161 protein-coding genes (1 of these 161 cut by a window edge) are annotated in these 230686 nt (G+C 47.6%); 97 read left to right on the forward strand and 64 right to left on the reverse strand.

Translation table 11 applies throughout. From position 1 onward, the window contains the following. Positions 1 to 269: 269 nt before the first annotated feature. The 13 genes from IEX60_RS00005 to IEX60_RS00065 all read left to right on the forward strand — a co-directional run bounded on the left by IEX60_RS00005 (position 270) and on the right by IEX60_RS00065 (position 18431). Positions 270 to 908: a GntR family transcriptional regulator gene (locus tag IEX60_RS00005; protein ID WP_188746109.1), complete on the forward strand. Its 639-nt coding sequence runs from the start codon at positions 270 to 272 to the stop codon at positions 906 to 908. Between the two features lie 180 nt (positions 909 to 1088). Beyond that, positions 1089 to 4205, forward strand: coding sequence for a SusC/RagA family TonB-linked outer membrane protein (locus IEX60_RS00010; protein WP_188746112.1), 3117 nt, complete (start codon positions 1089 to 1091; stop codon positions 4203 to 4205). 138 nt (positions 4206 to 4343) lie between these two features. Further along, complete coding sequence (locus IEX60_RS00015; RefSeq protein WP_188746114.1) at positions 4344 to 6230, forward strand: RagB/SusD family nutrient uptake outer membrane protein; 1887 nt, start codon at positions 4344 to 4346, stop codon at positions 6228 to 6230. A 20-nt stretch (positions 6231 to 6250) separates the two neighbouring features. Beyond that, a complete protein-coding gene (locus tag IEX60_RS00020; protein WP_188746116.1) occupies positions 6251 to 7426 on the forward strand; it encodes a DUF5000 domain-containing lipoprotein in 1176 nt (391 codons plus the stop codon). Next, positions 7416 to 8657 carry a DUF4998 domain-containing protein gene (locus IEX60_RS00025; RefSeq protein WP_188746118.1) on the forward strand — a complete coding sequence of 414 codons (1242 nt, stop codon included), beginning with the start codon at positions 7416 to 7418 and terminating at the stop codon, positions 8655 to 8657. Before IEX60_RS00020 ends, IEX60_RS00025 begins: the two co-directional genes overlap by 11 nt. Positions 8658 to 8693: 36 nt before the next feature. Next, complete coding sequence (locus tag IEX60_RS00030; protein WP_188746120.1) at positions 8694 to 9986, forward strand: Gfo/Idh/MocA family protein; 1293 nt, start codon at positions 8694 to 8696, stop codon at positions 9984 to 9986. A gap of 73 nt (positions 9987 to 10059) precedes the next feature. After that, the gene (locus IEX60_RS00035; protein WP_188746122.1) at positions 10060 to 11415 is read left to right on the forward strand and encodes an aspartate aminotransferase family protein; all 1356 of its coding nucleotides are present in this window, start codon (positions 10060 to 10062) and stop codon (positions 11413 to 11415) included. A gap of 14 nt (positions 11416 to 11429) precedes the next feature. Then, positions 11430 to 12608 (forward strand): galactonate dehydratase, encoded by a 1179-nt coding sequence (dgoD, locus tag IEX60_RS00040; protein ID WP_188746124.1) that lies wholly within the window; start codon positions 11430 to 11432, stop codon positions 12606 to 12608. Positions 12609 to 12621: 13 nt separating this feature from the next. Further along, positions 12622 to 13389: an SDR family NAD(P)-dependent oxidoreductase gene (locus IEX60_RS00045; protein ID WP_188746126.1), complete on the forward strand. Its 768-nt coding sequence runs from the start codon at positions 12622 to 12624 to the stop codon at positions 13387 to 13389. 8 nt (positions 13390 to 13397) lie between these two features. Further along, a complete protein-coding gene (locus tag IEX60_RS00050; RefSeq protein WP_188746128.1) occupies positions 13398 to 14780 on the forward strand; it encodes a hypothetical protein in 1383 nt (460 codons plus the stop codon). Between the two features lie 39 nt (positions 14781 to 14819). Beyond that, positions 14820 to 16364 carry an SLC5 family protein gene (locus IEX60_RS00055; RefSeq protein WP_229717324.1) on the forward strand — a complete coding sequence of 515 codons (1545 nt, stop codon included), beginning with the start codon at positions 14820 to 14822 and terminating at the stop codon, positions 16362 to 16364. A 15-nt stretch (positions 16365 to 16379) separates the two neighbouring features. Beyond that, positions 16380 to 17504, forward strand: coding sequence for a Gfo/Idh/MocA family protein (locus tag IEX60_RS00060; RefSeq protein WP_188746131.1), 1125 nt, complete (start codon positions 16380 to 16382; stop codon positions 17502 to 17504). Positions 17505 to 17513: 9 nt separating this feature from the next. Next, complete coding sequence (locus IEX60_RS00065) at positions 17514 to 18431, forward strand: SMP-30/gluconolactonase/LRE family protein (RefSeq protein WP_188746133.1); 918 nt, start codon at positions 17514 to 17516, stop codon at positions 18429 to 18431. A gap of 105 nt (positions 18432 to 18536) precedes the next feature. Here IEX60_RS00065 and IEX60_RS00070 read toward each other — a convergent pair whose 3' ends face one another. Next, entirely contained in the window at positions 18537 to 20894 is a 2358-nt protein-coding gene (locus IEX60_RS00070; protein WP_188746135.1) for an ABC transporter permease, read from the reverse strand. A gap of 108 nt (positions 20895 to 21002) precedes the next feature. Next, positions 21003 to 22256, reverse strand: coding sequence for an efflux RND transporter periplasmic adaptor subunit (locus IEX60_RS00075; RefSeq protein WP_188746137.1), 1254 nt, complete (start codon positions 22254 to 22256; stop codon positions 21003 to 21005). 297 nt (positions 22257 to 22553) lie between these two features. Here IEX60_RS00075 and IEX60_RS00080 point away from each other — a divergent pair, with 297 nt between their 5' ends. Both IEX60_RS00080 and IEX60_RS00085 read left to right on the forward strand, forming a co-directional pair. Next, a complete protein-coding gene (locus IEX60_RS00080) occupies positions 22554 to 24434 on the forward strand; it encodes a CocE/NonD family hydrolase (protein ID WP_188746139.1) in 1881 nt (626 codons plus the stop codon). 13 nt (positions 24435 to 24447) lie between these two features. Further along, entirely contained in the window at positions 24448 to 25737 is a 1290-nt protein-coding gene (locus tag IEX60_RS00085) for a M28 family metallopeptidase (protein WP_188746141.1), read from the forward strand. A 15-nt stretch (positions 25738 to 25752) separates the two neighbouring features. On the opposite strand, the gene IEX60_RS00090 is transcribed toward IEX60_RS00085, so the two are convergent. Next, complete coding sequence (locus IEX60_RS00090; RefSeq protein ID WP_188746143.1) at positions 25753 to 27054, reverse strand: UDP-N-acetylmuramoyl-tripeptide--D-alanyl-D-alanine ligase; 1302 nt, start codon at positions 27052 to 27054, stop codon at positions 25753 to 25755. A gap of 54 nt (positions 27055 to 27108) precedes the next feature. Continuing rightward, the gene (locus IEX60_RS00095; protein ID WP_229717325.1) at positions 27109 to 28056 is read right to left on the reverse strand and encodes a helix-turn-helix domain-containing protein; all 948 of its coding nucleotides are present in this window, start codon (positions 28054 to 28056) and stop codon (positions 27109 to 27111) included. A gap of 647 nt (positions 28057 to 28703) precedes the next feature. Between IEX60_RS00095 and IEX60_RS00100 the strand changes: the two genes are divergently transcribed. The 5 genes from IEX60_RS00100 (at position 28704) to IEX60_RS00120 (ending at position 36795) form a co-directional block, all read left to right on the forward strand. Next, the gene (locus IEX60_RS00100; protein WP_188746145.1) at positions 28704 to 29153 is read left to right on the forward strand and encodes a discoidin domain-containing protein; all 450 of its coding nucleotides are present in this window, start codon (positions 28704 to 28706) and stop codon (positions 29151 to 29153) included. Positions 29154 to 29177: 24 nt separating this feature from the next. Next, entirely contained in the window at positions 29178 to 30281 is a 1104-nt protein-coding gene (locus IEX60_RS00105; RefSeq protein ID WP_188746148.1) for a PKD domain-containing protein, read from the forward strand. A gap of 72 nt (positions 30282 to 30353) precedes the next feature. Beyond that, entirely contained in the window at positions 30354 to 33482 is a 3129-nt protein-coding gene (locus tag IEX60_RS00110; protein ID WP_188746150.1) for a SusC/RagA family TonB-linked outer membrane protein, read from the forward strand. A gap of 36 nt (positions 33483 to 33518) precedes the next feature. Then, positions 33519 to 35234, forward strand: a complete 1716-nt coding sequence (locus IEX60_RS00115; RefSeq protein ID WP_188746152.1) for a RagB/SusD family nutrient uptake outer membrane protein — start codon at positions 33519 to 33521, stop codon at positions 35232 to 35234. A 103-nt stretch (positions 35235 to 35337) separates the two neighbouring features. Then, a complete protein-coding gene (locus IEX60_RS00120; RefSeq protein WP_188746154.1) occupies positions 35338 to 36795 on the forward strand; it encodes an alpha-L-fucosidase in 1458 nt (485 codons plus the stop codon). A 164-nt stretch (positions 36796 to 36959) separates the two neighbouring features. Here IEX60_RS00120 and IEX60_RS00125 read toward each other — a convergent pair whose 3' ends face one another. Then, on the reverse strand, positions 36960 to 38153 hold the full coding sequence (locus tag IEX60_RS00125; RefSeq protein ID WP_188746156.1) for a glycoside hydrolase family 88 protein: 1194 nt from the start codon (positions 38151 to 38153) through the stop codon (positions 36960 to 36962). A gap of 633 nt (positions 38154 to 38786) precedes the next feature. On the opposite strand from IEX60_RS00125, the gene IEX60_RS00130 reads away from it, so the two are divergent. The 8 genes from IEX60_RS00130 (at position 38787) to IEX60_RS00165 (ending at position 51782) form a co-directional block, all read left to right on the forward strand. Continuing rightward, positions 38787 to 41846 (forward strand): SusC/RagA family TonB-linked outer membrane protein, encoded by a 3060-nt coding sequence (locus tag IEX60_RS00130; RefSeq protein WP_229717326.1) that lies wholly within the window; start codon positions 38787 to 38789, stop codon positions 41844 to 41846. Positions 41847 to 41950: 104 nt separating this feature from the next. Next, positions 41951 to 43651: a RagB/SusD family nutrient uptake outer membrane protein gene (locus IEX60_RS00135; protein ID WP_188746158.1), complete on the forward strand. Its 1701-nt coding sequence runs from the start codon at positions 41951 to 41953 to the stop codon at positions 43649 to 43651. Between the two features lie 5 nt (positions 43652 to 43656). After that, positions 43657 to 45633 (forward strand): alpha-amylase family protein, encoded by a 1977-nt coding sequence (locus tag IEX60_RS00140; RefSeq protein ID WP_229717327.1) that lies wholly within the window; start codon positions 43657 to 43659, stop codon positions 45631 to 45633. Positions 45634 to 45635: 2 nt separating this feature from the next. Beyond that, on the forward strand, positions 45636 to 47891 hold the full coding sequence (locus IEX60_RS00145) for a DUF6259 domain-containing protein (protein ID WP_188746162.1): 2256 nt from the start codon (positions 45636 to 45638) through the stop codon (positions 47889 to 47891). A gap of 156 nt (positions 47892 to 48047) precedes the next feature. Next, positions 48048 to 49187 (forward strand): exo-beta-N-acetylmuramidase NamZ family protein, encoded by a 1140-nt coding sequence (locus IEX60_RS00150; protein WP_229717328.1) that lies wholly within the window; start codon positions 48048 to 48050, stop codon positions 49185 to 49187. A gap of 12 nt (positions 49188 to 49199) precedes the next feature. After that, complete coding sequence (locus IEX60_RS00155) at positions 49200 to 49388, forward strand: exo-beta-N-acetylmuramidase NamZ domain-containing protein (protein ID WP_188746167.1); 189 nt, start codon at positions 49200 to 49202, stop codon at positions 49386 to 49388. 84 nt (positions 49389 to 49472) lie between these two features. Next, positions 49473 to 50288: an N-acetylmuramic acid 6-phosphate etherase gene (gene murQ / locus IEX60_RS00160; protein ID WP_188746169.1), complete on the forward strand. Its 816-nt coding sequence runs from the start codon at positions 49473 to 49475 to the stop codon at positions 50286 to 50288. 21 nt (positions 50289 to 50309) lie between these two features. Beyond that, positions 50310 to 51782, forward strand: a complete 1473-nt coding sequence (locus IEX60_RS00165; RefSeq protein ID WP_188746171.1) for a sodium:solute symporter — start codon at positions 50310 to 50312, stop codon at positions 51780 to 51782. A gap of 50 nt (positions 51783 to 51832) precedes the next feature. Here IEX60_RS00165 and IEX60_RS00170 read toward each other — a convergent pair whose 3' ends face one another. Both IEX60_RS00170 and IEX60_RS00175 read right to left on the reverse strand, forming a co-directional pair. Beyond that, positions 51833 to 53377: a SusD/RagB family nutrient-binding outer membrane lipoprotein gene (locus IEX60_RS00170; RefSeq protein WP_188746173.1), complete on the reverse strand. Its 1545-nt coding sequence runs from the start codon at positions 53375 to 53377 to the stop codon at positions 51833 to 51835. Between the two features lie 19 nt (positions 53378 to 53396). Beyond that, positions 53397 to 56585, reverse strand: coding sequence for a SusC/RagA family TonB-linked outer membrane protein (locus IEX60_RS00175; RefSeq protein WP_188746175.1), 3189 nt, complete (start codon positions 56583 to 56585; stop codon positions 53397 to 53399). A 283-nt stretch (positions 56586 to 56868) separates the two neighbouring features. On the opposite strand from IEX60_RS00175, the gene IEX60_RS00180 reads away from it, so the two are divergent. The 22 genes from IEX60_RS00180 (at position 56869) to IEX60_RS00285 (ending at position 83679) form a co-directional block, all read left to right on the forward strand. Next, positions 56869 to 58053 (forward strand): DUF1684 domain-containing protein, encoded by a 1185-nt coding sequence (locus IEX60_RS00180; protein WP_188746177.1) that lies wholly within the window; start codon positions 56869 to 56871, stop codon positions 58051 to 58053. A gap of 402 nt (positions 58054 to 58455) precedes the next feature. After that, positions 58456 to 61500, forward strand: a complete 3045-nt coding sequence (locus IEX60_RS00185; protein WP_188746179.1) for a SusC/RagA family TonB-linked outer membrane protein — start codon at positions 58456 to 58458, stop codon at positions 61498 to 61500. Between the two features lie 19 nt (positions 61501 to 61519). Beyond that, positions 61520 to 62896 (forward strand): RagB/SusD family nutrient uptake outer membrane protein, encoded by a 1377-nt coding sequence (locus tag IEX60_RS00190; protein WP_229717329.1) that lies wholly within the window; start codon positions 61520 to 61522, stop codon positions 62894 to 62896. A gap of 14 nt (positions 62897 to 62910) precedes the next feature. Then, positions 62911 to 64269: a DoxX family protein gene (locus tag IEX60_RS00195; RefSeq protein ID WP_188746181.1), complete on the forward strand. Its 1359-nt coding sequence runs from the start codon at positions 62911 to 62913 to the stop codon at positions 64267 to 64269. A gap of 29 nt (positions 64270 to 64298) precedes the next feature. Next, entirely contained in the window at positions 64299 to 65807 is a 1509-nt protein-coding gene (locus IEX60_RS00200; RefSeq protein ID WP_188746183.1) for a hypothetical protein, read from the forward strand. 15 nt (positions 65808 to 65822) lie between these two features. Further along, positions 65823 to 66740 carry a TIGR01777 family oxidoreductase gene (locus IEX60_RS00205; RefSeq protein ID WP_188746185.1) on the forward strand — a complete coding sequence of 306 codons (918 nt, stop codon included), beginning with the start codon at positions 65823 to 65825 and terminating at the stop codon, positions 66738 to 66740. Positions 66741 to 66795: 55 nt separating this feature from the next. Next, positions 66796 to 66972: a hypothetical protein gene (locus IEX60_RS00210; protein ID WP_188746188.1), complete on the forward strand. Its 177-nt coding sequence runs from the start codon at positions 66796 to 66798 to the stop codon at positions 66970 to 66972. Positions 66973 to 67106: 134 nt separating this feature from the next. Beyond that, positions 67107 to 68531, forward strand: a complete 1425-nt coding sequence (locus IEX60_RS00215) for a phytoene desaturase family protein (RefSeq protein WP_188746190.1) — start codon at positions 67107 to 67109, stop codon at positions 68529 to 68531. A 17-nt stretch (positions 68532 to 68548) separates the two neighbouring features. Further along, a complete protein-coding gene (locus IEX60_RS00220) occupies positions 68549 to 69796 on the forward strand; it encodes a YeiH family protein (protein WP_188746192.1) in 1248 nt (415 codons plus the stop codon). A 356-nt stretch (positions 69797 to 70152) separates the two neighbouring features. Next, entirely contained in the window at positions 70153 to 70596 is a 444-nt protein-coding gene (locus IEX60_RS00225; RefSeq protein ID WP_229717398.1) for a DUF4395 domain-containing protein, read from the forward strand. A gap of 310 nt (positions 70597 to 70906) precedes the next feature. Next, positions 70907 to 71482, forward strand: coding sequence for an RNA polymerase sigma-70 factor (locus IEX60_RS00230; protein ID WP_188746197.1), 576 nt, complete (start codon positions 70907 to 70909; stop codon positions 71480 to 71482). 88 nt (positions 71483 to 71570) lie between these two features. Beyond that, positions 71571 to 72539 (forward strand): FecR family protein, encoded by a 969-nt coding sequence (locus IEX60_RS00235; RefSeq protein ID WP_188746199.1) that lies wholly within the window; start codon positions 71571 to 71573, stop codon positions 72537 to 72539. Positions 72540 to 72821: 282 nt separating this feature from the next. Next, on the forward strand, positions 72822 to 76157 hold the full coding sequence (locus IEX60_RS00240; protein ID WP_188746201.1) for a SusC/RagA family TonB-linked outer membrane protein: 3336 nt from the start codon (positions 72822 to 72824) through the stop codon (positions 76155 to 76157). Positions 76158 to 76217: 60 nt separating this feature from the next. After that, complete coding sequence (locus IEX60_RS00245; RefSeq protein ID WP_188746204.1) at positions 76218 to 77927, forward strand: RagB/SusD family nutrient uptake outer membrane protein; 1710 nt, start codon at positions 76218 to 76220, stop codon at positions 77925 to 77927. 126 nt (positions 77928 to 78053) lie between these two features. Further along, entirely contained in the window at positions 78054 to 78524 is a 471-nt protein-coding gene (locus IEX60_RS00250) for a DUF4625 domain-containing protein (RefSeq protein WP_188746206.1), read from the forward strand. Further along, positions 78514 to 79008 carry a TlpA family protein disulfide reductase gene (locus tag IEX60_RS00255; RefSeq protein WP_188746208.1) on the forward strand — a complete coding sequence of 165 codons (495 nt, stop codon included), beginning with the start codon at positions 78514 to 78516 and terminating at the stop codon, positions 79006 to 79008. Before IEX60_RS00250 ends, IEX60_RS00255 begins: the two co-directional genes overlap by 11 nt. Continuing rightward, complete coding sequence (locus IEX60_RS00260) at positions 79009 to 80592, forward strand: DUF6029 family protein (protein ID WP_188746210.1); 1584 nt, start codon at positions 79009 to 79011, stop codon at positions 80590 to 80592. 17 nt (positions 80593 to 80609) lie between these two features. Continuing rightward, entirely contained in the window at positions 80610 to 81446 is an 837-nt protein-coding gene (locus IEX60_RS00265) for an Omp28-related outer membrane protein (RefSeq protein WP_188746212.1), read from the forward strand. A gap of 1 nt (position 81447) precedes the next feature. Then, positions 81448 to 81849 carry an OB-fold protein gene (locus tag IEX60_RS00270; RefSeq protein WP_188746214.1) on the forward strand — a complete coding sequence of 134 codons (402 nt, stop codon included), beginning with the start codon at positions 81448 to 81450 and terminating at the stop codon, positions 81847 to 81849. A gap of 4 nt (positions 81850 to 81853) precedes the next feature. Next, positions 81854 to 82219 carry a hypothetical protein gene (locus IEX60_RS00275; RefSeq protein ID WP_188746216.1) on the forward strand — a complete coding sequence of 122 codons (366 nt, stop codon included), beginning with the start codon at positions 81854 to 81856 and terminating at the stop codon, positions 82217 to 82219. Between the two features lie 22 nt (positions 82220 to 82241). Further along, positions 82242 to 82796 (forward strand): YceI family protein, encoded by a 555-nt coding sequence (locus IEX60_RS00280; RefSeq protein WP_188746218.1) that lies wholly within the window; start codon positions 82242 to 82244, stop codon positions 82794 to 82796. 4 nt (positions 82797 to 82800) lie between these two features. Continuing rightward, positions 82801 to 83679: a DUF5777 family beta-barrel protein gene (locus IEX60_RS00285; RefSeq protein WP_188746220.1), complete on the forward strand. Its 879-nt coding sequence runs from the start codon at positions 82801 to 82803 to the stop codon at positions 83677 to 83679. Between the two features lie 104 nt (positions 83680 to 83783). On the opposite strand, the gene IEX60_RS00290 is transcribed toward IEX60_RS00285, so the two are convergent. Genes IEX60_RS00290 through IEX60_RS00310 form a run of 5 tightly spaced genes read right to left on the reverse strand, consistent with a single transcriptional unit; the run spans position 83784 to position 92321 of the window. Then, a complete protein-coding gene (locus tag IEX60_RS00290) occupies positions 83784 to 84848 on the reverse strand; it encodes an Ig-like domain-containing protein (protein ID WP_188746222.1) in 1065 nt (354 codons plus the stop codon). Between the two features lie 27 nt (positions 84849 to 84875). Further along, positions 84876 to 85811, reverse strand: a complete 936-nt coding sequence (locus IEX60_RS00295) for a BT_3987 domain-containing protein (protein WP_229717330.1) — start codon at positions 85809 to 85811, stop codon at positions 84876 to 84878. 14 nt (positions 85812 to 85825) lie between these two features. After that, positions 85826 to 87829, reverse strand: coding sequence for a RagB/SusD family nutrient uptake outer membrane protein (locus IEX60_RS00300; RefSeq protein ID WP_188746226.1), 2004 nt, complete (start codon positions 87827 to 87829; stop codon positions 85826 to 85828). A 16-nt stretch (positions 87830 to 87845) separates the two neighbouring features. Further along, entirely contained in the window at positions 87846 to 90980 is a 3135-nt protein-coding gene (locus tag IEX60_RS00305; RefSeq protein ID WP_188746228.1) for a SusC/RagA family TonB-linked outer membrane protein, read from the reverse strand. Positions 90981 to 90998: 18 nt separating this feature from the next. Next, the gene (locus IEX60_RS00310; RefSeq protein ID WP_229717331.1) at positions 90999 to 92321 is read right to left on the reverse strand and encodes an IPT/TIG domain-containing protein; all 1323 of its coding nucleotides are present in this window, start codon (positions 92319 to 92321) and stop codon (positions 90999 to 91001) included. Positions 92322 to 92955: 634 nt separating this feature from the next. On the opposite strand from IEX60_RS00310, the gene IEX60_RS00315 reads away from it, so the two are divergent. From IEX60_RS00315 to IEX60_RS00345, 7 genes are all read left to right on the forward strand, one after another. Beyond that, entirely contained in the window at positions 92956 to 95490 is a 2535-nt protein-coding gene (locus IEX60_RS00315) for a TonB-dependent receptor (RefSeq protein ID WP_188746230.1), read from the forward strand. Between the two features lie 136 nt (positions 95491 to 95626). Further along, positions 95627 to 96355, forward strand: coding sequence for a sensor histidine kinase (locus tag IEX60_RS00320; RefSeq protein ID WP_188746233.1), 729 nt, complete (start codon positions 95627 to 95629; stop codon positions 96353 to 96355). Further along, the gene (locus IEX60_RS00325; protein ID WP_188746235.1) at positions 96342 to 97055 is read left to right on the forward strand and encodes a LytR/AlgR family response regulator transcription factor; all 714 of its coding nucleotides are present in this window, start codon (positions 96342 to 96344) and stop codon (positions 97053 to 97055) included. The genes IEX60_RS00320 and IEX60_RS00325 overlap by 14 nt, the downstream gene beginning before the upstream one ends. A 112-nt stretch (positions 97056 to 97167) precedes the next feature. After that, the gene (locus tag IEX60_RS00330; RefSeq protein ID WP_229717332.1) at positions 97168 to 99432 is read left to right on the forward strand and encodes a cation:proton antiporter; all 2265 of its coding nucleotides are present in this window, start codon (positions 97168 to 97170) and stop codon (positions 99430 to 99432) included. A 28-nt stretch (positions 99433 to 99460) separates the two neighbouring features. Beyond that, a complete protein-coding gene (locus IEX60_RS00335) occupies positions 99461 to 99676 on the forward strand; it encodes a hypothetical protein (RefSeq protein WP_188746237.1) in 216 nt (71 codons plus the stop codon). A gap of 225 nt (positions 99677 to 99901) precedes the next feature. Further along, complete coding sequence (locus tag IEX60_RS00340; protein WP_188746239.1) at positions 99902 to 100252, forward strand: helix-turn-helix domain-containing protein; 351 nt, start codon at positions 99902 to 99904, stop codon at positions 100250 to 100252. Between the two features lie 20 nt (positions 100253 to 100272). Continuing rightward, positions 100273 to 101427 carry a methionine aminotransferase gene (locus tag IEX60_RS00345; protein WP_188746241.1) on the forward strand — a complete coding sequence of 385 codons (1155 nt, stop codon included), beginning with the start codon at positions 100273 to 100275 and terminating at the stop codon, positions 101425 to 101427. Here the strand turns inward: IEX60_RS00345 and IEX60_RS00350 are convergent. Continuing rightward, the gene (locus IEX60_RS00350; RefSeq protein ID WP_188746243.1) at positions 101414 to 102832 is read right to left on the reverse strand and encodes a Gfo/Idh/MocA family protein; all 1419 of its coding nucleotides are present in this window, start codon (positions 102830 to 102832) and stop codon (positions 101414 to 101416) included. The genes IEX60_RS00345 and IEX60_RS00350 overlap by 14 nt on opposite strands. 347 nt (positions 102833 to 103179) lie before the next feature. Between IEX60_RS00350 and nagB the strand changes: the two genes are divergently transcribed. The 3 genes from nagB to IEX60_RS00365 all read left to right on the forward strand — a co-directional run bounded on the left by nagB (position 103180) and on the right by IEX60_RS00365 (position 106945). Next, complete coding sequence (gene nagB, locus IEX60_RS00355; protein WP_188746245.1) at positions 103180 to 105108, forward strand: glucosamine-6-phosphate deaminase; 1929 nt, start codon at positions 103180 to 103182, stop codon at positions 105106 to 105108. Positions 105109 to 105210: 102 nt separating this feature from the next. After that, positions 105211 to 106104: an AraC family transcriptional regulator gene (locus IEX60_RS00360; protein WP_188746247.1), complete on the forward strand. Its 894-nt coding sequence runs from the start codon at positions 105211 to 105213 to the stop codon at positions 106102 to 106104. A gap of 91 nt (positions 106105 to 106195) precedes the next feature. After that, positions 106196 to 106945 (forward strand): SDR family NAD(P)-dependent oxidoreductase, encoded by a 750-nt coding sequence (locus tag IEX60_RS00365; RefSeq protein WP_188746249.1) that lies wholly within the window; start codon positions 106196 to 106198, stop codon positions 106943 to 106945. Between the two features lie 59 nt (positions 106946 to 107004). On the opposite strand, the gene IEX60_RS00370 is transcribed toward IEX60_RS00365, so the two are convergent. Then, positions 107005 to 107364 carry a phage holin family protein gene (locus IEX60_RS00370; RefSeq protein WP_188746251.1) on the reverse strand — a complete coding sequence of 120 codons (360 nt, stop codon included), beginning with the start codon at positions 107362 to 107364 and terminating at the stop codon, positions 107005 to 107007. Positions 107365 to 107740: 376 nt separating this feature from the next. Here IEX60_RS00370 and IEX60_RS24770 point away from each other — a divergent pair, with 376 nt between their 5' ends. Next, on the forward strand, positions 107741 to 108850 hold the full coding sequence (locus IEX60_RS24770) for a putative sensor domain DACNV-containing protein (RefSeq protein ID WP_229717399.1): 1110 nt from the start codon (positions 107741 to 107743) through the stop codon (positions 108848 to 108850). A gap of 12 nt (positions 108851 to 108862) precedes the next feature. Here IEX60_RS24770 and IEX60_RS00385 read toward each other — a convergent pair whose 3' ends face one another. The 17 genes from IEX60_RS00385 to IEX60_RS00465 all read right to left on the reverse strand — a co-directional run bounded on the left by IEX60_RS00385 (position 108863) and on the right by IEX60_RS00465 (position 134760). Continuing rightward, a complete protein-coding gene (locus tag IEX60_RS00385; protein ID WP_188746257.1) occupies positions 108863 to 110407 on the reverse strand; it encodes a sulfatase family protein in 1545 nt (514 codons plus the stop codon). A 67-nt stretch (positions 110408 to 110474) separates the two neighbouring features. After that, positions 110475 to 112508, reverse strand: coding sequence for a six-hairpin glycosidase-like protein (locus IEX60_RS00390; RefSeq protein WP_188746259.1), 2034 nt, complete (start codon positions 112506 to 112508; stop codon positions 110475 to 110477). After that, a complete protein-coding gene (locus tag IEX60_RS00395) occupies positions 112508 to 113590 on the reverse strand; it encodes an SGNH/GDSL hydrolase family protein (RefSeq protein ID WP_188746261.1) in 1083 nt (360 codons plus the stop codon). The genes IEX60_RS00390 and IEX60_RS00395 overlap by 1 nt, the downstream gene beginning before the upstream one ends. A 22-nt stretch (positions 113591 to 113612) precedes the next feature. Further along, positions 113613 to 115103, reverse strand: coding sequence for a right-handed parallel beta-helix repeat-containing protein (locus tag IEX60_RS00400; RefSeq protein ID WP_188746264.1), 1491 nt, complete (start codon positions 115101 to 115103; stop codon positions 113613 to 113615). A 36-nt stretch (positions 115104 to 115139) separates the two neighbouring features. Then, entirely contained in the window at positions 115140 to 116099 is a 960-nt protein-coding gene (locus IEX60_RS00405; protein WP_188746266.1) for a hypothetical protein, read from the reverse strand. Next, positions 116092 to 117702, reverse strand: coding sequence for a RagB/SusD family nutrient uptake outer membrane protein (locus IEX60_RS00410; RefSeq protein WP_188746268.1), 1611 nt, complete (start codon positions 117700 to 117702; stop codon positions 116092 to 116094). Before IEX60_RS00410 ends, IEX60_RS00405 begins: the two co-directional genes overlap by 8 nt. Before the next feature lie 21 nt (positions 117703 to 117723). Beyond that, complete coding sequence (locus tag IEX60_RS00415; RefSeq protein WP_188746270.1) at positions 117724 to 121296, reverse strand: TonB-dependent receptor; 3573 nt, start codon at positions 121294 to 121296, stop codon at positions 117724 to 117726. Between the two features lie 160 nt (positions 121297 to 121456). Continuing rightward, the gene (locus tag IEX60_RS00420; protein WP_188746272.1) at positions 121457 to 122701 is read right to left on the reverse strand and encodes a FecR family protein; all 1245 of its coding nucleotides are present in this window, start codon (positions 122699 to 122701) and stop codon (positions 121457 to 121459) included. Between the two features lie 99 nt (positions 122702 to 122800). Beyond that, positions 122801 to 123406: an RNA polymerase sigma factor gene (locus tag IEX60_RS00425; RefSeq protein ID WP_188746274.1), complete on the reverse strand. Its 606-nt coding sequence runs from the start codon at positions 123404 to 123406 to the stop codon at positions 122801 to 122803. Between the two features lie 57 nt (positions 123407 to 123463). Next, positions 123464 to 123634, reverse strand: coding sequence for a hypothetical protein (locus IEX60_RS00430; RefSeq protein WP_188746276.1), 171 nt, complete (start codon positions 123632 to 123634; stop codon positions 123464 to 123466). Positions 123635 to 123638: 4 nt separating this feature from the next. Further along, entirely contained in the window at positions 123639 to 123908 is a 270-nt protein-coding gene (locus IEX60_RS00435) for a hypothetical protein (RefSeq protein ID WP_188746278.1), read from the reverse strand. Between the two features lie 44 nt (positions 123909 to 123952). Continuing rightward, positions 123953 to 126313 carry a hypothetical protein gene (locus tag IEX60_RS00440; protein ID WP_188746280.1) on the reverse strand — a complete coding sequence of 787 codons (2361 nt, stop codon included), beginning with the start codon at positions 126311 to 126313 and terminating at the stop codon, positions 123953 to 123955. Continuing rightward, the gene (locus tag IEX60_RS00445) at positions 126298 to 127338 is read right to left on the reverse strand and encodes a hypothetical protein (RefSeq protein WP_188746282.1); all 1041 of its coding nucleotides are present in this window, start codon (positions 127336 to 127338) and stop codon (positions 126298 to 126300) included. The genes IEX60_RS00440 and IEX60_RS00445 overlap by 16 nt, the downstream gene beginning before the upstream one ends. Positions 127339 to 127384: 46 nt before the next feature. Beyond that, positions 127385 to 129253 (reverse strand): RagB/SusD family nutrient uptake outer membrane protein, encoded by a 1869-nt coding sequence (locus IEX60_RS00450; protein ID WP_188746284.1) that lies wholly within the window; start codon positions 129251 to 129253, stop codon positions 127385 to 127387. A gap of 12 nt (positions 129254 to 129265) precedes the next feature. After that, complete coding sequence (locus IEX60_RS00455; protein ID WP_188746286.1) at positions 129266 to 132613, reverse strand: TonB-dependent receptor; 3348 nt, start codon at positions 132611 to 132613, stop codon at positions 129266 to 129268. A 201-nt stretch (positions 132614 to 132814) separates the two neighbouring features. Continuing rightward, positions 132815 to 133954, reverse strand: a complete 1140-nt coding sequence (locus IEX60_RS00460; RefSeq protein ID WP_188746288.1) for a FecR family protein — start codon at positions 133952 to 133954, stop codon at positions 132815 to 132817. 95 nt (positions 133955 to 134049) lie between these two features. Further along, positions 134050 to 134760, reverse strand: coding sequence for an RNA polymerase sigma factor (locus IEX60_RS00465; protein WP_188746290.1), 711 nt, complete (start codon positions 134758 to 134760; stop codon positions 134050 to 134052). Between the two features lie 95 nt (positions 134761 to 134855). Here IEX60_RS00465 and IEX60_RS00470 point away from each other — a divergent pair, with 95 nt between their 5' ends. After that, positions 134856 to 135641, forward strand: a complete 786-nt coding sequence (locus IEX60_RS00470) for an SDR family oxidoreductase (protein ID WP_188746293.1) — start codon at positions 134856 to 134858, stop codon at positions 135639 to 135641. A 30-nt stretch (positions 135642 to 135671) separates the two neighbouring features. Here the strand turns inward: IEX60_RS00470 and recA are convergent, their stop codons facing one another. From recA to IEX60_RS00490, 4 genes are all read right to left on the reverse strand, one after another. After that, on the reverse strand, positions 135672 to 136679 hold the full coding sequence (gene recA, locus IEX60_RS00475; protein WP_188746295.1) for a recombinase RecA: 1008 nt from the start codon (positions 136677 to 136679) through the stop codon (positions 135672 to 135674). A gap of 182 nt (positions 136680 to 136861) precedes the next feature. Further along, entirely contained in the window at positions 136862 to 137509 is a 648-nt protein-coding gene (gene nth / locus IEX60_RS00480) for an endonuclease III (protein WP_188746297.1), read from the reverse strand. A 6-nt stretch (positions 137510 to 137515) separates the two neighbouring features. After that, positions 137516 to 137722 (reverse strand): hypothetical protein, encoded by a 207-nt coding sequence (locus tag IEX60_RS00485; RefSeq protein ID WP_188746299.1) that lies wholly within the window; start codon positions 137720 to 137722, stop codon positions 137516 to 137518. An 88-nt stretch (positions 137723 to 137810) separates the two neighbouring features. Next, positions 137811 to 139445 carry a S8 family peptidase gene (locus tag IEX60_RS00490; protein WP_188746301.1) on the reverse strand — a complete coding sequence of 545 codons (1635 nt, stop codon included), beginning with the start codon at positions 139443 to 139445 and terminating at the stop codon, positions 137811 to 137813. Between the two features lie 149 nt (positions 139446 to 139594). Here IEX60_RS00490 and IEX60_RS00495 point away from each other — a divergent pair, with 149 nt between their 5' ends. Next, positions 139595 to 141748, forward strand: a complete 2154-nt coding sequence (locus IEX60_RS00495) for a S9 family peptidase (protein ID WP_188746303.1) — start codon at positions 139595 to 139597, stop codon at positions 141746 to 141748. Positions 141749 to 141825: 77 nt separating this feature from the next. Here the strand turns inward: IEX60_RS00495 and nrdF are convergent, their stop codons facing one another. The 4 genes from nrdF to IEX60_RS00515 form a co-directional block, all read right to left on the reverse strand. Next, the gene (gene nrdF / locus IEX60_RS00500; RefSeq protein WP_188746305.1) at positions 141826 to 142809 is read right to left on the reverse strand and encodes a class 1b ribonucleoside-diphosphate reductase subunit beta; all 984 of its coding nucleotides are present in this window, start codon (positions 142807 to 142809) and stop codon (positions 141826 to 141828) included. A 72-nt stretch (positions 142810 to 142881) separates the two neighbouring features. Continuing rightward, complete coding sequence (gene nrdE, locus IEX60_RS00505) at positions 142882 to 144987, reverse strand: class 1b ribonucleoside-diphosphate reductase subunit alpha (protein WP_188746307.1); 2106 nt, start codon at positions 144985 to 144987, stop codon at positions 142882 to 142884. Further along, on the reverse strand, positions 144944 to 145354 hold the full coding sequence (gene nrdI, locus IEX60_RS00510) for a class Ib ribonucleoside-diphosphate reductase assembly flavoprotein NrdI (protein WP_188746309.1): 411 nt from the start codon (positions 145352 to 145354) through the stop codon (positions 144944 to 144946). Before nrdI ends, nrdE begins: the two co-directional genes overlap by 44 nt. A 99-nt stretch (positions 145355 to 145453) precedes the next feature. After that, complete coding sequence (locus IEX60_RS00515; RefSeq protein WP_188746311.1) at positions 145454 to 145693, reverse strand: glutaredoxin family protein; 240 nt, start codon at positions 145691 to 145693, stop codon at positions 145454 to 145456. Positions 145694 to 146451: 758 nt separating this feature from the next. On the opposite strand from IEX60_RS00515, the gene IEX60_RS00520 reads away from it, so the two are divergent. From IEX60_RS00520 to IEX60_RS00560, 9 genes are read left to right on the forward strand one after another with little or no spacing between them, the layout of a single operon-like run. Beyond that, on the forward strand, positions 146452 to 149514 hold the full coding sequence (locus IEX60_RS00520; RefSeq protein WP_188746313.1) for a SusC/RagA family TonB-linked outer membrane protein: 3063 nt from the start codon (positions 146452 to 146454) through the stop codon (positions 149512 to 149514). Positions 149515 to 149526: 12 nt separating this feature from the next. Further along, entirely contained in the window at positions 149527 to 151317 is a 1791-nt protein-coding gene (locus tag IEX60_RS00525; RefSeq protein WP_188746315.1) for a RagB/SusD family nutrient uptake outer membrane protein, read from the forward strand. Between the two features lie 30 nt (positions 151318 to 151347). Beyond that, complete coding sequence (locus tag IEX60_RS00530) at positions 151348 to 152022, forward strand: DUF3823 domain-containing protein (RefSeq protein WP_188746317.1); 675 nt, start codon at positions 151348 to 151350, stop codon at positions 152020 to 152022. Beyond that, positions 152012 to 154249, forward strand: coding sequence for a GH92 family glycosyl hydrolase (locus tag IEX60_RS00535; protein ID WP_188746318.1), 2238 nt, complete (start codon positions 152012 to 152014; stop codon positions 154247 to 154249). Before IEX60_RS00530 ends, IEX60_RS00535 begins: the two co-directional genes overlap by 11 nt. Positions 154250 to 154293: 44 nt before the next feature. Further along, positions 154294 to 156075: a hypothetical protein gene (locus tag IEX60_RS00540; protein ID WP_188746321.1), complete on the forward strand. Its 1782-nt coding sequence runs from the start codon at positions 154294 to 154296 to the stop codon at positions 156073 to 156075. Further along, positions 156072 to 157988 carry a right-handed parallel beta-helix repeat-containing protein gene (locus IEX60_RS00545; protein ID WP_188746323.1) on the forward strand — a complete coding sequence of 639 codons (1917 nt, stop codon included), beginning with the start codon at positions 156072 to 156074 and terminating at the stop codon, positions 157986 to 157988. Before IEX60_RS00540 ends, IEX60_RS00545 begins: the two co-directional genes overlap by 4 nt. A 4-nt stretch (positions 157989 to 157992) precedes the next feature. Then, the gene (locus IEX60_RS00550) at positions 157993 to 159318 is read left to right on the forward strand and encodes a sugar porter family MFS transporter (RefSeq protein WP_188746324.1); all 1326 of its coding nucleotides are present in this window, start codon (positions 157993 to 157995) and stop codon (positions 159316 to 159318) included. A gap of 9 nt (positions 159319 to 159327) precedes the next feature. After that, complete coding sequence (locus IEX60_RS00555) at positions 159328 to 160203, forward strand: phytanoyl-CoA dioxygenase family protein (protein WP_188746326.1); 876 nt, start codon at positions 159328 to 159330, stop codon at positions 160201 to 160203. 24 nt (positions 160204 to 160227) lie between these two features. Further along, positions 160228 to 161043: a sugar phosphate isomerase/epimerase family protein gene (locus tag IEX60_RS00560; RefSeq protein ID WP_188746328.1), complete on the forward strand. Its 816-nt coding sequence runs from the start codon at positions 160228 to 160230 to the stop codon at positions 161041 to 161043. Here IEX60_RS00560 and IEX60_RS00565 read toward each other — a convergent pair whose 3' ends face one another. The 18 genes from IEX60_RS00565 to IEX60_RS00650 form a co-directional block, all read right to left on the reverse strand. Beyond that, positions 161044 to 161895 (reverse strand): AraC family transcriptional regulator, encoded by an 852-nt coding sequence (locus IEX60_RS00565; RefSeq protein ID WP_188746330.1) that lies wholly within the window; start codon positions 161893 to 161895, stop codon positions 161044 to 161046. A 1-nt stretch (position 161896) separates the two neighbouring features. After that, positions 161897 to 163129 (reverse strand): threonine ammonia-lyase IlvA, encoded by a 1233-nt coding sequence (ilvA, locus tag IEX60_RS00570; protein WP_188746333.1) that lies wholly within the window; start codon positions 163127 to 163129, stop codon positions 161897 to 161899. Next, positions 163126 to 164217, reverse strand: a complete 1092-nt coding sequence (gene leuB / locus IEX60_RS00575) for a 3-isopropylmalate dehydrogenase (protein ID WP_188746335.1) — start codon at positions 164215 to 164217, stop codon at positions 163126 to 163128. The genes ilvA and leuB overlap by 4 nt, the downstream gene beginning before the upstream one ends. A 47-nt stretch (positions 164218 to 164264) precedes the next feature. After that, entirely contained in the window at positions 164265 to 165851 is a 1587-nt protein-coding gene (locus IEX60_RS00580) for a hydroxymethylglutaryl-CoA lyase-like TIM-barrel protein (RefSeq protein WP_188746336.1), read from the reverse strand. Positions 165852 to 165853: 2 nt separating this feature from the next. Further along, complete coding sequence (gene leuD, locus IEX60_RS00585) at positions 165854 to 166450, reverse strand: 3-isopropylmalate dehydratase small subunit (protein ID WP_188746339.1); 597 nt, start codon at positions 166448 to 166450, stop codon at positions 165854 to 165856. Between the two features lie 4 nt (positions 166451 to 166454). After that, positions 166455 to 167852, reverse strand: coding sequence for a 3-isopropylmalate dehydratase large subunit (gene leuC, locus IEX60_RS00590; protein ID WP_188746341.1), 1398 nt, complete (start codon positions 167850 to 167852; stop codon positions 166455 to 166457). Between the two features lie 73 nt (positions 167853 to 167925). Further along, entirely contained in the window at positions 167926 to 169455 is a 1530-nt protein-coding gene (locus IEX60_RS00595) for a 2-isopropylmalate synthase (RefSeq protein WP_188746343.1), read from the reverse strand. A gap of 62 nt (positions 169456 to 169517) precedes the next feature. Beyond that, positions 169518 to 170576 (reverse strand): ketol-acid reductoisomerase, encoded by a 1059-nt coding sequence (gene ilvC, locus IEX60_RS00600; RefSeq protein WP_188746345.1) that lies wholly within the window; start codon positions 170574 to 170576, stop codon positions 169518 to 169520. A gap of 81 nt (positions 170577 to 170657) precedes the next feature. Beyond that, a complete protein-coding gene (locus IEX60_RS00605) occupies positions 170658 to 171134 on the reverse strand; it encodes a DinB family protein (protein ID WP_188746347.1) in 477 nt (158 codons plus the stop codon). Positions 171135 to 171151: 17 nt separating this feature from the next. Then, the gene (ilvN, locus tag IEX60_RS00610) at positions 171152 to 171742 is read right to left on the reverse strand and encodes an acetolactate synthase small subunit (protein WP_188746349.1); all 591 of its coding nucleotides are present in this window, start codon (positions 171740 to 171742) and stop codon (positions 171152 to 171154) included. Between the two features lie 38 nt (positions 171743 to 171780). Then, a complete protein-coding gene (ilvB, locus tag IEX60_RS00615) occupies positions 171781 to 173520 on the reverse strand; it encodes a biosynthetic-type acetolactate synthase large subunit (RefSeq protein WP_188746351.1) in 1740 nt (579 codons plus the stop codon). Between the two features lie 84 nt (positions 173521 to 173604). Then, on the reverse strand, positions 173605 to 175302 hold the full coding sequence (gene ilvD, locus IEX60_RS00620) for a dihydroxy-acid dehydratase (RefSeq protein WP_188746354.1): 1698 nt from the start codon (positions 175300 to 175302) through the stop codon (positions 173605 to 173607). Between the two features lie 2 nt (positions 175303 to 175304). Beyond that, entirely contained in the window at positions 175305 to 176195 is an 891-nt protein-coding gene (gene ilvE / locus IEX60_RS00625) for a branched-chain-amino-acid transaminase (protein WP_188746356.1), read from the reverse strand. Positions 176196 to 176625: 430 nt separating this feature from the next. Beyond that, the gene (atpC, locus tag IEX60_RS00630) at positions 176626 to 176874 is read right to left on the reverse strand and encodes an ATP synthase F1 subunit epsilon (protein WP_188746358.1); all 249 of its coding nucleotides are present in this window, start codon (positions 176872 to 176874) and stop codon (positions 176626 to 176628) included. Positions 176875 to 176916: 42 nt separating this feature from the next. After that, entirely contained in the window at positions 176917 to 178419 is a 1503-nt protein-coding gene (gene atpD / locus IEX60_RS00635) for a F0F1 ATP synthase subunit beta (protein WP_188746360.1), read from the reverse strand. Positions 178420 to 178595: 176 nt separating this feature from the next. Further along, positions 178596 to 179609, reverse strand: a complete 1014-nt coding sequence (locus IEX60_RS00640; protein ID WP_188746362.1) for an aldo/keto reductase — start codon at positions 179607 to 179609, stop codon at positions 178596 to 178598. Positions 179610 to 179793: 184 nt separating this feature from the next. Next, the gene (locus IEX60_RS00645) at positions 179794 to 180912 is read right to left on the reverse strand and encodes a redoxin family protein (RefSeq protein WP_188746365.1); all 1119 of its coding nucleotides are present in this window, start codon (positions 180910 to 180912) and stop codon (positions 179794 to 179796) included. Between the two features lie 14 nt (positions 180913 to 180926). Further along, positions 180927 to 181535 (reverse strand): hypothetical protein, encoded by a 609-nt coding sequence (locus IEX60_RS00650; RefSeq protein ID WP_188746366.1) that lies wholly within the window; start codon positions 181533 to 181535, stop codon positions 180927 to 180929. 196 nt (positions 181536 to 181731) lie between these two features. Between IEX60_RS00650 and rhaT the strand changes: the two genes are divergently transcribed. The 25 genes from rhaT to IEX60_RS00775 all read left to right on the forward strand — a co-directional run bounded on the left by rhaT (position 181732) and on the right by IEX60_RS00775 (position 224306). After that, positions 181732 to 182811, forward strand: a complete 1080-nt coding sequence (gene rhaT, locus IEX60_RS00655) for an L-rhamnose/proton symporter RhaT (protein ID WP_188746368.1) — start codon at positions 181732 to 181734, stop codon at positions 182809 to 182811. A 74-nt stretch (positions 182812 to 182885) separates the two neighbouring features. Further along, complete coding sequence (locus IEX60_RS00660) at positions 182886 to 185012, forward strand: bifunctional aldolase/short-chain dehydrogenase (RefSeq protein ID WP_188746370.1); 2127 nt, start codon at positions 182886 to 182888, stop codon at positions 185010 to 185012. 89 nt (positions 185013 to 185101) lie between these two features. Further along, positions 185102 to 186376 (forward strand): sugar isomerase, encoded by a 1275-nt coding sequence (locus IEX60_RS00665; protein ID WP_188746372.1) that lies wholly within the window; start codon positions 185102 to 185104, stop codon positions 186374 to 186376. Positions 186377 to 186388: 12 nt separating this feature from the next. Next, the gene (locus IEX60_RS00670) at positions 186389 to 187753 is read left to right on the forward strand and encodes an FGGY-family carbohydrate kinase (RefSeq protein WP_188746374.1); all 1365 of its coding nucleotides are present in this window, start codon (positions 186389 to 186391) and stop codon (positions 187751 to 187753) included. Positions 187754 to 187766: 13 nt separating this feature from the next. Beyond that, the gene (locus IEX60_RS00675) at positions 187767 to 188927 is read left to right on the forward strand and encodes an alpha-hydroxy acid oxidase (RefSeq protein WP_188746376.1); all 1161 of its coding nucleotides are present in this window, start codon (positions 187767 to 187769) and stop codon (positions 188925 to 188927) included. 174 nt (positions 188928 to 189101) lie between these two features. Next, positions 189102 to 190121 carry a LacI family DNA-binding transcriptional regulator gene (locus IEX60_RS00680; RefSeq protein WP_188746378.1) on the forward strand — a complete coding sequence of 340 codons (1020 nt, stop codon included), beginning with the start codon at positions 189102 to 189104 and terminating at the stop codon, positions 190119 to 190121. Positions 190122 to 190293: 172 nt separating this feature from the next. Beyond that, positions 190294 to 193473: a SusC/RagA family TonB-linked outer membrane protein gene (locus IEX60_RS00685; RefSeq protein ID WP_188746380.1), complete on the forward strand. Its 3180-nt coding sequence runs from the start codon at positions 190294 to 190296 to the stop codon at positions 193471 to 193473. A 50-nt stretch (positions 193474 to 193523) separates the two neighbouring features. Then, entirely contained in the window at positions 193524 to 195308 is a 1785-nt protein-coding gene (locus tag IEX60_RS00690) for a RagB/SusD family nutrient uptake outer membrane protein (RefSeq protein WP_188746382.1), read from the forward strand. Between the two features lie 15 nt (positions 195309 to 195323). Then, positions 195324 to 197129 (forward strand): sodium:solute symporter family transporter, encoded by a 1806-nt coding sequence (locus IEX60_RS00695; RefSeq protein ID WP_188746384.1) that lies wholly within the window; start codon positions 195324 to 195326, stop codon positions 197127 to 197129. Positions 197130 to 197144: 15 nt separating this feature from the next. Continuing rightward, complete coding sequence (locus tag IEX60_RS00700; protein WP_188746386.1) at positions 197145 to 198383, forward strand: hypothetical protein; 1239 nt, start codon at positions 197145 to 197147, stop codon at positions 198381 to 198383. A 25-nt stretch (positions 198384 to 198408) separates the two neighbouring features. After that, positions 198409 to 200538, forward strand: coding sequence for a hypothetical protein (locus IEX60_RS00705; protein ID WP_229717333.1), 2130 nt, complete (start codon positions 198409 to 198411; stop codon positions 200536 to 200538). Between the two features lie 12 nt (positions 200539 to 200550). Further along, on the forward strand, positions 200551 to 201357 hold the full coding sequence (locus IEX60_RS00710; protein ID WP_188746388.1) for an N-acetylmuramic acid 6-phosphate etherase: 807 nt from the start codon (positions 200551 to 200553) through the stop codon (positions 201355 to 201357). Between the two features lie 24 nt (positions 201358 to 201381). Then, positions 201382 to 202578 (forward strand): AGE family epimerase/isomerase, encoded by a 1197-nt coding sequence (locus tag IEX60_RS00715; RefSeq protein ID WP_229717334.1) that lies wholly within the window; start codon positions 201382 to 201384, stop codon positions 202576 to 202578. Further along, complete coding sequence (locus IEX60_RS00720; protein WP_188746390.1) at positions 202578 to 203561, forward strand: hypothetical protein; 984 nt, start codon at positions 202578 to 202580, stop codon at positions 203559 to 203561. The genes IEX60_RS00715 and IEX60_RS00720 overlap by 1 nt, the downstream gene beginning before the upstream one ends. Before the next feature lie 53 nt (positions 203562 to 203614). Next, complete coding sequence (locus IEX60_RS00725; protein ID WP_188746392.1) at positions 203615 to 205570, forward strand: PQQ-like beta-propeller repeat protein; 1956 nt, start codon at positions 203615 to 203617, stop codon at positions 205568 to 205570. Between the two features lie 188 nt (positions 205571 to 205758). Then, the gene (locus tag IEX60_RS00730) at positions 205759 to 208386 is read left to right on the forward strand and encodes an alpha-L-rhamnosidase (protein WP_188746394.1); all 2628 of its coding nucleotides are present in this window, start codon (positions 205759 to 205761) and stop codon (positions 208384 to 208386) included. Between the two features lie 5 nt (positions 208387 to 208391). Then, positions 208392 to 208955 (forward strand): RNA polymerase sigma-70 factor, encoded by a 564-nt coding sequence (locus IEX60_RS00735; RefSeq protein WP_188746396.1) that lies wholly within the window; start codon positions 208392 to 208394, stop codon positions 208953 to 208955. A 61-nt stretch (positions 208956 to 209016) separates the two neighbouring features. Beyond that, positions 209017 to 210174 carry a FecR family protein gene (locus IEX60_RS00740; RefSeq protein ID WP_188746398.1) on the forward strand — a complete coding sequence of 386 codons (1158 nt, stop codon included), beginning with the start codon at positions 209017 to 209019 and terminating at the stop codon, positions 210172 to 210174. Between the two features lie 163 nt (positions 210175 to 210337). Further along, positions 210338 to 213742 (forward strand): TonB-dependent receptor, encoded by a 3405-nt coding sequence (locus IEX60_RS00745; protein WP_229717335.1) that lies wholly within the window; start codon positions 210338 to 210340, stop codon positions 213740 to 213742. Positions 213743 to 213779: 37 nt separating this feature from the next. Beyond that, entirely contained in the window at positions 213780 to 215621 is a 1842-nt protein-coding gene (locus IEX60_RS00750; RefSeq protein ID WP_229717400.1) for a RagB/SusD family nutrient uptake outer membrane protein, read from the forward strand. A 70-nt stretch (positions 215622 to 215691) separates the two neighbouring features. Next, positions 215692 to 217944, forward strand: a complete 2253-nt coding sequence (locus IEX60_RS00755) for a DUF6259 domain-containing protein (protein WP_188746402.1) — start codon at positions 215692 to 215694, stop codon at positions 217942 to 217944. Positions 217945 to 218129: 185 nt separating this feature from the next. Next, positions 218130 to 219779 (forward strand): DUF3863 domain-containing protein, encoded by a 1650-nt coding sequence (locus tag IEX60_RS00760; RefSeq protein WP_188746404.1) that lies wholly within the window; start codon positions 218130 to 218132, stop codon positions 219777 to 219779. A 79-nt stretch (positions 219780 to 219858) separates the two neighbouring features. Further along, positions 219859 to 221313 carry a decarboxylating NADP(+)-dependent phosphogluconate dehydrogenase gene (gnd, locus tag IEX60_RS00765; RefSeq protein WP_188746406.1) on the forward strand — a complete coding sequence of 485 codons (1455 nt, stop codon included), beginning with the start codon at positions 219859 to 219861 and terminating at the stop codon, positions 221311 to 221313. Between the two features lie 544 nt (positions 221314 to 221857). Next, entirely contained in the window at positions 221858 to 224011 is a 2154-nt protein-coding gene (locus IEX60_RS00770) for a prolyl oligopeptidase family serine peptidase (protein WP_188746408.1), read from the forward strand. Positions 224012 to 224021: 10 nt separating this feature from the next. Beyond that, a complete protein-coding gene (locus IEX60_RS00775; protein WP_188746411.1) occupies positions 224022 to 224306 on the forward strand; it encodes a GNAT family N-acetyltransferase in 285 nt (94 codons plus the stop codon). A 10-nt stretch (positions 224307 to 224316) separates the two neighbouring features. Here the strand turns inward: IEX60_RS00775 and IEX60_RS00780 are convergent, their stop codons facing one another. The 7 genes from IEX60_RS00780 to lptC all read right to left on the reverse strand — a co-directional run. After that, positions 224317 to 225366, reverse strand: a complete 1050-nt coding sequence (locus IEX60_RS00780) for a TerC family protein (RefSeq protein WP_188746413.1) — start codon at positions 225364 to 225366, stop codon at positions 224317 to 224319. Between the two features lies 1 nt (position 225367). Continuing rightward, entirely contained in the window at positions 225368 to 226339 is a 972-nt protein-coding gene (locus IEX60_RS00785; RefSeq protein ID WP_188746415.1) for a polyprenyl synthetase family protein, read from the reverse strand. Between the two features lie 43 nt (positions 226340 to 226382). Further along, positions 226383 to 226946 (reverse strand): DUF3109 family protein, encoded by a 564-nt coding sequence (locus IEX60_RS00790; protein ID WP_188747536.1) that lies wholly within the window; start codon positions 226944 to 226946, stop codon positions 226383 to 226385. Between the two features lie 12 nt (positions 226947 to 226958). After that, complete coding sequence (locus IEX60_RS00795; RefSeq protein WP_229717336.1) at positions 226959 to 227735, reverse strand: DUF3108 domain-containing protein; 777 nt, start codon at positions 227733 to 227735, stop codon at positions 226959 to 226961. Positions 227736 to 227759: 24 nt separating this feature from the next. Next, entirely contained in the window at positions 227760 to 228275 is a 516-nt protein-coding gene (locus IEX60_RS00800; RefSeq protein ID WP_188746418.1) for a DUF2480 family protein, read from the reverse strand. A 71-nt stretch (positions 228276 to 228346) separates the two neighbouring features. Continuing rightward, positions 228347 to 230458, reverse strand: coding sequence for a peptidylprolyl isomerase (locus IEX60_RS00805; protein WP_188746420.1), 2112 nt, complete (start codon positions 230456 to 230458; stop codon positions 228347 to 228349). Positions 230459 to 230607: 149 nt separating this feature from the next. Beyond that, positions 230608 to 230686 carry the final stretch of an LPS export ABC transporter periplasmic protein LptC gene (gene lptC / locus IEX60_RS00810; protein WP_188746422.1) on the reverse strand. The gene runs 509 nt beyond the window's last position, so the window shows 79 of its 588 coding nt (coding positions 510–588); the start codon falls outside the window, past its right edge; the stop codon is at positions 230608 to 230610.

Below are 230686 nucleotides of genomic sequence, written 5' to 3' on the forward strand. Positions count from 1 at the left end.
TAAGCGATATTGTGGAAAACGCCGGAATAACAAACTTGCAGAAACAAAAAGGCTGCCTCAAGAAATTACTTTTGAGACAGCCTTTTTTGTTTGTCGGTTGTTGTTGAAATTTAATTGTAATGCTGGCTAATGTGAGAATGTGTTTTTGTTTACAAAAATATACTAATGGGATGTGAGATACTATCCCTGTCTCTGGGGGCGCACGTTCCATTAGCGGAATATTTAATTTCAAAATTCTATATTTGCTTTTGTTTACATTTTTAATTCGTATGAAAGAAGATTCGCTTTCTGATAAGGTATATACTGAAATCCGAGGAAAGATTTTGTCAAACCAATTGGCGCCGGGAAGCAGGCTTAAAGAAGATGTTTGGGCAAAAAAGATGGAGGTGAGCCGCGTGGCTGTGCGGGAGGCACTAAACCGCTTGTTAGGTGAGGCGATGTTGGAGAAGGGTGAACGTGGAGGATATTTTGTCAAGTCTATGAATATGGACGATATCCGAGAAATCCGGGAACTCAGGGAGGTGCTTGAGCTCGGTGCCTTGCAGATGGCGTGTGAAAAGCTGGAAGAAAATGATATTCGGGAATTAGAAAAGATTTGCAACGATTTCACTAATATGGTGAAAAGTGGTTATTTCGGCGGTGCCTGCGAGGCTGACGTCAAGTTTCATGAAACCTTGATAAATACGGCACGAAATCAGAAGCTCAAAGTCATTTATATTTCCAGCAACATACCGTTATTTCATTTCAAACTCGGGCGTTCCAGCAGTCACATGGATGATTACGAGCAGACCGATAAAGAACATCGGGAAATTTTGGCAGCACTAAGGCGCAGGGATTTTGAGAGTGCCAAAGCCGTTTTGGTAGCGCACCTGCGCAGAGGCGAGCTTGAATCGTTGGACGTTGGATAGCGTGTTCACGCTATCTGGTTTTATATAACAGTACAGGGCCTTTGTGGCTGTTCTCATGAGGTTTCCCCGCCTTTTTGCGCGGGGTGGCCGCTTTTGTGTTGACCTCAACTAAATAAAAAAATCAAATATTTTTGTTTGTATATAAAAATTGTTCATTTTTGTATACAAAATAATCCGATTATGAAAAGAAAAACCTACTTTGTTATTTATCACCGATTGTTGGTGATGTGTTGTTGCTTACTCATTCCATGGGTGCTATCTGCCCAGGAATCTAGGGAAGTAACCGGTTTAATTACCGATTCGTTACAGATGCCTATGCAGGGAGTAACTATTAGTGTTAAATCGCGTTCGACCCTTGCGACCAGTTCCGATGTAAATGGCCGGTTTATCCTCTCGGCACCCAAAGATGCGATACTTGTATTTTCATTGATTGGATATCGGACGGTTGAACACCCGGCGCAGCATGCCGATCCATTGTCAATTGTCATGTATCCAGATGTTTCAATGCTGGAAGATGTGGTTGTTGTCGCTTATGGAACACAGAAAAAAAAGGAAGTGGTCGGTTCGGTCACTAGCATCAACCCTTCTGAATTGAAAGTACCCTCCAGTAATTTAACCACAGCGTTGGCTGGCAGGCTCGCAGGTGTTATTGCTTATCAGCGCAGCGGCGAACCCGGCCAGGATAATGCGAATTTCTTTATCCGCGGAGTTACGACTTTCGGCTATAAAAAGGATCCGTTAATCCTGATAGATGGTGTGGAGTTATCGACAACGGAATTGGCGCGCCTGCAGCCTGACGACATTGCCAGTTTTTCCATCATGAAAGATGCGACGGCAACTGCTTTATATGGTGCTCGCGGGGCGAATGGTGTGATCCTAGTTACGACGAAAGAAGGAAAAGTGGAGAATGCCAAATTCAGCTTCCGTTATGAAAATTCGTTTTCCGCGCCGACGAAAAATGTGGAGCTGGTAGACCCCGTTACGTATATGCGAATGGAAAACGAGGCGGTAACCACGAGAAATCCCTTGGAGATAACGCCTTATTTGGAGAGCAAGATCGACAATACCGAGGCAGGCATGGACCCACTGGCGTTTCCGACCACGGATTGGCGGAGGGAACTGTTTAAGGATTACGCCCACAACCAGCGGATGAATTTCAGTCTTACCGGTGGAGGGGCTGTTGCACAATACTATTTGGCTGGCACATATAATCAAGATAACGGTGTGTTGAAAGTCGATGGAAGGAATAATTTTAATAATAACATCAGGTTGAATAGTTATGCCTTGCGGTCGAACGTAAGTATCAATGTGACGAAGACTACTGAGGTAGGTGTCAGGTTATATGGGACGTTTGACGACTATACCGGACCGATTTATGGTGGTGCCGAGATGTACAGGATGGTCATGCGGGCAAACCCGGTTCTCTTTCCGGCCTATTACCCCACTACCGAAAGCTATAAATATGTGCAGCACATTATGTTCGGAGGGTCTCTCCAAGGGAATTCCTTAAATCCATATGCCGAAATGGTCAAGGGTTACAAGGACTATTCCAAGTCGTTAATGTTGGCGCAATTGGAAATGAAACAGAATTTGGCTTTTGTGACGGAAGGGTTGACTTTTAGGGGGATGCTGAATACGAATAGGGAATCCTATTTCGATGTGACCAGGGCATACGCTCCTTTTTACTACGGCTTAGCTGGTTTCGATCGCCAATCCAATGTTTATACGTTAGAGGCCATCAATCCCAATTCAGGAACAGAGTACTTAGGGTATGAAGAGGGGCCGAAAATCGTCCGCACGAACTTATATGCCGAGCTTGCCCTGAATTATAACCGTACGTTTGGTGACAAACATGGTCTCAGCGGCCTCCTCGTCTACAATATGCGTAATTTTCTAGAGGGCAATGCGTCTTCGCTACTTAAGTCGCTGCCCTATCGCAATATGGGCCTTTCCGGTAGAGCAACATACGCATACGATGACCGGTATTTTGCAGAGTTTAACTTCGGTTACAACGGTTCCGAACGCTTTTATGTGGATAATCGCTTTGGATTTTTCCCTTCGGCAGGTGTGGCTTGGTCGGTGTCCAATGAAAAGTTTTGGGGAGGGATGTCGGATGTCGTGCCGCGGTTAAAGCTGCGTGCAACCTACGGATTGGTAGGGAATGATGCGATCGGAAGTGCGGAGGATCGTTTTTTCTATCTCTCTACTGTGGATATGAACAACGCGACGAGGGGTGCTACGTTCGGAACAAATTTCAACTATACACAAAGCGGGGTACTGGTTTCCCGGTACGACAACCGATTGATTACTTGGGAAACCGCAACCAAAGCCAATTTCGGTTTGGAGTTTTCACTTTGGAATAAAGTTGATGTGCAAGCAGATTACTTTACTGAATATAGGAAAAATATCCTGATGGACAGGGCGTCCATCCCCGTAACGATGGGTCTTTCTGCCCCGGTACGGGCCAATGTGGGGGAGGCTTCCGGAAAGGGGGTTGATTTCTCCGTCGATTTCAACCATACGTTTTCAAACGGGTTTTGGCTCGTCAGCCGTGGGAATTTTACGTATGCGACAAGTCGCTTCGAAGTCGTGGAAGAGCCTGAATATAACGAACCCAACTTGTCAAAGCGGGGGTATTCGCTTTCGCAGCAGTGGGGCTACATCGCCGAGCGGCTGTTTATCGATGCGGCGGATGTAGCGAATTCACCAACCCAGAATTTCGGGATATATGAAGCCGGTGATATCAAGTACAGGGATGTAAATGGCGATGGTATCATCTCTACGTTGGATCAGGTACCCATCGGGTACCCCACGGACCCCGAAATTATCTATGGTTTCGGCTTTTCCGCAGGGTTTAAAGGATTGGATTTCTCCTGTTTTCTACAAGGCTCTGCGTATTCTTCTTTCTGGATCAATCAGAACGGGTCTACCTCGCCGTTTGTTAACAACAACCAGGTGCTGAAAGCGTATGCGGATAGTTATTGGTCGGAAGAAAACCGGAATATCTATGCGGTATTGCCCCGGCTTTCAAAAACATTGAATGGAAACAACAACCAATTGAGTACCTGGTTTATGCGCGATGGGAGTTTTCTTCGGCTTAAATCCGTGGAACTTGGCTATACACTTCCCGAAGTCTTGTCTAAGAAGATTTATTTAAATAACCTGAGGGTATACCTTTCAGGCACCAACTTGGCCAATTGGAGCAAATTTAAGCTGTGGGACGTAGAAATGGGAAGCGAAGGGTTGGGGTATCCTTTACAGCAAGTATATAACCTGGGCGTGCAAGTTGGATTTTAGAAGAACTTGAATTATGAAACCTGCATAAATAAAAGGACATGAACTAAGCGAAGCGATCTCTTGAACGCTGCTGAAACATACAAGATGTGAAAAATAATTTATGCAAGCTTCATCACCGATAAAGAACAAATCAATCAGATGAAAAGTATAAAAACCTTAATCGTTATCCCGTTGTTTCTGGTGTCGTCGTGCACCTACCTGGATGTGGTGCCGGATAATGTGGCAACGGTAGATAATGCGTTTACCATGCGGAACACCGCTGAGAAGTACCTGTTCACCTGTTACTCTTACTTACCTAAAACGGGAAATCATATCTATGACCCAGCAGTGCTGGGAGCAGATGAAATGTGGTCGATCCGGGAAAACTGGGCGTCGCTGTCGGTTGTCCGCGGATTCCAGAACGTCGTAAATCCCTTTTTTGACTATTGGGTTGGCTATGAGGGCGGGATTCCGTTGTTCCACGGTATACGAGATTGTAATATCTTTCTTGCCAATATCCATAAGGTACAGGAATTGACGGAATTGGAACGAAGGCGATGGATCGCGGAGGCGAAATTTCTAAAAGCCTACTACCACTATTTTCTGCTCCGTATGTATGGCCCCATACCGATCGTCCGGGAAAGCCTACCGATTTCTGCGGGCATAGAGGAAGTAAAAGTGTACCGGGAACCCATAGAAGAGTGCATGGCCTATATCCTGCAATTGCTGGATGAAGCAGTAGTGGATTTGCCCGAGCGGATTGAGGCTGAAGAAACAGAATTGGGCCGGATAACCCAGGTAATTTGTTTAGCGGTCAAAGCCCAAGCGCTGACCCTGAATGCCAGTCCGTTGTTTAACGGAAATCCGGATTATGCATCTTTTACCGATAATCGGGGGGTACAGCTATTTACGGCGACCTATGATCATGAAAAATGGTTGTTGGCTGCCGAAGCGCTCAAAAAGGCTATCGACTTGGCGCATAGCGTAGGCAATAAATTATATTATTACAGCGAAAATGATCCGAATGGGGCGATGGTTTCGGAACGCACCAACCTAACAATGAATATTCGGGGTGCAGTAACAGCCAAGTGGAATCCCGAAATGATCTGGGCAAACCCCAATGATTTGGTCACCAGCCAGCAGGCTGAAGCCCAGGCCCGGCTTGACGGCAATACGCCCGGTCTAGCCAGTACCAGCGGCATACTGGCACCGACCCTGCGGATGGCAGAATTTTTTTACTCAAAAAACGGGGTGCCTATCGAAGAAGATAAATCCTGGCGTTACGACGACCGATATGCATTACGGAGGGCAACTGCCGAAGACATCCACTACATCCAGGAAGGATATGAAACCGTGGAGTTGCATTTTGACCGGGAGCCCCGGTTTTATGGAAGTCTTGCCTTTGATGGTGCGATTTGGTATGGGCAGGGCCGGAAATCAGAGACGAACAACTGGTATGTACAGGCTAAACTTGGGCAGTATTCGGGAGGAAAGCCCTCAAACGGGTATTCCTCCACGGGTTACTGGCCAAAAAAGCTAGTAAACGCAGACAATGTATACTCGGCAACGAATAATTATACCATCGTTCCTTATCCGTCGCCGATTATCCGGCTCGCGGATTTATACCTGATGTACGCGGAGGTGCTTAACGAATATTACGGCCCCACGGAAGAGGCTTATCACTACATCGACTTGGTCCGGGCCCGGGCGGGTCTGGGGGCGGTGGCGGAATCGTGGCGGTTGCATTCATCCGAACCCGAAAAACCGAGCACCCAAGAAGGGCTGCGTGAGATCATCCATCAGGAAAGGGGAATAGAGCTGGCGTTTGAAGGCGTCCGGTTTTGGGATGTACGCCGATGGAAGAAGGCTATTCAGGAATTCAACCAACAGGTCAAAGGGTGGAACCTGCTTCAGGAAACAGCCGAGGAATATTACATCCCGACCGTATTGCATTCCCGTCAATATCAATTGAAAAATTACTTCTGGCCCATCCGGGAACACGATCTTATTGTAAATAAAAATCTGGTGCAGAATCCCGGATGGTAGCTCGACAAAAAAATAAACAGATGAAACGCTTCAAACAACTCATATATTTAAGTATCGGCCTTTCTTCGCTACTGGCTTGCAAGGAAGAGGTGCCGACTGCACTTACGGATGATGGTAATGCCCCCGGTAAAGTGTCTAATGTGACCGTCGAAAATCGGAACGGTGGTGCCAAGCTGACCTATTCGTTGCCCAACGATGCCAACCTACTTTATGTCAAGGCCGTGTATGAATATCCAGCGGGAAATGTCAAAGAGGTGCGGGCATCGGCCTATGTGGATAGTTTGGTTATTGAGGGGATTGGCGATACCAAAGAACTGGATATTTCGTTGTTTTCCGTTAGCCGTTCCGAAAAGGTTTCGGAATCGGTTCAAGTTACCATCGTACCGATGACGCCGCCCGTCCAATTGGTCGCCACGTCATTAGAAGTAGGTTCGGAATTCGGTGGGATTTCCATTCATTTTCTCAACGAGCGGCGTCAAGATATCATCATCGAAATTTTGAAGAAAGTCGCCAATGACTGGACGAATCTCGATGCTTATTATACGAATAGTAAGGAAGGCTTGTTCACGATTAGGGGACAGGAGGCAACATCCACGGAGTTCGGCTTGTACGTCCGGGATAAATGGAAGAATAAGTCGGATACGCTTGTGGTCGAATTGACTCCCTTATATGAGGTGCAATTGCCATCGCCTACACCGGTCACGATCCTGCCAAATGATTATAACCAACACTATGCAGGACTAAACTATACCTATATGTTCGATGAAATTGTATCCGAAGGGAATTACATGGGAACTTTGTTGACGGAAAACTCCAATCTACCCCTGTCTTTCACACTTGATTTCGGAAGCCCCGTGAAATTTAGTCGCTTCCGGTATTGGATGCGCCAAGGCGATGCCCATATTTATAATTATGCAACTCCCGAAACATGGGAAGTGTGGGGATCGAATGAGTTGACGGCCGATTGGGATAATTGGACAAAGATTATGGATTGCAGAGCTGTCAAACCGTCTGGACCTGGCACACCGTTGACGACCGAGGACCGGGAATTGGCCGCCCGGGGTCTTGATTTCCCTTTCCCGGCAGGAACCGAACCTTATCGGTATATCCGATGGAAAACAACAAAAACTTTTGGTGCATTGAATGCGGTGCAAATTTCGGAACTGGCTTTTTATGGAGGTAGTAATGAAGAATAAAAAAATTACAGGTATCCTCACTGGAACAAAGCGGGGCCTGGCGATGCTAGTTATAGTAACTGTATATGGACTATCGTCCTGTAAGAAGATGGATGCCACATATCGGGATTATGTAAAAGGAGGAGAAATCGTCTATGTCAGCAAAGCAGATTCCGTCAAAATCTATCCGGGAAACAACCGGATGTTGCTGACATGGTGGAAAGGAACCGATCCCAAAGTATCGTTGGCCCGCGTTTTTGGTGAGGATGGACAGTTGCTCAAAGAACAGCAGGTTGGAAAAGGAGTCATTGGACAATGGCAGGAAGTCTTATTGGAGGATATGCCGGAGGGCACCTATTCGCTGGACGTGGTCACCGTGGATGATAACGGTAATACCTCAATCAAGGTGACGGTGCCCGGTATCTCCTATGGACCGAGATATGAAGCTTCGTTACAGACGCGGCGACTTGAACAGGCGGTGTATCTAAATGGAAATGCCTATGTCAACTGGCGCGGACCAACCCCCGATGCGATTGCAACGGAAATTGTCTATGAGGATATAGATGGCCGGGAAATCACCGTGCGAACACCCGCCGGTGAAAACCAGACAGCGCTTGAGAAGTTTAAGAGCAGGACGCGATTTAAATACCGGACGTTATTTAAGCCAGCCAGCACGTCAATCGACACTTTTTATTCGGAGTATGTGGATGTCGAGCTGGAATACCTTTTGGATAAAGCTAAATTCAAACGATGGAATACAGCCGATTTTCCGTACACGGAATACGAAATGGGCAGTATATACAATATCGAACGGTTGTGGGACGAAGTATATACCGAATATGGGTACATTTACCTGGAAACCGAACCGTTACCGCGGAGCTTTACCTTCGATCTGGGGCAGCTTGCCCGTATTGAGCGTATCCGATTAAGCCCAAATTGGAGCTCGCAGTTATATAAAAATGGCAACATCAAGAAGGCCGAAATATGGGGGTCTGCGACGCCCGATGTGTCGGCTGACTTTTCGACCTGGACCTATTTGGGTACACTGGAGTCGTTCAAACCTTCCGGGCTCCCGTTGGGTGAATCCACGCCGGCAGACCTGGCGTACGCTCAGGCAGGTGAGAATTTCCAATTGGTGGATGATGCGCCTCCAATACGTTATATTCGTTTCGTTGTGCAAGAAACATGGTCGGGATCCATTTCCATGCATATTACCGAGCTCACATTTTGGGGCGATGTGATTGAACCCTGAAAAACCAATAAACTTTTAAATCAAAATAGTAGAAATATGAAAATGAACGACAAGATGGATGCAGTAAATCAGCCATCAGCATTTACTTCGGACAACGCACACTCGAGAAGACGCTTTTTGCAAGCTCTTGGTGTTGGGGCGGCCGCAATAGGGCTGCAACAGATCAGCTGCTCGGGAACCAAGCAGGTAGCACAAGCCAATACCGGAAGTGGAGTTATCGACCTCACTTCCATTCCGGGTTTTGAAAAGACAACCGCGGACCCGCGCGCTTCGGAAGGGTGGCAGTCGATTTCCGATCGTAAAATCAAAGTCGGACTGGTGGGACACGGTGTTTGTAAATTTGCCGTGCAATTCGGCTTTCAGGATCATCCGAATGTGGAAGTGGTGGCTGTGAGTGACCTTTTTCCGGACCGCCTTGCCGAAATGGCTAAAATCGCGCGTTGCGACCGGACCTACCCATCGCTGGAGGAAATGCTGAAAAAGGATAAAGACATCGAGGCGGTATTTTTAGCAACCGATGCTCCCAGCCATGCCCAGCATGCAATTATGGCACTAAATCGCGGCTTGCACGTAGCTTGTGCGGTACCGGCGGTATGGGGGTCATTGGAGGATGCTGATAAACTGTATGAAGCCTGGAAAAAAAGCGGGAAGAAATACATGATGTTTGAGACTTCCGCGTATCACGAAGATGTCCACGTCATGCGTGAATTGTATAAACGTGATTTTTTCGGAAAGATCGTCTATTCGGAGGGAGAGTATTATCATTATTTCGGTACTCCGCTGGATGGCTATCGGAATTGGCGGAACGGCTTGGTGCCTCAATGGTATCCAACACATTCCAATGGTTATTATGTCTGTGTGACCGGCCAGCGGTTTATGGAAGTTTCTTGTTTGGGGGTACCAAGTATCCTTGAGCAATTCCAACCGCAGAATAATGTGTACAAGAATCCGTTTGGAACCGAAATAGCCACATTCCGTACAAGCGAAAATGGAATTTCGAGGATGGCTGTAAGTTGGGATACCGCCGGTTTCGGGGCCGAAGCGGGCCGGATCAGGGGTGAAAAAGGATCCTATTACAACAATCAATTTCAGGGGCTGACGGATCAGGTGCCGGCCATCAAGCGTCCGCCACTTCCACCGGGCGTTGATGCCGGTGGTCACGGCGGAGCCCATGGTCACTTAACCAATGAGTTCGTCACGGCTGTTATTCAAGATCGGGCACCTTTGGTGGATTTGCCCATTGCGCTTAACCTGACGGTATCCGGAATCGTTGCGCACCAGTCTGCGTTGAAAGGTGGAGAATGGATGAAAATACCACAATATCGATAATTAGTGCAAGTTACCAAACGGTGGATCATTTCAATTAATAGGGTCCAGTCAACGGATCCAAAGGGAGCATACTATGATAAATAATTGGCCGAAATCGGCAGAAACAACGAAGAATAACGAAAAATGGATTCCCGGGGGGGTGGTGTCACTGAACCGGAAAGCAGAGCCTAACATCTGCTTTGCGAAAGGATTAGGAAGCCGGGTATGGGACATTGAAGGGCGGGAATACATTGACTACCAAGCGGGATTTGCTGCTGCTTTCCTTGGGCACAACGACCCGGATGTCAACGCAGCTGTAGCGGATTCAATCCGGGAAAATTTAGTGTTGATGGGAGCCGGTCCAACGAACCTTGAAGGAGAGTTTGCAAAGTTGTTCTGCGCGAGCGTCCCAACGGTCGAGAAAATACAGATTACAACAACTGGATCTGAGGCTACCTACCATGCTATCCGGATTGCACGCGCAGCAACGGGAAAGACGCATGTCATCATTATGCAAGGCGGGTATAATGGCTGGCATAACGATGTTGCAGGCAACGTGATCAGCAATTTGGAGGATGTAGGGGAACGGGTGTCGCCGGGAGAGTATCCCTTCGATCCGCTTTCGGCGGGAATTCCCGCGGAACACCGTTCGCTGATCCATGTGGTCAACTACAACGACTTGGAATCCGTCAACTACATCGTTAAGCGTTTCCCGGTAGCATGTATTCTTTTGGAACCTGTTCTCCAAAACATTGGCATTGTAAAGCCATTGCCCGGATACCTGGAAGGCTTGCGGGAGTTGGCGGATGAACAGGGCTTCCTGTTGATATTCGACGAGGTGAAAACTGGTTTCCGCCATGCATTGGGAGGATACCAAAGCATTTGCAAGGTAACACCGGATTTAAGTACTTTTGGAAAAGCCGTTGCCAACGGTTATCCATTCGGGGTCATTGGGGGCAAGGCCAAATACATGGATTATTTTGTGCATCCGTCCCGGGATAAACGGGTGCTGATAGCGGGAACATTTAATGCGCATCCCATGACCACCGTTGCGGCCATTGCTACACTACGCAAACTTTCTTCTCCAACGTTTGGCGTGTATGAACATGTAAACAAACTTGGGCGTATGTTGGAAACGGGGTTGAATGACATTTTCTCGGATTTTGACAAGCCGTTTTACGTGGCTCGGCAGGGGTCTGCATTCTGTGTGTATTTCATGGATCACGCCCCGGTAGATTACCATGACTTGGCATCAAATCATGACTTCGCCTTCGACAGATCCTACCGCATGCAGCTCATCGAAGCAGGTATCTTCAATTTTCCGCTTCCGATAAAGCAAGGCAGTATCTCGTATGCGCATTCGGTATCCGACATTGAAGAAACACTCGAGAAGACCAAGAAGGTAGTAGGTAAATTAATCGAAAAACAAAAGGTAGCGACAACAATTTAGGTACGAGCGAACCGATGAAAATCACGTCTATAGAAACGCATGTCTGCAATGCACGGATGCGCAATTGGATATTTGTAAAGGTGGTAACGGACCAGCCGGGGCTGTGGGGATGGGGAGAGGCAACGCTTGAATGGCATACCCGTGCCGTGGTTGGTGCGGTTGAAGACATTTCCCAGCTTCTTGTCGGGGAGGATCCCCGCCGCATCGAGCACCTGTGGCAGATGATGTACCGTCAGCATTTTTGGCACGGCAACGGTGTGGTGCGTGGCACGGCCATCAGCGGGATCGACATCGCCCTATGGGATATCCTTGGGAAGATTCACGGCGTACCCTGCCACGAGCTTTGGGGCGGGCGGGTACGGGACTACATCCGGCTATACTGCCATTTGGGTGGGGGTAGAATGGAAGACTTCTACCAAACCAGACCCGATGATGCCAAACGTTTCGGCGAACTGGCCCTGCAGGCGGTTGAAGAAGGATTCACAGCGTTCAAGTCGATGGCTGTCCCCGAAACGATGCCGCTGGAAGGGCTTGTTCCGATCCGGTATGCCGAGGCGTGTGTCAGATCCATGCGCGAGGCAGTAGGCGATAACATTGATATTATGGTGGATTGCCACGCACGGCCCAGCCCGCTTATGGGGATGCAATTTGCGAAAGCATTGGAACCCTATGGCCTGTATTTTTTCGAGGAACCTTGTTGGCCGGAGACGATGGATGACCTGGCGCTGATTCAGCGGGCAGTTGCCACTCCGATTGCCAGTGGCGAGCGGTTGATCACCGTGCATGCCTTCCGTGAATTGCTTGAAAAACGCGCCGTTAGTGTGATCCAGCCGGATATTACGCATTGCGGAGGATTGAGCGAAGTCCGGAAGATTGCGGCAATGGCGGAGGCCTATCGGGTGGCGGTTGCCCCACATAACCCGCAGGGCCCGGTCAGTACAGCCGCGTCCATTGAGTTCGGTTTCGCCACTCCGATGTATAGCATTTGTGAAAGTGTGCATCAAGATGTCCCTTGGCGGGAAGATGTAGTGAGTGAAGGTTTCTCGGTCGAGCGGAAAGGCCGTATTGTACGCCCGAGTACCCGGCCCGGATTAGGTATTGAAATCGATGAAAATGAAATCAAAAAACATCCGTTCGAACAGGAAGTGCTGCAGCGGACGTTTTATAAAGACGGCAGTGTAGGCGATTGGTAAACACAATACATCGATGAACAAAAACTTAAAATACCAAACCGCAGCCATTACCGGTGGTTTGGGAGACATTGGCAAAGCTATTTGCCTGGCGTTTGCACGGAATGGCACCTCCATTGCCTTGTGCGATATCCGACCGTCCGAAGAGGCGGCTGCCTTCCTTTCGTTATTGGGCGATAGTTGCGGGGTCGAATGCACGTACCACCAGGTGGATGTAGCCGATCCGAACCAGGTGAAAAGTTGGCTGGGAGTTGTTTCAGGCCAATTGGGGATCCCAAACGTGGTTGTTGCCAATGCCGCGCGGGTTACGCTTGCGCCTGCGCTGGAAATTACGCCGGAACAATGGAATCAGGAAATCAACGTGAATTTGAACGGTGCTTTTTACATGATCCAGGAAGCGGCACGCCTCATGGTTAATGGGGGCATTCCCGGCCACATGGTACTCATCGGCAGTTGGGCTGCACATCAGGTGCACCTGGACATGCCCGCTTACAGCGTAGCCAAGGCGGCTTTGCGCATGCTCTGTAAATGCATGGCGTTGGAATTGGCTCCAAAGGGGATTTTGGTTAACGAAGTTGCCCCCGGTTATGTACAGGCTGGCCTGAGTGGAAAGATCTGGAAGGAACGGCCGGATTTGTGCGAACAGGCTGCTGCCAGGGTGCCTACCGGGAATTTCATCAGCCCCGAAGCGGTAGCTGAAGAAGTGCTGCACCTGTGCCGTCCGGAAAACAGGAACATCACCGGATCGACGTTGCTGATGGATGGGGGATTGTCATTATCTTAAAATCGTACATGGGAACACGCTACGGAAACGAAACCGCGAATACAGCTTTTTTTGGATTAATCGGGGTTTCACGGCGGGAAATCAATCCGCCATTGGGTATCTATGCGCGCAACTGGGGCGCAGGTTCAACCGATATTTCCGTTGGTTTTCACCGGCCGTTGACGCTTACCTGCTTGACCTTCCAGACGTATGCCGGAGAGCAGCCGCTGGTACTGATCGGGGCCGATTTGGGTTGGTGGAAAAGCGCGGCGGACGAACTGAAATTGCGGAAAGGCATTCTCGATTCACTGGGGCTGGAGGAATCCCGGTTGATGTTTTGCCTATCCCATACCCATGCAGGCCCCAGTTTGTCTACTGCCGATGCGGACAAACCGGGTGGTGAGTGGGTTGAACCTTATCTTGGCCAGTTGAAGGAAAAGGCGGTCGATGCCGTTCTGGAAGCACTTAACGCGGCTGCTTTGTCGACGTTGGAATGGCGATACGGAACCTGTGACCTGGCGACGAATCGTGACTTGCCAATTGAACAGGAACGACGCGTAGTGGTCGGTTTTAATCCAACGGCGGAAGCAGACGATACGCTGCTCATCGGGCGGGTCACGGATGCCGATGGAAATGTGACGGCTACCCTGGTGAACTATGCATGCCATCCCACGACACTGGCGTGGGACAATCGGCTCCTGTCCCCGGATTACGTGGGCGCCATGCGCGAATTGGTTGAAAGCCGCACCGGTGGTTTGGTGCTGTTCCTGCAGGGTGCTTCCGGCGAGTTGGCACCGGCGGAGCAATACGTAGGTGACACCGAAGTAGCGGACGCACACGGACGTCGGCTGGGTTACGCCGTACTTGCAACGTTAGAAGGCATGGGAAACAAAGAAACCATATTGAACTACAGCCACGTGGTGGAGTCGGGTGCGTCATTGGCCGTATGGAACCGGCGGAAGATGGCCCCTTCGGCGCAGATAGCAGCCGTACGATCGCAGGTAGCTATGCGGTTGAAAGATATGCCCACTTTATCTGAAATCGAAGCTCAGTGGTTGGCCTGTACAGATCTGGTACTGAAAGAACGATTGTGGCGGAAGAAAGAGATCCGGAAAACGGTGGGTGAAGGGGATACTTCCGCCATGCCCCTGTGGGTGTGGCGTATCGGGAATGCCTGTTTGGTGGGGCAGCCCAATGAGGCGTATTCCGGTTATCAGCAATCGGTACGTGCCGCATGTGCTCCGGTGCCAGTCTCGGTGATCAATATTGTCAATGGCTATGCGGGTTACCTTCCTCCCGAAGACCGGTATGGTGACGACATGTATGCCGTTTGGCAAACTCCTTTTGCTGCCGGCGCGCTGGAGCAACTGGAGAAACAGACCATCGATCTATTGAAGCAGATTTTAAGTTAACTTTTTGACCCAATGGTTTCTAATTTTACAACACTTGATATGTTAATATTTGCGGTCTACTTGCTGGGGATCGTAGGCCTTGGTGTGTTTGCCTCTCGCAAAGGCAAGGATACCAATCGAGATTATTTTTTGGCGGGCGATAAGCTTCCCTGGTGGATGGTGGGAGGGAGTATTATTGCTGCAAATATCAGCAGCCACCAACTTGTGGGTGTAATGGGGGTGGCATATGACCGTGGGTTTGTGGCAATGGTGGTGGAGTGGGGCGCTATTCTGATTGGTTTTAATGCGTTGTTATGGATTTTTCTTCCTTTTTATTTGCGCAATGGCTTTTACACTATGCCAGAATTTTTGCAGCGGCGATTTGGGGCGACATCGAAGACCATTTATGCACTGTTGGTATTGCTTACCTATATTTTTGTCGAGATCAGTGCCGTACTTTATCTCGGTGCGCTTTCGCTTCATGCATTGCTGGGCATCCCAATGTCTACAAGTGTAATCGCTCTTGCAGTGGCTACGGGAGTCTATACCGTTTTGGGAGGCCTTAGGGCTGTTATCTGGACGGAAATGGTGCAACTGGGCGTATTGATTCTGGGTATGATTGCGCTTTCTTTTACAACCATTGACGCTGCGGGCGGGTTTTCGGCGGTGCTCGAAACTACAAAAGATTGGAAATTGATGATGCCAGCAGACGATCCGGATTTTCCGTGGACAATGTACTTGGGAGGGTTGTTATGTATCAGTGTGTTCTATAACGCGACGAATCAATTCATCGTGCAACGGACGCTGGCGGCAAAAAACGAATGGCATGCGCGGATGGGCGTGATTTTCGGTGATTATCTCAAATTTCTATTGCCGTTTTTAATTATTTTTCCTGCATTGGTAGCTCCTAAGTTGTTTCCCGATCTGGAGAAACCAGATTTGCTTTTCGCGATGTTGGTAGAACACTTGCTTCCCACGGGGCTGGTTGGGCTTGTGATGGCGGGGTTGATTGCGGCGGTCATGTCACATCTGTCCGGGGCAATCAATTCATGTACCACGATCTTGACGATGGATGTTTATTTGCCTTATATCCGCCCGAAAGCAACCGAAAAAGATTCCGTTCAATTTGGGAGGTTGTCTGGGATGGTGGTAATTGTATTGGGGATTGTATGCACGGGTTTATTGGCATTATATTCTGAGAAGCCGATATTTATCTATTTGATGAATGCATATGGCTATTTTACACCGGGTATTGCCACAATGTTTTTATTGGGGATTTTGTGGAAACGGACAACGCATGCCGGTGCGATTTCTGCAGGGTTGCTTACCGTTCCGCTTTCGCTTGCACTCGAATTTGCCTTTCCCGAAATGTCGTTTTTCAATCGTACAGGTATCGTGTTTTGGAGCTGTATGGCCGTTTGTGCACTAATCAGTTTCGTGACGAAACCGAAAACGGATGCGGAGTTGACTGGCCTTATTTGGAACAAAAGCAGTTTATCGCTACGCCCCGAGGAACGGGTCCAGCAACGGGGGCTACGAAATCCGTTTATCTGGTGGGCGCTGATTACGGTGGTTGTGTTATTCTTTTATGTCAAATTTGCTTAATACGATAAGGAACAGATGCAGGTTAACGATCAGATACGTATCGGGGTAGTGGGAGGGGGATTCGGTACCAGCTTTTATTTTCACCTTCACCCTCACAGTAAGGTAGAAGCCGTGGCGGCAATGTTACCCGAAGAGCGGGTTAGGCTACAGTCGACTTATGCGTGTTCAAAAGTCTATGGGTCACTGACCGAGCTGCTTAAAGATCCGTGCGTAGATGCGGTTGCGCTATTTACTCCCGCGCCGCTGCATGCACAGCATTCCGTGGAAGCACTTCATGCAGGAAAACACGTAATGTGTGCGGTCCCAGTGGGATTGAGTGTCGAAGAGTGCGCGATGGTAAAAGAAGCGGTCCGGCAAACTGGACTTACCTACATGATGGCCGAAACAAGTGTCTACCGGCAGGACACAATCTCTGCCAAACAGTTTTTCCGCGATGGTTTATTCGGTGAGCTGATGGCAGCGGAAGCAACCTACCACCATCCGGGATTGGAAGACTATTTTTTTGATGCGATGGGAAAACCTACCTGGAGACATGGGCTGCCACCGATGCTATACGGTACCCACTGCACTTCCTTTTTGATTGGGGTTACCGGTGAGCGCTTGGCATCCGTAAACTGCATCGGTTGGGGGGATGATAGCGCGCTGTTGAAAGGGAATCGGTATAACAACCCTTTCTGGAATGAAACGGCCTTGTTCAAGAGCGAACGGGGAATTGCGTTTCGCGTAAATATCAGTTGGAAAGGTGCGTTGCTTCCAACGGAGCGATGCGAATGGCATGGAGAAAAAATGAGCTTTTACAGTAAAGACCCCCGGGGTGTGGACGCTTTGGTGGTGAAGAGAACCCGGGCCATAGGGGCCGATGATGCAGGATTCCTTACCCATGAGCCATCCGTTGAATCTTACCGGCAACCGCTGTGGTGGCAAACTGAACTGTTACCTGAATCCCTTCGGATAGATAGCGGGCACTACGGATCCCATACGTTTATCACCCACGAATTTGTGAACGCTTTGATTCAGGGACGTGAGCCTGAGGTGGGAATCGAAGAAGCCATTGCTTATACCCTGCCGGGCATTGTAGCCCATGACTCAGCGTTGAGGGGTGGAGAGAGTTTAGCAGTTCCTACTTTTGACCAATTATAACCATGGGGCATGGGAAATCTCGAAAACAAATGGCAAATAGCCGTTCCGGTTGCCTGTACGCTCGGCGAAGGCCCCATTTGGGAATCGCATTTGAATCGACTGCTTTGGGTGGATATTTTAGAGGGGGTGATCCATGAATGGTATCCGGATTCAGGCATTCACCGGGCAAACCAATTTCCGTTTAAGATAGGAGCCATCGTATTTAACGCCGACGGCGCGATAATCGCCGCAACGGACCAGGGCTTTGTCTGGATCGACTTGGATACAAAAAAGACGGAAGTGATTGCCAACCCCGAGGCAGACCTCCCGGACAATCGCTTCAATGACGGAAAGTGCGACGTTATGGGAAGATTTTGGGCGGGTACGATGGATGGCATAAACGGCCAACCTGGAGCAGGCAAACTGTACATGTTAGATCACGACGGCAGCGTTGATGTAAAAATCGATCCGGTTAGCTGCTCAAATGGATTGGCGTGGAATCATGACAACAGCGTATTTTATTACATTGACACACCATCCCGACAAGTTGTTGCGTTCGATTTTGAGGCGGAAAACGGTGGGATTACCAACAGCAGGACAGCCATCCAGATTCCTGAAACCGAAGGCTTGCCCGACGGCATGGCTATTGACAAAGAGGGAATGCTTTGGACCGCATTGTGGGGAGGAGGTAAGGTGGCCAGGTGGAATCCCCAAACGGGAGAGAAAATAGGGGAAATCCCACTTCCCGTCACCCAGGTAACCTCCTGTGCTTTTGGTGGGAAAGACCTGAACGACCTGTACATCACGTCGGCCAAGGTCAATTTGGATGCTGACAGCTTAGCAAATCAACCGTATGCCGGTTGTTTGTTTGTCGTCAAAGAATTATTTATCAGCGGATATGAGCCGCATCGCTTTTTAGCAAAAAGAAAGGCCAATCGATCGCATTAGACCCACGCGATAACGCTGAACAGGCGGACGTATTTGATGTGGCCCTCTTGTTCATTGCCGTTCCGATCGAAGCTGTTGTACAAACGCCAGCGTTACCATAGCCGTCTACTCAGTCCTTATGGCTTTAATCGGGTTCTCCCGCGCTGCACGGAGAGACTTACCACATACGGTAATGGCGGCAATGACGAATGCGGCAAAACCGGCTAAGGCAAATACCCACCATTCGATCGCCGTTCGGTACACGTAGTTTTCGAGCCACCTGTTCATCATCCACCAACCCAGTGGGAAAGCTACTAAAAAGGATATACCTACCAGCTTGAGGAAATCTTTTGATATCAATAAAATGATATTACTTACACTTGCTCCGAGTGTTTTCCGGATGCCGATTTCTTTCACTTTCGTTTCGGCCGTGTAAGTGACCAGCCCGAACAAACCGAGGCAGGAAAGTAGGATGGCCACACCGGCAAAGAGGTTGAACAATTTTCCGGCACGGATATCACTTTTGTACAGCGCATCAAAAGACTCGTCTAGAAATTGGTAATCGAATTCATAGTCTGCGTTGTGTTGTTTCCAAAGTTTCTCCACCGCTGCAAGCGCCTGTGTGGCTTGGGATCCCGTTGTCTTTACGTACATCGTATTCCATGACCAATCGGGATCCATAAACAAGATACAGGGCTCAATAGCCGTTTTCATATCCTTGAAATGGAAGTCTTTAAGGACACCAGCGATAATCCCCGGGTTATCATGGAAGGTAACGGGCTTACCGACCGGGTTGTCCAGGCCAATAATCTTAACCGCTGTTTCGTTCAGTAAGTAATGGTTACTATCCGCTGCTGTTCCCGTAAAACCTTTTCCTGCTACAAGTTCCATATTCATCACTTCCGGAAACGCGCGGTCTACGGACAGCTGGTTGATCATGAACGAGTTCATGTTTGCCGGTTTTCCCTCCCATTCCAGGTCGCCTGTAGAGCTCTGCACGTTTAATATACGTTGAGTGGATGCAGTTACACCCAGTATGCCGGGCTGCTGCTCCAGTTGTTGCTTGATGCCGTCGAAGTTTTTTTGGAAATTGTGACTTTCAAACGTAAGAATATTTTCTTTGGAATAGCCTAGATTCATGCTTCTGATGTACGCTAACTGCCTGCTGATAATGAGGGTAGCTACAATTAGGACGATCGAGCAGGTGAATTGAACGACGACCAACGCCTTTCGAAACCCGCTGTTCTTTCCAAGTCCCGGTATAATGCCTTTAAGTGCGAGTGCTGGATTGAAAGAAGACAGTATCAGCGCAGGATATACGCCTGCCAATATCAAGACAGCCAACAAAGACAAACCGAATATGGTCCACACGTTGCGATCCAATAAACTGAAAACCATTTCCTTTCCGGAGAGGCTGTTATACATCGGCATCAATGCATACAGTGATCCGATGGCAACGAGCATGGAAATGATAAATACCACAAAAGATTCAGCGATAAATTGCCAGAACAGATGCCCTTTATTGGCACCCACTACTTTGCGAACACTCACTTCTTTGCCTCTTCGGGTGGCGCGTGCAGTAACGAGGTTAACATAGTTAATACATGCAATAAGAAGAATCACAATGGCGACCAACGCGAAGATTTTAACTTGTTTCATTCCCTGCTCGTCACCATCAGCCGTATATAGATGATACGTGGTAAGCGGTTGCATCAGGTAGTTGAGATCTTTCCAGAAATCCGAAGGCTGGTTTTTCCGATGGATGTCAGCCAGTTGTTTGCCCACAGCGGCCGCGTCGGCATTGGCTTTGAGCAGAAAATAGGTTTGGTAATTGAGGTTACCCCAATCGGCATTCAGTGGATTGTTGGGTCTGTTTTCCGCCAGTACATCGAAAGGCATCATCAATGAAAATTGCAAACTGGAGTTTTTGGGCATGTCTTCCATGACACCCGTCACTTTGTAAGCATTACCCTCTTTTACCTGTAAAATTTTACCCATCGCGGGTTCTTTGCCAAAATATTTCTCGGCAGCGGTTTTGCTTAGAACGATCGACCGGTTATCGGGAAATGGTTGTGCTGGATTCCCTTCCAATAGGGTAAAGTCGAACAGTTTGAAGAAATTCTGATCAACGTACACACTGGCTTCCGTAAATTTTTTATCCTGATATTCCAGCAGGATGCTGTTGTTGAAGGTAGATGTGCGGCAAGCTTCTTCGATGGCAGGAATTTCAGCTTTTCCGAAAATGGCCAAGGGGGCGCTGGTGACAGGCCATAGCTGATCTTTGCTTTTCCCAATGGCGGCCGCCGCCACGTAAATACGGTCAGCTTTGCTGTGCATGCGATCGTAGCTTAGTTCGTCCGAAACCCATAACAACAATAATACAGAGGCTGCAAGGCTGATTGCGAGGCCAGCAATGTTGATAATCGCATATGATTTACTCTTGACAAGTGTGCGGAAGGCGGTTTTGATGTAGTTTTTTAACATCTTTTCAGTGTTTGGTGATCTATATTCGGTAATCAGGGGCTAAACGTTTACTATTTGTTGATCAATAACCCATTTTGTTTCAGCCACTCATCACTGACCACTGATCTCTTAATTCCTGATATTCAACTCCTGAACCCGATCATACGTTTCGTAGCTCGAAGTAACCACCTTATCCCCGGGTTCCAGGCCGCTGATCACTTCGTAATAATCGGGATTCTGCCGACCGAGCTGCACGTCTACCCGGTATGCTGTTTTGCCATCTTCGGTAAGCTTGAATACCCAGTTGCCTCCGGTTTGCTGGTAGAATCCGCCTTTGGCCAACAGCACCGCTTTGGTTTCGTCGCTGAGTGCAAGGCGGATTTGTAGCGTTTGGCCACGCCGTATACCGTCGGGAACCTCATTTACAAACTCCATGTCAACCTGAAAACGGCCGCTGGTCACTTGGGTATATACCTTCTTGATGACTAATTTATAACTCTTGCCGGCAAATGAGAATTCACCTTCCAGATCGGGGTAGATACGGGAAATATAATGTTCATCGATATCCGCGCGGACTTTGAATCCGGTTAGTACGTCGATCTGGCCAAGGCGTTCACCGGCCGGTTTGTTTTGCCCGATTTCAGCATCGAATGAAGTGAGCTGTCCATCTACCGGTGACCGGAGGATGAGATCGCCTACCTTTTTACGCATCAGTTCCAAGGCGGACATGCCGCTGGCATACAGTTGTTTGTTTTGTTCGAGTGCTTGGACGCTCCGGATGGAATCTTGCTCAATGTTTTCACGGGTGAGCTTAATCCGCTGCACCTGGTAATCGTAGTTATTTTTAGCTTCTTGGTATTCCTGGCTGCCAATGGCTTTTTGCTCGTATAGCGTTTTGTTGAGGTCATATAAACGCTTGGCTTCTTTCAAGGCATTTTCGGCATCGGCCATCTGGTTGCGGTTGTCAATGGCGGTCTTCTGCGCATTGGTTTGGGCAATTTGCATTTGGGTCAGGTTGTTGTATACCTGCGTTTCCTGGGTCACCAAGCTCAATTCCAGGTCTGTATTGGAAAGCCGCATAATCGGGTCACCCTTTTTGAGTTTAGCCCCGTCTTCTACAAACTTCTCTTCCACCCTCCCGCCGACAGAGGCATCCAGAAAAATACTGGTAATGGGCAGTACAGTGCCATTTACAGGAATAAATTCACGGAAGGAATCTTCTTTGACCTCGGATATGGTAATGCGTTCCGCGTCTACGTTGAGCTTTGAATTGCCAGAAGTGAAATAGTAGCTGGCAAATATCAACGCCAAGATACCCACTCCCCCTACCACCAGGGTGATACGTTTACTGTTCCACTTTTTTTTCGGTAATGCTCTATCCATGTTTCTTTTTTGTGTTCGGTGATCGGTGTTCAGTGAATGCAGGGACGATTATGCACTGCAATTACTCACCACCGACCACTCATCACCCACCACCCCTATACAACGCCGTGCCAAAAATATAACTGATTTGAAAACAGTTTGTTGTGATCGGTTATAAAACAAAACTGTTCGGAATCGAACACCTGCTGTGCGGTAGCGGACAATGAGCGGGAAACAATTGCCAATATCATTTTTGTTGGTTAGTTTTGCGTACCCTGAAAATATGCAGACAAACCTTGGATTTAAGATTAGTGATTTATGTTTTTCAGACAGATAACCTCCGTATTCCTTACCATTATAGCAACATGCGGTCTCTTATATGCACAACCCACACCCGCGGATTCGTTCTTTGTTAAACAACATTACATCAAAAAAGAATTACGGATACCGATGCGCGATGGCATACACTTGTTTACGGCGGTTTATCTTCCGAAAGATACGACGAAGACTTATCCGATCCTTGTTATGCGTACGCCGTATAGTGTCGCTCCATATGGCGAAAGTCGTGACAAAGTGCCGCTTGGGCCAAACATGCAATTCACGCACGAGGGGTTTATTTTTGTTTATCAGGATATACGGGGCAAGTACCTCTCGGAAGGCGATTTCGTTGCCGTCCGCCCTTACATCCCGGACAAGCGGGGCCGACAGGATGTGGATGAAAGCTCGGACGCTTACGATACCATCGACTGGCTGCTGAAAAACATCAAGGGACATAACGGACGTGTGGGTATTTGGGGGATTTCTGCTCCGGGAGGATATGCAACGGCAGCATTGTTGGATGCCCATCCGAATTTAGTTGCTGTCTCGCCGCAGGCACCTGTGACAGATTGGTTTATGGGTGACGATCGCCATCATAACGGTGCTTTTATGTTGATGGGGTCGTTCTCATTCGTATCCTCCTACGGGCGGAAGCGTGACCGTATATCGGCAAATGGACTTGCGGGGTATGGAGGCTATGGTACGCCGGACGGCTATGATTTTTACTTGAAGCACGGTACCTTAAAAAATCTTTCACAGCTATTGGAACCGATAGAAAATCCATTGTGGGATGACCTCATGGGCCACGGCACGTACGATGCATTCTGGAAGGCCCGTACGCCGTTGCCCCATCTGAAAAATGTGCGGCCGGCCGTGTTGACGGTGGGCGGATGGTTTGATCAGGAAGATCTGTATGGTCCGCTGAAAACGCAGGCGGCCCTTGCGGGCCAAAGTCCGTCTACCGCTCAAACCTTTGTAATGGGGCCTTGGTACCACGGTACATGGGCAAGGGATAGAGGGGATTGGCTGGAAAATATTCCATTTGGTTCGGCAACTGGCGATTTCTACCGGGAGACCATTGAATTTCCTTTTTTCATGCATCACCTGAAGGGCAAGCCGGACCCGCATCTGCCCCCAGCCTATATTTTTGATACAGGTGCGCTCCGCTGGACAGCCTACGATCAGTGGCCACCTAAGCAGGCAATTTCCCGGAAACTCTACCTCCAGCCACAGGGGAAGCTAGCCCCGACCTCTCCTGTACCGGACAGTACAAATGAATTTGCAGCTTACTACAGTGATCCGAACCGTCCGGTTCCTTACACGGCAGAAACTCGGTTGTTGCGCGGGCGGGAATACATGGTGGAAGACCAGCGTTTTGCCGCCCGGAGGCCCGATGTACTGGTGTTTGTTTCCGAACCCTTGGAAGCGCCTTTGCAGCTAGCCGGACGGTTGACCGCTAATTTATTCGTCAAGACCACTGGAACGGATGCCGATTTCATTGTCAAATTGATTGATGTGTTTCCCAACGATATGCCGAATTATCCGGAAAAGTCCGATGCGGTTATGGGTGGATACCAACTTATGGTGCGGGGTGAAGTGATGCGGGCAAAATTCCGCGACAGCTTTGAACAGCCAACCCCGCTTGATACAACGGCCGTGAATCGTGTCTCTTTCGATATGCAGGATGCCGCGCATACCTTCAAGAAAGGACACCGGATTATGGTGCAGATCCAAAGTTCCTGGTTTCCGTTGGTAGATCGGAATCCACAACAATTTATAGATATTTATCAGGCGGACGCATCGGATTTTAGGCCTGCTTGGCATCGTGTGTTTTTTACTCCGGAATATCCGTCGAATATCGACATCATGGTCGTTGAATAGCATTATAATAGATATGAAAACAATCAAATACCTACTTATCCTTTGCTGGTTACTGACCGGCGTTTTCGCCGGAGCGCAGGAAGCGGATTTATCCTATGCCAGGCATATTGTGAAAAAACTGGCTTCACCCGGATTCAACGGTCGCGGTTACCGGAAAGACGGTGATAAAAAAGCGGCTGCTTTTATTGCAAAGACATTCGAGAAGCAGGGAGTGGCGCCTTTATTCGGCGATACCTACTATCAGCCTTTCGAATTGGGAGCCAATACGTTTCCGGGAAAGTTGCGCGTGGCACTCAACGACAGGAATTTAAAGCCGGGTGTAGATTTTATCGTTTGGTCGGGAAGTCCGGCTGTCAAAGGACAATTTCCGGTGAAGGTCATTAAACGCAGCGACCTGTACGGGACGTTGTCGGATGCGGCTCAATATGCAGATGGCGCGCACTACCTATTGATCGATAATCGGAAAGACGAGCATGAAACCATGGAACAGGCGGAAAAAGCAAATGCCGCCATTCTGCATTTGCGGAATGCAACGGAGCTATCCTTGCCGGGTGTCATTGTATACGATAATGCCAAGCTTACGTGGTCATCTCAGACCAAGCCGAGTGCCCGGCCCGTGATATTTGTAAACCAACCGTCTATCGATCCGGTGACCGTCACGTCGGTGGTGTTGGATGTGGAGTCGGTTTGGACACCAGCTTATGAAACGCAAAATGTAGCCGGTATCATCCGGGGAACCACAACACCGGATTCATTAGTTGTGGTATGCGCGCATTATGACCATTTAGGCCGTATGGGAAAGAAAAACTACATTCCCGGAGCCAACGACAATGCCAGTGGGACGGCATTTATTCTGGATCTTGCCCGGTATTATGCTGCTCATCCACCCGCGTACACCCTAGTTTTTATTGCCTTTTCCGGTGAAGAATCCGGGCTTTTGGGATCCAAAGCTTTTGTGAAAAATCCCCCGTTTGATTTGTCTACTATCAAATTTCTGATCAATTTTGATATGGTAGGTACCGGGGAAGATGGAATGACGGTAGTCAATGCGCCCATGTTTCCCGAGGCGTTCAGCAAGTTGGTAGCCATCAATAAGGATAAAAACTATTTGAAGGCGGTAAATAGCCGTGGGGAATCCTGCAACAGTGACCATTGCCCATTTTATGAGAAAGGAGTGCCCAGCTTTTTTATATACACACAAGGAGGAATTGCCGCATACCACGACATCCACGACCGGTATGAAACGCTTCCTTTCACGGCATTTGCGAACCTGAAACAATTGATCATTGATTTCTTTGAATAGCGTTTTCAGTCGGGTTTACAGGATATCCACCAACTTTTCAAATGCCATCCCCCGCGATGCTTTGAGCAATATAAGCGCTCCCTGTATCGGATGTCTGCGCAGAGCCTCAGCAGCTTCTTCGGTCGTTGCGTAAAATTCCGCACCTGTGTGGCGATGCTGGTAAAATGCCTTTCCGACAAGTATTATGCGGGACGCATCTACTGAACATGCCTGTGCAGCGATTTTGCCATGTTCTTCGTATGAATCTTCGCCAAGCTCAAACATGTCGCCGAGGATGACCACCTTTTTGTCGCCTTTTAGCATGCGCAGGTTTTCCAATGCAGCAGCCATGCTGCTGGCATTGGCGTTGTAATAATCACGTATGACGGTGTTGTGTGCCGTTTTGGTGAGTTGCGAACGGTTGTTGTTGGGCTGATAGCCTGCTATTCCCTGATTAATTTTTTCGGGGGATAAACCGAAATAGAGGCCGATGCAGGCGGCAGCGAGGATATTTTCTGTATTGTAGGACCCTGTAAGCTGGGTACGCACCCTATGCGGGGCCGTACTTCCGCTGGAGGCCCATTTTAATTCAAGCAAAGGGCTGGCCGCGATCAACTCACCCACAAGTTGGTTGTCAGGTGAGTAGCCATAGGTGATTATGTGCTCGATGTCCCGCGCAGCAGCCATCTCCCGAAGCAGCGGGTTATCATGTTGCAGAAATAAGGTGCCGCGATGGGCGGAAAGGTAATCGTAGAGTTCGCCTTTTGCTTTTTTTACCCCGTCAAAGCTGCCAAACCCCTCCAAGTGCGCTTTTCCGACGTTGGTGATAAGGCCGTGGGTAGGCTGCGCAATCCCGCAGAGGAATGCGATCTCCCCGATGTGATTGGCACCCATCTCGATGATGGCTATTTCCGTTTGCCGGGAGATGGATAAGATCGTCAGCGGCACGCCGATGTGATTGTTTAAGTTGCCCTTTGTGGCGTAGGTGTTAAATTGCTGTGACAACACGGCGTGGATCAGTTCTTTGGTAGTTGTTTTTCCGTTCGTACCGGTAATGCCGATAAAGGGAATCTGAAGCTGGTCGCGATGATGCCTGGCTAAATCATGCAGGGCCGTCAATACATCCGGAACGAGCAGAAAACGGTCGTCTGTTTGATATTGAGCCTCGTCGATGATGACATAGGACGCTCCTTTTTCAAGCGCTTCGGCGGCAAATGCGTTGCCGTTAAAATGTTCTCCTTTCAACGCGAAGAATAAGCTTTGGGGTTGTATATTGCGCGTATCCGTACTGATAGCCGGATGTTTCAGAAAATAGGCGTATAGCGATGCGGGTTCCATGGTACAAGTTTAGCTAAAAAGTAGGTAAGTTGGGAAGTACCTGCTGAATCGTGTTTATGACTTATCTTGGTTGGCTTTTTTATAAAATGCCGGCGTAACGCCCATTACCTGTTTGAATATTTTTGAGAAGTGATAGCGGTCTGAAAATCCACAGTTATACGCAATCTGATCTATCGTTTGTGAACTGTGGTGCATCAGGCCGCACGCTTTTTCAACCCTGGTTTTCAGAATATACTGCTGAACAGTTGTCCCGGTTGTCAGTTTGAAAAGCCTGGCAAAAGAGTTAACCGCCATGTTTGCTTTGTAGGCGAGTTCATCATTACTCATTTTCGCGAAAAAATGTGCATCGATATATTGCAATGCATCGAATATCCGATAATCTATTTTCCCGAACTTCCACAAGTCTTTTGGTATTTTGGCTACGAAGCGCAGGATAAGTTGTTTTATCCGTAAACAATCAAAAAAATTAAACGTCGCGTCTTCTTCCTGACACGAAGTTTTAATCATATTGAGCTCTTGCTTGACATACTGATCACAATCAAAAGCATAAACACCTGATTTTACAAAATCACTGGGAAAGCCGAGATGAAAGTGAATAAACAGGTGATCCGCTTTCCCCTCTTTGGAAAAAGAATCTAGCGAATCAGTTGGATGAATACGTCTCCCTACAATGCTTTCCCGGCCATTAAGGACTGTGCCATATCTCAGGCGCGTTGAAAATGATGTGTGAGGGGGAATGATGATGAGTTTATCTTCGTTTAGCGGAATGACATGATTATCAAAAAGAATAGCAGCTTGCTGCAACGTATTGTGATATAGCCGCCAAAAGGGTACGGATAAATCAACACAATCCCATTCTTCTAATACCCAGTATCGGCAACAGAATATTTTGATGTCGAAATCATTAAAGAGCTGCTTAGTGCCGGAGGGGTCTGTCTTTCTTTTTTCGGATATCCGTTCGATTATGTTTGTTTTATACATATTATTGTTTGGTGATGACATGACAAATTGAAGATTAAATCAATTATTTTACATTATCCAATTGTGAGCGTTTGTTTTAAGTAAGTCCTGTCAAATAAGGGTTTTAAGTAATAAAGAAGTATTGGGGATAGTGTTTGTATAGATTTCAGTATTAGGAGCTATTTACATTCAATTGAAAATTTTATACATAATTCGGGTCCAAATATAAAGCGAATTTAGAGAAGCTTAAGTAGATATGCAAATAGCAGTAATTGAACAAAAGACGAAATGTAGTTGATTATTGGCTTAAGTCTGCTACGGAAACGTACGATTAATTAACCTTTTTTATGATTGCGGTAAAACGGTGTTTTGCCCGTATAAAAGTATAGTTCGGTCCAGGGAATGTTTTCAAATGCAAAATATGTATGAATGGCAGTTCGATTCACTGATATTGAAGATGTTAAATGGATGATCAATTATTACTAAATAAACTCATTACCTTATAAATTTATTAATTATGAAACCGACCTGAGATTATCACAATGAGGTGCCAGACACAGTCTTACCTCAATTATCAACAGAAGTGTATCACCCAAAAAATTAATCCATTGACTGTAAGGTCAATACAAATGTAATTTGATATGAAAAAACTGTATTACATTTTACCGATAATCCTTTTAATACCACTTATGAAGACGGCGTCTGCCCAAACAACGGATATCATGAGTAACGGCGGAACATTAAAAGCCCAATTCAGCCCGGATAAGCTTGAAGAAGATTATCCGAAAGCCGTTGACAACGATAAAAACACCAAATATTGCTATGGATTCTCCAGTAATTTATGGTTACAATACCAGTCTCCAAATCCTGTGGTAGTTAATCAATACCTACTAACTTCTGCCAATGATGTGCCGGCACGTGACCCAAGGAATTGGAAATTACTGGGATCCAACGATGGGAAAAAATGGATTAAACTGGATATGCGTGCAAAAGAGGAGTTCGAGGAGCGCATGGAAACCAACGTATATTCCTTTGAGAATACAACGCCGTATACTTACTATCGTCTGCATATCACTGCCAACAATGGCGATCAGGCTACGCAATTCGCGGAATGGAGGCTTTTCCATGTGACGGAATAAATTAAGTAATAAACTATAAAAAATATGAAAAGATTGTTTACAAGGATATTTTTGGTTGCTGCAGTTGCAGCAATATCATCCTGTGAAGGAGAAATGGATTATTCTGAATACATGCGGGTTGTAGCTGTTGCGGACTTTACAACCACGGTGCAGGCTCCGAATAATTTGACGGTGAAAATTACCAATAATTCAAAGAACGCAAAAACTATCCAATGGGATTTTGGCGATGGATCGCCAGCTTCTTCGGAAACTGAACCGACGCATACATATTCCGAACCCGGAGTATATACGATTGCATTGAACATACAAAGTGCAACAGGTTTTGAAAGTACCAAAAGCCTCGATGTAACGGTTACGCCGGTTGATGTCATACCCGTTGTAAATTTTGCCTATGAACAAGAGGGTTCCGACCCTTTGAAAATAAAATTCACCAATCAATCTCAGGATGGCATAACTTTTCTTTGGAATTTTGGAGATGAATCTGCCACATCAACAGATGAGTCCCCCACACATGTGTTTCCGGTGACGGGTAAGTACGCTGTGACGTTAACTGCGACAAGCACAACCGGCAACGACAATGCCAGGATAATTCATATCCGTGTGCCTAAATTAACCGAGCCTGAAAAATTGGATATTGTAAATCCCAGTTTCGAACTTGATCCGAAGGATAGCTATGTTATAACAGGTTGGGATCCAGTAGTTAATAACTACCCGGGTAGTCCAGGGTGGGGTGGGTTCTTTATCGCTGAAATTCCGAAGACAGGTACAAGGTGCTTGTTGTTCTGGACGCCATCCGTAGATTCCGGAAATGGCCACACACACGAATTGGCTTACCAAGGATCGGTGACCCAAACTATTGGTGGGTTAGAGGATGGAAAGTACTCCTTCAGGGCATGGGTTTACTCCAAGGATATGGAAGGAATGAGCCTTTTAGCCAATGGAGGCGGAGAAGATATCATCAAAGAGGTGGGTACCAACGACGGTTATACACAACTAAGTCTCGATTTTGAGGTGGTGGGAGGTGTTGCAAAAATAGGATTTCTGATGAATAGACCCGAAGATATCGGTGATAATTGGAGTCCTGTTTTCCAGGTAGATGATGCCGAACTTTGGATATTGCCTCAATAGTATTTACAAAATCATGTGGAAACTTGATGGCCGTTTCAAGGCTTCATCATAGCTTAAAATCAATTTATTCGAATGAAAAAGATACTAATACCAGGGCTATTTTTGTCCTTCTACCTGCTTCAGACCCGTGCCAGCACTATGACGAATATGGCTATGGATTACCGGTCTGAAAAGCTAATTTACCGATTCTCCGGCAATTCAGTTCAGGAAATTACCATCCATGGCAACGTTACAAGTAAAAATGGAAATTTACAGGGGGTTACGGTTTCAGTTGAAGGAACAAGTCGCAGCACCACTACGGATAGCGACGGTAACTACACAATTTCCGTCCCAAAGGATGTGTTTTTGGTGTTTTCCTCCATGGGGTATAGCAGGCAGCGTATTGCGGTTAATAACCTCCGCACCATCAATGTGATTATGGTGGAAGAGATTAACGCATTGGATGAAGTAGTTGTCAAGGGATACACCTCTCAGAAAAGGGCGAGCCTGACGAGTTCAATTGCTACGGTATCGGGTGAGGACCTGCAAAAGGGGCCGACGTCCAATATTTCCAACGCGTTGGTGGGACGGGTAACGGGTGTACTTGCAACTACCCAGTCGGGCAGACCGGGTACAGGTGCATGGATACAGATTAGGGGACGGAGTTCGGTGAATGAACCGGGGCCGCTGATTTTGGTTGACGGGGTTGTACGTGATGATTTCGGTAACATCGACGCAAATGAAATAGCTAGCATTTCAATTTTAAAGGATGCATCTGCTACAGCTGTCTATGGTGCCAGGGCCGTGGGTGGGGTTATTTTAGTAACAACGAAAAGAGGGCAGGTCGGTAAGCCGACGATCACTTATACCGGTTCCCAGGGGGTGGAAGAGCCTACCAAATACCCAAATATGATGAATGCTTATCAATATGGCAGTATCCGTAACCAGGCCCAGTTAAACGGTGGTTTCGATCCTTCAAATCCATCCCATGTCAGCAGGTTTTTTACACAAGAGCAATTGGAAAATTTTAAAACCAATAGTACGGATTGGTTTAAGGAGACATTTAAGGAAAATAGCATGCTGGCCCAGCATAATATTTCTGTGAATGGCGGTTCGGAAGCGGTCAGGTATTTTGCGTCCCTTGGTTATGTGAACCAAACCGGTATGTGGGATCAATATAACTTTAACCGGTATAACTTTAGAACAAATGTCGATGCACGCATTAGCAACACCCTTAATGTCGGAATCAGTGTCGACGCAAGGCGGGCAAATACCGATGCCGCCGGTCTGGATGCTTATCCTATTTTTATGCATGCAATACAGGCAGCACCTATTTATTCGGTGCACAACGCCTCCGGCGCATTTAACTATATCAATGGGCAGGCAAATCCGGTGGCAGAGACCAGTCAGACCGGGTACGATAGAAACCGTAATGAAACATTTGGGGCAACGCTGAATTTTGACCAGCAGCTACCCTTTATAACCAGAGGCTTAAGCGTAAAAGGCACTGCATCGTTTATCCGGAACTCGGTATTTCAGAAAGTATTTAATACACCCTATTTCCTGTATAAAGATAATGGTGAAGCAAGTCTCATGACGGTCAACAATTTAAATAAGACCCAGTTAAGTCAGAACATTACAGACGGATCCCAGGTAACGTTGAATGCTTCGCTGAACTACGGACGTGAATTGGGTAAGCATAATGTTTCTGCAATTGTGCTCTACGAACAATTGGAAAGCAAGGGTTTTTTGATGGGGGGACTTAAGCGGGATTTTGTTTCTACTATCAAAGATGAGTTAAATGCAAGCGGGCCTCTCGAACAACAGTTGTCGGGGGTATCCACATTGGGAGACGCGAGGCGCTCGGTAGTGGGTATATTCAATTACGGTTACCACGACAGATACCTGTTGGAGGCATCGGCAAGATACGATGGATCCTATCGGTTTAATGCTGCTAATAGGTGGGGGTTATTTCCGGCTGTATCCGCGGGTTGGCGGCTGTCGGAAGAATCGTTTTTCAAAAATACGGAGGCGCTCGATTTTATTGATAACCTAAAACTTCGTGCGTCCTGGGGAAAAACCGGAAACGATAAGATTTCATCCTTTCAATTTCTGGATTCCTATACTTACATGCAGGGGAAATATCCAGGAATCTGGCCTGATTTTTTTCCGCCGGTTATTGAAAACGAATCACAGATTAACCTAGTATCCGGTGTTTTCCCGAATTATAACCTCACATGGGAGAAGTTGATTACGACAAATATCGGGCTGGATGCGACCTTACTAAACAACAATCTGACATTGGAGGCAGATTATTTTTTCCGTACAACTTCTGATATGTTGAGACCTCGGATATTATCTGTGCCTGCTACATTTGGCAGAAAATTGCCCGACGAGAATTATGCGGAAATGAAAAGTAGAGGCATAGAGGCAGCCCTCTCTTACCGTGGCAATGTCAGTTCCCTGCTTTATACCGTAAGAGTGAATGCTTCGTATGCGACAAATAAATTGACCAAATTGGATGTGCCTGAAGGGGTGGCAGACTATCAGAACAGTTTAGGCCGGCCTTTGGATGCCATGGTGGGATACCTGGCAATGGGGTTATTCCAAAGCGCCGATGAAGTTGACAATTGGATTACCCAATTTGGCGCAAAACCAACCGTGGGAGATATTAAATATGCGGATGTGAGCGGGGATGGGGAAGTTACTGAAGCCGACCAGCTCCAGATCAGTGACAACGCCGGGGTGCCACAGGTCATTTACGGTCTTACAGCAAGTTTTCGGTGGAAGAATTTTGATGCTGACCTATTCTTTCAGGGAGCTGCAAAAAGGAGTATTATGCTTGGAGAGGAAGCAATGGTGTTCTTCAGAGCTGAAGTAAATAACAGCTTTGCCTACCTCAGCGATTACTGGACACCGGAGAATACCGATGCCAAATATCCACGGCCTACAATTGATTACAGTAACAATAATTCAAGAGGTTCAACTTTCTGGATGCGGGATGGCTCATACCTTCGGTTGAAGACAGTTAATATTGGCTATTCATTTAATAACATCGAATGGATGAAAGCACATAATACCAAATTGAGGGTTTTTGCTTCGGGAACAAACCTGCTTACGTGGACCCCATTCGATGAGTTCGATCCTGAACTTGGCGATGGGACAGGTCGGTCTTACCCGCAGCAACGAAATATCACGTTAGGTATCAACTTATCGTTCTGATACCGATACCAGTTCACTGATTAAAGAAATATACTAATGAAACGGATATCAATACTAACATTGTACATCGCGTCGCTTGCGGTTTTTCTGAGTTCCTGCTCGAAGGATTTACTGGATCAAAACAATCCCGACGCTATTACTTCCGAAGATCTCTGGAAAGACTCCAAATTGATAAGCTTATACCTGAATACGATTTACGGCGACAGACCGGGCTGGGATTATAATTTTTATGATAACATCGTGGATGATTCCCGGAGCAATTGGACAGGCAATGAGCCCAATAACCACATTTATGATCAGTGGCTTGATTCGGATGTGGGGGGATACACAGCGTACTGGAAATATGAGGAAGTAGTAAGGATAAACGATTTTTTGGCCAATATCGACAATGCAGCGATGGACGAAGCGACGAAAACCCGCTATAAAGGAGAAGCGCGATTTATGCGGGCATTTTTGTATTTCGAAATGGTGCAGCGATATGGCGGAGTTCCTATCATAACGGAACCGCAAAAGATTACCGATGATCTAAATGTTCCGAGAAAGGGTCTGAACGATTGTTTTAGGTTTATCGTTGCGGAACTAGATCAGGCTACTGCTGAGCTACCGGCTGATGCACCCCGGGGTAGGGTAAGCCAGGGTGCTGCCATGGCACTTAAGGGCAGGGTACTGCTATATTGGGCGAGCCCTCAGTATTTCACAACAGACGAAGAGGCCCTCTATAAGGACGTGGAAACGATTTCGCCGGATACTCAAAAGCCGGGAGCGGCAGAACGATGGGAGGCAGCTGCTAAAGCCAATCGGGCGGTAATGGCCCTTAATAAGTATGATCTTTATCCGGATTTGACAACACTATGGATAGACAAATCCGAAGCCAATAAGGAATCAATTTTTGAAGTTCAATACCTGAAAGGATACAAAACCCACGGATTGGATGCATTGGTAAAGCCTCCGTTTCTTGGAGCGGGCGATGGTGGGCAACGTTTCCCCTTGCAGGAGCTCGTGGATGCCTTTCCGATGAAAAATGGCAGACGGATCGGCGAAAGCGGTTCAGGGTATGTTGCCAGTAACCCCTATGTTGGTAGGGACGATCGGTTTTATGCATTTATTGGTTACAATACAGCGAAAACAAAAGGCAACAAAGGTGGGGTTTTAACGGAAATCTCGCTTGAGACCTACGAAGGAGGAAGAGACTTCGGCAATATGGATGCTGGCAACACGATGACCGGATATTACACGTTGAAGGCACTGGATCCTCAAAACATCAACTATTCATACCGTGCTGGCTCAGACCAACCGTGGATTGAGTTTAGATACGCAGAGATTTTGTTGAATTATGCGGAGGCGGCCAATGAATATATGGCAACGCCTGACAATTCGGTTTATGATGCTGTAAATGCTGTTAGGACCAGGGCCGGCATAACCGTACCATTGACTTACGGCAGCATGAACAAAAACCAGATGCGTGACTTAATCAGAAACGAACGCTATGTTGAATTTTGCTTAGTGGAACGCAAACGGTATTGGGATATTAAACGTTGGGGACTTGCCGAAGAAAAATTGAACAATGTAAAATACCACAGTGTATATATCACGCAATCTGAAGGCGGTTGGAACTATTCGTATCCCGAGCGGGATCCCCGGCCTTTGAGATTCGACAAAAGGATGTATTGGTTTCCGATTCCCGGATCAGAATTGACAAAAAACCCCAATCTTCAGCAAAATCAGTATTGGCCCCTGCCTGCGGGGCGTTGATAAAACGTAGACAAGAGCGCGCAAGAGGTAATTGGCTGGACAATTCCGGCCAATTACCCTTGTTTAAAGGCTAAAAGACGTACAAATAGAAATTATCTCTAAGATGAAACGTATTAATATCGGTTGTTTTGCCATTTGGTTTGTTTGTTTCAATGCATTGGGTATAAGTGCCTTTGCACAGACTCATTCCATGTCTAAAGCGTATCACCCCCCAAAAGATCCATTGGTACAGAAAAAACTTGCTGACTGGCAAGATCTTAAATTTGGGCTCTTTATGCATTGGGGAACTTACAGCCAATGGGGAGTTATTGAAAGCTGGACATTGTGTCCTGAGGATGAGTCGTTTATCAGCCGGGGAGGGGCCCACGGAAATAACTATGTTGAGTACAAGGAATCTTACGAAAACCTTCAGATGACTTTCAATCCTGTCGATTTTGCTCCTGAAAAGTGGGTAACAGCAGCGAAAGATGCAGGAATGAAATACATGATATTTACTACAAAACATCACGACGGTTTCTGTATGTTTGATACGCAGGAAACGGATTATAAAATTACGGATGCCAGTACCCCATTCTCGTCAAATCCCCGAAGCAATATAGCCGACGAAATATTTAAAGCGTTTCGAACGGGTGGCTTTATGATTGGTGCTTATTTCTCAAAGCCCGATTGGCACAATGAAAATTATTGGTGGCCCTATTTTCCACCGAAAGACCGCAACCCCAATTATGATCCAGCCAGATACCCGGAACGCTGGCAGAATTTTAAAAACTTTACATTTAACCAGATTCGGGAATTAATGACCGATTATGGCCGGATAGATATTTTATGGTTAGACGGTGGTCAGGTCAGGCCGGTAGAGGTAGCGGGTAAGTCTGGAAGAGATGGCTCCCAATATTTCAATCAGGATATCGACATGCCTAAAATAGCTACCATGGCCCGAGCACTTCAACCGGGGCTTATTATGGTTGACAGAACAGTGGCGGGCGAATATGAAAATTATACCACACCGGAACAGGAGGTGCCGGATACACCTTTGCCTTATCCCTGGGAAACTTGTATGACAATCGGGGGTAGCTGGAGTTACAATCCCGACGATCAATTTAAATCAAGCCTCTCCCTTGTTCAAACATTAGTAAAGGTGGTGTCAAGAGGAGGAAATCTGTTACTGAATATTGCACCGGGGCCACGTGGTGACTGGGACCCGGTTGCTTATGAAAGATTAAAAGATATAGGCAATTGGATGAAGGTAAATAGCGAAGGAATATATGGATCAAAACCGGTAGCGCCTTATTCCGTTGGCAATATTTATTTTACTGAATCGGAAAATCAATCGGTCATATATGCATTTTGGCTTTCTGATAAAGACGAGGTTTCTCTGCCCGAAACCCTGATGATTCCTTTGGAAAAAGTCGCGAAAAAAGTTAAGAAGGTGAGTTTAATGGGCAGCGATTCGGCGTTGGGCTGGGAACAACGGGCTGATCGTATTGCGGTGACTGTTCCCCATACATTGTCGGCGGGCAATCAGATAAAATACAGTGCAGTATTTAAAATCGAATTTTGATTTTCGTAACATTTGAGTAGTACTAACGCAAATGGTAGCATAAAAATCCCCCAATGTGCCTGCATTGGGGGATTCCATTAAATGCCGCCCGGGGCTTTCACGGGTTTCGGTCGCCCGCATTATGGTCCCGGCGATGTCGTGTTTTACAAACCTTGTTTCGCTTTTTAGTGACCTAACAGATGTTTGTACCGGATCAGTGCTTCTACGTAGTAATAATCGGCATAAGACAAGGGTACATCAATTTCACTATTAGCAGGGAAATGTCCGGTGGAATGCATCAGTAGGAAACCGCCGTTGGTGCCTATCGGTGCCTTATATGTGGCAGAGGAGAGGCTGGTAAGCATATGTTCGGCGGCTTTGAGGTAACGTTTTCTTTCCTTGCCCCTGACCATGCCCGATAGCTCAAGCAGTGCCGATGCGGTAATGGCTGCCGCCGATGCATCTCGCGGCACATCCGGACCGGAAACACTGTAATCCCAATACGGAATGCCGTCTTCGGGAAGATTGGGCTGATCCAGTATGAATGCTGCAATTTTGCGGGCTTGATTCAGGTATGCCTTATCGTGAGTATCCCGGTACATCATCGTATATCCGTAGAGCCCCCAGGCTTGTCCACGTGCCCAGGCCGATTCATGGTGAGCTCCCTGATGGGTATGCTTGTGGCGTACGGCACCGGTCTCGGGGTCATAGTCGATGACATGATAGGAGCTGTTATCAGGTCGGAAGTGGTTTTTGAGTGTGGTATTGGCGTGTATTTTCGAGATGTCTGCATATTTGGGATTTCCCGAAACGCGCGATGCCCAATTCAGGAATTCGAGGTTCATCATGTTGTCAATAATAACCGGAAATTTCCAGCTGTCACTGTTATGATCCCAGGAGCGGATGCAACCGACAGTTGAGTTAAAACGGGAGGCTAGCGATTCTGCGCCTGTAAGCAGGACATCGCGGTAATGTGTGTTCCCGGTAAGCCGTAAGGCATTGCCAAAACTGCAATACAGCATGAAGCCCAGGTCGTGTGTACCTTTGTTGTCCTTTTCCTTTTCCAGTAACTGAAGCCTTTTTTCCGCTTCCTTTAACAGATCTGCGTCTTTGCTATATTCATAGAGATATAACAACGTGCCGGGGTAAAATCCAGAAATCCAGGAATTGCTTTTTGCGGTAGCTAAGGAATCGTTGGCTTTGTCAAACGTGCGGGGCAGTACACCGTCCGGCACCCGCGTCATCAAGGTTTTGTATTGTGCGACGGCATTGTTTATGTTTTTGTTTACAAATTCATCGGTCAGTGCCAGACTGTTCTGCTGGGCACTCAGCGATGTTGTCATGGTCAGAGCCAATCCGAGACCCGCCATTTTTTTCATTGTTTGTCGGTATATCATACTGTTATTCATTACGTGTGAGGAAAGCTTCTGTACGTGCCCTTCAACGGTGGTCGTGTCTGGCGCCGTTGTTACAGGCGACAGCTCTTTCGTGAAACATATCTAGATACAGGCCTCATAAATTAGTAACTACCCGCAATGATACATATTTGTAAGGAAATGCGCAAACGTTTACGCAACTATTCCAATGGTGGAAACTCCAAACACATTGTAATTTGCCTTAAGTCCCGGTAACGGAGGTAAGAATCTATATGCATATTGATGCATGATTTGCGTATTATTGCTTTTTTGTTTACCTTTTATTTGTCAATTAGAAGACTTTATGAATCTAATTTTAGCGTTTTATTGTTGTTATTAAAATAAAAAATGCAAAAACATGCAATTTATGAAAAGATATTCCTATACTTGTGGTATTGTTGCGGGATAAACCTCCCCGTACATGTAATTATGAAGAGAAACCATACGAACATGCTTATAGGGAATGTTGTGGCTTTGTTTATCGGTCAGACGATCTCAATGCGTATAAAGCAATGTGAAGGGTTATTTATTGTGCTGATATTGGATACTATTTCAAACCATTTTATTATACCATTCATTTAATTAAACGCTTTAAAAATGAGAAAATCGATACAATTTTCAATGATGATTGTACTGGGTATTCCACTGTGGGCCTTCGGTTTTAAGGGGGAAAAGGGGATGCTCAGTTCTGCTTTAACAAGAGGCGCCATCACAGTAAGTCCGCTAAATTTGGTAGTGCAGCAAACGGTGAGCGGGCGGGTTATTGGTACAGACGGATTGCCATTGCCTGGCGTGAGTATATCCGTTGTCGGCAGTGAAGCTGCAACAAGTACCAACGAAGCCGGTAATTACAGTATTTCAGTGCAAACGGGTGCAACACTTCGTTTCTCGATGATTGGCTATGCGTCGCAAGACATCGTGGTCAGCGGGGCTACATTGAACGTCACCTTGGAAGCCAGCGGCCAAAGTCTGGATGAAGTGGTGGTGGTAGGGTATGGTACGATGAAACGATCTGATCTGACAGGTGCGGTTGTTACCGCTGATCTTGAGGCGTTCAAAGAGGCGCCTAATACCAATATTTTACAATCTATCAAAGGAACCGTGCCAGGTTTACAAATCGGGCAAACGAATCAAGCTGGAGCGGAACCATCTATTGCGGTCAGAGGAAGAAATACCATCAATGGAAACACGGCGGTATTGATTGTGTTGGACGGCATTATTTACAATGGAAGAATTGGCGATGTGAATCCCGCGGATATTGAATCGGTAAACATCTTAAAGGATGCCAGCAGTAAAGCCATTTACGGAGCTCAGGCTGCCAATGGCGTCATGTTGATCACAACCAGGGGCGGTAAAAAAGGGAAACCGACCATAAGCTATTCGACCTACCTGGCGTCTCAGACCCCAACTTCTGATATGAGGTTGCGTAATGCCGAAGAAAAGAAACAAATCATTCGGGATATATACTATCAAAACTCCTACCTGGCCCCGGACTACACACAGCCCAATCCCGATTGGGATTTTTCGGATACCGAACTTGTTCCGGAAAACGTGAGGGGGATCGAGGATGGAACCGACTATGATTGGTGGGGCGCACTGACAAACCCCGGTTTCATCACCGATCATGCCTTAACAATAGGCGGGGGTACTGAAAAAACTTCTTATTATTTGTCAGGCGGGTTTACGAAGCAAAGGGGCTTTTTGATGAATGACAATTATAAAAGAAATACTGCGAGGATCAATGTGAGTACAGAGATTTCCGAATGGCTAACTGTGGGTGCAAATACGTTCGGTGCGTTTACTGACTATTCGGGTATTTACCCGAATATGGGTGCTATGAAATTGACTAGTCCGTTTGTTACACCCAAAGACGAAAACGGAGAATACATTATATACCCGACGGGAGCGACCAATATCATTAATCCATTTCTTGATGCGGCCGCAGATAATAAAGACCTGAAAACCCGGATCAACGGAACATTCTACGGAATCGTAAAAATCCCCCAGATTCCCGGCTTGGAATACCGGCTAAATCTGGGTAACGATTTTTTGTTGGAGAATTACTATTATGGCAGTCCCTATGCTGCGAATCTGGCTGGAGCAATATCAAAAAGCAATCAGCAACGGTTCGATATGACGTTTGATAACATCCTCTCTTATGAAAACCGATTCGGAGACCACGGCATATCAGCCACCTTGGTTGCAGGCTACCGGAGAAACCAGTTTGAATCTACGTTGGCAGAAGGAACCAATGTGTCTAACATCTCACTTTCATACAACAGTCTGGAACAGGCAGAAATTCAAAGGACAAGCTCAGATGCGTGGAAAGAAACCTTCCTGTATCAGATGGGAAGGATAAATTACAACTACCGGGATACCTATATGCTGACCGCTACCTTACGTAAAGATGGATTCAGCGGGTTTTCCAGGAATAATAAATCGGCCCTGTTCCCCTCTGTAGGTGCGAGTTGGGTGCTATCCAATGAACCGTTTGTGTCGATCCCCAATCTTGAATACCTAAAATTAAGAGGAACCTATGGGGTAAACGGCAATATGACGACCCGGTATAGTTCGTTGGCCCGGGTGACTACCGATGATGCTTCAAAGTATGTCTTCGGTGACGGGTCGGGTACCGCCATGGGGCAGTCAATGGGTTCTCTTGCCAATGATAACCTGAGCTGGGAGAAAACGAAAGGGCTTAATGTCGGCATAGATTTTAGCTTATTCAGTAACAGAATCGGCGGAAACATAGACTACTATGATACGGAAACTACCGATTTATTGTGGAATGTAGTCATACCGGAAATCACCGGATTTCCTTCCATCTCAAGTAATGTCGGAAGACTTAAGAATAGGGGAATCGAAATCATATTATCCACAATCCCGGTGAGAACGGATAATCTTGAATGGAATGTGAACCTGAATTTTGCGCGCAATACCAACAAAATTATGAGTCTTTTAGGTGAAGATAAGAATAATGACGGAAAGGAAGACGACCTGATTGGCAGTAACCTTTTTATTGGAAAATCAATAGGTACCGTCTATCATTACCAGATTGATGGCATCTGGCAGCTTGATGATGACGTGATGACCGGCTATCAACCGGGGACTTATCGTATCGTAGATCAGAATGAAGACGGGAAGATAACCGCAGATCAAGACCGTGTATTTCTTGGCCAGACCGAACCTGCATACTTCTTTGGTATTCAAAGTGGACTGACCTATAAAAACATTACCTTCCGCTTTTTCATCAATGCCATTCAAGGTGGAAAGAACGGATATCTGGGTGCCAATGTACCCGCCAACGTGGCATCAACCGGTAATTTTGCCAATTTGAATACCTTTAATTACGATTTATGGTCTGTAAGCAACCCAACCGGCAAATATGCCACCGGATGGACCGTGCCGCAAATCAATCCCACCCCTTATTATTCGAGGAGCTTTGTGCGATTGCAGGACGTTTCGCTTGCTTATCAGTTTAATAGTTCGCTGATCAACAGAATAGGACTCAAAAATCTCAAACTAAATGTAAGTGGTAAAAACCTCTTAACTTTTACGAAGTGGGATGGATGGGATCCGGAAACCGGCCAAGGCATCAACAGTGACGCCTATCCCGTAATGAAATCACTAAATGTAGGTCTTGAGCTTAGTTTATAATTTTTAGAAAGTCAATCATATGAAACCTGCATGAGCTGTCATTCAAAAAAGGATATGTTTAAAATAGCTCATGTAAGCTTCATCACTGTTAAAAATTTAATCAGATGAAAAAGATATTAACTTCCTTCTCTTGCCTGATTCTCCTTTCCGTGAGCTTCTCCTGTAAGGATGTCCTGGAAGAAAAACCGCTGGATTTTTACAGCCCGGAAAATAGTTTTGTGAGCTATGACGATTATCAGCGGGGGTTAACCGATCTGTACGCCAAAGTAAGAACAATCTGTTATGCGGCTACGGAATACAAACCTTATCTCACCGCTACCGATATCGCCCAGGACGGACGGTATCAGCTTACAGCTCGTTTCGGCGGGCATACCAATTACCTGGTACCCACTAACAGTGATGTATTATTGCACTGGAGGAGTTGGTACAAGATCGTTAGTAATGCCAACACAATTCTAGCAAGGGTTGGCAATTCGGGTCTTACAGACGACGAAAAAACACTCATTACTGCGGAAGCCAAATTTTTCCGGGCATTTGCCTATCGTTTCCTGGTGTATCTGTGGGGAGGTGTGCCGTTGATAACCGAAGAGGTTACCGCACCTAAGGCCGATTTCGTGCGGGCATCCAAAGCCGAAGTTCTCGAACAGATTATTTCCGATGCGACAGAAGCCGCCAACAATTTGCCGCCGATCAACCAGGTGACGGATGGTAAAGTATCCAACCTGGTCGCGCAGCAATTACTGGCGGAAACCTATATTGCCCTGGAAAGATACGATGAAGCCATCGCAGCAGCCTCGGTGGTCATCGACGATCCCAATACCGATTTGATGCAAAATCGTTTTGGAAGCATGGTGAATCAAAACCCACAAGATGAGCTCCTGAATTTCACCCAGCCGGGCGACGTTTATTGGGACCTGTTCCGTGTAGGCAATCAGAACCGTAGCAGTGGTAATAGAGAAGCATTATGGGTGATTCAATATGAAACGGATATACCGGGAGGAATACTGGAATCCACAGGCGGCTATGCACACATGCACACATTAGAGCGGGTGGCGGGCCCTGCATCTTGGTTGACACTTAGGGATCCCGATGGGGAAGAAGGTGCCATAGGCGTTCCCATGTCGGACTATAATACGGGAGGGGCAGGCGTTTCGCTGATGATGAATACAGATTTCTTCCTGTATGACCTTTGGGAAAGTGATTGGAACAACGACATCCGGAATGCGCCCCATAATATTGTGCGCGATTTAGTGTATACGAACCCGGCTTCCGCTTGGTATGGCAAAAGTGCGGTGGAAAATCCCGGTTCAACATTGATAGAACAACCATGGCGGTGGTATCCCCACCCTTCTAAAATTACGACACCGGGGCAACACCCGGACGGTGTGTATGTGGATAAAAGCCTTGGTACCATTAAAAATACGGCCGGAGCATTGTATCGCGACCGTTATATGATGCGCTTGGCGGAAACCTATTTACTGAGAGCGGAAGCGTATCTGGGGAAAGGCGATCAGCAAAATGCGGCCAACGACATCAATGCAGTCAGACAGCGGTCAAAAGCGACACCGGTGGAACCGGCAGATGTTACCCTGGATTATATTCTGGATGAGCGGGCAAGGGAACTTGTCTATGAGGAGCCCCGGCGCATCACCCTGCACCGGACAGGAAAACTAGTAGAGCGGGTACGTAAGTACAATACCTTGAATAAGGACGAGATCCAGGATTACCATCAACTGTGGCCCATCCCGTATTCGGAAATTGAAGCCAACAAAGACGCGGTTCTTGAGCAAAACCCAGGGTATTGAGACGGATGAGGACGATTTATTGTATTGCCTGTTTATTCATAGGATTGCTTTGCGTGCGTTGTCATGTGCAATTGCCGTTAGCGGAAGTGAAAAATCGGGAAGGTGTCCCTGCCTTGTTCGTTAACGGGACTGCATACCCCCCGTATGCCTACATGTCATACCTCGGCGAACCTAGATTCTACCAGGAAATGGAAAAGGTGGGGCTGCATTTATACAACATCCCTGCCTACCTGGGTGATCGGGGTATTAATTCGATTTCGGGTATCAAACCGTTTCGCTCACCCATTTGGGTGGGCGAAAATAAATTGGATTATACGAGTATTCGTAAAGATTTTGATGACCTGATTGCCTCAGATTCCAATGCAATGGCGATCATCCGAATTCACTTGGATGCACCGGTATGGTGGGAAACATTGCATCCGGAGAGTGCAAGCCTGCAACCCGACGGTTCCACGTTTCGGACTAGCATGTATAGTACGCTTTGGAAGGAAGAGGCCGGTAAGATACTGGCCCAACTGGTGCGTTGGTTGGAGCAATCACCTTATGCCAAACACCTGATTGGCATCCATGTAGCGGGGGGCCTAACCGAAGAATGGATGTATCATTTCAGGGATGAGTTTTACGATGAAAGTTCTGTAAGGCTTGAAAGCTTCAGGGAATGGTTGCGGACGCGCTATAGCGGCGATGTTGAACGGTTGAGGCGGTCCTGGAATCGCCACGACGTGACATTCGAGAATGCGCAGTTGGGTGATATCAGTGGAAAAGTGAGGACCGATCGATGGCGCCTTCCCGATACGGCGGGACAGGTCTTTGACACCTTTGTTTTCCACGGAGAAACCACGGCCGATAATATCGCGCACTTCTGCCGTATTGTGAAGGAAGCAAGCCGTGGCAGATTACTTACAGGTGCTTTTTACGGGTATCATTACTTTGTGGATGATCCCCGCCGCGGGCACGGCGCATTGGCCAAGCTGCTTCGGTGCCCCGATTTAGATTACTTGTCCAGTCCGAACGACTATCATCGTGTTATTGGTGAAGATTGGGCACCTTTTGCGGCCATCAAATCGGTACAGTTGCATGGTAAGCTGTGGTTAGCGGAAAATGACACACGCACATCCATCACCACCCTGTTACGTGATCGGGCTCCGCACATTCAACCCGAAGGTACCGCGTATACAGATGGGGTGTGGTTAGGACCTAAGTCGATGGACGAATCGGAAGCGTTGCTGTGGAAGAACCTCGGACGTATGCTAGCCTACGGTTATGGAGGATGGTGGTTTGATATGTGGGGCGGATGGTTCAGCGATCCAAAATTAATGCATATCATTGCGTCCGGACAACGTTTTTTCGAGCGCTATCCGGATGAGGCATTTCCAGCAATGGCACCTAAGGTAGCCGTGATTGTTGACGAGAAACTGGGTGCGATGGATGCTTCATTCGGTAAGCTTACGGGCAACTTATTGCGTAACCGGTACGCGTTGGGCAAAATCGGAGCGCCGTATGATCTGTATTTACGCGAAGACCTGGATGCGGTTAAAGCAGGGCAATATCAGGTGGTGTGGTATATGGGGCTGCTGTCGTTGACCGACGAAGAGCAATCCTTTCTGGAGGAGGCCACTAGGCAAGGTGCTTGGATGGTTTGGACAGACGGTGTTCGATCTACGGTATATCAACCCGATGGGGAGGTGCAACGCATGGATGCAAAGATTCAGTGGGATGCGCCTGAGATCAGTGAGTTGCTTGGAAGAGCCGGCGTGCACCGTTATCTGGAAGGGGGAACGGATGTTTTATACGCGGGAAGGGGATGGATATGCCTGCATACGGCTGACGGTGGAGACAAATTGATTAAATTGCCATTCCGCGCCAAGGTAATTGATCCTGATTCCGAAGCGGTAATTGCCACCGGGGATTCTTTTGAAGTATCTATGAAAGCGAAATCAACCCGGATATTCAGGTTAGTAAAAGATGACTTAAAGCATTAGTTATGAAGTATTGTTTCATATTTTTCCTAATCTCCACGCTCGTCGGTCTCCATACCGGTTACGCGCAGGTCGGAGGCGTTGAACGTTTGTCAAATGGCAAATTTGAGTTGGTATTCAAGCGCGCAAGCGGCGAGCTCGAAAAAATGGTGTCCGTGAAAGAAAACGCATCCTTTTTGGTCGATGAAATTATTTCAGGAGGATCGCCTTGGGAGATTATCATCGATGGAACGGAAAAATCCAGGCGAATTGATGCCCGTGCGGCTTCAAATTTCACCACTTCGCAAAAGGCTAATGGGTTGGAATTAACCTGGGCTGGGTTTGAAGGACTTCCCACAGATTTCCGTGTCACTGCTTACGTGGATTTGCTTCCCGATTCGGCGATGTCTGCCTGGCGCATCCGGGTTGACGGTATCGCTGGAACGTTGATCCGTAAAGTGACGTTTCCACGGATAGCTGGGCTGAAAGATTTGGGAGAAGAAGAGTTAGCTGTACCGGACTGGATGGGGGCATTGCTCAAATCGCCACGTGCCGTATTGACGCCGGGCGGTGGTGGATTTGCGTGGGAGTACCCGGGGCACATGTCTATGCAATTTATCACATTGTACAACCCGCATGATGCGGGTATTTACCTGGCAAGTGATGATTCGCTTGCTTATAGCAAGACATTTACGCTGTCAGTGGACAGCACAGGAATGTTGGTCTACGGAGTTGACAACTACCCTCCCTATGAACAGCAACTTACCTCTTATGAGCCTCCTTATGCCTTTTTAATCGGAGGGTTCCAAGGCGATTGGCTTACGGCGGCACAGCTCTATAAGCGTTGGGCGGAGCAGCAGCATTGGTGCAGGGACAGCCGCTTGGCCAATGGCAAGGTACCCGACTGGGTGGAAAACACCAGCTATTGGGTATGGAACCGGGGGCGTGCGGCAAATGTACTGCCTCCGGCAACCGCTTTGGGCAAGCGGCTCAACAGCCGCGTCAGTGTGCTGTGGCATTGGTGGCACGGCGGGTCGTATGATGATTCGTTTCCAGAATATTTCCCGCCGCGGGACGGCAACGAGGTGTTTAAAACGGCGGTAAGTGAGGCACAGCAGAAAGGAGTCAATGCGTTGGTGTATATGAATGCACTGAAATGGGGACCATCGACCCAAAGTTGGGTGAACGAAGGTGCCGAGCGATTTGCTGCGAAAGACATCAATGGAAATATGCTGAGCCACGTTTATAATATTTTCACTCATAAAGCACTGACCAACATGTGCGAGGCAACGGATTTTTGGAAACAAAAATACGCTTCATTGGTTGATACGGCGATCAACCAGTATGGGGTGGGCGGAATATACATGGATCAGATATGCCTGAACAGGCGGTGTTACGACCCCACCCATGGCCACTCCATAGGAGGGGGGAATTATTGGATGACGCATGTGGCGGAAAAAGACCGGTTGATACGGTCTAAATTTCCGGCAGACAGAAGTCCGGCATTGGCCGGTGAGGGCGTCGGGGAAAATTGGCTGCCCCATTTGGATGTGTTTTTAGCCTTACAGGTGAGTAAAGAACGCTACGCGGGGGTACATGATTGGCAGACCATCCCGCTTTTTCAGAGCGTTTATCATGCGTATGGAATCACATTTGGGAATTACTCCTCGTTGCTTACCCCGCCCTATGACGAGATGTGGCCGCAAGAGCAGGCGCCTGACGATACCGAAACCCCCTTGGATGCGGAATTTAACACTCAATTCCTGATGGAGCAGGCCCGGTCATTCGTTTGGGGTATGCAGCCCATGATTGCCAATTATCAGCCCTTTTTGGACACCATCCGCCAAGAGGAGATCGATTTCATCGAGCGATTGGCCGATGTTCGCCAAGCGGGTTTGGATTATTTTGTTTTTGGTGAATTCCTGAGGCCGCCACACCTTGATGTTCCTGAAGAAACCATTGCGGTATCCCGGCTTTCGATTTATGCGGGCCGCAGCGGAAATGTTACCCGTTTCGAAAGCAAATTCCCTTCGGTATATGTGTCGGCTTGGCGGTCAAAGGAAGGGAAGGCAGCAGTGGCATTGGCAAGTATCCGTAAACAGGATTATCGCGTAGACTTTGTGATGGATCCCGCCGAGTACGGTATAGGAGATGCGGGATCGGTCTTCGTGAATGACGAACACGGTCGACGGAAACTGATGGACTATGATGCGGGTAATTCGGCGGTTAGCTTGACGTTGCCACCGCTGGGAATCTGTTTTTTAGAGTTCGTGCCGAGATAAACAGGTAACCGATCGTAGCGAATGATGAGCTATGGGGCCATTCTATAAATAGAAGTGATAGAAAAGATGAAAAGATTGCAGTTTTTAGCATGGGTCGCTGGAGGCAGCTTGTTGCTACAATCATGTGGATTTGGTAGTGTACAAAACCAGAGACAGGTGTCGACAGAGTCGGCTGCCGTTGTTGATGCGTCTATCGTGGTGGGTGCAGCGCGAACGGAGGAATACGTTCCATACCTGAAAGGAAAAAAGGTTGGATTAACCATCAATCACACTTCTACCATCGGCGACAAATTGAGCATGGATAGCCTGCTCGCATCCGGCGTGGAGATTGTACGCGGCTTTGGGCCGGAGCATGGCTTTCGGGGGAATGCGAGTGCCGGAGCAAAGATTGGCGATGAGGTAGATGAAAAGACGGGTGTGCCGTTGGTGTCGCTTTTTGGTGAAAAGTACAAACCGACGAAAGCGGATTTAGCGGGCATTGATGTGATGATATTCGATATGCAGGATGTGGGCGTACGGTTTTATACCTACCTATCTACGCTTCATTATATTATGGAGGCCTGTGCCGAGAACGACATCGAATTGATCATCTTGGATAGGCCGAACCCGAACGATGGCTATATAGACGGGCCTGTCTTGGAAAAGGGAAACGAATCGTTCGTCGGGATGCATCCCATTCCGATTACCCATGGCTTGACGTTCGGTGAGTATGCCGCCATGATCAACGACCAGGGTTGGCTGGCGAACGGTGTGAAGTGCAAGATTAAGGTGATTCCCATGCTCAATTACCACCATGGGAAACCCTACACGCTACCCATCCCTCCATCTCCCAACTTGAATACCCAGCAGGCGATTTTGTTGTACCCATCGACATGCCTGTTCGAGGGGACCGATATCAGCGAGGGGCGGGGCACGCTATTCGCCTTTTCGGTGGTGGGCAGCCCTAAGCTTCAGGGTAACTATGCGTTCTCTTTCACGCCTAAGTCCATCCCAGGAATGAGTGAAAACCCCAAACACCTGAATGAAACCTGCTATGGGTTGGATTTGCGGACATACGACACGGGCATATTTACACAAACTGGACGCATCAATTTGTCCTGGTTGAAAGAACTATATGAAGCCTATCCAGACAAGGACCAGTTTTTCAAGGGGTCATTCAAACACTTAGCCGGAAACGATAAGCTGGCCCAGCAGATCAAGGATGGGGTGTCCATAGCGGATATCCAGAAAAGCTGGGAGCCGGCTCTCTCGGAATACAAGCAGCTCCGGAAGCAATACCTTTTGTATAACGACTAAGCCTTTGTGATCATGTTCGCATTTCTAGATACGATCCTATTTTCTTGGATGCCAAATGAGCGGGTACTCCATCGCTTGGCAGGCATAAACTGCCTGATGGAGATGATCAAAGCAGGGAAAACACCATCGGATAGCTATCCATCTTGGTCTGCCGAACTTGCATCTTTCAAGCAGATGCGCGAGCGGTATCTGTTGTATTGAGCAGGGCAATTACCCCACTGTGGCATTATTTTCAATACCGCGATAACAGAAAATTTTGTAAAATTGTTTTTTTTAGATATTCAGATGACGAACACGACTGAGAAAGAATCGAATTACCAGGATTTGGATAAGATGGCTATCGGTGAACTACTGGTAAATATCAATAAGGAAGACCAAACGGTTGCCGATGCGGTGCAAAAGGCCATTCCGCAGATTGAACGTTTGATCGAAGCTACGGTGAAAAAGATGAAAGCAGGCGGGCGTCTGTTTTACGTGGGTGCCGGAACGAGCGGTCGTTTGGGTATCCTGGACGCATCCGAATGTCCTCCTACTTTCGGTGTGCCCTATGATTGGATTATCGGCATCATTGCAGGGGGGGATACCGCGATCCGGAAAGCCGTTGAGTTTGCGGAAGACGATGAAGAACAGGCGTGGATTGATTTACAGGAATATGGCATCAATCATAAAGATGTGATCATCGGTATTGCTGCATCCGGCGGTACACCTTATGTAAAAGGGGCACTTAAGGCGGCAAATGCTGCGGGATTGGTGACGGGCTGTGTGGTTTGCAATGCCAATACGGTCATAGCTGCGGAAGCTCGATACCCCATTGAGGTGATCGTCGGACCGGAAGTGGTCACGGGATCTACCCGCATGAAGGCTGGGACTGCACAGAAACTGGTGCTTAACATGATCAGCACGACAGTGATGATTCAGCTTGGGCGTGTAAAGGGGAATAAAATGGTGGACATGCAACTGACCAACAATAAACTGTTCAGCCGGGGTATCCGGATCATTATGGAAGAAACCGGTATTGACGCACAAACCGCGTCGGATCTACTGGAAAAATACGGCAGTGTCCGTAAGGCTATTGAACATTCGCATGTGGCGGATCATTAGTTAAAAACCTATTAATTACGGATGACACCTGCAGTTCTTCTTCTTTTTTTGGTAGTTTATTTCAGCCTGCTACTCGGAGTGGCTTATTTTACGTCACGTAAATCGGCAGATAATTCCACATTTTTTGTGGCCAACCGGAGTGCGAAATGGTATATGGTCGCTTTTGGTATGATCGGCACGGCCTTGTCGGGAGTGACGTTCATCTCCGTGCCGGGAGCGGTGGGAAACAGTGACTTCGGTTATTTCCAGTTTATCCTGGGCAATGCTGTGGGCTTCCTCATCATCGCCTACGTACTGCTGCCGCTGTACTACCGGATGAACCTGACCTCCATCTATACGTACTTGGAGGAACGGCTCGGACACCGGAGCTACAAAACCGGCGCCATGATCTTTTTGGTGTCCCGTACCATCGGCTCGGCATTCCGGCTCTACCTGGTGGCCATCATCCTGCAGTGGTTTATCTTCGACGCGTGGAACGTACCTTTTGCGGTCACCATCGCGCTCTGTTTGCTGCTCATCTGGTTATATACAAATAAGGGTGGGCTGAAAACCATTATCATTACGGACATGATGCAGACCTTCTTTTTGGTACTGGCTGTCGTGTTATCCATCTATTTCATGGCGGATAGCTTGGGAATGGGCCTGTTGGAGACCATCGAGACGGTGAAGGAGAGTAGTTATTCAAAAATGTTTTTTTTTGACGATTTCCTGGGTGACCGAATTCATTTCTGGAAACATTTCATCGGAGGGATTTTTGTTACCGTAGCCATGACCGGACTTGATCAGGATCTGATGCAGAAAAACCTCAGTATGAAGACTATCGGTGAAGCCCAAAAGAATATGCTCACATTCACCGGGATTTTTGTGGTTATTAACCTCTTTTTTTTGGCGGTGGGTGCCTTGCTGTATATTTACGCCGGTAAAAATGGGATAGCTATAGGTAGCTTACCCACACCGGATTACCTATATCCGGAAATTGCGCTTCATCACCTTGCCATCGTACCCGGCATTATTTTCATGATGGGCCTGACCGCTGCCACCTTTGCAACAACGGATTCGGCATTGACCGCGCTGACAACCTCCTTTTGCGTGGATTTCCTCAATTTTAACAAGAAGGCGGATCCCAATGACCGTGCCTTGGTTAAAACCCGTAACCGGGTGCATTTCGCGTTCTCGTTGATCATGTTACTGGTGATCATGGTCTTTCGGATCATCAATGACGACTCCGTGGTTAATGCGATTTTTACTGCCGCCAGTTATACGTATGGCCCATTGCTGGGGTTATTTGCATTTGGTATCCTTACTAAGCGGCAGGTGGCCGACCGGCTGGTGCCTTATATCTGCTTGTTGTCACCCGCGCTGTGCTACGTGCTCAATACCTACGTTGTCGTACCGTATACTACTTATGCGGTCGGTTTCGAATTGATCATTTACAACGGCGCGCTCACCTGGCTGATGCTTTGGTTTAGCGGGGGCGCCAGCAAGAGGGCATAAGAAAAGGCTACCCGTTTGGATAGCCTTTAGCGTCGAGACAACCTTTCAATTTATTTATTCCACCAAAGCTTGGTCGTGATGACGTCATCGCCTTGGTTGGCCAGTGCGTTTTGGTAGTTGGCGCGGTTCACGCTTTGTTCTTTTGCGGGATAAAACAACCGCTGCGGAATTCCATCGCCGAAGATCGGGTCAAAGCGGTAAGTTGTTGTCCCACTGGATGTGGTGCGCTGCCAAACAATGTCGTTCGGCTTCACCAGGAATGTCGGGTACCCTGTCCGCCTGATCTCGGACCAGGCTTCCAGCCCCTGCGTGAACAGGGCGAAGTATTTCTGGGTAAGCACCGTCTCACGGCTTGCAGGTGGCAGGCCATCGGCATACGCCTTGGCTACCGTTGCGGCAATGCCCCATTTCTCCAGCGATGCCTGTACGCCGCTGCGGTATTCCGCATCGCTCCAGTTGTTGTATTCGGCAATGAGAAATGCAACCTCGGCATATTCCTGAAGCGTCTCGCCAAAGTCGGCGGCGTTGACCACTGCTCCGGGTAGGCTGATCTCCGTGGGCCCGTTAATGCCTCCGGCTTCCAGTGGAAGGCCATACGGTTGACCGATGTATTGGCCATCGGCGTTGGGCAGGGCATAAACACGCAGCCTGGGATCTTCCTGCTCGAACGGGCCGAGTTCGCCCTTCAATGCATTCACCAAGATGTGCGATACCGCGAAGTCTTTCCGGTTGGCGGTGACCGTCGCACGGTAGAGCGGAGCTTCGTTGGGTGCATTGGCGGCATAACGGAAAACAGCGTTGTGCGCATTGGAAGTGAATACACCTTGCGCTAGGGCCGCCTCGATATGCTGGGTTGCCAGTTCGGGAGCCTTCGCACGTATGCGGGTAGCCAGCCGGAGCCGCAGTGAATTGGCAAACCGGGCCCAGGACTCATTGGCACCTTTGTAAATGATGTCCGAATTGCCGAAGGTATTCTGATCCTTGTATTTCCACAACGTGTCCGCAGCCTGTTTTAGCTCATTGAGCAGGTCTTCGTAGATTTTCTGCTGCGACGCATATTTGGGAGTGTAATTGTCAGGATCCTGTTGCAGCGCCTCGAAATCCGGATCGTTGTTTCCATAGGATTCGTAGGGGATATCGCCAAATACGTCCGTGAGCGAATGGAAGGTGAACGCCTTTAGTACCCGGCTGATGGCGATTTGGTTGGCGTTTGACCCGGCGGTTCCGGCAGATGCAACGGCTTTGGTGGCCTCGTCCGTGTTGAGCTTTATTACCTTGTTCAGGTTATTGAGGGCTTTGTAGGCATTGGCCCAGTAGGTATCCGCATAGCTCCTCGGGATATCGTAACGTGACTGGTCAGTGTAGATGTTCTGGCTGTAATATTGGGCGAAAAGCTGTGCACCCCGCAGTGAGAAGTTTTCGTTGCGGATGTTGTCCACCAGCTGCTTCTGTGCGGCCAGAATAATGCTCGGCGTAGGTACATTCGCCGGGCGGTTGGGATCGGTATTGATCTTTTCAAACTCGCTGTCGCTGCATGCACCGAATGTGAATGCAACCACAGCGATGTAAAGGATATTTTTGATGCTGATCTTCATGACAATACAGGTTATCGGGTTAAAAATTTACGGTAACGTTCAATCCATAGGTTGCCGGCACGGGGATGTTTCCACCTTCTATGCCCTGTACGTTGCCGCCGCTGTTGGTAAACTCGGGATCGATGTACTTGCTTTTCGTGTAGATGTTCCACAGGTTCCTGCCGTACAGGTTGACATCCAGGCGGGAGATGCCGATGTTGTTGTTGAGGTGGAACTGGTAGCCAAGAGTGATCTCCCGGAGTTTAAAGAACGTGGCGTCGAAGATGCTGAACGTCGTGGGGCCGTTGTATTCGTTGCGTGCCCAATCCTGCGCCGATATCCGCGTATCATTCGGACGGATGTTCGACGTGGTGTAGGTGCCGTCGGGAAGGAAGGTCACATCCGCCTGCACGCCGTCTACGACGATACCGTTTTCGCGGATGCCATTTGCAGCAGTACGGTCAAGGATACCCGAATACATCCCTACCTTATAGGTCTGTGAGAAGAAGCTGCCACCGACACGGCCATCGATGAGAAAGCCGAATGTCAGGTTTTTGAACCGGAACTGGTTCTGGAATCCAAGCAGGTAGTCGGGCAGCACACTTCCCAATGGAACCAGTTGGCTTGTTTTGAGGTAGGTGCCGTCTTCCTGTACGACGCGCTGCCCATCGGGGGCATATACGAAATCATAACCCAGCAACTGGCCGTACGGTTGCCCTTCTCGCGCCACGAGCGTCACCAGGGCGTTGCTCAGTTCCAGCGTATTTACGCCTTCGTCGAGTTTGTCCACGCGGTTCCGGTTTTTCGACCAGTTGACCGTGCTGTTCCATTCAAAGGTGCTGTTTCTGACTGGCGTTCCGGTGAGCGTCACCTCAATACCCTTGTTGGTTACCCGGCCGGCATTCAGGATCTTGGCATCGTATCCAAAGGCTGCGGATACGGGTACCGGCAGGATCTGATTTTTACTGATGTTGTCGTAGTAGGTCACATCCAACCCGAGCCTGTTATTGAAAAATACGAGGTTCAGCCCTGCTTCCCAAGAGCTAGTGATTTCGGGTTTCAGCAACGCGTTATTCAGCGTACCGGTCAGGCTGTAATTGGGGTTTCCGTTGAAGGCGGGTAGTGCTTCAAAAACCTGCTGTAACTGGTAGGGATCCGTGTCGTTCCCGACCTGTGCCCACCCCGCGCGTACCTTTCCGAAGGTGAGGAAGGAGACGTCCCGCAGGAGCTCACTGAAGACGAAGCTTCCGGTTATGGAGGGATACAAGAAGGAATTATCGGCCGTGGGCAAGGTAGATGACCAGTCGTTGCGTATGGTGCCATCCACGTAAAGGAGGTCATTCCATCCGGCCGAGAAGCTACCGAACAGTGAATACACCCGTTTGTGGTAGAAGGCATTGTTATTCAATACCGACGGCGCGTTTTTCAGGTTGTAATACAGTGGTACGATCAGTCCCCCTTGCGTGGTACCATCGGTGATGCGGCGCTGTTGGTCGCGGATGTTACCACCTATATTACCCGAAAGCGAGAACTGCGTCCATTGCTTGTTGGCCGAGGCGATGAACTCGTAGTTGTACTCGTTGAAGTGATTGCTGTATTCCTGGTACTGCGACTGCGAGCGCGAATAGACGGCGATGCGGTCCTGGAATTGATGGGCATAGACGTCGCCATGCACACGCGCGGAGAGGTCGAGCCAGTCCGTGGCCTGCAGGTTAAGCCCGATATTGCCATAGAGGCGGTCGCGCTTTTCTTCGAGGTAGCTCTCGTAGGCAGACCAGTAGGGGTTGTCGATAAACCGTGTAGCCTCGGCAGCAGGGGTGTCCTGGTAACCGGTACGGTTCCATGCCCGGGGCGTTCCGTCCGCCCGCTTGTAGTCGGCAAGCCGTTTGTAGTCTACCTGTACACCACCCCATTGGAAGGCTTCCAGGATGATGTTCCGGTTGGACGCACCCGACCACGGCCGGCCTAAGGTATTGTTGTGCGTATAGTTGAGGTTGCTGGATACGTTTAATCGGCCGAACTGCGTCGATCCGGCGAAGTTCAGCGTGTTCCTGCCCAGGCTGGAGTTGGGGACGGTACCCCGGACATACCGGTTGGTATAGGACAACCGGTATGCTGTGTTGCCGGAGGAGCCGGATATCGCCAGGTTGTTCGTATTGGAGATACCCGTGCGGAAGAAGTACGATACGTCGTGCTCGGGATATACCCAGGGCTGGGGGTTCAGGTAATCTGCCGGATATTCCGGATCCAGGTTGTACCAGTGCAACACCGGTGTCCCATCCAACCGGGGCCCCCAGCTTTCGTCGGCTGCATAATCGACGATGTTATACTCCTGGCCGTTGATGGTGGCCGTATTGAACGACGTGGCGTAGCCCTGTCCGTACAACTGCTGGCGCTTAGGTAGCCTGACGATGTTTTCCAGCTCGATACCGGTGTTTAACGAGATGTTGAATTTATCCTGTCCCTCACCCTTTTTTGTCGTGATGAGAATCACGCCGTTGGCGGCACGCGACCCATAAAGTGCGGCTGCGGAGGGGCCTTTCAATACCGAAATATTGGCGATATCGTCGGGGTTGAGATCCTGAATCAGGTTGCCGAAATCTTTGCCTGCACTGCCGTTTATCATGGACGAGCTGTTGAGGTCGGTATTGTCTATCGGCGTGCCGTCGATGATGTACAGCGGCTGGTTGTTGCCGCTGATCGAGTTGATGCCACGCAGCAATACGCGCGTCGAGCCGCCGATGTTGCCACCGGAAGGGATGATCTGGAGCCCGGCGACCTTACCCGATATCGCACCGAGTGCGTTGGCAGGCCGGGTCGACAGCTCCTGGGCGTTGACATCCTGTACGGCGTAGCCCAGTGCTTTTTTCGCCCTCGATACACCGAAAGCGGTCACGACCACCTCGTCGAGGCTTTCGCTGCTGCTGGTCAGTTCGATGGTCAGCGGGCCACGTTGCTCACCAACGGTGATTTCACGCGAATCGAACCCTACAAAAGAAAAGACCAAAACGTCGGTGGGGGATAGGTTCCGGAGCGCAAAGGCACCCTGCTGATCCGTTTGAGTGGAAAGCGGTTTCCCTTTGACGGTGACGGATACGCCCTCCAAGGGCGATTTGGAATGGACATCGATAACACTGCCCGTAACGTCGGTTTGCTGGCTGAACGCTATCAATGGCGTCAGCAAATAAACAAGGTATATAAAGATACCCACACAAGTTAGCTTGTTCATGGAATAACGTTTGAAGATTAATGTAAAAAGATAAAGTCGTAGAAGGAGGGCCGCAGCGGGTTAGCAGCACATTCGCATTCGATGCGATAGGAGACAGATAGAGAAATTATGTTTTGCGCCGTTGCGACTTCGTGTAAAGAATGTGATCATATGATAATGTCTATTAAATTAGTCGACAAAAATAGTGTATATTTGTGAAAAATTCAACTCTTTTCGACATATGACAAAAAAAGTACAATTCGTCTTGAAACGATCGATAAGTATCCTTGTTTTTTGTTGTTTTATGCTATCCGCTAAAAGCCAGTACAATGCAGACAGTGTTCAGGCATCCCGGCAGTTGAAATTGGAACAGGTTGCGAAGGATCCGGGAGCACCCCTAGGGCCGGAAGATATCCAGCATGTCCATTATTATGAGCCTGACAGCGCCTTTCGGGTCCATGCCCGTGTGGAACGGTTGCATGGCGAGCAGCCCCTGCGGATGCCTACTTCTGATGGCACTAGCAAGGAATATGTACGCTATGCCAAAGTACGGTTTACGGTGCAGGGAAATGAAGGCGAATTAATCCTTTATCGCAGCCAGGATTTATTCATGAATCCGCTTTACCGCGACCATCTGTTTCTGCCGTTCACTGATCTGACAAACGGTGACGAAACGTATGGTGGTGGAAGATATATCGATTTATCATTGACGGATATCCAAAATGGGAATGTCGTTATTGATTTCAACGAGGCGTACAATCCTTACTGTGCGTATAGCAGCGGATACCGTTGTCCGCTACCTCCCGCCGAGAATGATTTGGCCATTGCAATTCTTGCGGGCGAGAAGAAATACACAGGGCCGATAAAAGAGCGGCCAAAGCCTGTGGCTCCTCCCAAGCCACTTAGCCGCAGCGAACAAAACCTTATCCGTTCCGGCGATACGACGCAATTGCTGCGGATTATCCAGGATACCATACCCAATGAGCTCCGTGTGTTGAAAACCACGTCCAACGACATTGACCCCAAGGAAGAATTGCTGCCGCTGTTGGCAAAGCGGATGTATCTTGCAGTGACAGATACGCTGCATCCAGGAGTGGGGATAGCTGCCCCGCAGGTGGGTATCAATCGCAATGTCATCTGGGTACAGCGATTCGACAAAGAAGGAGAGCCGTTGGAATTATATCTTAACCCCAAAATCATCTGGCGGTCCAAGCTGCTTCGTAAAGGACTGGAAGGCTGCCTGTCTATCGCTGACACGATGGGACAGGTACTTCGAAATTATACGATACGTCTTACGTATCAGGATTCCGAAGGCCTTGACCACGAGGAAATGGTGGAAGGTTTTACCGCGGTGATCTTCCAGCATGAAACCGACCACCTGTTAGGCATCCTCTTTACGGACCGACTGGCCGAACAGGAAGCAAGCCCGTATTACCGTATCAACGACGAGACCGAGCTGTATTTGAAGCAGCGGTTACGGCGCCAATAATTGAACCGGATACTTCTGTCGCATTTGCGTACGATTTGTTCCTAAGATAGGAATATTTTCTGCGTTTTAAAGTCTACTAATTCAGTATACATTTGCTTCGCTTTCATTAAGAGGTTGGTAGGATAATAAAAATAGTTTAGCAATGTATCAAACAAATACACATAGAGATCACCGAGGATGGCCGACATATGACCAAATTCGTCGGGTATCTGACGAACGAATTATGTTTCATATCACTATACCTTCCTGTTGCATGTGTTGCTGTTAAGTGAGCATTTCTTTCCCGTTTGCGCTAAGCTCAGCACTATAATTTACTTTATTATATTTTAAATACGTTTAATTCCACCATACGGATTGAAGCCGGTGATTATTGGAAATCAATTCATTCATAGATTTAATTCAATGTATTCAATACGATATATACTTTTCCGGGCCATTTCAATACAGGCTATATGCACCTTGTTGTTGTTTGGGATGTCGTTTTCGCTAACCGCTCAGGAAACGCGCCCCCTGATTAACTCCACGCTGGATGGCGCGGTGGTCGACGCCGCGACGAAAGAGCCGTTGGCTGGGGCCTCCCTGCAGATACAGGGGGTCACCCATAGCACGAAAACCAATAATCAGGGGAAATTTCAGTTCATTACCGGGCAACGGTTTCCTTATACGCTGGTCGTGACGTATGTAGGCTACAAAACCAAAGAGGTGGTGGCCAGTGGCAGTCCGATAACGATCGAACTGGAACCGGATGCGACGGGGCTGGATGAGGTCGTTGTTGTTGGGTATGGGGAACAGCGGAAAGGTAACCTTGTCGGAAGTGTGGCCAAGGTTAACCCTGCTACGATAAAAACGATTCCCGAAGCCAGTTTCGATACACAGCTACAGGGTAATGTTGCCGGCGTGCAGATTAGTGGGGGCACGGGTATACCGGGCTCCAATACTTTTATCCGCGTGAGGGGGGCTACTTCCATTAATTCCAGTAACGATCCGCTGTATATCATTGATGGTATTTTTGTGAACAGCACGTCCCTGCAAAGTATTGAAGCCGATAGGAATACTTCACCGCTGGCTGATTTAAGCCCCGAAGACATCGAAACCATTGAGGTATTGAAAGACGCTGCTGCCATCTCCATCTATGGGTCACGAGGTGCAAACGGAGTGATCATTGTCAGTACGAAGCGTGGTAAATTTGACCAGAAGCCGACCATCAATGTCAATACTTCCCAGGGATTGGGATGGGCACCTAAGAAATGGGACTTGACTACCGGGCCTGAGCATGCGATGCTCGTGGAAGAATACCGGGCAAATGAAGGGCTGACACCGGTATTTACGGCCGATACCCGCGGGCTTCCGGAAGATCAGCCCACCTACGACCGTCAGGCTATTCTGAATCAAACAGCGCACTATCAGAATTATGGCGTTTCCCTGAATGGAGGAAGCCAGAATACCAGTTATTACCTGAGCGTGAACCACTCAGAGCAGGAAGGGATCTGGAAGACGATGGGCTTCAATCGCAGCGGTTTTAAGGTAAATGTAGACCAGAAAATCACGGATAGGATCCGGGTTGGAACGACTAATACGTTATCACGGTCTATCCGTAACATCGGAAGGGCCGTAGGTAGCGGTGGAACGGGAGCATTGTATCAGGCAACGGTTGACATCCCGACTTACCTGCCCATCTTTGATGGGGAAGGCAAACCATTAAGGTGGGTGAACTTTGACAACGTGTATTCATTGGTGACAGAAACGGATAATTCGGCAATCAGTAACCACTACATCGGCAACATCTATGGGGAGGTTGACATTCTCCCTATGTTGAGATTCAAGAGTACCTTCAGCCTGGATTACAACAACTATGAAGAAAACGAATATTGGAACACCAGCCTGCTCCGTGGGTTAGCGAATAATGGGGAAGCCACCAGGAGTTATACCACATCCAATTATTGGGTGAATGAGCAGACACTCGATTACAATACGACCATTGCGGATAAGCATAACGTCGGAATACTGGTAGGGAACCACATTGAGGGGACATTGATCACCAATACGTTTGCAAAAGGGACGAATTTTCCGAATAATTCCTATACCCTGATTTCTGCCGCGGCTAACCAGACGGTTGATGAGAGCTGGCGGAAAAATGCCCTGGTGTCTTTCTTCTCCAGAGTGCAGTATAATTTTGAGGGTAAGTACCTGCTGGAAGCGACTTTCCGGGCAGACGGTTCGTCTAAATTCAGCAAGAAAAACCGGTGGGGGTATTTCCCAGCCATCGGGGGTGCGTGGCGGATTTCGGATGAACCGTTCCTGGCGGGGAATACGGCCATTAGCAACCTGAAACTGCGGATGAGTTATGGAATAGCTGGCAATCAGAACGGTATCGGTGATTTTGCTTATCGTGGCCTATGGGGTGCAGGGCAGGGATATCCTGATAATGGTACCGCAGAACTGCCGGGCACTGCACCTTTGCAATTGGCGAACCCCGACCTGCGTTGGGAAAAGACGAGCCAATTCAATGTTGGTCTTGACTTTGGCCTGTGGAATAATCGCCTAAGCATTGAGGCGAATTACTACCGCAAATATACCACGGACGCATTGCTGCAGATTTCGGTGCCGAATTACATCGGTTTCTCTTCTTACCTCTCCAATTATGGTGAAATCAGCAATAGAGGGTTTGAGTTGAGCATCAACTCGCAGAACATCCGGAAGAAGGATTTTACCTGGTCTACGTCGTTTAACGTTGCCCAAAACAAGAATAGGATTGAGGTATTGCCCAGCCCGATGTCTTTCGAAGACCGCTCTTTCTTGCGCATTGAGCAAGGAGTTGCTTTGTATTCCTACTGGTTGTATAATTTTCAAGGAGTAGACCGAGAAACGGGAGACATGATCCTGGAAGACGTGAACGGGGATGGGGAGATTACACCGGCCGACAGGAAAGTGGTGGGCGATGCCTGGCCGAAATTTTTCGGCGGCCTGACGAATAACTTGACCTATAAACAGTTTGATTTTAATGTCCAGTTTACGTTTTCTTACGGTAATCGCCTGTGGAACCATAACCGCATGCTGGGCGAACAGGGAGGTCGGCTGGATGCCAATCGGGTTATTTTCGCCAGCCAGTTGGACCGTTGGCAAGAGCCGGGTGATATCACCGATGTGCCGCGGCTTACGCTGAACAACTACAGCCGTCAGGAAGTAAGTCGCTTCTTTGAGGATGCTTCTTTCCTCCGGTTACGCACATTGACCGTTGGCTATACCATTCCGTTGAAAAACAGCCGTGTAATCGATCGGTTGCGGCTTTACGTGGTAGGTACCAACCTGTGGATCACGACCCCTTATACAGGAGCTGATCCTGAAACCCGGATAGAGCGTGGCGAGAATCAGAATATCCAAGGCTATGATTTTGCTTCGCCGCCTACGCCACGTACCGTACAATTTGGGGTTAATCTTACGCTTTAACGAATAAAACAGTAAAAAAATGAATTTCAGATTCTTCAATTATACAACGATAAAACGGTATGCTTACGCCATTGCTGTGGCAATGCTTTTGAACGCATGCGACAGTTTTCTGGAGATCGATCCCAAAGAGGCCATCGCTGAGGAGCTGGCCATTGTAGACAAAACGTCGTTGAATACCGCTATCCGGGGAGCATACCGGGCGTTGGGTGCTGCAGACTATTACGGTGAAGGTTATGTGAACCTGGGGTTTGTGCCCAGCGGGGACGTGATTTATAATGTGGCAGACAACATCTCTGATCTGAACTTCCGGTCAACAGATGCCGCATTTATCGGTCCCTGGGCTGCTATTTATAATACCATCAATATTGCCAATCATATTATTGAAAAGGCACCTGCCGTTACCGATTTAAATCTGACAGACACCGAGCGCAATACCATCGTCGGGGAGGCGCATTTCATCCGCGCGCTGGCCTATTTTGATCTGGCCAGAGGATGGGGAGGCGTACCGATAAAATTATCGGCAACCAACGATCCGGATGGCGACGGTTTTACGCCACGGAGCACGCGCGATGAAGTGTATGACCTGGTGGAGAGCGAGCTGCAGTTGGCCGAAACGCTTTTGCCGGAAACCATAAACCGGATCAGGGCTACGAAATACACCGTTTGGGCGCTGCAGGCAAGATTGGCGCTGTACCGGGGGCAATGGCCGGAAGCTATTTCCTATTCGACCAAAGTGATTGACCAGACGGGATCGTATAGGCTGGTTACCCCATTCAGGGCCTGGTTCCGGGACAATGCTGTCCAGACGCAGGAATCCATCTTTGAGGTTGCTTTTTCAGCACAGAACCTCAATGGCATGCGGACACGGATGAGCCTGTTGGCCAATGGGGGCGAATACCGCTACAGGCCGGGCGACCCGGTGGTCAGCAAGCTGCGCAATCCGGCTACCGGTGGAGGCCGGGTGGCGTTGCTCGACAGTGCACAGCAGAGCGGGGCTACGCAGTATGCCGGAGCCCTGTATTACCGAAGCCCGGCAACCGACCCTTCGTATGTGCTGCGGATCGCCGAGCAATACTTGATCAGAGCAGAAGCACATGCCCAGCGCCGGGAATTGGCGGAGGCAAAGGCCGATCTTGATCAGGTGCGGGTCCGGGCAGGGTTGACGGCTTCCACTGCAACGACAGCGGAAGAATTACTGGATGCCATCCTGGAGGAAAACCGGCTTGAGTTTCTGTGGGAAGCCCACCGTTGGTTTGACTTGGCACGGACAGGTAGGTTGAAAGAAAAGATCGAAGAACTGAAGCCCAACCTGACGATCCAGGCGTACCAGCAACTTTTCCCGATTCCGGTAGACGAGGTTACGCTGGGAGGGCTTGAACAAAATCCAGGCTATTAATAAACGATTATACCATGGAACCCACATTTCAACAAGATGCTCAACACTGGCCCAAATGGAAACTTTATGGCTTCCGGTTTGTGTTTCTGGTTTTACTGTTGTTCATCATTCCACTGGACTGGAAATTTTACCAGGAGCTGTTCAGCATTGATTGGGCAGCAGCTCCTTTTTATGACTTGCTGACGCTGACCAAGTACCAACCGCAGTTTTTTGCGCCTGCACGTCCCTGGGGTCAATACCTTGAATTTGTGAGCTTCTGGAACTGGCTGATTGTGGCCCTGATTGCGTTGGTGGGAGCGGCCATCTGGAGTGTGGCCGATAAGCAGCGGCAGTCTTATCCCCAGTTGTATTATTGGTCGCGGGTATTGGTCCGTTACCGGTTGGCTTTGGGGCTTATCGCGTATGGGATATATAAGGCGTTTCAATTGCAGCTGCCTTACCCTCCGCTGAGCAACCTGCTGACCAACTATGGGGATTTCTATTCCTGGAAGATCTACTACCAAACGACCGGTATATCCCCGAAGTATGAAACGTTTCTGGGGGTGGTAGAAATTCTTGCGGGGTTCCTGTTGCTGTACCGGAGGACCGTAACTTTTGGCGCGGGGTTGATTATTGGTTTCATGGGAAACATTGTCGCGGTCAACTTCTATTATGGTTTGGGGGAACAGTCCTATAGCTTATTGCTAGTACTTTTTGCCGTATATTTGTTTGCACAGGATGTGCCCCGGCTGTATCAGCTGTTGGTCAGCGAAAAACTTGCGGTGGCCGGCAAGGTAATCGGCCCTGTCTTCCGGGGTAACCTGAAGAGGTTAAAAGTAGCCACGCAGGCCTTAACGCTGATCTTCATCGTGTTTTTAGGAGTCAAAGCTTATGGCGGGCGTCAGCCGGCAGCCTATAAATTGCCGCGTACGCCGGGGCTTAGCGAGGCAGCCGGCCGGTATCTGGTGACAGAATATATCGTTAACGGTGATACGATTCCCTATTCAAAATCACACCCTTCCCGCTGGCAGGAAGTGATTTTTGAAGAGTGGGCGACTTTATCGGTCAAGAGCAATAGGCCGGTGATCATTGATAAGTCAAATGGGGAAGGTTATTATGAAGATGATATTGATCGCAACTACGAATTAGCGGGCATTGCCGGCCGGCATTTTTACCATTATGATCAAGACACGGTAAATCACCGGCTGCTGCTGCAAAATAAAAACAGCCATCATCGGGATGAAGTATTTACGCTGGATTATCAGCGGCCGGCCGATTCGATTATTACCTTGAGTGGTCGTATCTCGCCGACGGATTCGGTACATATCACCTTGCAACGGATGGATAAGAAATACTTGATGAATGAAGGGCGTCGCAGGCCCGTTAAAATTTGATTATTCGGTCATCACTAATCTATAAAGCCATGTCATTGGAACTTACCGGTAACTCCCCGCAAGCCGCTCATCAGGCCGATGCGGAGAACAAAGAAGAAACAGCAAGGAACAGGCCCTGGACGACCGTCCAGAAAACGGCCTTCCGTATCGGGTTTGTCTACTTCGTATTGCTGTGTATCCCCGCATATGGAAATTTTTACAGGGATCTCTTTAAGTTGTTTGATTTTTCCAAATTAACCTACCATGATTTTCAGGCGGTGGTCGCGTTTTGGCCGCCGCAGTTTATTTTGATCGAATCGGAAGAAGGGGTATTTGGTATCTTTAACTATATCAATCTCATTCTGCTGCTCGTCCTGGCCATTGTTGTCGGTGTCATCTGGACATTTCTGGACAAGAAATCCATTAATTACAGTAAACTGTACTACTGGGCACGGGTATTGGTGCGTTACCGGTTGGCCTATGGAATGGTGGGTTGGGGGCTTAAAAAAGCGTTTCCGATGCAAATGGTTTATCCAACTATCGGGATGCTGAATACGCCCTTTGTAGACATGGCCGAAAAGAAGCTATACTGGTCGCATGTTGGTGTGTCTTTTGGGTATACGGTATTCCTGGGGTTTGCCGAAATTATCCCGGGCTTGCTCTTGCTGCACCGTAAAACCGCTTCGCTGGGCGGAGCGCTTGCAGCGGTTGTTTGCCTCAATATCTGTATTGCAAACCATGCATACGATGCCGGGGTTGCCGTTCCTGCAGCATACTTTACCTTACTGGGAATTTTTGTGGCCTGGTATGACCTTCCCAAGATATGGGACCTATTGGTCAATCAGAAAAATGTAGCCCCGTATCGTTATTATCCGGTGCTCAGCGGTCCGCAGCAAACGACACGGACAGTCCTGAAAGTATTTTTCAATACCATTTTTGTTCCCGTTGCCGCAGCTTTTTGGGCCTATGGGTTCTTTAATGGAAATAACTACAACATCCCCAGCACGGCTGGCCTGAAAGATATCCAGGGGCTGTATCAGGTTAGTGAATTTAGATTGAATGGAGAAGAACTGCCCTACTCACCGGCGGATTCCATCCGGTGGCACGACGCTATTTTCGAACGCTGGTCGACGTTGAGTTACAGTACAAACCGCGGTGCGCTGGTTGATCGGATGATCGGATATTCACCGCTGCGAGTAAAAGGAGATACGGGGCAATCCAAATATAACCAGGTAAATACGCAAGACTCCGATGAACTATTTAAGAAAAGCCGGAACAGAGATCTTGGCGTGACGCGTTGGGAAGTAGGAGGAATGGCCGGCAACCGCCGTTATTTCTTCTATGAGTTAGACAGCGCGAATCAGCTGCTTAAGCTGCAGAATAAGAACAAAAATCACCAGGACGAAACGCAGAGTTTGCGCATTAGCCGCCCCACGGATGATCGGGTGATTCTTTCGGGGTTAAACGAGTTCAGGGATTCCATTTATGTGGTATTGGACCGTATACATAAAAAGTATCCATTGGTTGAGGGGCGGGATAGTCCGGTGACGGAGTTTTAATAGGAATGCATCGGCATGGAGCGGAAAATTGTCATTGCGGGTGGTTCCGGAGCATTGGGCTCACTGCTCATCAATGCCTGGAAGGATGAGGAGGTGGATCTGGTGGTATTAACCAGGCAGCGGAAGGCTCAGGAAGGGCGGGTGCGCTATGTATGGTGGGATGCCCGTTCTCCGGGACAATGGGAACAGGAAGTTGAAGGGAGTGCATTGGTGATTAACCTCGTGGGCAAATCCGTAAACTGTAGATACACCGGTAAGAACAAAGCAGAAATCATCCGGTCGAGAGTAGACGCCACAAGGATATTGGGAGAGGTGATCGGTCGGTTAAAGCGGCCTCCGGAATTGTGGATCAACGCCGGTTCGGCAGCGATCTACGGGAATGCCGGTCTGGTGGTGAAGACAGAAGATGATATGGCTTTCGGAAAAGGATTCTCACCCGAAGTATGCAAGCAGTGGGAACAAGCTTTTTTTAGTGCGGAAACCCCACAAACCCGTAAAGTGTTTTTGCGTATTGGCATGGTGCTGCAACATGGCCGTGGCGTGTTGAAACCATTTGTCAATTTAGCCAGGTTTGGATTGGGGGGCACCATCGGCTCGGGAGAGCAATACATGACATGGTTGCATGAGGTCGATTTTGTGCGTTTGATCGCCTGGATCGTTGAACATCAGCAGGTGCAGGGTGTCATCCATGCAAGCAGCCCCTATCCGGTTAATAACCGGGATTTTATGAAGGCGATCCGGACCGCATTGGGGGTGCCGTTTGGGTTCCCTCATTATGAATGGTCAACCAAATTCGGTGCCTGGCTAATCGGCACAGAGAGTGAATTGGTTTTATCTGGACGGAGAGTGGTATCCAACGTACTTCAGGAAGAAGGATTCGTGTTTCGTTACCCCGAAATACAGGAGGCGCTACGTCAGTTAAGCATTAAATAAAAGGGGGGTGATTAACTAATAGCAACACCCATGGCTTGTACTGGAAAACAACACTGTGGGGGGATACGCGGAAACCAGCCAGTTCTCCAAGCCGGAATTTGTCTTGCACTACGATCGACCGGGCCATTCCCGGATCATTTTGGATGGCGTGACGGAAAAAGCCGATTCCATTCATGTTGTGCTGGATAAAGTGGAACGCCGCTATCCTTTGGTAGAGCGTGATGGGTATTGAAAGGGGATGCATTAGGCAGAATTGCGGTTGGTGACACACATGAACTTATGCATAAAATTCGGATAGACAATCACTATATTTGGACGGAATATCAACGGTTATCATAAGTTGGTATTCTTTAACTCGTTAAGCATGTGGATAAATATGATGCCATTGTAGTCGGTTCAGGCCCGAATGGTTTGGCAGCCGCTATCACATTGCAGCAGCAGGGATTACAGGTGTTGCTGTTGGAGGCAAAGGATACCGTTGGTGGCGGAATGCGCACAGCGGAGCTGACGTTGCCGGGATTTCATCATGACGTATGTTCGGCTGTTCATCCCATGGGGGCGGCTTCTCCGTTTCTGCGGTCGCTGTCATTGCATGAATTTGGGTTGGAATACATCCATCCCGAAGTATTGGCCGCCCATCCGTTTGGCGATGGGACGGCAGCCGCATTATACCAATCATTGGATCTGACGGCATCGGAATTGGGGGCTGATGGGAAAGCGTATCGAGCGTTATTCGAGCCGTTAGTGAAAAGCTGGTCACGGATTGATACACACATTCTCGGTCCCATGCTGAAAATTCCCTCAAACCCGATCGCATTAGCCAGATTTGGCTTGAAATCACTTCAATCGGGTAAGCAAATTGCAGCTCGCTTCCACACAAAGGAAGCGCGTGGGTTGTGGTCAGGAATGGTTGCTCACAGTATGATTCCATTGGAGGATTTGACATCGTCTGCAATTGGCTTTGTACTGACCATTGCCGGGCATCAGGGTGGTTGGCCGATACCCAAGGGAGGGTCGCAGCGTATCGCTGATGCATTGGCAGGTTATTTCCGGTCACTGGGCGGGACGCTACAGAACCATACCCATGTGCGGACGCTAGTTGATTTGCCGGATGCTAAAGCGGTTCTCTTTGATGTCTCACCCAGACATCTCTTACGGATATGTGGGGATAGTTTATCATCATTTTACCGATGGCAACTAAAACGTCACCGCTATGGGATGGGTGTATTCAAAGTAGACTGGGCATTAAGTGAGCCCGTTCCTTTCAAATCAGCGGTCGCGCGGAAGGCAGGTGTAGTACATCTGGGGGGAACGTTTGACGAGGTGGCCGCCGGCGAGCGGCAGGTTTGGCAGGGAAAATATCCGGATAAACCCTTTGTTCTTTTTGCACAACAAAGTATCTTTGACGACTCGCGTGCCCCTGCAGGAAAACATACCGGTTGGGCCTATTGCCACGTGCCTAATGGATCTACAAAGGATATGAGGGAAGCGATCACCGATCAGGTGGAGCGTTTTGCACCGGGATTTCGCGATACCATTTTGGCTACGCATACCTTCAACACGGCTGAAATGGAGGTGTATAATCCCAACTATATCGGTGGGGACATCAATGGGGGAGTCGTGAATATTGCCCAGCTGTTCAACAGACCCGTGTTGCGGTTTTCTCCTTATCGTACTTCGGCGAGGGGCATTTATATTTGCTCGGCTTCCACTCCACCTGGCGGTGGGGTACATGGCATGAGCGGATATTATGCCGCTAAACAGGCCTTAAAAGATATTTTTAACGATTAATAATAGGATTATAAACCATGTCAACATCAAAACTAACACTTACAGAAGATTGGGCGGTCGTCGTCTTAGGGTTTATCATTATATTTTTGGCAGTTTGGGGGCTCTCTATTCCCGTACCGACGTATACATGGGGTGATGCAAGTGGATTTGCAGCCTTGTTTTCTGTCGCAAATGAGCTAAGTGTATTTTACCAATTTCTGTTTGCTTATGCAATTGTCATTATCGGGGCAACAATTACCGACAAACCTATCAAAGCCCAATTTTTAAGTTTTCCCGTCGTATTTATATTGACCATTATTGCGCTGTTACTGGCAGGCAATTCGTTTATGACCGATTTAGGGTTGGAAGCCGTTATTTTCAGTTTGTTGGTGGGTCTATTGATTGGTAATCTGTTTAAGCTGCCGCAATGGTTTCGGGAATCACTGAATGCAGAGCTATTGGTCAAGATAGGTTTGGTCCTGCTGGGTACGAATGTTATTTTTTCGGATATATTGAAAGCGGGCTCCCTGGGATTGGTGCAATCGCTCATTGTGGTGTTATCCGTTTGGTATTTTGCATTTTGGTTGTGCAAAAAGCTAAAGGTTGATGATGAACTGACCATGATGATTTCAAGCGCCGTATCTATTTGCGGGGTTTCAGCCGCCATTGCGACTTCAGGGGCCATCAAAGGAGATTCCAAGAAACTATCGTATGTAGTATCCATGGTATTGATCACCGCCATACCGATGATGATCGGTATGCCTTACCTTGCCAGGGTGTTTGGATTTTCTGAGGAAGTAACCGGTGCTTGGCTGGGAGGAAGTATTGATACGACCGGGGCCGTGGTGGCTTCGGGGAGTTTGGTGGGAGAAAAGGCTCTTGAGATCAGTACCATCGTCAAATTTTCTCAAAACGTGTTGCTGGGTATTGCGGCGCTAGCCATATCGGTTTACTGGACTTATCGTGGAACACCGGAGGGTGAACATGTAGAGAAGCCAAGCCTTGGCATCATTTGGGAACGGTTCCCCAAATTTGTATTGGGTTTCATTGCGGCATCGTTGCTATTTTCATTTGTACTGGATGCTACTACCATCAGCCAAGTAAAGGGAGGCATTAAGAATATTCAGGGCTTATGGTTTGCGCTGGCATTTACGAGCATCGGGTTAGAAACCAATTTCAAAGAACTGTTGGGTAATAACAACATTAAGCCATTTTGGGCATTCCTCATCGCCCAAACATTTAATGTAGTAGTTACGTTGGCAGTTGCATGGTGGTTGTTTGGGTAATTTTATAAAATAATTAACTGATAATAAGTGATTTATAATTATTTGTTGAAAAAAAATAAAAGACTACTTGTTAAGTAGATTATTTTAAATACATTTGTACCATGAGATCCACTAACATATCAATCATTTCGCTAAATGCGGTCATGTGTTGCATGTATATGTGTGATACGTGTTGAGGTTGATGATGTTTCCATATCTTAAGGATATATTGAGACCTCCTCACAGAAGCTGAAGAGGTCTCTTTTTTTAGGTAGAAAAATAATCGTTGTCAAATTGTCTCTTTTCATAATATAGGTTTATAATTGGTTAGTAAAGTAGGGGTGCCTGCCCATCAGGCCCCCACTTTTTTGAATGCTATGGGTGAAAAAAGTAAATATTATGTGAATGAACAAGCAGTAAGGCTAATCGCTTTTGTGGTAGTAATCCTTACCGGTGTGCTGTTATACACCCGGTTGGAATGGGTGGGTTTGTTTATGGCCGTCGATTTCTTTCTCAGGGCTTTTACAACGATAAAATCGCCACTAGCAATATTGGCCAAGGTTATTTTAGATAAAATTCAGGTAGTTCCCAAGCCCATTTTCGCCCCGCCGAAGCGGTTTGCAGCGGCGCTGGGGTTTGTCTTTTCAACAGCGATAACAGTATTATTTCATTTTGGCTTATTCACAGCTGCATATGCGGTAGGTGGAATCCTCATTTTTTGTGCCGTATTGGAATCTGTTTTCAAGGTGTGTCTCGGGTGTTATATCTATAACGGGGTTGTTGCCCCGGTTCTGTTAAAATCTAAGCGGGAAAAACAATGAGTATATATTATTTGGTACACTTTGATAAATATATGCTCAAAAGCGCGGGTATTTTGACGGAACCATACAAAACTTCCACAATTGGAATCGGATATGCAGAGTGGCAGGGACCCTGTCATCATTTTGGAAGCTGTTGTCGAATGCGCAGATAACCTATTATAATACGATCTATCCTCAACCTCCAATGTCATTTTTAAAAATTAACCTCGCCTTGCTATCATGCAGCCCAATTGCAGTTAGATAGTTGCGATATAAGAGTGTAAAGTGGGCCGAAACATGAAACATGGTTGGATAAAATATGAACAGAAAAATGTATAGACAATTACCCGATACAGAATTGGCCATATTGGTCTCCAAAGGATCAGCGGTCGCCTTTCGTGAGCTATATGAACGTTATTGGGACACATTGTTGCAAATGGCCTATCAGCAAATAGGTGATCAATATATAGCAGAAGAAATTGTACAAGATGTGTTTTTGGGGCTGTGGGAACGAAGGCATGAACATATCATCCAACAGGTACGCCATTATTTAGCCAAAGCGGTGAAGTTTGCTGTATTCAAGCATATTTTACGTGAAAAAAGAAGAAAGGAACTCCTGTCATCCAATTTTAGTCCGCATTCTATACAGGATGATGAGGCTTTTTTGGAAGCTCGCTTTTTGGAGGAATTTATAGACCGTGTGGTCGATTCGCTTCCCGAAAAATGCCGCGATGTGTTCCAGAAGAGCCGCTACGAAGGGTTGGCTATTCCCGAAATTGCCTGCCAGCTCGGTGTTGCACAGAAAACTGTGGAAGGGCATCTGACCAAGGCACTGAAAACCATTCGGTTATCGCTGAAATCACTTCTGCCAAACCTAATGATCGCTGCGATTTACTTCTTTCATTAATCCACTTTCACCCATTAACGTGAATTTTTTTTTTTCGAGCAAGGGTAAATGACGAGCTGTGGTACTATATATATAGTTTAACGGCATCATGGATATCAATGAACTACATGAATTAGTAGAGCGATATGTGAAGGGAATCGCTACCGATGCTGAGAAGCAAAAGCTTCAGCAATGGTATCAATCAAACTACAAAGAGGAGGTTGGTGAGAATGCCGGTTGGAATACAAACGGCAAACATCGGATATTCAGGCAGCTGGGTAATCGGATTCCAGAGCTGGTTGAACGGAAACCAAGGTATTGGCTAAGCGGCTGGCAAATCGCTGCATCTCTCGTGGTATTAATTGCTGTCGGCCTCTTGTTGTATACCGGTGGTTTTTGGAGAAGGGAGGATGCATCCTTCCGCTTCGTGACGGTGACTAACCCCGGAGGCGAAGTGAAGCAACTTACGTTACCTGATAACAGCAAGGTATGGCTTAATGCGGGCAGCTCATTGAAATATGCGGATAATTTTACGCAAAATCGTATAACTGTACTTGAAGGTGAAGGGTTTTTTGAAGTGGTGCACGATAATAAGCACCCTTTTTCGGTGCATACCGGAAAACTATGCACAAGAGTGTTAGGTACTGCTTTCAATATCAAAGCTTATCCGGACGAAGGGGAAATTGCAGTGGCGGTAGAACAGGGTAGTGTTGCGGTAACCCGTCAACAACAAGAACTGGCTACCTTGCATCCGTTAGATCGGGTAGTTTATGAGGTGTCCTCTGACCAAGCTGTGATCGGTAGGGCCGATTTAAAAGATGTGATCGCAATCAAATCGGGGGAAATCCGCTTCCATGCTATGCGTTTGGATCGGATAGCCAATGAATTGGAAAGGAAATATAATATAACTATCCAATTTAAGAATCCGGATTTAGCCGATTGCGTATACACGGCCGCCTTTGGACAAGGCGTGGAACTGGAAGATTTGTTGCTGATGCTTTGTTCTGTAAATAATATAGACTATGCATTCTCGGAAGATGGTAAAACAGTATTGTTATCCGGGGTGGGCTGCGGGTAATTTTTTTGGACAAAAAGACTACTAAAATGATAGATAAAATAGTGCGAAGAGTGATGCCACCTTAGAGATTGAACGAAAAGAAAAGCCGCCTTACCAATCACTGAATTCGGACCTCAGTTGGTAAAGCGGCCGTGTTGGAATAATCGTAAACAATTAAATCCTCTCAAATTTATGCATTTTTATTCAAGCCTAAAATGTATAGGCTGTTGTAGTGGATATATTAAGCCCAAAAATATCCATTTCGTTATCCGGGCGTCATTTCTCGTTACATTTTTATTGTTGTTGCTGGTACCGATCCTGATGGCCAATCATGCCTTTGGGCAGGGTCTGAAGAAGGTGCAGGTAAGCGTCTCTGCCGGACGGTTTTCGATAAAAGAGTTATTTGACCTCATCGAAGAACAAACGTCTTATCGGTTTATTTACAATGACCTTGAAATTGCCAACGAAACGCATGTAGAAGTCAAAAAAAGACGGCCTTTCCTTGCCGTATTGCTTGATGAAATGTTGTTGGGAAAAGGATTTGAATATCAGGCGGTAGGAGACAATATCATCGTTAAGCGTTCAATCCGGGACAGTGCCGGTCCGGACCGGAGAGAGGCGATTTCTGCTGGATTGCAGCAACGTCAGGTCAATGGAAAGGTGACCGACGAAACAGGGGAAGTACTACCCGGGGTCAACGTTCGCTGGAAAGGAACGGATAGAACCACCGTAACCGATAACGATGGTAAGTTTCGGCTGTCGGTGTCAGATAAGGAAGCCGTTTTGTTATTTTCTTATATCGGTTTTACCTCCCGGGAAGTCTTACTAGTGCCGGGGCAATCTGAACTCGTAGTCGTGTTGCAGCCCGAACACAGCGGAATAGATGAAGTGGTTGTTGTGGGTTATGGTACCCAGCGCAGAAGAGATTTAACCGGTGCGATTGCCTCGGTTTCCAGTAAGCACCTCGAATATAATACTGCACCTTCCGTCGATGTATTATTGGGCGGAGCCGTAGCGGGTGTCAGTGTAACGCAGACCTCCGGACAACCGGGAGCCCCGGCCACAATACGCATACGGGGAGGCAATTCCGTCACTGCGAGCAACAATCCTTTATATGTGATTGATGAATTTCTTTTTTTCAGTGACAATTCCTCAACTAAGGCTGGATTTGGCGGTATTGAAGGTGAATTCAATCCGCTCAATTTACTTAATCCTTCGGATATCGAATCCATCGAAGTACTGAAAGACGTATCGGCAACTGCTATTTATGGCTCCCGCGGTTCTAACGGGGTTATTTTGATTACTACAAAACGGGGAAAGAAAGGAAGTGCGTTGGTCGATTATCGGTATTCCTTTGGCGCTGCTAATTCAGCAAAAAAATTGGATTTACTCAATGCTGCCCAGTGGGCACGCATGCAAAAGGATTATTTCCTGAATAAACCGGGTTACAGTGATGCGGAGATCACACAGTTAGGCACAGGATACGATTGGCAAAGCGCTGTATTGCAAACAGGCATTACGCAAAATCACTCTCTTTCCATCAGTGGCGGGGACGAAAAAACGCAGTACTTCCTTTCAGGAGACCACCTTTCCCAGGAGGGTGTGGTACGCAACTCGGGGTTCAACCGTTTTGTCGGACGGGCAAACTATGACCGTGAAGTGCTATCGGGCTTGAAGGTTGGGATCAGCCTGACGGGCAACAAAAGTACACAAAACAGCCTGACAACCTTTGAAGAAGTAAATTACAACAGTTCGCCTTATTCGGCGGGCATAGCCAACTCCCTGACGTATGCGCTGTATATACCCCCTGTGGTGCCGCTATACAGTGCCAATGGCGGCTATAACTATAACAATCCGTTTGAATATGCTTACCTGCGCCAGGGCAACACTACCGCCAATCCGATTTCTGACTTGGTGAACAGCACAGCACAAACCATATATACTGGATTACTCGGCAATTTTTATGCCCTGTATAAGCCCGCACGGGGCTTTACGGCGAGGGCCAGCGTGGGTAGCAACATAGGGTATGTTACCCAAAATTATTTTTCACCTTCTTACACAGCACTCGGTCTTGAACCCGGAGGCGTAGGCGGGATTGGCAACAAACGGTCGGAAATCCTGCTTTCCGAATTTACCTTATCGTATGAGAAAGCAGTAAACGAGGTACATGCTTTCGATGTGCTGGCAGGTTTTACGTTCCAAAATACGAAAACGAATTTCGTATCCACATTGAGTTCAGGCTTTACGAACGAAGACCTGGGAGTAGACAATCTACAGGACGGCACCCCCTATGGAAGCAGACCTATATTCAGCGGGGCGACGGGAAGCAGCCTCTATTCGTTATTAGGAAGAGTCAACTATGCCTTGTATGGCCGCTATCACCTGACGGCCAATTTCCGAAGCGACTATTCGACACGTTTTGCAAAGAATCATAAGTGGGGCCTTTTCCCTTCCCTCGGTCTGGCGTGGAATGTCGATGAAGAGCCTTTTCTGGAAGATGCAAGGCATCTAAGCAACCTGAAACTCCGCATAAGTGCAGGAAGTGTCGGCAACCAAGAGATCGGGGATTATGAATACCTGCAGTTTCTGGAAGCGGCGCACTACGGTGGAGAGGTGGCTTACCGTGTAGGCAACAGCGGCAACGAAGACCTGAAATGGGAAACGACTTCGCAATACAATGCCGGCGTGGATGTAGGCTTCTTCAACAACCGGCTTTCGGCAGCGGCAGATGTGTATTACAAGCAGACGTCTGACTTGCTGTTGCTGATCCCGCCGAAGCTGGGAGAAGAAAACGAACAGTTGGTCAACGTGGGTAATCTGACCAACCGGGGAGCAGAGCTTTCGTTGAACGCAGTCGTGGTAGACAATCCGCGGTTGCAATGGTCCATTGCAACCAATGTTGCGTATAACCGAAACCGGATTACCAAATTGTTCAATAACGCCACGGAAAAGCTGCTGGGGGAGGAAATATTGCGGATAGGCGAGCCGCTGGGCTCGTTTTATGGGTTGGTGTTTGAAGGCGTGGTGCAGAAAAATGAAGACGTTTCAGCACTGCCTACCAGTCCGTCATATACCGCGTTGCAGCCGGGAGATCCTAAATATAAAGATGCCAACCACGACAATCACATCGATTTGAATGACCGTGTGGTCCTGGGCAGCAACCAGCCGGATCTGACTTACGGTTTTTCATCTGCCGTCAATTACCACGGATTCGATCTGTTCGTTTTGTTGCAGGGGACGAAAGGCAACCATGTATACAACCAGTTGCGCCGCTACCTGGAAAGGCCCAACGACGCATACAATGCGTCGGCAGTACTGTTGGACAGCTGGACAGAAACCCATCCTTCCAACACCGTTCCGCGCATTACCAACACGCCGCTTTCGTCCGAGCTGGACAGCCGCTACGTCGAAGATGCTTCTTATTTGCGGCTGAAAACCGTTACGCTTGGTTACACGTTGGGAAAAACTTCATCGACTCTGCGGAATCTGCCGTTAAAGGTACGGGTTTTTGTTACCGGTCAAAACCTGCTTACACTGACGGGCTACAAGGGGTACGATCCGGAAATTTCAAGGGGCGTCGATCTGGGGGCCTATCCCATGCCCCGTACCTTCCTGTCGGGAGTTAATGTATCGTTTTAGGAAATGCAAACATGTTTAGTAATCATTCATTAATCGTTCACCATTTTAAAATTTGATAAGATGACAAAGTACGTTAACCAGTTGGCTGTATTGGCCATCACGGGTTCTTTGGCACTTTACTCGTGCAAAAAGAATGACCCGGACAATCCGAATGTGATCACGGGAGACTCCGTATGGAAAACCGACCAGGAAGCACTTGCTACCGCAAACGCCGCATATCCACCCTGGCAGCGGCTCAGTTCGTCGTATTCGTTCCTGTTGGAGTCTACCAGCGAGCACACCATCAGCTTCGAAGGTACGGATGACGAAGCCGGCCCGTTGGTGAGCCAGTTCAAAACCGACGTAAACAACTGGTACCCGACCAAAATTTTCAATTACCTCTACGTCAGCATCGGTGAGGCGAACCGGACGATAGGCAAGGCCGACTCCAGTCAGGCAGGAGAGGGGCTTTCGCAGGAAACGATTGACCTGGCGAGAGCGAGGGCTAAATTCATCCGTGCACTGGGGTACGCTTACCTCACGAATCTTTGGGGTGAAGTGCCACTGATCCTGAATACCGTCCCTTCGGAAGCCGAGCAAACCACGCGTAAACCGATTGATGAAGTCTACGCGCAAATCGTAAAGGATCTGACAGAGGCAGAGGCCGATCTGCCCGCCTTTGACCAGATCCGCTCCAATCCCAGCAAGGGTGCCGCCAATGCCATCCTGGCCCGTGCCTATCTCACCTGGGCCAGCAAACCGCTTTCCCAAAATGAAGTGGCTGCCGTCGCCGGAGGCAAGGCAGACCCCGCACCGGTAGCATGGGATAACGACAAGCTTCAGAAAGCAATCGAGTATGCCGACAAAGTGATTAACAATGGCAATTTCCGATTGGAAGCCGACTTTGAAGACAATTTCGGTGTACCGGCTGAAAACAAGTCTCCGGAACATATCTTTACCATTCACCACGACGGCGATGGGCTGGGGGATGCACAGGGCAACCACCAAACACACTGTCCCTTCACGTTCCGTTTCGATCTCTACCAAGACAACCACATCGGGCCGGCAGATGTTACGCTGATTGATCGCTTTTCAGATGATGACAAGCGTAAGCGGTTTTCGATCACCGACCATCTGTACAACCAGGATGAACCGTTGGTGACCTCTCCTTCGAAGGCGGCCGATTTCAAGGAATACCACTACGTATTTCCAGTTACTTCGCCACGTATCGGCAAATTTATCCATCGCAACGCTTCCTATCCGGAAGTAGCTCCGGGATCCGAAGCGGGCCAGCCGAATAACATCAACCGCATTGAAATCCGGTTTGCCGAGGTGTTGCTCATCAAAGCCGAAGCGCTGCTTCAACTGGGTAGAGCCGATGAGGCCGCACAGGTGATTAATCCATTGCGCGAACGGGCCGGCTTGGATACGTATACGACGCTTACACAGGCGGATTTGGAACAGGAATGGTACCTGGAGCTGTTTTTCGAACAACGTCATTGGTCAAATTTGGTGCGCTGGCGCAAATTGGTCAGCACCGTGTTGACAGATGTAGCCAAATTTGAGTATTACAAGGACGACTACAAATCCGTCGCTTCTCAGGTTGCCAAATTCGGCCCGGAAAAGGACGGTACAGGGGGTAGCGTGAAGACCAATTATCCGTTCTTTGCGAAGGTGTACAAACACCTCCACTCAAAAACGGATAATGTAAGTGGCAAATTCTACCGTTTTCCGATTCCGAAAGGATTGTCCGGTAATGAGTTGGGTATCGTTCAAAATCCGGGATATTAATGAGCACGTTGCCTGTTCAACCGAGGCTGAACAGGCAGCGTTTTGCTGGTAAACCATCGGCAAACGTCGGTTTAGGACTTATAATTATAAAATAATAATCGGGATTTATCCCAAAAACAGAATAACATGAATAGAAAAACATTATGGGGCGTATTGATTCTCTTGAACCTAAGCTGGATAGCCTTGTCATCCTGCAGCAAAGAGGACGATGTAAAACCCGCGGCTCCGAAAATAGAGTTGATTCATTTGGGGACGCACGACTCACCGGATGACCGGATCATCTATCGGAATGAAATACACTTTGAAGCCAAGATTACCGCAGAAGCACTCATCCAGAAAATAGACCTGGAAATTATCCAGAAGAGCGGATACGGAACCTACAGCTTCACCAAAGAGTATACGGGTGATTATACCGGACAAAAAGAGATCGCTGCTTTTCACGATCATCCGACACTGGCTGAGGATGCACCGATCGGTGATTACTTATTCCGGCTGACGGTAACCGACCAGCAAGGTCAGGCCGTATCCATTGAAGAAGATGTGACCGTTAAAGTCGGAGAGGGCGGCGGCGAGCACGAGCACGAACATGAGCATTGATGTATACCGGCTTGGATGGCTTTGTGTCATTTGGCTGTTTGCCACCATGGTTTCGGCACAGACGCGCCTGCCGGCCATCCAGGTAAACAACCTGAAAGGGGAGACGGTTAATGTTGGGTCGCTGTTGGATGACGGCGTGCCTACTGTGATTACTTTCTGGACAACGGTGTGCAAGCCCTGTTTGCAGGAACTGGACGCATTTTCGGAGCAATGGGAGGACTGGCAGCGGGAAGTCAAATTCAACATCGTGGCGGTCTCGGCCGACGATGCACGGTCGGCGACGAAAGTGCGCACGTTTGTAGCGGCGAACGAATGGCCATTTACCATCCTGCTGGATCAAAACCAGGATTTTAAACGTGCGCTGAACGTGAGCGTCATTCCTCACCTCTTTGTCATTGATACCAAAGGGAGTGTGGTCTATTCGCGCATTGGGTACAACCCGGGCAGCGAAGCGAAGGTGCTGGAAATATTGAAAGGGCTGTAAGTGAGACTGAGACAAGGCGGTATCCAACGTATGTTCTTATTTGCTGTGCTCTCATCGGCATCGCCGTATTTGCTGGCACAGCATCACCTGTCGGGGGGCTTTGAGTCGAACTCTGTTTATTACCGGGATGACCGGAAAACCGGAGCGGTCGTCCCGGAAAACAATCTGGGATCCAACAATTATTTCAAATTGGATTATCAATACCATAAATTCAGTGCAGGGATTCAATACGAAGCCTATCTTCCCGTATTGCAGGGGTTGCCTACTGCATTGCATGGCAGCGATCTGGTGCTGAAGTACGCCTCATTTCAGGACAGCAACTTTAGGGTTACGGCGGGTGATTTTTACGAGCAATTTAGTAACGGGCTGATCTTCCGTGCGTACGAAGAGCGGGCGTTGGGGCTTAACACGGCCATGGAGGGAATCCGGGCTTCCTATTCGTTTGGAAACGGCATTCGCTTGAAAGCACTCGCGGGACGGCCTCGTGAATTTATGGAACGGGCAGAATCAGTAGTGAAAGGGGCCAGTATTCAGGTCGACTGGACGGCGTTGCTGGGGCTTAACCGTTCATCCTTCACTATAGAAGCCAACTACATCAACCGATATGTGAGTTACACAGGGCAGGCGGCAATTGATCCGAACGTAAATGCGTATTCGTTTGGCGGTAACTGGGTAGCCGGAGGCTTCACTTTGGAGAGTGAATATGCCTATAAGACGAACGATCCCGGTGCCTACAACGGCCAGGCGAATAAAGATGGCAGTGCACTGTTGTTACAGGCAGGTTATACCGCATCCGGTTTCGGTAGTCTGCTGTCTTTCCGAAGGCTGGAATACATGCAGTTCGGTACGTCCCGCGGGATTGCCGGCATCGGACGCGATCTGAATTACCTGCCGGCGTTGACACGTCAATACAGTTATTCCCTTGCCAATCTGCAACCCCATAACGCGATGGGAAACAGCGAAATCGGTGGGCAATTGGATCTTCATTATCGGTTGAAGCGGGGAAGTTGGCTCGGCGGTAGATACGGTGCAAGAGTGGCCCTGAATGCTTCCACGTATTATAACTTAAAGGGAGATGTAGTGGGGGGCTATGCGTTTTTGGACAAAGGGGATACGCGTTATTACCAGGATATCAATGTGGATCTGGAAAAGAAAATCAGCCCTTCATTTCAGCTGCTGCTCCTCTATTCCAATCAGGTATACAACCCCATCGTCATCGGGAAAGCGAATACGCTGTATTTTTCGCAGGTGGCCGTTGCCGATCTCACCTGGAAAGTTTCGGCTGTGCGGTCGTTCCGTTTCGAAATGCAGCATCTCTGGAGCAATGATTATCAGAAAAATTGGGCGGCGGGAATGGCCGAATTTGCGATTTCCCCTGCGTGGACCTGTTTCGTCGGCGATATGTACAATTACGGAGATACGGATGTCCATTATTACAACGGAGGGTGCAGCTATACAATGTCGCGCACGCGCCTGGCGCTCAACTACGGAAGAAACCGCGAAGGAGTGATCTGCGCGGGTGGCGTCTGTCTGTATATGCCTGCTTACACCGGCTTCAATTTATCCCTTATTTCATCATTTTGACAAAAACGTATCCCATCATGAAAAAGATCAGTGTGCTACAGCTCCTTGTTGCACTCGCGCTTATGATCAGCGCCTGTGCCAAAGGGGGCGGAACGATTGAAAACCCGGATACAGGCGATCCGGATACATCGCCTTTCACCAAAAATGTACTGATCATGGAATTTGTTTCTTTCGATTGCGTCTACTGTCCGGCTGTTTCGAACGTATTACAGGAACTGTCAGAAAAAACGTATCCGGGAAGAATTGATGTCGTCAGTATACATGGGCGGCTCGAAGAAGACGATCCCATGGAATTCAAGGGATATCAGCAATTCCAGAATTATTTTTACGGAGTTACGGGGTATCCCGCCGTGATCCTGGACCAACGGGACGACCTCATTTCGGTGGGTATGTTCGACGCTTCGAGCGATGCTTTTTCAGGGCGTATAAACGTTGCGGCACCTATTGGCATTGCGTTGAGCTCCACGTTGACAACTGATAACAACGTCCGTGTGGAAGTGCAGGTGGCCAACAAGGGGAAATCGTCTTCGGATTACCGCTTGGCGGTGGCCGTGGTGGAAAATGACATTGCGTACCGGCAGGCAGACCTGGTTAACGGCAGCCAGCAATGGATTGACGATTACCGCCACCAGCACGTGTTGCGCGCATTCCTAAGTGAAAATTATTTTGGAGACCCGATAGGCTCACTGGCCGAGGACGGCACCTATTCGAAGACCTTTGTCTACACGGTTCCCGCAGAATACCAAACGGATAACCTATCGTTTGTCGCTTATGTTGTCGAAGCAAAGGGTTTTTCCAGCCGGGTTTCCGTGAACAGCCGGACGGTACCCATCGGAAAAGCAATTGATTTTTAACGTGAACAAAAATATATCCTACCTGCTGCTGGCATTGGTGCTCATTACGGTGGCCATTGCGTTGTACCTTTGGAACAAACCCCACCGTAGCATCGATGGTCGCCGAACGGAACATGTCACTGCGGCGACGATTACCCAAGCTTTTGAAGACGATGAAACAGCTGCCAACCAAAAATACCTCAATAAGGCGTTGACGGTGCAAGGAGTTGTGGAAGAGATCTCCAAAAATGATGCGGGGCAACAGGTGATTTTTATAAAAGGGCATCGTGATTTTTCCGGAGTGCAATGCACATTTAAGGCGCCGGAAATCGAAGTCGGCGTCGGAGATACGATAAATGTAAGCGGGTTCTGCAATGGATATACCGTAGCCGTCATTTTGGACGACTGTAAACTGCTGGAATAAAACTATGAAGCGAATAATCATTTTTATCGGTAGCGCGGTTGTCCTGCTATCTGCATGCTATAAAAACAGCCTGGAGGAGTTGTCCGGTTCAAGCGATTGCAATACGATCAATATGTCGTATGCTGCTGACATCCGACCCATTATCAGCATTTCGTGTGCAATCAGCGGTTGCCATCATGCAGGTACTGTACTCACTTTTCCACTCACTACGTACGATGAGGTAAAGGCGGAAGCCGACAACGGACTGCTCTTAAAAAGCATCAACCATGAACCGGGTGTATCCGCGATGCCCAAAGATGCTTCCAAGCTTTCCGATTGTCAGATCGGGAAGATCACTTCCTGGGTAGATGCCGGTGCCCCCAACAATTAATGTAACCGTAAAAATAGCAAAAATGAAACGATTCTTCTTCCTCGCTTTTTTGTCTTTCTTGCTCATTTCCGGGGTAGCCCGTGCGCAACAGTACCTTACCCGTACCGGACAGGTAACCTTCCGTTCGGAGGCTCCGGAGGAGCTGATCGAAGCCCAAAACAACGACGTAGCTGCTCAGCTTATTGTGAGTGAAGCCAAAGGGCAGTTTATTATCCCGATAAAGTCCTTTAAATTTAAAAAGGCATTGTTGCAGGAGCATTTCAACGAAAATTACATGGAAAGCGACACGTATCCAAAAGCTACTTATCGGTTTACCATCGAGGATATCCGAAATGTTGACTTCCAAAAGCCCGGTCGCTACCCGGTCCGGACCAATGGGGTCATCACCCTCAAAAAAACAGCCAAAACGATCCGTGTGCCCGGATATATTGTCGTCAGCAACGGTGATTCCATCAAAGTGGAAGCCTCCTTTTCATTATCCCCGGCAGATTATGACATCCAAATACCGAAACTGGTAGAAAACAAAATAGCCAAGAACATTGAGATCAACGTACGAAGTACGCTCAGCAAACCCTAACTGTATGAAAAGGTATCTCTATTACCTACTAGTTTTTTCAGCTTTATTGCTTACGTTACCTGCTTCCGCTCAGGAGCAGGATACCATCGGATTTGACGAAGACCTGAGTTACCTGGATGATTTAAACAATCAGGTTACCGCTACTTTTAAAACGACAAGGATAGCCAACGCGCACACCGTTGAACAGTGCAAGGCAGGTGTGCTGGATCTGCGGATCAATCACCGCTTCGGGCGGCTCAGCGACGGCCTGTATAACTTCCTTGGGCTGGATAATGCCGTCACACGGATCGGTTTCGATTATGGAATTACCGATTACCTAATGACTGGGATCGGCAGGAGTACACTCAACAAAGAATATGACGGCTTTGCCAAAATCCGTGTGTTGCGTCAGACGAAAACAGCAGTACCCGTAACGGTCAATTATTTGGCGGGTGTATACTTGGTAACGGAAAAAAACAGTGTCGAAAACCTCTCTTTTTTTAACAGGGTGACGTATTTGCATCAGTTGCTAGTTGCCCGGAAGTTTAATGAAAAGTTAAGCCTTCAACTGATGCCTACTTTACTGCATTTCAATATGACAAGTGCTGCTTCAGAAAAGAACACCTTGGGTGCGCTGGGCTTCGGTGGCAGGTATAAAATAAGTAAAAGGACGGCACTTACCGTGGAATATTACTATGTGCCGGAACCTTTCAAAAGAGAAAAGAATGTCGATCCGCTGACGATTGGGTTGGATATTGAAACCGGAGGTCATGTTTTCCAACTCTTTTTCTCCAATGCATCAGGCATCAGCGAGCGCTCCTTGTTTACGAATACCCTTTCGAAATGGGAAAAAGGGCAATTGCACTTTGGGTTTAATATATCCCGGGTTTTTACGCTCCATTAGGACAAAGTTCATCCTTGTTGGCCGAAACAGAAAATTCCATTTTAGAGAAGGTGTCTCCTATGTTTGTTGCAAGCAAATGTAGGAGACACCCTCAATAGGAATGATTATTTTTTAACAAACCTCATACCCCTCAGGTTAAATCCAGACTGTTCGGTGTAAAATTTGACCTTATGGGTTCCCTGAGTAAGGTTCACAACAAAGGGCGTATTCGGGAAAAAGCGCCAATCGGCCCAGGACCCGTTATTTGGCACATCGACTGTACCGGTTACGTTTACCCCATCGATTTCAATTCTGAACTTACCATCACCTGCGGCAGACAAGGCGACATCTAGCCAGTACTCGCCTGCATCCTGTACGTGTACCGTATACTGCCACCACTCATCCGCATTGATATAGCCGATATTCGTGCCATCTCCTTCGATTTCCACCGAGAAACTCTCGGTGTCACCTTTACCACGTCTGTAATCATCGTTGTTTAGCGGATTCGTCGCGTCCGCATCGTGAAAAGCGTATCCTTCCCCTCCGAAATCAAAATCAGCCGCATATAAATGAAGGGGGCCGGCCACAGAAATGATATGTGGTCCATTAAACGGACGCGTAGTTGAGACAGTTACCGATACCCGTTTTTCAACCTCTCCTGCACGGAAAATAATGTCGGTTACGCCTTCGCTCATCGCGGTCACTTCTCCATTCTCAGTTACCCTAGCGACGTCCGGATCTTCAGAAATCCATTGGCGATTGGGTACATCGTTCGCATTCTCCGGAATGAGAGTCACCAAAAGGTTCTTCTGATCTCCGGGTTTTAGTTCGAGCGATGTTTCGCTTATCGTGGCATCTTCCAGCGGAATACGAACGACCGAAGTAATCGGTACTATGGTTTTTGCGTTACCGCCAGTCACGATGATGTTTGTCGTACCGGCACCAACTGTCTGGACCAAGCCGCTGTTACTGACCGTTGCAACGGTAGGATCTTCACTTGTCCATTGATAATTGTATGTGCCGTCGGTTGGACTAGCGGTAAGTTGCATTTGCTCACCGACAAAAAGGGAAACCGACTCTTTATCCACATATATACTTTTGGGGATTTCCTTTACCTCATACTTGTCGCATCCCATGAAACAAATGGTAAGCAGATAAGCGAAGCATACATAACTTAGTATCTTATTCATCTGAAAAACTTTTAATCGTTAAACATGCTACAGCTTGACTTCTTCGTCCGGATCAAACTCAAGTCTCAGCTCTTCTTTCATTTCGTAGACCGTACCTGACATCCGAAAATAATAATGTAAAAGGAATGTTTTATACGTCTTGAAACCATCATCCTCTATTGAGAAAGTGTTTGGATAGTCCTTATCTCCGTCAATCTGTAATATTTCAACGTCTTTGTAAGGTAAGATCGTCACCTTGTTGTCTTCGCCTATGCGGAGAATAATCGCCCCACGATTAAATACACCAACTTCGGATGAGTAAGTCTCATTACCTACCATAATACGGACTTCACGCTCGCTGATGGGGTGCATGATTTTGGAACCTGGCAGTTGCAATTCGAATGTCGATCCATCCTGCCGAAGTTTAGCCCGCATGCTGTAGATCGTATTTCCATCGGCTTTCGCCCAATAGTTTTTCGTCCTTACCTGATACAGTAAATAACTCTTCTCGGGATTCACCTCGTAGGAAGAATGCGATTCTACGCGCAGTGGAATGAAATAAGATGAGTCGGGAGACAGCCCATCGGGACGAATTCGGATGGGCAAACGTCCACTGATTTCGCCCGCCGGAATCGTGAACGAATACGTTTCGATATCGTATTTGCTTGCCGGGAGCGGGCGACCGTACTTCGAAACATCCACGTCAAAATTAATCTTGTTATACGCATCAATTAACGATGGGTCCTCAATCAGGTTTATTTCGATCGGGTTGGCCGTAGGGTTAGTCCCTCCAAGCGAAGCCGCGACATACCCTGCGGATTCACCCCCTAGATCATGAAACTTAGAAGCCACGTTACCGCTACCACTTACCAGTGCAAATACATTTTTATATTGCTCCCGTGTAAAAACTTCATCTCTATCGCATGAGATAGACAGCGCCGCTAATGCCACAATCGCTGTGTATTTTCTAAATGAACGTCTCATATTCGTTTTCTTTATCAGTTTTCCCATCCTGGATTTTGATCCAACGAAGGCAATATCCGAACTTCATTAAGGGGTAAGGGCAGTAGGGCAAGTCGCTTATTCACGATGCGTGCTCCGATACGTGACGTGTTCGGTACCACCTTGGTATAAAATACTTCTTTAGTCCCTTCTACATTCATACCCCGGATGGGTTCACTTTCTGTCTGCTCATAGATTCCCCACCTACGGACATCGTAATACCGCCGGTTTTCAAATAGGAATTCAATCATACGCTCTTTTTCGATGAGCCGTTGTACTGTCTCGGCGTCTTCATTGCCCGATAGGCCAGGTAATCCCGCTCGATAGCGTACCGGATTAAAGGCCTTTCTGATTTCTGCCATATCCCGGCTGAATGTATAGGTTTGTCCATTGACTTCCACCGTATGGCTGGTAGTTAAGTTATTCAGTGCTTCTGCATAGGAAAGCAGGATTTCGGCATATCGGATGATTGGAAATGCTTTATCCATTCGCCGGGCGTTTGTTCCGCCCCATGCGTCGGAAGGATGGACATATTTTTTAATAACATACCCGGTAATCGGGTAGTCTGTTACCGAGCCAACACCACCTTTTCCATTGGGTGAGTCGTAGTAATAGGTAATAGTCTGATTATAAAAACCCGATGATGTGGAGGAGCTCATTGGCCAGTAGCATTCACTGAATCCGATGGATGCATAAAAACGCATTTCCCGATTCGCGTACATATTGCTGATTCCCGCATTTAGCCGGTATCCTGAAAATGCTTTTGATGAACCGGCGAATCCGACTTCGGTATATGGATATTCCTGACTGGAATTATCAATCGTACGACCGTCAACCATCGAATACGCATCGATTACTTTCTGGGTAACGCATAAGCCATTCCATCCGCTCAGCTTTTCTGGAAAAACCATCTGTGTATTATTGGTAATGGCGCCGCTCCTGCGGCCCCATACGAATTCCGGATTGGTAGGTATCACCGATTCACCGGTAAACATATCCGAATAAGACTTGAAGTGATCGATGCCTGCGGCACCTTCCGGCCAAGTCTTGTAGTAATCCGGATCGGAGGTTACACCGGTGGGAAGGGGCGGAGTATCTGAATCGGCACCTACCGTATGCAATCGGTAGGAAGTACCGCCGGACAAGCTTATGTCCATCACACGCTTCGCAGCCGCAGCCGCCAAAGCCCAACGCCGCTCATCGTACGTCTGTGACACATACTGGGCATTGTCCGTAGACCGACGCCACGTGCCAAAAAAGGAGCGTGCCGCCAGGCCACCATTGTACAGAGGACTGGCATGGGTAAGCCGGAGTCTAGCTACCAAACCATACGCAGCACCCTTGGTCGGCAGGCCGAAGTCCATCAGAGCCCCTGATGCAGGAAGTGCAATTGCTGCTTCTTCAAACTCCGAACAGATATATTCGACAGCCTCATCATACGTGCTCCGTGGTCGGTCATAGTCAGTGAGTGGCGCATTCGACTCAATAATCTCATCTCCTAGTAAAATGGGCGGACCATAGTCCACTAATATGCTATAATATGCATATGCACGGATAAACCGCGTGTAAGCTAGGATCTCGAATCGCTCGTTCGTTGTCATGTCTTTAGCCTCGTCAATGCGCGCAAAAATGGTGTTGCACTTCCGGATGATTCGGTAATAGGTACCCCAAGCGGCCGAACCAACGTTAGCTGCGGTTATTTCGCCCAAGACAAACTTCATCCCATTGTAGCCGTGAAGTGTCAGGAACGCTGTGAAGGCTTCATCGGTAGCCAGCGGGCCCGGCGTAACATTGTTGATGAAAAAATTACCTTCATCCGGAAACATGCTTGCAGCATCCCACATGTAGGCTTCCACGTATCGCTTTTGGGCAAAAACCGAATCAAGTTTCAATTCTTCGCTGAAATAATTATCTACACTCAGGAAGTCCTTACAGGCAGATCCGGTAAGACACAGACCTGCCGCTATAACGAACCACCTGCCTAATTTTAATGGATTCATAGTGAGTATTTTTCTTTTACAGGTTAATATATAATTGTAAAATAAAGCTCGATGGGATTGGATATACCTCACCGTTTCGAACGGCCTGCTCTGGATCAAACAGTTTTACCTTGTCCCAAATTGCCAGGTTGTTGCCGATCAACTGGAAATCAACCGACGTGATCTTCAAACGCTGCAAGAAAGGTTTCCTCAGGTTATAGTTAAGCGTTACTTCCTGCAAGCGTAGGTAACGCGCATCACCTTTCCAAAAATCGGAGAGCTGTGAATTGTTCTCATTATATCCATAAGTTAACCGCGGGAATCGGGCATTGGGATTTTCCGCGAGTGCCGGATCGATGCCGTTGGCAATGGCGTACTCCCGGGGAATCCAACGATTGGACGGATCGTTCACCAGTGACAGAACATTGCCGTTAACGCCGTTATAGAATGGGATATAACCCGTGCCATTAATGCCTATATTTGGGATGTTATAGCCTACATGGAAAAAGTCTGTTTTACCGGTACCTTTAAAAAGTACACCCAATGTTAGATCTTTATACCTGAACTCACCACCAAACCCGAACATCACCAACGGGTAAGTGCTATACGATAGGGGAACTCGGTCGTCCGTATTGATTTGGCCATCGCCATTGATATCCCTGTATTTGATATCTCCGGGCATAACCGTGCCAAATTGTGACGGACTATTTTCTACATCATCCCAGTCCTTGAATAATCCGATTGACTGATAACCACGTATTGCGCTATAGGGGTAGCCAGAAATCTCTTGATAGGGATATTTCGGATTCGCCTCTTCCCAGTTTTGGACGTCATTTTTTGAATAGGTAAAGTTGCCCCGTACCGTGAAGTTCATATCATCACCCAGTTTTTGGGTGAAACTCGCACTTCCATCGGCGCCGTAACTCCGCATCTTGCCCACATTGCCAAAAGGCATGTTAACAAGACCGGCATAGGACGGAACCTGTACACGCTGCATAAAGATGCCATTGCGCTGATCATTGAATATGTCAAAGACAAATTGTGCCTTGTGATCAAAAAATGTCCCTTCAATACCTATGTTGGTTTTTATGGCTTTTTCCCATTCCAGGTTATCCGCCCCTACGATCGATTCTCCAACGGCTTCAACCAAAGCAGAAGTTCCCCACGGATTTGTATAATAGCGATCCACCAATGTCAAGTATGGGAAGCGGCGCGAACTAATGCGATCGTTACCTACAGTACCATAAGATCCTCTTATTTTCAGCAAATCAATCCAGGGTAAATGATCTTTAACAAACTCGTAATTTGAAGGTACCCATCCCCCTGCAACCGAAGGAAAAAAACCGTATTGCCTGCCGGGTTGGAAGTTTTCAGACCCCGTGTAACCGAAGTTAAAATCGATCATGTAAGTGTCGCGAAATCCATAGGTCAAACGGCTGGATACCCCTTGGTAACGGATTGGGATCGCGTTTAGGTTGTTTGCGGACCGACCATTTTCCCATGCCCATTTCTGATCACTGATATAGTAGTAGATCAGTGCGGATGCGCGATGATCTTCGTTACTCCCGAATATCTTATCGTAGTTCAATGTACTTTCAAAATGATATTTCCGGAATTGATTGGTATTATAACCGTACGTGATCGTGCCTGCCGGCACACGCTCAATGGTAATCAGCTCGCCCTGCTGGTCACGACCTACTGCCTGATACAGCGCAGGCTCGGTAAGGCGGCTTTCCCAGAATTGGCTGGTGAGGTCATATGCGCCCTGCGCCCTGATCTTCAATCCGTCTAAAAACATGGACAGATTTTGCTCCAGTTGCAGCGTGAACTTGCCGCGGTATTCTGTATCGGTGCGCCGCCCCATGTGATTTATCATGACATTTGGTGATCTCAACGATAGCGTACCCGATGTGGCAGGAAACTGTCCATTGGAATAGAGCACGGGAAGAACCAAAGGATTCAGATTTGACTGTGCATACCAGATGTAATCTGTATTGGCTATACCCGGATTATTTTGGACGGATAGAAAGCCATCTGTACCGAAAAATAACGTTGTGGTGGGTGATAGCTCCAGGTCAATATTCGCGCGGTAATTATAGGTTTTGTAGCCGGTATTGGCTGCATAAACGTTATTCTTTTCATAATTATAGGCTGCCTGGTCATTGGTAAACCCGAGGCTTAGGAAATAGCGGGCGACCTGTGCACCTCCACGGGCACTTACGTAATATCCCTGCCGCAAGGCTTGTTTGCGCAATACTTCGTCCTGCCAGCTGACATCCGGATAGATATCCGGGTCCAGCCCATCGTGGATAATATCAAGTTCGACGTCTGTATAAATCGGGGTCTCGCCCCGTATAACCCTCGCCTCGTTAGCCAGCTTGGCATAGTCGGAAGCTCGCAAATATTGAGGAATCCGATTCAAATAAGACAAGGTGGAATTGGCCCGTCCGGTAATGCTTAATCTGCCGGACTGCCCTCTTTTCGTAGTGATTAACACGACGCCATTCGCACCGCGTACACCATAAACTGCTGTAGCTGATGCGTCTTTCAAGATGGAAAAACTTTCCACATCGGCTGGATCGATGGAATTTATATTTCCTTCGAGACCGTCAATTAATACCAGTGCGCTCGCATTGGCGCCAAATGTGCCGATACCGCGCACCCAGAACTCTGAAATGTTCTTACCCGGTTCGCCGCTGGCTTGCAAGGAAATGACACCCGCTGCGCGGCCACCCAGCAAATTGGCGATGGACGGAGCCGGTGTCTGTAAGTCTTTCGGGTTTACAGATGTGATAGCAGCCACAGAAGAAATCTTTCGCTGTTGACTTCCCAGCCCCACTACCACCACCTCGTCTAATGCTTCGGCTTTTTCTGTAAACCGGATTTCGATATTTTTTTCTTCATTGGTCACCAGGTATTCCACCTTTTCATATCCGACAAAATTGAAAACAATCATATCCCCGCGGGATGCTCGGATACTGAACCGGCCGTTATCGTCGGTCACCGTACCAATGGTGATCTTGTCCCGGAGATAAATGGACACACCCGTCAACGGCTTTTCATTTTCATCATAAACCACACCCTGCATGGTATATGCTGTCCGCTCCTGTGCAGCGGCAATATAGGAGGATACACATAAAAGTATCCACAATAAACACCTTATATATTTCATGTAGTTGCGATTTGATTATTAGTTTACGGAAAGCTTTCTAACCCGGTTATTATCAAAGTCCGCCACATATACCGAACCATCACTACTGATCCCGATACCGGTAGGGTTATTAAATAGAGCCTCTTCTTTACCGCCATCTCTCCACCCGGCAGTTCCTGGCATGCCGAGTACGGTCTCCACTAATCCTTCGGGGGTAATTCTGCGGATACAGTGGTTACTTCGGTCTGCCACATAAATATTGCCATCGGCATCGCAGAAAATCTGCTCTGGATTTCTAAACTGTGCAACTTCCAATCGGCCATCGCGGTGTCCTCCTGATGTTGATCCGGTTAGTTTTTTAAAGGTATTTTCAGGATCGGTTACGTCGATACTGCAGATGCTGTTGGCGTTGACACCGGCATTGCCGAAAAACGAGATATAAAGGATGTTGGGCGTCAGCGGGTTAAACGTCAGCCCATAGCTGTCACCCTGTTCGGTCTTGTAGATGGTCTCCACCTCATAGGTCCTCGGATTAATCTTAACGATATGGCCGTAGTAATAGCGGGTATAGATAAATCCATCGTCTGGATTAAAAACCATGCAATGTTTCCATCCCGCGTCAGGCCGATCTCCCGTTGCGGGCCATTTCATTTCGCGGATGCGTGGAGCCCAAAACTCTTGGGGATCCAGCGTATAAAAAGAACCGACGGTGGTTTCAGTTGGAAAACTAATCACTCCCGTAAGCGGGTCAGCAGCCGGAACATTGGCTACCACATCACGGGCTACGGTAATCAATTCATTGGCCTCCTCATCGATACGGGCAACGTGGTACATATTGACATCCCTGTTAATCATAAAGACATTGTCTTCCTTATCCACGCAAAGGTATCGCGGTGCGACAATGGATTGGGTCAAATCTCCATCCCGGTATTCTGCCCGGCTGCCGTTGCCAGCTATAGTTGTAACGGTCACGGATGTGTGGTATAGGAATTTTTTCTGAAATATAACCGAATCCGAACCGATGGCCACGGATATCACACAGGTGTCTCCCGGTAATCGAGGTGCGAGCACATACATCCGCTCACCGGTGGAACCAACTACCGCAGCTTTTCGTTGATTAAACCAAACCCGTATTTGCTTTGGATCACTACCAAAATTTTTCCCAGTCAACATAACTTTCTCCAGATAGATCCCTGAATCAGGGTAGAAGGACGTTAATTCAATCGGGGAATTTGGATCGTATGTTCCTCCTTCTTTTTTAAGATCATTGTCCTTACATGACATCATCGTTGTCAGTGCAATGCCTAGCAGTATGTGTATTTTAACAGGACAAAGACCAGTTCTCTTTACTATCCACTTCATTTAATAAAATTTAAGGTTATTATGGTCCATTCGTTTATCTAATAAAAGACGAACGAAGCGAATTAATATGCATAACAGCGCGCGATTTGTTCATCACATCACTGATACCGCCATCAAAAAATAGCTATTTCCCGATTTGCTAAGAAATTTCTAATTTGTCTACTATAGGAAGTTGACTTAGGTTGTGTTGCTTATTGGATAGGCAATGAACCGGAACATTAAAAAGCTTGGAAAAGGCACATGATAAGTAATGTTTTTTCTCATTCTTTAGGAATTTTTGGTTTATAATGTCCCAAATCTAATCACCACTATTAATTGTAGCAACCTGTACTATCCTGCTTGTATGAGCGATTAAAATAAGCGCAATGGCACTCTAAGCCTGACTTTCTCCGGGGATCGCTATTCAACTTCTATTGGGAGTTGTCCAAAGCGCATAAGGCTTATGATTTACCTGTATAGATCAAGACAGCTGCTGTTTTTACGTATAATTTCTTCCTAAATACGCCATTTTTCTACCTTTTAATGTCTACTAATTTAGTATACTTTTGGCGGGATTTAAAATGTAATCTATTATACTATGGTTGGACTACTACGAAGGTTTTCGAATTTATTGCCATCCTTTGTTGCTGGAGGGATGTTAGGAATCTTTTCATTTGCAAACGCCCAGGAAACCACTCCATTGATCAATGCAACGTTAGAAGGGGTAGTGCTCGATTCGGTTACACAGGAGCCGTTAACGGGTGCAACTTTGCAGCTGGCGGGCGTGACGCATATCACAAAGACAGATAAACAAGGGCACTTCCGTTTTGTCACGGGGCAAAAGCTACCTTTGACCATCATTGTATCTTATGTGGGCTATGAAACACGCGAAGTTGTTGTAACCGAAAGCCCAACCACGATCGAATTGGTTAGGCGCTCAGCGAATTTAGGGGAGGTAGTGGTCACTTCGCGCCGCCGCAGGGAGTTATTACAGAACGTGCCGATACCAGTCTCTGTAGTGAGCGGCGCATTAGCGGAAGAAAGTGGAGCCTTCAATGTAAACCGGTTGAAAGAAATGGTGCCTACGGTACAATTATATTCTTCCAATCCCCGCAATACAGGGTTGAGTATCCGCGGTTTGGGTACGACCTTTGGACTAACGAATGATGGTATCGATCCCGGTGTGGGATTCTATGTCGACGGAGTATACTATGCGCGCACGGCAGCCACTACCCTTGATTTTATTGATGTTGAGCAAATTGAAGTACTGCGGGGTCCGCAAGGCACGTTGTTTGGGAAAAACACGGTTGCAGGAGCTTTCAACGTAACCACCCGCAAGCCCACGTTTACTCCCGAAGGGAAGGCAGAACTGAGCTACGGCAACTTTGGCTTCATACAGGCGAAGGCATCCATCAGCGGACCATTGGCGGACCATTGGGCTGCTAGAATATCTTTCAGTGGTACGCAGCGGGACGGGTTATTGTATAACGTTGCTACCCAAAAAAGGGTAAATGACCTGAATAACCTCGGTTTTCGGGGACAATTGTTGTATGAACCCTCGGATAATTTGCAGATCCTACTTGCGGGTGATTTAACCCGGCAACGCCCGGATGGTTATGCCCAAGTATTTGCCGGGGTGGCACCGACACAGCGTGCCCCCTACCAGCAGTTTGAACAGATCATTGCCGATTTGGGCTATGACTTACCCAGCAGAAATCCCTTTGACCGCGTCATAGATCACGATACGCCGTGGCGGTCAGGGCAGGACCTGGGAGGAGTCTCCGCCAATGTGGATGTAAAAGTAGGACCGGGTACACTGACTTCCACCACTGCATGGCGCTTCTGGAATTGGAATCCGTCCAATGATCGGGACTTTACCGGTCTGCAGGGACTCGCCTTGTCGCAGGCACCCTCGCGCCATGACCAATGGTCCCAGGAAGTGCGGTGGGCGGGTGACCTGTCTTCCAACCTGAGCGCAGTGATCGGCGTATTTGCTTTTGGCCAGCAACTCAATGCAGACCCGGCGCATACAGAAGAATCCGGTCGCGATCAGTGGCGATTTGCACAGAATTCGCAGAGTGAGCTGTGGCAAACACCGGGATTATTCGAGGGTTATGGGATTAAGAGTTATCCGAGCTTGAAGACATTCAGCGGAGCGGTATTTGCACAGGTCGACTGGGCCATTACCTCCCGGTTACGCATACTGCCCGGTATCCGTGTGAATTATGACGATAAATCCGTTAATTTCCGTAGGGAAACTTATGGAGGTTTGCAAACCGATGACCCTGACTTATTGGCGCTGAAAAAAGTGGTTTATTCAGATCAGGCTTTTGAAGCAAACATTGATGATACAAACGTTTCGGGTCAATTGACATTGGCTTTCAAAGCCAGTGATAAAATCAATACGTTTGCAACGTTCTCTACAGGTTTTAAGCCTGTAGGACTTAATTTGGGAGGACTCCCCAACTCGAATGGCCAGCCGATGCTGGAACTTGCGGTGATCAAGCCTGAAAGTGTCCGGCATTATGAAGTTGGCGTCAAAGCTCAGCCCACACGAAACATTTCCCTGGGCCTGACAGTGTATAATACCGACGTGAAAAACTATCAAGCGCAGGTGCAGGCTGCGGATTTATCCGTAAACCGGGGTTATTTGGCCAATGCCGAAAAAGTGCGGGTACGGGGCGTAGAGTTTGACGGTATGGTGCGGTTCAGCAGCTTCTTCTCTCTCTATGGGTCGTTAGCGTATACAGACGGTACCTATGTGCGGTTTACCAATGCGCCGCCACCTTTGGAAGAAACGGGTGGTCCTACGTTCAAGGATATCTCAGGTGGGAAGTTGCCCGGCATTTCCGAGTGGGCGGCATCTTTCGGCGGGGAAGCAGCTACCCGGACCACTTCATTGTTTGGACAGGAAGGCGAATTTGTTTTCGCGGTAGATGGATTCTATCGGTCGTCCTTTTCTTCCAACCCTTCCCCTTCTAAATACCTGGTCGTGGATGGCTATACGTTATTAAACGGGAGGGCTGGCTTCCGGGCAGCGGATGGTGTTTCACTGTATCTTTGGGTGCGCAATGCATTTAATAAAGATTACTTTGAGCAATTACTGCCCGGTGCGGGAAATGCAGGGCATTATGCCGGTGTGTTGGGTGATCAGCGGACATATGGCATCACGTTGCGCTACACTTTTTAGGCGGTTAAATTCCATTCAATTCATAAATTATCAGCGCCCGATTACGGGCGCTTTTTTTGTTCATTGTAAATAATGCAGATACTATTTTGTGCTACCCAATCTTTTCTTAATTTTTGTAACTGATGATTCAGAAGTAATGATGTTCGATCCGCCGTTTTCATTCATATGGTTTGTATTATTTATACTTTGCGCGGTATGGGCAGTTGTTTTCTATCGCCGATTGGCTGAATCCAGAAGAGCGCTGCGTAAACTGAACGATAAGATCGACAAAAACAAGACATCCGCTGATATGGTGGCGGATGTCATCAAATATAAGTTGGACCCGCATTTGCTTAAAAATGCACTGAATGCGATACAATCTCACGCTTATCAGAGCTATTATGCCTTGGATAAGCTATCGAATATCTTGGATTATATCCTCTATGAATCGGATACGAACTTTGTTCGCCTAAAAGAGGAGATTGCTTTTGCGGAGAATCTAATCGAGATTAACCGATTGAAAATAAGTCCGCTCTTTGACCTCCATGTTCGGAAAAAGATTCCCGAGGGATGCGGTGATTTGCTGATTGCACCGTTTATTTCCATTAATCCAATTGAAAATGCTTTTAAACACGCCGATATCCAAAGCGAAAACTCATTTATTTCAGTGATTTTTGAGGTGAAGGATCATCTATTCTTATTGTCGGTTTCGAACAAGATTCAGCCGAAGGTAATCGGAGGTGAACACCAACGGGGCGGCTTGGGGAACAAGGCTCTCAAAAATCGCCTTGATCGGATTTACGGGGAGCACTACCGGTTGACCACAGAAACAGACGGTGATGTATATCAGGTAAGACTTGAGATTAAGCTTCATGCCGAACATTAGATGTGTACTGGTAGATGACGAATTTCCTGCACTGCAATATTTACAGATGCTTTGCAGTCAGTTATCGGGTATTGAAGTCGTGAAGTCTTTTAATGATCCGGTGAAATTCCTGAATAAGATAGATGGGTTGGATTTTGATGTGTGTGTATTGGATATTCGTATGCCTGGTATAGATGGGATGCAATTGGCTCGGCGACTGCAAGGCAAGGTGATTATTTTTTCCACTGCCCACAAAGAATATGCTGCGGAAGCATTCGATCTGGACGCTGTCGATTACTTGCGTAAGCCCTATCAGCTTGATCGCCTGGAGAAAGCCTTCGCAAAAGTCCGGGATTTGTTGGCAGCGAGAAGGTCAACGGAAAATGCTTTCGAGCTAAATACCAATAGGGGAAAAGTACGGGTAAAGAGTAAGGAAATCGCTTTCGTCGAAGTGGCAGCGAACGACCGGCGTGATAAGGAAATCGTTTACCGGGATGGTAGCCGTGTATTGGCAAAGAATATCACCTTTGACCAGCTTCTTCGTTTATTGCCGGAAAAGGAATTCTGCCGGATTAACCGCAAAACCATCATTGCATCGGATACAATTATGAGTTATACCCAACAATGGGTCTCCTGTTCTTTTACGGAGGGGGGGACCATCTCCCGGTTTCCGATATCTGCACAATATCGATCGGATTTTAAAAATCTTATGTCAGATTAGTCAGTACAAAAAACGGCTTTTTCGGTACAAAAAGCATGTGGAACGGTCTATTCTCCGCCGATAAAATAGTATAATTGACGTTCTGAAAATATCAATCATACTACGCGGAATAATGAAACTGAAGAATTGGCTCTTTTATTTATGCGTAATCGGCGGGTTTTCCGGAGTTGGGTACTGGATCATTTCAAGAGGCCGGCTTCTTGAAAAAGGTGCCGAAATTCCGGCAAATACAGTATCGGGAAGTGCATGGGGACATTTTCAGGATTCCATACGTGCAAATATCGCTTATCCTTTGGCGATCTTATTGTTGCAGATCATTGCTATTATTTTAGTGGCCCGGGTCTTCGGGGTGCTTTTTAGAAAAATTGGCCAGCCATCGGTTATCGGGGAGATTGTAGCGGGTATCGTATTGGGGCCATCGGTACTGGGCTACTATTTTCCGGAGTTTTCCGCCTTTTTGTTTCCGGCTAGTTCATTGCCTAACTTGGGCGTGATGAGTCAGGTCGGCTTGATTCTTTTCATGTTTGTGGTCGGGATGGAGCTTGATCTCAAATTGCTGAAAAATCAGGCGCATGAGGCCGTGGTCATCAGCCATGCCAGCATCATTTTTCCATTTGCGTTGGGTATGGGGTTGGCGTATTTTATTTATCAGCAAACAGCGCCGCCACAGGTTTCTTTTCTTTCCTATGCATTATTCATCGGAATATCCATGAGTATCACCGCCTTTCCTGTTTTGGCGCGGATTGTACAGGAACGTGGCATTACCAAAACGAAACTCGGCTCGATTGTGATCACCTGTGCTGCGGCAGACGATATCACGGCGTGGTGTTTATTGGCAGCTGTTATTGCGGTTGTAAAAGCAGGATCATTAGCCAGTGCAGGTTTTACCATATTTTTTGCGATTCTTTATGTGATCTTGATGCTGCGGTTCGTGGGGCCTTTCCTCCAGCGCATCGGAGAGCTTCATTCAACCAAGGAACGGCTGAGTAAGCCGGTGGTCGGGCTTTTTTTCGGTACGCTGCTTTTATCTGCGTGGACAACAGAAGTGATTGGTATCCATGCCCTATTCGGTGCGTTCATGGCCGGGGTAATTATGCCTGCAAATATCAATTTTAGGAATATTTTTATTGAGAAGGTAGAAGATGTGGCATTGGTGCTGCTGCTGCCCCTGTTTTTTGTTTTTACCGGGTTGCGAACCCAAATTGGCTTATTGAACGAGCCCGGTCTTTGGCAGCTTTGTTTCATCGTTGTCGCTGTCGCGGTTACTGGTAAATTTGTGGGTAGTGCACTTTCCGCACGGTTCGTTGGACAAAGCTGGTATGAAAGTTTGACCATCGGAGCGTTGATGAATACCCGTGGCCTGATGGAACTGGTAGCGCTCAACATCGGCTACGATCTTGGCGTACTGACCCCGGAAATGTTTGCCATTTTCGTTTTGATGGCTCTATTTACGACCTTCATGACTGGCCCTTTGTTGGATCTATTCAACCGGGTTTTTAAACAGCGCGAATCCCAGCGGGCATTATTAACCAAAAAAGATAAGTACAACGTTCTTATTTCTTTTGGAAATCCGCATACGGGGAAATTACTGCTTCGTATCGCGCATATGCTTACCCGGAAATCCCGCGAAAACTCAACGGTAACGGCGCTTCACCTTTCGCTGGGAAATGAGTTGAATCACTTTAATTCCATCGAATACGAGCGCGAGAGCTTCGTGTTGCTGGAGGAGGAAGGAAATCGATTACGGCAACCCTTCACGCCTATTTTTAAACCCACAGACGACATCGATGAAGACATTGCTTCGGTTTCTAATACGGAGGATTACGATCTCTTATTGGTTGGCGTGGGTCAATCTGTATTTGAGGGGACCGTATTGGGTAGAATTTTAGGTTTTACCAGCAAGGTTATTAACCCAGAACGGATTTATGAAACCCTGACAGGAAAGGATAACTTATTTTTCCCAGGATATTTTGATGAGCGGACAAAAAGTTTAATCAAGGCAGTCCAGATTCCTTTGGGTATTCTGATTGATAAAGGCATGGACGAGTGCCGTGGCATCATCGTACCGGTATATTCCGTCAGTGATAGCTTTTTGCTGGTATACATTCAGAAATTTATCCAAAATGGAGCAGCCCATGTTACCTTATTAGACGTAAACAATGTAATAAAAAATACACTGGAATTTAGGGAGGCAGTCCGTGCAATAGATTATGCAGCTCCCAATCACGTTAATTTGATCGATGAACCCGAAATCAGCGCAATCAGGCTGAAATCATTTGATTTATTGCTGGTCAGCCTTTCGACTTGGAAACAACTTGTCGAAGAAAAGGAAGATTGGCTAAAAGATATGCCGTCTACCCTCGTGTTAAAACCTTAGAAATCAATTACAATAAAAAGGAGGAATTATGGAAATCATGAAATTTGAAACTTCGGTAGCAGCCCCATCCCATCTGGAGCGGCTCTCTCGAGTCATGGACAACCTACCTAATATCGTAGACTGGTGCGTCGATTATTTTTCGCATCATTTTCTTCTTTCTGTTAAAGGAAGCATCAAAGCATTGGACGTAATTAACGCGCTTGAGGATCAGGGAATCAACGCGATACAACTGTACGAAGAATAAGGCCAAAAACGGCGAGTGTTTCCACCCGCCGTTTAAACTAAACAACAAACAACCTCTTATATAGCTGTCGTTTTAGACGACAGAAAAAATAATCTACTAATTTAGTAGTCTTTTTGGTAAAAAACTTTACCTTTGCTTTTACAACAAAGATAAGATGTTGATACAAGGTAAAGAACGCATAAATCGTACTTATTTTCAGTATAATTTATACCTAAAAAGATAACTATGGCGCAATCGGATATTTTGGCTACTATTAAACGCCTGAGAAAGGAACAAGGGTTGTCTCAAGCAGATATGGCAGAGGCATTGCATATAGCGCTAAAGACATACCAGAATATTGAAGGCGGAATAACGCGTATTGACATCGAGCGGTTAGGGCAGATTGCAAGTGTGTTGGAAACCGAGCTTTCCAAGTTATTGGGCAGTGCGGAAACAAGTGGGCATATTGATCGGTTTATCAACGAAGAAAAAGAGTTATATCATAAAATTATACTAGATAAAGAAGCGTATATTGCACAGCTGGAAGACAGTGTCCGTTTTTACCGGGAGATACTCCGGGAAAATATTGCAGGTTAACTATCACTTGTCTCTAAAAAATGCATGATTTCGCGTCTAAGTTGCCTAATACGGCTACGTCTATTTTTACCTATATGTCGCGGTTGGCACTCCAACACGAAGCGATCAATCTTTCCCAGGGATTTCCCGATTTTGACTGTTCTCCGCGGCTTATTGCATTGGTAGAACAGTATTTGCATGCAGGGCACAACCAATATGCACCAATGGCAGGTGTGCGTGCGCTTCGTGAACAGATCAGCATGAAAGTAGCGGCGACTCTCGGTGTGACTTACGATGTGGAAACTGAGATTACGGTTACAGCAGGTGCAACACAAGCGCTTTTTACCGTTATAGCGGCGTTGATCCGTCCGGGGGATGAGGTAATCCTGTTTGAACCGGCTTATGATGCGTATGCGCCTGCCGTTCAGGTATTTGGTGGTATACCAAAGCCGGTGACACTGTATGCTTCTGATTTTGAGATTGATTGGGATGCCGTCACCGCATTGCTGACTCCTAGAACCCGGTTGGTTGTGATCAATTCGCCCAATAATCCCACAGCACGCACAATGACCGACACCGACTATCGTCAATTAATCCGAATCATCAGGGATACCGATTGTTATGTGTTAAGTGATGAGGTCTATGAACATATCGTTTATGAGGAAGCAAAACATCACAGTGCCGCACAGTACGAGGCACTCCGTAGGCGTACGTTTGTGGTAGCATCATTCGGTAAGCTCTACCATACGACAGGTTGGAAGGTGGGATATTGCCTAGCCCCCATGGAATTAACAAACGAATTCAGGAAAGTTCACCAATTCAATGTATTTAGCGTGAATACCCCCATCCAATATGCCTTGGCAGATTTTATGATGGATGCCGAAGAATACCTAAGGTTGAGCCGTTTTTTTCAGAAAAAGCGAGATTTCCTGATAACGGCTCTCCGGGAAACAGGCTTCCGGCCACTGCCCTGCCACGGCACTTACTTTTTGGTGGCTGATTATTCCGCGATCAGCGATTTGCCTGAGCGGATATTTTGTGAAATACTAACGAAACAATATGGGGTAGCAACGATTCCCATCGCTGCTTTTTACCATCAAGAAATCAACCAGCACCTTATTCGTATCTGCTTCGCGAAACGGGAGTTGACATTGCAGCAGGCAGCAGCACGGTTAAAATCGGTCAGCCCTTTCTGACACCGGTGGTTGCTCCACCTTCCAGTGTAAGATTTACCGGTTTGTTGGTTTGCCAGGCACCACGGGTAAAATCCGGTATATCAAGCGAGCGCGACCGTTTGGCTACAGATTGTTCGCTTAATGGGAAGATGCTGCTCCATAAAACACCGTCATATACATCCTGATCGAGCGGCAAGCCATTGCGTAGGCAATCGATTAAGCGCCAGTCCATGATAAAGTCCATTCCGCCGTGACCGCCGACTTGCTTAGCTACCTCTCCCACATGTTTGATCAAGGGTGGAGTGTATTGCGCATAAAGATCCTTTAATTCTTCATCATTCACCCATTCATGACCAAATGCAATGCGCTCGGGTGAAGGCCATTTTGAAGCAACTCCTTTGGTGCCACTGATCAGATGGATGCGCGAGTAAGGACGGGGAGATGTTACATCATGTTGTACCATAATGGATTTTCCCTTTGCCGTGCGGATCAGGGTAGTATTCATGTTTCCCCGGTAAGATTTGCCCACAAAGGGTTGGTAAAAAGCATCTTCTTTTGCTTTTTCCGCAGCCGTATCGGCCATCATAAAGTCATTGGTAGACAAGGATACGAGGTAATCCATCTTATCTCCTCTATTGATGTTAAGGCATTGGGCAACCGGACCTAAACCATGTGTAGGATAGAGATTGCCGTTGTGGGTAGCATTCATGCGTAGCCGCCACATATCCGAGTAGCCATCCTTGTCAAAATTTAACTTCAAAAGGTCATGAATGTAAGCACCCTCCGCATGCATAATTTCACCGAACAAGCCATTGCGGGCCATATTGAGGGTTAGCATTTCGAAGAAGTCATAGCAACAGTTCTCAAGCATCATACAATGCTTTTTGGTCCTCTCAGAGGTTTCAACAAGTTCCCAACATTCATCAAGGGTGATTGCAATGGGCACTTCACTCGCTGCATGTTTGCCATGTTCCATCGCAAAGACTGCCATGGGCGTATGTAAATCCCACGGTGTACAGATGTAGACGAGATCGAGGTCTTCATTGGCCACCATGTCTTTCCAGCCCTCTTCGCCACTGTATTCCTTGGCCTTAGAAAGACCTGCTTTCGACAGAATTCCCTGTGCATTTTCCACCCTGCTGGGATCTTTGTCACAGAGGGCTTTAATTTCGACACCATCGATACGTGACATCCGTTGTACGGCCCCCGGCCCCCGGCTGCCTAACCCGATGAACCCAATGCGTACTTTATCAATTTTGGGAGCCGCATATCCGCTCATATTAAATCTTTGTGATTTTGAGGGCTGGTACGTAAGAGATCCGAATGATTCGTTGGATACCGCCTCATGTGCCACAGCTGGCAGTGCTGCCACCGCTCCCGAAAGGAGGGTAGCGCTCTTTAGAAAATTTCTGCGATTGTATTTCATTTGGTTATTTATTGTTTTTAATTGTCAGTACTTGTCCACGCTTCACGGGATGGAGTCTTTGATGAAGTACGTAATCATCGCCCTTAAGCGCTTAATAATTATGTATTCATGTTAGATTCATAATTGAAAATTAAAGCAGTGCTGAAAGAACGAATACAAGAATAACAAACAAGTATAGGATAGTTTGTTGAGTTATCAAAGGGTTCAACAAACGCAACCGTTTGTTTAATATTACGCATACGATTGCATGTTATGTTTTAAAAAAAAATCAAAAAAGTATGCTCTCTTTGACTATTTTTTCGGGTAAATATATTTATTTTTGCGTCTCACCTTATACGTAATCCTCAATGGCAAGATTAAATTTACTGGAAGAAACACGCTTCGAGAAGCTACCCGTGAGTGTCTACTCCGATCCTACCGCGGCTTCGCTGGCCGTAGCAAAACGTATTGCCGATTTAATCCGCGGCAAACAAGAAAAAGGTGAGCAGGCCATCCTTGGCCTTGCTACAGGTGCAACCCCTGTAAAGGTGTACGCAGAACTGGTGCGTCTGCACCGGGAAGAAGGACTCAGTTTTAAAAATGTGGTTACGTTTAACCTCGATGAGTATTATCCCATGCAGCCCGATTCGGAACAGAGTTATGTTACGTTCATGAACCGTAACCTGTTTGATCACGTTGACATCGAACCAGCTAACGTACACATCCCCGATGGGACATTGGCGATGGAAGAAATTCACGACTTTTGCTTGGCTTATGAGCAAAAAATCACTGCCTTAGGTGGTTTGGATTTGCAGATTTTAGGTATCGGCCGCACAGGCCATATCGGGTTTAATGAACCGGGGTCCGCACCTAATTCGGGAACGAGGCTGGTTACTTTGGATGACCTGACCCGACGTGATGCGTCGCGCGATTTTGGAGGTAAGGAAAATGTACCTACCAAGGCGATTACGATGGGTATTGGCACCATCTTTAAAGCCAGGGAAATTATTTTGATGGCTTGGACCCAAAAGAAAGCCGAGATTGTGAAAAAGGCAGTCGAGGGAAAGTTGTCATCCGAAGTGCCTGCTACCTATCTCCAGCTGTCAGACAGTGTGGAATTCGTTCTCGACGTGGATGCTGCCTCGCAACTGACCCGTTTTGATACCCCTTGGTTAGTAAAGGATTGCGTTTGGGATAATAAAACCATAAAAAAAGCAGTGGTATGGCTTTCGCAAACCCTCAAAAAACCTGTGCTGAAACTCACTGAAGACGATTATAACAACAACGGCATGGCGCAATTGGCCACCGAAAAGGGTCCGGTATACCATATCAACATCGATATTTTCAACCAATTGCAGCATACGATTACCGGCTGGCCCGGGGGTAAGCCCAATGCGGATGACAGCCAGCGCCCCGAGCGGCGCGATCCTGCAAAGAAACGATCGATCATCTTTTCACCGCATCCGGATGACGATGTAATCTCCATGGGAGGTACATTTATTCGCTTGGCGGATCAGGGACATGACGTACACGTCGCTTACCAAACATCAGGCAATACGGCGGTATGGGATGATGATGCACTTCGCTTCGTTGAATTTGCCACGGATTTTGCCAAATCACAGGGGCTGGATACGGAAAAGTTGGAAGTGTTGTATAAAAATGCGCGTCAGTTTATCGCAGAAAAGAAACCCAATCAGATTGATACAGCGGAACTGCTTACCGTGAAAGGACTTATCCGTAAGGGAGAGGCCATTGCCGGTGCCCGTTTCGCAGGTTTGCCCGATAGTAATATCCATTTTCAGAACCTTCCTTTTTACGATCGGGGTAAATACAGCAAGGCGTTGGATTACGAAGATGACATCGTGCAGACGATGGAATTGCTTCAGCAGGTTAAACCACACCAGATTTTCGCTGCGGGTGACTTTGCGGATCCACATGGCACACATAAAGTGTGTTTTGATATCATCCACGAAGCAATGAAACGGTTGCGGAAAACTGAAGCGTGGACAAAGGATTGCTGGCTATGGCTTTACCGTGGCGCATGGCATGAGTTTGAAATCCACGAAATCGAGATGGCTGTTCCTCTTTCCCCGCAGGAAGTGTTACGTAAGCGCTACGCAATCTTTAAGCATCAGTCTCAAAAGGATGTGCCTGTGTTTCCGGGGGATGACGCCCGCGAATTTTGGGTACGTGCCGAGGAACGTACCCGTGAAACGGCTAAGCTGTATGATGAATTGGGTATGGCTGAATATGAGGCGATTGAAGCTTTTGTGCGTTGGAAATTTGAAGACGAATAACGGGAATTACCAACGGAGTGAACGAAGTAAAAGCAGCTCGTCTTTTTGATTTAAAGACGAGCTTTTTTATTAAAAAATAGTATACTTACGGTTTATGAATTTATGAAGCAACAGGGGTACCCAATCTATGACATTGCAGGATTAACTACTTTCCGGCCGGATATTGTCGTAAGACCTTTTGCTGCTTATCGCAAGGAACACCGTAAGCTGCATGTGCCCCATCGGCATCGTTTTTACCATATGGTTTACTTTACCAAAGGGAGCGGCTACCATTCTATTGATTTTGATCGATTCCCGGTACAGCCGCATCAGCTCTATGCAATGGCTCCAAGTCAGGTTCATCATTGGAACTTTGAGGGAGATGTGGACGGTTACGTGCTTAATTTTTCGGCGTCATTTTTTCAATCATTTCTTTTGCGGCCTGATTATATCGACGACTTTCCTTTTTTTCAAGGTATTGCGCAACAATCCGTATTGGATATACCCCGATCCATGCAGCCGGCTATAACGGAGCTTTTTGAGGAGATGATCCCGTTGGCAGCTTCCCTGCGTGAGCTTCAATTGGACAAATTGCGCGTATTGATTCTTAAGCTGTTTTTGGACCTAACTGGCATAAATATGGAAGCAGCAGCAAGATCGCCGCATTTATCGTACAGTGCTACACTTCTCCGCAGTTTTCAGAAATTGGTCGATAAACATTTTTCGGAATTGCGGTTGCCTAGGTATTATGCAGCCATGCTTCATATTACACCCAATTATCTGAATACGATTTGTTCAGATTTATTGGGACAGTCGGCGGGAGCGGTGATACGCAATCGTATTACCTTGGAAGCAAAGCGGTTGCTGGTTAACCCTACGCTTTCCATAGCAACGGTAGCGTATATGCTGAATTTTGAGGATAATTCGTATTTCACAAAGTTTTTCAAAAAGAACGCTGGGATTACCCCCGAGGCCTTCCGGAAGTCGTTGATGATTACAGGTAATCCAACCGAATAGGGTAGATGGTCAATTGAGGGAATGACTGATGTCATTTTCGTCCAACCAAAAGGTAACTATCTTTGTTATCATAACAAAAATCAACACAATTATGGGAGCATTAACCGATAAAGTAGCGATTGTCACCGGTGCAGCGTCAGGAATCGGCCGGGCCGTAGCACTTGCCTATGCACGGGAAGGTGCGAAAGTGGTGGTGTCCGACATCAGTGTGGGTGGCGGTGAAGAAACCGTAAAGCTCATTACAGATGCGGGCGGAACAGCGTATTTTGTGGCGGCTGATACATCGAAAGCGGAAGACAGCGATCGCTTGGTCAGACAAACTATGGAGCAATTTGGCGCATTGCATATTGCTTGTAACAACGCAGGAATCGGTGGGCCATCGGCCCCTACGGGTGAATATCCGGTTGAAGGATGGGATAAGGTCATCGCGATCAATCTATCCGGAGTGTTCTATGGTTGTCGCTATCAGATACCGGCCATGTTACAAGCGGGAGGCGGTGTTATTGTAAACATGGCGTCAATTTTGGGTCAGGTGGGATTTGCCAATTCCGTGGCCTACGTAGCTGCGAAGCATGGAGTCGTAGGGATCACTAAAAACATTGCACTGGAGTATGCTGCGGGAGGTATCCGCGCCAATGCGGTGGGACCCGCCTTCATTAATACGCCCTTATTGAAAGACATGGATAGCGATACCATCAATTGGTTGGTGAGCAAGCATCCAATCGGCAGGTTGGGAGAAGCAAATGAAGTGGCTGAATTGGTATTGTGGCTCAGTACGGATAAGGCCTCTTTTGTAAATGGAGCGTATTACGCAGTGGATGGTGGCTACCTCGCATCGTGATACTTGAAAAGAAAGATTAGTAACCGGCAGGCATCTTCGCCTGCCGGGTTAAAGTGCCGTCAGTCGCGATTCTTGGATTTGAAAAGACTATCCAAAAGCATTTGAATCAAGGCAACAACCAGCGCAAATACTGCTGCCCACCAAAAATTTGCTACATCAAATTTACTTCCCATGAAATAACTGGTAAGCTGTACCATCAGCACCGTAATGATAAACGATATCAATCCCAATGTAAGGAGATTGAGCGGGAATGTGAAAAACCGGAGAATCGTTCCGATGGTCGCATTCACGAAAGAGATAATAAGCCCGGCGACAATCGCCCACCCGAATCCGGCGACACTTACCGCAGAATCGGGAAGGACCAGCGCTGCAAGAAACACAGCCAATCCTGTCAATAGTACATCAATAATAAATCGCATAATCTGTTTGTTTGGTTTGTAATATATTTCATTAGAAAATAATTATTGATCTATTGTCTGTTTTTAGTGGCATCAATGAATGCTTCGCAGTTTGTTCTTAATGGTCTAATGGAACCCGCATTTTCATTTGCACCATTTGTTTTTTAGCGGCAATGAAGCTTGCGATTACGCAGGTTTCATCGCCTTTTGCGTCGGGCGCTGACATGGCTGGTTTCCTCGATCAAAACTTTTCGATGGCTGCCGAGTAGACTGATAACTTCCTTTGCATGTGCAACGCAATTATATTGCATATTTAACACAACTTATCTAAGTTTGCTAATATAACTTATTTACTTAATAAATAACTATCCGGTCAAAATGTTTGACCTTGTCGAAAATGATTTCAGAGCCCACATACCTCGCTGCAAAATTGGTATCTCATCGCATAGCGGAGCATTTTAGGAAACAATTCGACCATCGGGATGTGGACCGAAGGCATATTCCCGATATGGCGGTTGTAGAAATTCTCATCGACACGGCATTTTGGGCAAGTTTACGTCGCGAGGAAGGTTATGAGCCGAAAATCTCTTTGGCATTTGTACCTCCGGATTTGGCATCTGATCGCTTGATGTTCCACCATACGCAACGTTTTACACCTTATAACCTGGTTAAATTGTCTCCCGCAGTTGTGCAGCCTGGAATACATTTGGGTGTGTGGATGGAAGGTGATAATTTTTACTTGTGGGGTACGATACACGAAGTTCCCACCCACGCCATGGTGGTAGAAGTTGTTGAGGCGGGTTTGTTGGTAGTGAAACAAAAACACCGGCTTCACGCGCAAAAGTTTGTCAACGTCGCGGTGTTGAAAGGTAACCAGATCAAAGTCATCGAAGACAACCATTGGGGGTTGACCGACTGTCCGGGTATTCTTTCCGCGTTGTTGGGATTCTCCCATGCACAGGACGATCAATCGGAAAATATCTTAGTACAATTGGCGCTTGCCATGCGTCGTCACGGTCGGGGAGCATTGTTGCTGGTTGTGCCTTCCAACAGTACGGCATGGTTGCATTCCATTGTCAAACCCATTAACTATTTGGTGGAGCCACAAGCCATGGTACCAGCGTCCGAAAAAACCGATCTGGCTACCGATAGGGAAATGTTGCATAAAATGATTAACGCAGTAGGCGGGTATTCGGCTATTGATGGCGCCACGGTAATCACAGAAGACCATCGGTTGCTCGCTTTCGGAGCAAAGGTGGCACGCTCGCCGCATGCCTTGCCTGTGGCACAGCTTATGATGACCGAACCGGTAGCAGGCAGTGTGATGCAGTTGCTTGACGCCACTACCATCGGTGGAACCCGGCATTTAGCTGCAGCCCAATTTGTGAACGATCAGCACGACTCGTTAGCCATGGTAGCCTCGCAAGATGGAACATTTACTGTATTTGCGTGGTCGGAGAAGGAGCAGATGGTGCATGGACACCGAATTGATACCTTACTAATGTAAGGCCGCCTGTTCTTATTCCAATTTTAATGGTTCAGGTTTGTCAGAATGACCCCGGATCGCTTCGTAGCTATCAATCATCTCTTTCAGTTTTTCCGGTTCTGCTTCCGTAAGGTTAATTTGTTGGCCGGCATCGTCTTTTATGTTGTAGAGCTGGTATTCGTCGGAATTGCCCAGTTCGATATTTACCTGCTCATTGCGTGTAGGCCCATTATAGGGGGGAATCATTACCCAGTCGCCTTTCCGCAATGCCGTGCGTGAACTTGCTTCCAATATCAGTTCATTTCGCCCCTGGTTGGTGTCACCCAGGAGCACTTGGAGGAGATTTCGGCTGTCGCTGCTTTCTATATCTTGTGCGGTTAAGTCGGCCAATGAGGCCAGCAGATCCATTTGACAAATAACCGCATCGGATACTCCCGTATTGATCCTTCCTTTCCATTGTACGATAAACGGCACCCGGGTACCCGCTTCGTATAAACTATATTTGCCGCCCCGCAGTGGCCCCCAGGGCCTGTGGTCACCCAGCTTTTCCACGGCATCATCGTAGTACCCGTCGTTAACAACCGGGCCGTTGTCGCTGGAGAAGATTACGATCGTGCTTTCCAGCAAGCCTTCATCCTCCAGGGTTTTCATAAACGCCCCGATGCACCAATCGGCTTCGACGATCACATCGCCGCGCGGTCCTAAACCCGACGAGCCCGCAAAGCGTGGATTGGGCGTGCGGGGAACGTGCGGCTGGTGCATGGCGTAATACAGGAAAAAAGGTTCGCTCTGACGTTCCTTTACAAAGGTACAGGCCTTTGTAAGGAAGGTATCCGCCATGTTCTCATCGATCCATTTTGCCTTTTCGCCGCCTTTCATAAAACCAATACGAGGAATACCGTTTACGATGCTATTATTGTGGCCATGGTGCCAACGCATCCGTAGGAGTTCGGGATGGTCGAGTCCGGTGGGTTCACCCTCGAAATTTTGATGGTAGTCGATGTCGATCGGATCATCGGCTTCTGCACCCACCACCTTGCCATTTTCAATAAAAACGGTAGGTACACGATCTTGGGTAGCCGCCATGATATACGAGTAATCGAATCCCACTTCATTGGGTCCGGGTGTAATACGCTGATTCCAATCTACATGGCCGACCCCTAACCCCAAGTGCCACTTGCCGACAACCCCTGTACGATAGCCAGCCTGTTTCAGCATTTTTGGAAGTGTCTGTTGCTGGGTGTCGATAAGGAGGGGTGCCGTACCGGGCAGGATTTTAGCATCCTTGTTTCGCCAGGGGTAAACACCCGTGAGGAGGGCATAACGGCTGGGAGTGCAGGTGGATGAGGTCGCGTAACCGTTGGTAAATCGTAATCCTTCTGCAGCCAGCCTATCAATATTCGGAGTTTTTATGGCTGTTGCCCCGTAGGCACCTACGTCACCGTAGCCCAGATCATCCATATAGATGATGACGATATTGGGGTGGTTTCTGACCTCTTTTCCCTGTTCAGCCATCTGGCAGGCTGAGGTGGAGAGTAACCCCCCAAGCAACAAGTTGAAAATCCTCGATTGTTTCATAGCGATTTGTTGTTATAATTGCTCACTTTATAACTGTTTATCCCATTTATTTAAACAAAGAAAGGATTTATTTTAGCTCAAAGTTCACCTGACGTCGGTTTTTTTGTTTGGTATCTACAACCAAACGGCCGTTGGTAGAAATCTTGACGTTTACCTGGTCGTCACCAATCAATTCCAATGCGATGGAGACGGTGGTGTGGCCAAGATGGATATTTTTGAGTGTCAGCCTTGGTAATTGCTCGTTCAATTGCGGGGTAATGTTATAGGAACTGAATCCGGTTTGCTCGATGCCCAGTATGCCTTCCAAGAAAATCCGGCAATAGAGTGCACTTTCTGCGGAAAGATGCCTCATGTTGTTTTCTGGAAAAGCTTCAATGGCATAAGGAACGTGGTCCCCCAATAGTCGCTTGCGTGAGTATGCTGCAAGCTTCTCCAATGATTTTTCGAAAAATCCGGCTTTGAACGTTCCTCTGAGCGCATATAGCGTTCCGCGATCCCAGAAAACTGTGTGTGCTTGCGGCCCGGGTTGGTGTTCCACGAGGACACCGTTTTCCGTCCACATACTGTCAAGTAATGCTGTGGCAGTTGCCTCGGCTCTGGTATTGATTCCCATAACCAAGGGTAGGCAAATCCAATGTCTCAGTCGGTCGTTCCCCTCAAAATAGCGATACGTATCAAGCCCCTCGATGGCGGAGCCGAAATGGTTTTCGATATTTTTTTCCAGCTCCCGCTGTTGCCGTTTGTAAGTGTTAGATACGTTTTTATACCCCAGTTCCTGCGCAACGTATGTGGCATATTTGAGGCCGCCGTAGTAAAGAGAACTCGTAGCCAGATTGGCATTTCCAGTAGCGATTCTTCCTTCCATTTCATCCGTCTGCGAGCGCACAACACCATTTTCATCCAGTTTGCTATGGCAATAGGCGAGGCTCCATTCGATGAGCGGCCAAAGGGATGCAGCCAGCTTTTTGTCGCCCATGCGCAGCAGGTATAAGGACGTGCCATAGGCAATCATCGCGGCGTCGCCACGGTCTTTGTTTGAGGATTGGATATCGCCTTCGATCTCAAAAGAGTAGGGAATAGGCTTATCTCCTTTAGGAATGTGTTTCAAGAACATCCGGTAAGCATTTTCCGCGGCAATAGATCCTTTTGGATAGCCAAGGAAGGGGAAAAAAGGCCCACTGTATTCGACTTGGTCATTCGCCCAGACGCCGACGTAATAATTGCCACCCCCCGGCGAATGAACAAGGCCCATCTTCGAATTGAAAATACTTTCGGCGGCCCGGATTTTCGAGAAATAGAACAGTTGGTCGAGTACAGGATTGGTGGTTTCGAGCACGAGGCTTTCCTGCATGGTTTCCAGAAACGCATCCCGCTCGTGTTCCGCGGCTTCATGGCTGAATCCATCCGTAGGTTCATCGTTAATCGCGGCTACGAAATAGATGCCGAACCGATAGGATTGGCCTGCAGTTAAGCTTATGTGGTCATGGGCATCGCTATAGACACGATTGTGGTAGGTGCCTTTATATCCCGGTAATGCTGTTGATGCTGTGGTATTGCCTATGTGCAACTTTTTGGCATCTCGACCGATGTTGGTCAGTGTCCACTGCTCGACAAATAGCCGGTCAGTCATCGAGGGGAATAGTGTGCGAGTCAACACGATATGGTTTACGGGCGTATGGTAGATGATAAGCTTACCGGCTATCCGGACCGAGTCGACTTGATCGAAAACGACGGTTTTTAAGCTGTCGGTGATGGTGGGTTCGATCTCGGACGAGTAGGTAAGCCTTCGGTAAGCCCGATACTGCTGCCAGTTAACACCGTTGGTACGGTCATACGTGCGTAGTTGAGGGAAAATGAGGTCGCGTGTGACAGTAAGTTGTCGCTTTTCATTGACAGCATAGTAAATGATGCCGGAGACCTTGCTCCCAGACATTTCGATGTTATCGCCGTGGGGGAGCCACGATTCGCTGCTAACATCCCATACAATGCTGTTGCTATCCGAAATATGCCAAAATTCCGGATCCGCTGCCTGTTGTGCCATGGCACTTGGCCATATCGCCAGGCATATCAGCAGTAAAAGCATATTTTTGTTAACGATCATTACCAATTTTTAAGGTCTTTTATAAACGGAAGCAAGGCGTCTGCCATCTGTTGGTGTTCTTCAAGGTTCGGATGCCAGTCGCTGCCGTTGGCATCGATGGTGCCGAAATGGAAATAGTGTATACGTTTATCAATAGCGGCAAACTGCGCATAGACGGCTTGTACATACGTTTGAAAGGTTAACGTGTTATCACCGGGTAAGGTAGGCCCCGAAGCACAAATGATATCAGCTTCGGGATACTGGGTACGCAACTTTTTTACAAAATTTACATAGGCATCCACAAATAGGACGCTGTCCAATGGCTTTACAAGGTCGTTTGCACCAAGTTCGATAACGACCACATCGGGCGGGTTGTCGCGGTAGTTCCACCGTGCCCCACTACCTACTACAATTTCGTCATACAACTTGGGTTGTACGAAATCCCGGTCGCCACCGTATGACTGGTACATGCCGATGCCCGAACGGCATATGGCCACATAGTTGGCATTGAGCGCGCGCGCAACGATTGCGCCGTAGGCTAAGTAGCCATTTTCTGTCCGGTACTCGAAATGCGATTTCCGGCTTTCACCCTCATTGCCATACCCGCAGGTAAGCGAGTTCCCTATGAACTCTAAGGTTCTACTAAGTTTAGGAATGAGGAGTAGCCCTTTCCCTTGGTCAAGGACAAAGCCTGCAAACGAAGTATTGCCTCCATGCCATTCCGTGCGACGGGTAATGGAGATGCGGTGTACCGTATCCGGGAGGTGTTCGGCAAGCTGGTAAAAGCCCGAAGAGTCGTTGGATTCGAAGGTGAAAAGGCTATCGTCTAGGTTGACTGTAAACCAATTCCGCAGGCTGTCATCCATGAGTTTGATTGCTACGGATGTGCCGGTAAAGCCTGCGCTGATGGTACAGCCGGAATACATAAAACGGGGCATTTCAGGATTTGTGAAATCAAACCGGCCGACATAGTTGATTGATTGATCCGTAGCTGGGATGAGCCGCCTGGGATGGTCAGTATGTTGACAACCCGTCAGTGATATGTGCAGGAATATCACAGCGAGGGCATAGATTAGGTGACGACGAAACAACGTTACAAGCATTAATGAATAGAATATCAGTTCGTTATTGTGTGTTTGCCTTCCCCCGACCCACCGGCGTTGAAGGCTGGCCGGGCAGGTAGTTTTCGATATCGATCACCGGAGGAAAATTGCTTTTCCACCAAAAACTCTCTTGCGTTCCCTCAGGAAACGCACCCAGGTTTTTACCGGCTCCGTCTTTTGCTGGGGTGCTCTCCTTCAGTCGAAAGTCGCCTTCAGCTGGATTTTCAAAGAGTGGATCGGCGAGAATCGCATGTGTACCCGTTATGGAATACACACTGTCCTTGAGCCAGGTATGCAAGTAAATCGGATAGTCTATTGTATTGATATCTTGGATGAGGTTGCGACTGATATCGATTGCCTGTGAAACGGCCCATCCATCCTTAAACCGCGCTGTGTGTCCGATTTCAAATGGAAAATTATGTGCAAAAATGTTATTGCTGATACGGACATCACGCAGATTGGTTGAAAACAGGTAGCAACCTCCGCTCAGCCAATATTGTGGGTCGCCGGTGAAATCCTTCCCCCATCCATTTCTGTAAAAGGTATTGTTGTAGATTGCTACGTGTTCGCGCATATTATCTATACCCCATCTCGAAAAAAAGATACCCGTCGCCCGGTTGTTATAAACCAGGTTATGGTGAATTTTGAGGTTTTTCGTATTCGGTCCATCTTCCGAGGATATGGCGATACCCGACTCACAGCCATGTACTACGTTGTGGTACATTTCGATATGCGCTAACTGCCCAAACCATGCGTCGATATAAAGTCCCTGTCGATCGCAATCGTGCACATAATTGTGGTGCACCGTACCGAAAGAGGCTGTTTCTTTCACATCTATTCCTTCTTTGCGGCAATCATAGACATGGTTCCATGCTACCTCGAAATGGTGAGGACCCGCCATGCTGATGGCTTCATGTGGGGCCTCGTGTCCCGTATAAGGTGTCCAACTCATCTTCATATCGTTGGCATTAATCACTGTATTGCCTAATACCCGGATATATTCGCAGCGTTGCCAAGCAGCAATACCGGGCGAAAGGCTATTTTCTGATATACAGTTGACCACATCTATGTGGTGACTTTCCTGAATGTTGATGCCGGCACGTCGTGAGTTGCGCACGTGGATATTGCGTACACGTACATAAGCAGCACGCTCAATCTGGATCAATCCATTATTTCTTGGGTATATCCCTGAATCAGGGATATTAAAGTTCAAACCATCCAAAATTACCTTGGCTCCCTCCGCTCCGCGTAGGGTGACCCAGCCATCGACCGTTCCTTTTACCGTAATCGTTATCGGGGCATCCAGGTCATAGGTCCCCTCAAGAAGGGTAACCGTTTCTCCCGGACCGAGCCGATCTACCGCCCGTTGAATGGAGCGCAGCGGCTTTTCCTGTGTTCCCGGATTGGCATCATTGCCTGTCAGTGAGACAAACAGTTCCCGTGGTTGTGCAACTGTCTGTGCAATGGTTGCCAGTGTGATAAAAAAAAAGAATAAAGAAATATAGCGTGTCATTGTATTTGTATCAGCTTTTCAAGATGTGGATAAATATTAGTTTGCTTGTCGACGTGAGCGGTATTCCGTTACCGTTTCCCAGGCAATTTGCTGTAATTTCATGGCGATATTACCCGTAAGCTTTACAAACGGCCTTCCATCAAGGTGATGCAGTTCATCTGTCAGCCCAATGGGACTTCGCTCAAACAGCGTCGCATAGTGGATGCATGCCGAGAAATAACGTAAAGTGTCGTTTACGTGGATGTCGTCTGTAAACATTTCCCGGATTGATCCCACTCCGGGTACTTCACCGCGATCGATGGCGTCCGACAACCGACCTAATCCCTGACCTACCGGGATTAGTTGCAGCGGCTGCTGGGGGTCTTTGCTGTTGAACCGCTCAACGACCGACTCCCACATGGGCAGATCGTCTTTCAAGCGTTCGGGAAACGGACTTGCATCCTTATCGTGTGGACAAGCAGTGGGCTTGCCGCTATTGATGCAATGCCATACCTCGTAGAGGTAGGGTTTCACGTCCGGGTTAAATTGTCGCGCATAGTTGTAAAAACTGTCGACATAGCGGTAGGTGTCTTCGATATTGCCCCAGCCCTCCCCATAATACCTGGGAATGCTCTCAGTCATAACCAAATGTGTATAGTCCCCCGAAGGCAGGCCATCGTGGTCATCAAAGAAATGATATAGATGCGCACCTCTATCAACAACTGCAGGATCAAACACTTTCGCCATTTCCCGGTCTGTATGATCCATATAACCTGCATTTGTTTGCCGTAAAAATTGGTTCCACTGGTGCCGCAACGGAGTGCCATTGATGCGTTGATAACCGTAATCAAACGATATCAAGTCTGTACCTTTCGCGAGCCCCCACACCATTTCCGGTACGCCATCGCTGAGGCTATGCCCTAGATAAAATGCATTGACTGCCACCTTTTCTTGCGCGGATTGTGAACATGCCGCTGCTATAAGCAGCAAAAATGCGGTTGCAAGCGGATTAATCATAGCCAGGATTATTACCCGAAGATGCCATCAATGGGTTGGTGTTCATTTCGCGCTGCGGTATGGGATATAATAAATGCTTCGGTGCTTCAAATTCAAAATTCTGTGCATCGTAATTATATCCGAAGTCTTGTGCCGTCCATGTAGACAGGTTGATAAAACCAGCCATGTGCCAGCTTCGCAAGTCAGTCCACCGGATTCCTTCCTCAGCGGCCAGTTCAATGAAGCGTTCATGCATAATGGTTGCCATCGATACCGCCGTAAGGTTTGCCGGCGAAGTTGACGGGCTACCATCTTCTGTCGATCGCCGCGCCCGTTCACGGATATCGTTGACCTGCTGAAGTGCTGCCGACGTATTTCCCGTTTGCAGGTAAGCCTCAGCGGCCAGCAGTTTCACGTCGCCATAACGCAGTAAGCGTGTGTTATTGGTTGAAGAGATTCCCCAAACTTTTTCGAACCAGCAACGACCCGGATAAACGTATTTCATCAGTTGGTAGCCATCAAACTTATCCCATGGGGGTGTCGGGATGTTGGTATCTCCATTTACATTGGTGGTAAAGTTGGCAAAGGTATACCCCTTTCTGGGATCATCCGCTTCATAGGCATTTATCAGTTTCTTGGTTGGCCCATAGATTCCCGATACATAGTTCCCCCAGTGGCTTGTGCTGTAATGGTACATCGCTCCCATCTGGCCCACACCTCCTCCAAAATTGTTGTCCAGCCAGGCATTATCCTGGTCGGTCGCGTGACTGGCCTGCAGTTCGAAGAGCGATTCAGCATTATTTTCGTACCGGTAGTCGAAATTGTTGGCAAAATGTACCAGTTGCCGGGTAGTAATCTTTTCAAAGGCCGTGATTGCTTTCCCATAATCAGCTGCATTTGCTTGATTATATCGAGCCCGTAGTGTATAGCATTTTACGAGCATACCGTATGCGCTCTCGTTGAATACCCTGCCCCGTTCCGTTTCCAGTGGCCAGTACGTCTCATCTGGCAACAGTGTAGCCGCGAGTTCAAGATCTTCAATCGCTTTGTCTAATAGCTGGAATCCCTCTGAAGGAGGTAGCACGGCATCTGCGATTGTCCGTATACGGGTATCCTGCAACGGCGCTTTACGAAAGAAATCCCACAATCGGTAGAAACACCACGCTCGTACAAACAGTACTTCTCCTTTGTTGATTGCGTTTAGCCCTTCCGTGGTGTACACGGCTTTCACGGCCTCTTCCTCAAGCTTTTCGAGCATAAAATTGCAGCGATAGATAATCTGATAAAGCCTTGTCCACAACATATTTACCTCACCGTTTGCACTATTGAGACCCGAAAATGCTTCCATCGCCCCGCGACTGGCATCTTGGTGGGTGATATCATCACCTGGCAATAAAAGTATTTGATGAATACCTCCACCATCGTTGAGTAGTGGGCCATAGAGATTATGAAGTCCCGCATAACAAGCCCCCACACCTTCTTGTACCCGTAATTCCGACTCGAAATATTCACTCTCCAACTCAGCGGTTGGCTTTATGTCGAGGTTTTTTTCACACGAAGCAAGCAAGAGCATTGCGCCGATCACGAAGATTAAAAGTCCGCTATAATAGTTAACTCGTATCATGTTAATTGTTTGGTTAGTTGGTTAAAATTTAGCTGTTAATCCAACAAAAATGGTCCTGGGAATCGGGTAAGCATCGTTTTCCGGGTCAAGCCCGGTATACCGGGTTAGGGTAAATGCGTTTGACATCCCGACATAAATCCGTGCATTTTGGAAATATTTCTTATCCAAGCTAGTTGTCCACTGGGGCAATGTGTACCCCAGTTGCACATTTTGCAGGCGTAGGAATGCAGCGCTTTCAAAGAAAAAATCGGAGTAGCGGAGGTTTTGTACAGGATCACCGAAAACCAAGCGCGGATAGGTGGTCGACGGGTTCTGCGGTGTCCAGGCCTCATACACGATGCTCGTCACGTTGTCACCTTCGGTGGGCATGAACGTGCCTGCTTTGATCCCGTTGTATTTCACCACATCGCCAACCCCGGTAAATTGCATATTCAAGTCGAAACCTTTGTACTCGGCATTGAGGTTGAAGCCGTAGAAAAATCCGGGAATAGACTTTCCGACATAGACCATGTCATACGAATCGATCTTTCCGTCGCCACCTTCTGAGTAAAATTCATTTTCGTTTTTCGGCGCACCCCTCAGGTCTCGGAAGTAGAAGTCGCCAGCGCCAACCCGCGAGCGCTGGTAGTTTACATCTTCGTATTGAGCTAGCCACTCCTGCGCTTCCTGATCGCTCTGAAAAATCCCGTTTACCTTATAGGCTTTGTGGTAAAACATGGAATACCCCTCTTCCACTGTTCCTCCCGAGGTAGGTATTCCTTTATAGGTCTCCAATACACGGTTTGCGGTTGTGGTTAAGTTCGCGCCAATGCCGTATCGGAAATCACCTAATTGCTGTTGCCAATTGAGATTAAATTCGAACCCTTGGTTCTGTACCTTAGCCACATTAGCTACCGGCGTTTCGATGATACCCACACTGGAGGGTAGGTCAATCGCCTGCAAGATCCCGTGTGTTTTCTTGTAGTAATATTCCGCGGTAAATCCGAGTCCCTTAAATACCTGCGCATCAAACCCGATGTTAAATGTTTCTGTTCGTTCCCAGGTCAGGTCACGGTTGGGTATCCCAAAAATAGTGGCTCCTTCGTAAAACACGCCTGATCCGGGCCGGTTATCCTGACTGGCGTTGCCGAATGCGTAGTGGGGGTTTCGGGAGATGGCGGATAGGTACGCCATATCGCGCACTTCCTGGTTGCCAAGCTGCCCCCAACCCGCGCGTAGCTTCAGCTCATCGATCCAGTTTGCCGATTCCATGAAGGGCTCGCTTTTCAGTCGCCAAGCTGCAGAAAAAGAGGGAAACGTTCCCCATCGGTTTTCCGGTGCGAAGCGCGCACTGCCATCGCGACGTACCGTAGCATCGAGGTAATACTTGGCAGCATAGTTATAACTTAGTCGAAACAGGTAGCCCTGTAATGCCCAACGCATTTGTTCGCTGCCAACAGATGTATAAGCCCGCTCACCGCCTAGATTGCGCAGATAGTCCTTTTTTGTGGTCATATACTCCGTACTGGCAAACTTATATTTGGCGTCATACTTTTGGTCGGAAAAATTGAACAGAAAGTCCAGGTTATGTTCGCCAAAGGAATTCGAATAGTTGACCATTAATTCTTTGACGAGGTTGTTATTCAGCACATCACGTTCCTGATAGGACCCCACCGATTTTCCTCCGCCCAGTGCCCTCGGATCGCCTGCTGTATAGTCAAATACATTTGCGTCGTAGTCAGCGAATTGGTATCGGCTCGTAATATATCGATCGAGCCCCATTGTACCCTTTACGGTCAATCCCTGCAAGGGAGTCAGTTCGAGATATATATTGCCCATATTGCGCCAGGAGTCATACGGTGAATCGTTTGAATTCATCCGGCCCACCTCATTGATGCGTGTACCCTGGCCATACAACTTCTGATTAGAATAGCTCCCGTCCGGCTGTATTCCACCTACCGCATTGGCGTACCCGTTGTAGCTCGGAATACCCGACTCAGCATAGATCGGTTGCCAAGGTGCGCTCCGGATTACGTCAAAGTAGCTGTATACACCGTCCCGGCCTTTGGCGTTCACCAACCGATAGTTTATTCCTGTTTTTAGCCACTCGTTAATTTTGGAATTCAACTTAAATGAACCTGAATAGCGTTCTAACTGATTGACCAATATGGTGCCTTCCGTGTTTGTATAACCAACCGAAAAATTGTAGTCAGTGTTATCATTACCCCCCGATACCCTAATCGAGTAATCCTGCATCCCCGCATTCTTATTGCGTACTGCGTCTTCCCAATTGTACGTCGGTGAATTACCTAGATAACGGTCACTTGTTGGATCGAAGCGTCCCACATTATCTTCCATTGGCAGCCGATCAGGGTCTGTTGCAAATATGCCTTGTACAAAAGATGTGTATTGGGGAGTGGTCAGGAAATCTAGATCCTGTGTTAGGTTCTGTGCACCCAACCGAGTGCTGAAATCGATCGTCATCGTTCCTTTCCGACCCGATTTGGTAGTAATCAACACTACGCCATTTGCGGCACGCACACCGTAGATAGCGGCTGCTGAGGCGTCTTTTAGTACAGATATTGACTCGATATCATGAGGATCAATCATCGACATGATGTTTAAGGGACCCCGTACGTCAGTAATCCGGTCATTTTCACCCTCTACACCTGCCCCCATTTCGGTTACCGGTATGCCGTCAATCACGAATAGTGGATCGGAAATTCCCCAGGTATTGGTACCACGGATACGGATCGTGGGTCTCATCATTGGGTTTCCAGAGGTTCCCGACACCTGCACACCGCTCATCGTTCCCTGCATAGCCACTTCGGGGCTCATAGCCACCGATTTGGTAATGGTTTCTGTATCGATACTGGAAATGGCTGAGGTGATATCCTTTTTCGAGCGTGATCCGTATCCGATGACCACCACTTCTTCCAGATCGCTTACGGATGCACTCAGCGTCACATCGACTCTGTCGGATCCACTTACGGGAATTTCCTGTGGTGTGTATCCGAGCATAGTAAAGACCAGGGTAGCGTCAGCTCCCGGTATCACGAGGTGATATTTCCCCGCGTCGTCCGTGGTGGTCGCCAAAGCCGCTCCCTTTACGGAGACAGATACACCTGGTAAGGGCTTGGCATTGTCATCAACCACCGTACCGGACACGGTCTGCTGTACTATCTGTGCCATACTTTCTACGGTGCCTTTGGTCTGTATTTTTTTGGAGTTCCTTGGCTTGGAGCTTACTAAAATCGTTTTGTCTTCGATTTTATAGGTAAACGGTTGGTCTACAAAGAGACGTTCCAGAAACATTTCCAACGGCATATTTGTCACAGAAATCTTCACGGAAGCGCTATGTCTTAATTCCTTGTAGTTGTATAGGACAACATAACCACTCTGCTGCTCGATGGTATGGAAAACCTGTTCGAGTGAAGCACTTTTGGTGTTCATCGTGATGATTTGGGAATAACTGCGGGCCTGCAACTGCAAGCACGAGATTAGCAGTAATACATAACTGACCTTGATAACCATAAGGGCTTGCCGTAAAATAGATTTCTTGGTATATGGCCCGGGAGGTAGGCAAACGCCTTCCAAGCCTCGCTTTTTATTCATAACTTTGTGATGCTAAGGTGATACTTTGTGAATCGATCCGATATTCGCATGTGAACCGACGGCATATTGGCGGGGTAAGTGGTGTCGACACTTCCCTGCTTTTTCCATCCTATCCGGTGGTTCTACGTAGGTGTTTTGTGCATAATTTCCCTATTTAAGTTTATAAATCAGCATTTCTTGCGGTATTGGTCGCGTACAGTACAAGTGTGCGGTCTGCTTTCAGCTCGGATCTGATCCCGAAATCCCGTTCTAGAAAATCGAGGAAAGTCGACAATCTTACTCCTCGGCTCATTTTACCGCCCAGATATCCAGTCGGTTTCGGCCCTTCATACCGAACACGGATGTCATACCAGCGTTCAATCTGCTTCATCGCCTCATCGATACCTAGTCCATGAAAATTGAACAAGCCGTCTTTCCACGCTATGGCGGTGCGGGGATCGATGGAATTCACGGCTAAGTTATTTTCTTGATTACCGATGACACTCTGCTGGTTGGGTGCGAGTATCCGGCTTTCGCCTTGTGTTACTCCACCAGCTAGGATATTCACCCGTACCGAACCGGTTACCAGTGTTGTTTTGGTAACCTCATCATTGCTGTACGCACTGATGTTGAACGATGTACCTAGTACTGCTACCCGTTGCTTCTCTGTGTTGACGACGAATGATCTATTGCGCTCTTTGGTCACTTCAAAATAAGCTTCTCCCTCAAGTTTTACCTCGCGTATGTCGTCGCCGAATGCCTCTGGATAGACAAGGGAGCTGGCTGCATTCAGCCATACTTTTGTACCATCTGGAAGTGAGAGCTGGTATTGTCCGCCCTTAGGCGTAGTGAGTGTTAGCAATCGGGTATTGGCAGTCTGTTTTCCCTCATCCGCTGTTAACGCGATCACTTCTGTGCCATCTAGATATCGGATTCCGTTTCCGACTGCAATACCCTTCTGTGCAGCGCTCAGGTCAACTGTCCGTCCGTCGGCCAATGTCAATGTTGCACGATCGCTTCCTGGAACAATCTGTTCGGCGCTGATCAACGATGTCCTGTTATGGCGATCGGTATCCTGCCAAAAGTAGAAGCCTGCCGCCAGAAACAGGAATATGGTCGCCGCTGCTACCGATAATTTCCACCCTATCACGCTGCGTCGTGCCGACCTACCAGTCGGAGTTATCGCGACTTGTGGCGTGGCTGAAACTTTTGCCAGCAACTCAGGGTATAATTGGGCAACGCGCTCGGGAATAAAATCTGACTTGGTAACATCAGCTTGGTTGTCTAAGGCCTGAAGGATAGTTGCCTGAAAATCCTCATCTTCCAGCTCAGTGAGCGCCGAGAAAAGCCGATCAAATTCCTCGCGGCTTACCTGTTTATTTAAGTAAGCAGTCAATAGACTGAGTATTGCATTGCGGTTTTCCAATGATAATAAGTTTATAATTCGTTTATGGATCTATACGCCCCAACCAGAAAAACACACTATTGGAAAATGAAAGAAAATTGTAAGCTATTGATGTACAGATCAATCAATGTAAAATGAAAGTAGGAGGGAGACGGCAACCACGTGTTCGCCCTGGGCAGATCGGAGTATATAATTTTTGATTTCCTTAATCGCCTTAACCAGTTGGTTGCTGACGGTGGAAACAGAAATCCCCATCAATTCGGCTACTTCTTGGTAACTTTTGTCTTCCAGTTTGCACAATATCAGAATCTGCTTCCTTTTTGGAGGTAGCCGTTCTATAGCTGTAGAAATGAGCTGCTGCTGTTCCTTAGCCAGAACTGTTTCCTCGGTATGGAGATAAAAGCTTATGGTGCTGGCCCATAGTTCCTGTTGCAATGCTTTATCCCGGCTTATTCTACGGAAGACATCAATGGCTAAATGATCCGCAATGCGGTATAGGTAAGTTGTGAATGCCTGTTCGGGGTCTATGTGTGCTCGTTTTTCCCAAAGCTTTAAGAAGGTGTCCTGCAGAATTTCTTCTACGGTGTCCGTATCTTTCAATAGGCGTAGCAACCGTCTGTAAAGTACCGGAGCAAAGGTTGCGTATATTTTTCCAAAGGCCGTAACATTCCCGTCACGCAGCAGGCGTAGTAAGTCGGTATCGACTTTCGGCAATGGATGTGGCATAATTGGAAATTTTACCAAACATACGTTTTTTTTGGAAAAAGTAATCCGACTGCCTAGTTAAAGAACTAATTCCCCGGATTCCTCAGTACCATATCCAATGATTTGTTCTTCGCCAATGCCACCATTCCAATCTTTGGCATTTGCGGCATTTTTCGATTTCAGATCCGCCAACTGTTCCAGCGCTAATGCATATTCTTTTGTGTCAGCGCCATTGCCGAATGTGCTCACGTCATTACCATATAGAAAGATGAGTCTGTAGTTTCATATCCTCCAGATTAATGACGAAGTCTACGTCTTTCTGGTTAAAGGCATCGACGGCTTCGTGTAATTTGGTTAACGATTTCCGGTAATACCGATTAATATGCGTGTTGCAGTCGCAATATTGTACATCTGCTATCAATCCAATTGAAAGGATGGGTTGTTGGCCCTCATGTATTGTATCCTGGTTATCGAGCAGAGGCGATAACCAGGATAACAAGAGATTTAGAATAATATATTTCATTTCAGACTCCCATGCGAATGTAGTGATTTGGGGAGAACTATAGGTTACTTTACTCGGTCGGTTCTGAGTGAAACAGGAGAAAGATAATCCTTTCCGCCCAACAAAAGCACAAAGTCAATTAATTGTGCCATGCCAAAGATTGACGGCCTCACCCCGTCCCCATAAGGTGGGAAACCCGGCACGTATTGTTCCGCGAAGATTGGTCCTGAACGCACGATGTCTCTTACGCCGCATTCCATCAATTGACGTGCTTGGGCGCGATGCCCCCTGGCCAATAGCCCCCGGGCTGTAAAAGCCATTTCGGGATATTTGGGCATCGGAAATCCCGCAAAATTTTCCCCCGGATCAAACTGTTCATTGAATAATTTCATCATGCCCGTCAATTGAGGATAGGTCAACACGTCTATCGCTAGGCCGCTGGTCACCCAGATAGCGTGCCCCGCGGCCCGTCTCTTCGTCTCGGTGTCGTAGAGCTGAACGGGAATGGCATCGGGTTGTTCCCAAAACCAGCTTAAATAGTGATTGAAAAACTGTTGACGTTTGGCCGTCCACATCGTTTGGTCTGCAGGTAATGCCAGTATGGAAGCGATGGTATCAAGTGCTTGCAGATCAATAAGGGCAGAAACAACAAAGTCTGCATCTTTTTGTGTTTCGCTAAGCAAACTCACTTCTTTATAAACCCACATGGGGTAACGAAGCCGCCAATTCATATACCGCTTTAACGCAGGATAGTTTTGTGCGAGCTTGTCTTTATCGCCGGTCAGACGATACAGCAGCAGCGCGGTTTGTGCTTTTCGCGAAGGCAGGCTCTCCCCACCCAAAACTCCGGTATCATCGACTAACGACATTAATCCACTGAATGCTGCCCAGGAAACCTCCGGATCGATATAGGCATACAATTGCATGCCGATAAAGCTCTCCCATGCTGCGGAAAAGGGAGCGTCGGAATGGCCTTCTGCCCAAAGCGACGGTTTACCCGTGACAATTTGCGGATAAGGAAAATTAGTCGGATCTGAAGAAAGCACATTCATTGCCAGAAATACCCAGGCTTTATAATACGCCTTTCGAATATCGGCAGGTTCGACGCCTTTAGATTCCACCTCGTGAATGTCAAAATGGGAAGGATGAGGCACCGATTTCAATAGGTCATCCCAAAATAAACGGCGCTTTTGCAGTTGCTTGCCCACAATAGAGGGATTGGCAGTTGGTTGTTGTGCCCGTTTAATAAGTGAGTCTGTGGGTAGATAGGGATCTGCAAAAGAATAGGAAATAAGGATATTTGTATCGGGCGAGGAATCAAAAATGCCCGATACGGACCAATAGCCGGTTTCCGGGGGCGAAATAAGCGGGTTTTGACCAGCAACAAGATCCGTATAATTCCGATAGAACGTTATTTCTCCGGCCGACGGAAGCTTGAAGGAAACGACATAGTTATAATGCCCGGATTGGATAAGCAACGTGCTGCGGTTTATTTTTACAAGTGCACCGTTATATTTTCCACTGGTTACGATAGGACTCTTGCCCGGCTTCGTGACCCGAAAGCTTCGAACAAGGGTTTCGTTGTCATAAAGGAAGTCGAAGCCGGCAATGCTTGTTCCGTCGGCATAGCTTCCTTGAAACGAAAGTTGATGCGGCTCCCATTGCGTATGGAATTCATCTGCCATAAAAAGGCTCTTCTTTTTTATACCGCGGAGCGACAGATGGCTCATCACCATGTCTGTGCCTCGTCCGATCAGATAGATAGTCAGTTCAAAAGATTGCCGTCCTTTCCATCCCGTTTCGGCAGGAATATCGAAACAGTACGTTCCTGTTCCTGTGTTTTCTTGCCTTATCGTCCGATCTGAAGCGTCTCCCACGCGATGGAGTTTGACCGCCCAAAGAGACGAAGCTTGGGGAATAACAATTTCCAGATAGCGTGAGTCATCCAGGTCAGCGGTAATAGGTTCCTTGAAACGAAGCGATTGAACATCCTGTCGTGTCTGTTTGCTGATATGGGCTTCCAAGCCCTGCTCAGATACTTGTACCGATATGCCATCACTGGGCTCCCAGATAGACGGATCTTCAAGAGAAGCCTGCCAGGTTACGAAGGTATGTCCCGGAGATGCTTGCTGAAGATGCAGCACGTTGATATCCGGTAGTTCGCGATGGGGGGCACGTGTACTCAGATACCCGGCATTCAAAGGAATCATGGGACTGTTGCTGTATGCCGAGGCGTTTTTTTGCCCCGGCGGAATCCGGAAATTGTACGGATTGATTACTAAGCGCGAACCGGGTAAACTCAAATCCCTTCGTTGATCTGGCCCGCTCTCCTCCAAATCGCTGCTGCGGGGTATCTGGGCATGCGAAGCGGCAATACCCGAAATTGCCAAGAGAAGCAGCGTCGCTATCTTTATTCGGTGATACATTGAAGTATGATGTCCTGTTCCTGATAAGTTTTTAGCCAACCATAGGTCAGCGACTGTCCGTTGGGTCCTTCGATGACGACTTGAATGTTGGAGGAAACTTCCCCTGATAATCCCGTTGCTTCGGCAAAATTCCAATAGTAAATACGCGAACCGTCAGAAAGTTGCTTGTAGGTTCCGTTTTCGGGACGAAGCACATAGTCGGCAAGGCCGTTATAAAACTTCAATAACCATACTCCGTCGGTGGGTTCCTCATATACGCGCATTGCGAGATAGGGATATTCGTCTAAATTGAACAGTTGATCCCATTTCACCGCAATCCCATATCCATCGTCGTTATTTCGGGTGATGGTCAGTTGACCGGGGGCACCGGGTACGGGCTGTAGTCCATCATAATCCCAGCCATCGACATCCTCCGATGTTTCAAAGGGAATAAAAATACGACCTGGTGATGCCTCATCATCCGGGCAGGAAATACCGATAATGGCTCGGTAATTAATCAGGACAATCGCCGTGGATAAGGCTGGATTCAGTTCATATTGAGACGGTGAATCCAAGCGGATGGCCAGCGCCAGGGTATCATCTTCGTGACCAGCAAGCGCAGTCATATCCAATGACAGCTGGATAAGCGCCCCGTCTTTGCCCTGTTCCACTGTCGCAGAAGGGGGGATGTCGATCATGTCGGGTTCCAGGTCGATCGTATTTGGGAGAGCTCCTTCCTGTTGGAGTTGATGGATGGTGTCTCGGTCCACAACGAGATTGACCGTAAAGGCATCGCGGTTTTTCAGGCCCGATGTGGAAAATCCTAGTGTGATATAGACTTTCTGGTTTTCTTCGTCGATTTTATAGGGATATCGATCCGATTCGGGAATGCGGATGATTTCACCACTACCCGTCCAGTAGATTTTCGGATTTGGGTAATCGTCAGCGATAATATCACCGGTTTTTGTACAAGATAGGAGAAAGCCGATCAGTAGGGCAACAGTGCCGCATATGGAATAAAAGTTGAACGTTGGTTCTTGTTTCATGACAGTTCAATAGTTACTGGTATTCGGAATGTCGGTTAATAATGGATTACCAAAAAGGGTTCTGCACACATTGTCGGTTGCGTTCTACCTCGGTTTGGGGAATCGGCCAGAGATAGTGTTTGCGCTGAAACACCCGGTTTTCGAAAACCACCCGTTTGTATAACAACGGATCTGAAAGGTGACTCCCCCCCTTGATATTAATCCCGTAGAACGGTCCATCATCGGTCTGCTCCGCAATTTTCCAACGCCGGCAGTCCCAAATGCGGAGATCTTCAAATACGAGCTCTGCCCGACGTTCCGCGCGGATGGCATCGCGCATGGCAGACTGCGATGGGGGTGGAGCTATTTGGCCTGGGGCTGTGCCATAGGCGGGTATGCCTGCGCGCTTGCGGATCAGGTTTAGATAGTGCAGGATTTCGACTTGATTACCGGCAAAGTCATATTCATTGAGTGCTTCTGCATAATTGAGGTAGACTTCACCCAACCGGAAAATAATATCTTGCAGTTTTTCTACAGTCACATTGGCCCAGTTGGGATTCCAGACGGTGCTGGGATGAATGAATTTCCGGATGGCATAACCGGTTTTGCTGTAATTATCGCCCACCAGATCTGCACCGCCCGCCCAGAATTCGAATCGGTACGATTGGTTGCCGTCCTCGCCCCGGTTTACCCATGAAGCTCCGTTGAAACTGATCGTAGCATAAAATCGAGGTTCCCGGCCCACGTACATCTTCGAAACTCCTTCATTCCAATACTGGGTGGTTTCTTCGGCAAATCCTTGTTCGGTATAACCCGAACGGGGGTTGATAATGGGGCTTCCATCGGTATTATAACCCGTAATCGGGCGTTCACCATTGGCCATGAAAAATGCGTCAACCTGTTGTTGCGTCGCTCCGTATACCGCTTCTCCTCCGGCCTGGTGGGGGGCACAGTGCTGCCACCAATGCCAATCCAGCAATTCGCCTTTAGGCTGACGACCCCAGATGATTTCCTGGTTCCAGCGATCAAGGAATACGTCCCGATAGGAACTTAGCGGATTGGGCGATCCGGTCTCATCTGTCTTTATCAACAGTCCACTAGGCATTCGGTCGATGACTGCCTTGGCGGCATCTGCGGCAGTTTTCCATTTTTCGTGGTCATAAACTGTGTTAATCAATGGTGTGCCATCCGGGTTCACGAAATTCCCATAGTCTGCATTGCCGTTAAACAGCGGGCTCGCTGCATAGAGAAGCATCCTTGCTTTTGCCGCCAGTACCACCAATTGGTCAACTCTCCCCAATTGCCCCTGATCAGTAATGCGTGCAGGCAGATCGGAAATTGCCTGGTCAAATTCAGCAGAAATGTATTGCACGCACGCGTCGTAGGGCGTGCGCGCCAATTGAAGCGATTCGGGAGGGGTATCGATTTCAAAGGGTGTTTCTGCGAGGACGACCACCGGGCCGTACTGCCGCAACAGTAATGAATAATAAAATGCCCGGAGCGCCCGGGCTTCGGCTTTGCGTTGCTTCCGGAGTTCGGCAGACATTTCCTGGCATTCGTCAACCCGTGCGATAAACACACTTGCCGATCGGACACCTTGGTATAGGTATGTCCAGAAATCAAACACAGTAGTTGAAGGCCCCCAGTTACCGATGTTATGCAAATGATTGGCATACATAAAAGATGCACCAAAATCGGCCTCGTCTGCAATGCTCATGAAGCTCCCTTCGAATCCTTGGTTGCCATCACCCAACGGTGGTACAAAGGAATAGACGTTGGCTAGGTACCGCTCGGTTTCCAAGGCTTGGGCAAACACGGCATCCAGGTCCAGCATGTCGTCGGGTTGCCGGTCTAAAAAATTCTTGTTGCAACCGGTAGTTAGGAGTATGAAAATCCCCGCAACCAGCTGTTGTAGGTGTTTTATGATTGTTTTCATGATTTGCGGCTATTAGAAATTCGCGTTGATTCCCAGATTGAATGTTCTTTGTATGGGATATTTCGCGCCGGTATTGCCCGACGAGCCAGCCCCGAGTTCGGGATCCCAAAACGTAAATTTGCTGAAAGTCAAAAGATTGAACCCTGACAAAAAGACACGGAAAGCATCAATTTTCAGTTTTTGGCTTAGCTTTTTCGGTAAAGTATATCCTAATTCCGCTGTCCGAAGCCTCAAATAACTTGCATCGCGTTGCCACCAGGTGGACGGCTGGACATTGTTTGTCATCCCACTGAATCCGAGGTTGGGGAACAATACGTCCTGGCTTGGATTTTCCGGAGTCCATCGGTCTAAACCGTGTACCTGTAAATTCCCGTTTAATCCATCCATGAATGGATACCAGCCTCCGCCAAAAAGCATGAAGTCCATCATGCCACTTCCTTGGAAAAAGACGGAAAGATCAAAATTCGCATATCCCAGGCTCATTCCGAACCCATAAATGATGCTGGGGTTCACGGGGTTGCCGATGGCCACGTAGTCGTCGATATTCACGATGCCGTCCCCATTGACATCCCTGTACCTGATGTCGCCCGGAGATACCTTACCAAACGTATGCGCCGGGATATTGGGCAGCAGAACGCCTTCCTGCGGATCTGCGAAATCTGCTGTCGTAAATAATCCTTCGGCAATGAGCCCGAAAGGTTGCCCGAGCCGCTTCCCTTTTTCGGCGCGATAAGCCCATATCGGTGTAGGTTGATCGTTTTCAATGATCCGGTTTTTGGCGTACGTAAAATTTCCACGGAATGTGAGGTCCAGCTTGCCGAATTGGCTGCGGTATTCAAGGGAAGCGTCCACACCTTGATTTTCCATGATACCAATGTTTCCCCAGGGATTTTCTTTGACTCCGAAAATGGCAGGCAGCGAATTCCGTTGTAGAAATATATTGCGGCGCTCGCGTCTGAAAAAGTCTGCTTGCAAATAGAAACCGTGAAGGAAACGAGCCTCTATTCCGGCATTGACTTCCCTTTCCCGTTCCCAAGTGAGGTTGGCACCCCATTCTTCTTCACCCCTTCCGGGGATCGTCACGGTATAGTCCCTGCCAAAAGTCCAACCTCCATTTCCTCCGCCGACGGTCGTCAGGTAGGCAAATCGTCTCCCCCCGATTTGATCGTTGCCCTTTTCACCGATGGAGCCGCGGATTTTCAGGTACTCCAATGCATCGGAAAACCTACCTGCTTTATAAAAGGGCTCTTCCGAAAGAATCCAGCCCAATGCTACCGCCGGAAACAAGCCGAAGCGATGCCCTTCTGCGAAATTTTCGGATCCGTTGTACCCGGCACTTGCTTCGAGGTAGTATCTGTTTTTAAAGTTATACGATAGGCGCCCTACATATCCCTGAAGCCTGAACGGAAGTGCAGAAATGCTATTGCTGGCGTCTGCATTGACAAAATCCTGTTGATTATATAGCAAAAGGCCGGCAAGACTGTGGTCCCCGAATTGCTGAGTATAGTTGAGGTTCGCTTGAAAGTAGATGCGGCGGTTTCCACCGGCTCCCTTGCTAAAGCCCAAATCCTGGATTCCGACCACCGTTTGCTGAAGCATCAACTCGTTGTTGTCATCCCTTCCCCGGGCAATGTAAAGATCTCCCATATCGCGGGTGCGCTCAATATTGTGCCAGTTATAGGCGTCAAACGAGAAAAGCCCCTGGACACTCAGGCCCTTTAAGAGGTACGATAGATCGTGCCGGGCATTGACATTTGATTGGATTGAACTGTTCCAGGTGGTTTGGAATCCACGGTTGACCAGGTCATGGTAAGGGTTTCGCACCACACTGCCTGTCCCTGCAAATAATTTGTTATCGGAATTATTCGGGTCGGGATACCAGGCTGGAAACGTAATGCCATTTGTTTTAGAAATCAATTCCCAAAGGTTATCACTGGATGTGCCTGGATAGTTTACCGTTACCAGATAGCCACCCAGGTTTAGCCCGACGTCTGTATACGCACCTAGCTTAACATCCGTATTTGCCCTGAAATTATAACGGTTGAGGTTTGTATTTGTATGATAGGCGTTGAGATTGTCTTCCTTCCACATCCCTTGTTCGTTCAGTAATGAGCCAGAGATATAGTATTTAGCTACTTCCCCTCCGCCGGTGACGTTCAGGTTGGCGCGATTGCTAAGTGTATGCTTCTTGGTCATGAGATCAAGCCAATTGACATCCGGGTAAAGTAAAGGATCTTCTCCTGAGCGCGTCTTATCAATGCGATCTTGACTGAAGTAAGGTTGTGACTCCGGATTGGTGGCCAAATAAGCTTCGTTATATAGTTCCATAAACGTGGCCCCGTCGGTATATTCCGGCCATCGGGTAGCACCTTTGAGCATAGTCTCATATTTGAAATTAATGGACGGAGCTTGGCTGGCACCTCTTCGCGTATTGACGAGGATGACACCATTCGCTCCCCTGATGCCATAAATCGCCGTGGCTGCTGCATCTTTTAGTACCGAAAAGGTTTCGATATCTTCGGGTTCGATATTATTGATGGGACGTTCCACGCCGTCTACCAGTACCAAAGGGTCAGACCCTGCGCCGAACGTGCTGATGCCCCTGATCCAAAACTGAGCGTCGTCATTACCCGGTTCACCCGAACGTTGTACGGCGATAACACCGGCGACTTGCCCAGCCAACGCGTTGTTTAACGACCTCGGTACTGCCGACTTTAAACTCTTAACATTAACGGTGGAAATGGCACCTACTACACTCTCTTTTTTTTGAGTACCATATCCCACAATAACCACCTCGTCGATATCGCTTACTTGCTCTATAAGGGTTACGTCAATGGTCTGTGTCGTTCCGATGACGGCCTCGGTCGGTTCATAGCCAACAGCGGTAAAAACCAGTATTCCTACATATTGGGGCGGTGTGATCCGGTAACGACCGTCAGCATCGGTGGTCGTAGCTAGTGTCGTGTTTTTCAAGTTTACCGTAACGCCTTCGATTGGCTGGCCTTCGTTGTTGGTTACCCGGCCAAGGATTTCCCGTTGGAAGGGAACGGGGGCATTCGATTGGGATTTCTTCTTCCGAATAAGGACGGTCGTGTTCTGAATTTCGTAATCCAACGGCTGGTTTTTTAAACATGCCTCGATCACCGATATAAGCTGTTTGTCTTTCACATCTAAGGTTACCGCAGCAGCCTGATTTAAATCTTCGGAAGCATATAAGAAATCGTAACCCGTTTGTTTTTTCAACAGTTTAAAAACAGATTGCAACGGCGCGTTCTTGACACGAATGCTTACTTCCTGGGCATTTGCCTCAGCGTAAACCTGCATAAATGTGAATAACAAAAGCAGTAATGAAAGCTTCATGGTCAGTAAAACTCTGAAGAGCTTGTGTTTGGTATCGTCATGCAATACCATGTTTTTTCTATACATTTGCATGTTAGGTTAATAGAACAGGATTGTTTACTACACAATTTGAAGATGACCTAATCCGGCAATGGTTGCCGGTACACCGGAAATGCCGCAAACATTTCCGGTTTTTCATAGGCAGCAGATCCGTGTATCGGGTTACATCATGACCGTTACCCTCCTTTCCTTCAGGTTGAAGTGCATACCGCTTAATGATTCAAGGTAACCCAGCAATTCAGCCAAGCCCTTTGATCTGGTATAGGTCCCGCCGAATCGTTTAGAAGGGACCATTCCCTCGAAAACCACATCCACATTGTACCAGCGCGCGATGTCCTTCATAATGGTTCGGATATCCTGATCTTCAAAGAGAAAATCTCCATTTACCCAGGCTATGGCATAGTCCGTGTCTATATCCTTGGTTTGAATGCTTGAGTGTGAGGATGAAAGGGCTTGCTGCCCCGGATTCAGGATTGTTTTTTGGGACCCGCAAGCTACTTCTACCCGGCCTGTAACCAACGTGGTCTTGACCATTTTTTCATCAGCATATGCAGCGACATTGAACTCGGTTCCGGTTACTAAAATATGGGTGCCATTTGCATTGACTTCAAAAGGCATAGCTTTGTTTTTGGCGACTTCGAAATACGCTTCCCCCGTGAGTGAGACCCTACGTTCATGTCCGGCGAAAACCACCGGATAGGTTAACGTTGTGGCAGAGTTGAGCCATACCTTTGTGCCATCCGGCAACGTGATTTGATATTGACCTCCTCTGGGGACGCTTATGGTGTTATTTCCTTCATTCGTTGCCCCCTTTGCGAAACGATGGTCTACCTGGTAATCGATCCCACCATTAGCAAGTTTGGTAATGGCAATTCCTCCTTGATTATATACAGTCCCTGTCTGCGCGTCATCCAGCCAAATGGTTTTGCCATCGGCCAATGTCAATTGGGCAGCATTACTGCCGGGAGCTACCGCTTGCGATATGTAGAATTGCTCAACCGGACCGGAGGAACGGCGAATTAGGTAGATTCCAATCGCTGTTGCGCAAAAAATCAAAATGGCTGCGGCTGTTGCGATCCGCTTGAGCGTGAAAACCGGGCTAATTTTTTTCGGGAATAATTGGCTTTCAATATGGCGTTGCATAGCACGTTTAACCAACTGGCGCTCCGTTTCGTTTTCCCATTCCCAGGTATGGTTGTGAAGTTGAGTAGCAAACCACTGTTCGAGCGTAGCGGTTTCTTTTTCGCTGCAAACGCCCGCTTCATAGCGTGCGAGTAAATCCAGGATTTCCTCTTTATTCATTAGAGCCAATGGTCTATAATCGTTTTGTAAGGAAGTGTGGTTTTTTTGGATTTGGTAGTAGTAATAATTTCAGGGCTTATGTAAGGTCTTGTTTTTCAGAGAAAAAAAATAGGGTAGTACGGTAGGATTAATGCAACCAACAGGGTCGGATAATTGCGGTCGTTTAGTTTAAGACGCAGGATTTTCAATGAGTTGCTGATCTGTTTTTTTACGGTTTTGTCCGAAATATTTAGTTGTTCGGCAATTTCTTTGTATGATAGATTTTTTTCGCGGCTTAAGACAAAAACTTCTCTCATTTTTTGGGGAAGATTTGCTACTTCGGCATCGATGATACGTTGCAACTCCTGGGTAAATAACTGTGATTCGACGCTTTTCTCATATTCGTCGAAAAATTCGATAAGTGACGCCAAATAATCCCGTTTTTCTATGTTTAGTCGGATATAGCGTAAAGCTTTGTAGCGGGCTATTGAAAATATGTAGGATCTTATGGAATTTACGTTGGCTAAGGTGTTACGTTGCTGCCATAGGTCAATAAATGTCTCCTGTACGATGTCCATGGTATCCTCTCGGTCATGAAGTATACGCATGACATAGCTAAAAAGAGACTCCCACAAAGTGTCATATAATAATGAAAAAGCTTTTTCATCACCCTGCCTAAGCAATTGAGTCACCATCGTGTCGTGCGTGATACTCATCTGTTTCTGATTTCCATATTCGTCCAGCAGTGCTAGTTGGTTTACTTGGTACAGTTTGATTTCCCCAGTATCGAAGGCAAACTTAGATAAAATTGCGTGATATACAAACATGAACTAAGCGTAGGTGATGGATTGAAAATTGGGAAAGCAAATTCGATGCCTGCACGAAATTTACGGCTATCTTTGTTGAAAGATCGTTAATTGCAATGAACATCTCCTTAAACAGCAAATATGCCCTTATCTGCGGCAGTACCCAAGGTATCGGATTAGCCGTGGCCAAAGAATTGGCTTCATTGGGCGCTACTTGTATTTTATTGGCCCGCAATGAGCAAAAATTACAGGCAGTAGTCGGCAAACTCCCCGTTTCGGATCAGCAATCCCATACCTACGAGGTAGCCGATTTCTCTGACCCTGAAGCCGTTCGCTTGGCGGTTGCGCGGGTTATTAAGCGTTTTCCCGTGACCATTTTAATCAATAATACCGGCGGTCCGGCCTCTGGTGCAATTGCAGATGCCACGCAGGATGATTTGGAAAATGCGTTCAAGCAGCATGTTGTCTGCAATCAATTGTTGGTAAAAGCCGTGCTTCCCGCAATGAAAGCTGCCGCCTATGGCCGTATTGTCAACATCATCTCCACATCGGTTAAAACACCGCTACCAAACCTTGGTGTCTCTAATACCATCCGCGCTGCAGTAGCGGCTTGGGCCAAAACCTTGGCTAATGAGATCGGGCCATTTGGAATAACTGTCAATAATGTATTGCCGGGTTCAACCTATACAGGGAGGCTCGAAGCATTGATGAAACAGCGTGCGCAAACGGATGGACAATCAATCGATGAAGTCGAAGAACGGATGAAAAGTGCCATCCCATTGAAACGTATCGGTCAGCCGGAAGAAATTGCCAATGTGGTTGCTTTTTTGGCTTCGCCTGCGGCCTCCTATGTCAGTGGAGTAAACATCCCCGTAGATGGGGGGAAAACACCGAGTATCTAATCAAACAGATAGTTAACAAAAAAGGAGCTGTTACAGCTCCTCTAATTTTTCTGCGGTTACTTCCGCTTTAATCTTCGTCTCTAACTCATCCATCAGATCGGGGTTATCAAGCAGCAATGTTTTTACCGCATCGCGCCCCTGACCAAGTTTGGTGTCGCCATAACTGAACCAGGAACCAGATTTCTTAATAATGTTGAAATCCACACCTAAGTCGATAATCTCACCCGCTTTGGAAATACCTTCCCCAAATAGGATGTCGAATTCGGCGACACGGAAGGGGGGAGCCACCTTGTTTTTTACGATCTTGACCTTCACACGGTTTCCCGCTACTTCATCGGCATCTTTTATTTGTGCCATACGACGGATATCCAACCGCACCGAAGCATAGAATTTCAACGCATTACCGCCGGTGGTGGTTTCCGGATTACCGAACATAACTCCTATTTTTTCGCGCAATTGATTGATGAAAATACAACAGCAATTGGTTTTGGAAATCGTACCGGTAAGTTTTCTCAGGGCCTGGGACATCAATCGGGCTTGCAGCCCCATTTTGGAATCGCCCATTTCGCCTTCAATTTCGCCTTTTGGTACCAAAGCCGCTACTGAGTCGATCACGATGACGTCGATCGCTCCCGAACGGATCAGATTATCTGCAATTTCCAATGCCTGTTCACCGTTGTCAGGTTGGGAAATGAGCAGATTCTCGATATCGACGCCCAACTTTTTTGCGTAATACTTGTCAAATGCATGCTCCGCATCGATAATGGCAGCAATACCTCCCTTTTTCTGGGCTTCTGCAATAACATGGGTTGCCAAGGTCGTTTTTCCCGAAGACTCCGGACCATAGATTTCGATGACCCGGCCCTTGGGCACACCGCCAATGCCTAAGGCAATATCCAGTCCAATGGACCCCGTAGAGATGGCATCAATCGGTTCAACTGCCGAATCTCCCAGCTTCATGATTGTGCCTTTACCGTAGGACTTCTCTAATTTATCTAAAGTAAGCTGTAACGCTTTTAATTTTTCTTGATTACTCATAGTTTTAGTAATTTTCGGTTCAAAGGTACGATAAATAATTTTATTTTACTAATTTTTTTCGTTATTTATGGCTGACAGCTATCAGCTGTCAGCATTCAGCTATCAGTACTAGCAATCAGCTTTTTGTCGTTATATCCGTAAAATCCGCGAGAATCTGCTCAATCCCTGTTTTCCGCCTTCCATTACTTACGACTTACTACTTTTTCAAAATATCTGCACATCCAGGTGATGGGACATTCCTCACATTTTGGCCTACGGGCTACGCAGATATAACGCCCATGTAAAATTAGCCAATGGTGGGCAATTGCCAAAGTGTCTTTGGGTAAATATTTCACCAATTGCTTTTCGACTGCTAGGGGTGTTTTGGCGTTGTTGGTAAGCCCAATGCGGTTGGCGACACGGAATACGTGGGTATCCACAGCGATAGCAGGTGCATTATATACGACAGATGCGATGACATTGGCGGTCTTACGGCCCACTCCGGGAAGTTTCTGAAGCTCTTCTACCGTTTGGGGCACCACACCCCCGAAATCGCTTACCAGCTTTTGTGCCATCCCAACCAGATGCTTGGCTTTATTGTTGGGATAACTCACACTTTTGATGTAGTTGTATACTTCATCCGGCGTACTTGCAGCAAGGCTCTCGGCATCGGGAAAGCGCTGGAACAACGCAGGGGTGACTTGGTTGATCCGTTTGTCCGTACATTGGGCGGAGAGGATGACGGCAACAAGCAATTCAAAGGGATTGCTGTAATTTAACTCGGTTTGAGCATCCGGATTATGCGTCGAGAAGTAGGCGACAAATGCCTCGTATCGTTCCTTTTTGAGCATGACGCCTTACATCAATGACGTTTGTCCCGCTTTTGAATAAGAAGTGATTTTACGAATGCAGTTTGAATGCGGCTGGCGAAGCAATGTATCCATCTCATTTTTGAGGAAATTGTAGAACAACTCATCGTCTAAATCAAGACGCATAGGTTCCTGTTCCAATTTCCGAATGATACCATGTGTTGTGGGATGTTTGGAAGTATAAGTTTCTGTCATAAGCGCCCTATATTTTTTATTGCATATATGAATTATAACGCAATAAACATCGGATTAGTATGGCTATCAGGACGTTTTTGCAGGCTTGTTACTTCTTTTTAACAGGCTCTGACGCTTTCTGTTCAGCCAACTGCAGCGCTTTATAAGCATTGACGATGCCACCCGTGACACAGATTTCATTCATGGAAACCCGCATATTCCTTCCATCGGGCCCTTTCACCTTTACACGTTGGTCCACACGTGTTACGGATTGCATAATTACGCGTTTCACTTCTGTGGCGGGCAGTTGTGGATAATAGGAACGTATTAATGCGGCTAAACCTGCTACTACGGGCGAAGCCATGCTAGTGCCTTGTTGATCTTCGTAGGTCGATCCGGGCATGGTCGAATGGATGTCTACGCCGGGAGCGAATACATCAACCGACCGGCGGCCATAATTGGAAAAGGAAGCGACCAGGTCTCCGTCATTTTTCCAAGATGAAGCACCGACTTCAAGCCAGGCTCCTGCTTCACCCATGTTAATGCCTAGACTGTCTACGTAATTCCGGTTCGGGTAGTTGGGGTTTGCATCGTTATCCTGACCTTCATTTCCAGCGGCATGAACGAGAAGTACATCGTTCTCCAAAGCAAATCGCACCGCGTCATCTACTGCCTGTTTGTCTTTGGCAAAAGCCTTCCCGAAGCTCATATTGATAACTTTTGCTCCGTTCTCGACCGCATATCGGATGGAGTTGGCAACGTCTTTATCTCGCTCGTCGCCGTCGGGGACTGCCCGTACCGCCATGATACGTACATTGTCGGCTACACCCTTGATGCCGATGTCGTTGTCACGTACCGCGCCGATAATACCCGCCACGTGGGTTCCATGGTCGGCGTCCGGGCCGGTTACATCTGCATTCCCGTAATACCGCTCACGGCTGTTTTCATAATCATCGCCTACGGTATCCCGCGGATCGAAATCCTTATTCAAATGGTAATTGACCTGGTTGTTAAAATGTTTGACTCCATCTTCTAAATCCTTGTAGAATTTACCGAAATCGGGCTCATCTTTCAGTTCCTTTTTGACAATTTTTAATGCCATCTTTTCGAAGTCGCCTTCCGGTTTATAGTGATCGAAATCAGCAAGTGTGGGCTTTTCTTTCCCCATTTTCACCAGCATGGTGTCCACTGTGCGTTTTAATCCCATGTAACTCACCTGGCCAAAACGGGCCTCCTGCATTTTATTGGCATAGTAGGTCACCATCTTCTGGTATTCGGAAAATTCCCTGCGCTCTTCACCGTCCATAGGGGTAGAGGGTAATACGGACACATATTTTGGTTCCAACGCTCTAACCAACCGCGTTACTTCCAGGTTGTCATAATGTACGTTTTCGCCATTTGCATTACCCAGGAAATTCCATCCGTATTTGTCGTTGATGTAGCCGTTTCCATCCTCGTCTTTACCGGTGGAGGCGCTGTCCTTTTCGTTAATCCACATGACGTCTTTGAGATCTTCGTGGTTTACATCTATGCCACCGTCGATTACAGCCACTATAACAGGAGTACTCTTTTTTCCCTTCAATAAAAGCTCATATGCTTTTTCGGTACTGATGCCCATCACGCCATCTCGCTCATAGTCTAGGTTAAACCAGTTGGCGGGTGGAGTGTCTTTTTTTGTTTGTCCAAGAGATAATAGGGGTAATATTGCAACTAAGAACGTGTTAACGAATTTCCGGAACGTCATAAAATGCGATAATTTTGTGTGCGGACAAATATACTGTTTATTGCGATCAGCTAATCGTTAAACTTTGATAAAAAACATGGAAAAAGGTTTAACTCAACGATATAATTCTTTCATTTGTGTCGGCTTAACGCTATAAAATATGCACAATCATGAATACTAAACTTTTTTTCACATTATTAATGAGTACAATCATCACTTCCTGCATGCAGAACAAGATCAACCGGAAAGTCTACGAATGGCCCCAAATGGATGCCCCCGTTGCAGCTATTAAACCGCACATCCGTTCGTTACATGGAGATACAGTTGTGGACAATTACTATTGGCTGAACGACTATTTTAAGAAGGGACCGGATTCATCGGAGGTAACTAAATACCTGGAAGCGGAAAATGCGTATACCGATTCAATGATGAGTGGTACAAAAAAACTACAAACCCAGTTGTTTGATGAGATGAAAGGCCGTATCAAAGAGCAGGACGAATCCGTTCCCTATTTCAAAAATGGATACTATTATTACACACGGACGGAGGAAGGGAAGCAGTATTTTAAGTTCTGCCGGAAAAAGGAAAACCTGGATGCACCGGAGGAAATCCTGCTTGATGTGGATGCGTTAGCGGAAGGGCATTCGTATTATGCGGCCGGTGGATTTAACGTGAGTCCCGACAATCGGTTACTCGCCTATGGGGTGGATACCGTGTCGCGGCGGCAGTATACCATTCACGTCAAGAATCTGGAAACCGGTGAAATCCTGAAGGACGCAATTCCCGGTACATCGGGCGGATCGGTTTGGGCCAACGACAACCGGACCTTGTTTTATACCAAAAACAATCCGGCAACGTTGTTAACGGAGAATATTATGCGGCATAAGTTGGGTGCAGATACCGACAACGATGCCATAGTCTATCACGAATCCGATAACACCAACTATATCGGCGTGGGCAAAGCCAAGTCGGGTAAATTCATTTATATCTATTCCGGCGGTACGCTATCGTCGGAAACCCGTTACCTCGATGCGGATGATCCCATGGGGAGCTTTACGGTCTTCCAACCCCGCATGCCCGAAGTGCTGTATAGTGTAACGGCGCTTGCCGACCGTTTCCTGATCGTTACCAACCAGAATGCCAAGAATTTCAAGCTGATGGAATGTCCGTTTAACCAAACCGGGCAGGAACATTGGAAAGAGGTCATTCCGCATAGACCGGATGTATTGCTGGAAGATGTGGATGAATTCAAAGATTTTCTAGTGGTGTCTGAACGTAAGAACGGGCTGATCCAGCTGGCCATCCGTGACCTGAAGGATGGCTCCCAGCATTACCTTGATTTTGGTGAGGAGGCTTATACCGCTTACCCGTCAAATAATCCCGAATACAATACCGCCACCCTGCGATATGGATATACGTCGCTCACGACGCCGTCGTCTACCTACGATTACGATATGAATACCCGGAAAAAGACCTTACTGAAACAGCAGGAGGTGGTCGGCGGGTATAATGTGGCTGATTATGTTACGGAACGCCTGTATGCGACGGCTCAGGATGGAACCCAGGTACCCATTTCGTTGGTGTATAAAAAAGGTTTCAACAAAGATGGAAACGCACCCTTGTTGTTATATGGATACGGGGCATACGGCGTGACGATGGATCCTTCGTTCAGTTCAAGCAGGCTCAGTTTACTGGACCGTGGCTTTGTGTTTGCCATCGCCCATGTTCGTGGAGGGCAGGAAATGGGTCGGCAGTGGTATGAAGAGGGCAAAATGATGAAAAAGAAAAATACCTTTACCGATTTTATCGATTGTGGACGGTACTTAGTGGATCAGCAATATACATCTTCGGCACATCTGTATGCCATGGGGGGTAGTGCAGGTGGCTTATTGATGGGTGCAGTGGCCAACACGGCACCTGAACTTTGGAAGGGTATTGTTGCACAGGTGCCCTTTGTGGACGTTGTCAACACTATGCTGGATGAGTCCATTCCGCTAACAACCAATGAATACGATGAATGGGGAAATCCGAATAATAAAGATGCTTACGAATATATCAAAAGCTATTCGCCTTATGAGAATATTGAAGCAAAAGCATACCCTCATATACTGGTCACCACCGGATTGCACGATAGTCAGGTGCAATATTTTGAACCTGCCAAGTGGGTGGCCAAGCTGCGGGCGACCAAGACAGACAACAACGTACTACTGCTGAAAACGGAAATGGATTATGGACATGGAGGAGCTTCGGGGCGTTTTGATTACCTCAAAGAAATCGCCCTGGAATATGCGTTTCTGTTTGCGTTGGAAGGAATGGTGGAGTAGGGGAGAAGTAAAAATTAAAAGGGGGCGGGTGAGCCCCCTTTTTGCTTAAAAAGATTGTTGACAAATCCTTTGTCAAATTAAACTGCGATGGATGTATCCATTACGAAATCGTCATCCCGGAGGTGTACGATTTCGGTGGCTTTTTCGTAATTGGTCGACTTCTTGGAAAAAAAATCGTGCTGGGTGGTTTCCACGTTGAGGCCATTCATTACAATCGGATTTACGCGTTTAACCTCAAAAATGGGTTCAAATCCAATATTCATGAGCGCTTTATTGGCATTATAGCGTACGTATTCTTTGACTTCAGCCGTGAGTCCCACATCGGTATAAATCTCTTCGGTGTATTTCAATTCATTCTCGTACAGGTCGTTCAGTAAGTTGACCAGCTTTTCTTTTGAGGCTGCTGGATTTGGCAGCTTCTTGTACACATCCTGTGCCAGCAAACCGACAAATACGCCGTGTATGGATTCATCTGCAATAATTTTTTTGATGATATCCGCGCTGGCTACCATATGTCCTTGCCCGCAAAGCCATAGGGGAATGAAAAAACCGCTATAGAATAAAAACGACTCCAACAATACCGAAGCGCACAACCCCATAAACAAATCTTCCTTGCTGATATCGGTATCTGCCAGTTTCCGGTAATATTTGTCAATGGTCGAAGCCTTGAATTGCAGGTACTTATTTTGTTGAACCCAGTTGAAAATGTCTTCAATATCCTGAGAGGTGGCTACCGTCGTGAAGATGGTTGAATAAGATTTTGCATGGATCGCTTCCATCATACACATATAGGCCAGCACCGATTTGTTTTGTAACGAATCGATATGGTCCATGATTTTGGGCATCCCGGTATTGCTTTGAAGGGTGTCTAAAAGCGTCAAGCCTCCCAGCGCTTTCTTATAACACTCCCGCATTTCAGGCGATAGGGATTTCCAGCTATCGATATCCTTGGAGGGTATGTATTCGGTATCAATCCAGAATTGCTTGATGTTCTGCTCCCAAAACATCAGGGCATAGTCATTTTCGGGCTCGTTCCAGTTGACGGCTTTATATTGTTTCATTTCTTTTACGTTAGATATTAGACATTAAACGATAGACACGGGGGACACCCATTACCGAACACCGGTCACCAATTACGCTGAGCACGACACGCACTCGTCGATCGTTGATTTACGTGTACGCGTATAATAAAGGGATTTCAATCCCATTTTATGACCATAAATATAGTAACGGGCCAAATCTCGCGTACTATCCTTGGAATTGGTATGCAGGATGGTGGATATTCCCTGGTCTACATGCCGTTGGATAACAGAAACCAGGCGTAATACCTTCATCTGATCCATGTCATATGCCGACTTGTAGTAGAAGTAATTCTCGTTGGTCAGGTAAGGCATGGGATAGTAGGTCGTACTATCGCCGTATTCGCGTACCTCAATCGTGTCGACGATCGGCATCACCGAAGCCGTCGCATTCATAATGTAGGAAGTTGATTGATTCGGAGCAATGGCAATCCGGTAGGCATGGTATATACCATGCTCTTTAACCTGCTGTTTCAAGGTGTTCCAATCTTCCTTGGTTGGGATGTTTATACCTGCAAACAGCTCCGTTACCTTGATGGTGGTCGGGAAATAATCCTTACTGACATATTTATCAAAATACGAGCCGTCGGCATAAGCGGTTTTTTCAAAGCCTTTGAAGGTAACGCCCCGTTCACGCGCAATCTCCATGGAAGCCTGCAATGAATAATAATTGACCATCATAAAGAAGACATTGGCAAAATCCAATGCTTCCTCGCTTTCATACATAATGAAATTCTTGGCAAGGTACCCGTGTAGATTCATGGCGCCCAATCCTACGCTGTGCAATTCACGGTTTGCTTTTTGGATGGAGGGAACCATTGCAATGTCGGTCACATCCGATACCATGGTCAATGCATGCATAGCCGTCTTAACGGCCTGCTCAATGCGCTTGTTGTCCATTACCGTGGCAATGTTGAGCGAACCTAGATTGCATGAAATTCCGTATCGGATGGTGTCTTCCTGTCCGTAAATATTGATGTCAGATACTTCAGAAACCTGCATGATCTCCGTGCAGAGATTGGAAAATTTCACTTTGCCGATACCATTCAACGCATGTTGGCGGTTTGCATTTTCCTTAAAGAAGATATATGGATATCCGCTTTCCTTTTGCGTTTGAGCAATTTTGACCAATAGATGGCGTGCGTTAATTTTCCGCTTCTTGATTTTTGGGTTGGTAACCAGTTCGTCGTACATCTCATCCATATCCAGCTCATCAAGGTATTTGCCATACTCCTGCATGACCGTATGCGGATGGATGAGGAAACAAGGCTCATCTTTTGCCGCCAGCTCCATAAATTTATCAGGCACAATCACGCCGATGGAAAGTGATTTAATACGTACTTTCTCGTCTACATTGATTTTCTTACAATCAAGAAACTCCTCAATGTCTGAATGAAAAATGTTGAGGTACACTGCTCCGGCACCGGGGCGTTGACCGAGCTGATTGGCATAGGAAAAGGTGTCTTCGAGAATTTTCATGATCGGCAATACCCCGCCTGCGCGGCCTTCTACACCTTTGATGGCTTCGCCACGGGCGCGGATCTTGGAAATGTTGAAGGATACGCCACCGCCGATAGAGGATAGTTTCATCGCTGAATCCACGGCATATCCGATGCCATTGAGGTTATCGCCGATTTCATCAAGGAAACAGGAAACAAGTTCACCGGAACGTTTTTTCCCGGCATTGAGGAATGTGGGTGTAGCAGGCTGGTATTCCTGGTTAATGAGCAATTCAGCGTATTGCAGCGCCTGTTCTACTCCTTGATGACGCGCAAGAAACAGAGAAACGGCAGCAACGCGGTCCTCATAGCGTTCCAGGAATTTTTCGCCCGAATCATCGCGTAAGGCATAACTCTGGAAAAACTTGAAAGCACTCATGAACGAAGGGAAACGGAACTTTTTAGCGGCTATGAAGTTGTATACCTTTTCCATCTCTTCAAAGGTAAACCACTCATAGAAGTTAATGTAGTAATTGTTTTCGATGAGATAGTCGATCTTTTCCTTTAAAGTGTAGAAAAAGACCGTGTTTTTATTTACATATTCCAAGAAATAAGCACGTACCGCTTCCTTGTCCTTATGCAGACTGAACTCATCATCATGTTTGATCATGATTTCGTTATTGAGCAAAATCCAGCTCTTTGCTACGTCGTTTGTTACCATAATGTTTCCCTTTAATAATCGCGATAAATTCATTAACATCTTCGTTGGTGCCTGACAGTTCAAACTTCAGGGCCAACGGAATTCCGTATTCGGCTGCAACCTTTTCGCCTGCCAACGCAAAATTCTTTCCCCAGTTCCGGTTCCCGCTTGACGATACCGAAAGGAGGTAATTACGTGCGGATTGCAGGAAATCCCGGGTGGTTTCGGGAACCTCTCCAAATCGGGTTGTGAAGGTCACCAGGTGGCCTTCGTGCTGCACCTCCATGTCCGGCTGGATTTTCTGAACAGTCCATCCGGTCAATTCCGCAACTTTCTGCATAAACCGTGCTACATTGCCCGTCTTGCTGTCGTAATATATCCACTCCATATGCAAACCTTTTTAGATGCTGAACCCCCGCACTTCTGAGGGGGTTGCCTTCATTTCCTTAAACCCGTTTCCGGGGATTTTATTGTTGGTAGACCGATGCTAGTATTGAATAGCCAAAGCGGAAAGCTCTTCCGGTTTGAACCCAATAATCCGTTGGGTCTCCTGGTCCTGATTCAATACAATAACCGTGGGCACGGTACGTACCTTGTATTGAATGGCCAATTCCGGTTTATCAAACGGATTTACTTTTTCATAAGTGATACCCTTGCGGTCGAGGAATTCGGACACTTGGTTGCAAGGAGCACAATCATTTTTTTCGAATTTTATAATCCGTGTCATAATAATAAAAAATTTTAATAGTTCAACACTAATCGGATCCTGGATGTTTTAACCGGTAGATTCCGACAATTTCCCGTTGCAATAATGTTGGTAAGTTGTAGCCTTGAACAAATATCAGCTATTTAATTTCAGCACGGTAGGAATTGTTATCAACAGATGTTGAATTATTCACATTGTGGATAAGTGTATCAAACTGTTTTTTATTTAATTTACTTTATTTCAGCTTTTTATGTTGTAATCGTAACGTGGAACCTATAGTTGTGTTGATAATTGGTGTGAGAATTCGGTATGTTTATTGCGTTAAAATTAGTTACTCCATTTAACCTGTAAGCAGCATAAGAGAGGGATGCAAAATAGCCACACACGGTCGATACCCACCCGCGCATTTCGCAGCAGCTACAACCTTTTGAAAACCCAATAATATAAAATTTCAGTATAATATTTCAGGTGTCTAAACTTTAAGGAGCAAATCGCTTTTCATCCTACAATGTATGATGTAGTCAAATGCTACTTTAAATCAAATAGGTACGCTTTAATCGCTACGAAGGATGAATATTATATTGATATATAATTGATATTAATTGTAATATTTTTATTAATATAGTTTAATAACTCAATAATAAAGTAGTAGTAGATCAAAGAGAATAGCAAGAACTTAGCGCTCGCCAATTTGATAGGGAACTTAAGTGGAACCGATGTATAGGTCAAAAATGAGATTTGACACATAACCAACTATAAATTAATTAAACAAAACAGAAATGAGGCATTTACTACTACTTTTTTGCCTAATGAACCTGGTGCAACCATGTTTGTTTGCTCAGGAACTCTCCATCCGAGGTGCTGTGGTCGACTCGATTACGGGAAGTCCGTTGCAGGGGGTGAGTGTATTAATAGAGGGTACGTCGAACGGTTCTTCCTCCAATATCGAGGGTAAGTATGAATTGACCGTACCTCGTGGCGACATGGTATTGGTCTTTTCTTATGTGGGATACCAAACCAAAAAAATCCCGATAGCGGGAAGGAGGGAAATCAATGTAGCGTTGGCCTCGGATGGGGCATCGCTCGATGAGGTGGTTGTTGTGGGGTACGGGCAACAGCGAAGGGCAAGCATAACAGCTTCTGTGGTTACCGTGAGCAATGAGGAAGTAAAATCAATTCCTACGGCAAATGCCGTTAGCGGGTTGGCTGGCAGGTTGCCGGGGCTACGGGTAACCCAGCGAACGGGGGAACCGGGGGCCTACGCCACATCGTTTGATATCCGCGGATTCGGTGCACCTCTGGTCGTGATCGATGGGGTAGTGAGGGATGGCGGAAGTTTCTCCCGGTTAGATCCCAATGATATAGAAAGCATATCGGTACTGAAAGACGCTTCCGCTGCTGTTTATGGAGTACAGGCAGCAAACGGAGTGATATTGGTGACCACAAGAAAAGGATATTCGGGGAAACCTCAGATTACTTATACAGCCAACGTAGAATGGCAGCAGGTAACCAATGCGCCCGAAGTGGGCAACGCTTACCAATTTGCCGTACTGACTACCGAAAACGAAATCAATGGTGGCAGATTGCCGGGCGAAACCACGTATTCACCGGAAGATATTGAGAAATTCAGGAACGGCACATATCCGAGTACCGATTGGTATGACGTAGTAGCACGCGAATATGCGGGAATGCAACGGCATAGCCTAAATGTAACGGGAGGTGGCGAGCGTATCAAGTACTATACATCTTTAGGGTATCTTTCGGAGGATGGTCTTTGGAAAAGTGGCGACCTCAATTACCAACGGTATAACCTACGATCTAACGTAAGTGGCCAGATTACCGACGATTTGCAGGCGGAATTATTTATTGATGGCGTGTTGGAGAACAAAAATGAACCGGGCGAAGCGGCATGGAATGTGTTTAAATTTACGTGGATGAATATCCCCACTTTTCCGGTATATGCCAACAATAACCCGGAATATTTGCAGGACATGACTTATCCGTGGCACCCGCTTGCCATGACAACAGCTGCGATCGGCGGGTATACCAAAACACGTACTAAATTCTTCCAAAGCAGTCTTACATTGAACTACAATATACCATTCATCGATGGGATGAGTGCCAAGCTGATGGGGTCGTTTTATAATCAGGCGTCATTCACCAAAGCATGGCGGAAAAAGTATGAGCTGTATGATTTTGACCAATTGATAGATACTTATGTACTCCGCGGGATCCAGAACAATCCATCGACACTTGCGGGTGACTTTCGCCCGTTGGAACGAGTCTCGGTGCTGGGACAGTTGACGTACAGTAATATATTCAACGATGCACATCATGTGAATGCCACATTGGTATTTGAGGAGCGGCATGAAAAAAATGACAACTTATGGGCGCAAAAGCAATTTGCCATCGATGTAGATCAATTTTTCGCGGGTATATCTGAAAACCAACAGGTCAACTCCTCGGGGATATATGAAAATGCAAACCAAAACGTGGTAGCAAGACTTAACTACGATTATCTTTCCAGGTACCTGCTTGAAGCTGGGTTTAATTATGGAGGGTCGTCGAAATTTCCGAAGGGAAAAAGGTGGGGATTCTTCCCTTTCATTTCCATGGGCTGGCGACTATCGGATGAACCTTTTATCAAACAGCGTCTGCCCTTTCTCTCGGATTTTAAGATCAGGGGGTCTTGGGGGCAGATGGGCGATGATGGAGCAGCTGCTTTTCAGTTCCTGACCGGCTATAATTATCCAAGCGGCAATTATATTTTTGACAACGAGGTAATTTCCGGGTTGGGATTCAGGGGAATGCCCAATCCAAACATTACATGGTATACGGTTACCACAAAAAACTTAGGTGTAGACATCTCTCTCCAAAAGGGTTTGCTATCTGCTTCGGTAGATATTTTCCAGCGTGACCGCTCGGGGCTTTTAGCAACCCGTCTGCTGACCATCCCCGGTACGGTGGGCGCAGAGTTGCCACAGGAAAACTTGAATAAGGACATTAGGCGAGGTATTGAAGTGGTATTGGGACACACGAACACAATCGGCGAGCTCCAGTATAACGTTTCCGCAAATTTTACCTATACCAGAGGACGTCCGACTAAACTGGAACGGAATGTAGATGGCAATTCGTACCTCAATTGGCGGAATAATCCTTTGAATCGCTGGGATAACATGACATGGGGATACAACATCACCGGTCAATTCCAGTCATACGAAGAAATATATGCGTCGCCAGTGCAGGACGGTCAGGGAAACAGGACACTTAGGCCGGGTGATTTCAAATATGAAGATAAAAACAAAGACGGCATTCTGTCCAACTTGGATGAAGTGCCCATCGCAAGAAGCCATATCCCCGAGATTAACTACGGGCTGAATCTCAGTGCTTCATGGAAGAAGTTTGATGTAAATGCACTTTTTCAGGGTGCCGCTAACTTCAATTTCCAATACATTGAACAGCTACGGGCGCCGCTGCCATGGGGGCGTAACAGCTTAACCATGTTTATGGACAGGTGGCACCACGAAGATATTTATGATGCCAATAGCCCTTGGGTGCCAGGAAGATACCCAGCAACCAACTACCCTGCTTCCAACAATTGGAATTCGCAATTTTGGTGGCCGGATGCCTCTTACCTGCGGTTGAAGCATGTGGAGTTGGGCTATACTATAGGACCACTGCGCAAAGCGGGTGATATGCAGGTGCGTGTCTTTGCTACGGGGTTCAACCTGGCCACCTGGACAAAAGTTAAATATGTAGACCCTGAAAAGGATCCGGAAACTTATAACTACCTGTATCCATTGATGAGGATATATAATTTCGGGATAAACGTTACCTTTTAAAATTGCAGATTCATGAAAACGATACAGCTATATATCAGTATGATTTTAACGGCTTGCTTCACAGCGGGATGCAACGACAATCGATTGGACATTGATCCGTTGAATATCCTCACGCTTGACCAAGTACTTCAAAGTGAGTCGGCCATTAGTGCCTATATGGCAAGCCTTTACAATGCATTGCCCATGGAAGATCACTTGTTTTTCGCCGGTGGAGGCGGGAACCGGTTGGCCAATAATACCGATGAGGCGATCAGTTGTTTCAATGATGAGCGCGATGGAATCGGCGACGGCACGTGGACCCAATGGTGGGGATATAACCATGTAAGGAATGTAAATGATCTGATGGAACACCTTCCTGCTTCCTCCCTGGGTGAAACGGTTAAGCAGCGTCTGCTCGGCGAAGCCTATTTCATCAGAGGATACTATTATTTTGCCATGGTTAAGCGTTACGGCGGAGTGCCGATCGTCAAGCAGGTGCAGTATTATACGGGCGACAACCTTGATGAACTTCAGGTGCCCCGAAACAAGGAGGAAGCGGTCTACGATTTTATCGCAAGTGATCTTGACAGTGCGGCACTATTACTGGGCGAGACAAATGCGCACGGCCGGGCAACCAAATATGCCGCCCTCGCATTGAAATCCCGCGCGATGCTATATGCCGCATCGGAAGCGAAATATGGAACTGTACAGCTGGACGGTATCGTCGGAATACCGGCGTCGTCGGCAGATAGATTTTGGGAGGCTGCTTATGACGCTGCAAAGGAAATCGTTTCGTCTTCCCATTATTCCCTATATGACCGCATACCCGATGACAAGGCTACCAATTTCCAGCGGTTGTTTCTTGATGAGGACAACCCCGAGATTATTTTGGCCCGACGTTTTGCATTTCCCGATAAGACGCATGGGTATGACAACTGGGTACTGCCATTCGGCGTGCGAGGACCTGATGGCTATAGTTCAAGGATGAATCCTACGCTTGAGTGCGTAGAGCAGTTCGAATATATCGATGGAACTCCGGGAAAATTGAAAATCAAAGACGAATCCGGGGCGCCGATTTACTACGAACATCCCGTTGATTTGTTCAGGGACAAAGATCCCCGCCTGCTCGCCACGGTTATTGTCCCGTTCAGCGAGTGGCAAGGAGCTGTCGTGGACGTTCAAGCGGGGCTTTACGACCAAGGCATGAAGTATGAAGCCGGTGATTATTCAGCATTGTATAATCCCGAAACCCATCGGCCTGATAACGAAAACGGCACCATGCGCATTGTCGGATTAAGCGGGTTTGGTGGAAGTGAGAAAACGCAAACGGGGTTTTACACCCGTAAATACTTAGACGTCGATTTGCCGCGCTCGCGTGCTACTTTCGCAGGGTCGGACCAACAGTGGATAGACCTCAGGTACGGTGAGGTGTTGTTGAATTATGCCGAAGCGGCCAGCGAACTGCAACGGGTTGACGATGCAAGGTGGGCGGTGAACGAAATACGCCGGCGTGCCGGTATCAGGTTGCTCGAAAACTTGGAAGTTACGACAGAAAAGGTCCGGCATGAACGGCTGGTGGAATTGGCTTTTGAAAACCATCGTTGGTGGGACTACAGAAGATGGCGGTTGTCTGATCAATTACTGAATAATTCGAGGTATACAGCGCTAAAACCTTACTACGATTTAGATACAAAAGCATATCGGTTCGAAGTTGGTGTAGCAGGCCGTTTCCCGAAAACATTCCCGGTGCGGGTTTATAAGGAGCGCATTGAACCGGGTGAAATCAGTAAGAACCCCAAGCTCATCCAAAATCCAAATTATTAAGTGGTCAGTTCACCAAATACAAGCATAGTCATGATAGTCCTTAAAAAAGTATTCTTTCCGGCTCTGTTGCTGCTTTCGTGTAGTAAGATCGATAATTACGATGCACCGAACGGTGCCATCTACGGAAAATTAATCGATAACATCACTAACGGAAATTTGCAGTCTGAGCAACCCAATGGTTTCATTGTCAAGTTGTTTGAGAAAGGGGGTGCAATGAATTCGCCGATTATCTTCACAGGAAAGCCTGACGGCTCGTTTGAGAACGCCTGGATTTTCCAAAATGAATACCGCGTTGTGCCCACTGAAGGGGCATTCTTTCCCGTGGACACCGCTGTCATCCAGGTGGGGGCACGTACGGAAGTGAACTTTACAGTAACCCCATTTTTAGCTGTAACAGGTACTTCGGTAGAAACTGCCGCAGGAAAGATCACAGCCACCTACCAAATAGCTCGTACCATAGCGGCCGAGAAAATTGTCGAGCGAAAGACACTGGTGTCTAGGATACCGACGGTTAATAATGCCATTTTTGATTTCAAGAGTGAAACGAACTTGTCCAACATGCCCGACGAAGAGATCCTGGCTGCTTCGTTTTCGGATGAGGTCGCCGTTCCCGCGGGATCGTATTACGTGCGGGTGGCTGTCCGTACGGATAATGCACTGAGAAGGTATAATTACAGTGAAATCGTTCAGATCAATGTGCCGTAAAGTACTGCCGTTCGTTAGTATGATTTTGCTGTGGATGGGGTGCAGTCAAAAGACTGATGTGCTTGATTGCGTGGATCCCTTTATCGGCACGGATGCACATGGACATACCTTCCCGGGTGCTACCACGCCATTTGGCATGGTTCAGCTCAGCCCTTCTAATGATGCGAAGGGCTGGGGATGGTGCTCTGGGTACCATTACAGCGACAGTGTACTGAAGGGATTTGCCCATACCCACCTCAGCGGTACCGGACTGGCTGGCTTGGGTGATATCCTGCTGATGCCGACCATGGACCCTGTACAAACGGATGCAGGCACCGAGAAAAACCCGGAAAGTGGCTACCGTTCGAGATTTTCGCACGATGAGGAAGGCGCCTCTCCTGGTTATTATTGGGTACATCTGCTGGATGATGACATCCGGGTTGAACTGACCTGCACACCAAGAGTGGGTTTTCATCGGTACACGTTTAACCGTGCAGGTAAAGGAAATATTATTGTCGATCCCACGCATCATATTTATGAGACGGTGGAAAAAACTGAAATCGAAATGATTTCCGATACCGAAATACGAGGGTATAAGCAGAGCGACGGCGCGGGTGGCAACCGAAAAGTTTATTTCTACGCAAAATTTTCGAAGCCATTCACTGCTTATGGTATTGCTGTGGGCGATTCCATGATTCACGAGAAAGGTACAAAGACCGGCCATAGCATCAAAGCTTATGGTTCGTTTAATGTACAACGAGGTGAATCGATAGAGGTAAAGGTGGCGCTTTCCTTCATCGGCTATGAGGGGGCAAAGAAAAATTTTGAGGCGGAGGCTGCAGACAAAAATTTTGACGAAGTACGGGAAGGTGCAGCGGACAAATGGCGGGAAAAGCTGTCAAAAATCGAGGTAAAAGGGGGAACAAGGAAAGACAAGCGAATCTTCTACACAGGGCTTTACCATGCGATGATCGCACCCAACCTGATCAACGATGTTGACGGAAACTATTGCATCGAAGGAAAGGTGTATACCGACACCGCCAATCAATACAGCACTTTCTCCACGTGGGATACATTCCGGGCATTACATCCGCTGTTGACCATCATTGACCCACAGATCACCAAGGAAATTGTCAATTCATTGATCTCTCGGCACTTCGATTCCAAAGTAGAACTGCCCATTTGGGAACTTTGCGGCTACGACAATGCCTGCATGACTAGTTATACCCCCACATCTGTTATTGTAGATGCTGTGCGGAAAGGGATACCGGGCATTGACCCGGAGCGGGCTTACCAGGCAGTAAAAGCAGCTAGTTTATATGACCCAAAGGCAAGCTATTATGCAGGCGGGCAGATTTTACCCTGGCTAAAGAAGTACAATTACGTCCCCTCGCATTTAGTACAATCGGTTACGCATACCATGGAATATGCGTACCAGGACTGGTGTATCTATGTACTGGCTAAAGAGTTGAACAAGATCGAAGATACGGCTTATTATAAAAAACGCTCGCAGAGCTACCTCAACTTATACCGGCCTGAAAAGGGTTATTTCTGGCCCAAGGACACCTTGGGGAACTGGACGGATGTAAACCTCACCGATTGGCACAACATGCAGGCCCATTACATCACGGGCAATATCTGGGGATACTCCACTTTTATTCCGCATGGTATGGATAAATTGATCGAATTAAAAGGCGGAAAGGAAAAATTCTGCGCTTGGATAGATGCTATCATCAGCGATACCACTCATATTGAAGGGGATGTACATGTGGATTTGTCGGGTTTCATCGGCAAATACGGGCATGGCGATGAACCGTCGCACCAAATGCCCTACCTTTACAACTACGGCGGGCAACCTTGGAAAACCCAAGCATTGGTGCGGCGGGTGATGGACACCTTCTATGCAGACACGCCCGATGGTTTGGTCAACAACGAAGACTGTGGCCAAATGTCGGCTTGGTACATTTTCGGTGCCCTCGGATTTTATCCATTCTGCCCGGCTGACAACCTATATACACTGGGATCGCCATTATTCGAGGAGGTTATCATCCACTTGGGCGGAGGGAAAACCTTTACGATTGCCGCGAAAAATGCGTCTGGAAATAATAAATATGTGCAGCAGGCTCATATCGATGGATTTCCATTGGAACAACCGTTCATTCGACATGAGGATATACAACGTGGAGGGCGATTGGAGTTTATCATGGGAGCACACCCAGCGGAATCTGCGTTCATTCAATTGAACTGAATATACTCGCAATCCCCAAAAGAAGACATTAACAAACCCAGAATATGAAAAACACATTAATATTTATACTGTTATTTGGTATTACCACTTTATGCTACTCTCAATCCTTTGAAATACGAGGTGTATTGCCCTGGCACAATTTTTTGTCGGGCCCATCGGCTTGGAATGCGCAGGATTATGAGAAATACCTGGATGAATGCCAGAAGAAAGGGATCAATTTCATTGCTTTCCATAATTATACGGGTGGAGGCGAGCGCTATTTCAACTACGTGGAGCCTATGGTGAAAATCCAATATAAAAATGTGTTACCGGAGACAGGTTTTGATCATTCGGGAATGGCACGATGGGGGTACCTGCCGATGAAAGTGAATGAATTTGCGTACGGAACCGATAAGTTGTTCCGGTTACCCGGAGGGGTGAAATATTTTGGCGCGGACTGCTCGGTGTTGGCCAACACCAACGAGGAACGGTATAAGCTGGCGCAGTCGCTCATGCAAAATGTGCTAGAAATGGCTCATGCGCGGGGTATGCAAATGGCAATGGGGTTTGAATTCGGGGTAGCACCGCCGGAATATGCTTCTATCAGAACCCGCGGCGACATGTATTGGCTTGGTCACGGCAGCATCGTATATAATCCGTTTGACCCCGATGCTACAGGTATTTTGTATGCAACCATTGACAACATCCTGGAGACCTACCAGGGTATCGATTGGATATACCTTTGGCTGAATGAACATTGTATGTTTGGCATTGACCCGGCGGTAGCCCTGAAAAACCAACGCATGAAAGCATTCTTTGATGAAAACGGAAAATATTTTGAATCCGAAGCGATCGATGATAACCTGAAGTTTCTCGGCGTCTGGGCACAGGCGTATATTCAAAAAGCCTACGATTACATCAAGCGAAAGGCTCCTGATACAAAGATTGTCATCGGCGGATGGGGCGCAGAGTATCAAATGGGACTATTGCTACAAGGGCTTGATAAAGTGCTGCCCAAGGACGTCGTATTTTCCATGCTAAATCCTGCACAAGGGGCAAAGCCGCACCCCGGATACTTCAAAGCAATTGCTGCCAATCGCCGGATATGGGCCATTCCCTGGTTGGAGGGCGATTATTCACTGTGGCATCTGCAGCCCCGGGTGCAGGACATGCGGGCGCACGTAAAAAAGGCGGCAGACGACGGGCTCAACGGCGTCGTGGGCATTCATTGGCGCACGGCAGAGATAGCAGCCAATTTTGAGGCATTTGCCCATTTCGCAGTTAATCCGGTGGATGATCGGGGGGTCGAAACCATCTATCGCGACCACTGTTTACATAACTACGGTGTGTACGCGGCCAAATACCTAGCACCGCTATTGGCTTCCAACGATACCTCAAAAATCCTGAGTGGCATCCAATCCGATGTATACTTTGCGTATACCCCCGCATGGGGCAGGCTCACCCACCAGCAGGTGAAAGCCTGCAATGTATTGATCAACACAATTGATGATTGCCTGTTACATGAAAAAGGTAAAGATCACCTTGCCAACTTGACATGGTTGAAAGCCAACTACGAATTTACATTATTGCTGGACGAAGTAAGCCGCAGTATGGAACCGGCGTGGAAAATCCGTGAAGAGATCTTATCGGGCATAGCGGGGCAACAGGAGGAACAGGACGTCAGTGGGGCCTTGGAGCGGCTACGGGAAGCACCCATCGAACGCCTGTTCACCACGTATGCCTCACGGGTACGTTCGCGCGGAGAACTCGGCGTGCTTTCTTCCCTTAACCAGCGTATTTGGCGAGAATACGGTTTGCTGAATGATTTTTTACAGCAGTTAAGATGAAGATGATGGAGAAAGCAGTTTTCCTATTGGTTTTGGCGCTTGGTATCCACACTGCAAGCGCCACCGAATATCATGTGTCCGTGTCGGGCAGTGATGGCAACCCGGGAACAACCGATCGGCCGCTACGCACGATAGGTGCCGCGGTGGAGCTGGCCATGCCGGGCGATACCATCACCGTATATGCGGGTGTGTACCGTGAGCAGGTGACCCCACCGAGGGGTGGCTTTGCCGGGCGTCCCATCACCTACCGTGCGGCAGAAGGTGAAAAGGTTATCATCAAGGGATCGGAGGAGGTGAAAGGTTGGCAACGCGTCAAAGAAGACCTTTGGAAGGTACAGTTGCCTTATCGCTTTTTTGGGGCTTATAACCCCTTTACCGACAAGGTGTGGGGCGATTGGTACGAAGGCTGGATCCATACGGGTGAGGTTTACCTGGATGGCAAACCTTTGAGTGAGGTCGGATCGTTGAATGCTATATTGGATAATGTGCCGGCGTTGAAGCGGAATAATCCGTGTCCGGAAAATGCGCTGCCCGAGAATCACACGTGGTTTGCTGCAAGTGATAGCGGTCGTACCACCGTATATGCGCGCTTCGGTGAGGCCGATCCCAATACTCAACTGGTGGAGGTTAATGTGCGCAGGGCCTGTTTCTACCCGGATAAGAATTTCATCAACTACATCACCGTCACGGGTTTTGAAATGTGTCATGCAGCCACGCAGTGGGCACCACCTACAGCCGAACAACCGGGCCTGATTGGCACCAACTGGAGCAAAGGCTGGATCATTGAACATAATATCATCCACGATGCAAAATGTACCGGCATCACGTTGGGCAAAGACCGCTACACGGGCGACAACATGTGGAGCAAGGATCCGCCCATCGACGGCAGTATACACTACAATGAGGTGGTGCATCGAGTAATCGCCTACGGCTGGAACAGGGACAGCATCGGCTCGCATATCGTGCGCAACAACGTAATCTACAATTGCGGCCAGGCAGGTATTTGCGGTAGCTTCGGTGCGGCATTTAGCGAAATCAGCGGCAACGAGATTTATGACATTTACACTTACCGACCCTATATCGGAGCCGAAATTGCGGGTATCAAACTTCACGCGGGCATCGATGCTGTGATCCGCGATAATTACCTGCACAACGCAACCTTGGGTGTGTGGCTTGATTGGATGTCGCAGGGCACGCGCGTGACAGGCAACCTGTTCCATGGTAATACCAATGTGGATCTCTTTATGGAAGTGAACCATGGTCCGTACATCATCGACAACAACATCCTGCTCTCCACGCATGCCATCCAGGATTGGAGCCAGGGCGGTGCGTATGTACACAACTTGATCGGGGGTACCGTGGCCTTCTTGGAACAGGATCGGAAGACACCGTTTTTTGCCCCACATTCCACGCAGTGGCTGGGTATCGCTGATATTCCCGGCGGTGATGATCGTTACTACAACAACGTATTCACCGGGTCGGAGGCTACGGCTCAATGGGCGCATAGCTTATACCTGCCGGAGGGAGTGCCACAGTTGTATGGGCTGAGTGTCTATGATAAACCCGTGCTCCCTGTTATTGCCGATGGCAACGTATATCTCAATGGTGGGGCAGCCGCCGTGGGGGCGTTGGAAACCAACACCACTCGGGACGATAGCGTGCCACCCGTACTTACTTTCCGTCCGGATGGAACTGTCGCATTGGAGTGGGTGCCTCCCCGGGTAACCGGTAAACGGGTGACCTCAACACAACTGGGGTTGGCACGAGTGCCGCAGGCGCGTTTCGAGAACCCCGATGGTAGCGATCTAGTCATCGATATCGATTACTTTGGAAACAGCCGGGCCAGTGCTCCCATAGCTGGACCTTTTGAAAGCTTTGCCGGCCGTGTAACTACGGTCTGGCCAAAAAAATAATGCATTGAATAAAACATTCATTTTACTTGTCTCGTTTGTCGCCGCTCTTGGAGGCCTGCTGTTCGGTTTTGATACCGCGATCATCTCCGGTACCATTCCTTATATCACGGAATATTTCTCTCTCAATGAATACATGCTGGGCTGGGCAGTGAGTTCTTTATTGATCGGTTGTGCGATAGGCGCTGTACTGGCCGGGAAAATCGCGGACGTCTATGGCCGGAAAACCACACTGATTATCTGCGCGGTTTTATTTGCAGTATCCGGTATAGGGGCTGGATTGTCTCAGCAATTGACAGGATTTATCGGCTATCGTTTGATTGGCGGACTGGGCGTCGGGGCAGCAGCGTTGGTGTCGCCCATGTACATCGCTGAAATCGCCCCTGCCAACTGGAGAGGTAGGTTGGTGGCTTTTTACCAACTTGCCATCGTATTGGGTATTCTGCTTGCCTATTTTTCCAATTATGTGTTTGATGGCTGGGGTGCAAATAACTGGAGATGGATGTTCATTTCGCAGGCCGTCCCTTCCGTGCTTTTTCTGTTTTTCCTGCTCTTTGTTCCTGAATCCCCTCGTTGGATGATGAAGAAAGGCCACGAGGCCAGATCCTTACAGGTACTTTCTAAGATATCGGGGGATGTTGCCGCCCGAAAGGAATTGGCAGAAATTAAAGGCAGTTTCCAAACACATGAACCCGCTACCCTAAAGATCCTGTTCTCCAGAAGTTATCGTAGTGTTGTGATCATCGGCATCTTGGTTGCCGTGTTCCAACAGGTCACCGGTATCAATTCCATCCTGTATTATGCACCCGTCATCTTTAGGGAAACCGGACTTGACAGTTCGTCCTCATTGCTGCAAACCCTTGGCATTGGCTTTGTTAATGTCGTTGCTACGTTTATTGCCATCGGATTGGTGGACAAAGTCGGCAGAAAAAAATTTCTATTGGCGGGTTGTCTACTGATGGGGCTTTCACTGGTAATCGTAGGGTTATGTTTCCATTACAAATATTTCAGCAACTATATCGTGCTCCTCGGCATGTTGGTGTACGTGGGCGCTTTCGGTTGCACCCTCGGCGCGGTGACGTGGGTATATCTGTCGGAGATATTTCCCAATCGCATCAGAGCCCTGGCGCTATCTGTTGCTACACTATCGTTGTGGATCGCTGATTTCATTGTGACCTACACCTTTCCGGTGCTAAGCCAGCAGCTCGGTACAGCAGTGACAATGCTCAGTTATGCAGCGCTCTGTGCAATTGCTTTTTTATACATGCAATTTCAAGTAAAAGAAACCAAAAACAAATCATTGGAAGAAATCGAAACATTATTTGTTAAATAAACAATCGTTATGAGCCATACAGTCGCATACATCAATGGTGGAAAATTGTCTTCGCAACACATAGCATACTACGAAAAATTTGGTTACCTGATAGCCCCGGACCTGTTGTCACCGCAAGAGATTGCCGCACTCAAAAGAGAAACGGCTGCTATCTTCCGCGGTGAACGGGGGAATATCGAGGGATTGGTTCCCGTAGCACCGGAAGAGCCGGACAGCGAAGTGCTTAAGAAATATGTGGCCATACATTTTCCCCATAAAATATCCCCGGTAGTCCACAGGTTCTTATCCCACGAGAAGATAACGGATATATTAACGGGTGTGGTAGGTCCCAATGTTAAATGCATGCAATCAATGTTATTCGTAAAGGCACCCGGGAAGCGGGGACAAAGCTGGCATCAGGACGAGTATTACATCCCCACGAGGGACCGCTCGCTGATCGGTGCGTGGATTGCGATTGACGATGCCACGGTAGACAACGGCTGCCTATGGATCATTCCCGGGCGGCCAGGCCAAATGATGCGGCGCGTACCTTATCATGGCACAGAATACGCCGATGTGGACACGGTGGATATTGGCGCACGGGAACAGGAGGCTATTCCGGTAGAAGTGAAAAGTGGCACGGTAGTATTCTTCAACGGCTATACATTGCACAGTTCACGTGCTAACCGCACAACTGACTGCTTCCGTACGGCATTGGTGAACCATTATATGAGTGCTGAATCCATGCTCCCCTGGGATCAGGACGGTAATCTGCCCCCTACTGAAGATTTAAGAGACATCGTGATGGTTGCAGGTGAAGATCCTTATGCGTGGAAAGGAATTGCGGACGTGAACAAACCTTACCTGCGCCCAGAGGTGCTGCGGATCAAGACGGATTTGACTTGAGCATTCGAGGAGCCACAAATGAAAATGGAATTTTATTGCCCCCGCTGGGGGAGCGAAAACATACCCTGGCAGGATTTCATGGACAGGGTACAAGCAGCGGGTTATGATGGTATTGAATACGCCATTGACACTTCCGTTAGTATGCAGGAATTGGATATGGTATGGGAATTGGCTGACAAACGGAACTTACGCCTGATTGCTCAACATTACGGCACCGACGCTGCCGATTTTGGGGAGCACCGGGACATATATGGTTGCTGGTTGGAACGCCTGCTGGCTTATCCGATGGCGAAGCTCAATTCCCAGACAGGAAAAGATTGGTTTACATTTGACCAGAATATGGAATTATTGGCCCTATCGGGCGACATGGCAGGGAAAGCGGATGCATCGGTGGTGCACGAAACCCACCGGGGTAAATTTAGCTTCGCTGCCCATGTGACGGAGAGGTACCTACAGAAAATGCCTAACTTACGTCTGACGTTGGATGCTTCGCATTGGTGCAATGTAGCCGAATCGTTACTGGAAGATCAGTCCCGGGCTTTGCACCGGGCAATCGGCCGCACGGATCACATCCATGCGCGCATTGGTTATGCACAGGGGCCGCAGGTACCGGATCCACGTTGCCCGGAATGGCGGGAGGCTCGGCAGGTACACCTGGACTGGTGGGACCGCGTAGCCAAGCTGAAAAGCGGAGAGGGCAGTGTGTTGACAGTAACGCCAGAGTTCGGCCCATTTCCTTACATGGTGCATTCGCCCGTGAATCGTAAACCCCTGGCAAACCAATGGACACTGAACCTGTGGATGATGAATGTGCTGAAAGAAAGATGGGAGAGGATGTAATTATTTTACAGACTCTCTGAAATGGTTACGGAAATGGGAAGGCGTGAATCCCTTTATTTTTAGAAACTGCTTGTTGAAATTGGCCAGTGTATTGAACCCGCTTTCATAGCAAATATCAGTGATAGTCAGGTTCGTGTCGATCAATAGGTTGCAGGCATATCCAATTCGCACTTCGTTCAGAAAAGAAACGTAGGTTTTTTTGGTACTTTTCTTGAAATAATGACAAAAAGCGGGTACACTCATGCCCACACTTCCCGCAATATAGGTCAACGAGATGGGCTGCTTGAAATGGTCTATGGTGTACTGGAATATCTTGTCTATCCGTTCTTTATCTTTTGCGTTAAGTTGCTTCACCTCTTGGTTGGAAAGCTCAAGGTATTCTGCTTCAAAAGCGATAATGGATAGGCATTCGCAAAGCGCTGTAATTCGTCTGAATCCTTTCAGATATTCCAGATCGCGTACTAATATACGCAGTCGTTCCTTGCTTTTACCAACAATTTTCAATCCCTTTACAGATGTTTGAAACATGAGTTTGATATCACGCAGTTCGGGAAGCTCCATGAATGTTTTGCCCCAAAAGTCCTCGCGGAACTGAATGACTACTGCGCTGGTAATCAGATCCTGTTTCTTTTGGAAGGTATGTGGCAGGTTGGCCCCCAGGAAGAAAATATCTCCGGTCTCGAAGGTATCCACATAGTTCCCGATGAAACTCATTCCCTCTCCCTCCGTGAAGAGGATCAGCTCATACTCGATGTGTTGATGCCAGGGTACCTCAAAATTTGGTGTTCTGTATGTCCTCGCTACAAAAGATGAATCTTCCGAAAGGGGGAGTTTTTGAATCAATGGTTTCATCTCATATCAAATACTCAAACAACGTTTGGTCACTGTTTACCTCTTTGAAATCAAATCGGTGGGTGCGCATACGATCTACCAAAGCGGTGTAATCAGATGCATTTTGTAATTCTATGCCCACTAACGCAGGCCCCCGTTCGCGCTGGGTCTTTTTAATGAATTCAAAGCGGGTAATGTCGTCATGAGGGCCTAGCACCTCATTGACAAACAATTTGAGTGCGCCCGGTCGTTGGGGAAAGCGGACAATGAAATAGTGTTTCAGGCCTTCGTACAACAACGACAACTCTTTGATTTCGCCCATCCGGTCAATATCGTTATTGCCTCCGCTTATAACGCAAACGACAGTTTTTCCAACAATTTTGTCTGCGTAGAAATCAAGTGCCGCCACAGCAAGTGCGCCCGCCGGTTCGGCCACGATGGCATCTTTGTTATACAGTTCAAGGATGGTGGTGCATATCTTACCTTCGGGTATGAGATGCATATCATCCAAAAGCTTGCTGCAATATTGATAAGTTAAGTCACCGATGCGTTTCACCGCTGCACCATCCACAAAACGGTTGATTTCAGTCAGGGTAACCGGCCCTCCATGTTCCAAGGCGGTTTTCATGGACGGAGCTCCGGCAGGTTCCACCCCATAAATGCAGATTTTGGGTTTTTTTTCTTTGAGATAGGTACCTGCACCCGCAGCGAGACCACCGCCGCCTATGGGAAGAATCACCATGTCGGTATCCGGTTGATCCTGGAGAATTTCCAGTCCAACCGTGCCCTGCCCTTCGATGATAGCTGGATCGTCGAAGGGATGTACAAAGGTCATATTGTGTTCGCTGGCATACGTCAATGCAGCCTGTTGGCAATCGTCAAAGGTATCACCCGTGAGGATGATCTCAATATATCCTTGGCCAAACATTTCCGTTTGGCTGATTTTCTGCCGGGGCGTCGGTTCGGGCATGAAGATCACTCCCTGAATGCCGAGCCGTTTGCAGGAGAAAGCTACTCCCTGTGCATGATTCCCCGCGCTCGCACAAACGACACCCCTCTTTCTGTCCGCTTCGGAAAGCAGGCTGATTTTGTTGAATGCCCCCCGCAACTTATAGGAACGGACTACCTGCAGATCCTCTCGCTTGAGGTAAATGGATGCACGGTATTTTTCCGAAAGCCGCTGGCTGTACTGCAGGGGCGTATGTGCAACCACCTCCTTTAAACGCCGGGAGGCCGATTCAACGGATTCAATCATTGAGCAGATGTTTCCGCAGTTTCCGGTAACCCGATCTGAGCAGCTAACCAATCGCCTACTTCACTGGTCTTATAGGCTTTGTTTGTTCCAGCCAGGTCCTCGGTTACAACCCCCTCTGCCAGCGATTTATTGACCACAGATCGGATAATACCTGCTTCCTCTTTCAATCCGAAAGCGTCCTCGAACAGCATGGCCGCAGAAAGTACCGTTGCTAAAGGGTTGGCAATGTCTTTTCCGGCTGCTTGGGGATAGGAACCGTGAATCGGTTCAAACAGGGAAGTATGTAGGCCGATGGATGCTGAAGGCATCAAGCCCATAGATCCTGAAATGACTGAGGCCTCATCCGTCAGTATATCGCCAAAAAGGTTTTCGGTAATGATCACGTCATAAGACGACGGCCATTGTACCAAACGCATTGCCACTGCATCCACAAACTCGTAGCTAACGGCTACTTCAGGGAAATCTTTTTCCATGTCCTGCACAGTTTCCCGCCACAGCCGTGAGCTTTCCAACACATTTGCCTTATCCACACAGCATAGCTTCTTGCGGCGGTTCATGGCCATTTCAAAGCCTAGTTTGGCCAACCGTTGTACTTCTTCACGGGTATAGGTACAGGTGTCAAACGCCGTATCTCCGTTATCTTTCCGTCCCCGTTCACCAAAATAAATGCCCCCCGTCAGTTCACGGAGAATAATCAAATCGGTTCCTTCAATGCGCTCCCTTTTCAGGGGAGAATTGTCGATCAGTGAAGGGAAGGTGAAAGTAGGGCGTACATTGGCAAAAAGGCCGAGCTTTTTGCGCATTTTTAGGAGACCTTGTTCCGGACGCACAGGAGCTTTCGGATCGTTGTCGTAGCGCGGGTGACCGATGGCGCCGAAGAGGATGGCATCAGCGGCCATGCAAACCTCATGGGTAGCATCCGGATAAGGATCGCCGACCGCATCGATGGCAGCTGCACCGGTCAACGCCGACGTCCAATTGATTTTGTGGCCAAATTTTTCGGCTACCGCATCCACTACTTTTACGGCCTGTCCAACTACTTCCGGTCCAATTCCATCACCGGGTAAAAGCGCAATATTTAATTCCATGATTTATAAAGTCAAAAGTTAAAAGTCAAAAATAAAAAAAGCTGGTCTCACATCTCGTGCCTCGTATTTCGTACCTCGTACCTCATATCTGATGTCTCCTGTCTAATATTGGCGTTCAAAACAATGTTTAGCATTTTCTGGGTAGCTTTGATGGCAGAAACCGTTTGGTCAGAGTCCAATCCGCGAGTAGAAAATGTTCGTTCGCTTGTTTTCCACGTAATGGTCGTTTCGCAAAGTGCATCCGAACTGCTTCCCGGTGCAATACGGACATTGTAATCGATCAGATTCGGTAACTGGATGTTGTTTTTGGCGTAGGCCATGGTTAGCGCATTCATAAATGCGTCAAACTGTCCGTCTCCCTGTGCATGCTCTTCAAACAATTGTCCGTTGATCCGTATGGCGATGGTCGCCGAAGGGCGGAGCCCCTTGGCGTGGTTGAGCACATAAGATTCCACAAAGATTTTTTCATCATGGGCTTTGCTGGTAAGTATGTCGGAAATGATATAAGGCAGGTCATCCATGGTGACCGTTTCCTTTTTATCGCCCAATTCGATAACTCGTTGGGTTACCTTTTTCAGGTCTTCCTCATTCAGCTTCAATCCCAGTTCCTGCAGGTTCTTCTCGATATTGGCTTTCCCGGATGTTTTGCCGAGCGCATATTTGCGTTTACGCCCGAAACGCTCTGGCAGCAAATCGTTAAAGTACAGGTTGTTTTTGTTGTCACCGTCTGCATGGATGCCCGCTGTCTGGGTGAATACATTGTCGCCAACAATGGGCTTGTTGGCCGGTATGCGTACGCCCGAAAAGTTTTCCACTAGCTTGCTCACCGTATAGATCGCAGATTCCTGGATGCCGATTTCTGCATCGTCCAAAAAGTCGTTGATAACTGCGACTGCACTTGCCAAAGGAGCATTGCCAGCTCGCTCGCCCATTCCGTTTACGGTAAGATGCAGGCCATTGACACCAGCCTTCACGGCTTCCAGTACATTAGCCGTACCGAGGTCATAATCGTTGTGGGCATGGAAGTCAAAGTGGATTTCCGGATAACGTTTCCGCAGTGCCGAAATGTACGCAAATGTTTCGGAAGGAGTCAGCACACCCAGTGTGTCGGGTAGCATAATCCGATCGATGGGTTGTAAGATCAGAAAATCAAGGTATTCCGACACATAATCCGGAGAGTGGCGCATCCCGTTGCTCCAATCTTCGAGGTATACGTTGGTACGAATCCCCTGTTGGGCAGCTTGTTCGATTACCGAAGCAATTTCTTTGAAGTGCTGTTCGGGTGTTTTCCGTAACTGATGTGTAAGGTGGTTCAACGAACCCTTGGTCAACAGGTTTTGTACGTTGACACCGGCCTGTTGCATCCAGGTAATGGATACGCCGTTATCCACGAAAGATAGGACTTCGACACGGTCTAGGTATCCGTTGTCCGTCGCCCAATTGGTAATGGCTTTTACGGCTTCAAATTCCCCTTGGGAAACCCGTGCCGAAGCAACTTCTACCCGGTCTACACGGAGTTTTTCCAACAATAGCTGGACGATGGTGAGTTTTTCAGAAACCGAAAACGACACGCCCGAGGTTTGTTCACCATCGCGCAGTGTCGTATCCATGATTTCTATCTTCCGTCTTTCCATGACTACAGCGGAAGGGTCTTCGAAAACTCCTCGATGTCCGATTTTATGTTGAGCAGGTAGTCAATGTCATCAAACCCGTTCATCATGTTCTCTTTTTTGTAACTGTTTATTTCGAAGGATTCCTTTTCACCGGTTGCCAGCAACGTGACGGTCTGTTCGGGTAGGTTAACTTCCAGCTCCGTATCGGGATTGGCATAAATTTCCGCAAAGATCCGCTCCAGGAATTCAGCGCTTATCTGAACCGGCAATACGCCCACGTTTAGGCAGTTATTCCGGAATATGTCGGCAAAAAAGCTGGATATCACACATCTAAACCCGTAGTCATAAATGGCCCAAGCCGCGTGTTCGCGGGACGAACCGGATCCGAAGTTTTTGCCGCCGACGAGGATTTTACCCCGATAAGTAGGATCATTCAATACAAAATCTGCCTTGGGTGTATTGTCCGGATTGTATCGCCAGTCGCGAAACAGGTTATCGCCGAATCCGACACGCTCGGTGGCTTTCAGAAACCGGGCGGGAATGATTTGGTCCGTGTCTACGTTTTCGATCGGCAGTGGCACTGCCGTGCTTCTTAATATATTAAAACTGTCGTATGCCATATCGTTATTGGATAAGGGTCCTTGGATCGGTTACTCTTCCGGTCACCGCTGCAGCTGCTGCAACCAATGGGCTGGCCAGCAACGTACGGGCACCCGGGCCTTGCCGGCCTTCGAAATTACGGTTGGATGTACTGACTGCATACTTGCCTGCCGGAATTTTATCGTCATTCATAGCCAGACAGGCTGAGCACCCTGGCTGCCGCAAGGTGAAGCCAGCTTCGGTAAGGATATCGAGGATTCCCTCTTTTCTGATTTGTTCTTCCACTACATGCGAACCAGGTACCAGCCAAACGGTTACATCATCGGCCTTATGTCTGCCTTTCACCAGCGAAGCGAATGCGCGGAAGTCCTCGATACGGCCGTTGGTGCAGCTTCCTACGAATACATAGTCGATTTTCTTGCCTACCATCGGCTCGCCCTCATGGAACCCCATATAGCCCAGTGATTTTTCATACGTGGCTTTGCCTCCTTCTACCTGTTCGGCGTTGGGGATTTCATGGGTAATACCCATACCCATACCCGGATTGGTGCCGTATGTAATCATGGGTTCGATTTCGGAACCGTCAAACGTCAATTCTTTGTCGAACACAGCGCCCTCGTCTGTCTTCAGGTTTTTCCAGTAGGCCATGGCTTTATCCCAATCAGCACCTTTCGGGCTGAACTCCCGGCCTTCGATGTAATCGAATGTAGTCTGGTCGGGAGCAATCATTCCACCGCGGGCACCCATTTCGATGCTGAGGTTACAAACCGTCATGCGGCCTTCCATGCTCATTTGCTCAAACACACTGCCCGCATATTCCACGAAATAGCCGGTGGCTCCTGATGTAGTTAGCTTGGAGATAATGAACAACGCCACATCTTTGGGAAGTACCCCTTTGCCCAATGCGCCGTTGATAGTGATACGCATCTTTTTGGGCTTGGGTTGCATGATGCATTGGGTCGATAATACCATTTCCACCTCGGATGTGCCAATACCGAATGCAATTGCACCGAAAGCACCGTGGGTAGAGGTATGTGAATCGCCGCACACAATGGTAGCACCCGGTTGGGTGATGCCGTTTTCAGGGCCAATAACGTGCACAATGCCGTTCTTATAATGACCCAATCCCCAATGCCGGATACCATACATTTTTGTGTTTTCTTCCAACGCTTTTAGCTGGTTGGCAGACAAGGGATCCTGTACAGGTTTGTCCTGATTGATGGTCGGCGTATTGTGGTCTGCCGTCGCAAAAGTACGCTCCGGATACAATACACGGATTCCACGGTTTCTGAGTCCCAGAAATGCAACGGGACTGGTCACTTCATGGATAAGATGCCGATCAATAAATAACACATCAGGCCCCCCTTCGATCTTCCGCACTACGTGTGCGTCCCACACCTTGTCAAATAATGTCTTACTCATTTTTATAGTTGCTGTTTTGTTTTTTTGTTGTCAGCTGCCAGCCGTCAGCTTTCAGCCGATAGCTGGTAGCCCATTAATAATGCACCGTTTCCAATTCTATGAACTTGTTCAATGCATCCAGATACGCATTGGCGGATGCCCGGACGATATCTGTACTGAAACCGTAGCCCATGTAGGATTTATCCTCGTAGATTACACGCATATCCACTTTACTTACGTCGTCGCTGCCGCCGTGGATGGAATGAATATTGAATTCCTTGATAGCTACATGTTTTCCGGTGATTTGCTCGATGGCTTTGATCGTGGCGCTTACCGGCCCATTACCGGTGGCCGTAGCAGTATATTCTTCCCCGTTATAACCCAATTTGATGGTTGCAACGGGGGGTTCCTGATCGCCGGTGGTTACTTGCAGCGAGTTGATGGCAATTCCGTTCCTGAAGCTTTCCTCAGTTTTGTCGCCCATGAGCTGCAACAGGTCGTCGTCTTTGAGTTCCTTTTTCACATCAGCCAGTTCAAGGAACCGTTGGTAAACCTGATCGAGGTCAATGCGGTCGATGGCATAGCCCAAACGCTCCAGGTGGTGCTTGAGCGCATGACGGCCGCTTCGGGCTGTCAATATAATTTCCGATTGGTCAATACCGACATCTTCGGGGTTGATGATTTCGTAGTTTTCACGATGTTTGAGCACACCGTCCTGATGGATGCCTGAGCTGTGGGCAAATGCATTCCGCCCCACAATGGCTTTGTTCGGCTGTACCGGCATGCGCATCATGCGGCTTACTGTCGTACTGAGCGGGTACAGTTGTTTTGTGTTGATCTGCGTGTGTAGGCCAAGTGATTGATGCGTTTTCAATGCCATGACTACCTCTTCCAAAGAAGTATTACCAGCCCGTTCGCCGATGCCGTTGATGGTACATTCTACCTGCCGGGCACCGTTTTGCAGACCAGCGAGACTGTTGGCCGTTGCCAGCCCCAGGTCGTTGTGGCAATGCACCGAAATGATGGCTTGGTCAATGTTTTTAACGTTATCTTTCAGATACTTTATCTTGGCACCGTATTGTTCGGGTAGGCAGTACCCGTTGGTGTCAGGTATGTTAACCACGGTTGCACCGGCAGCAATAACCGCCTCGATCATCCGGGCCAGGTATTCGTTGTCTGCTCTTCCTGCATCTTCTGCATAAAACTCGACATCCTCTACAAAGGTTTTGGCATATTTAACCGCTTCCACTGCGCGTTCCAGAATGGCTTCCCGCGTGCTGTTGAACTTGTATTGGATGTGCATGTCGGATGAGCCAATACCGGTGTGGATACGCGGTTTCTTAGCATATTTCAGGGCTTCGGCAGCCCGGTCGATATCCCCTTTGATAGACCGTGTGAGTGCACAGACGATGGGATTTTTGACCAACTTGGAGATTTCTACGACACTGTTGAAATCCCCGGGGCTTGAAATCGGAAATCCTGCTTCAATCACATCCACGCCCAACGCTTCCAACGCTTCGGCGATGATGAGTTTCTCAGGAGTGGTCAATTGCGAGCCCGGCACCTGCTCTCCATCCCGGAGGGTGGTGTCAAAAACGTATATGCGGTTTGGATCGTGCAACATTGCTTTGTGGGTTAAGAACCATGCTCCAATAAGGAGCATGGTCTGGTGATACCAATCAAATTTTATACCTCTGAGGGCTGGTTTTCAGGACGAAGGCTTCTTACGGCCGCTCCTGCCTGCCACATTTCACTCTCACGTAATTCTTTTAGTTCTTCTTCTAGCTTCACCCGGTAATCCGGCTGGCTGTTGCTGTCAATCGAGCGTTGAGACTCCTTGCCTGTGGCAACGCTATCGTAAAGTTCTTTGAATACCGGTGCCGTAGCGTCGCGGAATTTCTTCCACCAGTCAAGCGCACCCCGCTGAGCGGTCGTCGAACAGTTGGCATACATCCAATCCATTCCGTTTTCGGCCACCAAAGGCATCAAGGATTGAGTGAGCTCTTCCACCGTTTCGTTAAACGCTTCGGAAGGAGAGTGCCCTTGGTCACGAAGTACCTGGTATTGTGCTGCGAAGATTCCCTGGATGGCGCCCATCAAGGTGCCACGTTCGCCTGTTAGGTCAGAGTATACCTCGCGTTTAAAGTCGGTCTCAAACAAGTAGCCACTTCCTACGGCAATACCCAGTGCAATCACCCGGTCACGTGCTTTGCCTGTAGCATCCTGGAAGATCGCAAAGCTTGAGTTCAATCCGCGGCCCTCTAGGAACATGCGGCGCAGCGAAGTACCCGAGCCTTTGGGAGCTACGAGGAATACGTCAACGTCTGCTGGCGGAACAATACCCGTTTGCTCATTGAAAGTGATTCCGAATCCATGTGAAAAATACAGCGCCTTGCCGGCAGTCAGGTGCTTTTTCACCGTCGGCCATAACGCAATCTGTGCGGCGTCACTTAGCAAATAACAGATAATGGTTCCTTTTTCAAGTGCTTCTTCGATTTCGAACAGCGTCTCGCCCGGTACCCAGCCGTCTGCTACAGCCTTATCCCAAGTTTTGGAGTCCTTCCGTTGGCCAACGATGACGTTGATGCCGTTATCTTTTTGGTTCAGCGCCTGTCCCGGGCCTTGCACCCCGTATCCGATCACCGCTACGGTTTCGTTTTTTAATACTTCCTGAGCCTTTTCCAAAGGGAATTCCTCGCGGGTTACCACGTCTTCTACGACTCCACCAAAATTGATTTTTGCCATTTTCTGCTTTTTGTTTTTACTTATTTAATTTGTTGATTTTATATAGCAAGCATTTTTGGAAAATGCTATGCTAAGTTACGATTATTTTTTGTTTCCTTCCAATGCCCGCCGGATCGCCATGGCATACCCCAAATGGAGATTGTCATGGGCCAACGTCGCCGTAATCACTTTTTCAATGGTGTCCATTTCCAGTCCGTATGTCGAAGTGGCAAAAGGGGTGATGGATACAAACACGCCATTTCTATAATCCTGTTCAATCACGTCGATGGTGTTCCGTGCTTGCGTCTTAAGGGCATTGATTTCTGCTCCGCCTATCCAATGTTCCGGTTTTGTGCCTTTTCCATAAGATTCGACAAACGGTATCTGCCGATCGGCCTGTACCCCGGTTCGCCGGTAGCACAATCCCGGAGTGCTCACCACAATATGTCCGAAATTCCATGCGATGTTGTTTCGAAAACCAGCGGGGATGGTGTTAATGGCATCCAAGCTCAGCCCTTCTACCAATTGCGCAAATAAATTTCTGGTTTGCCTGATATATTCAAATATTAAATCCGTCATGCCCTCCTGTCGACAAATTACATGGTGAACACCTTATCCTGTTTATTGAGGTAACGATTTTCGACCACCTCTTCCGCAGGTTCCTGTTCCTCAAATTCTTTTAGTTTTTTATGGAATCCTTCACTGTCTTTGATAATGGCAATCCGGGCACTTCGTACAAACTCGATCAGGTTATATTCTGCCAGTGCTTCCGTAAGTGCATCGATTTCCTCCCGGTGTCCAGCCGTCTCAAATACGGTATAGTCGTTCCGGATCACCACGGCACTTGCCCCGTACTGGCGCAGCAGCCTTTCCACAGGGGCTTTTTCAGTAACGATGTCCGTAGGTACCTTATACAGGGCTTGTTCCTGCCAGATGACCTCGTCGTTGGTATTATAGTACGCCTTTAATACCTCCACCTGCTTCTCAATCTGGCGGCATAGCTTGCGTACTACATCTTCGGTCTCGTGGATCACGATCGTAAAGCGATGGATGCCTTCGGCCTCTGAAGGGGAAGTGTTGAGGCTTTCGATGTTAATCTTCCGCCGCGAAAAAATGATAGAAATCCGTCCGATCATCCCGATGGAATTTTCCGTATAAAGGGTGATGGTATATTCCTGCTTTTCCATGTTATTAAGTCAAAAGTTAAAATTAAAAAGCCATAAAATTACTTCAACCTTATCTCGGCAACACTGCTTCCCTGCGGAACCATCGGAAACACGTTGTTTTCCTTACCCACCATTACCTCAAGCAGGTAGGAACCGTCGTGTGCAATCATGTCGCTCAATGCTTGTTCCAAATCTTTGCGTTCGCGGACGCTTTTTCCGGGTATACCGTATCCTTTGGCAACCGTCACGAAATCGGGACTGGCAATGTTGACAAACGAATACCGTCTGTCGTGGAAAAGCTGCTGCCATTGGCGCACCATGCCTAAAAATTCGTTGTTGAGGATCAGAATCTTCACTTTGGCTCCAAACTGCATAATTGTTCCAAGTTCCTGGATGGTCATCTGAATCCCTCCATCCCCAATGATGGCTACAACCGTCCGGTCCGGTGTGCCGTACCAGGCGCCGATGGCGGCGGGAAGCCCGAATCCCATGGTGCCCAAGCCGCCCGATGTAACGTTGCTCTTTGACCGGTTAAACTTGGCGTAACGGCAGGCAACCATCTGGTGCTGGCCGACGTCCGTCACGATGACGGCCTCACCGTGCGTGAGCTCGTTTAATATCCTGATTACTTCACCCATTGTCATGATCTCTGATGTAGGGTTCAGTTCATCGTGGATAACTTCCTTGATTTCCGCTTGTTCCAATTCCCGGAAACGCCCCAGCCATTCCGCATGGTTGCGGGCATCTACCAGTCCGGTAAGGAGCGGAAGCGTTTCTTTACAATCGCCCCAAACGGGAACCGTGGTTTTTACGTTTTTATCAATTTCGGCGGGGTCGATATCGAGGTGAATAACCTTGGCCTGTTTGGCATATTTATCCAACCTACCCGTTACCCGGTCATCGAAGCGCATGCCGATTGCAATGAGCACATCGCATTCATTGGTCAGCACATTTGGAGCGTAGTTGCCATGCATACCCAGCATTCCGACATGTAAGGGATGGCCGGTTTCCAAGGCGCTTAACCCCATTACGGTAGCGGCGGCGGGAATTCCGGCTTTTTCAATGAATGCTTTGAACTCAGCTTCGGCCCGGCCCAGGATGACGCCCTGGCCGAATAAAACAAACGGGCGTTGCGCTTCGTTAATCAATGCGGCCGCTTGTTCGACATATTCCCTGCGTACAATGGGTTTGGGGCGGTAGCTACGGATGTGGTTGCATACCTTGTATCCTTCGTAGTCAAATAACTGCAGTTGTGCATTCTTGGTAATATCAATAAGTACGGGGCCCGGTCTGCCCGTGCGTGCTATGTGGAATGCTTTGGCCAAAGCCGAGGGAATCTCACAGGCATCTGTGACCTGGTAGTTCCATTTGGTTACCGGAGCAGTGATGTTGATCACATCGGTTTCCTGGAATGCATCGGTTCCCAATAGGTGGGCAAATACCTGACCGGTAACGCAGACGATGGGATTGCTGTCAATCATTGCATCGGCCAGTCCTGTCACTAAGTTGGTCGCACCTGGACCGCTGGTGGCAAATACCACACCTACACGGCCGGAAGTACGTGCATAGCCCTGAGCCGCATGGATACCGCCCTGTTCATGCCGCACAAGGACATGTTTCAGTCTGTCGTTGTAATCGTACAATGCGTCGTAAATGGGCATGATGGCTCCTCCGGGATAACCGAATAGGATATCCACACCTTCTGCCAATAGCGCTTCTAACACGGCTTGTGAGCCGCTTAACTGGATAGTTTCTGCCTCTTTTTGGGGTGCGTCCTTGGTGATTTCCAACGTATTCATAGCCTTTTTATTTTAGTTGTCGGCTTTCAGCAATTGGCTGTCAGCTTTTTACTTTTGACGTTTGATTTTTTACTTTTTACTTACTCAACATTCATCGGTAACGCAGCCCGAAGCCGCGTCGGCTACGGTTCTTGCATATTTGTAAAGTACACCTTTGTTTACCTTCAGCGCAGGTTTCTGCCAGGCTGCCCGGCGTTGTGCGATCACTTCATCGGATACAAGTAACGAAATGGTATTATTCACTGCATCAATGACAATGGTATCCTCGTCTTCCACCAGTCCGATCAATCCGCCTTCGTAAGACTCGGGTGTGATGTGTCCTACGACGAATCCATGTGTTCCGCCGCTGAAACGACCGTCTGTGATGAGCGCAACGCTTTTTCCCAGTCCTGCACCGATAATGGCCGAAGTGGGTTTCAGCATTTCGGGCATACCCGGTGCACCCTTGGGGCCTTCGTTTTTAATAACCACCACGTCACCGCGTTTAACGCGACCCGAAGCGAGCCCCGCAATCAGGTCCTTTTCGCCGTCGAATACACGGGCGGGGCCTTCAAACCGCTCTCCCTCCTTGCCGGAGATTTTAGCTACACTGCCCTTTTCGGCCAGGTTTCCATAAAGAATCTGGAGATGCCCATTGGGCTTGATGGGATTGTCCAATGTCTGGACGATCGGCTGATCGATTTCATTGATCGGCGTTACGTCCGAAAGATTTTCAGCAAGTGTCTGTCCGGTTACCGTCAAGCAATCGCCGTGGAGAAGCCCCTCGTTAAGCAGGTACTTCATTACTGCGGGAACACCGCCATACTGATGCAGGTCCTGCATCAGGTATTTGCCGCTGGGCTTGAAGTCGGCCAGCACAGGTGTCTGATCGCTCATGCGTTGGAAATCATCCTGCGTGACTTCCACGCCCACGCTTTTGCCGATCGCGATAAAATGCAGCACCGCATTGGTACTGCCGCCGAGCACAATGATTACGCGCAGCGCATTTTCAAAAGCTTTCCGGGTCATGATATCCGAAGGCTTGATGTCACGCTCCAACAAAATGCGGATGTATTTTCCAGCTTCTTTGCATTCCTTGCGTTTTTCCGGACTTACTGCGGGATAGGAAGATGAATAGGGAAGGCTCATACCCAATGCCTCGATGGCGGCCGCCATGGTATTGGCCGTATACATGCCGCCACAGGCTCCGGCGCCCGGACAGCTGTTTTTGACAATGCCGATAAAGTCTTCTTCCGAGAGATTTCCGGCAATCTTTTGTCCAAGTGCTTCAAAGGAAGAAATGATATTGAGATCCTGACCTTTGTAGTGCCCCGGGGCGATGGTGCCTCCGTAAACCATAATGGAAGGCCTGTTTAACCGGGCCATAGCCATGATGGATCCCGGCATGTTTTTGTCGCATCCCGGAATGGCAATCAAGCCGTCGTAATATTGGCCGCCGCAAATGGCCTCGATGCTGTCGGCAATGATGTCGCGGCTCACGAGCGAATAACGCATACCATCCGTACCATTACTCATGCCGTCACTTACGCCAATGGTATTAAAAACGAGACCGACCAGGTTATGATCCCACACTCCTTCTTTCACAACCTTTGCGAGGTCATTCAGGTGCATGTTACACGTATTGCCGTCATACCCCATACTGGCAATACCCACCTGTGCTTTTTGCATGTCATCATCGGTCAATCCGATTCCGTATAACATCGCCTGGGCAGCGGGTTGCGTCTTGTCTTGTGTTAATACCTTACTGTACTTGTTCAGTTCTGTTGTTTGTTCAGTTAGCATGATTATATGATTACTTCATAATTTTCTTTTTCCAGGGTCAGATTTTTATAAGCCCGTTGTATCGTAGCACCCAAGGTATCGCTCCATGCTTCTGGGAAAACAGCATCGTCCACCGAGGCAATGCCTACGATGCCGGTAGCCGTACCGGAAAGGAATGCACTGTCTGCTGCCAGGAAGTCTTCCGGAGTAAGCTTTTTCTCGATGACATCGATGTTCAATACATTGGCAATCTCCAACACGGTTTGCCGGGTGATACCCGGGAAAATAGCACCAAGTGCCGGCGTATATAGTGCCGCATCCTTTTCAATGAACAGATTGTTGCTGGACGCTTGCGCAACGTATCCGTCACTGTCAAGCAGGATGGCTTCATCAAACCCCCGTTGAGTGGCTTCGTTCGTCGCCAAGATCGATGCTACATATTGGCCGGAAATCTTTGCCTCCGCAGGTAAGGAATTGGGATTCGGCCGCTGGTAAGGCGATATCGATACCCGGATGAGATCCGTGCCTAGGAAAGGCCCCCATTCCCAGGCGGTGATGACAATATTGGAATCTTTTGCCGGTGTCAAGTACATATTCTGGCCGGTGGTAACCAAAGGCCTGATGTAAGCGCTCCGTAAATTGTTTTTTCCAAGAAGTTCGTACGTATGTTCAACCAGCAGGTTGGTTTTCCACGGAAAGGGGATACCCACAAGTTCGCACGAACGACGAAGACGATCGTAATGTTGCTCCGCACGGAATATCCGGGTGCCATTGTGTGTGTTATATGCCCGGATACCTTCAATGGCCGAATAACCATAATGCAACGATTGGCCAAATAAGTCAACTTCGGTACGGTCCGCTTTAACGAACGTTCCGTTGAAATATACCCACGTATTTTTACTGAAATATTTCATATCCGTTAACCCATAAATTTAGCAAAATTACGTCTAATGACGCACCTGGATTTCCCTCCCAAAGTTACCATAGGTTATTGTCTCTTTTAGACTTTATTAAGGTAGGATGTTTATTTATTACTGGCAATAGGCAAAAGGAGTTTTTTCAAATAAGAATATTATTTCAAATATATAATATATATAGAATTTTATTCTTATTTTATTATTTTATTCCAAATAAAGTAATGTTGTAATTATACCAAAACCAATTTTGGTATTCAGTATGATTTTTGGGTGGTAGGTATAAACGCATTAAATTCTGCGTAAAATGGGATGGATTAACAATAAAGCTGAAAAAAAAGACCTCTCGGCACCCGGGTGCCGAGAGGTCTTTTAATTTTAATTTTTATCCCGAGCAGCTTCTCTTTCGGGACTTACTGCGTTTAGCTTTTTAATTTTCAATAATCCCCTCGGCAAGCACCGTAATTTCATTGTGGACAACTTCCACAACGCCTCCGATAATCCGGATAATTTCTTCGCTTTTGCCGGTCCGGATTATCACCTTCCCGTCCTCCAGTGTAGACACGATGGGAGCATGATCTTTCAGTACTTCAAAAGATCCTGCCGAGCCGGGTACAGTCACCGAAGTGACTTCACCGCTATATACAGGCTTGTCTGGAGTAATAATTGTGAGCTTCATTTCGTACTTCTAACTTCGTACCTCTAACCTCGTACTTATTGTTTAAACTGCTTCTGCCAATAGTTTCTTACCTTTCTCGATGGCATCTTCGATGGTGCCTACCAGGTTAAAAGCAGCTTCGGGGTACTCATCCACTTCACCGTCGATGATCATGTTGAACCCTTTGATGGTATCCTTGATGTCTACCAATACACCCTTAAGACCGGTAAATTGTTCGGCAACGTGGAAAGGTTGTGACAGGAAGCGTTGCACACGGCGGGCGCGGCTAACGACCAGTTTGTCTTCTTCCGAGAGTTCATCCATACCCAAAATGGCAATGATGTCCTGCAGTTCTTTGTAGCGCTGTAAAATCTCTTTTACACGTTGAGCCGTATTGTAATGCTCGTCACCCAAAACAGTGGGACTCAAAATCCGTGAGGTAGAATCAAGGGGATCCACAGCCGGGTAAATACCCAACTCGGCGATTTTACGTGAAAGTACGGTGGTTGCATCCAGGTGGGCAAAAGTGGTTGCCGGCGCCGGGTCCGTCAAGTCATCGGCAGGTACATATACCGCTTGTACGGATGTGATGGAACCGCGTTTTGTGGAGGTGATACGTTCTTGCATAAGACCCATTTCGGTTGCCAACGTAGGCTGGTATCCCACCGCCGAAGGCATCCGGCCCAATAGCGCCGATACTTCGGAACCTGCTTGCGTAAAGCGGAAAATGTTGTCAATAAAGAAGAGGATATCACGACCGGCTCCTTCGCCGTCGCCATCACGGAAATACTCAGCAATGGTCAACCCCGAGAGCGCAACACGGGCGCGCGCACCCGGAGGCTCATTCATCTGGCCGAATACAAACGTAGCTTTGGAGTCTTTCAGTTCTTCCGAATTCACTTTGTCGAGTGGCCATTCTCCTTTTTCCATGCCCTCCATGAATTCCTCGCCATATTTAATAATTCCGGACTCCAGCATTTCACGGAGAAGGTCATTCCCCTCGCGGGTACGCTCGCCCACTCCTGCAAATACCGAAAGGCCAGAATATGCCTTCGCAATGTTGTTGATCAGTTCCTGGATCAATACGGTTTTTCCTACACCGGCACCGCCAAAGAGCCCGATCTTACCTCCCTTGGCATATGGCTCCAATAAGTCGATCACCTTGATACCTGTAAAGAGGACCTCGGTTTCGGTCGAAAGGTCCTCAAACTTAGGCGGTGTATTGTGAATGCTGCGGCCATTGGATTTTTCAAGTTCAGTGATGCCGTCTATGGCATCGCCTACCACGTTGAATACACGTCCTTTGATTCCTTCGCCAACCGGCATCTTGATGGGGGCACCCGTATCAACGACCTTCATGCCGCGTGTCAGACCTTCCGTGCCATCCATCGCAATGGTACGTACACGCTCTTCTCCTAAATGTTGCTGGACTTCTAAAACAATCCGTTGACCATTTTCCTTTTCGATTTCCAACGCATCGTAAATCTTGGGAAGTTTGGCGTTTTCGGAGAAACTAACATCGACCACAGGACCGATGATTTGGGCTATTTTTCCAATATTGGACATATTATCTGGAACTAAAATTTTATAAACCAATATAATAAAGGCAAAGTACAGGCCTTAATTTTGGACTGCAAAAATACGTTTAAAAGAATTAAAAGCAAATTTAAATGTAAAGAATTGTTGGATAGCTTACGCTTACCTTATATGTACGGAATCTGCCTCTCCCGATCGGCCATTCACTACTTGCGGTCCGCGCCTTGCCTCGCGATCATCCATCCCGGATAGATGGACGCTGGTTTGCTGACCTCATCCAAACGGGCGAGTTCATCCGCAGAGAGTTTGCTAGCTACCGCTTTCAGGTTATCTTCCAATTGGTCATTTCGTTTGGCACCGATAATGACGGAAGTGACCGATGGTTGGTGCAATAACCAGGAGAGCGCTACCTGTGGTATGGTAATCCCTTTACTTGTTGCAATCTCGCGCATAATCTCGATGACATCAAATGCTTTTTCTTTGTCCACAGGTGGAAAATCAAAGTTAATTCTTCTACCGTCCTCCGGGGCCGTGTGCCGCCCGTATTTACCGCTGAGTAATCCTCCTGCCAGTGGGCTCCAGACCATCAACCCTAACTGCTGGTCTGCTAGCAACGGGACGATCTCGTGTTCGATGTCGCGTCCGGCAATGGTATAATAGGCTTGTAAGGATACGAATTTGGCAAGATGTTCCCTGGCCGATATTCCCAATGCTTTCATGATCTGCCAGGCGGCAAGGTTGCTGCATCCGATATAGCGTACCTTGCCCGATTGGACCAGGTTATCCAGGGCCGACAGGGTCTCTTCCAGAGGCGTCAGTGCATCATATCCATGGATCTGGTACAGGTCGATGTAATCCGTGTTCAACCGTTTTAGGCTTTCGTCAGCCTGCTGAAGGATGTGTTTACGGGACAGGCCAATTTGATTCGGACCATCTCCCATCTTTCCCCTTACCTTGGTGGCGAGGACAAGGTCATCGCGATGAAGGCCGAGATTGCGGATGGATTGGCCGGTCAGTTGTTCACTGAGTCCTTCACTGTATACGTTGGCGGTATCAATGAAATTGATTCCTGCGTCAACGGATTTTTTTACGAGCAGGTCCACCTCTTCCTGAGGTAGTGTACCGAAAGAAGTCCACATGCCTTTGCCACCGAAGGTCATGGTGCCAAGACACAATTCGGATACTTTTAAACCCGTATTTCCTAATAAGTTATATTTCATGTTTTCTTCTTTTTTTAATACTGTGTTTGTTTACTATTACGTTAGATGGCGGCGCTTGTCAGTGGGTAGGTTTACTGATCATTCGCCGGGCAACGGATGAAGGTTTGGAACTGGAAGACAAATATACAACACTGCGCAACTCAAAAGCGTTAAGCAAACGTAAAATTTTGGTTTGGGATCTGTGTTAGGGATAATAGCGGCCGATGTGTTCAACAATGGCCTTGCGAAGTGCAAGCGGCTCAATCATGCCCATCTGCCGGTAAACAATTTCCCCGCCCGGGGCGATCAGGATGGTATATGGCAATGCCCCCTGCCATTCCTCGTCCACAGCCTCCATGAGATCATATTTGTTCTCATCGCCGAAATGCAGGTTCCGGTTACTGGCATATTTTTGTTGCAGAAAGGTCCGCACGTTATCTGCCGCTGATTTGGCATCCAGGGAAACCGTCACAAAGTCGAACTCACGGTTCCGGTACATTTTGTCAGTTTCTACTAGCGCGGAAAATTCTGCTACACAGGGCCCGCACCAGGTAGCCCAGAAATTGACCAGGCGGTATTTTCCGGAATTATTTCCGAGCAACGATTTCAGGGTGTCCAGGTTTGCCTCTTCAAGTGTCACGGGTTCTTTTCCCCATTCTTCCACTTCGTGATTTTTCCAATCCGTTTTTGATTTCCACTTTACGGAACATCCGAAAGTACGCGTCGTGGGGGTTGTTACTGCCTTACCCGCCAATAATTCATCTACCGCATTTTTCAGGTCGGATGTTTTTGCCCTGCCGATGTGTTCGTCATCATCGATGCGGCCTACATAACGCAAAATGCGTTGTGCATCAAATACGAACGTATGCGGGGTGGTAACAGGGCCATATTGCATCGAAACCTGCTGCGTTTCGCCATCGTAGAGGTAAGGGAAGTTGTAGCCCTTGTCCTTATACCGGATTTTCATTTCTTCAAAACTGTCACTCAGGTCGGTATATCCCAATTCATCCAATCGGATGGCAGCGTCTGAATTCGGGCTGATGGCCACAACCTGTACACCTTTGGGTTGATAGGCTGCTGTAAACGCAATAATCCGGTCTTCATAAGCCTGTGCGGTAGGGCAATGATTGCAGGTAAAGATAATAACCAGCAATTTGGCATCTTTGAAGCTATCCAGGGTATACATCCTGTCATCCACTCCCTTCAGGTTGAAGTCAGGTGCTTTTGAGCCGATCGCTAACGGCTTTGGGTCCTCCGCGTGAATCGGATGAATCAGCGCCTGAAACAGGAAGAGTAATAGAACCCCTTTTTTAAATGGCCTCATAGTTGCCTCCTTTTTTACCCCAGCCGCTTGTTCAGCTCGTCTTGTAGTTGCCGTTTGAGTTTCTGTTCTTTTTCCATGGCTTTCTTCCGGTGCTGGTCGAATTCCTCCTGAAGCTCTTCAATGGCCTTTTTGGTGTCGTTGGTTACCACATGGCTTTGGTTATACCGATAAATATAAAACGTCAAAGCAATAGCCAGTAAGAGGACAAGGCCCCACATAATCAAGCTATAGGTGCTTTTTTGTAAAGAAATCCCTAAGAATGAAAAACTATCTTTTTCCCGTTGTACAATCTGCAAATCATTCCTGGCCTGGGAAAGCGAGTCCGTCATTGCGTCCACTGCGGCCTGCTGGCCGTTCTCTTTAGCCTTTAAATCGGTGATTTGTTTGGTCAGTGCTTTGATGGTATCCGACACATTTTTTCGGATTTGTTCAAGATTTGCCTGGCGAACATGCTCAATGCCATCCTGGGTTTTCGAAATCGCATAGAGATAAATGAATTGGCTGTCAATCGTTCCACTTGTAAGAGACCCTTTGGGAGGTTCCCGTTTTGACGTGGTTTGTCCGAAAACATTTCCCAATGAAATTAACGCAACCAGCATGGCTGGGAATGCAATGTTTCTCATGTTCGTTAGCTGTTTCAAATTAAGTTTTTAAAATTTAAAACACGATATTACGGGATTTATTGTTTAAAAGGAAATCCAATAACGAGAAAATTGAGAAAAGTAGGTATGAAAGGAAAAAAACATGACAGCACATAACAGTTCGTTTTTTCATCTTTTCTATCTTGCGCCGTTTTAATTAACCAATTGCCGTATTAGTATGCAAGTAATAGCAGGAGTAATTTTCCATTTCATTGGAGGCTTTGCCTCGGGAAGTTTTTATGTTCCTTATAAGAAGGTCAAAGGCTGGGCCTGGGAAACGTTTTGGATTGTCGGGGGCATTTTTTCCTGGCTCATCGTACCGCCCCTTGCCGCGTACCTGACCATTCCCGGTTTTGCCGATATTATCCGGCAGGCAGATAGCAGCACACTCGGTTATTCGTACCTGTTTGGTCTGTTATGGGGAGTGGGCGGACTCACGTATGGGTTGGGAGTCCGGTACCTTGGCGTATCGTTGGGAAGCAGTATTATCCTAGGTTTAACGATGGTTTTTGGATCGCTGGTTCCCTCCATATTTTATTATTTTAATGGGACGGAAGGCAAGGAAACCATTGATTTGTTTTTCTCAACAGCTTCGGGACGGACGGTTTTGTTGGGCCTCCTGGTTTGTATTGTGGGCATTTACCTGTGTGGACGGGCGGGTGTATTGAAAGAGCGTGAGCTTGTGGGTGGGGCCGCCGACGCCAGTGGAAACAAAGATTATAAATTTGGAATCGGGTTGCTGGTGGGGATTATTTCGGGCATCCTAAGTGCCTGCTTTAATTTTGGGTTGGAGGCAGGAAAACCGATGGCCAACGTGGCCAACGATTTGTGGAAAGCCGCCAATCCGGGAGAGGGAGAATTTTTGTATCAGAACAACGTGACATATGTAGTGGTGCTTTGGGGTGGGCTTACTACCAACTTTTTATGGTGTATGTTTCTGAATGCGCGCAATCGGACATTTGGCGATTACGTAAATTCCAAAGTTCCCATTGCACGCAATATCCTGTTCTGTGCATTGGCCGGAACCACCTGGTACCTGCAGTTTTTCTTTTACGGAATGGGCGAAAGTCGTTTGGGTAATGGAGCCAGTTCCTGGATTCTGCACATGGCGTTCATTATTTTGATTGCCAACGCCTGGGGTGTGATCCTGAAAGAATGGAAGGGTGTCAGTAAAAAAACATATATCACAATTATCAGTGGAATCGCGGTTATTATCCTGTCAATCCTGCTCGTAGGTTTTGCCAGAACATTGTCGTAAACCGATCACCGATTACTGGTCACCGATCACCGAGAAAACCGAATAAACAAATTAATAAAAAAATAATAAAAAAGATGTCTGAAATCATTGGAAAAGAATCGTTTAAGCATGTCAGCTATTTGTGGGACCATGCTAAAGCTGCTGAACTAGCAGGAGATGAAGTGGCGTTGTTGCTTTATCGATCCAACCTGTTGGGAGCGGATTTGCGTCTTACCAATTACGGGGGAGGTAACACCTCGTGCAAGGCGATCGCCAAAGACCCCCTTACTGGGCTCGATACCGAAGTTATGTGGATTAAGGGTTCAGGAGGAGATATAGGCACACTTACACGTAGCGGATTGGCGGCGCTGTATGTAGACCGTTTACGGAGCTTGGAACGCGTATACCGTGGGATTGAGCACGAAGATGAAATGGTCGAATTGTTCAACCATTGTATTTATGATCTGGCGTCAAAGGCGCCGTCCATTGATACACCCTTACATGGATTCCTACCCTTTAAGCATATCGACCATTTACACCCAGACGCAGCAATCGCCATTGCGGCGGCAAAGGATGGGAAGCGCATCACACAGGAGTTGTTCAATGGGCAAATCGGTTGGGTAGAATGGCAGCGGCCGGGATTTGACCTGGGGTTGAAGCTACGGGAATGCCTGAACGAAAACCCGGGGATAAAAGGCATTATGCTGGGATCCCATGGGTTGTTTACATGGGGAGACACCGCGTATGAAAGCTATGTGAATACGCTGACCGTCATCGAGCAGTGTGCCGAATACTTGGAAGCAAATTACGGCAAAAAGCGGCCGGTATTTGGAGGAGCTAAAATCGCGGATGTACCAGCGGAACAACGTAAACAACAGGCGGTGGCTTTGGCTCCATTGCTGCGTGGATTCTGTTCTTCCGAACGGCATATGGTGGGACATTTCACGGATGACGCCCGCGTACTGGAATTTGCCAACTCAAACGACCTCGACCGCTTAGCTCCTTTGGGCACCAGCTGCCCCGACCATTTCCTGCGTACCAAAATCAGTCCCTTGGTGTTGGAATTGGCACCGGATGCAGATCTGTCCGATACCGAGGCATTGAAAGCAACCTTGGCTCCGGCCTTTGAAAGCTACCGTGCGATGTATCGGGAGTACTACGAAACCTGCAAGCATCCCAATAGCCCGGCTATGCGTGATCCGAATCCGGTTATTATCCTTTACCCGGGTATCGGGATGTTCTCGTTCTCCAAAGACAAGCAGACAGCGCGCGTGGCAGCTGAATTTTATATCAACGCAATCAACGTCATGAAAGGTGCTGAGGCGATATCGGAATACACTTCACTGCCCCGGCAAGAAGCATTTGATATCGAATATTGGCTGTTGGAAGAAGCTAAGTTGCAACGCATGCCGAAACCCAAGCCGCTGTCGGGCAAAATTGCGCTGGTCACGGGTAGTGCAGGAGGTATCGGAAAGGCCATTGCAAAGAAATTCGTGCAGGAAGGTGCCGTCGTCATCCTTAACGACCTCAATGCGGAGAGACTCGAAGGGGCTGCCGAAGAGTTCAGAGCCGCTTTTGGGAAAGATGCCTACACCACAGCTCAACTGGACGTAACCAATGCGGAGCAGATCCGGCAGGCATTTGATACGGCCTCTTTGGCCTTTGGTGGGGTGGATATCGTGGTCAATAATGCCGGCTTATCGATTTCTAAATCCATCGAAGATCATACCCAAAAAGATTGGGACCTATTGTATGATGTATTGGTAAAAGGGCAGTTTTTGGTGACACAGGCTGCCGTACATGTGCTGAAAAAGCAAGCCGTTGGCGGCGATATTGTTAACATTGTCAGCAAAAATGCGCTGGTCAGTGGTCCCAACAATGCCGGATATGGTTCGGCCAAAGCTGCGCAGCTCCATCTAAGCCGGTTGAATGCAGCCGAATTGGGTGCTGACAAAATCCGTGTGAACGTTGTGAACCCCGATGCGGTCATTAGTGAAAGCAATATATGGGCAGGCGGCTGGGCCGAAGGACGTGCCAAAGCGTATGGTATTACGGTAGAAGAACTGCCGGCATACTATGCGAAGCGTACCCTGCTCGGTGAAATCATTTTGCCCGAAGATATCGCCAATGCCTGCTTCGCGCAAGTAGGTGGATTACTGAAAAAATCCACCGGAAATGTGCTGAATGTGGATGGCGGAGTCGCCATGGCATTCGTCCGGTAAATATCCTTTATTAGCAGAATTGTCAATTAGATCGGCCCACGTGGCACTTAATTGGCAATTCTATTTATCTTTGACTAAGTACACCCGTTATGAATATCGATAAAAATCAGATAGCAGAACATAATCAGCAACTTGAGGCAGTTCAAAATCGCAGGTTCAATCAGTTGGCAGAAGACCTGCCCAATGCGGAAACCATTGTGCAAAAGCTGGTTGATTTCCAGGTAGCCATACCCAGCTGGGCATTGGGTACCGGAGGCACACGTTTTGGTCGGTTTTCCGGAGGGGGAGAACCCCGTAACCTGGAGGAAAAAATTGCCGACATCGGTTTGCTGCACGCGCTCAATCGGTCAAGTGGAGCCATATCCCTGCACATTCCGTGGGACATTCCAGAAGATTATGCGGCGATACGTACCCTGGCCAGCCAGTATGACCTAAGTTTTGACGCGATGAATTCCAATACGTTCCAGGATCAGCAGGGACAGGCGCTCAGCTATAAGTTCGGTTCCATGCAACACGTAGACAAGGCAGTGCGTAAACAAGCGGTTGATCACAATATCGACGTAATTAAACACGGTATTGAACTGGGATCTAAATCACTTACGGTATGGTTGGCCGACGGATCGAGCTTCCCGGGGCAGCTGAATTTCCGCCGTGCTTTCCAAAATACGTTAGAAAGCTTGCAGGAAGTATATGCCGCCCTTCCGGAAGATTGGAAGATTTTTGTGGAATACAAGGCATTTGAGCCCAACTTTTATTCTACCACGGTAGGCGATTGGGGGCAGTCGTTGCTATACGCCAGCAAACTGGGCGATAAGGCGTATACATTGGTTGATCTTGGCCATCACCTGCCGAATGCCAACATTGAACAGATTGTATCCCTCCTCCTGATGGAAGGAAAACTCGGCGGATTCCATTTCAACGATTCCAAATACGGCGATGACGATCTGACCACCGGCAGTATTAAGCCTTATCAGTTGTTTTTGATTTTCAGCGAATTGGTAGAAGGAATGGATAACCGGGGTATGGACCATACGAAAGACTTGGGCTGGATGATCGATGCATCCCACAACCTCAAAGACCCACTTGAAGATTTATTGCAATCGGTAGAAGCGATTCTGATAGCTTATGCTCAAGCACTGCTGGTCGATCGGGCGGCACTGACGGAAGCGCAGTCTGCCAACGACGTCGTGCGTGCGCAGGAAATATTGCAGCATGCTTTCCGCACCGATGTACGCCCACTCGTCGCAGAGGCCCGTAAAAGGACCGGCGCAGCATTGAATCCTGTTCAACTTTTTAGGGAGTTGGGCGTGCGTAGCCAGTTGATTAAGGAGCGGGGTGCCAAAACGGTAGCTACCGGGTTATAAGTTGATTTGAAAATGCGAACACCAGTCATAGCGATATTTGATGTAGGCAAGACCAATAAGAAACTGTTCCTGTTTAATGAACAGTATAAAATAGTTTTTGAAAGGTCCGCCCGGTTTACCGAAACCGTGGATGAGGATGGCGATCCGTGTGAGAACCTGGAGAGCCTGCGTCTCTCAGTTTTCGATTCGTTGCACGAAGTGTTCCGGAAATCCGAGTTTGAGGTACGGGCCATCAATTTTGCAGCATATGGCGCCAGTTTGGTGTATGTGGATGAAGACGGTAAACCGCTGGCTCCTTTGTATAACTACCTCAAACCTTATCCCGAAGCACTGCAGCGTAAGTTTTATGACACATACGGTGGTGAAGATACAGTGGCCTTCGTCACCGCGTCGCCGGTTTTGGGTAGCCTCAATTCGGGAATGCAACTGTACCGTACCAAGTACGAAAAACCAGCGCTGTTTGAACGTATTCACTATGCCTTGCATTTGCCCCAATACCTGAGTTTCCTGGTGTCTGGACAAATGTATTCGGATATGACGAGCATCGGCTGTCATACCCATCTGTGGGATTTCTCCAAAAACGATTACCACGAATGGGTGTACCAAGAAGGCATCATTGATAAGTTAGCTCCGATAGCGCTGGGAGATCAGGTATTGCCCGCCTCGTTTCCTGGCAACGGATACGGGGTAGGTGTAGGCTTGCACGATAGTTCGGCAGCATTGATCCCCTATCTGGTTTCCTTTCATGAACCTTTTGTCTTGATTTCAACAGGTACTTGGTGTATCAGCCTCAATCCGTTTAACCATACACCACTGACCAAGGAAGAGCTGGAGTCTGATTGCCTTTGTTATATGCACTATCAGGGAACTCCTGTGAAGGCATCCCGGCTTTTTGCGGGTTACGAACACGAGCAGCAGGTGAAGCGGATTGCGGAGCATTTCGGGCAACTCTCCAGCAGGTACCGCAACTTGGGCTATAGCCGGAACATTGTAGCCAAGCTGCGTGAGGAAAAAAATGGCCCCAAACCCATTGGCGGCAAGGTGTCTGCTTTCGCACAACGCAATCTGTCGGATTACCGCACATACGACGAAGCATACCACCGTCTGATTATGGATCTGGTCGATCTCCAACAGATCGCTACCCAACGGGTCATTAAAGGCTCTTCAGTAAAGCGTATCTTTGTAGATGGCGGATTTAGCAAGAATACAATTTACATGAATCTGCTTGCGGATGCCTTCCCGGAAATGGAGGTATTTGCGGCCTCAATGGCGCAAGCTACGGCGGTGGGCGCAGCATTGGCTATTCACTCGGCGTGGAACAATCGGCCACTGCCCAATGATCTGATCGAATTGCGGTTTTATGCACATAATCCATAAAAAAATTAAATAAATGAACCCTGATTTACTGAAATACAATCCTCAATATCCGTCGGTACAGGATCTAAAAAAAAAGGCCAAACGGCGTATTCCGAAATTTGCATTTGACTACCTAGAAGGAGGATGCAACGACGAATTGAACCTCCTGCGTAATGAAGCGGATTTCAGGGATATCCAGCTCATGCCAAGGTACTTGAGAAAGCACAATGGAGTCGATATGCAGACGGAGCTCTTTGGCCATGTTTACGATGCGCCGTTCGGCATATCGCCCATCGGGCTACAGGGATTAATGTGGCCGAATGCGCCGCTTATTTTGGCAGAAGCGGCACGGAAGCATAATGTTCCATACATACTGAGTACCGTGTCTACTGCGAGTATTGAAGAAATTGCAGCAGTTGCCGGATCACAGTTCTGGTTTCAGTTGTATCACCCAACCGAGAATAGACTACGCGACGACATCCTCCGGCGATTGGAAACCGTAGGTTGTCCGGTGCTGGTCGTCCTGGTGGATGTTCCGTCGTTTGGCTTGCGTTACCGCGAAATCAAAGCTGGCTTGTCCATGCCACCGAAAATTACGATTAATAATTTTATCCAGGCAGCCGTACGGCCCGCATGGTCCATCGAATTCCTGAAAACCGGGATGCCCACCTTTGCAACATTGAAGCCTTACATGGGAAAAGATTTGGACATCAAGCAGCTCGGTAAGTTTATGAATGCCACATTTACCGGACGGGTAGATTCGGACAAAGTAAAGGCGATCCGGGATCTTTGGAAAGGTAAACTGGTCGTCAAAGGTGTGGTTAGCGATGAAGACATGGAAGAAAGTATCCGCATCGGTGCCGATGGGGTTATTGTGTCCAACCATGGCGGTCGGCAGATTGATGCCGGTGAGTCCACCATCAAACCATTGAAAGGCCTCACGGATAAGTACGGCGACAAAATAACCATCATGATTGACAGTGGGCTGCGTTCAGGCCCCGATATCGGCCGTTCACTGGCCTGCGGCGCTAAATTTACGTTCATGGGCCGTCCGTTTATGTACGGGGTATCCGCATTGGGTAAGCAAGGTGGCGATCATACGATTGCGTTAATGAAGGCGCAATTGAAACAGGTGATGGAGCAGGTCTGTTGTGAAAAAGTAACGGATTTTCCGGGGACGTTGATCAATCAATAAAATAACTGTTTTCTTTGCATAGCCTACTTACAGACTTGAATATGAATTCGTATTCTTTTAATAAAACGCTTTTTTTTGTATTTAAAAGCTAATATTAAGCCTTTTAGCAACTTTATTTTCTAAAATATTTGCTACTCTGAAGCTTTGTTTTTATTTTTGAATACGAATTCAGAAATGAGTAATCCGAAAACAGAGAAAAGAAACTTTACGTCGCATGATGTGGCTGAGCTGGCCGGGGTTTCCCAGGCTACCGTATCACGCGTATTTGCAGGCAATACAAAGGTGTCTGAAAAAAAACGTAAACGGATTATGGAAGCTGCTCAGAAACTGAATTATCGGCCGAATGCGCATGCGCGAAGCCTGATTACCCGAAGGAGCATGTTGATCGGTATCGTCATGCGGACAATCCGTAATCCTTTTTACTCTGCCGTACTCGAAATTTTTCACGATCGCTTTTCCAAGCTGGGCTATCATTTGATTTTCATTAATTCGGAAAATGAAAACGTCGAAGAGTGGGAAATTCATAAACTATTGGAGTATAATGTCGCTGGGGTAATTATCTCGGATGCACTGCTCACACAAGAAGCGGAAGATCGGTTTAGGGAAAATGGAATTGCGGTTGTGCTATTTAACCGGTATACGGAAAATTCGGAAAATAGTGTGGTGTTTTGCGATAATTACTTGTCTGCAAAACAGATAGCTACCTATTTGGTAAAAACGGGGCATCGTAATTTTGCATATATATCAGGTCCTTCCCACACGTCAATTACCATGGACCGCTTGCGTGGTTTCAGGGAAGTACTAGATGGAAGAGGAATAAGCAATCTTCATATAGAATCGGGTGACTATACGTATGAGAGTGGCTTTGAGCTGGCTCAGGAATTGATGACTAAAAATAAGGATATCGACTGCATTTTTGGGGGAAATGATATCATCGCCCTCGGTGTAATGGATGCGGTGAGGATGTTAGGGTTTGAGGTTCCAAATGATGTCTCGATCATTGGCTTTGATAATATCCGGATGACCAATTGGGCATCCTATAATCTCACAACGTGGGAGCAACCCCTTGAAGGCATGGTGGATAATACCGTGGCCATTCTGCTTGATGAGATAAATGGAAAGGAAAGCAGGTCAAAAATGCTGGTGATGAAAGGTCGACTGGTTATCCGGAATACGGTGAAAAGTAGAAAATAGTATAATTTTAAATTTTTCAATTGTGAATACGTATTCTTTGTATATTAACTTTTTGAATTAAAAGACCGCTTTTATTTTTTTAATACAATGAATACGTATTCATTATTAATTAACTAATGAAAATATGATTTAGATGTTTATTAACTGACTGATTAATTAATTTTTAACCATTATGAATGTTTTTCTTAAAATCAAAAGATTAAGGCCAGCAGTGGACTTCTTATCGCTGGGGAAGTCGCTTGCACGCCTTATCCACAGGCGCCGATTACTGACGTTTGCATGTTGTTGTGCGGCGGTATTATTTGTAGCTGGTCATGCAAACGGCAGTGGAGGCAAAAACTGGCAAACCCTACAACAGTCTTTTGTAGTAAGGGGCTTGGTAACCGACAAGGCAGGAAGTCCATTGGCTGATGCTTCCGTTCGGGTTTTACCGTCGTCACGGGAAGTGAAGACAGATATCGAGGGGAAATTTTTGGTGGAAGCCGATAGTAAACAGGATTCGCTGATTATCAGTTTTGTGGGGTATATAACCTATGCACTTGTTATCGGTGATCAGCGGGATTTCGTTATCCAATTGGAAATCGATGAAGAACAGCAGAAGCTGGATGAGGTGGTCGTGGTTGGATTCGGGACACAGAAGAAAACAACCATGGTCGGTGCGGTTTCATCTGTTTCGGTCGGCGAAATCAGGAAGGTTTCTACGCCTTCGCTGAGTAACACAATCGGTGGAAAAATCGCAGGTGTAATTACGAGGCAAGCGTCCGGCGAACCGGGTTATGATGCGGCCAGTGTGTATATACGCGGTATTGCCTCAATCAGCGGAGGCAGGAACCCCCTTGTTATCGTAGATGGCGTGGAACGCGAACTCCAAACCTATTGGAATACCATAAACATTGAAGAAATAGCTGATTTCACTGTATTGAAAGACGCTACTGCAACAGCCGTATACGGAAATAGGGGAGCAAACGGCGTCATTGTGATCACGACAAAACGCGGTGCGGTTGGCAAACCGAGGGTGACGTTCCGGTCTGAATTTGCTACGGTATCGCCTTTAAGGGTGCCCAAGGTTATTGATGCATACGAGTATGCTTCGTTACACAACGAGGCGCTGGCCAATATTGGAGAGGCGCCGAGGTATACCTCAGAAGAACTGAACAAGTTTAAAGATGGTTCAGACCCTTATATCTATCCAAATGTAGATTGGTATGATGTCGTACTGAAAAAAAATACAAAACAGACCATCAATAACCTGGGGGTTTCGGGAGGCACGGAATACGTAAAATACTATGTGAACCTGGGTTATACACTTCAGGAGGGAATCTACAATGAGAGCTCGCTGAATAACTTCAAAACAAACGCACTCTTAAACAGGTATCAATTCAGGTCTAACGTCGATATGCAGCTCGCCCCTGATTTCACGCTGAATCTGGGACTGTCAGGCATTGTATCAGGGACGAATTATCCGGGGGTTGGTACCCAATCGGCATTCGCAATCATGGAATTGGTGACTCCACTGATGTACCCGCTGACTAATCCGGATGGTTCTGCGCCCGGTGCCATTGGCGTGGACGGTGCGGTCAACCCATATACCTTGCTTACCCAAATGGGTTATACCAAGCAATTTTATAATACGCTCGTAAGTAACCTGAATTTTAAATGGGATCTGTCTTCGTGGCTCCCCGGCTTGGCGGTCAGGGGGTTGGTTGCGTATGACGTAGTTGATATTACACAGAATATCCGGACAAAATCCCCCGAGACGTACCATTATACACGAGACGTTGCAACAGGGGAAGATATCTATACGCTTGTGAGTTCGGAATCGGCGTTGGGTTATGGCCTGGCAAATGAGAATTATAAGACCCTGTACGGTGATTTGAGCATCACCTACGATAAAGCCATAGGCGCCCATAGCCTCTCGGCGCTTCTTTTGGGGAATAAACGAGAATTCACCAATGTCAACGCGGGAAGTTCGATAGCGAATCTCCCGGAACGGAGGCAGGGACTCGTCGGCCGACTGACCTATAACTATGATATGCGGTACCTGTTGGAATTGAATGCGGGATACAATGGTTCTGAGAATTTCCCCAAAGGCAAGCAGTATGGGCTTTTCCCCTCTGTAGGAGCTGGGTGGGTCGTTTCCAATGAACATTTCTGGAATAAAAGTATCGTAAATATGCTCAAACTGAGGGCTTCATACGGTTTGGTGGGCAATGACCAGATTGGTGGGGGTAGGTTCCTGTTTTTATCTTCTTACAACAAATCTGCAGCGGGTTACGTCTATGGGTTGAACCAAAACAACAGTATAGGTGGGAAGAGCGAAGGGAGTGTAGGAAACCTGAATGTGACCTGGGAAAAAGCTTATAAGTCAAATGTCGGCGCTGATATTGAACTGTTTAATTCGGCAGTAAGTTTTCAAGGGGATTATTTTTATGAATTGAGAAAAGACCAGTTGTTAAGGCGATCATCGGTGCCTTGGTATTCCGGTTATCCTACCGGCGTGATTCCCTACGGAAACATCGGAACTACATCGAATTGGGGGGTAGAAGGTAGTCTACAGGTAAGGAAAACCACGGGTTCTGGCTTTTATTACTCGTTTCTTGGAAATTTCACGTATACCAAAAATAAGGTCATCGAAAACGATGTCCCGTACATTTATGAACACCAAAATCCGAGGGGTCACGCCATTGGGGCTTCGTCAGGCTATATCGCCACCGGTTTCTTCCGTGACGAAGCAGATATTGCCAACAGTCCATCTCAGTCCATTTTCGGAACGTACGGACCCGGAGACATCAAATATCAGGACCTCAATGAAAATGGCCGGATAGATCTTGAGGACATCACCTTTTTTGGTGAATATGGACCTGAACCGTTGGTGATGTATGGATTTGGGACCACCTTGGCATGGAAGGGTTTTGATGCGTCTGTCTTTTTTACCGGGGCTGCCAATCGTGATTTCTTTTACGGTGCTGGATGGCCGATGCGCCCATTCTTTGCAGGAGTTGGCAAGTATAATGTTTTACGCGAATATTACGACAACAGGTGGGTGCCTGGGGAAAACAATGCAGATGCCATTTATCCGGCAATCAGGGCGGCGAGCGAGAACAATTACATCTCTTCAAGCCTATGGCGTAAAAATGGAAATTACCTGCGCATAAAAAATGCGGAAGTAGGATACACCTTTGATTCCCATATCACTTCAAGGGTGGGTGTTTCTAACCTGAGGTTGTTTGTCCAGGGAACCAACCTGCATACGTGGGACCATATCAAAGCGATTGATCCTGAATCCAATTACGGTACGGGTGCACACCCAATTTCCAGGAACATTAATTTTGGTATTAACGTCATTTTTTAACTATTTATTAGCTAAGGATTATGAAAAGATCTAACTATAAAGCCATAGTCATGATGACGATGCTTTTCGTCATGCAATCCTGCGTGAAGGATTTCCTGGACAAGACGCCAGATGAAGACCTGACTTCCGAACAGGTGTTTACGAACCCCGGTTTTACCAGGGAATTTTTGGCAAATATCTATTCGTATTTGCCAAATGAAGCCATGATGGTGGACAACACGGGTGTAATTAATGCGTTCAACGGTGCTGCCGATGAAATGGAAATTACGCACGAACCCTTTTTCTCGAACCTGATGAATGCGGGAAATTGGAGCTCGAATACCTACACCTCCAGCGGTTGGAGTCCGTACTATCAAGCAATCCGGAACTGCAATATTTTCCTCGAAAATATTCACCTGTTGAAACCTAATGAGTTTTTTCCCGAAGCGACAATCAACCAGTGGGTTGGTGAGGTGTATTTTTTGAGGGCGTTCTATTATTTTTTACTGGTGCGTATTTATGGTCCGGTTCCGGTTTTTGACCGCACCGTCGGACTTAACGAGGACTTCAAGTTGTTCAAGCGGGTACCAATTGACCAGTGCGTCCAGTTCATCGTCGCAGACTGCAATCGGGCAGCGGAAATACTGCCGCCGCGGATTACCCAGCAAAACGAATTGGGAAGGCCATCTAAAGTTTCTGCACTGGCACTCAAGGGCAGGACGCTGCTTTATATGGCCAGCCCATTTTGGAATGGCAATCCGGATTATGCGAGTTTCACAGACCGCGATGGTGTCCGATTGTTTCCGGATTTTTCGAGTGAGCGTTGGCAAGAAGCAGCATCGGCAGCCAAGGAGTGTATCGATATCGCTGAAGCGGCAGGCCATCGGCTCCACCGATCTGCATCAAATAACCCGATTGCAAATTATCAAGAGACTTTCTATGTGAACTTTAACGACGAGGTGTTTTTTACCAGAAATGATCCGTCCTATATCCACTTGGATACCTATAGTGAACCCTGGGGAATTCCGGGAGCCTTTTTTCCGCACCAGGGCGTAACACAAGATCAGGTTGACGCCTATCACATGGCCAATGGTGAAGTGCCAATTTTGGGGTATAACCCAGATAAAACGCCTATTATCAATCCAGCATCGGGATATTCCGAAAACGGAAACACCGCGAAAGAGACACCGTTTTATGTAGCCGGAACCCGTGATATGTATGTAGGTAGGGAACCGAGGTTTTACGCCAGTATTAACTTCACCGGGGCTAAATATAAAATGGTTACCGATGGCCTTAAGTTTTGGTTCGGAGGGCCGAATGGGCGCCAACCGGGTCAGTCGGCGTTTACAAGAACCGGATATTTGATGAAAAAATTGACCCACCCCGATTACGATATGGCGACACGTAGCGGTACTGCTCGGACGTGGATATTTTTCAGACTGGGGGAACAGTATCTCAATTACGCGGAGGCACTGAATGAGGTTTCCGGTCCGGTAGCGGATGTTTATAAATATGTAAATCTGATCAGGGAACGTTCGGGTATCCCCGGTCTGCCAGCTGGACTGACCAAAGAGCAAATGCGAGCGCGTATCCGGCATGAACGTAGAATTGAGCTGGCTTTCGAAACGCATAGGTATTTTGATTGTATCCGCTGGAAAATCGCGGAACAGGTGAATGAAGGACCGATATATGGCCTGGATATCAGCACACCGGGATATACCATGGATAGTGATGATTTTTATCGGCGAACATTGGTTGAATCAAGGGTATTTGAAAAGAAACACAATCTTTGGCCAATACCATTCATTGAAACCGAAAAGAATATCAACCTGGTTCAGAATCCAGGTTGGGATTAATTGGGAGGGCAGCACATGGCTTGGAGCCAACTTGACATCTGGATCGTCATCGCGTACTTCATTTTCATGATAGGGCTTTCGCTGTGGCACCGGAAATTTGCCTCAGGGGGTATGGAAAATTTCTTTTTGGGTGGGCGTAAGGTACCAGGTTGGCTAAATGGGGTTTCTTACACCGCAGCGTTGGTGAGCCCCGATGCGGCTACGGGATATGGGGGACTAGCGGTGGTTACCGGTGCATTTATCTCCTGGTGGTACCTTAGCAGGTTTGGGTTAGCTTTATTCTTGGCTGGGGTACTGTTTGCATTTTTTTGGAGAAAACTTAACCTATTTACCTCGCTGGAATTTTACGACCTGCGGTTCAAACCCCGCACGGCCCAGGTTATGCGTTTCTGGATCGCCATCCGGACATCGTTTATTGCCATGCCCGCTTGGACAGGGATTACCCTACTTGCCGCGTGTAAGATCATGGAGCCGGCGTTCGGGTTCAGTAAAATGGAAACGCTCGCACTGATTGTTCCGGTATCATTTGCGTTTGTATTTTTCTCGGGCTACAAAGGAGTGGTGATCTCAAACCTGATCCAGATGAGCATTTTTATTGTTGGTGCGTTGGTGTTGGCATTCTTCACCTTAGAACATTTTGGAGGACCTGAGCATATGGCAGCTACGATCCAAAACACCTTTGGAATGACAAATCCGGAAATCATGCAGGTTATTCCTCCCATAGACCATGAGGTATTTCCGATGATGGCGGCTATGGCTTGGATGGTTGGGCAAAGTATTGGCTACGGAGGGGACGCAGCTCCTATGGGAGGGGCTATGGAAGGTCAGCGGATATTGTCTACACGAAGCCCGAAAGAAGCCCTTACGATGTATGTGGTGACTGCGGTGACTATGTTCATCTTGCTTTTACTGGTAACGTTGCCCAGCGTGTCAGCCGCCGTGATTTGGCCGGAACTGAGAGAGCCGGGGGCGGATCGGGAACAAGTCTATGGAATGCTGATGAAGGAGATGCTGCCAGCAGGTGCAATGGGTATTTTGGTGGCGGCTATGTTGGCCGCCACCATGTCTACGGTGGCCGATAACCTGAATTTCGGCGCTCAGGTGCTGGTGAGTGATGTATACAGGAAATGGTTGGTGGGTAATAGAGGGGAGAAACACTACCTGGCAATGGGTAAAGTGGCGATGGGATTGATTCTCAGTCTATCCTTGATGGTCGTGTTCAACGTAGATTTTATCGTCGATGTTGCCATTTTCATGCTTCAGCTCAGCGCAGCTGAATTACCGGCTAATTGGGCGCAATGGTGGTGGTGGCGGTTTAACGGAAAGGCCCGCATTGCCGCTTCGTTTGGCGGCGCACTGTTTTTTTGCCTGGTTGTTTTGGTGCCCAAGATGCTGGTGCATTTCAATGTTCCCTGGGGAGCGGAGTTAGTGTTGCCCTGGTGGTGGCAGACGCTTCTGGTCATGGGTGCGACTACGCTTTTATGGATAATTGTCGCTTGTTTTACGAAGCCCGACCCGGACGGGTTGTTACGAAATTTCCATGAAAAAGCTAAACCATTGGGATATTGGGGTGCATATGCGCATCGCAACACGCATGTGCGCAAATCGGCCGATACAAGACCCATCGTCAATGGAATCGTGCTGGCGATTATCGGTTTTGTCGCCACCTGCCTGTTGGTAATCGGACTGACGGATTTTTGGTTTGCAAACTATTCTCGGGGTGGCAGCGAACTTTTAGCCTCGGCTGTATTGTTTTGGATCTTCCGAAAAGGAATAACAAAATACCTCCATTTTCTTGAGAACAGGGATAGAAATTTTTAAACATAAATTAATTAGATGAATCAAACCGTGTTAAAAGTAGGGACAGGTGTATCGGATATTACCCCTGCTTTGGAAGTTGGCTTTCTTACTTCATCTGTAAGGGGGACATATGCTCCGTTTAAATCCGTAAGGTCACCGTTGAAGGCAAGAGCTATTGCCCTGGAAGTTGGTGCGCATGTTGTTGTATTGGTGTCCTTGGATTTACTGGGGCTCAGTGAAGATGCCGTTTATGGGTGGGAACGGTTTAAAGCCGCTTCATGCGGTACGGTTCCGGTTGATAACGTCATTATTACTTGCACCCATACTCATTCAGCCCCCGAATCGCTCGCATTGTCCGATCTGTATACCGCCGATTCCTACAAGCAATGGCTTGGTCAGCTGGAAGGCGCCATACGGAAGACCATTTCCCATGCCTTAAACACGTTAAAACCCGTATCGACAGTAGAAATATCCTCATCGGAATTGGATGGGTTTTCGCTGCTGCGCCGCATCGCTTTACCGCAGGGCATTGTTATGTCCGATACCATGCAACCCGTCGCCGCTGATCTATTCGCGAGGAGACCGATAGATCGCAGAGTCCGGGTATTACGGTTCTTATCAACGGATGGAAATTCTCTTGCATCCATTGTTCACTTCGTCTGCCATCCCGTACACGAAATGCTTTTCCCCAGTGTATCCCCCGATTTTCCGGGAGAATTATGTGCCATACTGGAATCGGAACCTACAAACGGTTTCCCGATGTTTTTAAACGGTGCGGCGGGCAACATCAATCCACCTACCGTGTCGTGGGGCGTGGAGTATACCCTGAAGCATGCGGAAGCCCTCGCAAAAAAAATAGTGGAGCAAACCGATGCGGAGCGTGAAACGGTGACGGATCTAATGCAGATGAGCCAATCCATGGATTTTGATATCCGGCAGGAGGCCGACCTACCCATTTCGGATGCCCGGGCTGTCATTCGGCTCGTTCGGATTGGTCGGGTGGCCATGGTATTTATTCCCGGTGAGCCATTCGTGGAAACTGCCCTGCGGATTGAGCAACATTCCCCATTTGAGCATACCATCGTGGTGGGTTATTCGGAATGTTCGGTCGGCTATATCCCAACTATCCATGCATTTGAAGAGGGCGGATACGAAGTCGGTCCTGGAAAATGGTCGTATTTGGAAGCCGATGCAGAGGAGCGGATTTATCGGGAAGCAGTCAGTATGCTTAATCGCTTATATGAAAATGAAATAAACTTGGCAAACAGTATTTAAATATCATCATTATTGATTTCTCATTATGGTACGAGTAAAATTAGTTGCATGTTGGCTGATGCTGGTTTCATTCAGCGTGGTGCAGGCTCAGGAGCTGTTTTTTTATGGGGAGACCCAAAACGACCTCTATAAGCTTTTGATTAAGGAAGGGTATAAGGTACGGCATTTTAATGATCCCGAAAAAGCGGTACGAGCGGCCGGAAAAAATGATCCCGTATTCCTCATTGCAAAAAATTACCCTGAGCTGGATCCGCAGATGCACGTGTCGGCCGATCTGCTGAAAACGATCAAGCGGAAAAAACTGCGCGCATATATCGAATATCCCAGTGTATACGAAGGATTGGATATTCAGGGGCCGCCGATTGAAACCCGCTTAGAACGGGGTGTGGTCACAACAGATGGGCTTGCCCCGGTATTGCCCCGTATGGGGTTGCTGGGACTTCACAACAGTTATGTCCTTCCGGTCGAAATACCGGATCCACTCATCGTGCTCGCAAAAGTGGTTGGCTATGACAAGGCGGAATATGGCCTCACCGATACCAAGGTATATCCAGCACTGTTTAAGAAAGACGGAATATTGATCAGTACCACGGGCCTGACCAATTTCCAAAAAGGACGTTACGGACCTGCACGGTCCGTCAAGGCGGTGTGGGAGTATATCCTGTCTGACAGGTTTGGCGGGCCAGCAGTCCGGCTGGGCGATTGGCCCCAGGATGTAAAACCGGCATTTCCCAAGGACGGAGCGCTGCCGAATGATGCCCGCCTCGAAAGTATTAAAAAAGGTGCGGAGTGGTATAAAAAGGGAAACTTCTTTCTGCATGCGTCGTGGAAAGACAACTGGCTGAAATACCAAGGTGATGGTACCATGCCGGTGGGGCCTCCTTTATCGCCCAACTTAGCCCAGGGTGATGGCAGCATGGGTATTCTGGAAGGGCATACATCTACAATCAACTACGACGGAAGCCAGCAGTACCGTTATTGGATGCGGGCAGATGTTCAGGGGGAAGCGAGCATGGCACTCGCTGCGGCGGGACAGCTTTTGGGCAATCAAGAATTCAAAAACAAATCGACGAACCTGCTTGATTTCGTTTTTCACACGTCCAATCTGCGGGCAGCTGAAAAAGATAATCCGGCTAGTCCATCGTATGGCATGATCGGTTGGGCTGTTACGCACCCGGGCAGCTTTTATGCCGATGACAATGCCCGGACCCTGCTGGGAGCGATTGCTGCTTCGTCGTATTTGGAAACCGATAAATGGGATAAGGAAATCGCTGAAGGAATCCTGGCAAATTTTAGGCTTACAGGCAAAAAAGGCTTCCAAGGAGAGCGGTTGGAAGAAGTCGCCATCCTGCAGGAAGGGTGGAAGGCCTATGCAGATAGGGACTTTGTTCACATTTCGCCGCATTTTGAATCGTGGATGTGGGCATGTTATCTGTGGCTTTACGACAAAACAGGGTATAAGCCCCTGTTTGAAAAGACCAAAGAAGCAATCCGTATCACCATGGAAGCCTATCCCCAGGATTGGTTATGGGGAAGCAGTATGCAGATGCAACGCGCTCGGATGATCTTGCCCCTGGCCTGGTTGGTCCGGGTCGAAGATACCCAGGAGCATCGGCAATGGTTGGACCAGCTGGTGACGGAAATCACGAAATATCAGGACGAATGTGGGGCTATCCGGGAGGAAATAGGCGGTGACAAAGGGCGTAAGTTCAGGGCGTTGAATAGTAATTCCGATTACGGACTGGACGAAGGATCCCTGATTTTCAGGAATGGCGAAACGGCTTCTTGCCTCTTATATACCTGCAATTTTGCCCTGTTCGGTCTCGCTGAAGCTGCCGCGGCCACCCAGGATGAAAAATACATAAATGCCGTTAATAAGCTTTCCGATTTTATGACCCGCGTACAGGTCACGAGTAGTGTACATCCCGATTTGGATGGAGCCTGGTTCAGGGGTTTTGATTATACCCGGTGGGATTATTGGGCGTCAAATTCGGATATCGGCTGGGGTACTTGGTGTACGCTTACCGGATGGATACAGAGTTGGATTGTGACCACGCAGATTCAACTCGAAACAGGAAAGAGTTTTTGGGACCTAACCAAAACATCTGCCATAGCAGGCGATGCAGAAAAGGCTGTTGAAAACATGTTGGATTAGTAAAAAATCAGTATGGAAAAAATTACGGAACGTCCGTCGCCATATAGGCATCTGGAGAAAAAGCAGATAGCAGAAATCACAAGGGATATCAATACAGAAGACAAGACTGTCGCTCAAGCCATAGAAAAGGCCTTGCCGCAGATTAATACACTGATCGGAGCCATCGTTGAAAAGATCAAAAAAGGAGGAAGGCTGTTTTATGTAGGGGCAGGTAGCGGTGGAAGACTATCGGTACTCGACGTTATCGAATTGCCTACGACATATGGCATTGAGAAAGGTGTGTTCAATGCAGTGCTTGCCGGAGGCATTGACCGGTTAGCCGATGCGCTCGAAGAAAAAGAAGATGAAGTATACGCGGGTTGGGAAGCGTTGGTTGGGTATCGGTTGTCGGATAAAGATATGGTGGTAGGCATATCGGCAAGTGGCACGACTCCCTTTGTTCTGGGAGCATTGGGACAGTGCAATCAGCATGGAATTACAACAGGATGCATCGTGAGTAACCTAGGGTCGCCGATAGCAGAGATCGTGGAATTTCCGGTTGAGGTCATTACAGGCAACGAATTTATCACCGGAAGCACACGGATGAAGTGCGGTACTGCACAAAAAATGATATTTGACATGATAAGTACCACAGCCATGATCCAATTAGGTCGTGTCATAGACAATCGTATGGTAAACGTAAAATTAATTAACGATAAAATCATCGATCGTGCAGTGAGAATGGTAATGGAACTCGGCGGCATCGCAGTGTATGGAGATGCAAAGGCATTGTTGATCCAGCACGGAAGTGTCAAAAAAGTATTGGATCATCTGAATTAAATCAATTCGTACGCATTTATAGTAATGATGAAAGACCTTTCAACGTATAAAAATTTTTACCTGGACCAGTTGCTTGGCGATACCCTGCCTTTTTGGTTCCCCCGTTCAATAGACCACCAATATGGAGGGTATCTGCTGATGAGGGATCGCGATGGTTCCTTAATAGACGATGATAAAGCGGTATGGATACAGGGACGGTTTTGCTGGCTGCTGGCTACCCTATATAATACGGTGGAGAAAAAAGAAGAATGGTTACTGGGGGCAAAAACAGGTATTGAGTTTCTTGAAAAATTTGGTTTTGACACAGATGGGCAGATGTTTTTCCATCTTACGCGGGATGGTAAGCCAATCAGGAAGCGAAGGTATTTCTTTTCGGAAACGTTTGCAGTCATCGGGTATGCAGCTTACGCCAAAGCTAGCGGTGACGCCCAAATAGCGGATAAGGCGCGTCAGCTTTTTGGCAAGTGCATCGAATATGCAGAACAGCCCGGCTTGCTGACACCTAAATTTACGGACGTACGGCCAGCTAAAGGGATCGGTGTGCCTATGATACTGATCAATACAGCCCAGCAGCTTCGTGATACCATAGGAGATCCGAGATGTGACACATACATTATGAAGTGGATCGAAGAAATCGAGCGGGACTTCGTTAAAGACGATTTGCGTTGTGTGATGGAACAAGTGGCGCCCGATGGAAGCATCATTGACCACATTGACGGTCGCACCCATCTGCCCGGGCATGCGATAGAAGCAGCATGGTTTATTTTGAACCAGGCACAGCATCTTGATAACGATGAAAGGCTGATAGCGCTCGGAACCAAAATCATTGATTACATATGGGAACGTGCTTGGGATACGGACTACGGTGGCATCTATTATTTCAGGGATGTATTCGGCAAGCCCGTACAGGAATATTACCATGATATGAAGTTCTGGTGGCCGCATAATGAACTGATTATCGCGGCGCTGTTGGCCTATTTGCTTACCAGTAACGAGAAGTATGCAAAAATACACGAACAGGTACATAATTATGCGTATGGCCATTTCCATGATAAAGAATATGGCGAATGGTTTGGTTACCTGCATCGCGATGGCACACTGGCGCAGACCGCGAAGGGGAATTTGTTCAAGGGGCCATTCCATTTGCCGAGACAGGAATGGTTCTGCTGGTGGATGATTGATCGTTTTGAAAAAAATAAGTTATTAAGTCAGGAAGTATAATGAACAAGATAAAATCGCAGTTAGCTGATCACATCCTAGCTTTTTTGGCATGGGGTGTCGTATCAGTATTGATAAGTTCCCCGGCTATGGGGCAAAAAGGCAGGGATAAGAATCCCGCTGAGATTATAAAACTGGGAACCATCGATTGCGATCTGGTGGAAACAACCCCCGTTGTATTTAATAAGAAAGTCTACCGTTTTGAATATGTTAGGGAGCGGTATTGGGATAACCATACAGGCGATTCTTATTTCAGATTTGTATCGCACAAAACACGGAAACCTACTGCATCGTTTGCTGCCGGATTTCATCTTGGCAGTGCATACGTACACCGGAATAACGTGATCGTAACAGGAGTAGACGATTGGGGCGCAGACAAAATCCACATTTTCACATCCAACAATTTGGATGCATGGGAAGAATGGGTTGCTTTTGAATTGCCAGGTTACCAGATTTTCAATACGTCACTCATACACGATGGAAAACGATATGTGCTGATGTTTGAAATCGGTGGGCCACCTGCCGGTGTCGGTTTTACGGCACGGTTTGCCACCTCGCCAGACCTAAAGCATTGGGATATACTGCCCGAAATCCATAACTATGCCATGGATCGGTATACGGCTCCCCATTGTTTGCGTTATCTTGATGGATATTATTATAATTTCTATTTGGAAATGTATAATGGATTCGAGATGAGGGTGGTCCGTTCGCAGGATTTTATTCACTGGGAAGCCAGCCCGTTGAACCCGGTATTGCGTTCGTCACCCGAAGACAAGAAGATTTTCAATACGGCTTTGGACATGCAATTCCGTCCGAAGATTGCCGAAGCCGACAACACGAATAATTCGGATCTTGATTTCTGTGAGTATCGCGGAAAGCTAATCATCAATTACTCATGGGGTAACCAAATGGGAGCCGAGTTTCTTGCAGAAGCATATTACAACGGCACAACCGAGCAATTTCTTAGATCATGGTTTCCGGAATAGCCGAATCGCCTATACAGTAAATCCAGGGGATCAGCACTGAAAAAATACCAAAAATGTGTAAGAACGGAAAATTCAGATTCAAAGTCACGGGTTGCCTGTGGTTGCTAGGGCTGGTGGGAGTTCACTCAGTTTCATTCGCTCAATATGAGTACCGGGTGGGAAAAGGCGAATCATCCATCGAGCCGGGTGAAAATATCCTTTCCTTGGCGCTTGCAGGCTATGGTATACCAAGAGGGGGGCGGTTCTCCCTTGAGTGGAAGGAGCGAGGTAGGTTGGGTGCTGTTTCTGATGCCGCCATGATTTCAGGCAAGTTGTATACCCTGGTGGGAGGTAATGTGGGTGAGGTTGACTTGGACAAATTTGAAAGCGGAGCTTTTGTGCTCCGCCAAGATAGGTATATCAAGCTGCTGACCGCAGGAAACAACCGGCTGTTTGCGTTGGATGCACGCAATGAATTACTAGAAGCTGCCGCGCCGCGCGGGGGTAACATCCGTTGGAGGCGGGTGGGCAGTGTGCAGATGGCGCCGCAGGCCTTGTCTTACCATGACGGCCGATTTGTACTGCTGGATACGGCCGGAGTGTTATGGACGGCTGAAGACCGTGATGGATCCCTGGTATGGCATCCACTGGTAACATGCAGTGGGGCCATAGATGTGATGTCCGACCAACGTCAACTGTATGCACTTACTGACAAGCAGGAGATACTTCGCTATATGCCGGATACTGATTGGGTACGGATTGCGATATCGAACGGCATCACATATCGCCAGGACATTCAGCTCCTGATAGCATCAGGAAGCGGATATTGGGCGTTGGATCATGCAGGTGTATTGTACCAGGCGCGTCATAGCAGCGTGAACCAACTCACCGTAGGTGCGTTGCTTGTACAGCAGGACAAACAGCGGGTTGCCATATTGGGAGCAGATGTCTGCGGGTTTGATGCCGACTTTGTGAACGCCGTCAAACGAGATATCCAACAGACATTCGGGATATCACCCGCTGCGGTGATGGTGAATGCATCGCACACCCATTTTGCACCCGTTACGCAGCGATGGCTAACGTGGGGGCCGCATTGCCAAAAGCCAGACAGCACTTACCTGTATACCGTAGTAAAAGCCGGCATCATGGATGCCCTCCGGCAAGCTGAACGGTCTCTGCAACCGGCAAATCTATATGTGGGGAGATCAGCGGCTCAAATCGGCCGTAATCGAAGCCTACCGGAAGCTGATCCCCCTTATGACCAAGCCCTTGACGTGATCCGTGTAGATTACGAACATCTTGATCAAGACGATATTGTGTTTCTGGCGGGATGCCATCCGGTTTCGGATAACTCGGGCAAAGAAGACATCACAATCAGTCCGAATTATCCCGGCGTTGCCCGTGAATTGCTGCTGCACCATTCGCAGGTCCGATCGGCCATGTTTCTGCAGGGGTGCGGCGGTGATATCAATCCCATTGACGTCGATCACCGGGTTACGGCAAAAAAAGTCGCGGCAACCGTAACCGGGCTGCTTGACCAAGGCACCATGCAGCAAATCGAGGGGAGCATTACCTTTTATCTAGATACCGTGCAGTTCGACAGCCGGCCTTGGCCTGAAGATAAAATCAAGGAGTTCCGGGCAGCCAATGAAGGATCGGAAGGCAATGTGGGCGCGGAAAAAAATGTCCGCTGGGCAGATCTGATGCTACAAAACATTCAGAAAGGCGAAATGCCGAAGACAATGCCGGTGTTTATCCAAACGTTCAACATCGGTAATTGGAAATTAGTAGGAATTTCGCGCGAAACCACCACCGAATACAGCTTGGGTGTTAAGGCAATTTGGCCTGATAAAATGGTTTCGGTAGCTGGTTATTGTAATGACATATCCAGCTACCTGCCCACTAATAGGCACATCAGAGCCGGTACGTATGAAGGTCATGATTCATTCTTTTGGTATGGACAACCAAATGTATTCCCTGAGAACGTATACGAAACAATCGTTGAAGCCATCAGGTCTAAAAACCGGTAATAGGAATGCCCTGGACTTTCCACGATCCCATCGTGAAAGAATACCAGTCTTAGTCCCCTTCAATCGGTATATATGGTTGATTATTAATGTGTTGATAGGTGTTTTGAAAGAATATACTGACAGGACAGTGCAGTATGGCTACTCGAATCTTATTGTTATATTTGACCAATTGTATAGACCTTTCGCGTATGCTTTTTCGTTTTTCTCAGGCGGTTGTTATCATGCTTTCTTATATATCCGTTTCCGCCGCCGAGGGGATTGTGTATGATCTTCGCTGTGAGTATCTGGACAATCCTATCGGAATAGATGCGCCCAATCCACGCTTTACATGGAAGATCCGTGACGATCGTATGGGTGCCCGGCAAACCACCTATCGTATCGTTGTTGGATTGGATTCTGTGGCGGTGGGTGAGGGAAAAGCTGACCAATGGGACAGCGGGGAAAGGGCTTCCGATGTAAACTTGGTTTGCTATGACGGAAAAATGTTAAAACCATTTACCCGTTATTACTGGACGATCCAAGGAAAGGATGCCACCGGTCGACTGTATTCGGATGCATCGGTAGCTTCTTTTGAAACCGGCCTGATGGGCTCGAAATGGAAAGGTGCCTGGATTTCGGATGGGCACGGCATAGACCACAGGCCTGCACCTTATTTCCGGAAAACTTTTCAGGCAGGCAAACCGATCAAGCAAGCCCGTGCATATATGGCAGTTGCGGGACTCTATGAATTGTTCCTGAACGGCGAACGTGTGGGGAATCACCGGTTGGACCCGATGTATACACGTTTTGATAGACGTACGCTCTATGTCACTCATGATGTCACAGCATTGATTAAGCAGGGTGCAAATGCGGTGGGCGTCGTATTGGGCAATGGATGGTACAATCACCAGGCCATGGCGGTATGGAACTTTGACAGGGCGCCCTGGCGTAACCGCCCGGCATTCTGCCTGGATCTCCACATTACCTATGAAGATGGGACCACGGAAACCATCGTATCGGAGCGGGATTGGAAAACGAGCAGCGGAGCCATTGTATCAAACAACATTTACACGGCCGAACACTACGACGGAAGATTGGAACAAGCCGGATGGAATACGGTCGATTTTGACGACAGCAAATGGCGAGGTGTTTCCTATCGTTCCGCACCCTCCCGACAGGTGGTTGCCCAAACACTCCATCCCATCCGGAATGTGGAAGAAATCCGGCCGAAAGCGGTAACCCGCTTTGATGATACGACGTATCTGTTTGATTTGGGCAGAAATATAGCAGGCGTGAGTAAACTCACGGTCTCGGGTGCTGCTGGTACCGTATTGCGACTCAAACATGGCGAACGCTTGGGCAAAGACGGGCGGGTAGACCTATCGAATATCGATGTATATTACCGGCCGGTGGATGACACCGATCCGTTCCAGACGGACATTGTCACGCTGAAAGGCGAAGGACCGGAGACCTTTATGCCGAGTTTTAATTATAAAGGCTTCCGGTATGTAGAGGTAACCAGCAGTCAACCGATACAACTTGACACGACTGATTTGGTCGGGTATTTTATGCACAGCGACGTCCCCGCAGTTGGGCAGATCCGTTCGTCAAATCCCTTGATAGACCGCATCGCATGGGCTACCAATAATGCATACCTATCCAATCTTTTCGGCTATCCGACGGATTGCCCCCAGCGCGAAAAAAACGGCTGGACGGGCGACGGTCACTTTGCCATCGAAACAGCCCTGTACAACTTTGATGGAATTACAGTTTACGAAAAGTGGATGGCTGACCACCGCGACGAGCAACAGCCCAATGGGGTATTACCCGATATCATTCCCACGGGAGGATGGGGATATGGGACGGCGAATGGCACAGACTGGACCAGCACCATTGCCATCATTCCCTGGAACCTGTATCTTTTCTATGGCGATACCAAGCCTTTATCGGAAAACTACGAGGCCATCAAGCGTTATGTGGATTACGTCACTCAGATCAGTCCCAATGGACTGACAACCTGGGGCAGAGGCGACTGGGTTCCGGTAAAGTCGCAGTCTTCACTCGAACTTACATCGTCCATTTATTATTATGTGGATGCGGTTATTTTGTCTAAGGCTGCCGGATTACTTGGAAAAAAAGACGACCACGAACAATACAAGCGGTTGGCTGATTTTATCAAACAGGCCATTAACGACAAATACCTGAATCAGGAAACGGGTATTTACGCCTCCGGTACCCAAACAGAACTCAGCATGCCGTTGATGTGGCATGTCGTTCCCGAGGCGTTGGTAGCTAAAGTTGCCCAACGGTTGGCCGAGCGCGTGGAGGTGGATGGTAACCACATTGATGTGGGCGTACTGGGCGCGAAGGCCGTTCTCAACGCACTGAGCGAAAACGGCTACGCGGATCTTGCCTATACACTGGCTTCCCGGGATACCTATCCTTCCTGGGGAGCGTGGGTTGCTGCAGGGGCAACAACCCTGCTTGAAAACTGGGACTTGAATGCCACGCGTGATATTTCGGACAACCACATGATGTTCGGCGAGATCGGTGCTTGGTTTTTCAAGGGGTTGGGAGGTATTAAGCCCGACGAAAACCAGCCGGGATTCAAACATGTACGCATTGAACCTCATTTCGTGAAAGGGTTGGATCATTTCGAGGCGACGTTTGAAGGACCTTACGGTGCAATTACCAGCCGATGGAAGAAAAAAGGCAAGGGAGTGGATATAGAAATTATTCTCCCTGCCAACAGTACGGCTACTTTGGTATTGCCCAATGGCGAGCAGCGCGTACTACCTGCCGGAAGCCATCGTATTGCATGGCGTACTAAAAGCTGACTTTTATGTCATCGGTAAAGCAACATACAGATTCCGAACTACTTGTTTTACTCAAAGAGAACGATGAACTTGCTTTTACCGAGCTTTACAAACGATACTGGAAGAAGTTATTCGCCATCGCCGCCAACCGCTTGGGCTATCCGGAAGATGCCGAGGAAATCGTGCAGGATATCTTCGCTTCACTGTGGCGGAGGCGCATCACCCTCAAAGACGACCTGGATGTCGGGGTTTATTTGAGCGTTTCGGTAAAATACCGCGTGATTAAAACGCTTGGAAAACATTATCTCCAGAAACGATACATCGATTCATTGGTAACCCGTGATCAGATCGATGATTCAACCCAGGAATGGCTGGCATTTGAGGAGCTGCGCGACCAATTGGCGCTATCCGTTGCACAACTCCCTCGAAAATGCCGCCTGGTATTCCAACTAAGCCGCGATAAGGGTCTATCGCAGAAACAGATTGCCACAGAACTCGGTATTTCCGAGAAAACCGTGGAGGCACATCTCGGCAAAGCGTTCAAAATCTTACGTACAAAGCTGGCCAGCTTTCTCATGACCTTGCTTTAATTTTTTTGAGAAGACTAAGGGATTAAGCTCACTGCGGGTATCTACAGTAAAGGACCCAATTATGAGCGGAAAAGAGCACTACGAAAAGTTGGCGCTGAAGTGGCTGGAAGGTACGATCACCGAAGCCGAAAAAGCTGAATTTACGGCTTGGTATAACAGCTATTACGACGATAAAAGCTTTCTTCCGAGTTCGTTTGCTGAAAGTGAACAGGATTTAGAGGACCGTATTTTTGATAAGGTCAGGCAACTCATGAAACAACCTGAGCATATCCCGGTAAAAAGAAGCAACCTGTCCTGGCCGAGAGCAATCGCTGCTGCTGCGATACTGTTTGTCTGTTGCTCGCTCGGTTTCTTTTGGTGGCAAGCGAAATTCCAAGACAGAAACGATACACGTGACGTGGCACACGATGTACAACCGGGGGGTAACCGGGCAACATTGACGCTATCCGATGGCCGCGTTGTTGAGCTCAGTGACGCACAGAGGGGTATTGTGCTGGCCAACGGAAAAATCCAATACGAAGATGGTTCACAATTGATTGCCGCACCCTCCGCATCACCCGACGGCGATCAAACTGCCTCGCTGCTTGAGATGACCACGCCCAAAGGTGGCAAGTATCGGGTTACGTTGTCCGATGGTACCTCCGTGTGGCTGAATTCGGCTTCTACGCTGCGATATCCTTCACCATTCGGAAAAGGAAAGCGTATCGTCGAGCTAGATGGCGAAGGTTATTTTGATGTTTCGCCTGACACGGATCATCCATTTGTTGTCCTGTGTAATGGTCAGGAAGTCGAAGTGCTGGGCACCGCGTTCAATATCAATTCTTATGCAGATGAAGAAGGGATCCGTACAACACTGGTGCATGGAAAAGTAAGCGTGCGGGCAGCCCGTGCCAATTCGAAAAGCCGGATGTTACTGCCTGGTCAACAGGCAGTATTGCAGGATGACAATTTTGAGGTCAGTGAAGTCGATACAGCTGAAATAACGGCGTGGAGGGAAGGTTTTTTCTATTTTAACAATACCGATCTCCACACAGTCATGAGGCAGTTTGCGCGTTGGTATGATCTTAAAGTGTCCTATGAGGGCATGCCTACCAATGAAAAATTTATGGGAAGGATTCCAATGGATATGACATTGAATTCGGTATTTAAGGTGTTGGCTGCAACGGGTGTAGATTTCGAAATCAAAGCAGATCGCCAATTGGTGGTTAAAGGAAAATAACGATTTAAATTGATTTACTAACCTTAAATAAACCCATTATGAATACGACAATCACATAAGCATGAACGGAATACCAAGGAAAGGTCGGAAGTGCTGGTAACACTGCCGACCGGTATTTGGTATGCCTGAATCTTCAAGAGTAGTTTCAAATTAATCTTATTGAATGACAACCAAACAATGCAAAATTATGCAATTAAAACGATTATCAAGTTTTAGCAAAGGAGTTATCATGCGCATAAACCTAACCATCGCCATACTAACCCTCTGCTGTGTGCAGCTTTCGGCCGAAGTATTCGGCCAGCGTGTTACACTGAGAATGCGTAATACCCCATTTTTAGAAGCCATCCGCAGTATCGAAAGGCAGAGTGGATACACCTTTTTTTTCAAAATGCGGGATGTCGACGGGCTGGGCCCGGTGACCGTTTCCATTACCGATAAACCAATCACGGAAGTATTGGATAAGTTGCTGGACAATAAAACGTATAGTTTTCAAATCCAGGAAAAAGTCATCGTGTTGACAAAAAAGCCGATGGCAGCTACATCCACGGGCGTAAAAGCGACACATCTTTCTCCGCAGCTGATCATGCAACGCGAGGTCCGGGGCCAAGTCACCGATTCGCTTGGAACTCCGATTGCAGGGGTTTCCGTGTTAATCAAGGGCACAACCACGGGCATATCCACCGACGACCAGGGGCGGTTCCAACTTCTTGCGGTAGATGGTCAGGTGCTTGAATTCCGTGCAGTAGGTTATCTTCCCAAAGAGGTTACAATAGCTAATCAACCTTTGATTACTGTTATTTTGAAGGAAGAAACTATCGGGATTGAAGAAGTAGTTGCCGTAGGTTATGGTACTCAAAGGAAAGTGACAAGTACGGGGTCAATTTCTACGGCGTTAGGCAGTGATATAAAGACCTCGCCAACAACCAATCTTACCAATAATCTAGCAGGACGCATATCGGGGCTAACTTCCATTACAAGAAGCGGTCAACCTGGGGCTGATGGGTCTACCTTGCTCATCCGTGGTTCCAACACACTTGGAAATAACAGCCCGTTGATTGTTGTGGATGGTATTGCTGGCCGTGAGTTTGCCCGCCTTAACCCAGCCGATATTGAGTCAATCACAGTTTTAAAGGATGCCTCTGCTGCAATTTATGGTGCACAGGCTGCCAATGGTGTCATATTGATTACAACAAAACGCGGGAAAGTGGGTAGTTCCAGCATTTCCGTGAATATAGGTGGTGGGGTAAATCAGCCTACCCGTATTCCCGATATGGCTGATGCGGCAACTTATGCAACAATGATTAATGAGCTTCATTATTACCAAGACGAATCAAAAGGCCGTTTTCAACAATTTTCGGAAGAAGACATAGTGAAATATAGGGATGGCTCCGATCCATGGGGGCATCCGAATACCGATTGGTTCGATGAAACATTAAAGAAATTTGCAAAACAATACAGTGCGGACATTAGGATTACCGGCGGCAGCGAAGCCTTAAAATATTATATTTCCGGAGCAACTAAATATTCGGATGCGTATTACAAAAAAAGCGCGAATGATTACAAGCAGTATAATTTCCGTAGTAATTTAGATGGAAAAATAAGTAAATCTGTTACCATTTCGGTTGACGTTGCAGCCAGTCGGGAAGAGTATAATAATCCGGGTTACGGAGGAGGTGCCGGTGGAATTTGGCGTTCATTAATGAGAGGAATGCCTACACGCCCCGCATATTATCCTACCGGAGAACCCGGCCCTGACCTTGAGTTTGGGGATCAACCCGTAGTTACCACTACCGATGCTACCGGTTACGACAGAAGTGTATGGGATAAATTGGAAACCAACGCCAGGATCGTCGTTGATATTCCTTGGATTGATGGATTGTCTGTACAAGGGAATGCTTCATATGATAAACATGTAAACCTGAGCAAACGATTCCAAAAACCTTGGATATTATATTCTTGGGATGGGGGTGATGATCACCAGCTGACAGCCGCAACGAAAGGAATTACCTCTGCCCAGCTAACGGAATCAACCGTTAACCGATATCGATCAACCATTAACCTGTTTGCCACCTACGAAAATACATTTGCGGATGCGCATAAAATGAAGATTATGTTTGGGGCTGAAAGACAGTCAGGTTTCTCCGATGACTTTTCGGCCTTCCGAAGAAATTATCTTTCGACAGCCATCGATCAATTATTTGCAGGGGCTGACGATGAATATATGTCTAATAACGGATCTGCATCCTTATACAAGCGGGCTAATTATTTTGGCCGTATTAATTACGATTTCCATCAGAAATATCTGCTGGAAGCCCTGTTTAGGTATGATGGTTCATATATTTTTGCTCCCGGCAAACAATTTGGATTTTTTCCTGGTTTTTCGGCCGGATGGCGTATCTCCGAAGAAAAGTTTTGGAAGGAAAGAGTCAGTCTTTTTGATGAATTGAAACTGCGGGCCTCTTGGGGCCAAACGGGTAACGACCGAATCAATGAATATCAATATTTATCATCCTATGCCTTTCTTCCTCAGGCTTATACGTTTGGTGGCACAAACGATGAAAAAATGATTTACGAAAGTCGTATTCCTAACCCAGATGTAACTTGGGAAGTAGCAACCCAACGTAACATCGGATTAGATGCTACCTTATTAAACCACAAATTATCTTTTTCGTTGGATTACTTCATGAACGACCGTTCAAATATTCTTTGGACCCGGAACGCTTCTGTACCTAAATCCAGCGGGTTAAGCCTACCGAGGGAGAATATCGGTGAAGTAAGTAATAATGGTTTTGAAGCGACTATATCATACGGTAACAGAGAGGGGAATTTCAACTATCACATCTCGCTTAATGGTAGTTATTCAAAAAATAAGATTGATTTCTGGGATGAAGCTCCGGGTGCCCCGGTATGGCAACAATCGACGGGACACCCTATGAATACGGGTTTGTATTACCGGGCAATCGGAATATTTAAAGACCAGGCTGCGGTGGACGCTTATCCACACTGGGAAGGGGCACGTGCAGGTGATGTCATTTTTGAGGATTACAATAAAGACGGGATCATCGACGGATTAGATCGTGTGAGGGACGATTTTAATACAGTACCCCGTTTTACGGGCGGTATGAATATTAACTTGCAATATGGAAACTTTGATTTATCTCTTCTTATTCAAGGTGCTGCCGGGGCAAAAATGTACATCAAACCTGAGTCGGGCATACTTGGCAATTATTATCAGGAGTTTGCCGACAACAGGTGGACGCCTGAAAATACCGGTGCTACTTATCCCAGAAGCTTTGATGGGGATACACAATATTGGAGATCACAAACTAATACTTTCTGGCTTAGAAACTCAGACTATATTCGCTTAAAAAGTGTAGAACTTGGTTATAATATCTCCATATTTAACAGTAAAATAGGACCGAAAACTTTGCGATTGTATGTCAACGGATCTAATTTATTATTAGTAGATAAAGCAAAGATTGTTGATCCTGAATCTGATCCCAGTACTATTTCTTTGCCTTATCCGTTGCAACGAGTTTTAAATGCTGGTTTAATGTTGGATTTTTAAACAGTGAATTATGAAAAGAAAATTGTATATCGGTTTGATGGTGTTTTTTACTGTGGCTTTTTTACCTTCCTGTAACGACAGCTCTTTCTTGGACACGAAACCCATAAATGAATACTCTGAGTTAGATGTTTTTACGGATATAGCACTTGCGGAAACATTCATCAATACTATCTATAGGGAATCATTGGGATTTCCATTTAATTACCTTAGGCTTTCGGGGACCACTGATGAAGCCTTTTACGGTGGTTTTGCGAATTTTTTCAATTTCAATAAATCGCTGGTGACTCCCGACGGACTAGCCGAGTGGTGGGACGGCGCCATTGGCATCGGATGGGGAGCCCAGCATACGCAGCATCTTACTTGGGACCCACTGTTTGCGGCTGTCAGGAAAACAAATATCTTTTTGGTAAAAACCGAAAATTCTCCTGCTGAAGATAGAGCGTGGAACCGGTTAAAGGGAGAAGCCCATTTTCTTCGTGCCTATACGTATCATCTTTTGATTTCTCTGTACGGCGGAGTACCCCTAATTGATAAGCCATTTGAACGTATCAATGAAGATCACCAATTGCCACGCAATACTTACGAAGAATGCATCAATTTTATTGTGCAAGATCTTGAAGAAGCAGTTGCGCTATTGCCTCTTCCCGCAGAGCTGTCGGCTGATCAAATCGGCCGTGCAACGAAAGGTGCTGCATTGGCGCTGAGAGCAAGAATATTGCTTTTCGCTGCCAGTGATTTGCATAACCCCGAAAGAAATGGTGTCCTAACCAGTGGTTATGCCCATCCTGAATTACTCGGCTATACAACGGCAAAAACCCAAGAACGATGGGTCCTAGCCCGGGATGCCGCCAAAAATTTAATGGATTTGGGGTATTATGACTTGTACCTGAAAGATCCGTCACCGACCGATAGCATCGCGGATAACATGGCCAAATATTTCTATTCAATGACAAGTACCACCGAAGATATTTTGTTGCAATACTTTCCTAAGAAAGCGCAAGACGATTATACCCCCGGATTACGCGTTGCGCCTAATGGCTATAACGGCCACGGGGCAAATAATCCGCTCCCTGAGCTGGTTGATGATTATGAAATGAAAGATGGAAGTAAGTTTGATTGGTCTAATCCGATACACAAAGCTAACCCGTATGTTAATCGGGATGCACGTTTTTATGCTACGATTTTGTATGAAGGAGCTGATTGGCTGCAACGTCCCGATAATACAAAAAGTGAAGATCCTTTCAATAAAATACAGGTGGGCTCCGTTTTCAAATCAAATGGAACTACAAGGCAAAAAGGGGGGTTGGATACGGAGTATGGTAGTACAAATCAGTCAAATGCCGGAAAAACAGGGTATTATCTTAGAAAAGCGATTGATCCCACAGTCGACTTTGAATATGAAGTGCAAACGGTACCTTTCCGTCACATACGTTACGCTGAGGTGTTGATGAATTATGCAGAAGCTTGTATTGAACTAGGGGATGACCTTGAAGCGCGCCGATGTATCAACCTGATCCGCAAAAGAGCTGGACAGCCCGAATTGAGTAGTTCGATAACGGGCGAAAAACTAAAACAGGCATACCGTCACGAACGCCGTATTGAATTTGCTTTTGAGGAATTCCGTCATTGGGATGTTCGTCGTTGGATGATTGCCGATGAAATCACACATCAAATGAAAAGAATGGATATCAAATATTTAACAGATGAGAATGTTACAAGATATCTCCGGCCGGATGGAACGACATGGAGTGCCCCCGTATATACTGTAATTAATAACAGTTTAGATGTAAGAATATGGGATGACAAAATGTACTTTTTCCCCATCATGCGGGATGAAATGAACAGAAATGAAAACCTAGTTCAAAACCCGGGTTATTGACAATGTTCTAACGTAAATTTAATAAGGAGGCAGTTTATTTACTGCTTCCTTATTTTAATAAACCCTATATATGAAAGTGAAACTTCTTTATACAAAAGCCATTATGATACTGCTGTTTCTATTCGCAGTAGTTAATGCGCATGCACAGTCTGTTAAAATAGAAAACGATAACTTCAGGCTGAAGGTAGATACACAAACCGGTGCCATTTCTTCTTTTTTTGTTAAAAAGAACCAAAGTGAGTTGATTGGGGAGAACCAACTTGAAGCGAATTTTAGAATTTGCCTTCCACTAAAAGATTATGCCAGCAATTACATAGACGGTATGGAACAGAAACCTGTATCTGTTACAAAAGACGGGCATCAGATTACGGTTGTTTTTACGGGAATGAAATCACCCAAAGGAACTTATCCAGTTGACTTGACGTATTGGATTACCTTGCATGGAGATTATGTGTCTTTTAAGGCGAAGCTGACCAATCACGACAGCCACCCGATTTCTGAATTCTGGTTTCCTCGCATTGGTGGTATGACAGGTTTTGGTAATGATCGAGATGCAAAGTTAGCAATTCCGAACTATTCATCCGACAGTCGGCATACCATTGGTTTGTTTCAGAATTACCCGGGTAGCCGAGGGCTTGGAGCGGAGGCTGCTGAATGGTCGGTGGATTATCCCGGTATGCCAATGCCTTGGTGGGATATTTACGATGCAAAGAATGAATTGGGCCTGTATATGGGATACCACGATCCGGTATGCCGCTACAGTACCTGGCATACTTATTTGATGCCCGATGTTACGGGGGAAAATGATCCCTGGTTTACCAAAGAACAGGCAGCGGGGAAACCCGTTGGCTTGGTGTTTTCACACGTTCGTTATCCTTTTATCAAATCAGGTGAAACGCTCGAATCAGGTGAATTTATTGTCCGCGCACATGAAGGAGATTGGCATGAAGGTTCACAATTCTACCGTGAGTGGTTCCTGTCGCACTTCCCGTTTGATAAAACAGATAGCTGGCTTCGGAAGGAAAAAACTTGGTTCACATCGATTATTTACCAGCCCGAAGACCGAATAGTAACCGATTTTGAAGGCTACAACCAATGGACTAAGGAAGCGAAGGAATACGGGATCAATTGCTATGAACTGATCGGTTGGGACAGCGGTGGATTAGAAAGGAATTACCCATTATACGTTCCTGAGGAGAAGTTAGGCGGGCATGCCGGGTTTAAGGATTTGCTGAAATCCATAAAGGCAAGAGGCGGTCGTAGCCTTGTTTTCAATAATTATAACATATTGGACAAAAGTACCGATTGGTACAAACAGGAGTTGCATAAATACATGGCACAGGATGAATTTGGGAATCAGGGGATATGGATGGCCTGGGGTGAAGGTACGTTACTGGCTCGACGTTCGCTGAACGCCCGTTACCATGTCCGTTCATCGGTTACCTCGCGGATAGAGGAAATACTGGAGGGTTACTTCCTTCAACTTGTAAAAGACGGTGCTTCAGGATTCCAGATCGACAAATTGGTAGTAGGCACTTCGCTCGATTTTAACCCTTTGAACAAATTAAAACCTGATGTCGCCTTATGTGAAGGCTTAGTGCAAGCCATTGATCGATTGTATGCAAAATGCTTGGAGATCAATCCCGATTTTCGGATGGCTTCCGAGTTCGGGCTAGACCGATTGCTACCGTATTTTGATGTGGGTTACCGGAATTCAAACAGATATGGTGTCTCCACGTTACGTTATGTATTCCCAGAGTGGACATCGTGCCAGCATATTTCAGCCCCCCGTGATTTCAAGGGAGTGAATGGAGCGGTTCTCACCGGCTCTGTTATTTGTGTAGAGCCTGATTCATATCAAGGATCTTTAAAGCAACCCATATACAATGATTTGGCAAATTATATCAAAGAAGTCGGACGGATCAGAGAAATACTGGCAGCAGATATCTTCCTGAGCCGTTACCACGACGACCAATTTGCCAGTGTACTGGAATATGAAACACCGGATGCGGACAACCAACCTGCCTCTGCGATCCAAAGGACCAACCCCGGAGAAATGCCCGGGACAAAATTGGTACAGGGCAGCAACCTCAAACCATCAAGTGCCTTGATTTACAAAGTTCATGAAAATTTAAAGACAGGGAGGCAAACACTGGTTGTGGCTAACGATGCTGCCGACACGAAACAATACGCTTGGGAGTTTACCAGTAGAAAAGTTAAACAAGTCACTTTGTATGCACCGTTTGAGGAGCCTAAAACAGTTAAAAACGGAGAGATTTTGACCATCAAGGGCAATGGGCTGCATATTCTTGTTGAGGAATAGAAAGAATGATATGAGTTTGTCAAACCTGGTTGCCGGGGTTTGTTGAAGCACGGTATTGCTGAATTAGGTGCATATTAATTATGTTTGTCCAGTTGTAAGGAATAAGGAAAAGTGATATGCTAGTTAGAAATCCAGTATTAGTGAAAGGTGGGGTGACCTCAGGTAAACTTGTAAGGGTTGCATGTATGATGCTTGCACTATGGGCCGGAAAAACTTTTCCGGTCCTCGGCGCGGAGCGCTCCAATCCCAATATCGTAAACATCGTCAATTTCATCCGTTTGCTCGAACCCAGGGATCCAAAAATCACCGAAGAAGTGCTGTATGAAACAGTAGTTAACCAAGTAAAACTCATGGACGCCTATAATTTGAAGGGTACATTTCTGCTCCAATACGATGCGTTGATGGACGGACGTTACCAGAAATTGCTGGGCGGGTTACCGAAAGACCAATATGAAATCGGTGCCTGGTGGGAGATTCCCCAACCTTTGGTGGAGAAGGCCGGGTTAAAATGGCGGGGCCGTTATCCCTGGGACTGGCATGCCGACGTGGGCTTTGCTACAGGATATACGCCCGAAGAGCGCGAGAAGCTTGTGGATGTATACATGGCCGACTTCAAAGCCGTCTTCGGGGATTACCCCAAGTCGGTAGCCTCTTGGTTTATCGATGCGCATACACTCAATTACTTGTATGAAAAATACCACATTGTGGCTTCCGCCAATTGCAAGGACCAATACGGAACAGATGGCTACACGCTGTGGGGCGGCTATTGGAATCAAGCGTATTACCCCAGTAAGATCAATTCCTATATGCCCGCCCAAACGATAGAAAACCAAACTCCCGTACCGATTTTCAGGATGTTGGGAAGCGACCCCGTACGCCAATACGATACCGGCGTAGGCCACAATCGGCAGGGTGTGATTACGCTGGAACCTGTATACCATTTCGGTGGTGGCGATAAGGAATGGGTCGATTGGTTTTTCCGGGAATTGGTCGAAGGGGAATCCATGGAATTTGCCTACACCCAAGCCGGGCAGGAAAATTCGTTTACGTGGGACGCCATGGCACGGGGCCTGGAGATCCAGTTTCCCTTGATCGCCAAACTGAGGGACGAAGGAAAGCTGGAGGTACAGACGCTTGGCGAATCAGGAACGTGGTTCAGGGAAAACTATAAGGTAACACCGGCAACCGCCATGACCGTCAAGGATGATTTGGGAGATAGTAAACTAAAAACAGTCTGGTTCAACAGCCGGTTTTACCGTACAAACCTGCTTTGGGAAGAAGACGGCTCGCTCCGGATACGCGATATTCACCTGTTCAATGAGGATTTTCCTTCCATTTATACAACGGGCGTGACCACCACCAACGAATGTCAGTTTTTCACGCTTCCTGTTGTTGATGGCTATCTGTGGAGCGATCAGGAACGGTTGGCAGGACTGCGCTTAAAAGCAGTGATTTCGGGTGAAGAAGTATCGATAACGGGAGGAACACCGGTAATCCGCAGCCGTAAACGGGGAAGGCTTGACATTTCATGGCCGCTTACCAATGTGTCAGGCACACTGACCTTGGTATTAACGGAAGACGCATTACATGTAGCGCTTAAGGGAAACAATCAGCTGGACTGGTTTTTCGAGCTGGATGCGCCGAAGCGGGAGGCTTTGCCTTTTAAAAACGTAGAAAAACAGACGGTTACAGGTGTCTTCGAAGGATACCAGTATTCGGTGCAGGCACTGGTCGGTGGTATTTCCGAATCCATGGGCCAAACAGGCATGTTCCGCATCCTCCCGCACAAAAATGTAATAAAACTGGATTTGGCAACAGATATACAGAAACAATAGCCAGTTTACAAATTTTCCTCATTTTTCTATTTGTTCTTCGTATGTAAAGTATAACTTTGGGAGCAAATTGAGAAGGAATATGCAAGCAAAATCTGACATAGGCGTTATTGGTATCGCCGTGATGGGGGAAAACCTCATCCTGAATATGGAAAGCAAAGGCTTTCATGTGTCTGCTTACAACCGTACGGTAGACAAGGTAGAACGTTTTGTAAACGGCCGGGCAAAAGGTAAAAACATCTATGGAGCTACCTCCATTGAAGATTTGATCCAGTCGTTGAAAAGTCCACGGAAGGTTATGCTGATGGTAAAAGCCGGTAAACCTGTGGATGATTTCATCGAATTGCTTATTCCGCATTTAGATCAAGGAGACATCATTATCGACGGGGGGAATTCCCATTTCCCGGATACCGAACGGCGGACAAAATATGTCGAGAGCAAGGGATTATACTACATCGGAACCGGTGTATCCGGAGGAGAAGAAGGTGCCTTGCTGGGCCCGTCTATTATGCCGGGAGGTTCTCCCGCTGCGTGGCCCGCGGTGAAGCCGATTTTCCAGTCGATTGCCGCTAAGGTTGCCGACGGCACCCCGTGTTGCGATTGGGTAGGTGACGGCGGTGCGGGCCATTTCGTCAAAATGGTGCACAACGGCATTGAATACGGCGACATGCAGCTGATCAATGAGACTTACCAAATCATGAAAGATGTGCTGGGTATGACACCCGATGAAATGCATGAGGTATTCAAGGAATGGAACGAAGGGGAGTTGGATAGCTACCTGATTGAGATTACCCGCGATATCTTGGCATTTAAGGATGAAGATGGACAGCCGTTAGTGGATAAGATCCTCGATACCGCCGGCCAGAAGGGTACGGGTAAATGGACCGGAACGGTGGCGCTTGACTTGGGAGTTCCCCTCACGCTGATTGCGGAGGCGGTATTTGCCCGCTGTCTTTCGGCCCTGAAAGAAGAACGGGTAGCTGCTTCGAAAGTACTGCACGGACCCACGCCTTCTTTCAACGGAGATCGGCAAGCGTTTATTAACGACCTGCGCGACGCGTTGTACGCCGCAAAGGTGATCTCCTATGCACAGGGATATCAAATGATGGCTGCAGCGGCCAAAGAATACGGCTGGAAACTGAACTATGGCAGCATTGCGCTTATGTGGCGCGAAGGATGCATCATCCGTTCCGCATTTTTGGGAAAAATCAAGGAGGCGTTTGATAAAAATCCGGATTTGCAGAACCTGATTCTGGATGATTTCTTCAAAGAGAAAATTGAAGCTGCACAAGGGGGTTGGAGAAAAGTAATTGCGTCTGCTGTCACAAACGGGATTCCCGTTCCTTGCTTAAGTGCCGGATTGATTTATTACGATGGCTACCGTTGCGAACGGCTACCTGCCAACTTATTGCAGGCACAGCGCGACTATTTCGGTGCGCATACCTACGAGCGCCTGGATAGACCGCGTGGTGAATTTTTCCATACCAACTGGACGGGACGTGGCGGAGAGACTTCTTCAACCACCTACGACGTCTGATTTTTTTTACGCAAAGTGCATAAAGGTTTTTACGTTAAGTGCGCGGAGGTTTGTCCTTCGCGCACTTTTTCTTGTTTTCTATCGTAAAGCCTTTTCTTTAAAGCACAAATTTGGCGATCTAAATTAATTTAGTACCTTAGTCTAATCTGACGGGAATCCTTCCTCTTTTTTGGACAATAGATTGCTTCTTGGTTAGCCCCTGGCTTAGACCAAGTTCGTGCTTACTTCACTATGAATCTATATTGTATCCGACTTGAATCCAGGGTGAGTCCAGTTTTTTATGGAAAAAGGTGGACTCACCCTGGACTTAAGGTGGACTCACCGTGGACTCACTCCGAAGAAAGTATAAAGAAGGTTCCCGGTTAGTATAGCTATCGTACATAAAGGAAAATAAAAGGTTTTGACCGAAAGATCGGATGATAAGACTAAGTTAATTAAAAGGAATGGGAATTCCAAATATATCCTATCGCCGAAAGTAATCCTTCCCGGTTTGTAAATAAAAGCAACTTTACCTAAGTTTGTTTCGCACATATTGCCTGCAAACATGAATAGAACCGTAAACATCCTTGTGCTGGCAGCGATGGTTGCCACCGCTTGCCAGGAACAAAAAAAAACGATTGACCCAGCATCAAATATGACGTTATTACCTTATCCTGAAACCCAAAAGGGGAATGTAGTGGACAACCACTTCGGTACCGAAGTGCCCGATCCGTATCGTTGGCTCGAAAATGACACCGCAGCCGATACCAAGGCGTGGGTGGAAGCCGAAAACAAGGTGACCCAGAACTACCTCGAACAGATCCCCTTCCGCGATGCAATTTATAAGCGATTGGAGAAATTGTGGAACTACGAAAAGTTTTCCGCACCCTTCAAAGAGGGAAACTATACTTATTTCTATAAAAACGACGGATTGCAAAACCAAAGCGTACTGTATCGGCAGAAAGGAGACGATGGTGAGGTGGAAGTTTTTTTGGATCCCAATAAATTTTCCGCTGACGGTACCACGTCGTTGGCTGGTATCGCATTCAGTAAAGATGGCAGCTTAGTGGCTTATCAGCTGTCCGAGGGTGGATCCGACTGGCGCAAAGTGGTGGTAATCCGGGCGGACGACAAGTCCATTGTGGGCGATACACTGAAGGATGTCAAGTTCAGCGGCTTGGCATGGCGCGGCAACGATGGGTTTTATTACAGCAGCTATGACAAACCCAAGGAAGGGAGTACGCTCTCTGGCATCACCGACCAGCATAAATTATACTTCCACAAGCTCAATACGCCACAGGATAACGATGTGTTGGTCTTTGGCGGAGCCAGCACGCCCCGCCGTTACATCGGAGGATACCTAACCGAAGATGAGCGGTTTCTGGTTATCACGGCGGCGAATACCACCAGCGGTGGCGAACTGTACATCCAGGATCTTTCCAGCGCAGGTAGTCCGATCGTGAACGTGGTGGATAATTTTGAGAAGGATCATGCAATCATCGATAACGACGGCTCAACACTTTTCATTTATACCAACTTAAATGCACCGAATGGGAAAATTGTAACGGTAGATGCAGCCAATCCTAAGCCGGAAAACTGGGTTGACCTGATCCCCGAAACCGAAAACGTGCTGGAGCCAGGTACAGGTGGGGGAAAGATTTTCGCAAGTTACCTAAAAGATGCAACCTCATTGGTACAGCAATTCGATCGGTCGGGTAAACTGGAACGGACCATCGAATTACCGGATGTAGGGTCTGCCAGCGGTTTCGGAGCCAAAAGGGCAGAAACGGAATTATATTATTCCTTTACATCGTATGTATACCCACCCACGATTTTCAAGTATGACATTGCTTCCGGCAAGTCAACACTGTTCAGAGCGTCCGGAGTGGATTTCGACCCGACCAAATACGAATCCAAGCAGGTTTTCTATACCTCAAAAGACGGCACCAAAATTCCCATGATCATTACGCATAAGAAGGGGCTGGAACTGAATGGAAATAACCCAACCCTGTTGTATGGGTATGGCGGATTTAACATCAGCCTGACACCCTCTTTCAGCACGTCTAATATCATCCTGCTGGAACAGGGAGGCGTATATGCGGTGGCCAACCTGCGGGGTGGAGGAGAGTACGGCGAGAAATGGCACCTGGCCGGCACAAAGTTTCAGAAGCAAAATGTGTTTGACGATTTTATTGCCGCTGCGGAATACCTGATCAACGAAAAGTACACTTCTTCGGAAAAACTGGGTATTGCAGGCGGTTCAAACGGTGGCCTGTTGGTGGGTGCAGCGATGACACAGCGGCCTGAGTTATTTAAAGTGGCCTTCCCGGCAGTCGGGGTGTTGGACATGCTGCGCTACCACAAGTTTACGGCCGGAGCCGGTTGGGCGTTTGATTACGGCACCGCTGATGACAACGAACAGATGTTTCACTACTTGTACACGTATTCGCCTTATCATGCGTTGAAAGACGGGACAGCTTACCCGGCTACAATGGTCACTACTGCCGACCACGACGACCGGGTGGTGCCCGCACATTCCTTTAAGTTTGCGGCGCGTCTGCAGGAATACCACGCTGGAACAAATCCGGTGCTGATCCGCATCGAGACCAAGGCAGGACACGGGGCAGGCAAGCCGACGGCAATGGTCATTGCCGAGCAGACGGATAAATGGGCATTTTTATTTCAGAACACCGGGACTTCTTATCGAGAACAACCTTAACATAGCAAACATGGAAATCCAACGAGACGACAACGGCAAAAAAGGACAATTCAGCGCATGGGTTGATGGCGAAGAGGCAGGCTTGATGACCTACACCTGGGCGGGGGATCATAAGTTTATCATCGACCATACCGAGGTGAAACCGGATTTTTCGGGAAAAGGAATCGGGAAGCAATTGGTAATGGCTGCGGTCGCGTTTGCTCGCGAAAACAACCTCAAGATATTACCACTTTGCCCGTATGCCAAGCAGGTGTTTGAGCGGACACCGGATATACAGGATGTCCGTTACCGCTGATCTAAAAAGGTTACCCGGTTTTTGCTTTCTTCGGGAAAACCAATGACGCTATTACGCTGACGGCGAGAATAGAGACAATCACAATCAGAGAATGCGACGTGGTAAAGCCCCACTCGTCCAGCCAATGGTGCAGCAACATCTTGGCCCCGATAAACACCAATAGAAACGACAGACCGGTTTTGAGGTAATGAAACTTGTGGATGATGTTGACCAGTAGGAAAAACATCGATCGCAACCCTAAGATGGCAAAGATATTGGAGAAAAAGACGATATACGGGTCTTTCGTCACGGCAAAAATAGCCGGAATGGAATCCACTGCAAAAATTAGATCGGTAAATTCAATAACCAGCAATACGAGGAAAAGTGGGGTAATATACTTTTTGCCTGCTTCTTTGTGAAAAAAATCCCCCCCGACGAAAGTGGGGTATACCGAAAAATATTTGGAAGCGAATTTCACCACCGTATGATTCTGGGGGTCAATTTCTTCTTCCTCGCTCCGGTGCAGGAACATATTGATTCCCGTGTAGACCAGGAAAAAGCCAAAGATGTAGAGTATCCACCCGAACTGACTGATCAGTGCAGCGCCGAGAAATATAAATAGAAAACGTAGGATGATGGCACCGATGATGCCCCAAACTAATACTTTATGGTAATATTTTGCGGGCACTCCGAATGAGCTGAAAATCAAAACCATCACAAAGATATTGTCTACGGATAAGGCGTATTCGACCACATAGCCCGTGAGGTATTCCAGCGCCAGGTTATTTTTATAGATGGTCAGGCTGGCGGCGAAATCGTCCGGTATCAGGCGGATGTTATGCAGGTGTTTCTGGGTGATTTCAGCCAATCGGGTGAAGTCGTGGACATCGTGCAGCTCATGCCCCCATATGCGCAGCACTACGTAAAATACCAGCGCGAAGGTTACCCACACGGCACTCATGATGGCGGCTTGCGTAAGACTTACCGCTTTATTGCTTTTGCTGAAAAGCCCTAGGTCAATGGCCAGCATGAGCACGATAAAGATTAAAAAGCCACCAAAGAATAAAAGTTCGTTGCTCATGTTATTTATTTCGTTCAGTTGTGTATCTTACCAATTGCTCCAACCCGTTGCGATGGCTGTTCGCAGTAAAACGGGTCAGAATATCAAATGCTTCCTGTTGATATGTCAGCATCTTTGACGCCGCGTATTCCATCCCTCCATTTGCTTTTACAAATGCAATGACCTCATGCACCTTTTTCGGGTCTTCACTGTGGTTTTTTACCAAATTGATAATGTATCGTTTTTCGGACTTGCTTACCTGCTTCAATGCATAAATCAGTGGGAGGGTAATCTTTTTCTCTTTGATATCGTTTCCCAGCGGTTTGCCTACGTCATCGATACCGAAATCAAATAGGTCGTCTTTAATCTGGAAGGCGATGCCTACTTTCTCCCCGAATTGCCGCATCTGGTCGATCATCGATGCGTCGGCTCCGGCCGATGCCGCACCACACGCGCAGCAGGAGGCGATGAGTGATGCTGTTTTTTGGCGGATGACTTCAAAATAGACGGCTTCTTCGATGTCCATCCGACGGGCTTTCTCAATTTGAAGTAATTCGCCTTCGCTCATCTGTTCCACAGCATGGGTAACGATTTCGAGTAAACTGAAGTCGTGATTACGGATTGAAAGCGACAGTCCCTTAGCAAGCAAAAAATCCCCGACAAGCACGGCAATTTTATTTTTCCATAAGGCGTTTACCGAAAAGAAGCCGCGCCGCACGTTCGCATTGTCCACTACGTCGTCATGTACCAGGGTTGCGGTATGGAGTAACTCCACCAAAGCGGCACCCCGGTGTGTAGCATCGTTGATGCTCCCGCACAACCCTGCTGAAAAAAAGACAAACATCGGGCGCATTTGTTTGCCTTTCCGCTTAACGATATAATGTGTAATGCGGTCGAGCAACGGAACGGAACTCCGCATCGACTCTTTGAATTTATCTTCAAAAATTGCCAACTCGTTGGCAATGGGTTTTTGTATTTCGCTTAGTTTGAGCATGTGCGTAAAACCGGCGCAAGATACTAAGATATTCCACAATAACCTATAGCAGTGCGATGGATTCTTCTAACTCATCGTACCACTTCTGTCCGTATTTACGGATGAGCGGTTCTTTAACGAATGCATAGACCGGCACTTTCAGTTCCCTGCCCAGCGAGCAAGCCGAATGGCAGATATGCCAGCGGTCGTAATGCAGCACGTCAAACTCGGGGTAGGCGGTAGTCCGGATGGGATAAAGATGACAGGAAATGGGTTTTTTCCAGTTGATTTCCCCGCGTTCATAGGCTTTTTCAATCGCACATTTGGTAATGCCGTTTTCCCAGGTGACGTATGCGCATTCTTTATTGCCGTCTACACACGGCGTGGTGAGATCGCCATCCACGTCGACAACATGCGTGCCCTGTTCCTCCACTGCTGCGATGCCCTTTTCGGTCATGTAGGGTTTTACGTTGGGATACACCGAAGCGAGTACCGCCAGTTCATCCCGCTGCAGCGGTGCCCCTGCATCGCCTTCTACACAGCAGGCACCATGGCATTTGCCGAGGTTGCATACAAACTCTTCTTTGATTAACTCCTCACTGACCAATACGGGACCTACTTCAATCATCATGGCGGGTTACTATTTGGATACACCGGCTAATTTTTCGCCCAAGGGATATTTCAGCCCCTCGGCGTCGGCAAGTTCCAACGTCACAGAGCCAATTAATATCTCGACCTGTGCTTTTACCGGAATGCGATTGCCGTCGTTGGTAACCCAAAGGTACAGTCGGCTGTCTTTCCGGAAGATCCGGCCGGGTGTTATCTCGGGACTGAATTTCAAGCACTCTAACGTGCCGATAGGGGTTTTTATGCTTTCTATTCCAATGTATTCAATACCTAACGTGGCGATCTCATCATTCAGGAAATAGGTCATTTTGAAAGACTGCCCCGGTTTCACATTCGTCAGATCGAGGTTACGGGAAAAATAGTAAGCTGAAAGCAGATCGAATGTCTGGGCAGATTGGCTCTTAAAGGTTCCTTTGTTTCCCTGTACGGTTTGGTTGCGGTGATCAAACCGAACGATATCCGTACGGCGGTAATTTCCTTCCCGTATGTTTTCTGTATAATAATGTGGCAGAAACGTCCGTGAATCAATGTACGAATCGTAACGGTTGTCTACGGTATAAAAAACACTGAATGCTTTGGAGGTTTGGCCCCGTGCAGTCAGGTGGAAGGAGTGCGGGCTGCTGAATTTGATTTTTGAATCTTCGACCTTAAGTGTGCCCACAGCAGCCGAAATGACCCCATAACGCAGGCGGTAGTGCAACTCCTCGCCAGCTTTGAATGCCGGTTCTTTCAGGAAAGGAAGGGTTTGCCCCTGGGCAAAGAACACCAGACCCAAAAAAAGGTTTATCAATAGAACGCCGCTTTTGGTCATGTGTCAGGCCTTACGCTTAAAAACAGGAACCGTGGAACAAGGTTCTCCGTATAGAATACTTTTCGCTACTTTACTCAGTTGGGTGGTAAATTTGACAAAGGCCGATTCGGGAATGGCAACGTCGCCACAACCTTTAACGACCACACGTTGATCCCGGTAGGCCTCCATATCCAGCTCGGACAGTGCACGTTCGTACAGTACCGTCTCTAAGGCATTCAGGTCACCAAACACGATGTCTTTTGCGTAAGGCTCCAGCCGGTTAGCCAGCAACATATAAGCCCATGTCGGCACGATCGCATCTGCCGTGCAGGTGATGGCCACATATTTATCGGTATACTGCGACCAGTCGTGTGTTTTTACAAATTCCCTGAATTCCTTCTCGCGCAGGATAAGGCCATGGAATAAATTATCTTTTATATCGTATACCACGCGCTCACCCTGCGGAGCAAAGCGGGCAAGGTCTACGGTAACCAAGCCACTTTGTGCCACTTTATTGATAATGGTTTCTTGTATTTCCATAACAAAAATCCGGATGGCGTTGTTAACCATCCGGATACAAAGTTACGAAATAAATATGACTGATGGTTCCGTTAAAAGAACCTCGCCCGGTTGTCTACGATATCGGCCTTGTCCTGCAACGCACGGAATACGCGGGACCAAGTGCGCTGTACCTGGGCCTGAGTCATCTGCTTTTTCTGGGCGCTCAGATCACCCGGCGCTTCCGGATTTACAAAACCGGTTACCTCCACTACGTATACACCCTGCGAACCTCGGATGGGTTTTGAGGGTTGTTTGGGCTGTAAGCCGAATACGGTACCTACGACGGCATTTTCCTGGGCAACCCCCGGAATAACGGGATTTGCGAACACGATATTTTCAGCAGATGCAGGTGTTTTTCCTAGTTTTTCCCCGATTTGAGCGATGGTGGTTGCCCCATTGGCAGCTTCGGCAACCTGCGCAATCAGTTTTTTGGCCTTTACACGGTTGCGTACAATCGGCTCAATTTCACTTTTTACCGCTTCCAGCGGTAATTGGCCCTTTTCACGGATACCCGTAACCCGGGCAACTACGTATTTGGTTTCCGATTCGTAGATTTTGTCGGAAACATCGCCCTTGTCGGCTTCAAAAGCCCAGCGGACTAACTCGCGCGGCACTTCCGTACCCATCAGCATCGTCTCCATGGCGGTGATGTTATCTGCTTTCAATACCGAAACACCCTGCTGTGTGGCAACTTCCTGGAAATTGTTCTTATTAAGCGCGCCGAAGAACTGGGTTGCTTTGTTGTAAGCGGCATTCATGGTTTCCTTTCCGCTGTTTATCTGTTTGTCGATTACAGCAGCTTTCACCACGCGCGACGAACCGATCTGATCTTCTACCTTGATGATGTGAATACCGAATTGGGAGTTTGCTACCACAACATCTCCCTTTTTGGCGTCAAATGCAGCATTTTCAAATGCGGGAACCATCATGCCACGGGCGAATGTGCCGAGCTCACCGCCATTTATTTTGCTGCCCTCGTCTACACTGAATTGAACGGCCAATGCGGCGAAACTCTCTCCTTTTTCGATAAGCCCTTTAATGGAGTCGGCCTTGGCTTTGGCTTTGTCCATGCCGCCTTCAGTGGCCGGGTTAAGCAGGATATGGCTGGCTTTGACCGAGTCAGGCCCTACTTTCGTATCAATGATCTTCGCAATTTCAAACCGGCCATTCGTTAATACCGGCCCTACCGTTGTGCCGGCCGGCGCACGGAACACCAACGTATCCAATGCCGGGCTAAATTCACCTTGTTTGCGGAAAATATAGGGGTACTTTGTGTCCGAATTGACAGCCGCAAAGAGGGAGTCGGTGGTCGATTCGGCGAGTTGGGCTTTCAGCTCTTCGATGGTCGTCCGGACCCGTGCCGTATCCTGAGCCGTGGGGCTTGCGTCAAATACGACATATTCGAGGTTGCGTGTTTCTTCTTCGTTTTTGAATACTCCTTTGTTTTCGTCGTAGTACGCTTTGTAGTCCTGATCGGAGAGGGTTACTGAACTGTCGGGTACCGACTCGTAATCCAGCAAAACATATTCAAAATTGGCCAATTTATTCCGTTGGCTGTACTCTTCGTTGGCTTCCAGTGCCGTTACGTATATGCTGTTATTAATCAGGTTGGTGTACTTGGTGCTCAACTGTTCATCCATCACGCTTTGCAGCAGTGCATCCCATTGTGCATGCGCTTCATGCCCCGGAGGCAACGTGCCCACCTGTGAAATGAAGCCGTTGAGTTGGCCGCGGTCAAATTGACCGGTTTGCGGATTGCGGAATGCCTGTTGAATTTGCATGGAAGGATTATCGCCCTGAACCAGGTCATTCAGTTCGGTTTTACCTACAGTCAGACCAATGCGTCCGACCTCATTTTTCAATAATTCACGGTTCAGGTATTGACCCCACACTTGTTGAACGGCATAAGATTTCATTTGTGGGTTCAGCGTACCCCCGCCCATCTGCTGGCGGAACATTTCCGAAGTTTGGTCTACCTGCGCGTTAAATTCATTGATATCGATGGTTTCTCCGTTGATGCTACCCACCTGATTCTGATGGCGTGCCCAAAAGGGCGTGCCATAGTTGATCACGTCTCCCAATAAAAACGCGAAAATCGCGAAACCGATAAAAATGACGATCACCAAGCCCGCCCGGTTGCGCAAGTAATTCATTAATCCCATAACCTATCTAAAACTGTTTCTTTAAGCTGTTATTTTATATTGATACTATCTTGCCTTTTCGGGTGATTGTGCACCCTTTTTCAAAATGAGGCGCAAGATACAACTTTTATCAAAAAAAGAGTAAAATAATTGGAGATGAGCCTTTATTCCTAACGGAATGCGGGGCCTTCTCCGGGTAAGAAGACGTGAACACCTGTCATGTGTTGCACGTCAATCACTTCGAAGTTC

The sequence above is a fragment of the Parapedobacter defluvii genome (assembly GCF_014642075.1).
Lineage (GTDB): Bacteria > Bacteroidota > Bacteroidia > Sphingobacteriales > Sphingobacteriaceae > Parapedobacter > Parapedobacter defluvii.

Excerpts from the sequence above, each read along its gene's own strand:
- IEX60_RS00345 (WP_188746241.1), top strand. The coding sequence starts at position 100,273 with ATGCATGATTTCGCGTCTAAGTTGCCTAATACGGCTACGTCTATTTTT.
- ilvE (WP_188746356.1), bottom strand. The coding sequence starts at position 176,195 with ATGAAATATTTCAGTAAAAATACGTGGGTATATTTCAACGGAACGTTC.
- IEX60_RS00180 (WP_188746177.1), top strand. The coding sequence starts at position 56,869 with ATGCTATCCGCTAAAAGCCAGTACAATGCAGACAGTGTTCAGGCATCC.
- IEX60_RS00100 (WP_188746145.1), top strand. The coding sequence starts at position 28,704 with ATGAAGACGGCGTCTGCCCAAACAACGGATATCATGAGTAACGGCGGA.
- IEX60_RS00670 (WP_188746374.1), top strand. The coding sequence starts at position 186,389 with ATGCGAACACCAGTCATAGCGATATTTGATGTAGGCAAGACCAATAAG.
- IEX60_RS00030 (WP_188746120.1), top strand. The coding sequence starts at position 8,694 with ATGAAAATGAACGACAAGATGGATGCAGTAAATCAGCCATCAGCATTT.
- IEX60_RS00185 (WP_188746179.1), top strand. The coding sequence starts at position 58,456 with ATGTATTCAATACGATATATACTTTTCCGGGCCATTTCAATACAGGCT.
- ilvN (WP_188746349.1), bottom strand. The coding sequence starts at position 171,742 with ATGGAAAAGCAGGAATATACCATCACCCTTTATACGGAAAATTCCATC.
- IEX60_RS00745 (WP_229717335.1), top strand. The coding sequence starts at position 210,338 with ATGACAACCAAACAATGCAAAATTATGCAATTAAAACGATTATCAAGT.
- IEX60_RS00370 (WP_188746251.1), bottom strand. The coding sequence starts at position 107,364 with ATGCGATTTATTATTGATGTACTATTGACAGGATTGGCTGTGTTTCTT.
- IEX60_RS00275 (WP_188746216.1), top strand. The coding sequence starts at position 81,854 with ATGAAGCGAATAATCATTTTTATCGGTAGCGCGGTTGTCCTGCTATCT.
- IEX60_RS00250 (WP_188746206.1), top strand. The coding sequence starts at position 78,054 with ATGAATAGAAAAACATTATGGGGCGTATTGATTCTCTTGAACCTAAGC.
- IEX60_RS00245 (WP_188746204.1), top strand. The coding sequence starts at position 76,218 with ATGACAAAGTACGTTAACCAGTTGGCTGTATTGGCCATCACGGGTTCT.
- IEX60_RS00230 (WP_188746197.1), top strand. The coding sequence starts at position 70,907 with ATGTATAGACAATTACCCGATACAGAATTGGCCATATTGGTCTCCAAA.
- IEX60_RS00595 (WP_188746343.1), bottom strand. The coding sequence starts at position 169,455 with ATGTTGCACGATCCAAACCGCATATACGTTTTTGACACCACCCTCCGG.
- IEX60_RS00390 (WP_188746259.1), bottom strand. The coding sequence starts at position 112,508 with ATGATCGTTAACAAAAATATGCTTTTACTGCTGATATGCCTGGCGATA.
- IEX60_RS00495 (WP_188746303.1), top strand. The coding sequence starts at position 139,595 with ATGAATACTAAACTTTTTTTCACATTATTAATGAGTACAATCATCACT.
- IEX60_RS00155 (WP_188746167.1), top strand. The coding sequence starts at position 49,200 with ATGTTCGCATTTCTAGATACGATCCTATTTTCTTGGATGCCAAATGAG.
- IEX60_RS00045 (WP_188746126.1), top strand. The coding sequence starts at position 12,622 with ATGAACAAAAACTTAAAATACCAAACCGCAGCCATTACCGGTGGTTTG.
- IEX60_RS00725 (WP_188746392.1), top strand. The coding sequence starts at position 203,615 with ATGTGTAAGAACGGAAAATTCAGATTCAAAGTCACGGGTTGCCTGTGG.
- IEX60_RS00350 (WP_188746243.1), bottom strand. The coding sequence starts at position 102,832 with ATGAAATACAATCGCAGAAATTTTCTAAAGAGCGCTACCCTCCTTTCG.
- IEX60_RS00285 (WP_188746220.1), top strand. The coding sequence starts at position 82,801 with ATGAAAAGGTATCTCTATTACCTACTAGTTTTTTCAGCTTTATTGCTT.
- IEX60_RS00050 (WP_188746128.1), top strand. The coding sequence starts at position 13,398 with ATGGGAACACGCTACGGAAACGAAACCGCGAATACAGCTTTTTTTGGA.
- IEX60_RS00805 (WP_188746420.1), bottom strand. The coding sequence starts at position 230,458 with ATGGGATTAATGAATTACTTGCGCAACCGGGCGGGCTTGGTGATCGTC.
- IEX60_RS00335 (WP_188746237.1), top strand. The coding sequence starts at position 99,461 with ATGGAAATCATGAAATTTGAAACTTCGGTAGCAGCCCCATCCCATCTG.
- ilvB (WP_188746351.1), bottom strand. The coding sequence starts at position 173,520 with ATGAATACGTTGGAAATCACCAAGGACGCACCCCAAAAAGAGGCAGAA.
- IEX60_RS00710 (WP_188746388.1), top strand. The coding sequence starts at position 200,551 with ATGGAAAAAATTACGGAACGTCCGTCGCCATATAGGCATCTGGAGAAA.
- nrdE (WP_188746307.1), bottom strand. The coding sequence starts at position 144,987 with ATGGTAACAAACGACGTAGCAAAGAGCTGGATTTTGCTCAATAACGAA.
- IEX60_RS00720 (WP_188746390.1), top strand. The coding sequence starts at position 202,578 with ATGAACAAGATAAAATCGCAGTTAGCTGATCACATCCTAGCTTTTTTG.
- IEX60_RS00065 (WP_188746133.1), top strand. The coding sequence starts at position 17,514 with ATGGGAAATCTCGAAAACAAATGGCAAATAGCCGTTCCGGTTGCCTGT.
- IEX60_RS00290 (WP_188746222.1), bottom strand. The coding sequence starts at position 84,848 with ATGAATAAGATACTAAGTTATGTATGCTTCGCTTATCTGCTTACCATT.
- IEX60_RS00140 (WP_229717327.1), top strand. The coding sequence starts at position 43,657 with ATGAGGACGATTTATTGTATTGCCTGTTTATTCATAGGATTGCTTTGC.
- IEX60_RS00010 (WP_188746112.1), top strand. The coding sequence starts at position 1,089 with ATGAAAAGAAAAACCTACTTTGTTATTTATCACCGATTGTTGGTGATG.
- IEX60_RS00025 (WP_188746118.1), top strand. The coding sequence starts at position 7,416 with ATGAAGAATAAAAAAATTACAGGTATCCTCACTGGAACAAAGCGGGGC.
- IEX60_RS00605 (WP_188746347.1), bottom strand. The coding sequence starts at position 171,134 with ATGACGGATTTAATATTTGAATATATCAGGCAAACCAGAAATTTATTT.
- recA (WP_188746295.1), bottom strand. The coding sequence starts at position 136,679 with ATGAGTAATCAAGAAAAATTAAAAGCGTTACAGCTTACTTTAGATAAA.
- IEX60_RS00110 (WP_188746150.1), top strand. The coding sequence starts at position 30,354 with ATGAAAAAGATACTAATACCAGGGCTATTTTTGTCCTTCTACCTGCTT.
- ilvA (WP_188746333.1), bottom strand. The coding sequence starts at position 163,129 with ATGATTGAATCCGTTGAATCGGCCTCCCGGCGTTTAAAGGAGGTGGTT.
- IEX60_RS00075 (WP_188746137.1), bottom strand. The coding sequence starts at position 22,256 with ATGGATAGAGCATTACCGAAAAAAAAGTGGAACAGTAAACGTATCACC.
- IEX60_RS00365 (WP_188746249.1), top strand. The coding sequence starts at position 106,196 with ATGGGAGCATTAACCGATAAAGTAGCGATTGTCACCGGTGCAGCGTCA.
- IEX60_RS00120 (WP_188746154.1), top strand. The coding sequence starts at position 35,338 with ATGAAACGTATTAATATCGGTTGTTTTGCCATTTGGTTTGTTTGTTTC.
- IEX60_RS00645 (WP_188746365.1), bottom strand. The coding sequence starts at position 180,912 with ATGAGGCCATTTAAAAAAGGGGTTCTATTACTCTTCCTGTTTCAGGCG.
- IEX60_RS00525 (WP_188746315.1), top strand. The coding sequence starts at position 149,527 with ATGAAAACGATACAGCTATATATCAGTATGATTTTAACGGCTTGCTTC.
- IEX60_RS00545 (WP_188746323.1), top strand. The coding sequence starts at position 156,072 with ATGAAGATGATGGAGAAAGCAGTTTTCCTATTGGTTTTGGCGCTTGGT.
- IEX60_RS00660 (WP_188746370.1), top strand. The coding sequence starts at position 182,886 with ATGTCTGAAATCATTGGAAAAGAATCGTTTAAGCATGTCAGCTATTTG.
- IEX60_RS00105 (WP_188746148.1), top strand. The coding sequence starts at position 29,178 with ATGAAAAGATTGTTTACAAGGATATTTTTGGTTGCTGCAGTTGCAGCA.
- IEX60_RS00325 (WP_188746235.1), top strand. The coding sequence starts at position 96,342 with ATGCCGAACATTAGATGTGTACTGGTAGATGACGAATTTCCTGCACTG.
- IEX60_RS00400 (WP_188746264.1), bottom strand. The coding sequence starts at position 115,103 with ATGACACGCTATATTTCTTTATTCTTTTTTTTTATCACACTGGCAACC.
- IEX60_RS00235 (WP_188746199.1), top strand. The coding sequence starts at position 71,571 with ATGGATATCAATGAACTACATGAATTAGTAGAGCGATATGTGAAGGGA.
- IEX60_RS00360 (WP_188746247.1), top strand. The coding sequence starts at position 105,211 with ATGAAGCAACAGGGGTACCCAATCTATGACATTGCAGGATTAACTACT.
- IEX60_RS00535 (WP_188746318.1), top strand. The coding sequence starts at position 152,012 with ATGTGCCGTAAAGTACTGCCGTTCGTTAGTATGATTTTGCTGTGGATG.
- IEX60_RS00330 (WP_229717332.1), top strand. The coding sequence starts at position 97,168 with ATGAAACTGAAGAATTGGCTCTTTTATTTATGCGTAATCGGCGGGTTT.
- atpD (WP_188746360.1), bottom strand. The coding sequence starts at position 178,419 with ATGTCCAATATTGGAAAAATAGCCCAAATCATCGGTCCTGTGGTCGAT.
- IEX60_RS00175 (WP_188746175.1), bottom strand. The coding sequence starts at position 56,585 with ATGAACAAGCTAACTTGTGTGGGTATCTTTATATACCTTGTTTATTTG.
- IEX60_RS00220 (WP_188746192.1), top strand. The coding sequence starts at position 68,549 with ATGTCAACATCAAAACTAACACTTACAGAAGATTGGGCGGTCGTCGTC.
- IEX60_RS00485 (WP_188746299.1), bottom strand. The coding sequence starts at position 137,722 with ATGACAGAAACTTATACTTCCAAACATCCCACAACACATGGTATCATT.
- IEX60_RS00095 (WP_229717325.1), bottom strand. The coding sequence starts at position 28,056 with ATGTCATCACCAAACAATAATATGTATAAAACAAACATAATCGAACGG.
- IEX60_RS00385 (WP_188746257.1), bottom strand. The coding sequence starts at position 110,407 with ATGAAACAATCGAGGATTTTCAACTTGTTGCTTGGGGGGTTACTCTCC.
- IEX60_RS00755 (WP_188746402.1), top strand. The coding sequence starts at position 215,692 with ATGAAAGTGAAACTTCTTTATACAAAAGCCATTATGATACTGCTGTTT.
- IEX60_RS00205 (WP_188746185.1), top strand. The coding sequence starts at position 65,823 with ATGGAGCGGAAAATTGTCATTGCGGGTGGTTCCGGAGCATTGGGCTCA.
- IEX60_RS00035 (WP_188746122.1), top strand. The coding sequence starts at position 10,060 with ATGATAAATAATTGGCCGAAATCGGCAGAAACAACGAAGAATAACGAA.
- nrdF (WP_188746305.1), bottom strand. The coding sequence starts at position 142,809 with ATGAAACAATATAAAGCCGTCAACTGGAACGAGCCCGAAAATGACTAT.
- IEX60_RS00740 (WP_188746398.1), top strand. The coding sequence starts at position 209,017 with ATGAGCGGAAAAGAGCACTACGAAAAGTTGGCGCTGAAGTGGCTGGAA.
- IEX60_RS00080 (WP_188746139.1), top strand. The coding sequence starts at position 22,554 with ATGTTTTTCAGACAGATAACCTCCGTATTCCTTACCATTATAGCAACA.
- IEX60_RS00280 (WP_188746218.1), top strand. The coding sequence starts at position 82,242 with ATGAAACGATTCTTCTTCCTCGCTTTTTTGTCTTTCTTGCTCATTTCC.
- IEX60_RS00705 (WP_229717333.1), top strand. The coding sequence starts at position 198,409 with ATGGTACGAGTAAAATTAGTTGCATGTTGGCTGATGCTGGTTTCATTC.
- ilvC (WP_188746345.1), bottom strand. The coding sequence starts at position 170,576 with ATGGCAAAAATCAATTTTGGTGGAGTCGTAGAAGACGTGGTAACCCGC.
- nagB (WP_188746245.1), top strand. The coding sequence starts at position 103,180 with ATGGCAAGATTAAATTTACTGGAAGAAACACGCTTCGAGAAGCTACCC.
- IEX60_RS00005 (WP_188746109.1), top strand. The coding sequence starts at position 270 with ATGAAAGAAGATTCGCTTTCTGATAAGGTATATACTGAAATCCGAGGA.
- nrdI (WP_188746309.1), bottom strand. The coding sequence starts at position 145,354 with ATGGAGTGGATATATTACGACAGCAAGACGGGCAATGTAGCACGGTTT.
- IEX60_RS00070 (WP_188746135.1), bottom strand. The coding sequence starts at position 20,894 with ATGTTAAAAAACTACATCAAAACCGCCTTCCGCACACTTGTCAAGAGT.
- IEX60_RS00410 (WP_188746268.1), bottom strand. The coding sequence starts at position 117,702 with ATGATACGAGTTAACTATTATAGCGGACTTTTAATCTTCGTGATCGGC.
- dgoD (WP_188746124.1), top strand. The coding sequence starts at position 11,430 with ATGAAAATCACGTCTATAGAAACGCATGTCTGCAATGCACGGATGCGC.
- IEX60_RS00560 (WP_188746328.1), top strand. The coding sequence starts at position 160,228 with ATGGAATTTTATTGCCCCCGCTGGGGGAGCGAAAACATACCCTGGCAG.
- ilvD (WP_188746354.1), bottom strand. The coding sequence starts at position 175,302 with ATGCTAACTGAACAAACAACAGAACTGAACAAGTACAGTAAGGTATTA.
- leuB (WP_188746335.1), bottom strand. The coding sequence starts at position 164,217 with ATGGAATTAAATATTGCGCTTTTACCCGGTGATGGAATTGGACCGGAA.
- IEX60_RS00295 (WP_229717330.1), bottom strand. The coding sequence starts at position 85,811 with ATGAGACGTTCATTTAGAAAATACACAGCGATTGTGGCATTAGCGGCG.
- IEX60_RS00490 (WP_188746301.1), bottom strand. The coding sequence starts at position 139,445 with ATGACGTTCCGGAAATTCGTTAACACGTTCTTAGTTGCAATATTACCC.
- IEX60_RS00760 (WP_188746404.1), top strand. The coding sequence starts at position 218,130 with ATGATGCTTGCACTATGGGCCGGAAAAACTTTTCCGGTCCTCGGCGCG.
- IEX60_RS00115 (WP_188746152.1), top strand. The coding sequence starts at position 33,519 with ATGAAACGGATATCAATACTAACATTGTACATCGCGTCGCTTGCGGTT.
- IEX60_RS00465 (WP_188746290.1), bottom strand. The coding sequence starts at position 134,760 with ATGTTTGTATATCACGCAATTTTATCTAAGTTTGCCTTCGATACTGGG.
- IEX60_RS00785 (WP_188746415.1), bottom strand. The coding sequence starts at position 226,339 with ATGCTCAAACTAAGCGAAATACAAAAACCCATTGCCAACGAGTTGGCA.
- IEX60_RS00130 (WP_229717326.1), top strand. The coding sequence starts at position 38,787 with ATGAGAAAATCGATACAATTTTCAATGATGATTGTACTGGGTATTCCA.
- IEX60_RS00200 (WP_188746183.1), top strand. The coding sequence starts at position 64,299 with ATGTCATTGGAACTTACCGGTAACTCCCCGCAAGCCGCTCATCAGGCC.
- IEX60_RS00425 (WP_188746274.1), bottom strand. The coding sequence starts at position 123,406 with ATGCCACATCCATTGCCGAAAGTCGATACCGACTTACTACGCCTGCTG.
- IEX60_RS00775 (WP_188746411.1), top strand. The coding sequence starts at position 224,022 with ATGGAAATCCAACGAGACGACAACGGCAAAAAAGGACAATTCAGCGCA.
- rhaT (WP_188746368.1), top strand. The coding sequence starts at position 181,732 with ATGCAAGTAATAGCAGGAGTAATTTTCCATTTCATTGGAGGCTTTGCC.
- IEX60_RS00135 (WP_188746158.1), top strand. The coding sequence starts at position 41,951 with ATGAAAAAGATATTAACTTCCTTCTCTTGCCTGATTCTCCTTTCCGTG.
- IEX60_RS00445 (WP_188746282.1), bottom strand. The coding sequence starts at position 127,338 with ATGAAACAAGAACCAACGTTCAACTTTTATTCCATATGCGGCACTGTT.
- IEX60_RS00730 (WP_188746394.1), top strand. The coding sequence starts at position 205,759 with ATGCTTTTTCGTTTTTCTCAGGCGGTTGTTATCATGCTTTCTTATATA.
- IEX60_RS00715 (WP_229717334.1), top strand. The coding sequence starts at position 201,382 with ATGATGAAAGACCTTTCAACGTATAAAAATTTTTACCTGGACCAGTTG.
- IEX60_RS00770 (WP_188746408.1), top strand. The coding sequence starts at position 221,858 with ATGAATAGAACCGTAAACATCCTTGTGCTGGCAGCGATGGTTGCCACC.
- IEX60_RS00790 (WP_188747536.1), bottom strand. The coding sequence starts at position 226,946 with ATGATTGAAGTAGGTCCCGTATTGGTCAGTGAGGAGTTAATCAAAGAA.
- IEX60_RS00340 (WP_188746239.1), top strand. The coding sequence starts at position 99,902 with ATGGCGCAATCGGATATTTTGGCTACTATTAAACGCCTGAGAAAGGAA.
- IEX60_RS00165 (WP_188746171.1), top strand. The coding sequence starts at position 50,310 with ATGACACCTGCAGTTCTTCTTCTTTTTTTGGTAGTTTATTTCAGCCTG.
- IEX60_RS00640 (WP_188746362.1), bottom strand. The coding sequence starts at position 179,609 with ATGAAATATAACTTATTAGGAAATACGGGTTTAAAAGTATCCGAATTG.
- IEX60_RS00685 (WP_188746380.1), top strand. The coding sequence starts at position 190,294 with ATGAATGTTTTTCTTAAAATCAAAAGATTAAGGCCAGCAGTGGACTTC.
- IEX60_RS00195 (WP_188746181.1), top strand. The coding sequence starts at position 62,911 with ATGGAACCCACATTTCAACAAGATGCTCAACACTGGCCCAAATGGAAA.
- IEX60_RS00450 (WP_188746284.1), bottom strand. The coding sequence starts at position 129,253 with ATGAAAACAATCATAAAACACCTACAACAGCTGGTTGCGGGGATTTTC.
- gnd (WP_188746406.1), top strand. The coding sequence starts at position 219,859 with ATGCAAGCAAAATCTGACATAGGCGTTATTGGTATCGCCGTGATGGGG.
- IEX60_RS00650 (WP_188746366.1), bottom strand. The coding sequence starts at position 181,535 with ATGAGAAACATTGCATTCCCAGCCATGCTGGTTGCGTTAATTTCATTG.
- IEX60_RS00735 (WP_188746396.1), top strand. The coding sequence starts at position 208,392 with ATGTCATCGGTAAAGCAACATACAGATTCCGAACTACTTGTTTTACTC.
- IEX60_RS00515 (WP_188746311.1), bottom strand. The coding sequence starts at position 145,693 with ATGACACGGATTATAAAATTCGAAAAAAATGATTGTGCTCCTTGCAAC.
- IEX60_RS00750 (WP_229717400.1), top strand. The coding sequence starts at position 213,780 with ATGGTGTTTTTTACTGTGGCTTTTTTACCTTCCTGTAACGACAGCTCT.
- IEX60_RS00125 (WP_188746156.1), bottom strand. The coding sequence starts at position 38,153 with ATGAAAAAAATGGCGGGTCTCGGATTGGCTCTGACCATGACAACATCG.
- IEX60_RS00530 (WP_188746317.1), top strand. The coding sequence starts at position 151,348 with ATGATAGTCCTTAAAAAAGTATTCTTTCCGGCTCTGTTGCTGCTTTCG.
- IEX60_RS00015 (WP_188746114.1), top strand. The coding sequence starts at position 4,344 with ATGAAAAGTATAAAAACCTTAATCGTTATCCCGTTGTTTCTGGTGTCG.
- IEX60_RS00580 (WP_188746336.1), bottom strand. The coding sequence starts at position 165,851 with ATGGAAAGACGGAAGATAGAAATCATGGATACGACACTGCGCGATGGT.
- IEX60_RS00665 (WP_188746372.1), top strand. The coding sequence starts at position 185,102 with ATGAATATCGATAAAAATCAGATAGCAGAACATAATCAGCAACTTGAG.
- IEX60_RS00255 (WP_188746208.1), top strand. The coding sequence starts at position 78,514 with ATGAGCATTGATGTATACCGGCTTGGATGGCTTTGTGTCATTTGGCTG.
- IEX60_RS00315 (WP_188746230.1), top strand. The coding sequence starts at position 92,956 with ATGTTAGGAATCTTTTCATTTGCAAACGCCCAGGAAACCACTCCATTG.
- IEX60_RS00395 (WP_188746261.1), bottom strand. The coding sequence starts at position 113,590 with ATGCTTGTAACGTTGTTTCGTCGTCACCTAATCTATGCCCTCGCTGTG.
- IEX60_RS00190 (WP_229717329.1), top strand. The coding sequence starts at position 61,520 with ATGAATTTCAGATTCTTCAATTATACAACGATAAAACGGTATGCTTAC.
- IEX60_RS00090 (WP_188746143.1), bottom strand. The coding sequence starts at position 27,054 with ATGGAACCCGCATCGCTATACGCCTATTTTCTGAAACATCCGGCTATC.
- leuC (WP_188746341.1), bottom strand. The coding sequence starts at position 167,852 with ATGAGTAAGACATTATTTGACAAGGTGTGGGACGCACACGTAGTGCGG.
- IEX60_RS00455 (WP_188746286.1), bottom strand. The coding sequence starts at position 132,613 with ATGAAGCTTTCATTACTGCTTTTGTTATTCACATTTATGCAGGTTTAC.
- IEX60_RS00695 (WP_188746384.1), top strand. The coding sequence starts at position 195,324 with ATGGCTTGGAGCCAACTTGACATCTGGATCGTCATCGCGTACTTCATT.
- IEX60_RS00460 (WP_188746288.1), bottom strand. The coding sequence starts at position 133,954 with ATGAATAAAGAGGAAATCCTGGATTTACTCGCACGCTATGAAGCGGGC.
- IEX60_RS00520 (WP_188746313.1), top strand. The coding sequence starts at position 146,452 with ATGAGGCATTTACTACTACTTTTTTGCCTAATGAACCTGGTGCAACCA.
- IEX60_RS00060 (WP_188746131.1), top strand. The coding sequence starts at position 16,380 with ATGCAGGTTAACGATCAGATACGTATCGGGGTAGTGGGAGGGGGATTC.
- IEX60_RS00310 (WP_229717331.1), bottom strand. The coding sequence starts at position 92,321 with ATGAAGTGGATAGTAAAGAGAACTGGTCTTTGTCCTGTTAAAATACAC.
- IEX60_RS00320 (WP_188746233.1), top strand. The coding sequence starts at position 95,627 with ATGATGTTCGATCCGCCGTTTTCATTCATATGGTTTGTATTATTTATA.
- IEX60_RS00225 (WP_229717398.1), top strand. The coding sequence starts at position 70,153 with ATGGGTGAAAAAAGTAAATATTATGTGAATGAACAAGCAGTAAGGCTA.
- IEX60_RS00440 (WP_188746280.1), bottom strand. The coding sequence starts at position 126,313 with ATGTATCACCGAATAAAGATAGCGACGCTGCTTCTCTTGGCAATTTCG.
- IEX60_RS00145 (WP_188746162.1), top strand. The coding sequence starts at position 45,636 with ATGAAGTATTGTTTCATATTTTTCCTAATCTCCACGCTCGTCGGTCTC.
- IEX60_RS00565 (WP_188746330.1), bottom strand. The coding sequence starts at position 161,895 with ATGAAACCATTGATTCAAAAACTCCCCCTTTCGGAAGATTCATCTTTT.
- IEX60_RS24770 (WP_229717399.1), top strand. The coding sequence starts at position 107,741 with ATGATTTCAGAGCCCACATACCTCGCTGCAAAATTGGTATCTCATCGC.
- IEX60_RS00300 (WP_188746226.1), bottom strand. The coding sequence starts at position 87,829 with ATGAATCCATTAAAATTAGGCAGGTGGTTCGTTATAGCGGCAGGTCTG.
- IEX60_RS00700 (WP_188746386.1), top strand. The coding sequence starts at position 197,145 with ATGAATCAAACCGTGTTAAAAGTAGGGACAGGTGTATCGGATATTACC.
- IEX60_RS00305 (WP_188746228.1), bottom strand. The coding sequence starts at position 90,980 with ATGAAATATATAAGGTGTTTATTGTGGATACTTTTATGTGTATCCTCC.
- IEX60_RS00435 (WP_188746278.1), bottom strand. The coding sequence starts at position 123,908 with ATGAAATATATTATTCTAAATCTCTTGTTATCCTGGTTATCGCCTCTG.
- atpC (WP_188746358.1), bottom strand. The coding sequence starts at position 176,874 with ATGAAGCTCACAATTATTACTCCAGACAAGCCTGTATATAGCGGTGAA.
- IEX60_RS00055 (WP_229717324.1), top strand. The coding sequence starts at position 14,820 with ATGTTAATATTTGCGGTCTACTTGCTGGGGATCGTAGGCCTTGGTGTG.
- IEX60_RS00800 (WP_188746418.1), bottom strand. The coding sequence starts at position 228,275 with ATGGAAATACAAGAAACCATTATCAATAAAGTGGCACAAAGTGGCTTG.
- IEX60_RS00085 (WP_188746141.1), top strand. The coding sequence starts at position 24,448 with ATGAAAACAATCAAATACCTACTTATCCTTTGCTGGTTACTGACCGGC.
- IEX60_RS00780 (WP_188746413.1), bottom strand. The coding sequence starts at position 225,366 with ATGAGCAACGAACTTTTATTCTTTGGTGGCTTTTTAATCTTTATCGTG.
- leuD (WP_188746339.1), bottom strand. The coding sequence starts at position 166,450 with ATGGCATACGACAGTTTTAATATATTAAGAAGCACGGCAGTGCCACTG.
- IEX60_RS00020 (WP_188746116.1), top strand. The coding sequence starts at position 6,251 with ATGAAACGCTTCAAACAACTCATATATTTAAGTATCGGCCTTTCTTCG.
- IEX60_RS00265 (WP_188746212.1), top strand. The coding sequence starts at position 80,610 with ATGAAAAAGATCAGTGTGCTACAGCTCCTTGTTGCACTCGCGCTTATG.
- IEX60_RS00540 (WP_188746321.1), top strand. The coding sequence starts at position 154,294 with ATGAAAAACACATTAATATTTATACTGTTATTTGGTATTACCACTTTA.
- nth (WP_188746297.1), bottom strand. The coding sequence starts at position 137,509 with ATGCTCAAAAAGGAACGATACGAGGCATTTGTCGCCTACTTCTCGACG.
- IEX60_RS00675 (WP_188746376.1), top strand. The coding sequence starts at position 187,767 with ATGAACCCTGATTTACTGAAATACAATCCTCAATATCCGTCGGTACAG.
- IEX60_RS00170 (WP_188746173.1), bottom strand. The coding sequence starts at position 53,377 with ATGAAGATCAGCATCAAAAATATCCTTTACATCGCTGTGGTTGCATTC.
- IEX60_RS00555 (WP_188746326.1), top strand. The coding sequence starts at position 159,328 with ATGAGCCATACAGTCGCATACATCAATGGTGGAAAATTGTCTTCGCAA.
- IEX60_RS00470 (WP_188746293.1), top strand. The coding sequence starts at position 134,856 with ATGAACATCTCCTTAAACAGCAAATATGCCCTTATCTGCGGCAGTACC.
- murQ (WP_188746169.1), top strand. The coding sequence starts at position 49,473 with ATGACGAACACGACTGAGAAAGAATCGAATTACCAGGATTTGGATAAG.
- IEX60_RS00690 (WP_188746382.1), top strand. The coding sequence starts at position 193,524 with ATGATGACGATGCTTTTCGTCATGCAATCCTGCGTGAAGGATTTCCTG.
- IEX60_RS00415 (WP_188746270.1), bottom strand. The coding sequence starts at position 121,296 with ATGAATAAAAAGCGAGGCTTGGAAGGCGTTTGCCTACCTCCCGGGCCA.
- IEX60_RS00405 (WP_188746266.1), bottom strand. The coding sequence starts at position 116,099 with ATGATTAATCCGCTTGCAACCGCATTTTTGCTGCTTATAGCAGCGGCA.
- IEX60_RS00680 (WP_188746378.1), top strand. The coding sequence starts at position 189,102 with ATGAGTAATCCGAAAACAGAGAAAAGAAACTTTACGTCGCATGATGTG.